Raw genomic sequence first — 230,686 nt, 5'->3', positions numbered from 1 at the left:
CGCCAGGAACGTGCCCATCTCCACCAGCCCGTTGCCGCCGACCAGTTCATCCTCGCGCAACGCCTGCGGCAGGATCGAATACTTCACCGGCCCGAACAGCGCCGAATGCGTGCCCATGGCAAACAGCGCCACCAGCATCAGCGACAGGTGATCGAACAGGAAACCGATCGATCCTACGGCCATGATCGCGATTTCCGCGAGTTTGATCAGACGGATCAACGCGTCCTTGGCGAATTTTTCCCCGAACTGCCCGGCCAACGCCGAAAACAGAAAGAACGGCAGGATAAACAGCAGCGCGCACAGGTTGACCCAGATCGAACGGTCACCTTCGATGGTCAGCCGATACAGAATGGCGAGGATCAGCGATTGCTTGAACACGTTGTCGTTGAACGCGCCCAGCGACTGCGTGATGAAAAACGGCAGAAAGCGCCGAGTGCGAAGCAGGTTGAACTGTGAGGGGTGACTCATCTTCCGTGTTTCCCTGAGGTCGGTAGAGAATGGCCTGGATCTGCTTATTGGAATCTCGATCGGCGATCCAGGCCACACCTTACCTAAACTTTTCAGGATATTTCTTCAACCCTGCAATACAAGGTGAGACAAACAGCTCACCGCGCCACGCGCCTTGCACGGTGCGTTTACCGACGATCAGCCACATCACCGCCAGCAGGCTCACCAGCATGCAGCCGACCACGCTGAAAAAACCCAGGTTCAGCGTGCTGGCGAGCTTGAGGGTCGCCAGCGAATACACGCCCAGCGGGAAGGTAAAACCCCACCAGCCGAGGTTGAACGGGATGCCGTCACGCAGGTAACGCGCGGTGATCAGCAGCGCCATCAACATCCACCACAAGCCGAAGCCCCACAGGGTGATACCGGCGACCAGCCCCACGCCAGCAGCGATTTCACCGATGCCCGGCAGGCCGTTGGCGGCGAAGATCGCTGGTGCATCAGCGCCCAGCAGCAACATGCCCAACGCACCAGTGCCGATCGGGCCGAGGGCCAGCCAGCTTGAGGCGGCCATGTTTTCGTGAGGCAGTTTATGCAGGGCCATGCGCAGCAACAGGATAGTCAGAATGCTGAACGCCACCGGCAGGGAAAATGCCCAGAGCACGTAGCTGGTGGTCAGCACCACCAGTTGCGCGTGGGCATCAGCCAGATGCGGAGCGAGCAAGCCGCCGCTGGCCGCCGCCACTTCCGCCGCCACCACCGGCAACAGCCAGACCGCGGTCATCTGGTCGATGCTGTGTTCCTGGCGGGTAAACATCATGTAAGGGATCAACACACCGCAGGCCAGCGACATCGCCACGTCGAGCCACCACAGCACTTCGGCAAGATGAATTACGCCCTCGCCCCAGCGTGGCAGACCGAACAGCAGAAAGCCGTTAATGATGGTCGCCAAACCCATGGGAATGGAGCCGAAGAACATCGAAACAGTGGAGTGACCGAAGATCCGCCGCGCTTCATCGAAGAATAAAATCCAGCGCGCGGCATAGGCGAAGGTAAACAAGGTGAACAACAGAATGTTGAACAGCCACAAACCCTCGGCCACCACGTGCAGCCCGGGAATCGCCACCGGTAATTGCGCCAGCGCCAGGGCCAGCACGCCGGTGCCCATGGTCGCGGCGAACCAGTTCGGGGTGAATTGACGGATCACTTCACGTGGATGCTGAAGCTGGCTGAACGGCTTGATGCCGGGTTTGGCGGTGTTGGGGCAAGTCATCATGAACTCCTGTCCTCAGGTGAGGTTGAGCCCATGGTAGAACCGAATCGAATATCTATATAACGGGTAATTTCTCTATCTGTTATCTACTTTACAGATAAGCAGTCAAACACTGCCTTCGCTTTCGATCACCAGAATCCGCGCCGCGCCCTGCGGATGCGCCACGTGCTCGGTACCGACTGAGGCGTAGAAGATGTCCCCGACCTCAAGCAGCGCCTGCTTTTCTTCACCCTGTTCGCGATAACGCATCTGCACCTGACCATCGAGCACCACAAACACTTCCTCACCATCGTTGACGTGCCATTTGTAAGGCTGATCAGTCCAGTGCAGGCGCGTGGTGATGCCGTTCATGTTGGCAATGTCCAGCGCACCCCAGGCACGCTCGGCGGTGAACGACTTGCTGCGGATAATCTTCATCGATGTCCTATTCCTTGCGACGTGCCAAACCAGAAACCACAGCGACAAACAGCAGGCTGAAGCCCCATCCAGCAAGAATCTCGCACCACATCACAAATCGGACCCAACGCTTGCCACTGATAAAGAAGCTAAAAAACTCAAAAACCGGATTGGCTTTTGGTGTTTCAATCAGTGGAGCCCAGTCATTTTCCTGGTGCAGGTCAACCAGAGGCAGTAGTAGATCTAGTGAGAATGCGATCGGACTGAACCCGGTATATTCTTCACGCAGCTTCTCACATAAATACCAATTACCCGATCCCTTGAACGCATCTGGCAGCTCTGCCGGCGTGCGATAACTACTCTTTTTGAGCCACACCTGCTCCCGGTCCGGACGACAGGTGTCATAAGCTTCGTTTTGAAAAATCAGGGGATTACTGGGAGCAAATACTCCGAAACTGGCGGCACTCCAGTAGACCAATGTGCAAAATCCCCAAACCAGTGCGAACCATGGCAGCAGTAGCATCGGACGGTAGCCGAAGCCAGTCAGATAACCATAAAGAAAGTGCAAGAACTTCGCGGAGGCGGCGTAAAGCTTTCGAAAAGACGGGGACCAGGTACTCGGTGACTGACCAATGCGACCAGATTCACGCAAGCACTGCTCATACTCAATACCCACCTCTTTGGCTTCTTCGGTATGGCCAGTAGATTCAAGTACTTGCTGCAATTGGCGCCAGGGCTGAGGACGAAAATGCTCTTTGAATGTCATCGGTGACGTCTCGTCTTTTTCCAGACAGGCTTTCTGCTTTTTCAACCATGTCATGCGCTCACTGACTGGCATCGGTTTATGCACATCCACAGAGTCGTAGATAAAACCATTGAGAATCGGGCGCTCTCCCCATGAAGCAAGATCGTCATTGATGGTCGCGACGCTGGTTCCTAAAAACGAGATTTGCTTGGGAGCGGACTTGAGGTCGCGCAAATCGAGCCTCCCTTTCACTCTCATCTCATTTGCTCGTAGCTCCTGCATGGCAGCGCCATCAAACTCAACATTTCCTTCGACCTCCAAACCAGCTAGTTGCAGTCGCCCCTGGATTTCACAGTCTTGACTGAAAAGCGCGTTACCTCTGATAAAAGCGCGCTCAGCGGTCATCGCATGTGCATTTCCAATCGCAAAAAATTTCGAACGCCTACAGCTCAACTGGCCCGAGATCCTTGCACCCAGCAAATTAACAGTGCCTTTCGAAGTAAAGCCGTCCCGGAGAAAGACAGGACCATTGATACAAGCAAAATCCAAGTCGAGAGACTGTTCGTCATCAACAGTAAAACTTGCATTTACGCAATTGAATTGCCCGCCAATTACGGCAGACCTGAAACGTACCAAGCCCTTTGCAGAAAAGCCGCCATTAAGATAAACACCCGTACGTATTTCGGCAAAAGAGGCATCCAGGCACGACTCCCCCCCACCATCAAATTGTGAACCTAAACAAACCAGCCTGGCGGCAATTCGGGCCGAGCCGAGTTCGACAAGACCATTGGTAGAAGTTGATGAAAAGACCAGGCTGTCATTGACAACAATTCGTTCACCTAAAAAAGATTTGAGCGAGCAACCTTCAAATTTGAGCATACGTTCAAAGCTGGCGCCTCGGACATTGAGGTCCCGTTCAAACAAACAATTCTTAAAAGTGACCGGGGTGGTCACGCAAATGCCCGCTAAAAAAAGTGGCCCTTCGATAAAGGCACCTTGCAGGTAAAGATTCTCCCCAAGAAATGCTCCTTTGGAATACGTCAGGATCAGAGCGCGCAGGAAAGTTGCTCGTACAACATTCTCCGCAGTCGACGAGACGGGGAGCTCGTCAGTGATGGTGGCAATCACTCCCCGCTTGAAGCAATCCAGCAAGCGCTTCTCAGCAGGACGTAATCCACCCTTGCCATTCTGCAAGCGTCCCAGCAATTCGCCGATTTCATCCATTCTCGTTCACTCAAATCATTTCACTGCGAATAATGGTTCGCATGGTAGTGAACAGGCGTTTTGCCATCAAACAATTATTCACCCGCGGAAGGATTGAGGTTAATGCGCGAGACCAGAGGTTGACGCGAGATCAGAATCAGACCGCTTACTGAGAGAACCACCAATGCCAAGCCGTAACAGTCAGTAGTCGCCAGCAAACCAAAGCTGATAGTCAAATGCCCAGCCAGCAACGCCGGCAAACAGAACGCCAGATAACTCAGCGCGTAGTACGCCGACATCAAACCGGCCCGTTCATGCGGCAGGGCCAACGGCACCAGGCTGCGCACCGCGCCGAGGAAACCCGAGCCAAAGCCGCAACCGGCAACCAGTGTGCCGAGGAAAAACAGCGCCAGACTGGCGCTGTGCACGCCGAGCAAAATCAGCAGCACGCCGATAGGCAGCAGACTGGCGCCGATTTGCAGGGCTTTGCCGGCGGGACGATTGCGCAAAGTGAAAATCATCAGCGCCCCGGTCACGGTCAACGCCGAGACAGTCGCGCCGCCGATCAGGTTCGACGTCGAGCCCGTGGCGGTGCGCACCAGCGACGGCGCCAGCGAGGCAAAAAAGCCGCCGAGGGCCCAGGTTGCGGTGTTCAGCGGTAGCACACGCCATAAGGTCGAACGCGCCTGAACCGGCACATGCAGGGTTGGCCGCAGCGAAGCCCAGGCCCCTGCTTGTGGAGTGACGCTTTCCGGCAGACGCCAGACGTACACCGCCTGCAACACAAACAGCGCCAGCAGCAGCCAGTAGGTCAATTGCAACGGCGCCGGGGCGAACTCGGCCAGCAAACCACAGCCCATGCTGCCCAGCGCCATACCGAGCAACGGTGCGACGCTGTTGATCAACGGCCCTTGCTGACGGTCGGTGTCGAGCAGCGTCGCGCTCAGAACAGCGGTGGCCATGCCGGTGGCAAAACCTTGCAGCACGCGGGCGCTGATCAGCCAGGCGACGCTGTCGGCGTGGATGAACAGCAGCATCGCCAGCGCATTGAGCAGCACCGCGGTGAAAATCACCGGTTTACGTCCCAGGTGATCGGACAGCGATCCGACCGTCAGCAGCGCCGCCAGCAGACTCAGCGCATACACGCCGAAAATCAGGGTCAGCACCGCTGCCGAGAAGTGCAGTTGATCCTGATACAGGTGATACAGCGGCGTCGGCGCCGTGGAGGCGGCGAGAAAACTCAACAAGGTGATCGCCAGAAAAATCAGGCTGCCACGGTTGGAAGCAAGGCTGGTCATGGGCACACTCCGCAAAAGCTAATTTTTTGCTTTTGCGGAGTGTGCTCTCGGCTTTGGCTTAAAGCAAATTCTTTGTGTTAAGGTCTGGCGCATGGCTATTAAAGAAGGTTTACGCCCGGGCGGGCGCAGTGCCCGGGTGCAAGAGTCGATTCATTCGGCAGTCCGCGCGCTTCTGCAAGAACAGGAGCGCAGCAGCGTGACCGTCCCGCAAATCGCGGCGCGCGCCGGGGTCACGCCGTCGACGATCTATCGACGCTGGGGTGATCTGGCGGCGTTGCTCGCCGACGTCGCCCTCGCCCGCATGCGCCCTGACAGCGAACCGGCGGTGACCGGTGACCTGCGCGGTGATATCCGCGCCTGGGCCGAACAGTATCTGGACGAAATGAGTTCGGAGCCTGGGCGCCACATGATGCGCGACGTGCAGGCCAGTGCCACGCCGGGTTATTGCGTGACGATCCTTGGCGCGCAGTTGCAGACCATCCTTGACCGCTACCCGGATGAGGCAGCGCCGAGCGTTGATCATTTGATCAATCTGGTGGTGGCGCCGGTGGTGTTCCGGATTCTGTTTTCGGCGGCGGCGCTGGAGGTGGATGAGCTGCATCGGTTGATCGATATGGCGTTGAAACAGGACTGACGCTATCGCGAGCAGGCTCACTCCTACAATTGGAATGCGTTCCACCTGTAGGAGTGAGCCTGCTCGCGATGGGGCCTGATGAGTCACCATAAAACCACCCGGTTTCAAACCTGCGACACCCCGCCACGCCACGACCTTGGTCGACACTGACTAACCGCCATACTCATGCGAGACTGTCCGCCCGGGCAGGACTGCCGGGGAGTCTTTTGTCGGGAGTGTTGCATGTCGCTGTCCACCGGGCTGATCGCCGCCGTCGCCCTGGCCTATATGGCCATCATGTTCGCCATCGCCTTCTACGGCGACCGTCGCAGCACACCGTTGCCGCCGCGGATGCGCGCGTGGGTGTACAGCCTGTCACTGGCGGTTTATTGCACCAGTTGGACGTTCTTCGGCGCCGTCGGCCAAGCCGCCGAACAGCTGTGGTCATTCCTGCCGATCTACCTCGGGCCGATCCTGTTGCTGCTGGGCGCGCCGTGGGTCCTGCAGAAAATGGTGATGATCAGCAAACAGGAGAACATCACCTCCATCGCCGACTTCATCGCCGCGCGCTACGGCAAATCACAATCGCTGGCGGTGGTGGTGGCGCTGATCTGTCTGGTTGGCGTCCTGCCCTACATCGCCCTGCAACTCAAAGGCATCGTGCTCGGCGTGAACCTGCTGATCGGCGCCGGGGCCGACGCCATGGGCACCCGCGCCCAGGACACCGCGCTGATCGTCTCGCTGGTACTGGCGCTGTTCACCATCGTCTTCGGTACGCGCAACCTCGATGCCACCGAGCACCACCGCGGCATGGTGCTGGCGATTGCGTTTGAATCGCTGGTCAAGCTGTTCGCCTTTCTTGCCGTTGGCGCGTTCGTGACCTACGGGCTGTACGACGGTTTTGACGACCTGTTCAATCAGGCGATGCTCGCGCCGCGCCTCGAGGAATACTGGAAGGAAACGATTAACTGGCCATCGATGGTGGTGCAGACCGGGGTGGCGATGATGGCGATCATTTGCCTGCCGCGGCAGTTTCACGTCACCGTGGTGGAGAACATCGACCCGCAGGACCTGCGTCTGGCCAAGTGGGTGTTCCCGGCTTATCTGGCGCTGGCCGCGCTGTTCGTGGTGCCGATCGCCCTCGCCGGGCAGATGATGCTGCCGAGCCACGTACTGCCCGACTCGTTCGTGATCAGCCTGCCGCTGGCCCAGGCCCATCCGGCCCTGGCGTTGCTGGCGTTCATCGGCGGCGCGTCGGCCGCCACCGGCATGGTGATCGTGGCCAGCGTAGCGCTGTCGACCATGGTTTCCAACGACATGCTCTTGCCGTGGTTGCTGCGCCGTAACAACGCCGAGCGCCCGTTCGAAGTGTTCCGTCAGTGGATGCTCTCGGTGCGCCGCGTGAGCATCGTGCTGATTCTGTTGCTGGCCTACGTCAGCTACCGTTTGCTCGGCTCCACCGCGAGTCTGGCGACCATCGGCCAGATCGCCTTCGCTGCCGTCACCCAATTGGCCCCGGCGATGCTCGGCGCGCTGTACTGGAAACAGGCTAACCGCCGTGGGGTGTTCGCCGGTCTGGCCGCCGGCACGTTCCTCTGGTTCTACACGCTGATCCTGCCGATTGCCGCCCACAGTCTCGGCTGGTCGCTGAGCACTTTCCCCGGGCTGGCGTGGCTGCACAGCAACCCGCTGAACCTGCCGATCACCCCGCTGACCCAAGGCGTAGTGCTGTCGCTGGCGGGCAACTTCACCCTGTTCGCCTGGGTCTCGGTGCTGTCGCGCACACGGGTCTCGGAACACTGGCAGGCCGGGCGCTTCATCGGTCAGGAAATCAGCGCCCGGCCGAGTGCACGCTCGATGCTCGCGGTGCAGATCGACGATTTGCTGCAGCTGGCGGCGCGCTTTGTCGGTGAAGAACGTGCGCGGCAGAGCTTCATTCGTTTCGCCTACCGGCAGGGCAAGGGCTTCAACCCGAACCAGAACGCCGACGGCGAATGGATCGCCCACACCGAACGCTTGCTGGCCGGCGTGCTCGGCGCTTCTTCAACACGGGCGGTGGTAAAAGCGGCGATTGAGGGGCGGGAAATGCAGCTCGAGGACGTGGTGCGCATCGCCGACGAAGCCTCGGAAGTCCTGCAGTTCAACCGCGCGTTGCTGCAAGGCGCGATCGAAAACATTACCCAGGGCATCAGCGTGGTCGACCAGTCGCTGAAGCTGGTGGCCTGGAACCGCCGCTATCTGGAGTTGTTCAACTACCCGGACGGTTTGATCAGCGTCGGCCGGCCGATTGCCGACATCATTCGCTACAACGCCGAACGTGGCCTGTGCGGCCCCGGCGAAGCGGAAGTCCACGTCGCCCGGCGCCTGCACTGGATGCGTCAGGGCCGTGCGCACACGTCCGAACGCCTGTTCCCCAATGGCCGGGTGATCGAGCTGATCGGCAACCCGATGCCCGGCGGCGGTTTCGTCATGAGTTTCACCGACATCACCGCGTTCCGCGAAGCCGAGCAGGCGCTGACTGAGGCCAACGAAGGTCTGGAGCAACGGGTCAGCGAGCGCACGCAGGAGTTGTCACAGCTCAACGTCGCGCTGACCGAAGCCAAGGGCCATGCCGAGGCGGCGAACCAGTCGAAAACCCGCTTCCTCGCCGCCGTCAGCCACGACCTGATGCAGCCGCTGAACGCCGCCCGGTTGTTCTCTGCCGCTCTCTCCCATCAGGACGACGGTTTGAGCAGCGAGGCGCAGAAACTGGTGCAACACCTCGACAGTTCGCTGCGTTCGGCGGAAGACCTGATCAGCGACCTGCTGGATATTTCCCGCCTGGAAAACGGCAAGATCAACCCGGATCGCAAGTCGTTCGCGCTCAATGAGCTGTTCGACACGCTCGGCGCCGAATTCAAGGCGCTGGCCCAGGAACAAGGCCTGAAGTTCCGTGTGCGCGGCAGCCAGTTGCGCATCGACAGCGACATCAAGCTGCTGCGACGGATCTTGCAGAACTTCCTCACCAACGCGTTCCGCTACGCCAAGGGCCCGGTGCTGCTGGGCGTACGCCGTCGCGGCAGTGAACTGTGTCTGGAAGTGTGGGATCGCGGACCGGGGATTCCGGAAGACAAACAACAAGTGATTTTCGAGGAGTTCAAGCGCCTCGATAGCCATCAGACCCGCGCCGAAAAAGGTCTTGGGCTGGGCCTGGCGATTGCCGACGGTTTATGTCGCGTGCTCGGCCACACCCTGCGCGTACGCTCGTGGCCGGGGCGCGGCAGCGTGTTCAGTGTCAGCGTACCGCTGGCCCGGGCGCAATCACTGCCGCAGAACGCCGCGGTGGAGTTGAACGGCAAGTTGCTCAGCGGCGCGCAGGTGCTGTGCATCGACAATGAAGACAGCATTCTGATTGGCATGAACAGCCTGCTGAGCCGTTGGGGCTGTCAGGTGTGGACGGCGCGCAATCGCGAGGAATGCGCGGCGCTGCTCAACGATGGCGTACGACCGCAACTGGCACTGGTCGACTATCACCTCGACCACGGCGATACCGGAACCGAGCTGATGGCGTGGCTGCGCACCACGTTAGGCGAGCCGGTGCCGGGGGTGGTGATCAGCGCCGATGGCCGCCCGGAGACGGTGGCGCAGGTGCATGCGGCAGGGCTGGATTATCTGGCCAAACCGGTGAAACCGGCGGCGTTGCGGGCGTTGCTGAGTCGGTATGTGCCGCTGTAACCGTTTGACTTGAGTGTTGCAGCGCTACCGCTGACGCCTTCGCGAGCAAGCCCGCTCCCACCTTTGGAATGCATTTCACTGTGGGAGCGAGCCTGCTCGCGAAGCTCTTCGGGTTATTCCGGGATTTCGACCAGCCCATCGACATCGGTCATCGCCCGCTCCAGCAGATCCGCCGGCAAACTCTTGCTGGCCCGCGCGCCGAGCAATTTGAGCTGCTCACTGCGGCTGACCAGGTTGCCGCGCCCTTCCGTGAGTTTGTTGCGCGCCGAGCTGTAGGCCTTGTCCAGCTGTTGCAGGCGATTGCCGACTTCGTCCAGATCCTGAATGAACAGCACGAATTTGTCGTACAGCCAGCCGGCACGCTCGGCGATTTCCCGCGCGTTCTGGCTTTGCCGCTCCTGCTTCCACAGGCTGTCGATCACCCGTAACGTCGCCAACAACGTGGTCGGACTGACGATCACGATGTTGCGGTCGAACGCTTCCTGGAACAACGCCGGCTCGGCCTGCAATGCGGCCGAAAACGCCGCTTCGATCGGCACGAACAGCAAGACGAAATCGAGGCTGTGCAGGCCTTCCAGACGCTTGTAATCCTTGCCGGCGAGGCCTTTGACGTGGCTGCGCAGGGACAGCACGTGCTGCTTGATCGCGACCTGGCCGAGGGTGTCATCTTCGGCGGCAACGTACTGCTGATAGGCAGTGAGGCTGACCTTGGAGTCGACCACCACCTGCTTGTCGCCCGGCAGGTAAATGATCACATCCGGCTGGAAGCGCTCGCCGTCCGGCCCCTTGAGGTTGACCTGAGTCTGGTACTCGCGGCCCTTCTCCAGACCCGCGTGCTCCAGCACCCGCTCAAGAATCAGCTCACCCCAGTTGCCTTGGGTCTTCTGGCCTTTGAGGGCGCGGGTCAGGTTGGTCGCTTCGTCGCTCAGGCGCAGATTCAGCGCTTGCAGACGCTCCAGCTCCTTGGCCAGCGAGAAGCGTTCGCGGGCTTCGGCCTGATAGCTTTCTTCCACGCGTTTTTCGAAGGATTGGATGCGTTCTTTCAGCGGATCGAGCAACTGCCCGAGGCGCTGTTGACTGGTTTCGGCAAAGCGCTGTTCACGCTCATCGAAGATCTTCCCCGCCAGCTCGGCGAACTGCGCGCGCAGCTCATCGCGCGAGCCTTGCAGGTCGTTGAGGCGTTGTTGATGGCTTTCCTGTTGCTCGCGCAGTTCGGCGTTGAGCGACGCGGCCTGTGCGTCGAGACGCCGCAATTCGGCCTCTTTGTTGGCACGCTCGATGTTCCAGGCGTGGGAAGCGTCACGGGCATCATCGCGCTCGATCTGCAGCAGCTCGACTTCGCGGCGCAGGGCCGCCAGCTCCGCCTGCTTGGCGGCATTGGCCTGGCCGAGGTCGACGATTTCATCGCGGCTGGCCTCAAGTTGGGCGTTGAGCCCGTCCTGCGCCAGTTGCGCCATGGCCAGACGCTCTTCGAGCAAGGCGACCTCGGCTTGCCGATCACTGGCCCGCCGTTGCAGTTGCCAGGCCAGCGCCAGCAGCGGCAATCCCGCGCCCGCCAGACCCAGCAACACGCTGGTCAAGTCCATAGCCATAGCCACTCCTGCCGATTCGATAAAGCCTGAAGGTTAACCAAGGCGTGGGGCGTTGGACAGCTCAGTCTTCGAGCAGACCGAGTTCCCGTTGTGCACGACGGTCGCCGGCGCGGGCGGCCTGGCGCAGCAGATCCTGCCCGATGCGCCGATCACGGGCATTGCCGCACTCGCGGCACATCAATTGGCCGAGACGACTTTGCGCGGCGACCACGCCTTCGCGCGCCGGTTGCTTGAGCAGACGTCCCGCCAGATGCTTGGCATTACGGCTATCGCCCAGGCGCGGGCTGTCGAGCAGCCATTCGGCCACACGCACGGAAAATCGCTTGGGAGGGGTAACACGAGGGTGTTCGGAGGTAACAGAGTCTGATACTGAGCGAAACTTCATAAAACACTGTGGGACAGATCGGAAGGCGCGCCACTCTACTCTCTTTTTCGTACAGGTAAAGTCGAAAAAAACCCGGCACGCCCGTCCTAGAGCAAGCGCTAGGGACAATCCACAGAAGCTGTGGATAACTCAGTGGACAACCGCTCCCGAACCTCCGCAAAGCCTTGTGGAATGGGGCTCGCAGTCAAACTGACGATTTTTTCACCAACAAAAAAAGACGATATTTTTCATTGACTTAAACTTTTGATACAGGCAGCCATCGGGGTCAGGATTGATATGACAGCAAGGTTACCGTCTGCGCAACTAATGTGCACAAGTACCTGTTACCCGGTTATATCGATGCGCTTTTTTGGCCCGTTTTGCGCCTCGGACTGGGGATAAGCGGGTTGGCGCTGGGCATGGCTGCACGCTTTTGTGGCGACGGATGGTTTCTTCGCGAGCAGGCTCGCTCCTACAATCGGCCCCGTTCTCCCGTGGGAGCGAGCCTGCTCGCGAAGGGGCCAGCCCTGTCCCCCGTGATCCGCGCCACCGACCGAAATCTTTTTTTGCCGCCGGGTTGCATTGCCCAGGACGTTCCGTTACTATCCGCGGCGTTAGTACCAAGCTGAAAGTCAATTCCGGTCGAACACATCCCCACGGTCAATCTTCTTCCCAGAAGCCCTTCACCGAAAAAAGCGGGAACGACCCCTCGATGGTTTCCAGGTAAATCTTGCGCCGACACTGCCTTTGAATGAATGCAAAGGGTGTTGCGAAGACCACTTACTCTGACCGAACCAGCCTGCAAATTGATCAGGATCTTCACCCCGGGCCCAGAACCTTTGCCCTCGATGTGTTGCCTGTCCTCCTAAGTACCTACCTGCCAGCCCAAGCGCGCCAACTTATAAGCGCTTCAAACTGGCTGCTTTGTTCCAGTCGGGTTCTTTGTTCGACCAATGGTGGTCGACATTACTGGAACGTTTTAACGTTGCACGGTTCTTATCCGTGTCATTTGTAGGAACACCTAATAACTATGTCTACTCAAATCCAGACTCAGGATGCCATTCGCACCCTAACCAACGCTTTTGCCCCAATGAACTGCCTGATCATGGCCGCTCGCAAAGGCTGCTTCAGCTTCACCGTGGTCAATGAACACGGGATCGCTCGCCACAGCGAGCGTCTGTACCCCGATCAATACTCCAGCGCCGAACCGCTGCAGGCCATTATTGATCGTACGCGTCAGGCATTGATTGCCTGAGAGCCGAAAAGGCTGCAAAAGCAAAAGCCCCGCACAAAATGCGGGGTTTTTTATTGCCCGATATTTCGCTTTTAGCCCTTCAGGCCTAAGCACCTTCGGATATAACGCCTGTGGCTCGCTGCCGGAAATATTTTAAAAACAGGCCTTTACGTCGCGAATATGACACTACACTTCAACTCAAGCGGCTTGATCCGCTTTCGGCGAGCCTGAGTCGATCCACCGCTGCCAAGGCCCCTTCAGGTATCGCCGCCCAATTACAAGATCCGAGGGTTTTATGGGTATCGCTGCCAGCGAACTGTGCCGCTATGTGATCCGTCCCACACTGATTTATCTGGGACGCCACTGCGCAACTGCCGAATCCCTGCTGCTGGGCATTGCCGCCAGCCAGTCCGCCCTCGGTTCCGCCCTGCATGACCGCCGTGGCCACGGCCTCTACCGGATTGCCGAGCACCGCCACCAGGCCCTTTGGGATCACTATCTGGCACTCGATCCGGAGCGTGCGAGCCTGGTTCGCGGCCTCGCCAGCCAACATGCTTTTTTGAGCGGCCCGCACCTGGAATTGACCGTCAACCTGCGTTACGCCACCGCCATCGCCTGGCTGCTGGTAGAAGAACAACACACCACCCTCCCCGCCCCGGACGATCTGCTGGGCATGGCGCGAATCTGGCGTCAGACCTTCCAGCCGCAAGGTCGTCTGCGCGACTTCACCTACGCCTGGCAAACCTGTGTTTCACCGGTGAATCAGGTCGCGTGTTGACTGGCGAGTTTCAGAAGATCGCTCAACAGGTCGCGAATCTGGTCGGATTGTCCTACAAAACCGCTCTAACTCAAGCCATACGGACTATAGCGCTGGGACGAAAATGTTGGTAATTTTCGCCCCGGTGATCACCAGGAGTTCTAATAATGAAAAAAGTCATGCTCAAAACCACCCTTAGCCTCGCCGTTACCATGGCATCCACCCAGATCTTCGCAGCTGGCTTTGCCATCAACGAACACAGCATCAGCGGGATGGGCACTGGTTACGCTGGGCGATCCTCTTCTGCCGACGACGCAAGCACTGTTTATGGCAACCCTGCCGGCATGTCGCGCATCACGCGCGAACAAGTCACCGGCGGTGTTGCATTCCTCGATGCCAAGACCGATATCAGCGACGCCAGCTCCAGCCCTAACGGCGGCAGCAACAAAGGCGACATGGTGCCCTTCACCTCCGTACCTATGGGCTTCTACGTCAAACCGATCGACGAGCATTGGGCATTCGGCCTCGGCGTGTACGTGCCGTTCGGCCTGATTACCGATTACGAAAAAGGCTTTGCCGGCCGTTACTTCGGCAGCAAGTCCGAAGTCCAGGTCATCACCTTCCAGCCGACCGTCAGCTACAAGTTCAACGACGTGGTGTCGATCGGTTTCGGCCCGACCATCAACCGCATCGACGGCACCCTCGAGTCCAACCTCTCGGTGACTCAGCTGGCGCCGGACGGCAAGGTCAAGATCAAGGGTGACGACACCGCGCTGGGCTACAACATCGGCGTACTGGTACAGGCCACCGACACCACTCGCCTGGGTCTGACCTACCACTCGAAAGTCGACTACAAGCTCGAAGGCAACACCAAGGTCAACTACGGCGCACTGGCTGCAGTCGGTCTGGGTGCCAGCCAGAAGTACGACGCTTCGCTGAAGATCACCACCCCTGAATCCGTGGACTTCTCGGTTACTCAAGCGATCAACGACCGCTGGAACGTCTATGCCGGTTCGACCTGGACCCGCTGGAGCCAGTTGAAGAAGATCACCGTTGAAAACTCGGGCGTACAGCCGCTGCTGGCCGGTCAGTTTGGCGAGATCACCGAAGACCAGAACTGGCACGACTCCTGGGCTTACGCCGTGGGTACTTCGTACCAACTGAACAAGGAATGGGTACTGCGTACCGGTCTGACCTTCGATCAGTCGCCGACCAACAACGTCGACCGTTCGCCACGCATTCCTACTGGCGACCGCACGATCTTCAGCATCGGTGCCGGCTGGAGCCCGACCGAAGACCTGACCATCGACGTGGCTTACTCGTACCTGAAGGAAGAGTCGGTCAAGATCCACAACCAGAACGATCGTGGCCAGACCTACGATGCCAAGTATGAAAACTCGGCAAACGGTTTCGGTGTTGGCGCTACTTACCGCTTCTGATGCTGCACGGCGAGGCTAAACCCTCGCCCACAGAAAAGCCCCGCTCTCTTTACAGAAAGCGGGGCTTTTTTGTGCCTATTCAAATACCACAGATCAAATGTGGGAGCGGGCTGGCTCGCGAATGCGGTCTGACATCCAGAACAAGTGCTGAATGATCCGCAGCCTTCGCGAGCAAGCCCGCTCCCACAAAAAGCGTGTGTTATCAGTTGAGCGGTTTTGAGGCGATGGCCTTTTCAACCGCCGCAATAAACTCCGGATCATCCGGTTTGGTCAGACTGGAGAAATTCGCGATCACCTTGCCCTGACGATCAATCACGTACTTGTAGAAATTCCACTTCGGCGCGCTGCTCTGCTCGGCCAGCACCTTGAACAGGTGAGTAGCATCGTCGCCACGGACTTTCTGCGGCTCGGTCATGGTGAAGGTCACGCCGTAATTGGCGTAGCAGACCTTGGCGGTTTCGGCGCTGTCCTTGGACTCCTGCTTGAAGTCATTGGACGGTACGCCGAGCATTTCCAGGCCTTGCGCCTTGTAGTGCTGATTGAGCGCTTCGAGGCCCTCGAACTGTGGGGCGAAGCCACAGAAACTGGCGGTATTGACCACCACCAGCGGCTTGCCGGCGTAGCGCTGGCACAGATCGACGGATTCCTTGGCGCGCAACTTGGGCAACGAACCTTGCAGCGCCTCCGGACAGTCAGCGGCCTGGGCCAGTCCGGTCAACGCCATCAACAACGCGGGTACAGCACACCAGCGCATGAACATGTCGGCATCCTTGATGCGGTTATCAGACATCGACGTTACTCGCCCTCCAAGCCTACAAGCAAGCACCCATGCCCAACTGCATCAACGCCAGCCCGCCCTGATGCCAGCCCCACCACACCAGCGCCAGCAACAGCGCGCCGAGTGCGATGAAGGCGATTCGCGGCCAGGAACGCTTCATACGGCGCCGACAGCCGGTTGCAGACGCGCCACCGGACGCTCGCGCACCGGCCAGTTCAGCGCAGCCGCCAGCAGGCTCAAGAGAATCGCCACTTGCCAGATCAAGTCATAACTCCCGGTACGGTCATACACCACCCCACCCAGCCAGCCGCCGAGGAACGAGCCGAGTTGATGAAAGAGGAACACGATACCGCCGAGCATGGACAGGTTACGCACGCCAAACAAGGTCGCCACCGTGCCGTTGGTCAACGGCACCGTCGACAGCCAGAGGAAGCCCATGGCCATGCCGAACAGGTACGCCGAGGTCGTCGTCACCGGCAGCCACAGAAACAGCACGATCACCACCGCACGCAGCAGGTACAAAGCGGTCAGCAGACGCGGTTTGGACATGCGCCCGCCGAGCCAGCCGGCGGTGTAAGTGCCGAAGATATTGAACAGACCGATCAGCGCCAGCACTGTGGTGCCGACGGTTGCCGGCAGATGCTGATCAACCAGATAGGCCGGCAGATGCACGCCAATGAACACCACCTGAAAGCCGCAGACGAAAAAGCCGAACGCCAACAACCAGAAACCCGAATGCGAGCAGGCTTCGCGCAGCGCTTCAGACAGGGTCTGCTCATGACCGAACACCGGCAGCGGCTTGTCCTTGAGCATGCTCACCAACGGCACAATCATCGCCACCAGCAAACCGAGTACCAACAGCGCCGCCGACCAGCCGAGCCAGCCGATCAAACCCAGCGTGCCCGGCAACATCGCAAACTGGCCAAATGAGCCGGCGGCACTGGCGATGCCCATGCCCATGCTGCGTTTTTCCGGCGGCACCGCACGACCGACCACGCCGAGAATCACCGAGAACGACGTACCGGACAGGCCAATACCGATCAACAGACCGGCACTCAGCGACAGGGTCAGTGCCGAATCGGACAGCCCCATGCACACCAGGCCCGCGGCATACAGCACGCCGCCGACCAGCACCACTTTCGCCGCCCCGAAACGGTCAGCCAGGGCGCCAGTGAACGGCTGCGCCAAACCCCAGATCAGGTTCTGCAAGGCGATGGCGAAGGCAAACACTTCGCGCCCCCAGCCGAACTGCGCACTCATCGGCGAGAGGAACAGACCGAAGCCGTGCCGCACGCCCAATGACAACGCCAGAATCAGCGCACTTCCCAGCAACACCCAACCGCACGTACGCCACATCGATGTCATTGTTATTCTCCGTTCGCGGGTATATACCCGCTTAAAACCGGAAAAACCGGCCTTCAGGCCAGTTCATCCAACAGTCGCAGCAAGGTTTCACGCTTCTCGGCGCCCAGACGATCGATCAATCGCTGTTGCGCCGCTTCCCAGGCCGCCAGCGCCGCCGCGAGGCGTTGTGCACCGGTTTCGGTGAGCCGGACGATGCGATTGCGCATGTCCTCGCCCTCGGCCAGCGCCACCAGGCCCTCGCCTTCGAGCACCCGCAGGTTGCGCCCCAGGGTGCTGCGATCCAGACCCATGGCTTCGGCCAGTTCCGAGATGCTCGGTTGATCCAGACGCTGCAGGTTGCACAGCAAAGAATACTGGGCAACGTTGATCCCGAAGCCGTCGAGAGCGCCGTCGTAATGCCTGCTGACGCCACGAGCGGCGCGACGCAGGTTGGTGCACAAACACTGAGAAGGAAGCATGATGCGTGTATATACCCGCGACTGTGTTAAATCAAGTTACATGTAGTGATTCAAGAACATTTCCGGCGCCTGACGGGTCGCCTTCGCGAGCAAGCCCGCTCCCACAGGGGAATGCATTCCAAATGTGGGAGCGAGCTTGCTCGCGAAGGGGCCAGCACGGTTACATATATGGCTCAGACCAACACCACCCCAACCAACACCACCATCTCCAGCAATTCCAGCAACGCCCCCGCCGTATCGCCCGTAGTCCCGCCCAACCGCCGCATCATCACGTGCCGCAGCCAGACAAACCCGACCAACGCGACAACCAGCGCAACAATCGCTTTCACCCCGGCAATCAGCAAGCAGGCCAGCGCACTCGCTCCAAGCACCCACCAACCGGCCCGGCGCGGCAAATGATCAGCCAACGCCTGCCCCAACCCACCCGCGCGCACATACGGTGTGGTCAGAAACAGTCCCAGCAGCGCCGCACGCCCGAGCAACGGCACGATGAGCAACATCAGCGCATGCCCCTGCTCGATCAGCGCCAGCAACGCGCAGAACTTCAGCAGCAACACCAACACCAGCGTCACCACCGCGATCGGCCCGCTGCGCGGATCCTTCATGATCGTCAGCGTGCGCTTGCGATCACCGAAACCACCGAGCCAGGCATCGGCGCTGTCGGCCAGTCCGTCGAGGTGCAGCGCGCCGCTGAGCAGCACCCACACCGTCAGCAACAGCGCCGCATGCAACAACAACGGCGCACCGGCCAACGCCAGGTTGAATACCCAGAGGATCACCCCGAACAGCAACCCCACCAGCGGATAAAACAGCAGCGAACGCCCGAGCTGTTGCGGCTCCGGCATACCCGGCAGACGAATCGGCAAACTGCTGAGAAATTGCAGGGCGATCCACAGTGGCAGCATCTCAGTGACCTTCCTTGAGCACGCCATCGGCTTCGACGCTGAGCGCAAACAGCGAAGCATGCGCGACTTCGACATTGAGCAACTGCTCACGCGGCAAACCTCGCGCCTGCGCCAGCAACAGACGCATCACGCCGCCATGACTGATCAACAAAACGCGTTCACCGGCATAGGCCTGATGCAACCGCGCAACCGCGCCCAGCACGCGAGCCGCAAAATCGCTGACCGGTTCACCCTGTGGCGGCGTGAAGGTATATGGATCGGCCCAGAACAACCCCAGCGCCTCGGCATCAGTCTCCATCAACGCCGCTGCGCTCTGGCCCTCCCAGGCACCGAAATGCAGTTCTTGCAGATCCTTGTCCAACTGCACCGGCAGAGCCAATTGCTCGCCCAGTTCGGCGGCAAACCGCGCACAACGCTGCAGCGGGGAGCTGATCAGCCGGTCCCACGGCCCGCCCGCGACCACGGCGGCACGCATCTGTGCCCAACCCTTTTCGGTGAGCGCATCATCGAGACTGCCGCGCAAACCGCCGCCCAGTTCAGTCTCACCGTGGCGCAGCAGGTCCAGACGCAAGGTCATGCCGGACGATCCGCCACCGCGGCTTCGGCGAACGTCGCCATCTGCCCGTGCAGGTCACAGGCCAGACGCAACAGCGGCACGGCCAATGCCGCCCCGCTGCCCTCGCCCAAACGCAGGCCGAGCTCCAGCAACGGTTCGGCGTTAAGGGTTTCCAGCACATGGCGATGGCCCGGCTCGGCGCCACGGTGACCGAACAGCAACCACTCGCGGCAGGCCGGGTTCAGCCGCACCGCCACCAACGCAGCGACCGTGCAGATAAAACCATCGACCAGCACCGCAACGCCTTCCTGCGCACTGGCCAGGTACGCGCCGACCAGTGCGGCGATTTCAAAACCGCCGAGGTTGAACAGGGTTTGCAGCGCATCGCCACGTTGCGCCGCGTGCAGCGCCAGTGCGCGCTCGATCACTTGCGCTTTATGGCTGACGCCCTCGGCATTCAACCCGGTACCGGGACCGGTCAGGTGCACCACCGGGCAATCGAGCAAGGCACACGCCAGCGCACTGGCGGCAGTGGTGTTGCCGATGCCCATTTCGCCACCGATGAACAACTCTGTACCAACGGCTTTGGCGCGCAGCACGCTGTCACGACCGGCCTGCAAGGCAAGTTCGCCCTGTGCCTGGGTCATCGCCGCGCCCTTGGCGAAATTCGCCGTGCCAGGGCCGATGTTCAGATGACGCACGCCCGGCAGATTCAACGTCGGTGTCACGGTGCCCAGATCGACCACTTCCAGCTGTGCATCGAGCTGCCGCGCCAGCACGCTGATCGCCGCGCCGCCGCTGACGAAGTTGAGCAACATCTGCCCAGTGACTTCCTGCGGGAATGCCGAAACGCCTTCCGCGACCACCCCGTGATCACCAGCGAAAATCGCGATCCAGACTTGCTTAAGGGTCGGCTTGATCTGTCCCTGCAATCCGGCCAGTTGCACCGCCACGCTTTCGAGGCGACCGAGGGAGCCGGCCGGTTTGGTCAGTTGCAGTTGGCGCGCCGCCGCCTGTTCAACGATCTCGGCATTCACGGATTGGCACGGGTTCAACCACCACGCTTGAGTCATAACGCAGGTCCTTTCAGGGTCAGGGGCAGGCCGGCGACGGTCAGGACGACTCGCTGACAACGCTCGGCCAGAGCTTGATGCAGCCAACCGGCTTCATCGACGTAGCGGCGAGTCAATTCGCCCAGCGGCACGACACCCATTCCGGTCTCGTTGCTGACAAAAATGATTTCCCCCGGCAATGACGCCAGGCAGTCCAGCAGGGCTTCACGCTCGGCGGCGAGCCGCGTGGCGTCATCGAGCATCAGCAGATTGGTCAGCCACAGGGTCAGGCAATCCACCAGCAGGCAACGCTCGGCACTGGCGTTTTCACGCAGGACGCGGGCCAGCTCCAGCGGTTCTTCGATCAACGCCCATTCGGCCGGACGTCGGGCGCGGTGATGGGCGACGCGTTCGTTCATCTCACCGTCCAGCGGCTGGCTGGTGGCGATGTAAGTGACCGCCAGATGGCTGTCGCTGGCGAGTTTTTCCGCCAGGCGACTTTTGCCGGAGCGGGCGCCGCCGAGGATCAGTTGGAGCATGGGGACATCCTGAAAATTAAGTGTTGAGGCAACCGCCCCCTTCGCGAGCAAGCCCGCTCCCACATGGGAATGCGTTCCAAAGTGGGAGCGGGCTTGCTCGCGAAGAGGCCGGGACAGCCAACCTAGATTCCGCAAAGCTGACGCAACAAATCGGTATCCAGATGCTGCTCTACCAGATCCGCCAACCGCTCGATATCGCGCTCGCGCAAGCCGTGGTAATCCACCTCCTGCACATCGCTCAACCCGGCCCAGCGCAGCAACGCGGCACTGGCTTGCGGTGATTCAAACAAGCCGTGCAGATAAGTGCCGAACACCTGCCCGTCCAGACTCTGCGCGCCGTCGCAACGACCGTCATCCAGATGCACCGCCGCATTCTCCAGCGCCGGCCCCAGCGTCACGCCCGCATGGATTTCATAGCCACTGACCTCGGCGTTTTCCAGCGCCAGATGCCCACGGACATTGCGCAACTGCTTCTCGGCTTCCAGCGTGGTTTCGAACGCCAGCAAACCGAGGCCGGCACTGGAACCCGGCGCGCCTTCGAGGCCCAGCGGATCGTGCACTTGCTCGCCGAGCATTTGCAGACCGCCGCAGATCCCCAGCAACTTGCCGCCATAGCGCAAGTGCCGATTAATCGCCGCGTCCCAGCCGTTGGCGCGCAGATACGCGAGGTCGCTGCGCACGCTTTTCGAGCCCGGCAGGATGATCAGGTCGGCAGCAGGAATCGCCTGCCCCGGGCCGATGAATTGCAGGTCCACTTGCGGATGCAAACGCAGCGGATCGAAATCGGTGTGGTTGCTGATGCGCGGCAGCACCGGCACCACCACTTTCAGCACTTGCTCGGCCTTGCCGGTCTGGCGCTGGTCGATGCCGTCCTCGGCCTCCAGATGCAGGTCCATCACGTATGGCAGCACGCCCACCACCGGTTTGCCGGTGCGCTGTTCCAGCCAGTCGAGGCCCGGTTGGAGCAAGGCGATGTCACCGCGAAAACGATTGATGATGAAACCTTTGACCCGTGCCTGTTCGCTCGGCGAAAGCAACTCCAGCGTGCCGACCAGATGCGCGAAAACGCCGCCGCGATTGATGTCGGCGATCAGCAGCACCGGGCAATCCACCGCTTCAGCAAAGCCCATGTTGGCGATGTCACCGGCACGCAGGTTGATCTCGGCCGGCGAGCCAGCGCCTTCGACCATCACCAGCGGATATGCCGCGCTGAGTCGCTGGTGCGACGCGAGCACCGCTTGCATGGCGATGGCTTTGTAGTCGTGATACGCCACCGCGTTCATGCTGGTGACCGCACGGCCATGGATGATTACCTGCGCGCCGGTGTCGCTGTTGGGCTTGAGCAACACCGGGTTCATGTCGGTGTGCGGTTCGAGATGCGCGGCTTGCGCCTGCACCGCTTGAGCCCGGCCGATCTCGCCGCCGTCGGCGGTCACCGCGCTGTTGAGCGCCATGTTCTGCGGTTTGAACGGCACCACCGCCACGCCCTGACGGGTGGCCCAGCGGCACAGCGCCGTCACCAGCGTGCTTTTACCGGCGTCGGACGTGGTGCCTTGCACCATCAGCGTGGTCATTTCGATTCCTTGGCAAAGGCTTGCAGCGCCTGTTCGAGACGCGCTTCTTCAGCGGCGTTGGCAGGCAGGCCAAAACGCAGGCTGCTGTTATGGGTGAAGATGCGCAGGAGGATGCCGCGTCGGGCCATGAACTCGTGCAGCGCAGGCGCGTGCTCGGTGATCCGCCACTGAAACAACGCGCAACCGCCCTGAGGTTTGAAGCCATAGCGCTCCAGCAACAACGCGAGGCGCTCACTGGCTTCATCGCTGCGAATGCGTTGCCGGGTGTGCGCTTCGGTGTCTTGCAGGCAAGCCTGACCGAGCACCCGCGTCGGCCCGCTCACCGCCCAGGGCCCGACCTGTTCCGCGAGCAATCTGAGCAATTTGCGTTCGGCCAGCACAAAGCCAAGACGCACCCCGGCCAGACCGAAAAACTTGCCGAACGAGCGCAATACGATCAGGCCAACGTGATGGGTATGCGACGCCAGACTCAGCTGCGGCGTGTTGTCCATGAACGCTTCATCGACCACCAGCCAGCCGCCGCGTTGAGCCAGCCGCGCGTGCCAGTCGAGCAGCCGCGCCGGGGTCAGGCTCAGACCCGTGGGGTTGTTCGGATTGACCACCACCAGCACGTCGAGGCTGTCGAGAAAGAACTCGACTTCCTGCTCCAGCACTTCGCGCACGATGTAACCACTGCGACGCCAGGCTTCGGCGTGCTCGGCATAACACGGCGACAACACACCGACCTTGCCGGCGCGGCGCAAACGCGGCAGCAATTGGATCGCCATCTGCGAACCGGCCACCGGCAGCACCTGCGAAGCGCCGTAGTAATCGCACGCGGCCTGCTCCAGCCCGTCGTCGGTTTCCGGCAAGCGTGCCCAGGCGCGCAGCGGAATCTCCGGCACCGCAAACGGCCACGGCGCGAGGCCGCTGGACAAGTCGAGCCAGTCGGCCTCGGCAATCCCGTAATCGAGTGCAGCCTTGCGCAGCCGGCCACCGTGCTCAAGCATAGAATTCAGCCCCCACGCAGAGAATCAGCAGCCATAACCATACCCCGCGCTGGACCAATTGCCAGCCGCGATCAATCGAATCGGCATCCGCCGGCGCACCTTCGCCCAGTTGCGGACGCTCATGCAGTTCGCCGTGATAGATCGCCGGCCCGCCCAGTTCGACATTCAACGCACCGGCACCGGCCGCCATCACCGGACCGGCATTCGGGCTGTCCCATTGCGGGCCCTGGCTGCGCCAGCATTTCCAGGCGAGCCGGGTGTTGCCCAGCAGCGCGTAGGTCAGCGCCACCAGCCGGGCCGGAATATAGTTGAGCACGTCGTCGATTTTTGCCGCGCACCAGCCGAAGCGCTCGAAGCGTTCGTTGCGATAGCCCCACATCGCGTCGAGCGTATTGCTCAGGCGATAGAGCACCACGCCCGGCGCACCGGCCACGACAAACCAGAACAACGCGGCGAACACCGCGTCACTGCCGTTCTCCAGTACCGACTCGGTGGCCGCGCGCGCAACAGCGGTGCTGTCCAGTTCGCTGGTCTGGCGGCTGACCAGATAGCCGACACGCTTGCGCGCTTCTTCCAGATCATCGGCGCGCAAGGCGGCGGCTACCGGCGCGACATGCTCACCGAGGCTGCGCATGCCGAGGGCGCAATACAGCGCCAGAATCTCGACGATCCAGCCCACGTACGGTGCCCAGGAAAACGCGGTGGCGAGCAAGGTCAGCGGCAGCACCGCGATCACCCACGCGGTGACCCCGTGACTGCGCCAGCCGCGCCCGCCCGCATTGAAACGGCGCTCGATGCGCCCGGCAAAGTTGCCGAACGCCACCAGCGGATGCCAGCGTTTCGGTTCACCCAGCAGCGCATCCAGCGCGACTGCGGCGACACTCAACAACGCCACACTCATTGACTCACTCCCCAATAATTTTCGTACAGCAACTCATTGAGCAGGCGCGACTGCGCCCACCCTTCGAGTACCAGCATCGGCGCCGGATAGAATTCCTTGACCGGCCCCAGGCACAACACTGCCAGCGGCTTGGCCCCGGCCGGCAACTGCAGCAGATCGGCTAGTGCCTGCGGTTCGAACAGCGACACCCAGCCCATGCCCAGTCCTTCGGCACGGGACGCCAGCCACAGGTTCTGAATCGCGCAGGACAGCGAGGCCATGTCCATTTCCGGCAGCGTGCGACGGCCGAAAATGTGTTTTTCGCGATCGTCCATCAGAGCTGCGACCAACACTTCGGCACAGTCGTTTATGCCTTCAACCTTGAGCTTCATGAACTCATCGCTGCGCTCGCCGAGAGCTTCGGCGGTGCGGATGCGCTCTTCTTCGACGAGGTTCTGGATCTGCCCACGCAAGGCGCGGTCGCTGATGCGGATGAAACGCCATGGCTGCATCAGACCGACGCTGGGCGCCTGATGCGCGGCTTCGAGCAGACGGCGCAGCAGCTCCGGTTCGACCGTACCGCCGGTGAAGTGGCGCATGTCGCGGCGTTCGGCGATGGCTTTATAGATCGCTGTGCGCTCGGCCTCAGTGTATGCGTTGTCGCTCATGGCCTCTTCGCGAGCAAGCCCGCTCCCACAGGGGTTAGGTGATCCAATGTGGGAGCGAGCTTGCTCGCGAAGGCGGCCTTGAGGTCTGGCGCAAACAATGCAGCAATCGCCGTCGGATTCGACGGAAAGTAGAAATGCACGTACGACGCCGTCATCCGCCCTTCCCGATAAACCGCCTCGGCCCCACGCCCGCCGTTCGGGCTCAGGCCCCGGGCAATCGGCGTCAGCTCGGTGCTGGTCAGGGAATGGTGATAGGTGTGCCCACGCAGCGAGCCCTCCGGCAGATCCACCGCTTGCAGTGCCAGTGCCGCCAGACGTTTTTGCATCACCGCCTCACCGCGCAGCAGGCCGACCAGTTCGGCGCGATTGCCGTCGACATCGGTCAACGCGTCGAGCAGATAGAGCATGCCGCCGCATTCGGCGAGCAGCGGTTTACCAGCGGCGTGGTGCGCACGGATCGCATCGAGCATCGCGGTGTTTTGCGCCAGCGCGACATGGTGCAATTCCGGATAACCGCCGGGCAGATACAGACTGTCGGTCTCGGGCAATTGCGTATCGCGGATCGGCGAGAAGAAACTCAACTCGGCGCCCATCGCCCGTAGCAGGTCGAGACTGGCGCCGTAGGTGAAGGCAAAGGCCTCATCGCGAGCGACAGCAATGCGCACGCCGTCGAGCAGCGGTTCAGCGCTGATCATTTCAGGCGCGGCGAATTCCACGGCCGGTGGCAGCGCTACCTCGCAACTGCTGGCCAAGGCTTCGGCGGCGGCGTCGAGACGCAGATCCAGATCATTCAGTTCACTGGCCTGCACCAGACCGAGATGGCGGCTCGGCAACTCGATCCCGGTTTCCCGGGACAATGCGCCGTACCAGCGCAAACCTTCGGTGAGGCTGCCTTCGAGCAATTGCGCATGACGCAAAGTGCCGACACGGTTGGCCAGCACGCCGGCAAACGGCAGGTCCGGCTGATAACGCGCCAGCCCCAGCGCCAAGGCACCAAAGGTCTGGGCCATGGCGGTGCCGTCGATCACGCCGAGCACCGGTACGCCAAAATGCCGCGCCAGATCGGCGCTGGACGGCGTGCCGTCGAACAGGCCCATCACGCCTTCGATCAGGATCAGATCGGCTTCGGCGGCGGCTTCCCATAACAGACGGCGGCTTTCCTGCTCGCCGACCATCCACATGTCCAGTTGATACACCGGCGCACCGCTGGCGCGCTCGAGAATCATCGGGTCGAGGAAGTCCGGGCCGCACTTGAACACGCGCACCTTGCGCCCCTGGTTGCGATGCAAGCGCGCGAGCGCGGCGGTGACGGTGGTCTTGCCCTGACCGGAGGCCGGCGCAGCGATGAGTACCGCCGGGCAGTGACGTGGTTGATTCAAAGTTCGACGCCTTTCTGCGCTTTGATGCCGGCCTGGAAGGCGTGTTTGAGCATGCCCATTTCGGTAACGGTATCGCCCATCTCGATCATTTCCGGCTTGGCCGCACGACCGGTGACGATTACGTGTTGCATCGGCGGACGCGCCTGCAGGTCGCTGAGCACTCGATCCAGATCGAGGTAGCCGTGCTTGAGGGCGATGTTCAGTTCGTCCAGCACCACCAGGCCGATCGACGGATCACGCAGCAGCTCGCGGGACACGGCCCAGGCGGCTTCGGCGGCGGCGATGTCACGTTGGCGGTCCTGGGTTTCCCAGGTGAAGCCCTCGCCCATCACGTGAAAGCGCACTTGCTCGGGGAAGCGGCGGAAGAACAGTTCTTCGCCCGTGCTGTTGCGACCTTTGATGAACTGCACCACGCCGCACTGCATGCCGTGGCCCATGGCGCGGGCGAGCATGCCGAACGCCGAGCTGCTTTTGCCTTTGCCATTGCCGGTCAACACCAGCACCAGGCCGCACTCGTCAGGCGAATTGGCGATGCGTTCGTCGATCACGGCTTTTTTGCGCTGCATACGCGCCAGATGGCGTTCGTCGCGCTCGGGGGAATCGGTCATGGGGGAGCTCTCCGTTGAGGCTGGATAACGGCGGGCAGGCACAAGAATAGACGGCAAAAAGCCTGGCATCGCCCACCGTGATGCCGCTGGATGGATCAGGCCGGTCTCCGGGCTCATGAGCGGCGCATCGCCTGACTGCGCGCCTTCCCGCGTCTGTCGACACAGTGGCTCAAGGCGCAGTTTTCACTCATTTACCGTTGCGGGGGCAGCGCCGGGATCGTGATCGTTCTTCGCCTGAAGACAACCCTCACCGGCTTCCCTGTTTCACTCTGTCGACATGCGTCACAGAGCACCTGAAACAAGCCGCGAAGGTTAGAGGGTTGGGGGTGGAGCGTCAATTAAAGAGGGGGCCGTCGGGCGAATAACTGCCGTCGATCAATTATCTGACGCCAATCTTGTGCCACACTGAGACAAGTGATATCAAAGAGCCATGCTTTTGATTGAAAAGCACATCACAACAATAAGGATGATGACGATGCAAGGCATGATCATCAGCAACCCGCGCCTGGAATTCCTGCGCCCGATGCTTGAACGCTGGTTTGACTGTATCGACCGCTACAACGCCATTCGCGGCGACAACGACACCCCTTACTGGCATGACGAGAAAGCCAATCTCGGCTTGCTCTCCGCGGCAGCCTGGATGGCCGAGCTGGTGACCCTTTGTGATACCTCGACCCGAAAGCAGAACGAGGATGGCGAGCGTAATGCCCGCGCCGATCTGTTCATCGCCGGCGCCGAAGACCGCGCCTACCTTCAGGCCACCCAGCGCTGGCCACGGGTCAACAACCTCAATCTGACCCAGGCCCTGCTGGACATCACCAGCGACGCCAAACGCATCAGTTTTGCCAGCGACCTCAAGCTCGGTTGCCTGTTCGTCGCCCCGCAAAAAGCCCAACACAGCGCCAGCCCCGAAGAGTTGCAGGACATGGTCGACGACCTGCAAAAGGAACACTGCTGCGCAGTGGCCTGGTATTTCCCCTACGCCTACCGCAAGTTGCGCAGCGAAGCGGGTAACTATCACCCAGGCATCGCCGTGCTGTTCAAAGAGGCCCGTGGTTGAGCGGTTGAACCATCGGGTGCGCGCACTCCTCTATGATTAGGCATGCATTCATAGGGAAGATCAGTAATGCGCAAAACCCAACTCGCTCTCGTCATCGCCCTCGCCGGAGGGCTCGCCGCCTGCGGTGAATCCTCCAGCCTGCAAGTTTCTGACGGCACCGGTCCGTCGCCGAAGCTGCCTGAACCAAACAAAACCCTGATCCCGACGGTGAACATCGCCCCGGCGGTCGGCTGGCCTGCAGGCGGTAAACCGACCGCCGTAGCCGGTACGCAAGTCGCAGCATTCGCCGAAGGCCTCGATCATCCGCGCTGGCTCTACGTGCTGCCCAACGGTGACGTGCTGGTGGCGGAAACCAACGCTCCGCCCAAGCCTGACGACAGCAGCGGCATTCGTGGCTGGGTGATGAAGAAAGTCATGGGCAAGGCCGGCGCTGGTGTGCCGAGCCCGAACCGCATCACCCTGTTGCGCGACGCCGACCACGACGGCGTGGCCGAGACCCGCACGGTGTTTCTTCAAAATCTCAATTCGCCGTTTGGCATGACCCTGGTCGGTAACGATTTGTACGTCGCTGACACCGATCGCCTGCTGCGCTTCCACTACGAATCCGGCGCGACCGAGATCAAGACCCAGCCGATCAAAGTCACCGATCTGCCGGGCGGCACGCTGAACCATCACTGGACCAAAAACGTCATCGCCAGCAATGACGGCAGTAAGCTGTACGTCACTGTCGGCTCGAACAGCAACGTCGGCGAGAATGGTCTGGATAAAGAAGAAGGTCGCGCCGCGATCTGGGAAGTCGATCGCGCCACCGGCAACCACCGGATCTTCGCCTCGGGCATCCGCAACCCCAACGGCCTGGCGTGGGAGCCCACGACAGGCGCGCTGTGGACAGCGGTCAATGAGCGTGACGAGATCGGCAGCGACTTGGTGCCGGACTACATCACCTCGGTCAAGGACGGCGGTTTTTACGGCTGGCCATTCAGCTATTACGGTCAACACGTGGATGTGCGAGTAAAACCGCAGAATCCGGATCTGGTGGCCAAAGCTATCGCCCCGGACTACGCCGTCGGCCCGCACACTGCCTCGCTGGGCCTGACCTTCGCCGAAGGCAACAGCCTGCCGGCGCAGTTCAAGGAAGGCGCGTTCATCGGTCAACACGGCTCGTGGAACCGCAAACCGCACAGTGGTTATAAAGTGATTTTCGTACCGTTCGCGGCCGGCAAGCCGAATGGAGCACCGGTGGATGTGCTGACCGGTTTCCTCGACAAGGACGAGAACGCTTTGGGTCGCCCGGTAGGCGTGGTGATCGACCAGCAAGGTGGTTTGCTGGTGGCGGATGATGTGGGGAACAAGGTTTGGCGGGTGTCGGCCGCTAAATAAATCAGGGCCCGACACATAACAAATGTGGGAGCGGGCTTGCTCGCGAAAGCGTCAGGTCATTCAACATCATGGGTGAATGACACACCGCATTCGCGAGCAAGCCCGCTCCCACATTTAGATTTTCAGCGTTTACGGGTTATGCGCCAGATGCTCCGGCTGCAACACCCGCTTGGCACTCAGGTACGCCTTCTGCCAGTACGCCTTCGACAGACTGTCCAGCTTCACCGTGCCGCCGGTGGCCGGCGCGTGCACGAAGCGCCCTTCCCCGACGTAGATCCCCGCATGACTGACCTGCGAGCCGCCATTGGTGGCGAAGAAGATCAGGTCGCCGGTCTGCAAACCCTCTTTGCCGACATTCGGCGCCTGCATCACGATCATCTCGCGCGTCGAACGCGGCAAAGAGATACCGGCAGCATCGCGGTAGACGAAACCGATCAGGCCACTGCAATCGAACCCGGAATCCGGTGTGTTGCCGCCCCAGCGATAAGGTGTGCCAACCAGGCCCAGCGCGCGAAACAGCACGTCTTCAGCAGCCGGCGAAAAAGCCTGGGAAGGCCCGAACACCACCGGGGCGCGTACCACGGGAGCAGGCGGCGGAGTGCGGCTGGCGCAGGCGCTGAGCAGCGCTGCGAAGAAAATCACTGTGAGGCGGGCCGACATCGTCATAAGCAGAACATCCTGATCTGGCTGCGGCTTTCTCTGCCGAATGGACAGAAACAAAACCGCCTGCGGAGCACGCAGGCGGTTTGCCATCAATATAGATACAGGATTCTAGCGGCTACGCGGCAAACTTCAAGTAAGACTTTAACTTCACCTTGTAAAGTCTAGGTCTACTCCCTTGCCGGGCACCGTTTTTGTCGCCACGGACGTGGCGACAACGGGGGAATTACTTGCGAGCGGTGACCACGGTCGGAGCCATCGCGAGGGCGCGCTTGGCTTCGATGAAGGTCTTGCTCCAGTAGCTGTCACCCAGGCTGTCGATGCGAACACCGCCGCTGCGACGACTGCTGGAGTGGATGAACTGATTGTCACCCAGGTAGATCCCGGCGTGGCTTACACGACCGCGACGACCATTGGTGGCGAAGAACAGCAGATCGCCCGGCTCAAGGTTGCCGCGCGAGACCAGAGGCGCATCGACGTTGATCATTTCACGGGTGGAGCGCGGCAGATTCATGCCGGCTTCTTCGCGGAACAGATAACCGATGAAACCGCTGCAGTCGAAGCCGGCTTCAGAGGTACCGCCGAAACGGTAACGGGTACCGATCAGGGACATGCCGCGTTCAAGGATACTGTCGGCCAGAACCGGGAGCTCGTACGGCTTCTTGTTGAAGTCCGAGAGTTCTTTTTCGGTGTCCAGCTCTTCCTGGTAAATAACGGAAGACTGGGCAGTGGCAGAATTTTTAACCTGCTGAGGCTGCTCTTGAACTGGAGAATGAGCAGCGCAACCGAACAACAGGGTGACGAGTGCGAGAGGCACGAGGGGTGCGAAGCGATTTAGCATGGGCACGACCGTGGCTGAAGTTGTAAAGAAGCCGAGACTATGCCCGCTATCGGCCTCATTTGCAAATTCAATCGATCTTTTTGTGACTTCCCGGTTTCTCGTTTACATCTAAGCGCTTAAGCCCATTTGACTCGATACGCGGTCTGCATACGTTGCGGAAACGCGAATTTTCTGGCGCCTGAAATATGTCGAAACGTGCTGAAAGCCTCGTATTTCAAGGGCTGGCTACCAACCGAGGGTCTCTTTCAGGAACGGAATCGTCAACTTGCGTTGCGCCTGCAACGAGGCCTGATCCAGCTGTTCGAGCAGGTCGAACAATGCACTCATGCTGCGGGTGCCGCGAGTCAGAATAAAGTGTCCGACTTCATCGGTCAGATGCAGACCGCGACGCGACGCGCGCAATTGCAGGGCACGCAATTTGTCTTCATCGGAGAGCGGACGCATCTGGAAGATCAGCGCCAGGGTCAGGCGCGATTTGAGGTCAGCCAGCTTCACCGGCAGCTCGCGCGGCGAGGTTGAAGCGGCAATCAGCAAACGTCGACCGCTGTCACGCAGGCGGTTGAACAGATGAAACATCGCCTCTTCCCACTCCGGCTTGCCGGCAATCACCTGCAAGTCATCCAGGCAGACCAGTTCGTACTGCTCAAGGTTGTCGAGGATTTCGATACCACGATCCATCAGCTCGGCCAGCGGCAGATACACCGCCGGTTCACCCATCTGCTCGAAACGCAGACATGCCGCCTGCAAAAGATGCGTACGCCCTACCCCATGCTTGCCCCACAGGTAGATGAGGCTTTCGGTCCAGCCGGCGTCGGCTTCGCATAGGCGCTCGACATAGCCGAGTGCAGCGGCATTGGCGCCTGGGTAGTAGTTGATGAAGGTGGCGTCGTCACGCAGACGCACACCTAGGGGCAGCTGAATCGGTTTCATGCTGACTGAACAGTTCTCAAGGAACCGTTAGTGGCCTCTGTGTAAAGTTTGCGAAGTTTATACCCGTGAAGCTGAGCGCACAATGCGACAGACCCCAAGCAAAATCAAAGGTTTGCGTTAACACGCTGGTTTTATGACAGTTTCTCTGACGCGGTATCGAAACACCCCGCCGCAAAACACGGGCCAACCCGGCACAATGCCGGGCCGCCCGTGATCGGATTACAACTCGGGATCATCTGCCCCGCTGTAAATATCCGAGTCCTTGTACAAATCGTGCACGTGACGCACCAGCACCATGATCACCGCCGCCACCGGCAATGCCAGCAGCACACCGGTAAAGCCGAACAGCTCGCCGCCGGCCAGGATCGCGAAGATCACCGCCACCGGATGCAGGCCGATCCGGTCGCCGACCAGCAGCGGCGTCAGCACCATGCCTTCCAGCGCCTGCCCGACCATGAACACCGCAACGATGCCGATCATCGGGTACAGGTCGCCACCGAACTGGAACAGCCCGGCAATCAGCGCCGCGCCAATACCGATCACAAAACCCATGTACGGCACGATTGCCGCGAGGCCTGCGATCAGGCCGATCAACAGCCCCAGTTCCAGACCAACAATCATCAGGCCCGCTGCGTAGATCACGCCCAGCGCCAGCATCACCAGCAGTTGCCCGCGCACGAAAGCGCCGAGCACTTCGTGGCACTCACCGGCGAGCGAGACGATGGTTTCTTCACGATCACGCGGCAACAGGCTGCGGATCTTGGCCATCATCACGTCCCAGTCGCGCAGCAGATAAAAACTCACCACTGGGATCAGCACCAGATTCGCCAGCCAGCCGATCAGCGCCAGACTCGAGGCCGTCGCCTGACTCAGCACCACACCGACGATGTCAGTGGTCTGCCCCATGTGTTCGCTGATCGCCGCCTTGACCTTGTCGAACTTCCAGAAGCCGTCAGACAGGCCCAGCTTCGATTGCGCCCACGGCAGCGCCGTGTGCTGCAGCCAGTCAAGCATTTGCGGCGCCAACTCATACAAACGCACCAACTGCTTGGCAAGCATCGGCACCAGCACCAACAGCAACGTGGTGACGATCAGAGTGAACAAGGCGAACACCGCGATCACACCCCAGGTTCGCGACAAACCGAGTTTCTCCAGCCGATCCACCAGCGGATCGAACAGATACGCCAGCAGCAACGCCACCAGAAACGGCGTGAGGATCGGATGCAGCAACCAGACAAATGCGCAAAGCAGGACTACCCCACCGAGCCAGAACCAACGCCGCGTATCGGCCATTTACCACTCCCACTGCTTCTATATAAGGAAAGACTTACCAGCGAAACCGCAACGAAGGTGCTACCGGTGCAGGCGCTGGAGCCGCAACAGGCGCTGCACCTGCCACCGCTGGCTGCGGCGCTGCCACTGGCGTCGGTGCTTCGGCCGGCAACTCCTGCAACTTCGCCAGCGACAACTGCGCGCGCAACTGATCGGCACTGCCGTTGACCCGATACACGATGCGATCACCATCGACACTTTGCAGACGCACACCGAACGGTTCGAGTAACCGCAGCAGCGTGGCGTAATGCTCAAGATTCATGCCCTGCACTTCCAGGGTCTGTTGGCCCGAAGCACCAGGCTTGGCGACAAAGCGCGGCGCCAGACGCTCGGCCACCGCCAGCATCACCGCATCGGCCACGGCAGCCTGATCGGCGCCCTGCACACTGCCGGCCTCTTTCTGATCGCCCAGCCACAGATGCCACTTGGCCTGCCACTGCCCGCTCTCTTCGTGCGCATGCACCGCCAGCAACGCATCCGCGCCGTAACGCTCCGAAGCGCCGCTTAATGGCGCGGGATCGGTGCCATCCAGCACTGGCGCGGTAGCCACCAGTTGCTCACTCAGATCCGCCAGCGGCAGACGCAGCGGCAAGCCGCGATGCTGAGCCGCAGAACGCAATGGTGCAGCCGCTGCCTGACCGTCGCCGACCAGGCTCGAACCTTCAGTCGAATCGTTCAGCCACCAGCTCAGAATCGACGGCCGACTCGCCCCCCACAATGACAGCCCGGCGCGACGCAGCGCCTGCTCGGTGGTGGCCGGATCGAAATCGACCTTGAGCACCTCCGGCGGCCCGGCATCGAAACCGAACTGACTGATGATCTGCTGCGGATCCTTGCGAATCGCCGCCAACCCCGGATTCTGCGGAGCCTTGGGGTCACCGGTCAGGCGCAACACCAGCGTATCCAGTGCCGCCTGAGTGGCGCGATCACGCTCCTCCGGCGCTTGGCTGCTGACCGGCTGGCGCACTTGATAGAGACCCTTGAGGTTTTCGGCATGACTCGCCAGGCTGACCAACGACAAACAACCCACAACCAACAATTTACAAAAACGCATGGAAAATTCCCGTCGACAGGAGCGGCTGGAACAGGCCGCGTGAACCGGTTAAGCAAGGCTGTGACAATCTGCCATCGCAAAACATTCACACGCTAGCGGTAAGTTTTTGCACAGTGATAACGATAGACGGTTAATCGGCACACCTTATACAGGCAGCCGCCCGGCACAATTGCAAAAAATTTCAGTCGATTATGCCCCTGCCCGTCGGCGCGAGGATGGCCGCTGCCCCTCAAGCCTGATAAAATCGCGCGCCTTCGCAGACCGGCAACAGCCGGGCACCCCGAAATTCGCGTAAGGCCATCGCCCTCTCGATTTCGATGTTCCCGCTGAACTCGGTCGTTACCCCTGAATCCCCTCCCCTAAAGGCCTGGATCATGAGCAAGCAACCCTCCCTGAGCTACAAGGACGCCGGTGTAGACATCGACGCCGGTGAAGCATTGGTCGAACGCATCAAGAGCGTCGCCAAGCGCACTGCGCGCCCGGAAGTCATGGGCGGCCTGGGCGGTTTCGGCGCCCTCTGCGAGATCCCGGCCGGTTACAAACAGCCGGTGCTGGTTTCCGGTACTGATGGCGTCGGCACCAAGCTGCGCCTGGCGCTGAACCTGAACAAGCACGACAGCATCGGCCAGGACCTGGTCGCCATGTGCGTCAACGATCTGGTGGTGTGCGGCGCAGAACCGCTGTTCTTCCTCGACTACTACGCCACCGGCAAGCTGAACGTCGACGTAGCTGCCACCGTGGTCACCGGTATCGGTGCAGGCTGCGAACTGGCTGGCTGCTCGCTGGTCGGCGGCGAAACCGCTGAAATGCCTGGCATGTACGAAGGCGAAGACTACGACCTGGCCGGTTTCTGCGTCGGCGTCGTGGAAAAAGCCGAAATCATCGACGGCTCGAAAGTCGCCACCGGTGATGCACTGATCGCCCTGCCATCCTCCGGCCCGCACTCCAACGGCTACTCGCTGATCCGCAAGATCATCGAAGTGTCGGGTGCCGACATTGAAACCGTTCAGCTCGACGGCAAGCCACTGACCGAACTGCTGATGGCCCCGACCCGCATCTACGTGAAGCCGCTGCTCAAGCTGATCAAAGACACCGGCGCGGTCAAAGCCATGGCCCACATCACCGGTGGCGGCCTGCTGGACAACATTCCGCGCGTTCTGCCAAAAGGCGCTCAGGGCGTGGTTGACGTGGCCAGCTGGACTCGCCCGGCGGTCTTCGACTGGCTGCAAGAGAAAGGCAACGTCGACGAGACCGAAATGCACCGCGTACTGAACTGCGGCGTGGGCATGGTGATCTGCGTGGCTCAGGAGCACGTTGAAGTGGCCCTGAACACCCTGCGTGACGCCGGCGAACAGCCTTGGGTCATCGGCCAGATCGCTGCCGCTGCCGAAGGCGCTGCCCAGGTTGATCTGCAGAACCTTAAGGCTCATTAATGTCCGCAACCTGTGATGTCGTGGTGCTGTTGTCCGGCACCGGCAGTAACTTGCAGGCTCTGATCGACAGCACGCGGACCGGCGACAGCCCGGTCCGCATCGCTGCGGTGATTTCCAACCGCGCCGACGCCTACGGCCTGCAACGCGCCAGTGACGCGGGTATCGCCACCCGCTCGCTGGATCACAAGGCGTTCGAAGGTCGCGAGGCCTTCGATGCTGCCCTGATCGAACTGATCGACGAATTCAAACCGAAACTCGTGGTACTGGCCGGCTTCATGCGCATTCTCAGCGCTGATTTCGTGCGCCACTACCAGGGTCGCCTGCTCAATATCCACCCGTCCCTGCTGCCCAAATACAAAGGGTTACACACTCATCAGCGCGCGCTCGAGGCCGGCGATGCGGAACACGGCTGCTCCGTGCACTTCGTCACCGAGGAACTCGATGGTGGACCACTGGTCGTACAGGCAGTAATACCGGTAGAGTTGCACGACACGCCGCAGACACTTGCGCAGCGAGTGCATGTCCAGGAACACCTGATCTACCCGATGGCTGTACGCTGGTTTGCCGAAGGCCGACTGGCACTCGGTAAGCAAGGTGCTTTACTGGATGGCCAGTTACTCGCGGCCAGCGGCCACTTGATTCGACACTAGGAGATTTTATGCGTCGCGCCCTGCTCTTCGCTTGCGCTCTGTTCGCCCTGCCTTTCGCGCAGGCGGCAGACCTTCAACCGTTCTCCGCCAGCTACACCGCCGACTGGAAACAGTTGCCCATGAGCGGCACCGCCGAACGCAGCCTGACCAAGGAAGCCAACGGCGTCTGGAAACTCAGCTTCAAGGCGTCGATGATGATCGCCAGCCTGACCGAAGAAAGCACGCTGACCCTGGACAAGGACACCCTGCTGCCACAGTCCTACCACTTCGAACGTGGTGGTCTGGGCAAAGCAAAAAAGGCTGATCTGGACTTCGACTGGAACAGCAAGATGGTCACCGGCACTGACCGGGGCGACGCGGTAAAGATCCCGCTGAACCGTGGCATGGTCGACAAGTCGACCTATCAACTGGCGCTGCAGCACGACGTCGCCTCCGGCAAAAAGACCATGAGCTATCAGGTGGTCGATGACGGTGAAGTCGACACCTATGACTTCCGTGTACTGGGTGCCGAGAAAGTCGACACCAAGGCCGGCAAGATCGATGCAATCAAGGTCGAGCGCGTGCGTGACCCGACACAAAGCAAGCGCATCACTGTGCTGTGGTTCGCCAAGGACTGGGATTACCTGCTGGTCCGCCTGCAACAGGTTGAAACCGACGGCAAGGAGTACAACATCATGCTCCAGGACGGCACGGTCAACGGCAAAACCGTTAAAGGCAGCTGATCCGCCGCTACACCGAAAGCCCCGCAGATGCGGGGCTTTTTTGTGCCTGCGATTCCCAGGCGACACACAAATACTGTGGGAGCGGGCTTGCTCGCGAAGGCGGCCTGCCAGCTAACGAAGATGTATCTGATACAACACCTTCGCGAGCAAGCCCGCTCCCACAGGGGGTGAGTGCAATCGTCAAGGGTCAGCTCAGACCGAAAATCTGGCCACCATATTGTTCAAATCCACCGCCAGCCGCGACAACTCCTGGCTTGCCGCACTGGTCTGATTTGCCCCCGCCGACGTCTGCATCGCCAGATCGCGGATGTTCATCAGGTTGCGGTCCACCTCCCGCGCCACCGCCGCCTGCTCTTCCGAGGCGCTGGCGATCACAAGGTTGCGTTCATTGATCAAGGTGAATGCCGAGGCGATTTCCTCCAGCGCCGACCCCGCAGCCTTGGCCAGCTCCAGGGTCGAATTGGCGCGGACGCTGCTCTGTTGCATCGAACTGACCGCCGAATCGGTACCCTGCTGGATGCCACCGATCATCTGCTCGATTTCCTGGGTCGATTGCTGGGTGCGATGGGCCAGCGCCCGCACCTCATCGGCCACCACCGCGAAGCCACGCCCGGCATCCCCGGCCCGCGCCGCCTCAATCGCTGCGTTCAGTGCCAGCAGATTGGTCTGCTCGGCAATCGAGCGGATCACGTCGAGCACTTTGCTGATGCCGTGAACCTTCTGCGCCAGATCCTCGACCTGCGTGGCATTGGACGTGACATCGTCAGCCAGGGACTGGATCGAAGTCACCGTCTGATTGACCTGCTCGCGACCGTGCTGGGCAATCCGGTCAGACTCGCGCGACGCCTCGGAAGTCGCCACGGCGTTGCTCGCGACCTCTTCCACGGCAGCGGTCATCTGATTGACCGCCGTGGCGGCCTGCTCGATCTCCAGGCTTTGCTGGTGCAGCCCGCGCGTGGCGTCCTCGGTGACGCAACTCAGTTCCTCCGAGGCCGACGCCAACTGGCTGGACGACTCGGAAATCTGCCGGATGGTGTCGCGCAGGTTGTGCTGCATGCTTTTCAGCGCCTGCAGCAGCCGCGCCGGTTCGTCTTTGCCGGAGATACTGATATCGCCAGTCAGATCTCCACCAGCCACCACTTCCGCCACGCCGAGTGATTGCGCCAGCGGCAGGACGATGCTGCGGGTCAGCAACAACGCCAGACCGATGGTGATCAGCGCGGTGATGCCAATCATCACCCCGACCCACACCCGCGAATTGATGAAAACCAGGCGCGCGGCTTCGGTGGCAAGATTGGCATTGTGCTTGTTCAGCTCGACCAGCTCTTTCAGGGTGACCGCCATGTCGTCGGCCAACGGGCTCATTTCACCGTTGAGAATCGCCGCCGCCTCCTCCACCCGATTCTGTGCGGACAACTGCATGACCTGCGCCTGAAACTCCAGATACTGGTGCTCGGCAACCTTGAAGCGGTCGAACAACTTGCGCTCTTCGGGCAGCACGATCAACACGTCATAGCGTTGTTGGGCTTCGCTCAACACACCGCGCAGGTCATTGAGCTTGGCGACATTCTGCGCCAGCGCCTGCGGGTCACGATTGAGCAGCAGGCGCATGGTCAGCGCACGCAGACGCAACATGTCCTGACTCATCTCGCCGACCGCCATCACGCTCGGCAGCCAGTTGTTGTCGACCTCATCAGACTGGGCGCGCATGTTCGCCATTTGCAGCAGGGCGAACGCCCCCAGGGCAAACACCATCAGCGCCAACACACCAAAACCCAGGCCGGCTCGCGGCGCGATATTGAGACTACGGATGCTCATGACTCTGGTTCCTTCCAAAAGCGCTGCATCAACCCTGCAGCTGGTTGCTTTAGAAGGTATCGGCCCGGCGAAAATTTGCGTAAGACCAAAAGGTGATATCAAAAGGCCTTGATACTTCGAACCCTCGGCATTAACGATTCAGCGCGGTTTCCCGGACTTTGCCGCTGTTCGCGGCAATATCGCCAGGAAGTTATCCCGGGCGACTTTACGTGCAACGTCTTCGGGCAATGCATCAAGGAACGGCGTGAAGCTGCGCATTTCCTGACCGAGTTTGTTGAATCGACCTACAACATCCGAACCCAGCATGAAGCGCTCAGGATATTTCTCGACCAAGGCCAGCCATTCCGCACGCGGCTTGCCCTGCTCGTCCAGCAGGTACGGTGTGAGCATGCTCCACGACAGATCGATGTACAGATTCGGATAAGCCTCAAGCATCCGACTCACCGTGGGCAGGAGAAAATCCAGTTGCGTCTGGTGCCGATGAATTTCCGCGCTGGTGCCGGCGTGCGCCCAGATGAACCGGGTGTGCGGGTGATTACGCAGGGGTTCTTCGATTTCCTTCAAGTACAGCGGATTTTTCTCACGCTTGGAGGTGATGTTGGAATGCAGCATCACTGGCAGATCGTTTTCGGCAGCCAGGTGATAAATCCGCTTCATCGCCTCGTTATTGGCCCGTGGCGTGTCGCCGGCGGTCAACGCCGTCAAGTCATCATGGCGGGTGAACACTTCACCAATGCCCTGCCACAGCCCCGGATACAGATCGAGCATGCGCTGGATGTGCGCGGCGGAGTTCTTGTCATTGGGGTTGAAGCCTGAAAGGAACGGATGGAAGTGCAGTCGCTGCTCCGAAGTCAGCTTTTGCACGGCATCGGCAACGATCACATCGGTGGCGCTGTACCAGTAGGCATCGGCATCATCGCCGGCGTAATAGCGCGGACGCTTGGGTTCGTCCTCGTGCCACTTCTTCGCCACGGGAATACCGGAAATCATCACATGGTCGATGGAATTGTCCTGCATGGCCGTGAGCAATTTCGCCATGCCGGCGGTTTCCTGGAAAAAATCCACGTAGTGCAAGTGCGCATCGCTGTAGGTGTAATCGCGGGCGCTGGCGCTACCGGCGAATGCCAGCAGGCAGGCAAGACTCAAACGAAACAAGGACACAAGTAATCTCCGGCAGGTAGGCATAGCCTAGACCCTGAGCCGATCACAAGGGTTCATCCTGCAGGAAAGTGGAACGCGGCTCTGTAGGAATGCTCTATAACTGCAAGGTCCTTTTTTGATCGAACGACTTTTTCCTACTGCCAGTGAGGTTGCCATGACTGTTACCGTCAATACCGTCTCCGCCGAAGGTTTTCGTCACACCGTACAGATCGATGACTACGAATTGTTTGCCGACGTGCCGAAGTCTGCCGGCGGCGAGGGCTCGGCCCCCGAGCCACACGACTACTTCGACGCCGCGCTCGGTGCCTGCAAGGCACTGACCCTGAAGATGTACGCAAAGAAGAAAGACATCCCGCTGACCGGCGTGGGTGTCGAGGTCAAACGCGACAACAGCGAAGAGCAGAAAGGCAAATACGCCCTGCACGTGACGCTTACCCTCAAGGGCGTCCTCAACGATGCCCAGCGTGAAGAGTTACTGCGCGTGGCTGATCGCTGCCCGATCCACAAACTGATGACTACCAGCGACGTCAGCATCGAAACCCACGCCCCACAAGGCTTCGACAGCCAGTAATCACCCTCTTGCCAGCGGCGGGTTATGCTTCTGGCATCACCCGCTCAGCCTGGAATGCACCATGGATACGCAACCACTGATCATCCGCCCGCGCGCCGAAGACGTCGAAGGCCAGCCGATCCTGCGCCCGCTGCCGTCAGCCAAATGCCGCAGCATCGGGCCTTTCGTGTTTTTCGACCACATGCTCGAAACGGTTTATCCGACGGGCAAAGGCATGAACATCCGACAGCATCCGCACATTGGTCTGTCGACCCTGACCTACCTGTTTGAAGGACAGATCCAGCACAAGGACAGCCTCGGCTCCGATCAGGTGGTCAGTGCTGGCGATGTCAGCTGGATGACCGCGGGCAGTGCGATTGCCCACGTCGAGCGCACGCCCGAGCCGCTGTGGGAGCAAAGCTTCACCATGCACGGCTTGCAGATCTGGCTGGCCTCGCCCAAGGATCACGAGCAAGGTCCGGGACATTACAGCCATCACCCGGCGGCAACCTTGCCGGTCAGCGATAACCTTGGTGTGCAGATCCGGATGATCGCCGGGTCAGGCTTTTGCCTGGAATCGCCGGTGCCGGTGCTTTCTCCTACGCTGTACGCCGAAGTAAAGATGCAGACCGCAACCACTTTGCTGATCCCGACCGAGCACGAAGAACGCGCGATTTATGTGCTGAGTGGCGATGCGCAGTTGAATGGCGAGCCCCTCGAACCCCATGCGCTGGCGGTGTTGCCGGCCGGGGAACAGATGAGCCTGTTTGCCGAGGGTGATGTACACGCGGTGGTGTTTGGCGGCGCGCCGCTGGACGGGCCTCGGCGGATCAACTGGAATTTTGTCGCGAGCGATCCGGCGGCGATCGATGAGGCACGGCACAAGTGGGCGGCCGGGGATTGGCCGACGGTGCCGGGGGAAGTGGAGCGGATTGAATTGCCGCGTTAAGTCTTTACCCTCACCCCAGCCCTCTCCCGGTGGGAGAGGGAGCCGACCGAGGTATCTGGCGTCATACATCGACCTGAAAAATCCTGGCGATTATGGATTCACTAAGGCACTTTCAGGTCGGCGTAATCCTTGAGCATCCCCCGATCAGTCCCCTCTCCCTTTGGGAGAGGGTTAGGGTGAGGGGGCTTTTAGCTTTCCAGGCTTCAGGCTTTGAACACTTCATCCAGCAAATCATGCATCGACTTGAACGCACGCTTGGCGGTCTTCGCGTCGTACATCATCTTGCCCGGCACATTGGCATGCGGATCGGTAAACGAATGCACCGCACCGCCGTAGCTGAGCAACTGCCAATCGACCTTCGCCGCGTTCATTTCATCTTCGAACGCCGGCAATTGCTCCTTCGGCACCAGCGGGTCGGAGGCACCGTGCAGTACCAGCACCGAGCCCTTGATGTTCTTTGCGTCCGCCGGATTCGGCGAGTCCAGCGTACCGTGGAACGACACCGCCGCCTTCACTGGTGCACCGGTGCGCGCCAGGTCCAGTGCACAGCAACCACCGAAGCAGAAACCGAACACCGCCAGTTTTGAGGTATCAACCGCCGCCTCACCCTGCTGCTGCAACTGCTCGAACGCTGCCTGCATGCGCTTACGCAGCAGTGCGCGGTCGTTCTTCAGCGGCATCATCGCCGCGCCGGCCTCGTCAGCGTTCTGCGGACGTACTGCCTGGCCATACACGTCAGCAATCAACACCACGTAGCCCTTGGCCGCGACCGACTTGGCGATCTCCTCCGCACCGGCGCTGACACCCATCCAGTTCGGCGCCATCAGCAGGCCCGGGCGCGCGCCCTTGTGCTCGGTGTCGAACGCCAGACGACCTTCATAGGGCTGGCCATCCAGCTGATAGACCACGGAACGTACAGTAACTTGGCTCATTTCTGACTCCTGATTAGTTAAACACCAGAATGAAAAAACCCGCCGAAGCGGGTTTTTCTACATCGTGATTAGGCTGACAGCTCAACCAGCAGCTTGTTCAGACGGGTCACGTACGCGGCCGGGTCTTTCAAGCTTTCGCCAGCCGCCAGAGCGGCCTGATCGAAGAGGATGTGCGACAGGTCGCCAAAACGCCCTTCGTTCTGCTCGCCGTCGAGTTTCTCGATCAGCGGGTGGCTCGGGTTGAATTCGAAAATCGGCTTCGACTCCGGCACTTTCTGCCCGCTGGCTTCGAGGATCTGGCGCATTTGCAGGCCCAGGTCCTGTTCGCCGATGGCCAGAATGGCTGGCGAATCGGTCAGACGGTGAGAGACGCGAACCTCGGCAACGGAGTCGCCCAGCGCGGTTTTCAGGCGCTCGACCAGACCTTCTTTGGACTTGGCGACTTCTTCTGCAGCTTTCTTGTCCTCTTCCGAGTCCAGGTTGCCCAGATCAAGATCACCGCGTGCCACGTCGACAAAGGTCTTGCCGTCGAATTCGCTGAGGTAGCTCATCAGCCACTCGTCGATGCGATCGGTCAGCAGCAGCACTTCGATGCCTTTCTTGCGGAAGACTTCCAGGTGCGGGCTGTTCTTGACCTGCGCGTAGGTTTCGCCGGTGAGGTAGTAGATCTTGTCCTGACCTTCCTTGGCGCGCGCCAGGTAGTCAGCCAGACCGACAACTTGCTCGCCGTCCTCGCCTTGGGTCGATGCGAAACGCAGCAGACCGGCAATTTTCTCTTTGTTGGCGAAATCTTCTGCCGGGCCTTCTTTCATGACCTGACCGAAGTTTTTCCAGAAGCCCTTGTATTGCTCAGGCTCGTTCTTCGCCAGTTTTTCCAGCATGTCCAGCACGCGCTTGGTCAGCGCCGACTTCATCGAGTCGATGATCGGGTCTTTCTGCAGGATTTCCCGCGACACGTTCAGCGACAGGTCGTTGGAATCGACCACACCCTTGATGAAGCGCAGGTACAGCGGCAGGAACGACTCGGCCTGATCCATCACGAACACGCGCTGCACGTACAGCTTCAGGCCTTTCGGCGCTTCACGCTGGTACAGATCGAACGGCGCACGGGCCGGCACGTACAGCAGCGAGCTGTACTCGAGCTTGCCTTCGACCTTGTTGTGGCTCCAGGCCAGCGGGTTTTCGAAGTCGTGAGCGATGTGCTTGTAGAACTCCTGGTATTCCTCGTCCTTCACTTCAGTGCGCGGACGGGTCCACAGGGCGCTGGCGCGGTTGACGGTTTCCCATTCAACGGCAGGCTTCTCTTCGCCTTCAGCGGCAGTGACTTCTTTCGGCAGCTCGATCGGCAGCGCGATGTGGTCGGAGTATTTCTTGATGATGTTGCGCAGACGCCAGCCGTCGGCGAATTCGTCTTCAGCGGATTTCAGGTGCAGGACGATGCGGGTGCCGCGTTCTGGCTTGTCGATGGTGGCGACTTCGAATTCGCCCTCGCCTTTCGACGACCAGTGCACGCCTTCGCTGGCTGGAGTGCCGGCGCGACGGGAATACACATCAACCTGGTCGGCAACGATGAACGCCGAGTAGAAGCCGACACCGAACTGGCCGATCAGGTGAGAATCTTTCTTCTGATCGCCCGAGAGATTCTTCATGAAATCGGCGGTGCCCGACTTGGCGATGGTCCCCAGGTGGGTGATCACATCGTCACGGTTCATGCCGATACCGTTGTCTTCGAGGGTGACGGTCTTGGCGTCCTTGTCGAAGCTCACACGGATTTTCAGTTCAGCGCCACCTTCGAGCAACTCAGGCTTGGCCAGGGCTTCGAAGCGCAGCTTGTCGACAGCGTCAGAGGCGTTCGAGATCAATTCGCGAAGGAAGATTTCCTTGTTGGAATACAGCGAATGGATCATGAGGTGCAGCAGCTGCTTTACCTCGGTCTGGAAGCCCAGGGTTTCCTTTTGAGTTTCCACACTCATGGTCATCAAACTCCAATCAGATGGCAGTGGCCGCGACCTTGAGGGTCGGCGGCGGGTTGTTCACTGAGTTGGGGGCAGCGTTCAGGATTTCAAGGGCTCATCAATTTTGAAATGTGCACGGGCGGTGGCAATCGGTTCGCTCTCGGTGCTTTGCCAGGCCGTGATGGCGACGTTGGCCACGCGCCGGCCCTGGCGACAGACCTGACACTTGGCCCAGGTGTCGCGAAACTGCCCGGCGCGCAGGTAATCCAGAGAGAAGTCGATGATCTTCGGCACCCCGGGCGCCCCGGTGAAGATCAGCAGATGCAACGCGGCCGCCAGCTCCATGAACCCGGCGATCACCCCGCCGTGAATGGCTGGCAATAAAGGGTTACCAATGTTGTCCTTATTCGCCGGCAGCTTGAACAGCAATTCATCACCGACTCGCGAGCATTCGACGCCGATCAGCCCGGCGTAGGGAATCATCCCCAGCAGCGGTGCGTAATCGCCCTGGGCGTGGGCCAGCAGCAATTGTTGCTTCCAGTCATCGCTCATGAGAGCTCTCCTTTGATCGTGCCGCCAAACCCGTGAGTGCCCTTCAGGCCCTTGCCCATGCGCATGAATGTGCCGACGACATGGGCGATCGGTTGCTGCGGATCATCCTGATAGGCAAAGCCGCGGGCGAAGATCACATCGGTGGTGACCCGGTAACACTGGGCAAAGCCATAGACGTCCTTGTTCGGCTCGGCGGCGTGCATGTAGTCGATACGCAGGTCCAGGGTCGGGCAGACTTCGAACTCCGCCAGCACGCACAACGTGGACATGCCGCACGCGGTGTCCATCAGCGAAGTAATGGCACCGCCGTGGATGACCCCGGTCTGTGGATTGCCGACGATTTGCGCGCTGTACGGCAACCTCACCGTCAGCCCTTCGCTGCTGGCGCTGTGTACCGTCAAACCGAGCACCTGACAATGGCGCAGGGCCGAAAGAAATCGTGTCGCGCGCTCAAAAACGGGGTTTTCAGCCATTTGATAATTACTCTCGTTAGAGCCTTGTGCCAGTAGTAGGAAATACCGCAAAAGTTCCACTAAAAAACAAACTTATATATCTGAAGGAAATGAGGAACTTAACCTTTGGCGCTGCGCTCTTAAGGCCAGTAGTTATTTTCCATAAGGAGAAACACCCCATGCGTAAGACTTTAGCTATTGCCTTGATGTTGACCGCTTCCCTCGGTCTCGCTGCCTGCGATAAAAAATCCGAGGACAAAGCTCAAGATGCAAACCAACATGCTGAGCAAGCTCAGCAAGACATGAACAAAGCTCAGGATAAAGTGAACGACGCAGCAAAAGAAAACGCCGAAGCTGCCAAAGCTCAGGCTGAATCGAATCAAGCTGCTCGGGAAGAAGCTGCCAAGAAGCAATAATTGCGACTTGATGCAGTAAAAGAAAACCCGCCAAGTGCGGGTTTTCTTTTGCCTGTGATTTTTTGTCAGTCTTGGCTTAGAGGCTTTCTTAGAGCAATACGGTTCTAAAAGTCGGACTAATCATCAGCAACAAACTGCAGATCAGGCCGACCAGCCACACCAGGCTGCGCAGGGATGGTTTATCCGCCAGGTATAACCACACGTAAAGAATTCGCGCGATCACAAAGATGATCGCCAGCGCATCAATCAACCAGCCTTGGGTTTGCGTGGTGTGCGCCATCAGCACACCCACGGCGAACAGGATGAACGCTTCGATGCAGTTCTGGTGCGCCGCCAGCGCCCGCGCGCCATAGCCAGTGAGTTGCGCCTGCTGTTGGCGCGGTAGATGGTTGTTGTAACCACCCTGCTCTTTCATGGCCTTGCCCACCGGCATGCGCGCGATGTAAATCAACAGTGCACTGATAAACACACACCAGAACGGAATACTCATCAAGCAGCCTCTTTATTGGTTTCGGGCAATGGTGCCTCTGTAGGGGTATAGACCATCACATCCAGCACGTCGGAATGAAACTCGCGGCGGTACAACACGATGACCACCCCGGCACTCATCAACATGAACAGCCACGGGCTGACAAACCACGCCAGCATGCTCATGCCGAAGTAATAAGAGCGCAGACCGAAGTTGAACTGGTTCGCCGCCATCGAAATCACCCGCGCCGCCCGCAGTGCGAACGCCTTGCGCTCCTGCTCCGAGACCTGACGCTCACCGATCATCGGCGCGGAACCGACCAGCACCGCAGCAAAGTTGTACTGACGCATGCACCAACTGAAGGTGAAGAACGCATAGACGAACACCAGCGCCAGACACAGCAACTTGATCTCCGACATGCCCTGCGACGCCTGCTGCACCATCGGGATATCCGCCAGCAGCGACACGGCGCGTTCGGACGCACCGAGCACGGTGAGAATGCCGGCGAGGATGATCAGAGTGCTGGAGGCGAAGAACGAGGCGTTACGCTCCAGATTACCGATCACGCTGGCGTCGGCAATACGGTTGTCACGCAGCAGCATGCGGCGCATCCAGTCTTCGCGATACAGGTGCAGCACGCTGGCGAGGCACGCGGTGTCGCGGGCCTTCCACGACGCATAACGGGTGTAGCCGCCCCAGCAAATGACAAACCAGAGCGCGGCCAGCAGGTGGATCAGATTGGCTTGGATGAACGACATTCGTTTTCCTGTGAAGTGTGGATGCATTACCTGTAGGAGTGAGCCTGCTCGCGATTCGCTGGCACACCCGGCATTGATCCGACAGGTACGACGCCAACGCGAGCAGGCTCACTCCTACATAAAATCTGTGCAGTGCTTCGACGTTAGCTCGCGGAAAAAGACACTGCCAGACGCCCATAAAAAATGCCCCGTATCGATTGATACGGGGCATTTCTGTTTAAGCGCTGAAGACCCGTTTGTGGCGGGTCAGACAACGTCAGGCAACGGCTTCGCTGCGCTTGCCCAGCAGGCGATCACAGACCACGGCGACCACCAGGGTCATCACGCATGGCACCAGCCACGCCAGACCCTGCTCGCTCAGCGGCAGGTGCGACAGCTGCGACGGCATCCAGTCGGCCAGACCGGCGCCCTTGAGCGCGTCGATGGTGCCGAACAGGAACGACACCAGCATGACCGGGCCGAGGATCCGCCCGTGTTCATGCCAGAAGTCCTTGCAGAAGCTCAGAGCCACCAGAACGATGCACGGCGGGTAGATCGCGGTCAGCACCGGGATCGAGAACGCGATCAGCTTGGTCAGGCCCAGGTTGGACACCAGCAGCGAGAACGCGGCGAGGATGATCACCAGGGTCTTGTAGGACAGCGGCAGCACGCGGCTGAAGTATTCAGCGCAGGCGCAGGTCAGACCGACCGCGGTCACCAGGCACGCCAGCGAGATCAGCACCGCGAGGAAACCGCTGCCCAGCGAACCGAAGGTGTGTTGCACGTAAGCATGCAGCACCGCCGCGCCGTTAGTGGCACCGACCGCGACTTCGTGGCTGCCGGAGCCGAGGCGGAACAGGCTGATGTACACCAGCGCCAGACCGACACCGGCGATGAGGCCGGCAATGATCGCGTAACGGGTGATCAGCGCAGGCGACTCGACGCCACGGGAGCGGATCGCGTTGACGATGACGATACCGAACACCAGCGCGCCGAGGGTATCCATGGTCAGGTAACCATTGATGAAGCCTTGGGAGAACGGTGCCGCGACGTATTCAGGTGTGGCCTGACCGATATCACCGGCCGGCAAGGCGAACGCGGCGATGCCGAGTACCGCCAGGGCGATGATCTTCAATGGCGCGAGAAAACGCCCCACGGTATCGAGCAGACGGCCCGGATACAGCGAGATGAAGAACACCAGCAGGAAGTACACCGAGCTGTAGAGGAACAGCGCCAGCGGGCTTTCGCCGGTCAGCGGCGCCAGACCCACTTCGAACGACACGGTCGCGGTCCGCGGGGTGGCGAACAGCGGGCCGACCGCCAGGTAGCATGCCGCGGCGAGCACACCACCGGCGATCTTGCCGATCGGGCTGCTCAGCGCATCCATCGCACCACCGACCTTGGCCAGGGCGACGACGGTGACCACTGGCAGACCGACGGCCGTGATCAAAAAGCCCAACGCCGCCATCCAGACATTAGGTCCGGACTGCAGGCCGACGATAGGCGGGAAAATGATGTTGCCGGCCCCGACGAACAGGGCAAATGTCATAAAGCCCAGTGCCAGGATGTCCTGACCTTTCAAAACTTTCATTAAGGAAATACCACACTACTGAATCGGAATTTAGAGGGGGATTTCCCTGTGGGGTTAGGGAAATGCTGTCAGTCCGTATAAGACTGACCCGTTTAGCGCGTTGCATGCCTTGTGGGCGGCAGACGCAAAAATGGCTGCTAGCCTAACGAATTTGTCTGACAAACGCACTGTTTGAGGGCGAACTATCCGATACACGACGTATCTGTGTCGCGTTTACGCATCTATTTTTCACACTCAGTACTTTGTGGCGAGGGAGCTTGCTCCCGCTCGACTGCGCAGCAGGCGCAAATCCCGAAAACCCGCATGAATCCGAAGATTATTCGGGCCGCTTCGCAGCCCAGCGGGAGCAAGCTCCCTCGCCACAAGAATCCACTCAAATACCCAGATGCCAGAAACAACAAAGGCCACCCGAAGGTGGCCTTTGTCTGGTGAAGCGTCAGTCAAGCACGAGGCTTACTTGACAGCCCAACCGGTCAGCTCGGCCAGGGCCTTGCCGATGTCTGCCAGCGAACGCACGGTTTTTACGCCTGCGTCTTGCAGCGCAGCGAATTTCTCGTCTGCAGTGCCTTTGCCGCCAGAGATGATTGCGCCAGCATGGCCCATGCGCTTGCCCGGAGGAGCAGTCACACCAGCGATGTAGGAAACAACCGGCTTGGTCACGTGTGCCTTGATGTAGGCAGCCGCTTCTTCTTCAGCCGAACCGCCGATCTCGCCGATCATCACGATCGCTTCGGTCTTCGGGTCTTCCTGGAACAGCTTCAGGATGTCGATGAAGTTCGAACCCGGGATCGGGTCACCACCGATGCCGACGCAAGTCGACTGACCGAAACCGGCGTCAGTGGTCTGCTTCACAGCTTCGTAGGTCAGGGTGCCGGAACGCGAAACGATACCGACCTTGCCTGGCAAGTGAATGTGACCTGGCATGATGCCGATCTTGCATTCGCCTGGGGTGATCACGCCTGGGCAGTTAGGGCCGATCAGGGTAACACCCAGCTCGTCGCACTTAACTTTGGCGTCCAGCATGTCCAGGGTAGGAATGCCTTCGGTGATGCAGACGATCAGCTTGATGCCGCCGAAAGCAGCTTCCAGGATCGAGTCCTTGCAGAAAGGAGCCGGAACGTAGATCACGCTGGCGGTAGCGCCAGTGGCAGCAACTGCGTCTTTGACGGTGTTGAACACTGGCAGACCCAGGTGCTCGGTGCCGCCTTTGCCCGGAGTTACGCCGCCAACCATCTTGGTGCCGTATTCGATTGCTTGCTGGGTGTGGAAACTACCTTGCGAACCGGTAATACCCTGGCAGATAACTTTGGTGTCTTTATTGATCAGGACGCTCATTATTTGCCCTCCGCAGCTTTGACAACTTGTTGAGCAGCGTCGGTCAGGCTGGTAGCAGCGATGATGTTCAAACCGCTTTCTGCCAGTACTTTAGCGCCCAGCTCAGCGTTGTTGCCTTCAAGGCGAACAACAACCGGGATTTTCACGCCGACTTCTTTCACGGCGCCGATGATGCCTTCGGCAATCATGTCGCAGCGAACGATGCCGCCGAAGATGTTGACCAGTACTGCAGCGACGTTGGTGTCGGACAGGATGATCTTGAAGGCTTCGGTCACGCGCTCTTTGGTAGCACCACCACCTACGTCGAGGAAGTTGGCTGGCTTGCCGCCGTGCAGGTTGACGATGTCCATGGTACCCATGGCCAGGCCGGCACCGTTGACCATGCAGCCGATGTTGCCTTCCAGGGCTACGTAGTTCAGTTCGAACTTGGCAGCGTGCGCTTCGCGCGGATCGTCTTGCGACGGATCGTGGAAAGTCTTCAGCTTAGGCTGACGGTACATGGCGTTGGCGTCGATGTTGATCTTGGCGTCCAGGCAGTGCAGATCGCCGTCAGCCTTGATCACCAGCGGGTTCACTTCCAGCAGGGCCAGATCGTGATCCTGGAACAGTTTGGCCAGACCAACGAAGATCTTGGCGAACTGGGCAACTTGCTTGCCTTCCAGACCCAGTTGGAACGCCAGCTCGCGACCCTGGAATGGCTGAGCGCCAACCAGTGGATCGATAGTGGCTTTCAGAATTTTTTCTGGAGTGTCGTGAGCGATTTTCTCGATGTCCACGCCACCTTCGGTGGAAGCCATGAACACGATGCGACGGCTCGAACGGTCAACGACAGCGCCCAGGTACAGCTCTTTAGCGATATCAGTGCACGATTCAACCAGGATCTTGGTGACTGGCTGACCATTGGCGTCAGTCTGGTAAGTCACCAGACGCTTGCCCAGCCACTGCTGTGCGAAGGCCTTGGCGTCTTCTTTGTTGCGAACCAGCTTGACGCCGCCCGCTTTACCGCGACCACCGGCGTGGACCTGGGCTTTGACAACCCACTCGCTGCCGCCGATTTTGTCGCAAGCTTCTGCTGCTGCTTCCGGGGTGTCTACTGCGTAACCAGTGGAAACTGGCAGGCCGTATTCAGCGAACAGCTGCTTACCCTGATACTCGTGAAGATTCATGCTTTTTACCGTCTTCGTTAGGTACTGCGCATTCGGCGCTGCGCTCTTGATGAGTGCCGCGCCACCTGTGACTGCTGCTTGCGTAGCCTTTCCGGATACCCGGTGCAGCTACGCAAGACTGCGTCCAGCGGACATTCCGCGGTGAGACTTGCTCGCAAGGCTCACGACGGGCCGTTACCGCCGTGGTTTCTTATTGTGTCTTAACGCTTCTTGCGGTTGGCAATGTGGATGGCGCCGCCATTCACAGCCAGAGCAGCTTCGTGCAAGGCTTCAGACAGGGTCGGATGGGAGAAAACCATCATGCCCAGGTCTTCAGCGCTGGTACCGAATTCCATACCGATCGCGCCCTGCTGAACCAGTTCTGCAGCGCTCGGGCCAATTACGTGCACGCCCAATACGCGGTCAGTCTTGGCATCAGCGATGACCTTGACGAAACCACCGGTATCGTTGGCGGCCATGGCACGGCCGGAAGCGGCGAACGGGAAGGTGCCGACGTTAACTTCAACGCCTTCGGCTTTCAAGGCCTGCTCGGTTTTGCCAACCCACGCGATTTCCGGGTGAGTATAAATAACCGAAGGGATCAGGTCATAGTTCATCTGGGCTTTGTGGCCCTTGATGCGCTCGACAACCATGATGCCCTCTTCCGAGGCCTTGTGCGCCAGCATCATGCCGCGCACCACGTCACCGATGGCGTAGACGCCCGGTACGGTGGTGGCGCAGTGATCGTCAACGTGCACGAAACCGCGCTCGTCCAGGGTCACGCCGCTGTCGGCAGCCAGCAGATCAGTGGTCACCGGACGGCGACCAACGGCTACGATCAGCTTGTCGAAAGTGATGGACTGTTCGCCGTTGGCATCGGTGTAGTTAACCACGACTTCGTCGCCGTTCACTTTCGAACCGGTTACGCGAGCGCCCAGTTGGATGTCCAGACCTTGCTTGGTCAGGGTTTTCAGCGCTTCCTTGGAAACAGCGGTGTCCGCTGCCATCAGGAAGGTGTCCAGTGCTTCGAGGACAACCACTTCGGAACCCAGACGCGACCACACCGAACCCAGTTCCAGACCGATCACGCCAGCGCCGATCACGCCCAGACGCTTAGGTACGGATTGGAATTCCAGAGCGCCAGTCGAATCGACGATGACTTTCTGATCGACCGGAGCCGGCGGAATGTCGATCGGACGCGAACCTGGAGCCAGGATGACGTTTTCGGCTTCGATGACTTCAACCGAACCGTCCGGCTTGGTGACTTCGACTTTCTTGCCAGCCAGCAGCTTGCCGTGGCCCTGGATCGAGGTAACGCCGTTAGCCTTGAACAGGGTGGCAACGCCGCCAGTCAGGTTCTTGACGATGCCAGCCTTACGGCCAACCATCGCAGCGACGTCCATTTTGACTTCGCCGGTCGAGATACCGTGAACGTTGAAGCTCTCTTTGGCTTCCTTGTACTTCCAGGAGCTGTCCAGCAGCGCCTTGGACGGAATGCAGCCGACGTTCAGGCAAGTACCGCCGAGGGCCTGTTTGCCTTCAGCGTCGGTGTACTTCTCGATGCAGGCAGTGGTGAGACCCAGCTGCGCGGCCTTGATGGCAGCTACATAGCCGCCAGGGCCGGCACCGATCACTACTACGTCAAATTTCTGCGACATTCAAAAAATCCTCTTTAGCGAAAAGCTTCAAGCCGCGCGCTGCGGGCCGTACCGCCGTTGCCGACGGTACGCCACCCGCAGCGCATGGCTGCTTCTATCAGATATCCAGCAACAGACGAGCCGGATCTTCCAGCAGGTTCTTGATGGTCACCAGGAAGGTTACAGCTTCTTTGCCATCGATCAGACGGTGATCGTAGGACAGTGCCAGGTACATCATCGGACGGATCACGACCTGACCGTTGATGGCCATAGGACGCTGGATGATGTTGTGCATGCCCAGAATCGCTGCCTGCGGCGGGTTGACGATCGGAGTCGACATCATCGAACCGAAGGTACCACCGTTGGTGATGGTGAAGGTACCGCCGGTCATCTCTTCCATCGACAGTTTGCCGTCACGGGCTTTCTTGCCGAACGTGGCGATGCCGCCTTCGATTTCAGCCAGGCTCATCAGCTCGGCGTTACGCAGAACCGGAACGACCAGACCACGGTCGCTGGAAACGGCAACACCGATGTCGGCGTAGCCGTGGTAAACGATGTCCGCACCGTCGATCGAAGCGTTGACCGCCGGGAAGCGTTTCAGCGCTTCGGTGGCAGCCTTGACGAAGAACGACATGAAGCCCAGGCGTACGCCGTTGTGGGACTTCTCGAACAGGTCCTTGTACTTCGAACGCAGAGCCATGACTTCGGTCATGTCGACTTCGTTGAAAGTGGTCAGCATTGCCATGTTCGACTGGGCTTCAACCAGACGCTCGGCAACCTTGGCACGCAGACGGGTCATCGGTACGCGCTTCTCAACGCGATCACCGGCAGCGAATACCGGAGCAGCAGCGGCTGGAGCAGCGGCTTTTGCAGGAGCAGCAGCCGGAGCGGCTTTCTTCGCGGCTACAGCAGCGACCACGTCTTCCTTGGTCACACGACCACCCTTGCCGGTGCCGGCAACGGAAGCGATGTTGATGCCGTTCTCTTCAGCCAGCTTGCGCGCAGCCGGAGCAGCAACAGGATCGTCTTCGCCTTCGGCAGCAGCCGGGGCAGCGGCAGCAGCGGCCGGAGCAGCAGCGGCGGCTGGAGCAGCGGCAGCAGCGCCGCCCGCTTCGATGGAGCCCAGGACTTCGTCGGACAGAACGGTGTCGCCTTCGTTTTTGACGATTGCGCCCAGCACGCCGTCGGCGGTAGCCAGCACTTCCAGTACGACTTTGTCGGTTTCGATGTCGACGATCAGGTCGTCACGCTTGACGGCGTCGCCCGGTTTTTTGTGCCAGGTGGCAACGGTGCCATCGGCAACCGATTCCGGGAAAGTGGGGGCTTTGATCTCGATAGCCATTATCTGTGGTTCCTTAAATTCGGTTTCAGGTGCGCGAAGGCGTTAAACGGTAAACGCGTCTTGCAGCAGTTTTTCCTGCTGCTCGGCGTGCATCGATGCGTAACCACAAGCTGGGGCAGCAGAAGCCTCACGGCCCGCGTACTCGAGTACGAGAGACTTGTCGAGGTTACCGATGCTGCGACGCAGGTGATGCTGGCTGCAGTACCAGGCGCCCTGGTTCATCGGCTCTTCCTGACACCAGACGGCATGCTTGACGTTGGTGTAAGGCGCCAGGACTTCTTTCAAGTCGTCCTCAGGGAATGGATACAGCTGCTCGATACGCACGATGGCGATATCGTCACGGCCTTCGGCACGACGTTTTTCCAGCAGGTCGTAGTAGACCTTGCCGCTACACAGAACAACGCGCTCGACCTTTTTCGGGTCCAGGGCATCGATTTCCGGAATCACGGTCTGGAACGAACCTTCAGCCAGATCTTCCAGGGTCGAGACGGCCAGCTTGTGGCGCAGCAGCGACTTCGGCGTCAGCACTACCAGAGGTTTGCGCAGCGGGCGAATTACCTGACGACGCAGCAAGTGGTAGATCTGGGCCGGGGTGGTCGGCATGCACACCTGAATGTTGTGCTCGGCGCACAGCTGCAGGTAACGCTCAAGACGAGCCGAGCTGTGCTCAGGGCCCTGACCTTCGTAGCCGTGTGGCAACAGCATGGTCAGACCGCAGAGACGGCCCCACTTGTGTTCGCCGCTGGTGATGAACTGGTCGATAACAACCTGTGCACCGTTGGCGAAGTCGCCGAACTGGGCTTCCCAGATCACCAGCGCGTTTGGCGTGGTGGTCGAGTAACCATATTCGAAGGCCAATACCGCTTCTTCCGAGAGGAACGAGTCGTACAGGTCAAAGCGTGGCTGACCGTCGTACAGGTTCTGCAGCGGAATGTAGGTGCCCGCGTCTTTCTGGTTGTGCAGCACAGCGTGACGGTGCGAGAACGTACCGCGGCCGATGTCCTGACCGGTCATGCGGATCGGGTGACCTTCGAACGCCAGGGTCGCGTACGCCATGGTTTCGGCGTAACCCCAGTTGATCGGCAGGCCGCCGGCTTGCATCTTCTGACGGTCTTCGTAGATCTTCGCGACCTGACGCTGAACCACGAAGCCTTCCGGAATTTCCAGCAGCTTGGCGGACAGTTCCTGCAGGGTCTTCAGATCGAAACGGGTGTCGTGACGCGCAGTCCAGGCGTGGCCCAGATACGGACGCCAGTCCACGAACAGCTCTTTGTTCGGCTCTTTGACCAGCGATTTCACTACGTGCAGACCGTTGTCCAGCGCATTGCGGTACTCGTCGACCTTGGCCTGAACACGTTCAGCGTCCAGTACACCGGCCTGAGTCAGACGATCAGCGTACAGCTCACGAGTGGTGCGCTGCTTGGTGATCTGCTGATACATCAGCGGCTGGGTGCCGCTTGGCTCGTCGGCCTCGTTGTGGCCGCGACGACGGTAGCAGACCAGGTCGATCACCACGTCACGCTTGAACTGCATGCGGTAATCGATGGCCAACTGGGTCACGAACAGCACGGCTTCCGGATCATCACCATTCACATGGAGGATCGGCGCCTGGATCATCTTCGCAACGTCGGTGGCGTACTCGGTGGAACGCGAGTCCAGCGGGTTGCTGATGGTGAAACCGACCTGGTTGTTGATCACGATGTGCACGGTACCGCCGGTCTTGAAACCGCGGGTCTGCGACATCTGGAAGGTTTCCATGACCACGCCCTGACCTGCGAATGCAGCGTCACCGTGGATGGAGATCGGCAGCACCTTCTCACCGGTCGGGTCGTTACGACGATCCTGACGGGCGCGAACCGAACCTTCTACCACCGGGGAAACGATTTCCAGGTGGGGACGGGTTGAACGCCATGGCCAGGTGAACTTCACCGCCGGTGGTCATCACGTTGGACGAGAAGCCCTGGTGGTATTTGACGTCACCGGAACCCAGCTCGACCTTCTTCTTCTTCGAACTCGTCGAACAGCTCGCGCGGGTTCTTGCCGAAGGTGTTGACCAGCACGTTCAGACGGCCACGGTGGGCCATGCCGATGACGACTTCCTTGGTGCCGTAGGAACCGGAACGCTGGATCAGCTCGTCGAGCATCGGAATCAGGCTTTCGCCGCCTTCCAGACCGAAACGCTTGGTGCCCGGGTATTTGGTGCCCAGGTATTTTTCCAGGCCTTCACCGGCAGTCACGCGCTCGAGCAGGTGGCTCTTGATGTCGGCGGAGTACGTCGGACGACCACGCACGCTTTCCAGACGCTGCTGGAACCACTGGCGCTGCTCGGAATCGGTGATGTGCGTAAATTCAGCGCCGATGGTGCGGCAATATGTCTGCTGCAACGCTTCGTGAATTTCGCGTAGGCTCGCTTCCTCTTTGCCGATGAACAGGTCGCCGGCACGGAAGGTCGTATCAAGATCGGCATTGGTCAAGCCGTAATGATTGATCGACAGGTCTGCAGGTGCAGGACGCTGCCACAGCCCCAGCGGGTCAAGCTGGGCTGCCTGGTGGCCACGCATACGGTAGGCCTGGATCAATCGCAGCACTTCAACTTGCTTCTTCTCGTGCTCACTGCTCACGCTCCCGGCGGAAACCGGTTGGGCGCGGCGCTGGTTCTTTGCCAGCAGCACGAAATGATCGCGAATTGTGGAGTGCGAAACATCAGTGGCAGAGCTGCCGTCGGCAGGCAGCTTCTGAAAGTAGGTGCGCCACTCTTCTGGCACAGCGTTAGGGTCGTGCAGGTAGAGCTCATAAAGCTCTTCCACATAGGCAGCGTTTCCACCTGAAAGGTAGGCGCTGTTCCACATGCGCTGCATCACGCTTTCTTGCATGCTTGGTCACCCTCGGTTAGGGGAACACCATCGGCGTCAATACCGAGCAAACTTGCAGAAGTCCGAATGCAGCGACCAAAACAAGCCACTTAGGATCACGCTGATAGTCCGGGTACCAGCCCGGATGCCCCTGCTTGTCTCATTTCTTCAAAATAAGAGCTGCAGCTTGTGGCTACTGCTCTGGTTATAGCCATGACGCGGGTTGAAGCCCGCGCCACAGCCTCTTCGTTACAGCGGTTCTACGGTTACAGCAGCTGAATCACACGCCGCTCGAAAGCAACATGTTACGGATGTGACCGATGGCCTTAGTCGGGTTCAGGCCTTTCGGACATACGTTGACGCAGTTCATGATGCCCCGGCAGCGGAAGACGCTGAACGGATCATCGAGCGAAGCCAGACGCTCGGAAGTCTTGGTGTCACGGCTGTCTGCCAGGAAGCGATACGCTTGCAGCAGGGCAGCCGGGCCCAGGAACTTGTCCGGGTTCCACCAGAAGGACGGGCACGAGGTCGAGCAGCAGGCGCACAGGATGCACTCGTACAGACCGTCGAGCTTTTCACGCTCTTCTGGGGACTGCAGACGCTCGATGGCCGGAGCCGGCGTGTCGTTCTGCAGGTAAGGCTTAACCTTCTCGTATTGCTTGTAGAAGATGCTCATATCGACAACCAGGTCACGGATAACCGGCAAACCTGGCAGCGGACGAACGATCAACTTGTTGCCTTTTACGACAGCGGACAGCGGCGTGATGCACGCCAGGCCGTTCTTGCCGTTGATGTTCATGCCGTCGGAGCCGCAGACGCCTTCACGGCAAGAGCGACGATAGGAGAAACCCTCGTCCTGCTCTTTGATCAGGGCCAGCACGTCCAGCACCATCAGGTCTTTACCACCGGTATCGACCTGGAATTCCTGCATGAACGGCGCAGCGTCCTGATCAGGGTTGTAGCGATAAACACTGACTTGCAACATGGCGATCACCCTTAATAAGTCCGGACTTTAGGTTCGAAAGTCGGAACAGTCTTCGGCGAGAAGTTTACGGCACGCTTGGCGACGCGTTTCTCACCCGGGAAGTACAGGGTGTGGCACAGCCAGTTTTCGTCGTCACGGTCTTCGAAGTCTTCACGGGCGTGAGCGCCGCGGGACTCTTTACGTACTTCGGCCGCGATGGCGGTAGCTTCAGCCACTTCCAGCAGGTTTTGCAGTTCCAGAGCTTCGATACGCGCGGTGTTGAACGCTTGCGACTTGTCGTTGATCTTCACGTTGGCGATGCGCTTGCGCAGATCGGCCAGCTGAGCGATACCCTTCTGCATGTATTCGCCAGTGCGGAATACACCGAAGTAGTTCTGCATGCAGCTTTGCAGCTCGCGACGCAGGGTAGCCACGTCTTCGCCATCGGTACGGCCGTTCAGCGCATTCAAACGCGACAGGGCAGCTTCGATGTCGGCTTCGGTAGCGTCGTCGTATTCGATGCCGTCGGTCAGCGCCTTTTCCAGGTGCAGGCCGGCAGCGCGGCCGAATACCACCAGGTCGAGCAGCGAGTTGCCGCCCAGACGGTTGGCACCGTGTACCGATACGCAAGCCACTTCACCTACGGCGAACAGACCAGGAATGATCTGATCCACGCCTTCGGCGTTCTGGGTGATCGCCTGACCATGAATGTTGGTGGCAACGCCGCCCATCATGTAGTGGCAGGTCGGAACAACCGGAACCGGAGCAACCACCGGGTCAACGTGTGCGAAAGTCTTCGACAGTTCGCAGATACCTGGCAGACGGCTGTGCAGCACTTCCTCGCCCAAGTGGTCGAGTTTGAGCATTACGTGGTCGCCATTCGGACCGCAACCGTTGCCGGCGATGATTTCTTTAACCATCGAGCGGGCAACCACGTCACGACCAGCGAGGTCTTTCGCGTTCGGAGCATAACGCTCCATGAAACGCTCGCCGTGCTTGTTGATCAGGTAACCACCTTCACCACGGCAACCTTCGGTCACCAGTACACCGGCGCCGGCGATGCCGGTCGGGTGGAACTGCCACATTTCGATGTCTTGTACCGGCACGCCAGCACGCAGCGCCATGCCAACGCCGTCACCGGTGTTGATCAGGGCGTTGGTGGTGGAGGCGTAGATACGGCCAGCACCGCCAGTAGCCAGTACGGTGGCCTTGGCGCGAATGTACGAAGTTTCGCCGGTTTCGATGCAGATCGCGATCACACCGACAAACTCGCCTTCCTGGTTTTTCACCAGGTCGACCGCGTAGTACTCGTTCAGGAACGTGGTACCGGCTTTCAGGTTGCCCTGATAAAGGGTGTGCAGCAGTGCGTGACCGGTACGGTCGGACGCTGCGCAAGTACGGGCAGCCTGGCCGCCCTTACCGTAGTCCTTGGACTGACCACCGAACGGACGCTGGTAGATACGGCCTTGCTCGGTACGCGAGAACGGCAGACCCATGTGGTCCAGCTCGAAAACGGCAGCCGGGCCTTCCTGACACATGTATTCGATAGCGTCCTGGTCACCGATGTAGTCGGAACCCTTGACGGTATCGTACATGTGCCAGCGCCAGTCATCGTTCGGGTCAGCGGACGCGATCGCGCAGGTGATGCCGCCCTGGGCGGATACAGTGTGCGAACGGGTCGGGAAAACCTTGGTGATCACCGCAGTCTTGTGACCGCCCTGCGCCAGCTGCAGCGCAGCGCGCATGCCGGCACCGCCACCACCAATAATGATGGCGTCGAAAGAAATCGTTGGAATGTTAGCCATGACTCAGATACCCCAGAGAATCTGCACACCCCAGACGAAGTAAGCGAACATTGCAACGCCGCATACTGCCTGGAAAAGGAAACGTATAGCCGTCGCGGACTTGCCGAACGCCATTGGCGTCAGGTAGTCAGTCGCGATGGTCCACATGCCGACCCAGGCGTGAGCGCCGAGAGCAACAAGGGCCAGGAGGCTGAAAATACGCATCCCGTTGTGGGCGAACAGTTCATGCCACTGGGCGTACTCGAGGCCTGGGTGGGCCACGACGTATCCGATCAGAAAAATGAAGTAAGCCGCGAGAACGACCGCCGACACACGTTGCGCCATCCAGTCATAGAGGCCCGAACGCGAGAGGTTCGTGACGTTAGTTACCATATCCAGACTCCTGCCAGAACGATTACCACCACGGAAACGGCGATAACGATTTTCGAGCCCAGCTTGCCGCCTTCCAGCGTCTCACCGATGCCCATGTCCATGATCAAATGGCGCACACCGGCAACCAGGTGATACAGCAGAGCGGACAGGATGCCCCAAATCACTAGCTTGGCTAGCGGACTGGTCAGACACGCTTTCACCTGACCGAAGCCTTCCTCGGAGCTCAGCGACTTGTCCAATGCGTAAAGCATGATGGCAAGGCACACGAAGAGGATGACACCGGAGATACGGTGAAGAATGGACGTGTAAGCAGTGACTGGGAGTTTGATGGTCCTTAGGTCTAGGTTTACAGGTCGTTGGCTTTTCACGGCTTTTTTTTCACACTGAAGAGCCCCTAACAATCAGGGCAAAGTTGTTGGGGAGTGCACTGGTCAGGTAACCACCACCCAGGGATGCGACCCCCAATGAAAGCAAGCCCAAAAGCCCTTGGCGGTCGGTGGCCGAGTATAGACAGTTAGGCTACTAATGACAACGCAATCACCTACCCCCAATAGCTGATTGCACAAGTCGCATAAAAGGCGTAAATGGCAGTCAATTTCGAGGAAAAAGTGCGCTTAAAGCCTTCTGGAGCAAGACTTTAGGCAAATTGACATTCGAATTTATCTCACTATAGTGGTGCGGGCCCTGCGTGGGGGGTCTGTCTGATGGTTCAAGCATAAATAGGAGGCCACATGGCTGACAAAAAAGCGCAGTTGATCATCGAGGGCGCAGCCCCCGTCGAGCTGCCCATTTTAACCGGCACCGTTGGTCCCGATGTAATCGATGTTCGGGGCCTGACGGCCACGGGCCGCTTCACTTTCGACCCGGGTTTCATGTCGACCGCCTCGTGCGAATCGAAGATCACCTATATCGACGGCGACAACGGCATTCTGTTGCACCGCGGCTACCCGATCGAACAGCTGGCTGAAAAGTCGGACTACCTGGAAACCTGCTACCTGCTGCTCAACGGCGAATTGCCGACTGCAGAACAGAAGGCCCAGTTCGTCAGCACCGTGAAAAACCACACCATGGTTCACGAGCAGCTGAAAACCTTCTTCAACGGCTTCCGTCGCGACGCCCACCCGATGGCCGTCATGTGCGGCGTAGTCGGCGCCCTCTCGGCCTTCTACCACGACTCCCTGGACATCAATAACCCGCAGCATCGCGAAATCTCCGCGATCCGTCTGGTTGCCAAGATGCCAACCCTGGCAGCGATGGTTTACAAGTACTCCATGGGCCAACCCATGATGTACCCGCGCAACGACCTGACGTACGCGGAAAACTTCCTGCACATGATGTTCAACACCCCGTGCGAGATCAAACCGATCAGCCCGGTACTCGCCAAGGCCATGGATCGGATCTTCATCCTCCACGCCGACCACGAGCAGAACGCATCGACGTCCACCGTGCGCCTGGCAGGTTCCTCGGGTGCCAACCCGTTCGCCTGTATCGCCGCCGGTATCGCCGCACTGTGGGGCCCTGCCCACGGCGGTGCGAACGAAGCCGTTCTGACCATGCTTGACGAGATTGGCGATGTGTCCAACATCGACAAGTTCATCGCCAAGGCCAAGGACAAGAACGATCCGTTCAAACTGATGGGCTTCGGTCACCGCGTTTACAAGAACCGCGACCCTCGCGCGACTGTCATGAAGCAGACCTGCGACGAAGTGCTGAAAGAACTGGGCATCAACAACGATCCGCAACTCGAACTGGCCATGCGCCTGGAAGAGATCGCGCTGACCGACCCGTACTTCATCGAGCGCTCGCTGTACCCGAACGTCGACTTCTACTCGGGGATCATCCTCAAGGCGATCGGCATTCCAACCAGCATGTTCACCGTGATCTTCGCTCTGGCGCGTACTGTGGGCTGGATTTCGCACTGGAAAGAAATGCTCTCCAGCCCGTACAAGATTGGCCGTCCGCGCCAGTTGTACACTGGCTACGAGTCGCGTGATATCACCAAGCTGGAAGACCGCAAATAAGGCTTGTCTTGCGATAACGTCTTGAAGTTGTATCGGGAACGGCCTCTTATATAGAGGCCGTTTTTGTTTGTCTGGTCGCAGCGGCCTGTGGGCCGACTGGGTTTTGGGGTTTTGGGTGTATATCCGTTGCTGCGGTAACGGCCTCCTATGGTTCCGCCCTTACGGCGGGTCACTTTTGACAAACGCCTCAAAAGTAACCAAAAAGTCTTGCCCCGGCGTACGGCACTTCGCTGAGGCTCAGTGTTCCCTCGCTACGGTGTCCATCCGGGGGCATCGCCTCCGGTTTGCTTCGCTGCACCTCCTCTCGATGTATGCGGCTTCGCCGCATGGCGCTGCGCGCCTAACCCCCCGGGTGAACACCTTCGCTCGGCCTGCCGAAGGGGCAAAAGATCAAAAGCCAAAGCCAGATCAAAAACCAGATCAAGAGCCCCTCACCCTAGCCCTCTCCCGGAGGGAGAGGGGACTGATCGCGGTGTTTGGGAGAGTTACGCCGACGTGAAACACCCAGTCGAACTCAGGTTCTGAAAGGCTCAAAAATCGGCTCCCTCTCCCTTGGGAGAGGGCTGGGGTGAGGGGTAGATCCAACACAGAACACAAGCCGACCGCATGCTTTTCCACCACTCAACACAATGAGCGTTAGCTCGAGTACCGCTTTTGATCTGAGGGCCCGTCGGCAGGCTGAGTGGAGGGATTGATCCGGGGGTGGGAGCGCAGCGACCGTTTGGCGCAGCCAAACACAGCGAGAGGAGGTGCAGCGAAGCAAACCGTAGGCGCTGCCCCCCGGATGAATCCCGGAGCGAAGGAACCCGAGCCTAAGCGAGGGCCGAACGTCAGGGCACAGACCTTTTGGTTACTTTTGGGGCGTTTGCCAAAAGTGACCCGCCGTAAGGGCGGAACCATAGGAGGCCGTGACCGCAGCAACGGATATGCACACAATTCCAGCCCGATAACCGCCCACAAAAAAAATGCCCCGATCTCTCAACCAGGGCATTTCACTCAAACCACGTAACCAGAACTTAGTGCGAAACCGCCCCGCTCGCCCCAAGGCCAGTCTGCGAACGCACAAACTGCGGGAAGAACAGCGCACGCTCGTTCTCGGCCGCCGCCGACTTGTCGGTAATCGAGAAGAACCAGATCCCGATGAACGCGATCACCATTGAGAACAACGCCGGATACTCGTACGGGAAGATCGCCTTCTCATGATGCAGAATCTGCACCCAGATGGTCGGGCCAAGGATCATCAGCCCCACCGCACTCACCAGCCCCAGCCAGCCACCGACCATCGCGCCGCGGGTGGTCAGTTTCTTCCAGTACATCGAAAGCAACAGCACCGGGAAGTTGCAGCTCGCCGCGATGGAGAACGCCAGGCCGACCATGAACGCGATGTTCTGGCTCTCGAACAGGATACCCAGACCGATCGCCAGCACGCCCAGGGCGATGGTGGTGATCTTCGACACGCGAATCTCATCCTTGTCGTTGGCCTTGCCCTTCTTGATCACGCTGGCATACAGGTCGTGCGACACCGCCGAAGCACCGGCTAGGGTCAGACCCGCCACCACCGCCAGAATGGTCGCGAACGCCACCGCCGAGATGAAGCCGAGGAAGATGCTGCCACCCACCGCGTCAGCCAGGTGCACCGCCGCCATGTTGTTGCCGCCGAGCAGAGCGCCCGCCGCATCCTTGAAGGCCGGGTTGGTGCTGACCAGCAGGATCGCGCCGAAGCCGATGATGAAGGTCAGAATGTAGAAGTAACCAATGAAGCCGGTGGCGTACAGCACACTCTTGCGCGCTTCTTTCGCATCACTCACGGTAAAGAAACGCATCAGGATGTGCGGCAGGCCGGCAGTACCGAACATCAATGCCAGACCCAGGGAGAACGCCGAAATCGGATCTTTCACCAAACCGCCCGGGCTCATGATCGCTTCACCTTTCGGGTGAACCTTGATCGCCTCGGAGAACAGCATGTTGAAGTCGAAGTTGACGTGCTTCATCACCATCAGCGCCATGAACGAGGCACCGGACAGCAACAGCACCGCCTTGATGATCTGCACCCAGGTGGTCGCCAGCATGCCGCCGAACAGCACGTACATGCACATCAGGATACCGACCAGAATCACCGCGACGTAGTAGTCGAGACCGAACAGCAGCTGGATCAGCTTGCCGGCACCAACCATTTGCGCGATCAGGTAGAACGCCACCACTACCAGCGAACCGCAGGCAGACAGGGTGCGGATCTGGGTTTGCCCGAGGCGGTAGGACGCCACGTCGGCAAAGGTGTATTTACCCAGGTTACGCAGGCGCTCGGCGATCAGGAACAGAATGATCGGCCAGCCCACCAGGAAGCCGATCGAGTAGATCAGGCCGTCGTAGCCGGAGGTGAACACCAGCGCGGAAATCCCCAGGAAGGACGCCGCCGACATGTAGTCACCGGCAATCGCCAGACCGTTCTGGAACCCGGTGATCTTGCCGCCCGCTGCATAGTAGTCGGCGGCCGACTTGTTGCGCTTGGACGCCCAGTAGGTGATGCACAAGGTGGCGCCGACGAACACCACGAACATGGCGATCGCGGAAACGTTGAGCGGTTGTTTGTGGACTTCGCCGGTCAAGGCGTCAGCGGCCCAGACGGCTGGCGCGAACGCTGCGATGCTCAAAAGAGCCAGTAGACGCCGGATCATTGCTGAGCCTCCTTGAGAATCGCATTGTTCAGGTCGTCAAACTCGCCGTTGGCGCGCCGTACGTAGATCGCGGTCAGGATGAAGGCCGAGACAATCAGGCCGACACCAATCGGAATACCCCAGGTAATCGACGACCCGGGGCTGAGTTTCGCCCCGAGCACTTGCGGCCCGTATGCGATCAGCAGGATGAATCCGGAGTACAGCCCGAGCATGATCGCCGAGAGTATCCAGGCGAATTTTTCTCTTTTTCGCACCAGCTCCTTGAAGCGCGGGCTGTTTTGAATCGAGAGGTAAATGCTGTCGTTCATTGTTTTTATCCTCGCAGCACAGATTATTGTTGGAACGTATCCACTGTATGCGGCTGCGGAACGGGTTCCAGACGACCTTAGTATTAGAACGACATGACGTTTTCGCCAATTTTCGGACGCTAATTAGCCGAAAGAATTGGAAAGAGGCTTTGAGACAGCCGTAAACCCTGCAAGACGGGACTTGTCGCTGGAAACAAATGTGGGAGCGAGCTTGCTCGCGAAGGCGTCGTGTCAGCCAACATTTCTGTCAACTGTTACACCGCTTTCGCGAGCAAGCTCGCTCCCACAGGGGTCAGGCGTTGTTGGTACTTTTATTTGGTCCAGTCAGCCACGCGATCCGGGTGCTTGGCGACCCAATCCTTGGCCGCCGCTTCAGGCTTGGCGCCGTCCTGGATGGCCAGCATGACTTCGCCGATCTCGTCTTTCGACGCCCACTGGAAGTTTTTCAGGAACTTGGCGACTTCCGGAGCCTTGGTCGCGAGCTCTTTGCTGCCGATGCTGTTCACGGTTTCAGCCGCGCCATACACGCCTTTCGGGTCGTCGAGGAAGCGCAGTTTCCACTTGGCGAACATCCAGTGCGGCACCCAACCGGTGACGGCAATCGATTCGTTCTTCTTCTCCGCACGGGTCAGCTCGGCAATCATGCCGGCGCCGGAACTGGCCTTGAGCGTATATTTGTCCAGGCCGTAATCCTTGATCGCCTGATCGGTTTTGAGCATCACGCCTGAACCGGCGTCGATGCCGACGATGCGGTTCTTGAAGGAGTCATCGGTCTTGAGGTCTTCGATCGATTTCGCCTTGACGTACTCCGGCACGATCAGGCCGATTTTCGCGTCCTTGAAGTTCGGGCCGTAATCGACGACCAGATCCTTGTTCTTCGTCCAGTACTCGCCGTGGGTCACCGGCAGCCATGCCGAGAGCATCGCGTCGAGTTTGCCGGTGGCCACGCCCTGCCACATGATCCCGGTGGCGACGGCTTGCAGCTTCACGTCGTAGCCGAGTTTCTGCTTGATCACCTCGGCCGCTACGTGAGTGGTCGCGACGCTGTCGGACCAGCCGTCAACGTAACCGATGTTCAGGGTCTGTTTTTCAGCGCTGGCGAATGTGGAACTCATCGCAAGTACCAGAGCGGCACCTGCGCCTAAAAGTCGTCGCATCTTCATCGTTTACTTCCCCGAAATGCTGCGCCCGACGGATGCCGGGCATCGTCAACGTATTGTTATGGTGCACAGCGCCCCCATCACGCCTGACCGCAAACTCGCTCGAATGCCAGTGGAGTACTGACGCTTTCGATCATCGGCCTGACGCCCGCAGCGACCTGCTCTGTCAGCGACCTCAATACAGCGAGAAACGACATCAGAAGGCCATTAATCGCCTCTGAATAATTGGCGCCAGACAATCCGCCCGAACTTTGCATGTGCAAATCATGCAGGCCACCAACCCGCGGATAAATGCAGGTAACATGCGTCGCTTTGCAGCCACTCGGCCTGACCATGTCCGCGACTTCCCGCTTCCCGTTTGTTCCTTATCTCTTCGCCTGCCTGCTCGGCCTGTTTGCCCTTGGCGGCTTCTGGTACGGCCTCGGCAAACCGGTGATCCTGCCGGACGCCGCGACCCCGACGCACAAGTTGCAATGCGCCTCCTACACGCCATTCGACAAGGACCAGTCGCCGTTCGACGTGCCGTTCAAGCTGCGCCCGGAGCGCATGGACGCCGACCTCGCCCTGCTGGCGACGCGCTTCGAATGCATCCGCACCTACTCGATGACCGGCCTCGAAGCCCTGCCGCAACTGGCGCGCAAGCACGGTCTGAAGTTGATGATCGGCGCCTGGGTCAACAGCAACCCGGCGGACACCGAGAAAGAAGTCGACCTGCTGATTGCTTCGGCCAACGCCAACCCGGATGTGGTCAGCGCGGTGATCGTCGGCAACGAAGCGCTGCTGCGCAAGGAAGTCACCGGCGCGCAACTGGCCAGACTGATCAACAAGGTCAAAAGCCAGGTCAAGCAACCCGTCACCTATGCCGATGTCTGGGAGTTCTGGCTCAAGCACCCGGAAATTGCGCCGGCAGTTGACTTCCTGACCATTCACTTGCTGCCGTACTGGGAAGATGATCCGTCGAACATCGACGTCGCCCTGCAACATGTGGCGGATGTGCGTCAGGTGTTCGGCAACAAGTTCGCGCCCAAGGACGTGATGATCGGCGAGACCGGCTGGCCCAGCGAAGGTCGCCAGCGCGAGACCGCCCTGCCGAGCCGGGTCAACGAGGCCAAGTTCATTCGTGGCTTTGTCGCGATGGCCGAGAAGGAAGGCTGGCATTACAACCTGATCGAGGCGTTCGACCAGCCATGGAAACGTGGCAGCGAAGGTGCGGTGGGCGGCTATTGGGGCCTGTTTGATGCCGACCGCCAGGACAAGGGCGTGCTCGCCGGACCGGTGACCAACGTGCCGTACTGGAAGGAATGGCTGGGCGTCGGCGGGCTGATTTTCCTCGGCACGCTGCTACTCGGCGGCCGGGTTCGCACCACGCAATCGGCGTTGGTTCTGCCCCTGCTTGCGGCAGTTGCAGCCTGCTCTATCGGCGCCTGGGGCGATCTGGCGCGAGTGACCACGCGGTTTGCCAGCGAATGGCTGTGGGTCGGCTTGCTGACAGCGTTGAATCTGTTGGTGCTGGCGCATGCCGCGCTGACCTTGAGCAACCGTCAGGGTTGGCGTGAACGGGCGTTCCATCTGCTGGAACGGCGTGCTGGATGGCTGGTTGCCGTGGCCGGCTTTGCGGCGGCGGTGATGATGCTGGAGATGGTGTTCGACGCGCGTTATCGCAGTTTCGCCAGCATGGCGTTCATCCTGCCGGCGCTGGTTTTCGTGTGCCGTCCGGTCAGCGTGCCACGCCGGGAAATCGCCCTGCTGACCTTTATCATCGGCGCCGGCATTGCGCCGCAGCTGTATGAAGAAGGATTGTTGAATCAGCAGGCGTGGGGCTGGGCGCTGGTCAGTGGTTTGATGGTGGCGGCACTTTGGCGCTGCCTGCGGGTTCGCAAAGGCTGATCTCCCGAGGCCAGTCTGGCCCGTTCGCGAGCAAGCCCGCTCCCACATTTAATCGGGTTCCTCCAGTTGGAATGCAATCGAATGTGGGAGCGGGCTTGCTCGCGAAGGCTGACTCTTAGGCGCTACGGGATTCCCGGACCAACCGCAACCCGGCAATCACCAGCGCAAACACCGCCAGCGTCGTGTTGTACAACGCCAGCGCCGGCAACCCGAACACCAGCGCCAGCACCGCCAGCCACCACCCTGCCCGCCCGGGCAACACAAAACCCAGCAGCGCCGCACCCAGCGCGGTCCAGCCCAACACCTTGAAGTGGATCATCAGCCCCAGGTTCGAACGCACCGAGCATTCCCAACGGCTCGCTTCATCGACGCAGATGCCAACCCACTGTCCGTCCTCCATGAAGCCATAACGCGCGCCATAACTGGCGGCCAGCCACAGCGGCAACAGCACGAGCAACAGAATCACGGGCAAGCGGCGGGACATGAATCTCTCCAATCAACGAAATCGGCGGCCAGCTTAATCTGCCCGCACGCATTGGCAAGCACTAACAACTGTTAACTGGTCATCCGCGCCTTGCAAAGTGTATCGTCCAGCTACTATTACTCCGAATTCTGCCTGTTTGGTGCCGAGGCATGGCACTTTGGCGCAAGCCCGGTGGTCATAGCCTGCGAACTTCATTCGGCACCTTCCTTTAAGGGATCCAGTCATGCTCCGTTCCTTGCGCTTCGCCGCGCTGTTCAGCGGCCTTATTCTGAGTGCGTCCGCACTGGCGGTGGATATCGATGCCGCCAGTTATGGCTATCCCCTGACCAACCCGTTCGAGGCGACCATCGCCACCACGCCACCGGACCTGCGCCCGGAGTTGCCGTCGAACGACGAGATCAATCAGTCCGACCACAGCATCACCCTGCGCCCGGAACGGGCCTTCATCCTCCCGGACAATTTCTGGGCGGTGAAAAAACTCACCTACCGCATCGCCGAGCAGGACAAACCGGCGCCGCTGATCTTCCTGATCGCCGGCACCGGTGCGCGCTATGACAGCACGCTCAACGAATACCTGAAGAAGCTCTACTACAAGGCCGGCTACCACGTTGTGCAGTTGTCGTCGCCCACCAGCTTCGACTTCATCAGCGCCGCTTCACGCTTCGCCACCCCGGGCATCACCAAGGAAGACGCCGAAGACATGTACCGGGTGATGCAGGCCGTGCGTGCGCAGCATCCGAAACTGCCGGTCACCGAGTACTACCTCAGCGGCTACAGCCTCGGCGCGCTGGATGCCGCGTTCGTCGCGCATCTGGACGAGACCCGACGCAGCTTCAACTTCAAGAAAGTCCTGCTGCTCAACCCGCCGGTCAACCTCTACACCTCGATCAGCAACCTCGACAAGCTGGTACAGACCGAGGTGAAGGGCATCAACAACAGCACCACCTTCTATGAACTGGTGCTGAACAAGCTGACCCGCTACTTCCAGCAGAAAGGCTACATCGACCTCAATGACGCCCTGCTCTACGACTTCCAGCAGTCGAAGCAGCACCTGACCAACGAACAGATGGCGATGCTGATTGGCACTTCGTTCCGTTTCTCGGCGGCCGACATTGCCTTCACCTCCGACCTGATCAACCGTCGTGGCCTGATCACCCCGCCGAAATTCCCGATCACCGAAGGCACCAGCCTCACGCCGTTCCTCAAGCGCGCGCTGCAATGCGACTTCGACTGCTACCTGACCGAACAAGTGATCCCGATGTGGCGCGCGCGCACTGACGGCGGCAGCCTGCTGCAACTGATCGATCAGGTCAGCCTGTACGCACTCAAGGATTACCTGCACGACAGCCCGAAAATCGCCGTCATGCACAATGCTGATGACGTGATCCTCGGCCCTGGCGACCTCGGTTTCCTGCGCAAGACCTTTGGCGATCGCCTGACCGTTTACCCACTGGGCGGCCATTGCGGCAACCTTAACTACCGCGTCAACAGCGACGCCATGCTGGAGTTTTTCCGTGGCTAAATATCTCCTGCTGATTGCAGCGCTCCTCAGTGCAGGCGTGGCCCAGGCCGACAACAGCAAAGCCAACGCGCCGGTGGTGGTCGACAGCGATGGCTTCAAGGAGCCGCTGTCCAAACTCAAGTTCAACCCGGGTCTGGACCAGCGTGAGTTCGAGCGCTCGACGCTCAACGCACTCAACGTCTATGACCCGCTGGAGTCGTGGAACCGCCGCGTCTACCACTTCAACTACCGCTTCGACCAATGGGTGTTCCTGCCGGTGGTCGACGGCTATCGCTACGTGACGCCAAGCTTCCTGCGCACCGGGGTGAGCAACTTCTTCAACAACCTTGGCGACGTGCCGAACCTGGTCAACAGCCTGCTGCAGTTCAAGGGCAAGCGCTCGATGGAAACCACCGCGCGCCTGTTGCTCAACACCACTATCGGCATTGCCGGTCTGTGGGACCCGGCCACTGCCATGGGCCTGCCGCGCCAGAGCGAAGACTTCGGTCAGACCCTGGGCTTCTACGGCGTACCGGGCGGTGCCTACTTCGTGTTGCCGATCCTCGGCCCGTCGAACATTCGCGACACCGCCGGCCTCGCCGTGGACTACACCGCCGAATCGGCAATCAACTACCTGAATGTGTCGGAAGTCAGCTCCAACCACCCGGAAATCTGGTCCCTGCGCGCGGTCGACAAGCGCTACCAGACCAACTTCCGCTACGGCCAGATGAACTCGCCGTTCGAGTACGAGAAAGTGCGTTACGTCTACACCGAGTCGCGCAAGTTGCAGATTGCCGAGTAACCTCAGCGACAACAAAAAAGGGCCATTCGATGCGAGTCGAATGGCCCTTTTTCATGGCACAACCTGGATCAAACTGTGGGAGCGGGCTTGCTCGCGAATGCGGTGAATCAGCCAGCATATTCTTCGACTGACACACCGCATTCGCGAGCAAGCCCGCTCCCACAGGAGTGATGTGTTTATCCTTTGATCGCGCGCCAGATCTTGCCGACCACCGAAACCACCGCCAGCACTGCCGCGCCCGCGATGATCCCCGCCACGCCATTGAGCAGCACAGGGACTGCGAACCCGGCGCTACCGGCCGCCACACCGACACTTTCAATCCAGTGATGCAGCACAGGAACGCCGTGGGTAAGGATGCCGCCACCGACGAGGAACATCGCCGCCGTGCCGATCACCGACAGGCCTTTCATCATGTACGGGGCGGCGCGCAGGATTGCATTGCCGATGTTTTTTGCTGCCGCACCCGATTTCTGGGTCAGCCACAGGCCTAGATCGTCGAGTTTGACGATGCCGGCCACCAGGCCATAAACCCCCACGGTCATGACGATGGCGATGCCCGACATGACGATCACTTGCTGGGTCAGCGAAGCGTCGGCCACGGTGCCAAGTGTGATGGCGATGATTTCCGCCGAGAGGATGAAGTCAGTGCGGATCGCGCCTTTGATCTTGTCCTTCTCGTAAGCCACCAGATCGGTGGTCGGCTCGGCCACCGCCGCGCTCAATTGCGCGTGGTCGGCATCATCTTCGGCCTTGCTGTGCAGGAACTTGTGCGCGAGCTTCTCGAAACCTTCGAAACACAGGTACGCGCCGCCGACCATCAACAGCGGCGTCACCAGCCACGGCACGAACGCACTGATCGCCAGGGCCGAGGGCACCAGGATCAGCTTGTTGAGAAACGAGCCCTTGGCGACCGCCCAGACCACCGGAATTTCCCGCTCGGCGCGCACGCCGGAGACTTGCTGGGCATTGAGCGCCAAGTCATCGCCGAGTACGCCGGCGGTCTTCTTCGCGGCCATTTTGCTCATCAACGCCACATCATCCAGAACGGTGGCAATATCGTCGATCAGCACCAGCAAACTGCTTCCTGCCATGAATCTTGTTTCCTTATGTGAATAATGCCGCGCAGCATACCGCGACTGCGGGCCACACGGGGCATTCTTGAGCCATGCGCGAGGCCGGTGCTACCATGCGCAACCGCCAGAACAGGCAAGGAACCACCGGGTTTATGAGCACAATCCGCGAGCGCAACAAAGAACTGATCCTGCGTGCCGCCAGTGAGGAATTTGCCGACAAGGGCTTCGCTGCGACCAAAACCAGCGACATCGCCGCCAAGGCAGGATTGCCCAAGCCCAACGTTTATTACTACTTCAAATCCAAGGAAAACCTCTACCGCGAGGTCCTGGAAAGCATCATCGTGCCGATCCTGCAGGCTTCGACCCCGTTCAACCCGGACGGCGTACCGAGCGAAGTGCTCAGCGGCTACATCCGCTCGAAGATCCGCATCTCCCGCGACCTGCCCTTCGCCTCCAAAGTGTTCGCCAGCGAAATCATGCACGGCGCCCCGCACCTGAGCGCCGACCTGGTCGAGCAGCTCAACAGCCAGGCCAAGCACAACATCGACTGCATCCAGAGCTGGATCGACCGCGGCCAGATCGCCCCGATCGACCCCAACCACCTGATGTTCAGCATCTGGGCCGCGACCCAGACCTACGCCGACTTCGACTGGCAGATCTCTGCTGTAACCGGCAAGGACAAGCTGGACGAGGCGGATTATGAAGCGGCGGCGCAAACGATTATCCGGTTGGTGTTGAAGGGGTGTGAGCCGGACTGATAGACCGCGGTGACTGCTTCGCGAGCAAGCTCGCTCCCACAGGGAAACGCATTCCAAATGTAGGAGTGAGCCTGCTCGCGATCGAGGCGACACGGTTTCGGCTCAAACCCAAATCGCATCCCACAGCGGATAGTCTCCAAGCCTCTCCACCAGTCCAGCCCGCAATGGGTTGGCGACGACATACCTTGCCATCTTCACTAAATCCTCCTCCCGCCGCAGTGCCCGGTCATGAAACCCTCTTTGCCAGAGGCCAACATTTCTACCGGTAGCCTGATTCACCGCTTTGGTACTTAGCGACTTGGTCTTTTGCATCAGTTCGCTCAAAGACCCGCTCTGCAATTCGATTAACCAATGAAAATGATCTGGCATTACCACCCACGCCAGTGAGTTCGCCAAGCCGAGATCTTGTGCACGCCGAAATTGATGAACCACCAATCGGCCCAAAGCAAAATCGGCAAAGATCGGTTTGCGATCAAGAGTGTTGGTCGTCAGTAGGTAGATTCGATTGGGCTCGGCATAGCGACCGGCTCGCAATCGGTGTGCAGCGGGTAGATCAGGCATTCCTTTGCCTCCCATGATCAGCTCATGAGAAGACTAGTTCTGCGTGCTCAAGTTGATGGTACAGACTCTTGGCTGGATGTTTCTGGGAGAGAGCTATCGCGAGCAGGCTCACTCCTACAGGGGTTTGTGGTGTTCAGACATTTTGTGTCCAACCAGGATCCCTTGTAGGAGTGAGCCTGCTCGCGATAGCGGTTAATCAATCAACGCAGATTCAAGCAGCCACCCCCGCATCCGCCCTCAAATCCAGCGCCTCTACCGCTTTGATCGCCACCTGCTCATCAATATCCGACAGATCGCCGCTAATCCCAATCGCCCCCAGCACATTCCCCGCCTGATCACGGATCAACACCCCGCCCGGGGCCGGGACGACACTGCCCTGGCCCATGCTGTTGAGTGCGGCGATGAAGGCCGGGCGTTGTTGGGCGTCCAGCGCCAGCAGGCGTGAGCCCTTGCCCAGGGCGATGGCGCCCCAGGCTTTGCCGATGGCGATGTTCGGGCGCAGCAGGCTGGCGCCGTCTTCGCGTTGCAGGGTGATCAGGTGGCCGCCGGTATCGAGTACCGCGATGGTCAGCGGCGCGGCGTTGATCCCGCGCCCGGTGCTGATGGCTTCGTTGACCAGGTTGACTGCGACTTTCAAGGTTAAAGCGCTCATGGTGCCGTCCTCATTTTGTTATTGGGAAAGTCGTGGGGCTGCGCTCAAGTGCCGCAGACCGATGCCACAAATAGAACACAATGAATTATTTTTTTGTATACAATAATTCTCGAAAGGCGCCACATGCGACGAAAAGCCACAGCAAAACCGGCTTCCGACAAATGAAACAGACGCTTGAGAAAATGGATTGACCTGCGCCGTCCGCCGTGAATACACTCTGCGCAAAGCCACTTGTATACAATTACAAAACGTAAAGAGGCACAAAACCATGAGCAAAATGAGAGCAATCGAAGCCGCCGTTCTGGTGATGCGCCGTGAAGGGGTTGATACCGCTTTTGGCATTCCGGGTGCTGCGATCAACCCGCTGTACTCCGCCCTGCAAAAAGTCGGTGGCATCGATCACGTCCTCGCTCGTCACGTCGAAGGCGCGTCACACATGGCCGAGGGTTACACCCGCACCAAGGCCGGCAACATCGGCGTGTGCATCGGTACGTCCGGCCCGGCCGGTACCGACATGGTCACCGGGCTCTACAGCGCCTCGGCCGACTCGATTCCGATCCTCTGCATCACCGGCCAGGCACCCCGCGCCCGTATGCACAAGGAAGACTTCCAGGCAGTCGACATCACCAGCATCGTCAAGCCCGTCACCAAGTGGGCGACCACGGTTCTGGAGCCGGGCCAGGTGCCTTACGCATTCCAGAAAGCCTTTTACGAAATGCGTTCCGGCCGTCCAGGCCCGGTGCTGATCGACCTGCCGTTCGACGTGCAGATGGCTGAAATCGAATTCGACATCGACGCCTACCAGCCATTGCCGCTGGCCAAGCCAACCGCGACCCGCATTCAGGTCGAGAAGGCTCTGGCCCTGCTTGATCAAGCCGAGCGTCCATTGCTGGTGGCCGGTGGCGGCATCATCAACGCCGACGCCAGCGATCTGCTGGTGGAGTTCGCCGAGCTGACCGGTATTCCGGTGATCCCGACCCTGATGGGCTGGGGCACCATTCCCGATGATCACCCGCTGATGGTCGGCATGGTCGGTCTGCAGACCTCGCACCGTTACGGCAACGCCACGTTGCTGAAATCCGACGTAGTGCTGGGCATCGGTAACCGTTGGGCCAACCGTCACACCGGTTCGGTCGACGTCTACACCGAAGGCCGCAAGTTCATTCACGTTGACATCGAAGGCACGCAGATCGGCCGCGTGTTCACTCCGGATCTGGGCATCGTCTCCGACGCCGCTGCCGCGCTGACCGTGTTCATCGAAGTCGCCCGTGAATGGCAAGCCGCCGGCAAGCTGAAAAACCGTAGCGCCTGGCTGCAGGATTGCCAGCAACGCAAAGCCAGCCTGCACCGCAAGACTCACTTCGACAACGTGCCGGTCAAGCCGCAACGCGTTTACGAAGAAATGAACCAGGTGTTCGGCAAGGACACCTGCTACGTCAGCACCATTGGTCTGTCGCAGATTGCCGGCGCGCAGTTCCTGCACGTCTACAAGCCGCGTCACTGGATCAACTGCGGTCAGGCCGGCCCGTTGGGCTGGACCATTCCGGCAGCGCTGGGCGTGGTCAAGGCCGATCCGAGCCGGAAAGTCGTGGCCCTGTCGGGGGACTATGACTTCCAGTTCATGATCGAGGAGCTGGCGGTCGGCGCTCAGTTCAAACTGCCTTACATCCACGTCGTGGTGAACAACTCGTACCTGGGGCTGATCCGTCAGGCCCAGCGCGGGTTCGAAATGGACTACTGCGTGCAGCTGTCCTTCGATAACCTGAACGCGCCGGAACTCAACGGTTACGGTGTCGACCACATCGCAGTCGCCGAAGGCCTCGGCTGTAAAGCCCTGCGGGTGTTCGAACCATCGGAAATCGCCCCTGCCCTGCGCAAGGCCGAACAGATGATCGAAGAGTTCAAGGTACCGGTGATTGTCGAGATCATCCTGGAGCGTGTGACCAACATCTCCATGGGCACCGAGATCAACGCCGTCAACGAATTCGAAGACCTGGCACTGGTCGGCAACGACGCGCCAACGGCGATTTCGTTGCTCGACTGAACGTAACTGGCTCCCTCTCCCTCCGGGAGAGGGCTGGGGTGAGGGAGCGATTTTGTGTCGTTCGGGGAATTTGGGGCCAACCCTGATTCCCCCCTCACCCTAACCCTCTCCCCCTGGAGAGGGGACTGATTGGGTTTAGTCTGACCACCCGCGTCAAAACCGTTTTAGGAGACCACCATGCCGCGTTTCGCTGCCAACCTGTCCATGCTGTTCACCGAACAGGATTTCCTTGCCCGTTTCGACGCCGCCGCCAAGGCCGGTTTCAGTGGCGTGGAATACCTGTTCCCGTACGACTTCAGCTCCGCCGAAATCAAGGCAAAGCTCGATGCCAACGGTCTGACCCAAGTGCTGTTCAACCTGCCGGCCGGTGACTGGGCCAAGGGCGAGCGCGGTATCGCGTGTCTGCCGGATCGCGTTGAAGAGTTCCGCGCCGGGGTCGATCTGGCGATTGCCTACGCGCAAGTGCTGGGCAACACCCAGGTCAACTGCCTGGCCGGTATTCGTCCGCAAGGCGTGGACGATGCCACCGTGGAAAAAACCTTCGTCGCCAACCTCAAATATGCAGCCGACAAGCTGCAGGCGGCGGGTATCAAACTGGTGATGGAAGCGATCAACACCCGCGACATCCCGGGTTTCTACCTGAACAACACGGCGCAAGCCCTGTCGATTCGCGAGCAGGTCGGCAGCGCCAATCTGTTCCTGCAATACGACATCTATCACATGCAAATCATGGAAGGCGATCTGGCCCGCACCCTGCAATCGCACCTGGGCGAGATCAACCACGTGCAGCTCGCGGACAACCCGGGGCGCAACGAGCCGGGCACCGGTGAGATCAACTACCGCTTCCTGTTCGAACACCTGGATCGCATCGGTTATCAGGGTTGGGTTGGCTGCGAATACAAGCCGCTGACCACCACCGAGGCCGGTCTCGGCTGGCTCAAGAGCCACAACGCAATTTAAGAGCACTGCAAAACCCTTGTGGGAGCGGGCTTGCTCGCGAATGCGGTGGTTCAGTCAACACGGATATTGAATGTTCCACCGCATTCGCGAGCAAGCCCGCTCCCACCCAAGGCAACACCCCCTATTTCGCTTGAGCAAGACAAAAACAAGAGGATTTTCTCATGGCTAAAATCGGATTTATCGGCACCGGCATCATGGGCCACCCAATGGCTTCGAACCTGCAGAAAGCCGGTCACAGCCTGTTCCTGTCGGCGCACCACGACGCCGCTCCAGCCGACCTGGTGGCCGCTGGCGCGGTCGCCCTGGCCAACCCGCGCGAAGTGGCGCAGGAAGCTGAATTCATCATCGTCATGGTCCCGGACACCCCACAGGTCGACGACGTGCTGTTCCGCGCCGACGGCGTTGCTGCCGGCATCGGCAAAGGCAAAGTCGTGATCGACATGAGCTCGATCTCGCCGACCGCCACCAAGGCCTTCGCCAAGAAGATCAACGAGAAAGGCGCGCAATACCTCGACGCCCCGGTATCCGGTGGTGAAGTCGGCGCCAAGGCTGCGACCCTGAGCATCATGGTCGGTGGCGACGCCGATGCCTTCGAACGCGCCCTGCCGCTGTTCCAGGCCATGGGCAAGAACATCACCCTAGTCGGCGGCAATGGTGACGGTCAGACCGCCAAAGTGGCCAACCAGATCATCGTCGCGCTGAACATCCAGGCCGTGGCTGAAGCGCTGCTGTTCGCCTCGAAAAACGGCGCCGATCCAGCCAAGGTGCGTGAAGCGCTGATGGGCGGTTTCGCTTCGTCGAAGATCCTCGAAGTGCACGGCGAGCGCATGATCAAAGGCACCTTCGATCCGGGCTTCCGTATCAGCCTGCACCAGAAGGACCTGAACCTGGCCCTGCAAGGCGCCAAGGAGCTGAACATCAATCTGCCGAACACCGCCAACGCCCAGCAAGTGTTCAGCACCTGCGCGGCCATCGGTGGCAGCAACTGGGACCACTCGGCGCTGATCAAGGGTCTGGAACACATGGCCAACTTCTCGATTCGCGACAAAAAATAAAGCCTTTGCCCCACTTTCCATGTGGGAGCGGGCTTGCTCGCGAAGAGGGCGTTTCAGTCGACATGGAGATTGACTGACCCACCGCCTTCGCGAGCAAGCCCGCTCCCACAATGGATCCGAGTTGCCCTTTCGAATAACAAGAATTCCGGGAGCCCGCCATGTCGGTCGATCCGCAACAACTGCTGCGCGAGCTGTTTGCCACAGCCATCGACGCGGCCCATCCGAACCAAGTCCTCGAAGCCCATCTGCCTGCCGATCGCACGGGTCGGGTGATCGTCATCGGTGCCGGCAAAGCCGCAGCTGCCATGGCGCAGGTGGTCGAGCGCTGCTGGCAGGGTGAAGTATCCGGTCTGGTGGTGACCCGTTACGGTCACGGCGCTCCGTGCGAAAAAATCGAAGTGGTCGAAGCCGCGCATCCGGTACCGGACGCTGCCGGTCTGGCCGTGGCCAAACGCGTGCTGGAACTGGTCAGCAATCTGACTGAAGACGACCGCGTGATCTTCCTGCTCTCCGGCGGCGGTTCTGCCCTGCTCGCGCTGCCAGCCGAAGGCATCACCCTGGCCGACAAGCAGTCGATCAACAAAGCCCTGCTCAAATCCGGCGCGACCATCGGCGAGATGAACTGCGTGCGCAAGCACCTCTCGGCGATCAAGGGCGGCCGCCTCGGCAAGGCTTGCTGGCCTGCCACCGTCTACACCTACGCAATTTCCGATGTACCGGGCGACCTCGCCACGGTGATCGCTTCCGGCCCGACCGTGGCCGACCCGAGCACTTCGGCCGAAGCGCTGGCGATCCTCAAGCGCTACAACATTGAAGTCCCGGCGACGGTGCGCAACTGGCTGCAAAGCCCGGAATCGGAAACGGTCAAACCCGGTGATCCGAGCCTCGCTCGCAGCCATTTCCAGTTGATCGCCCGCCCGCAGCAATCGCTGGATGCAGCGGCAGTGAAATGCCGCCAGGCCGGTTTCAGCACGCTGATCCTTGGCGACCTCGAAGGTGAATCCCGCGAAGTGGCGAAGGTCCACGCCGGCATCGCCCGGCAGATCATCAATCACGGGCAGCCACTGGCAGCGCCGTGCGTGATTCTGTCCGGCGGCGAAACTACCGTGACCGTGCGCGGCAATGGCCGTGGCGGACGCAACGCCGAATTTCTCCTGAGCCTGACCGACAGCCTCAAGGGCCAGCCCGGCGTTTATGCGCTGGCCGGTGACACCGACGGCATCGACGGCTCGGAAGACAACGCCGGCGCGATCATGACCCCGGACAGCTACGCCCGCGCCGCCGCTCTGGGCCTGAGCGCCAGCGACGAGCTGGATAACAACAACGGTTACGGCTACTTCGAGGCGCTCGATGCGCTGATCGTCACCGAGCCGACCCGCACCAACGTCAACGACTTCCGCGCCATCCTGATCCTTGAGAACTGCAAATCATGACGCCTGATAAAAAGGTCAAAATCCTCGCCACCCTCGGGCCTGCCGTCGATGGCATCGAAGACATCCGTGAACTGGTCGAGGCCGGGGTCAACATCTTCCGCCTGAACTTCAGTCACGGCGATCACGCCGACCACGCCAAGCGCTATCAGTGGATCCGCGAAGTCGAGCGCCAGCTCAACTATCCGCTGGGCATTCTGATGGATTTGCAGGGGCCGAAACTGCGCGTCGGCAAGTTCGCCGACGGCAAGGTACAGCTGCATCGTGGTCAGGCGTTCCGCCTCGATCTGGACGCTACGCCGGGCGATGAACGCCGGGTGAACCTGCCGCACCGGGAGATTATCGCCGCGCTGGAAGCCGGCATGGATCTGCTGCTGGATGACGGCAAACTGCGCCTGCGCGTGGTCAGCAAATACTCCGACGCGATCGACACCACCGTGCTCAACGGTGGCGAACTGTCGGACCGCAAAGGCGTGAACGTGCCGCAGGCGGTGCTCGATTTGAGCCCGCTGACCGCCAAGGATCGCCGCGATCTGAGCTTCGGTCTGGAGCTGGGTGTGGACTGGGTGGCGCTGTCGTTCGTGCAACGTCCGCAAGACATTCTCGAGGCCCGCGAACTGATCGGCGACAAGGCGTTCCTGATGGCGAAAATCGAGAAGCCGTCAGCAGTTGAACAACTGCGCGAAATCGCCGAACTGAGCGACGCGATCATGGTGGCGCGCGGTGACCTCGGTGTCGAAGTGCCGGCGGAAAGCGTGCCGCAGATCCAGAAAAACATCATCACAACCTGCCGCGAACTCGGCAAACCGGTGGTGGTGGCGACGCAGATGCTCGAGTCGATGCGCTTCTCTCCGGCGCCGACCCGCGCTGAAGTCACTGACGTGGCCAACGCTGTGGCCGAAGGTGCGGATGCGGTGATGCTTTCGGCGGAAACCGCATCCGGTGAATACCCGCTGGAAGCGGTGCAGATGATGAGCAAGATCATTCGTCAGGTTGAGAACGGTCCGGACTATCAGACGCAGCTCGACGTCAGCCGACCGAAAGCCGAAGCGACGGTGTCCGATGCGATCAGTTGCGCGATCCGCCGCATCAGCAACGTGCTGCCGGTGGCGGTGCTGGTCAACTACAGCGAATCCGGCGCCTCGACATTACGTGCGGCGCGGGAACGGCCGAAAGCGCCGATCCTCAACCTGACGCCGAACCTGCAGACCGCGCGGCGTTTGAGCGTGGCGTGGGGCATTCACTCGGTGGTCAACGATCGCCTGCGTCAGGTCGATGAAGTGTGTTCGACCGCGCTGGAAATCGCTCAGGCGCAAGGCATGGCCGAGCGTGGCGATACGTTGCTGATCACTGCCGGGGTGCCGTTCGGGCAGCCGGGATCGACTAACTCACTGCGGATCGAAACATTGATCTGACGATTGCGACTGAACCCTGTGGTGAGGGGATTCATCCCCGATTGACTGCGCAGCAGTCACCGCTTTCAAGAGAGTGACGGTTTTCACAGAAAAACCGCACTCCCCGATTGGGGGCCGCTTCGCAGCCCATCGGGGATAAATCCCCTCACCACAGGTAAGCAAGACCTTTTGATTTTCCAACTGCCCAGATTTTTTCAACATGCCTGCCAATCATTTCAACACCCACTGCCCCGACTGGGCCGAGGCTTTGCTCAACGGTTTCAGTCAGATATTCCTTCAGCGCCACCCGCTATGCGGCCTGTTGTGCCTGCTGGCGATCCTGCTCACTGCGCCGGTGCTGTTTGCCGGCGCGCTGCTCGGGGCGGTCGCTGGATTGCTCACTGCACAGCGACGTAACTATGCCAAGGCTGATCGTCAGGCCGGTTTGTTCAGCTACAACGGCGTGCTGCTCGGCTTGTTACTGAGTCTGTATTTCCCCTGGTCACCGCTGCTGCCGCCGCTGATTCTGGCGGCTGGCGGCCTCAGTGCGATGGTCACTCAGCAGTGGCTCAAACACGTGTACCGCAGTCGATCGATACCGGCTTACACCTCGCCATTCGTGGCCATCGGCTGGATCCTGCTGCTGTTCGCCGAGCCATCCGCGCCGACGGCGCACATCGAGATGAACACGCTGAACCTGCTCGCCGCAGGACTGCGTGGATTGGGTCAGGTGATGTTCCTCGAGCATCCGCTGGCCGGCGCATTGATCGGCATTGGCTTGTTGATCGCTGATCGCCGCGCCTTTTGCTGGGCATTGTTCGCGTCAGCCATCGGCCTTGCGTCCAGTCTGTTGCACCACGAAACCGGCGCGGCATTGCTGGGACTGGGCAGTTACAACGCGGTGCTCGCCGCCCTCGCCTTCAGTGCGCAGCGCCAGCAACCGTGGCTGCCGCTGCTGGGCATCGTCCTTGCGCTGCTGGTCACCCCGCTGTTCGCCGCTCTCGGTCTGGCGATGCTGACCGCGCCGTTCATCCTCGCCGGCTGGCTGATCCGCGCCGGGATCCAGATGCTCGGTAAAGCGGCCGTCGACGCCACGCCTTGCGCACAGGGGGACAATCAACCTAGGCTGCGCTGATCTTCAATTCAGGCGTTATCCATGGACAGCAGCAACAGTTGGCGCGAACGGCTTTACGTGATGATTTTCCAGAGCGACACCCTCGCCGGGCGGCGCTTCGACGGCACCTTGCTGTTGATCATCCTTGCCAGCCTGGTGGTGGTGATGCTCGACAGCATCGACAGCATTCACCAGAACTACGCCGATGTGCTGGCCTACATCGAGTGGGGTTTCACCGTCATTTTTCTCGGTGAATACATCCTGCGCCTGTATTGCTCACCGAAACCGTTGCGCTACGCCTTCAGTTTCTACGGACTGGTGGATCTGCTGGCGATCGTGCCGGGGATCCTCGCGCTGTATTACAGCGATGCGCAGTACCTGCTGATCATCCGCATCATTCGGATGCTGCGGATCTTCCGGGTGCTCAAGCTCAGCCCGTACCTCAAGCAAGCCAACTATTTGATGTCGGCGCTGCGTGGCAGCAAGCAGAAGATCGTGGTGTTTCTGGTCAGCGTCTGCACCCTGGTGACGGTGTTCGGCACCCTGATGTACGTGATCGAAGGCCCGGAACATGGCTTCACCAGCATCCCCAAAGGCATCTATTGGGCTATCGTGACGTTGACCACCGTCGGCTTCGGCGACATCGTGCCGAAGACCCCGCTGGGTCAGGTAATTTCTTCGCTGGTGATGATCACCGGTTACTCGATCATCGCCGTGCCCACCGGGATTTTCACTGCAGAACTGGCCAACGCCATGCGCGGCGAACAGCTGCAACATGACTGCCCGGTGTGCAAGAAAAACAGCCATGAACAGAACGCAGCGTTTTGCTCGCGGTGCGGCAGTCAGCTGTTTAAGAAAGTGGAATAAGCACAGAGCTTTTTAATCTTTAAATGACTATGCCAGCCCGGCTATAGTCGCTGGCAAAACGGTATCACCCCCGACCGTTATCACCGACACAACAAGGAATGCGCAGTGAAAAAACTCTTTGGCGCCTCACTTCTCGCCGCCGGTCTTGCCTTTGGCAGCGTGGCTCAAGCCGCACCGACCCTGCTCAACGTCTCGTATGACGTGATGCGCGATTTCTACAAGGATTACAACACTGCGTTCCAGAAACACTGGCAGGCCGAGCACAACGAAAACATCACCGTGCAAATGTCCTTCGGCGGTTCGAGCAAGCAGGCGCGTTCGGTGATCGACGGCCTGCCGGCTGACGTCATCACCATGAACATGGCGACCGACATCAACGCCCTCGCCGACAACGGCAAACTGGTGCCGGAAAACTGGGTCAGCCGCCTGCCGAACAACAGCGCACCGTTCACCTCGGCCACCGTGTTCATCGTCCGCAAAGGCAACCCGAAAGCCCTGAAAGACTGGCCGGACCTGCTCAAGGACGGCGTGCAAGTGATCGTGCCGAACCCGAAAACTTCGGGCAACGGCCGCTACACCTACCTCTCGGCCTGGGGCTACGTGCTGAAAAATGGCGGTGACGAGAACAAGGCCAAGGACTTCGTCGGCAAACTGTTCAAGCAGGCGCCGGTGCTCGATACCGGTGGCCGCGCCGCGACCACCACGTTCATGACCAACCAGATCGGCGACGTGCTGGTGACCTTCGAGAACGAAGCCGAGATGATCGCTCGCGAGTTCGGTCGCGATCAATTCGAAGTGATCTACCCAAGCGTCTCCGCCGAGGCCGAACCACCGGTGTCGGTGGTCGACAAAGTGGTCGACAAAAAAGGCACCCGCGCCGCCGCCGATGAATACCTGAAATATCTGTGGTCGCCAGAAGGTCAGGAAATCGCCGCCGCCAACTACCTGCGTCCACGGGATCCGGCAGTGCTGGCGAAGTACACCGACCGTTTCCCGAAAGTCGACTTCCTGTCGGTTGAAAAGACCTTCGGTGACTGGCGTTCGGTGCAGAAGACCCACTTCAATGATGGCGGGATCTTTGATCAGATCTATACCGGCCAGTAAGGCTTGAGCAAAACGAAAAAGGCGACCTGAAAAGGTCGCCTTGCTCCTAATTAAGGGCTAACTCGCGAATGCGACTTAGCCTGCCACCACTCATTAAATTTAGCTGGAGAAAAAACAAACTTCCCACCTCGCTGAAAGACTGACGATGGTGCATATCTGCAAATTAAATAGATTAACTCAGCAATACCCCAAACCTGTACACCCAACTTCTGACACTCATCTTTAGAAGCGGGACTAAGACGGTACGTTGTTACTAGAACCAACTGAAGCGGCGTCAACATCTGAATACCAAACTCCCGCCAATTCCCACTTTCACTTCTTTGAATCAGCCACCCGCCAATCAACTCCCTAATATGAGCAGGATTAATAACCTTTGGATTATCAAAATTGCTATTAATGGCAGCCTTGGAGGATGCGACAATCATTACCTTTTGACCGGCTCTAACCAACCCTCCCCCTACTGTTCCATGCGAAAAAGCTTCCTCAATATCCACGAGATGATTCCAGGCAATCGCATCCACACCTTGGTCTCCAGACCCCTTCGTGGCAGCCCCAAAAAAACAAGCTTCAGATAGAATGGCTGCCGCAACGACCTCGAGATCATGCCCCTTATCAATATTAAGCAGTGCCGCCCTTATATTCTTATGTTTTTTTATACGCTCTAAAAAATCAGAAGGATACGAACTAGACAATTGCACCCTAGAAAGATAAGTACAGAGCCCGGAAATAACACTATTACCATTAACCCCCGAGTAAACTACAAACTCTGCAACCTCACACTTATCTCGCAATATTTGCTCACGCGCGAGAGAAAGATGACTGACTGCAATTGCCACTTCTCCGCCGGGATCAGGATCGGGAAACGCTGCCGCCAACTGCACCGGACTCAGGTTAAGCTCACTTCCGTAAAAACTTTCAACTGAAACTTCTGGTGCATCGATAGCCAATTTTTTTGCTGCTTTAACGACAACGGAAATCTCTGCCTCAGTCAGCGCCATTGTTTACCTCTGACAATGAACCTTGGAGTTGTGACTGCACCTCCGACAAAGCATTGATCACCGCTAACATTCTTGTAACCTGGCCCTTCAATTCTTCGAGTTTTTGTTTAGTTTCAGGCGACTCTATTAAATCATCCGTAGGAGTCCTCTTCAATGTCCTGATGAACATTGCGATTTTCTTGGAAAGCTCTCCTTCTTTCCTCTCCTCAAAAAATATTTCCGCCGACCGAAAGTCACGATCAGCTAAAGCTTCTAATACCGAACTGTCTTCGAGCTTCAACATTTCACGAAGACGACGAACTGCCATCTCTGCCGAAACTTCTGTACCGCCACTATCCTCTTGATCTTCGAGATTATTTGTCTCCACAGCCAGCTTGTTCAATAGATAGTGAAAAAACACATCTTCACTAGCGCTATTAACATAGCTCATGTCTTTTTCAGACCAGCCTAACCACCTAGATATCGCAGGTGCTCTTGCCGCCTCTGAGAATGCGTTATAGGTCAATGTGTGTTTTACTGAAGATCTCTTTTCAAAAGCCAGAAAATCTTTATACAACACGTGCGCTTTCAGATCGCGCAGCACTTCCGATTTTTTACGTCCAAAGCGATCAGCAACCTGTGCCACACTCCAGCCATCTTCAAAAATCAGTCGAGACTGAAATTCATAGCGGCTCGCTGGCTCCCAACTTTTCGCCCCCATCAAATGGCGCATACCGATATATATTTCAGAAGCGCGTCGATACTTCTCAAGTTGCTTCGCGCTACCATCTATAACGGGACCTTCCAAAACAAAACAAGGAAGTGTTCTAAGTGACTCTCTAACTTGTGGACGAAGCTTTTCATGATTTGGCCCTGAGTCATTGAAAAGTCTACGTACCGCGGTAACCCTACGATTCCCCTCAAGCACCAAAAACTTGTCGCCATCGTACTTTGCAACAATTAACCTTTCATGCTTCAAAAAACCGTTATTTTCTATTGAAGTTGCGAGAGACTCTATATCAAAACGTGGCTCTCCATTCACAACCCCATAAAGCTTATCCTGAATAGCTGGCTGACCAAAAAGCTTTACATCCAGGATCTTATAAATATCCCCCACCCGTTCTAAAAGCCTGAGATTGTGCGGATCAAGTAATAATCGCGAGGGTTCAATTTCTTGGGATGATCCTTCGGGCAAATTGAGTGCAGGTCCCTTAAGCTCGGTCTCTTGACCCTTTTCAGAAGGAGAATTCTTTGCTTTTTTCGTTGGTACCGCTTTCGGAGCCATCGAGTAATTTCCCTAATAATTCACTCAAAACACTTTAGTTTTTTTTCGTTTCCTCGCCAACCCCAAGATTCTCGAAAAACCTCATATGTAATAAATGGTTTTCCACCTTGACAAGAAATTCTGCTTAGAAAAGCAAATATTCCTACGCTCTCTCCAACCATTCAGCCACAGTGATACAGGATTTTTCATACGCACGTACGGTAAAACCATGATGAAATTGGAGAAAGCGCCGTTACCCATGGTTCGTTTAAAGCATTCCAATTTACGATCAAATCGACTTCACATCGGTGGTTTCACACCATCCTTGCCCGCCGAGATCGATTGCGCGGTCAGCGTGCCGTCCGCACTTTGCGTGACAAAAGTGACGATCTTCACCCCCACCTTCAGCAAACTCCGATCCCCCGGCATCAGGTTGACGATCGGCACGTCCTCCGGCACCAGGATCTTCTGCTGTCCGCCCTTGTAATTGACCGTCAGCACCCGGCCATTGCTGACCACCAGATCACCGACACTGCCATTGGTCATGCTGCTGCCCTTGGCCAAGTCGAATGGCCGATGACCGTCACCGCTGCCGGCCAGTTCCGGCGGGAATACGTGCACTTCCATTGCCTTGAGGGTGCCATCTTCCTGCGGCATGGCGGCCGAGCCAATGTAGCTGCCGGGTTTGATGTCTTCGATATTCGCCAGCGTGACGGCACGCACCTTGGTGTCCGCAGTCAACCGGATCACCACATTCTCGCCGCTGTTGACGTGGACTTTCAGCGAATCGGCGCTGACCCCGGTGATCTCACCGCGCACGCCGAGACGCATGCCCGGGGCATCGGCGGCCTGCACCGCAGTGGCACTGAGCAGGCCAATCAAGGCAATCGTGGTGGTGTGACGCAGCAGCTGACGCAACATGGCAATCCTCCGTTGATGAACAGTAAAAGCGCAGCGGTAAACATAAGCACGCTATCGAAGAACATGTAAGTGAATGTATCATCGACCCTCCCCGGCTGGACGCAAGGTTCGCCGATGGACGACACCGCCGCTGAAGCCAATCATTCCGCAACGGAATAACTGATATCGATACAAGGCTTCTACCGCCGCGTCGGTGCGTCCCTTAGCCTCACCGCATTCCCTTTCGCTGGATCGAGAAACCTTATGAACGCCACAACTCACGCAATGACCCGAGGCATGGTGCTGCTGTTCGCCTTCTGCTGCGGCGCGATCGTCGCCAACATCTACTACGCGCAACCGATCATCGGCCTGATCGCGCCGGACATCGGTCTTTCCGACACCATGGCCAGCTTCATCGTCTCGCTGACGCAGATCGGTTATGCGCTGGGCCTGTTCTTCCTGGTGCCGCTGGGCGACCTGCTGGAAAACCGCCGGTTGATGATCATCACCACGGTGGTGGCGATTGCCAGCCTGCTCGGCGCGGCGTTCACCAGTCAGCCGAACGTGTTCCTGCTGATCTCGTTGCTGGTGGGCTTCAGTTCGGTGTCGGTGCAGATCCTGATTCCGCTGGCCGCGCATCTGGCGCCGGAAGAATCCCGTGGCCGGGTGGTCGGCGGGATCATGGGCGGCCTGCTGTTGGGCATTCTGCTGGCGCGGCCGGTGTCGAGCGTAGTGGCTGACCATTTCGGCTGGCGTGCGATGTTCATGATTGCCGCGGCGTTGATGGCCGCGATCAGCGTGGTGCTGGCGTTGACCGTGCCCAAGCGTCAACCGGATCACAGCGCTTCCTACGGCCAGTTGCTCGGCTCGCTGTGGACCCTGCTGCGCCAGCAACCGGTGCTGCGTCAGCGGGCGTTTTATCAGGGCTGCATGTTCGCCACCTTCAGCCTGTTCTGGACAGCGGTGCCACTGGAACTGGCGCGCAACCACGGTCTGTCGCAAAGCGAGATTGCGATCTTCGCGCTGGTCGGTGCCATCGGTGCCATCGCCGCGCCGATCAGCGGACGCCTGGCTGACGCCGGCCACACCCGCATCGCTTCGCTGCTGGCCATGCTGTTCGCCAGCCTGAGCTTCCTGCCGGCCTTCATTCACCCGGCCTACAGCGTCATCGGCCTCGCGGTGACCGGCGTGGTACTGGACTTCTGCGTGCAGATGAACATGGTTCTCGGCCAGCGCGCGGTCTACTCGCTGGACGCCAAAAGCCGTGGTCGCCTCAACGCGCTGTACATGACCAGCATCTTCATCGGCGGCGCTTTCGGCTCGTCGGTCGCCAGTGCGGTATATGAGCATGGCGGCTGGTTGTGGATCGTGATTGTCGGTAGCGCGTTCCCGCTGCTGGCGTTGTTGCGGTTCCTGAGTGCGTCGCAGCGTGGTGCTTTGGCAACGGCGTAAGATGTCGAGCAAGCTCGCTCCCACAGGTTGCTCACTGGGCCTGTGAGAGCGATGACGCTTAATACCGAACCAGCTTCTCCATCGCCGCATCTGCCAGAAACGAAGAGCGGCTTTTGACATTGTGTTCACGCACATAGCGATCGATGCGCTGGATCACATAGCCTGGCAACGTCACGTTGACCTTCTCGGTCTTGCCCATGTACGGCGAGATATCCAGCTCGAGCATCCCCCAGCCCATGTCGGCAAACTCCGGATTATTGCGATGGGCCGCTGCCGACGTCGGCATCGGAATCGATTCCCCGTCCGCCGCCATCTCCTGCAACATGAGATGGGCGACTTCAACGGCTGCGTTATAGGCGTCCTCGAAAGTGTCCCCGGCCGTGACGGCGCCGGGAATGTCAGGTATCTGAATACCGATGGCGGTGTTGTCGTCACCCCATTCGATGCAGATCGGATATTGCATTATGGATCTCCCTTGTAGCTGGCTGGCGGGTGGTACAACCCGGCACGCCTCCTGATGCTTTTGACCGTCCCCAGCGGCAAATCCTTTTTAGGGTGAGGAACGGGAATGGTGTACGGGTTGTAACGATGCGTGAAGATGTGATGACTGCCGATGACTCGATCCAGCGTCCAGCCTGCCTCCTCCAGCTCCTTGATCAATAGCCTGCTTTGCACCTGGCGCCTCCTTGCTTCGGCCGAATAAAAGTAACTCTAGAGTTATCTTTACTCAAGCACATAAATCTGCAGGACGACGTTTGGTTGTTTTACCGCATGTGATTGAATGGACGCGGATTACACTCAGCACCCTATTCCCTGTTGGAGCGGGCTTGCTCGCGAAGGCGTTGGATCAGCCAATACATGTGCTGAATGTCAGACCGCTTTCGCGAGCAAGCCCGCTCCCACAAGGGGACTACGACAACTTTCAGATTTGCAGGAAGACTGATGGACCGCCTCGCCGCCATGGAAACCTTCGTCTACGTGGTCGAAACCGGCTCCTTTTCCGCCGCCGCCGCCCGACGCCTGAATATCGGCCAGCCCGCCGTGTCGAAAACCATCGCTCAGTTGGAAAAACGCCTGGCGGTCAGCCTGTTGCTGCTCGACTCGCGGCCTGACCCCGACCGAAGCCGGACTCGCGTTTTTCGAACGGGCCAGGCGTGCCATTGATGAAGCCAACGAAGCCGATAACGCCGCCCGTGGCAGCGCCAGCGGTTTAAGCGGCAACCTGCGGATCAGCGCGGCGGTGACTTTCGGTCGCCTGCACGTCGTGCCGCAGCTGGGGCCGTTTCTCGAGCAGCATCCACAGCTGAACATCGATCTGATGCTCGATGACCGCAACATCAATCTGGTCGAAGAAGGCATCGACGTCGCCCTGCGCATGGGCCCGCTCAGCGACTCCAGCCTCACCGCGCGCAAGATCGCCGACTGCCGCCGCGTGGTGCTCGGCAGCCCGGCCTACTTCGATCGTCACGGCGAACCGAGCTGCCCTGCCGATTTGGATCAGCACCAAGGCATCGTCTACAACCTCAGCGGCGGCGCCACCTGGACCTTCACTCAGGGCAGCGAACAACAGACGCAAACCCTCACCGGCCGCCTGCGGGTCAGCGCCGCCGAGGGTTTGCGTGCAGCCGTGCTGGCCGATCAGGGCCTGACCATCGCCTCGCAATGGATGTTCGCTCCGGAGCTGGCAAGCGGTGCGGTCAGGGCGGTGATGAGTGACTGGGTATTGCCGGATCAGGACTTGTGGGCGGTGTTTCCCACGGGGCGGATGGTCAGTGCGAAGGCGCGGGTGTTTGTGGATTATGTGCAGGGGTTGTTGACCAGCGGATTGTGAAAAACAGCTAATCAAAAGATCGCAGGCTTCGCCAGCTCCTACAGGGACATCATCAATGCCCGGCAACACACAAAAAAACGGCGATCCAAAGATCGCCGTTTTTTCATCACTGCCCGAACTGTTTGCCCAATCCCGGCGGTACGCCGTGGATATCGGTGTCTTCCCAAGGGCCGTTGGGGCTGACGGAGCGAGTCCAGCCGTTGTTCCAGCGGAAGTAGGTGCGCTGGCGGTAGAAGGTGTTGGGCTGGTCGTCGAGGACGTAGACGCCGAGCTTCTGGTCCCAGTGGCTGTTGCCGCCCGGTGGTGGGGCGAAGCTGGCTGAGGTGCGTGGGACTGGCTTGGACGGTTTGGCCGGGATGCTTTTGCCCGGGGTCGGCGAGGTCGACGGGGTCGGGCTCGGTTGTGACGGCGGGATCGGCGGCAGGTTGGTGGTCGGTTCCGGTCGGTGCACCGCACATGCGCTCATGCTCAAGGCCAATGTGATGACGGAGATGCGTGCGAGGCTGTGCATGGCGGTGCTTTCCTGTGGGTTCCGGGGTTATTGGTCCGGGCTGTCGATGGTCAGTGTTTGCGGCGCGGTGGTGCTGCTGGCCAGCGGGCCGCTGCGACCTACCCACTCCCCGGCGGTTGGCTGACCGGCGCGAGAGATGCGTGCAACCAGTTGGACTTCAGGAAAGTTCGACAGTTTCAACTGCGGCATCATGGCGTCGGCATCGCCCAGTTCGACAGTGACCGGCAGATCGGCCACGGTCAGACGCTTGGCCGCCAGCGGTGCCGGTGGGCCGGAAACGGCGCGGGCGAAGATGAACACGCTGTCGCCCGGTTGCACCTTGCCTTTGAGTTCGCTGGCCAGATCGACGCGCACCTTGAGCAGCGCGGCAACCTTGGCTGCTGGCGCGGCCGCGACCTTGCCGCCACTGGCTTGCAGACGCTCGGTGGCTCGCTCGATCCCGCCCTGCAAGGCGGCGCGGGAGTTGTCGCCCTCTGGCAACTGCGCCAGCAACCGGTTCCAATAGTCGATTGCCTGCTGATAACGCTCGCCCTCGAACGCGGCGATGCCGAGCAGGCCGAGGCTGGTGACTTCTTTCGGATCGGCTTTCAGCGCTTCATCGGTCAGGGTCTGGATCTTGTCCGACCACTTTTTACCGTCGGCAAAATACTGCGCCTGTGCCCACTGGCCGAGCAGTTCCGGCTGGCGACCGGCCAGGTTGGCGGCGCGTTCGAACATCTTCGCCGCATCTGCCGGACGATCCTGGGCCATGTAGGTACGACCAAGGAAGTACAAGCCTTCGGCGGAATCCGGTTGCGCCGCAACAGCACGCTCCAGACGCCGGGTCATCTCTTCCATCGACTGCGGCGCCTGGGCGAATTCGCGGGTCAGTTCGACTTTATCGGCAGCACCGAAATGCAGGTACAGACCCAGGCCCAACACCGGCACCAACACCGCCGCCAGCAGCGGCAACGGCTTGCCCAGTTTCGACACACGCGGTGCGGCAACGCCTTCGGTATCGGCGAGCAGCTCACGCGCCGCTTCGGCACGGCCGCTGTCCATTTGCGCCGCATCGAGTACGCCTTCAGCCTGCTGCGCTTGCAGCTCGGCCACGCGTTCCTGATACAGCGCCACGTTCAGGGCAGTTCGATCCTCTTCACGCTGGGCGCGACGGCCACGCAAAACCGGAATCAGCAGAAAACTCAGGGCGACCAGAAGCAACAGCCCTGCGGCAAGCCAGAAATCAATCATTCTTGGTTTTTATCCAACAGTTGGTCGAGGCGCTGACGCTCTTCGGTGGACAGCGATGGCGGAGTCTCGGTGCGCTGTGCGCGACGCCGGCGAACGATCACTGCGATCACCACCAGACCACCGAACAACAGGCCGGCCGGGCCAAACCACAGCAGTGCAGTCTTGGCATTGAGCGCCGGTTTGTAACGGACGAAATCACCGTAGCGATCGACCATGAAATCGATGATCTGCTGATTGTCCTTGCCCTCGCCGAGCATGCGGAAAATCTCTTTGCGCAGGTCGGCGGCAATCGGCGCGTTGGAGTCGGCGATGTCCTGGTTCTGGCACTTGGGGCAGCGCAGTTCCTTGGTCAGTTCACGAAAGCGCTCGCGATCGCCTTCTTTGGCGAACTCGTAGGTGTCGATCGCGGCATGCGCCACACCGGCCAGACTCAAGCCCAAGACCACGGCAGCAATGAAACGCTTCATGGCTTGGCCTCATCGACCAGCGCCTGATACTTGGCCGCGAGTTTTTCGCGCCAGACCTGCTCGTCGATCACCCCGACGTACTTGTCGCGGATGATGCCCTTGGCGTCGATGAAGAAGGTTTCCGGCGCGCCGTACACGCCGAGGTTCAGGCCCAGCGAGCCTTCGTCGTCACGGATATCCAGCAGGTACGGGTTGTGGAATTCGGCCAGCCACTTCAACGCATCGGCGTTGGTGTCCTTGTAGTTGATGCCGTAGATCACCACACCACGCTCGGCCAGTTTGTTCAGCACCGGGTGCTCGACCCGGCAGGAAATGCACCAGGTGCCCCAGACGTTGACCAGTGCCGGTTTGCCGAGGATGTCGGCCTTGGTCAGGGTCTTGTCGCCCTGCACATTCGGCAGGCTGAATTCCGGGAAGGGCTTGTTGATCATCGCCGACGGCAGTTCCGCCGGATCGAGGTACAGACCGCGATAAAGAAACACCGCCACCAGCAGGAAAATCGCCAGGGGTACCAGCATCAACCAACGTCTCATGCAGCCGCTCCTTGCAGGCCGAGGGCTTCACGCACCTTGGCTTTGACCTTGACTCGATAACGCCGATCCAGCGCCGCCAGCAATCCGCCCAGACCGGTCAGCAGACCGCCGAACCAGATCCAGCGCACGAACGGTTTGACGTGAACCCGCACCGCCCACGCGCCGTTTTCCAGCGGCTCGCCCAATGCGACGTAGAGATCGCGAGTGAAACCGGCGTCGATCCCGGCCTCGGTCATCATCGAACTCTGCACGGTGTACAGGCGTTTTTCCGGGTGCAGCACGCTGACTTCCTTGCCGTCGCGGATCACCCGGATGGTGCCCTTGTCGGAGGTGAAGTTCGGCCCTTCGAAGTGTTTGGCACCTTCGAAGATGAAGTGATAACCGGCCAGATCCATCGACTCGCCCGGCGCCAGACGCAGGTCGCGTTCGGCACTGTTCTGACTCGACAGCACCACACCGAGGGCGCATACGGCGATGCCGAGGTGAGCGATCTGCATGCCCCAGTAGCTGCGGGTCAGGGTTGGCAGGCCCTTGATCAGGCCCTTGTGGCGAGTCTTGTCGAAGATGTCGCGCACACCGGCGAGCAACACCCACGCGGCAAGCAGGAACGTCGCGATCACCGCCCAGTTGAAATCGCCGTAAGCGACACCAGCCACCACGGCCAATGCGACACTGCCGAGCAACACCGGGGTCAGCATGTTCGCCAGCCACTTCACCGGGGTGTCCTTCCAACGGACGATCACGCCGACCGCCATCACCACCATCAACAACGCCATCAACGGGATGAACAACGCGTTGAAGTACGGTGGGCCAACCGACAGCTTGGCGCCGCTGATCGCATCAAGAATCAGCGGATACAGCGTGCCGAGCAGAATCATCGACGCGGCCACCACCAGCACCAGGTTGTTGCCCAGCAGCAGGGTTTCCCGCGACCACAGGTTGAAGCCGACCTGGCTCTTGACCACCGGAGCGCGCAACGCAAACAGCGTCAGCGAACCGCCGACCACGAACAGCAGGAAGATCAGGATGAACACACCGCGTTCAGGATCGGAGGCAAACGCGTGCACCGAAGTCAGCACGCCGGAGCGCACGAGGAACGTACCGAGCAGGCTCAACGAAAATGCGGCAATCGCCAGCAACACCGTCCAGCTCTTGAACACGCCACGTTTTTCCGTGACCGCCAGCGAGTGAATCAGCGCGGTGCCGACCAGCCATGGCATGAACGAGGCGTTTTCCACCGGGTCCCAGAACCACCAGCCGCCCCAGCCGAGTTCGTAGTAAGCCCACCACGAACCGAGGGTGATGCCGATGCCGAGGAAGGCCCAGGCGACAATCGTCCACGGCCGCGACCAGCGTGCCCAAGCGGCGTCGAGACGACCACCGAGCAGTGCAGCGATGGCGAAGGCGAACGCCACCGAGAAGCCGACGTACCCCATGTAGAGCATCGGCGGATGCACAATCAGGCCGATGTCTTGCAGCAGCGGATTGAGGTCACGACCGTCGGCCGGAATCTGCGGCAGGATCCGCGAGAACGGGTTGGAGGTGAGGATCAGAAACAACAGGAAACCGGTGCTGATCATGCCCATCACCGCCAGTACGCGGGCGAGCATGACTTGCGGCAATTGCCGGGAGAACACCGACACGGCGAAGGTCCAGCCACCGAGGATCAACGCCCACAGCAGCAGCGAACCTTCGTGGGCGCCCCACACCGCGCTGAACTTGTAGTACCACGGCAAGGCGCTGTTGGAGTTCATCGCCACGTACCCGACCGAGAAATCGTCGGTCATGAACGCGTAGGTCAGGCATCCGAAGGCAAACAGCAGGAACGCAAACTGACCCCACGCTGCCGGCTGGGCCAGGCCCATCCACAGACGGTCGCCGCGCCACGCGCCGAGCAACGGCACCACGGCCTGCACCAGCGCAAAACACAGCGCCAGAATCATCGCCAGATGGCCGAGCTCGGGAATAAACAGTGCAGAAGTCATCAATCAACCCTCCTTCGCTGGGGTCGGTGCCGATTGACCACTGTCTTTCAGCGCTTTGGTCACTTCCGGCGGCATGTACTTCTCGTCGTGCTTGGCCAGAACTTCATCGGCCACCACCACGCCGTCGGCGTTGAGTTTGCCCAGAGCGACGATGCCCTGCCCTTCGCGGAACAGATCCGGGAGGATCCCGCGGTAGGTGATGGTCACGGCTTTGTTGAAGTCGGTGACGACGAATTTGACGTCCAGCGAGTCCGGCGAACGCTGCAGCGAGCCCTTCTCGACCATGCCGCCAGCGCGGATGCGCGTGTCGTGCGGCGCTTCACCGTTGGCGATCTGGGTCGGTGTGTAAAACAGGTTGATGTTTTCCTGCAGGGCGCTGAGGGCCAGGCCGACGGCAGCGCCGACCCCGACCAGGATCGCCAGAATGAGGGTCAGACGTTTTTTGCGCAGCGGATTCACTTGCCGTTCTCCCGGCGCAGACGACGCGCCTCTTGTTGCAGATAGCGCTTGCGGGCCGCGATCGGTGCGACCACGTTGAGGATCAGCACCGCCAGACAGATACCGTAGGCCGACCACACATACAGGCCATGGTGGCCCATGGCGAGGAAGTCGCCGAATGAAGCAAAACTCATCGCGCGGCCTCCAGACTGTTCTGCACTTCTTCTTTCACCCAACTGGCGCGGGCTTCGCGCTTGAGCACTTCAAGGCGCATGCGCAGCAACAGCACGGCGCCGAAGAAGCAGTAGAACCCCAGCACCGTCAGCAGCAGCGGCAGCCACATTTCAGCGGGCATTGCCGGTTTTTCCGTGAGGGTGAAGGTTGCGCCCTGGTGCAGGGTGTTCCACCACTCCACCGAGTACTTGATGATCGGGATGTTGATCACCCCGACGATCGCCAGCACCGCGCAGGCCTTGGCGGCGCTGTCGCGGTTGCTGATGGCGTTGCCCAGCGCAATCACCCCGAAATACAGGAACAGCAGAATCAGCATCGACGTCAGTCGTGCGTCCCAGACCCACCACGAGCCCCAGGTCGGCTTGCCCCAGATCGCGCCGGTAACCAGCGCCACGGCAGTCATCCACGCGCCGATCGGCGCCGCGCATTGCAGGGCGACGTCGGCCAGTTTCATTTTCCACACCAGCCCGACCACGCCGCATACCGCTAGCATCACGTAGATCGACTGCGCCAGCATCGCCGCAGGCACGTGAATATAGATGATGCGGAAGCTGTTGCCCTGCTGATAATCCGGCGGTGCGAAGGCCAGGCCCCAGACGACGCCAACGCTGATCAGCAGCAACGCGGCAATGCTCAGCCACGGCAGAAACCTGCTGCTGATGCCGTAGAACCACTTGGGCGAGCCGAGCTTGTGAAACCAGGTCCAGTTCATACTGTTTCCATCACGGGTGCCGCTCATCGGTGTGAGCAGTCTCAGGGTCTTCGCTGGTTAAATTTTAACCAGACCTCATTATTCGCCGACGCTGATCTTCAGGCCAGCAGCTATTGCAAAAGGTGTCAGGGTGATCGCCAGGGCGGTCAGGCTACCCAGCCACAGCAGATACCCGGTCGCCGGCATGCCTTGCAAGGCGGCCTGCAAGGCGCCACTGCCAAGGATCAACACCGGGATGTACAACGGCAGAATCAGCAACGCCAGCAACAGGCCGCCGCGTTTCAAACCAACCGTCAGCGCCGCGCCCACCGCACCGAGCAAGCTCAGAACCGGTGTACCCAGCAGCAACGACAACAGCAACACCGGCAGGCAGGCGACCGGCAAACCGAGCATCAACGCCAGCAACGGCGAGAGCAGAACCAGTGCCAGTCCCGAGAACAACCAGTGTGCCAGCACCTTGGCCAGCACCAGTAGGGGCAGCGGGTGCGGCGAAAGGACCCACTGTTCCAGGGAGCCATCTTCGAAATCACTGCGAAACAATCCGTCCAGCGACAGCAGGACCGACAACAGCGCGGCCACCCAGACTAACCCCGGGGACAGGTTTTGCAAGACTTGAGTTTCCGGGCCGACGGCCAGCGGGAACAAGGCGATGACGATGGCGAAGAAAATCAGCGGATTGGCCAGTTCCGCCGGGCGACGAAACAGCAAACGGGACTCACGGGCAACCAGCAGGCCGAACACACTCATACTGCCCAGTTCCCCAGATCGATATCGCGATAACCGGCCGGCATCCGGCTCAGTGTGTGGTGCGTGGTCAGAACCACCAGACCGCCGCGCTCGCAGTGCCCGGCCAAGTGTTCTTCAAGCTGCGCCACGCCCTGTTTGTCGAGCGCGGTGAACGGCTCGTCGAGAATCCACAGCGGCGGGCTGTCCAGATACAGCCGCGCCAGCGCCACGCGGCGTTGCTGACCGGCGGACAGGGTGTGGCAGGGAACATCTTCGAATCCGCGCAATCCTACGGCTGCCAGTGCCTGCCAGATCGCCTCGCGCCCGGCCGGCCGATGCAGGGCGCAGAGCCAGGACAGGTTCTCTTCCGGGGTCAGCAGGTCCTTGATCCCGGCAGCGTGGCCGATCCACAACAGGTTGCGCGCCAGTTCGCTCGGTTGTGCAATCAAGGGCTGGCCGTTGAGCAGCACTTGACCGCTGGTCGGCTGCATCAACCCGGACAACAGACGCAGCAGGCTGGTCTTGCCGCTGCCGTTGGGACCGCTGATCTGCACCATATCGCCACTGGCCAGTCTTAATTCGAGATTTTCGAAGAGCAGCCGCAGGTCTCGCTCACAGGCAAGGGCAACGGTTTGCAGGACAGGACTGGTCAAGGGATCACGGGCCTTATACGGTTCAAGTCGGCTCTGGCGCGGCCGTTAAAGAGATGCAGGATAAATGCAATGACGGTGCGAAGCAGAGAGCTGGATCAAACAATTGCTATGTTTTCTGAACGAAGCGCAAGACGCGCGGCATTATACATGCCGTGCCTTACTCCCAAGAGCGCAATTTCCTCAGGTTGTGTCCGCGTATGACAGGCGAAATGAACATCCTCCCGCTCCCGCCCACCACCCCGGCGAACGCGCGTCCGCTGGTGATGAGCGGTGAGTTGCTCAAGCTGCTGACCCCGGTCGAAGGCCTGATCGGCGCCGGGCAAAGCGCCCAGGCCGAGGTGTTGTCACTCAAGCAGGCGGATCAGACCTTTCAACTGCTGCTCAAGGTGACCGTCGACGGCGGCCGGCAGACCACCGTGCAAGCCAGCAGCAACCTGCCGTTGCCGACCGGCACCAACCTGGCCGTCACTCAGCCATCGGCGGGCAATCTGGCGATCACCGTGCAACAGGCGATTGCCAGCAGCGTCGCCGCCCTCACCCGCATCGACACCGCGCAGTTGCCGGTCGGCACGCTGCTGCAAGGCAAGGTGCTGACCTCGCAGACACTGCCGCAAGTGCCGGGACAGCCGACGGTGTACCGCTCGCTGGTGAGCCTGCTCAACACCGCGCAAAGTGGCGCCACACTGGACATCGACAGCCCGACGCCACTGCGCATCGGCACCCTGCTCTCGGCACTGGTCGAAGACTCGCAAACCCTCAAGTTCGTGCCACTGAGCAGCCGCCAGGAGCAATTGGCGGTAAGCCAGCAACTGCTCGGCCAGCAGAGCCGCCAAGGTTCGCTGGACGGTTTGCTCAATGCTCTGCAAAACCTGCCGAGCGACGACGATCAGACCTCGCAGGATCTGCGCGCTGCCGTCACGCGCCTGCTCGCCAACCTGCCCGATGTGCAGCAAATGAGCACCGCCAAAGGCGTGGCGCTGGCCCTGGCCAACAGCGGCGCCTTCCTCGAAGCCAAATTGCTGACCGGACAGAATCCGGCGCTGGCCCCGGACATGAAAGCCGATCTGTTCAAGCTGATCGCGCAACTGTCGCCGGGCGCACCGGGCAATGCCAGTTTCAACGCGATCATCGCTGCCAACACGCTGGCGCAGGCGCTGCCAAGTTTCGTGCGCAACGCCCTCGGCACTCTCGGTCAGGTCAGCGCCAAACCCGTGCCGAGCAGTTTCCCCCTGCCCGACCGTCTGCTGCAAAGCCTCGACGGCGAAGGCGATCTGGAACATCTGCTGCGTCTCGCTGCAGCCGCCGTGTCGCGTCTGCAAAGCCATCAGCTGTCGAGCCTGGAACAGACCGGTGTCACCGATGACGGCCGTCTGCTCAGCACCTGGCAGCTGGAAATCCCCATGCGCAACCTGCAGGACATCGTGCCGTTGCAGGTCAAGTTTCAGCGCGAAGAAGCGCCGGAAAGAGAACCGCAACCCAACGAACGCCGTGACGAACGCGAACCCAAACAGCAGCTGTGGCGCGTCGACCTGGCGTTCGACATGGAGCCGTTGGGGCCGATGCAGATTCAGGCGCAGTTGATTGCTGGCAGCCTGTCGAGTCAGCTCTGGGCCGAACGCCCGTACACCGCCGACCTGATCGAAACCAATCTGTTCGCGCTGCGTCAGCGCCTGCTCGATCGCGGCCTGAATGTCGGCGATCTCGATTGCCACCTCGGCACCCCGCCGCAAGGCAACCAAACCCGCCTCGAACAACGCTGGGTCGACGAAACCGCATGAACGATTCCACTGCTCCACGCCAGGCCATCGCCCTCAAATACGACGGCAACCACGCCCCGACCCTCACCGCCAAGGGCGACGAGGAACTGGCCGAAGAAATCCTGCGCATCGCCCGCGACTGCGAAGTGCCGATCTATGAAAACGCCGAGCTGGTGCGGCTGTTGGCGCGAATGGAACTGGGCGACAGCATCCCCGAGGAGCTGTACCGCACGATCGCCGAGATCATCGCGTTCGCGTGGAATCTGAAGGGGAAATTCCCCGAGGGGCAGGATCCGGATGCGCCGATGGTCGAGAAGGACGTTACCGAACGCGGGGCTGATTACTAGGCCGCGCCGAATACAGGCTCAAGTGCACGCGTCCTCGCTCGACATTCAATTCAAGCGCGCTCGCCACTGCAGGTTCGCCCATTCAAACCGTGGTGAACGTCCATAATCCTTGATCCCGACGGGCCTACCTTGCTCGGACAGATTCAGTGCCTTGAAGCCGATTTTCCCGATTCGCCAGTAATACTCATGCACGGGATCGTTGACGCGATAGGGAAGCAGGATCTGCCTGCCCGTCCCCAGCCCATAAGGCCGCACGTCAGCCCAATTAAGCACGCTCGTCTCGAAAGCCGGAGACGAAGGCTCTTCGAACTCTCCGCCGCCAAGATTTGCGACTTTCCAGAAATTGATATCACTACCGTCTGATCGAGCGTGCAGCACCCATACATCGGTCAGTTTGGTAATCGGCGAATCCAGCACTGCGGTCTTTGAACGCGCAGAATAGAAGCCGGGCAACTCCAAGGCTTTCTCAAAATCCAGAGAACGGCCGCTGCTCCTGTAGGTGAGCAGCTTCAAGAACTGTGCACTTGAATCGACAGCGAGCACATCATCCTTGCCATCGTTGTCCAGCCTGACGCTGTAGAAGTGGGCCGGCAATGGGTTTTTTCGGGCATCTCCCCAGTGAGCAGGAACGCCCAGACTCGCCCCTTTATTCTCCATCAGCCAGAAATCGGACACTGTGTTATTCAGAGTTTGCACGATCAACACATCTTGCTTGCCGACGCCTCTGAAGTCGCCAGCCAGATATTGCTGAGCTTGCCGGTAGGCATGCCCTTGCGGAACCGAACGCCAGATAACCGGATCAGCAAAATGCCCGCCTTCATTCTTCAATAGCCTGAAAATGGTTTCGTCAGCGTTTCCGGGCGATATCGCCATCAGATCAGCCTTGCCGTCGCCTGTGAAATCCGCCAGCAAATAGCGCGTAGTGTCGTAGCAAAGGGCTGTAGCACACCCGGAATCAAAAGAGTCTGGATCAAATGGACGTCTGTCCTCATACCATTTCTCGGATGCAATCGCGTCTGCGTCCAGCGACGTGACCCAAATATCGACACCTGGACCATCCTGCCGGCGCTGCACTTGTACCGTCCGGTTCGTCCCGTCACCGATGACATCCCCCGTCAGCGCCACTTCCATCGAATCATTGCTGTCGATGTTATCGATGCTGCGCACCCACAACGTAGAACCCGCAAACTCCCTGCAATCCGCTATCAAGCTCGGCTGTACTCCGTCCAGGCATTGCCCCTGCACTCCGGGAACATAGATTTTCCCGAAATCCCACGGAGTCCAGTGTTGAGAGGGCTCATTGCTTTCACATGCGCGTTCGATCAATTGGCCATTCTGACGCGCTATGCAATGGCCAGAGGCTGTTTTCAGCAGTGCAACTCCCCTGCTCGCGCCGACTGCAATGTCGGAGGGCACAAACGCCCAGCGCTGGTCAGCGTCTGGCTCACATCCATCCAGTGTCACCTGCTGCCCCAATCCATTGGCAACCAGGCACTGTTGCGTCTGGAAATTGACTAGCGGTCTGAAAGGGATATTGACCAGTGGCCCGTCAGCGTGAGCATGGCTGAGCGTGAAATTCAGTCGCGCCACCCAATTGCCATTCCAGGTGGCTTCACTGTACGCACTGCTGACTGACTCAGCCCCTTCAAAATGAAAGTAACTGGCGACAACATGCCGTTTCGCCTGCACCGCTGCCGGGTCCACGTTAGGAGCGACGGCCGCCGAGGGATAGGTCTCGTGATAAATCACCGGGATATCTGCACTGATCCCGCGCAAGGCCAGGCGCGTCAAACGTGCCGAATAAATATGGTCAGGATGCTCCGTGTACGCAACGGTGTCCGGATTGAGTGCATACACCCGGGTGGCTCCTTCATTGACGATCAGTTCGGTCAAGAGCTGCACGAAAGATGTTCGACTGTAGAGGTTTACCGGACCTGAAGCCGAGTCCAGATAGGGCCAACTCCGAACAGTTTTATCGAGGTCGAGCAAATCGGCCAGCGGCACATCTCCACCACGAACGTCCCCTCCCGGCACACGCAAATATATGAGCTTCAATCCAGGTCGCTCATTGGCCTTGACGCTCATCACAATGGCTGAATCAGTGAATATCAGGTTAGGCGTCCATCCGGTCGCAAAACCCAGCATTTTTTCATAGGCTTTTCTCGACGCGCTTTCGCGCTTCAGCACATAGTCGAAGCCGGCGCCAGAACTGCCACCGTTCATGAAGATACTGGTCACACAGCCGCCGGCAGCCAGAACTTGCGAAATCCGCGGATCAATAAACAGCAGATCGTCGTCCATATGCGCAACGACATTGACCAGGTGGACACCGTGACAATTTTGCCGGTCGGCAATATTGGCTTCTGGAGCAAGCCTGCTGACCTGAGCCTGACAAGCCGTCAGGAGCAGCACGATTGCCAGCCGCAAGGCGGCAACACCGGGTAACCCTACTTTTTTCACGCGCTCGATTCTGGCTGGTAAATGCATACCCACTCCACGATTGGCTGGATCGGTGAATTGGCGATCAGACGCGTCTGCCTGAAAAGCCGACGGGACTATCGCGAGTCACGAGCAGTGTGAGGAGCGATGAGCGAAATTCTCTACTGTCAGAAATAACAGTTCAGACAGACGGCCATGGGCGAATCAGGCAACAAAATCGAGCGCAAAAAAAATCGCCGGCATGACCGGCGATTCTTATTCAAATGACATGCCTCTACGCATATCAGCTTCTGTGCAGCTTGCGCATCAACTCCGCCTCAGCCTGGGTCAAGCCGCAGGACTGGGTCAGCTCATCGACGCTCGCGCCCATCCCCACCAGTTTCGCCGCCTGAGCGAACGACAGGCTCGACGGGTCGCGCTGTTCCAGCGCGACAATCTTGTCCGGCAACGGACCGACGACCGAGCGCAGCTCGTGCAGGGCTTCGCCCATGCGCACGTTGCCGTTCTGATAGTCGTCGACACGCTTGGCCAGGTCCTTGATGCGCTGATCACGCAGCGCGTCGCCCTGAGCCTGTTGCGCAGCGATCACCCGCTGCGCCTTGATGTACGCCAGAAACATTGCCAGCGTGCCTGCCCAGAAAAGGAACAGGACAATGACCGCAACCTCGAGAATCAATCAGATGCTCTCCAGTTCCGACCATTCTTCTTCGCTCATCATCTTGTCCAGCTCGACCAGGATCAGCAACTCGTTGTTCTTGTTGCACACGCCCTGGATGAACTTGGCCGACTCTTCGTTGCCGACGTTTGGCGCGGTCTCGATTTCCGACTGACGCAGGTAAACCACTTCGGCCACGCTGTCGACCATGATCCCGACCACTTGCTTGTCGGCTTCGATGATGACGATACGGGTGTTGTCGCTGATCTCGCCGCTGTTCAGGCCGAAGCGCTGACGGGTGTCGATCACGGTGACCACGTTACCGCGCAGGTTGATGATGCCCAGCACGTAGCTTGGCGCACCCGGTACCGGCGCGATTTCGGTGTAACGCAGGACTTCCTGAACGCGCATCACGTTGATGCCGTAGGTTTCGTTGTCCAGCTTGAAGGTCACCCATTGCAGGATCGGATCTTCAGAACCTTTTGCATTCGTCGCCTGACTACTCATACCCTGACCCCTCGAAAAAACCGCACTGGGCGGTGTGTGTTCTGTGTGGAGGCATTGAAAAATGCCTTCGCCTGACTGTTATGTCGGCTGCTATGTCGATTTATGTAGCGGCTTGTGGCCGCCCAAGTGCTTTGCCCCGCCGCTGGCGATCAACTCGGCCAGCGCGGCTACATCAAGTAATGCACACATGTGCTCGATCACCGTGCCGGCGAGCCATGGCCGCTGACCCCGGTGACTTCTCCATTTGATTTCATTCGGATCCAGACGCAACGAACGGCTGACCTGATGCACCGCCAGGCCCCATTCGTAACCTTGTACCGAAATCACGTACTGCAGGCCCTGACGGAAGTCATCGCGATAGCGATCCGGCATGACCCAACGCGCCGTGTCCAGGACTTTCAGGTTGCCGGCCTGGCTCGGCAGAATCCCGAGGAACCATTCCGGCTGCCCGAACAGCGGCGTCAACTCGTGGCCGGCCAGCGAATAGATCGAACCGAGGCACACCAGCGGTACCGCCAGCGTCAGCCCGGCAACATCGAACAACAGGCATTCGAAGGCTTCCGAGGCCCAGGCCGGACGGCCATCGGTTTCCACCGGGGGCGGCGTGTTGCTCGGTGGCAGGTGCACTTCCACCACTGGCGGCACCAGCGTCTGTTCGACGGGTGCCGGTGCCACCGGCGCCGGTTCGGCCACGACCGGTTCCGGCGCGGTTTTCAGCAATTGGGTTTGCAGCAAAGGTGCGAGTGTCGAAACCGGCGCGCGTGGTGGCTCGGCTTCTTCGATCAACGCCACTGGAGCCTTGGCTAGCGGTGCGGCGGCAGGCGCGACAACCGGGGCGACAGGTTTGGCGGCTTTCTGCGCATCACGCGCCTGCTCTTCCAGTACCGCAGCCTGAAACTCGTCCAGCGCCGCAGCACTTTCGACCACCTCTACCGGCGCCTCGACCTGCACTTCCACTGGCGGCAACTCGTCAGGGATCTCCTGCAGCAAGCTGTCCAGATAGGACTGCAACGCCAGTTGCGGACGCGACGTCAGTTTGATCGGCCGATTCATGCTCAAGCCACCTGCGGAACAAGTTGTTGCGCCAGCAGATGCTTGAGCAGCGCGCGGTACGCCAGCACGCCACGACTCTTGCCGTCGAACTGCGAAGGCGTGACCCCGGCCCGGCTGGCGTCGCGCAGACGGGTATCGACCGGGATGTAACCCTGCCAGATCTCTTCCGGGAATTTGTCACGCAGCACGCGCAAGGTGCCCAGCGATGCTTGGGTGCGGCGGTCGAACAGGGTCGGCACGATGCTGAACGGCAGCGCCTGTTTGCGCGAGCGGTTGATCATCGCCAGGGTGTTGACCATGCGCTCCAGACCTTTGACGGCCAGGTGCTCGGTCTGCACCGGGATCACCAGTTGCTGGCTCGCGGCCAGAGCGTTGACCATCAGCACGCCGAGCAACGGCGGGCTGTCGATGATCGCGTAATCGAAGTCCTGCCACAGCTGCGCCAGACTCTTGGCGATCACCAGGCCCAGGCCACTCTGCCCCGGCGACTGGCGCTCGAGGGTGGCGAGTGCGGTACTCGACGGCAACAGGGAAATGCGTTCGTCGCTGGTCGACAGCAGCAACTGCCCGGGCAAGCCTTGCGGCACGCTGCCCTTGTGCAAAAACAGGTCGTAGTTGCTGTGTTCCAGGCTGTCGGGGTCGTAGCCGAAATAGCTGGTCATCGAGCCGTGCGGGTCGAGATCGACCACAACCACGCGCTTGCCCGCCTCCGCCAGCAATCCGGCTAAAGCGATGGAAGATGTGGTTTTACCGACACCACCCTTTTGATTGGCGACTGCCCAGACTCTCATTCGGTTCGTTCCTCCCGGTCGAGATGCTCGACCGAGACATAGCTCAGCGTATTAATGCGGGCGACGGAGAATTGACGGCACTCTCGCGTCCCGGCGTCTTGACCGGGGACGGTGCAGTTTGTGTGCCAGCGCGCTTCAATGCCGCGTCCGGTTGCGCATTGGCGGTACCGGTACCGGTCAGACTGCGGCGCACATCGAGGTTGCGCGACACCACCAGCACCACACGACGATTCTTCGCCCGGCCTTCGGCGGTGGCATTGTTGGCCACCGGCTGAAACTCACCGTAACCGACCGAGGCCAGACGGCCAGGGTTCACGCCCTGCATCGCCAGCATCCGCACGATGCTCGCCGAACGCGCCGAGGACAGCTCCCAGTTGGTCGGGTACTGCGCGGTGCGGATCGGCTGATCGTCGGTGAAGCCTTCGACGTGGATCGGGTTGTCGAACGGTTTGAGGATCGCCGCGACCTTGTCGATGATGTTGAATGCGATGTCGCTCGGCATTGCGTCGCCACTGCCGAACAACAGGCTGGAATTCAGTTCGATCTCGACCCACAACTCGTTGCCGCGCACGGTCATCTGGTTGGAAGCGATCAAGTCGCCGAACGCGGCACTGATGTCATCGGCAATGCTTTTCAGCGGATCGCTGGCCCCGGCGATACCGGCGTCAACCTGCTCGCTGTCCTTGACCAGCGGCTTGGCCGGGGTCACGGTTTTCGGCCGTTCATCACCGATCGGGATCGGTTTGAGCGAACGATCGGAGTCGGTGAAAACCCCGATCAGCGCCTCGGAAATGACTTTGTACTTGCCTTCGTTGATCGACGAGATGGAATACATCACCACGAAGAAAGCGAACAACAACGTGATGAAGTCAGCGTACGACACGAGCCAGCGCTCGTGATTGACGTGTTCTTCCTGATGTCTGCGACGAGCCATGAGGTTATTCCCTTAATCCATGAAGCCTTGCAGCTTCAACTCGATGGAGCGTGGGTTTTCACCTTCGGCGATCGACAAAATACCTTCCAGCAACATTTCGCGATAACGCGACTGCCGCAATGCGATTGACTTGAGCTTGGCCGCCACGGGCAGCAACACCAGGTTGGCACTGGCCACGCCGTAAATGGTCGCGACGAATGCCACGGCAATGCCGCTACCCAACTGCGTCGGATCAGCGAGGTTGCCCATCACATGAATCAGGCCCATCACCGCACCGATGATGCCGATGGTCGGCGCGTAGCCGCCCATGCTTTCGAAAACTTTGGCAGCCTCGATGTCGCGCGCTTCCTGGGTGTAGAAGTCCACTTCGAGGATGCTGCGAATCGCTTCCGGCTCGGCGCCATCGACCAGCAGTTGCAGGCCCTTGCGCGAGTAGTTGTCCGGTTCGGCATCGGCGACGCCTTCCAGGCCGAGCAGGCCTTCCTTGCGCGCGGTGAGGCTCCAGTTGACCACGCGGTCGATGCCGCCAGCCAGATCCACACGTGGCGGAAACAGGATCCAGGCGAGAATCTGCATGGCGCGCTTGAAGGCGCTCATCGGCGACTGCAGCAACGCGGCACCGATGGTGCCACCGAGAACGATCAGCGCCGCCGGGCCGTTGGCCAGCGCGCCGAGGTGGCCGCCTTCAAGGTAGTTGCCGCCGATGATGGCGACGAACGCCATGATGATCCCGATAAGGCTTAGAACATCCATCAGATACACGCCTCGACGATGTGCTTGCCGATGTCGTCCAGGCCGTAAACCGCGTCAGCCAGATCGGCTTTGACGATGGCCATCGGCATGCCGTAGATCACGCAACTGGCTTCGTCTTGCGCCCATACCGAGCTGCCGCCCTGCTTGAGCAGACGCGCGCCTTCACGGCCGTCGGCGCCCATGCCGGTGAGGACCACCGCCAGAACTTTGTCACCGTAGGACTTGGCTGCGGAACCGAAGGTGATGTCCACGCACGGCTTGTAATTCAGACGCTCGTCGCCCGGCAGGATTTTCACCGCGCCACGGCCGTCGATCATCATCTGCTTGCCACCCGGCGCCAGCAGCGCCAGGCCCGGACGCAGGATGTCGCCATCCTCGGCCTCTTTCACGCTGATGCGGCACAGCTTGTCCAGGCGCTCGGCAAACGCCTTGGTGAACGCCGCCGGCATGTGCTGGATCAGCACGATCGGCGCCGGGAAGTTCGCCGGCAATTGGGTCAGCACCCGTTGCAGGGCAACCGGGCCGCCGGTCGAAGTCCCGATGGCAACCAGTTTGTAGGCTTTGCGTTTCGGTGCCGGCGACGACGCGCTGGCGGCTGGCGCACGCGCAGGTGCTGGAGCCGGCGCCGGACGCGTCGGAGCAGCAGCGCTGTGGCTGCTGAAACTCGAGGCCGCCGGGGCTGGCGCAGGCGTCGGTGCAGCGGCCGGAGCCGGCGCACTGTAGGCACTGAAACGACGATTGCTGCGCGAGATGCTGTGGACCTTCTCGCACAGCAGTTGCTTGACCTTCTCGGGGTTGCGCGAGATGTCTTCGAAATTCTTCGGCAGGAAATCCACCGCACCGGCGTCCAGCGCATCCAGGGTAACCCGGGCGCCTTCGTGCGTCAGCGAGGAGAACATCAACACCGGAGTCGGGCAGCGCTGCATGATGTGCCGCACCGCCGTGATGCCATCCATCATCGGCATCTCGTAGTCCATGGTGATCACGTCCGGCTTGAGGGCCAGGGCCTGATCGATCGCCTCTTTACCGTTGGTGGCCGTACCGACCACCTGGATGCTCGGATCCGCTGAAAGAATTTCCGAGACGCGGCGGCGGAAAAAACCCGAATCGTCCACCACCAGGACTTTGACTGCCATAAACACTCCATTAGGTGCAGCGGGACGTCGTCGCCCCGCTGCCCCGGATTCAAATACGCTTCGTCGCGTAACGCTTGAGCATGCTTGGAACATCAAGGATCAGCGCGATGCGGCCGTCACCGGTGATGGTGGCGCCGGACATGCCCGGAGTGCCCTGCAGCATTTTGCCCAATGGCTTGATGACCACTTCTTCCTGGCCGACCAGTTGATCGACGACGAAGCCGATCCGCTGGGTGCCCACCGAAAGGATCACCACATGGCCTTCGCGCTGCTCTTCGTGAGCGGCGGAGCTGACCAGCCAGCGCTTGAGGTAGAACAATGGCAGCGCCTTGTCCCGCACGATCACCACTTCCTGGCCATCCACCACGTTGGTGGTCGACAGGTCGAGGTGGAAGATTTCGTTGACGTTGACCAACGGGAACGCAAACGCCTGATTGCCGAGCATCACCATCAGGGTCGGCATGATCGCAAGCGTCAGCGGCACCTTGATGACGATCTTCGAGCCCTGGCCCTTGGTCGAGTAGATGTTGATCGAACCGTTGAGCTGGGAAATCTTGGTTTTCACCACGTCCATGCCGACACCGCGGCCGGACACGTCGGAGATCTCGGTCTTGGTCGAGAAACCCGGGGCGAAAATCAGGTTGTAGCACTCGGTATCGCTCAGGCGATCGGCCGCGTCCTTGTCCATCACACCGCGTTTTACCGCGATCGAACGCAGCACGTTCGGGTCCATGCCCTTGCCGTCGTCGGAGATCGACAACAGGATGTGATCGCCTTCCTGCTCGGCGGCCAGTACCACGCGACCGCCACGGGCCTTGCCCGAAGCTTCGCGTTCTTCCGGCGATTCGATGCCGTGGTCGACCGCGTTACGCACCAAGTGGACCAACGGGTCGGCCAGGGCCTCGACAAGGTTTTTGTCGAGGTCGGTTTCTTCACCCACCAGTTCCAGATTGATCTCTTTCTTCAGCTGACGCGCGAGGTCGCGAACCAGACGCGGGAAGCGCCCGAAGACCTTCTTGATCGGCTGCATCCGGGTCTTCATCACCGCGGTCTGCAAGTCAGCCGTGACCACGTCGAGGTTCGACACGGCCTTGGACATGGCTTCGTCGCCGCTGTTGAGACCCAGGCGCACCAGACGGTTACGCACCAGCACCAGCTCGCCGACCATGTTCATGATTTCGTCGAGACGCGCGGTATCGACCCGCACGGTGGTCTCGGCTTCGCTCGCCGGTTTTTCCGGCGGCGGAGCAGCGGCAGCACGGGCCGGCGCCGGTGCAGCAGCGGCGGCCGGTTTTGGCGCTTCGGCTTTCGGCTCAGGCTTGGGCGCTGCCTTAGGCACAGCGGCCGGAGCGGCAGCAGCCTTGGCGGCAGGCGCGGCCACAGTCGACGCGGTGCCCGCAGCAGCGGCGCCAACGTCGGTGAACTTGCCTTTGCCATGCAACTCGTCGAGCAGCGATTCGAATTCGTGATCGCTGATCAGATCGCTGCCGGCAGCGGCGGCCGCCGGTGCGGCAGGCGCAACCGGTGCCGAGGCGATCGCCGACTCCAGCGCTTCCACGGCAAAGTTGCCCTTGCCATGCAACTGATCGAGCAGTGCTTCGAATTCGTCGTCGGTGATGTCCGAGCTGTCACCGGCAGCCGGTGCCGCCGGAGCGGCCGCTGTCGGTGCGACGGCGTCTGGCGCGAACTGGCCCTTGCCGTGCAACTGATCGAGCAACGACTCGAATTCAGCGTCGGTAATTTCATCGCTCGCTGCCGTATCGGCAGTTGGCGCAGGTGCAGCAGCGGCCGGGGCTTCGGCTTCAGCCTTGACGGCGTTCAGCGAATCCAGCAGCTGTTCAAATTCGTTATCGGTGATGTCGCCGGAATCGCCTTCGACAACCAGCTCTTCGATCATCTCGGCCACTGGCGAAGCCGGAGCTTCGTCCGCCGATTGCGGTTCGGCCAGACGCGCCAGCGCAGCCAGCAGTTCCGGGGTTGCAGCAGTGATCGGTGCACGCTCACGGACTTCGCTGAACATGCTGTTCACCGCGTCCAGTGCTTCAAGCACCACGTCCATCAGTTCTGCATCAACGCGACGCTCACCCTTGCGCAGGATGTCGAACACGTTTTCGGCGATGTGACAGCACTCCACCAGCTCATTGAGCTGAAGGAAGCCGGCGCCCCCTTTTACAGTGTGGAAACCGCGAAAAATTGCGTTGAGCAGATCTGCGTCATCCGGGCGGCTTTCCAGCTCGACCAGTTGCTCGGACAGTTGCTCAAGAATCTCGCCGGCCTCAACCAGGAAATCCTGAAGGATCTCTTCATCGGCGCCGAAGCTCATTAATGGGGTGCTCCTACAGGTCTAAAAACCCAAAAAACCTAAAATTCCAAAACTCTAGAATCCGAGGCTGGATAACAAATCGTCCACATCGTCCTGACCGGACACAACGTCTTCTCGTTTATCGGCATGAATCTGCGGACCTTCACCCTGCGAGAGATGTTTTTGTGGATCTTTTTCTGCAAGCATCGCGGCACGGTCGTGTTCGATGCCCGCAAAGCGGTCAACCTGACTGGCCATGAGGACGAGTTTGAGCAAATTGCTTTCGACTTCGGTGACCAGTTGGGTCACACGCTTGATCACTTGACCGGTGAGGTCCTGGTAATCCTGAGCCAGCAGGATGTCGTTGAGGTTGCTCGACACCGCACGGTTGTCCGTGCTGCTGCGTGACAGAAAACCGTCGACCCGGCGCGCCAGCTCGCGGAACTCTTCAGCTCCGACTTCACGACGCATGAAGCGGCCCCAATCGGTGCTCAGCGCCTGGGCTTCTTCAGCCAGGCCATTGACCACCGGGGTGGCGCTTTCCACCAGATCCATGGTGCGGTTGGCCGCGGCTTCGGTCAGCTTGACCACATAGCCCAGGCGTTCGGTGGCGTCGGTGATTTGCGACACTTCCTCGGCCTGCGGCATGTGCGGATCGATCTGGAAATTGACGATCGCACTGTGCAGTTCGCGTGTGAGCTTGCCCACTTCCTGATACAGGCCGCGGTCACGGGTCTGATTGAGCTCATGGATCAGTTGCACAGCGTCGCCGAACCTGCCTTTTTCAAGGCTCTCGACCAGTTCGACCGCGTGTTTTTTCAGGGTCGACTCGAAATCGCCCTGTGAAGATTCGTTATGCTCCATAGCTCCCCCGCGCGTCATCAGCCGATGCGTTCGAAAATCTTCTCGATTTTGTCTTTCAACGCCTGAGCCGTGAAAGGTTTGACCACGTAGCCGTTCACACCGGCCTGAGCGGCCTCGATGATTTGCTCGCGCTTGGCTTCAGCGGTCACCATCAGCACCGGCAGATGCTTGAGTTTTTCATCGGCACGCACGTGGCGCAGCAAGTCGATACCGGTCATGCCCGGCATGTTCCAGTCCGTTACCAGAAAGTCGATGCTGCCGCTGTTGAGTACCGGAATGGCGGTAGTGCCATCGTCGGCCTCGACGGTGTTGGTGAACCCGAGATCGCGCAGCAGGTTCTTGATGATCCGCCGCATCGTTGAGAAGTCATCAACGATGAGGATTTTCATGTCTTTGTTCAATTCGACCTCCAAGCAGTCTTAAACGCGCCCAGCACCTGGACGCGCCACTTCAATCAATCGGCGCAGCACTCGAAGACTGTCTGGAGCACAACAGAGCAAGACCGGTGCCGTTCTCACCGCACCAGCCTCGTTCGCAGTGTCCCCACACTGCCTTCAGCGCGCTCGCCACTCCCCCAAACGCCCCCGCAAACGGGCCGCGCACTGGCTGTGTAACTGGCTGACCCGCGATTCACTGACGCCAAGGACTTCACCGATCTCCTTGAGGTTCAGCTCTTCGTCGTAGTACAGCGCCAACACCAGTCGCTCACGCTCCGGCAAATTGGCAATCGCGTCCGCCAGCGCCGCCTGAAAGCGTTCATCTTCCAGATCGCGTGACGGCTCAAGATGAGCACTGGCGCCATCCTCGTGCAGCCCTTCGTGTTCGCCGTCCTGCAACAGGTCGTCGAAACTGAACAGCCGGCTGCCCAGGGTGTCATTCAAAATCCCGTAGTAATCGTCGAGACTCAATTGGAGTTCGGCCGCAACCTCGTGATCTTTAGCGTCACGGCCGGTTTTAGCTTCAATTGAGCGAATGGCATCGCTGACCATACGGGTATTGCGGTGAACCGAGCGCGGTGCCCAATCCCCTTTGCGCACTTCATCGAGCATCGCGCCGCGGATCCGGATGCCCGCGTACGTTTCGAAACTTGCGCCTTTGCTGGCGTCATATTTGGTCGAGACTTCGAGCAGGCCGATCATCCCGGCCTGAATCAGGTCTTCAACCTGCACACTCGCCGGCAAGCGCGCCAGCAAGTGATAGGCAATGCGCTTGACCAGTGGCGCGTAACGCTCGATCAACTCGTACTGCGCGTCACGTGCCGACTTCTTGTAGTAGTTCATACCGCTCGCGGTCATAACACAGGCCCTGCTGTTTGCTGCACGAGGCGCTCGACGAAAAACTCAAGGTGGCCGCGCGGGTTGGCAGGCAGCGGCCAGGTATCGACCTTCTGCGCGATCGCCTTGAACGCCAGAGCGCACTTGGAACGCGGAAAGGCTTCATAGACCGCTCGCTGCTTCTGCACTGCCTTGCGCACGCTTTCGTCGTACGGCACGGCGCCGACGTATTGTAAGGCGACGTCGAGGAAGCGATCCGTGACCTTGGTCAACTTGGCGAACAGGTTGCGCCCTTCCTGCGGGCTCTGCGCCATGTTGGCCAGCACGCGGAAGCGGTTCATGCCGTAGTCGCGGTTAAGCAGTTTGATCAGCGCGTAGGCGTCGGTGATCGAGGTCGGCTCGTCGCAGACCACCAGCAACACTTCCTGGGCGGCGCGGACAAAACTGACTACCGAGTCACCGATACCCGCAGCGGTGTCGATCACCAGCACATCGAGGTTGTCGCCGATGTCGCTGAAGGCCTGAATCAGACCGGCATGTTGCGCCGGGCTCAGGTGCACCATGCTTTGGGTGCCGGAAGCGGCCGGCACGATGCGGATCCCGCCGGGGCCCTGCAACAGCACGTCGCGCAGCTCACAGCGGCCTTCGATCACATCGGCCAGAGTACGTTTGGGGGTCAGTCCCAGCAGAACGTCGACGTTCGCCAGCCCCAGATCGGCGTCCAGCAGCATGACCCGACGGCCAAGCTCTGCCAGCGCCAGAGACAAGTTCACTGACACGTTAGTCTTGCCGACGCCACCTTTGCCGCCGGTCACCGCGATCACCTGTACGGGATGCATGCTGCCCATGTTATTTCTTTACCTTGTCTTGCATAGACGGAGGCCACATTACTGGCTGCGCGTTCTCAACCGGAACAATGCATGGCAGACCATCGATGTAGGTACAAAAACGGTTCATTACCTCAGCCAACCTGCTTGGTCGGGCTGTGGTAGATATCAGCGAACATGTCAGCCATGGCTTCTTCGCTGGGTTCTTCCTGCATTTGCACGCTGACGGCGCGGCTGACCAGTTGATGACGGCGCGGCAGATGCAGATCATCCGGAATCCGTGGGCCATCGGTCAGGTACGCGACCGGCAGTTCATGACTGATCGCCAGGCTCAACACTTCGCCAAGGCTGGCCGTCTCATCCAGTTTAGTCAGGATGCAGCCGGCTAGCCCGCAACGCTTGTAACTGTGGTACGCGGCGGTTAGAACCTGTTTCTGGCTGGTGGTTGCCAGCACCAGATAATTTTTTGAACGGATGCCACGCCCGGCCAGACTTTCCAGCTGCATGCGCAAGGCCGGATCGCTGGCCTGCAAGCCGGCGGTATCGATCAGCACCACGCGCTTGCGCAGCAATGGATCCAGTGCCTGCACCAGCGACTGGCCCGGATCGACGTGGGTCACCGGCACATTGAGAATGCGGCCCAGGGTCTTCAGTTGTTCCTGGGCGCCGATACGGAAACTGTCCATGCTGACCAGCGCGACATTCTGCGCGCCGTACTTGAGCACGTAGCGCGCAGCGAGTTTGGCCAGGGTGGTGGTTTTGCCCATGCCGGCCGGGCCGACCATGGCAATCACCCCGCCCTCTTCCAGCGGCTCGACTTCCGGTACGGCAATCATTCGCGCCAGATGCGCGAGCAGCATGCGCCAGGCCTGACGTGGTTCTTCAATATCGGTGATCATCGCCAGCAGATCGCGCGACAACGGCCCGGACAGACCGATGCGCTGCAGACGACGATACAGATTGGCTTGCGCCGGACGGCTGCCTTGCAGCTGATTCCAGGCCAGCGTGCCGAGCTGCACTTCCATCAGTTCGCGCAGACTGTTCAATTCAAAACGCATCGAATCCAGCGCACGCGGATCGATGCCGGCGGACGACTGTGCAGGCGCTGGCGCTGGACGCGCCGGGGCGGCGTAAGTCGGTTCGCTCAACGGCTCGGCAGCGGTCAGCGGCAGGCCAGCCGTCAACGGCAGCCCGGCGAACAACTGGCGATTGGTGTTGCCGTCGGCTTCGCCACGCAGGCTCAGTTCGGCCTGGGCGGTCACGATGCGCGACTGGGTCTTGCGCAGCTCGTCCTCGAGTTCCATGTTCGGAACCCGTGGCGCCAGCGCCGACAATTTGTAATCCAGCGCCGCCGTCAGCTCGACGCCGCCGGCAATGCGGCGGTTGCCAATGATGGCGGCATCAGCGCCCAGCTCATCACGAACCAGCTTCATGGCCTGACGCATATCGGCGGCGAAAAAACGCTTAACTTGCATAAACCACTACCTCAGCCGTTGGGCCCTACTGTCGCAACGATGGTCACTTGCTTGTTGTCCGGAATTTCCTGATAGGCCAGCACGTGCAGCCCTGGAACTGCGAGGCGACCGAAGCGCGAGAGCATCGCGCGGATCGGGCCTGCTACCAACAGGATCACCGGTTGACCTTGCATTTCCTGGCGCTGCGCCGCTTCGATAAGCGAACGCTGCAGCTTCTCGGCCATGCTTGGCTCCAGCAGAACGCCCTCTTCAGAGCCTTGTCCTGCCTTCTGCAGACTATTGAGCAATATTTGTTCCAACCTTGGTTCCAAGGTGATCACAGGCAGCTCGGAGTCAGTGCCTACAATGCTTTGGACGATAGCGCGGGATACGCCGACGCGTACTGCGGCGACCAAGGCGGCGGTATCTTGACTCTTGGCGGCGTTGTTGGCGATAGCCTCGGCTATGCTGCGGATATCGCGTACCGGCACGTGTTCGGCGAGCAACGCCTGCAGCACTTTGAGCAACTGCGACAGCGAAACCACACCCGGCACCAGCTCTTCAGCCAGTTTCGGCGAGCTTTTGGCCAGCAATTGCATGAGTTGCTGCACTTCCTCGTGGCCGATCAGCTCGCTGGAGTGCTTGTACAGAATCTGGTTCAAGTGGGTCGCGACCACGGTACTGGCGTCGACCACGGTGTAACCGAGCGATTGCGCCTGGGCGCGCTGGCTGACTTCGATCCACACCGCCTCCAGGCCGAAAGCCGGATCTTTGGCGGTAATGCCGTTGAGCGTGCCGTAGACCTGCCCGGGGTTGATCGCCAGTTCGCGATCCGGGTAGATCTCGGCTTCGGCCAGGATCACGCCCATCAGGGTCAGGCGATAGGCGCTCGGCGCCAGATCGAGGTTGTCGCGAATGTGCACGGTCGGCATCAGGAAGCCCAGATCCTGCGAGAGCTTCTTGCGCACGCCCTTGATCCGCGCCAGCAATTGCCCGCCCTGATTGCGATCCACCAGCGGGATCAGGCGGTAACCGACTTCCAGGCCGATCATGTCGATCGGCGTCACGTCATCCCAGCCCAGCTCCTTGGTTTCCATGGCGCGGGCCGGCGACGGCAACAGTTCCTGCTGACGCTGAACCTCTTGCAGCGCCTGCACCTTGGCAACGTTCTGCTTTTTCCAGAACAGATACGCGCCACCGGCCGCCAGCGCGGCCATGCTCAGGAACGAGAAGTGCGGCATGCCCGGGACGAGACCCATGACCGCCATCAAACCAGCGGCCACCGCCAGGGCTTTGGGCGAGGCGAACATCTGCCGATTGATCTGCTTGCCCATGTCTTCCGAACCGGAAGCACGGGTCACCATGATCGCTGCCGCTGTCGATAACAACAGTGATGGCAATTGCGCCACCAAACCGTCACCGATGGTCAGCAAGGCGTAAACCTTGCCCGCGTCGGCGAAGGTCATGTTGTGCTGGAAGATACCGACGGCCATACCGCCGATGAGGTTGATGAACAGAATCAGCAGGCCGGCGATGGCGTCACCGCGAACGAACTTGCTGGCACCGTCCATGGAACCGTAGAACTCGGCTTCCTGAGCGACTTCGGAACGGCGCGCCTTGGCCTGGTTCTGGTCGATCAGCCCGGCGTTGAGGTCGGCGTCGATCGCCATTTGCTTGCCGGGCATCGCATCAAGGGTGAAGCGTGCGCTCACCTCGGAAATCCGCCCGGCACCCTTGGTCACCACGACGAAGTTGATGATCATCAGGATCGCGAACACCACGATACCGACCACGTAGTTACCGCCGATCACCACCTCACCGAAGGCCTGAATCACCTTACCGGCAGCGGCGTGGCCGTCCTGACCGTGGAGCATCACCACCCGCGTCGAGGCCACGTTCAACGCCAGCCGCAGCAGCGTCGCCACCAGCAGAATGGTCGGGAACACCGCGAAATCCAGCGGCCGCAGCGCATACACGCAGACCAGCAGGACGACGATCGACAGGGCGATGTTGAAGGTGAAAAACACGTCCAGCAGGAACGGCGGCACCGGCAACATCATCATCGCCAGCATGACCAGCAGCAACAACGGCACGCCCAGATTGCCTCGACTGAGGTCGGCAACATTCGAGCGAGCAGTGTTGAATAACTGAGAGCGATCCACCGGTTTTCCCCGTTTCTTTAAAGCAAACTTTTGACGCCCAAAGCAGGCGCACGGCGGCTACTGCAAGAAGCCTTCCAACTTTTGCCGGGGATTGAAATTGAGGTTTTTTTCGGGGAATTGTCTTGCCTGCAGCCGGGCGCCATGGAGCCGACCGCTAAACAGACGCAGGACGGCTATCACCATTAGAGGCGGGTGAAAAAATCAGAAAAAACCGCGCACTCACGGATACCCGGCAGTCAAAATTTGCTCTGGATTAATCTCACCAAGACGCAAATCGCGGCCCACCAGATAGCGCGTACCCTTACGGATCGGCTTCCCTCCCACGTCGACAAGCGCCTCCTCAGAATCGCCCAAAGTCACGATTTCCTCAGGCTGATGAAAAGGATCTTCGGGGTATGCCTTCAACACAATCAGTGCCCAGACAAAGTAAATGTCCGGCACATCCTGCGGCTCGATCTTCCGTTCGACCTCCGGCTCGACCTCCCATCGAAAGTCCTGCCCACCCGTGACCTGTAACTGATCACCGACCATGTGAAATTGTGGTTTGTGATAACGCGCCAGTAGGCCGGTGCCATTGCTACTCCATGTATCGGAGTAGTTGTTGGGCGAAGAGAAAACTCTGACCAACTCTTCAACAGTACCAATGTTGCCAGCGGCACTATTGAATCGGTTGTAGAGACTATGGTGGGCTACCCCGTCCAACCTTGGCTTGATCGCATTGATATACGAATCGAGATAGCCCGGCACATACGCATTGCTCATGTGCACGAAATGCGTGAAGTCCAACATCGCCTTAAAAGTGAACGTGCAAGCGATATGATCAGACTCTTTCGCCACCGACCCGGAAACGAACTCGAACCTCATTCCTTCAAGCTTTTTGTAGTTCTCTTGCATGACCTTCTCCTTGGCGAATGTTAAAGACAGGTCAGAAGGCGAATTGCCCGTGAAACCTGCCAAGGAACATGGAATAGCTGAATGCCCTTTGTGTCCACTGTCAGAACTAACAGGTAGAGGTCTTTTTCAGACAAGCGGAGGGCCGCGGTCTTTTGATTTATCAGGAATCGCGCCGCAATGAACACAGATTGTAGGTATCACACAGATCCCCTGTGGGAGCGGGCTTGCTCGCGAAGAGGCCATCCGCGACACCACAGAATCATGAGCAGCACTTTTAAACGATGGCGTTTAATAGACACCTCCAGACACGCCTTGCGGGCTACACATCCTTGCGCCATTGCCTACAGCTACGCCAGAATCCGCCGGCTTGTGCGCCTTGGGGTCGGGTTCTATTGTGGGTCGGTCGCTGACGAATCAGCGATCGGGTCTCGCAGCCCGCTGATTTCTAGACGCACAACTTCCGTCCTCGTTTTATGGCGGCTGTACGTGGGAGACCTTTGGGTCTGCCGGTTCTAGAGTCCCGGTCTGCGACCCGCGTATGGCTGCCACCTCCCTTTCGTATCGCAGCGAAATGTGGCAGCTCCGCCGACTCTAGGAGCTTCACCATGATCAAACCAACACCCAACCCACCTGAATCCGACGCCACCTCCCCCTACGAATCCCTCGATTCAAAAAAGCTCCACGAAGCCGCCGACCGCGCCCTCGACCACTACCTCTGCTCGCCCGGCGCCACGCCCATTCAACGCAAAACCCGTTCGATGTACGCCGTGACCGCAGACTTCAAAAACGAAGAACTGCTGGCCGATGCCTGCGAAACACTCGCCTCAGCCAGAACCATCGCCAATGATTTCGCCCACCTCATACCGGCGTCCCAGCGCAGGACGCTGCTGGGCATCGCGCAATTGATCATGCTCGGCGAGCTGGCGGTGAATCGGGCGTTGGATAATCTGGAGTTGCCGAAGTAACAGGGACTTGTGACAAGCCCTGAGTAAGGCGTTGTGGCTGCTGACGTCTTCGCGGGCAAGCCCGCTCCCACAGGTTCGGCGTGTAGCACAGGTTTGTGATCGACCCCAATCCCTGTGGGAGCGGGCTTGCTCGCGAAAGCGGCCTCACAGCCGACACATGTCTTCAGGCTTAAAAAACCGCCACCTCATTTAACCGGGCGGCGGTTTGTCGCCTCTTTCCTTCAGCCCACATGACCACTTGTCGGAAACCCGCCAGCACCTGTCAGATCTGACAGGTGCCTAATTCCTCCAACGCGCGCTCAATAACTCCGTCACCCAGCCCCCCGACCGGAGTTCGCCAGATGTCCAGCAAGCAAACCCCTCAAGCCCTCAGACCTCCGTATCTTCCGGCACTGGTCAACCTCAGCCCTGCCGAACACTATGACGGCGGCATACCCATCAGAGCCGTGGAAGGCGATCTGCAAGGCATCATCCCCGCCTGGCTGACCATGTCCATTGGCGATCTGGCCGAGGTGTTCTGGGACAATGACAGCGCCGCGGTCTGGAGCAAGACCTTAGAGCACGATGCCGAGCTCAACCAGGACCTGGTTTTCACCATTGCCAAGGGCCAGGTACTTGAGGGGGATGCCACGCCAGTGTTCTACCGGATCACGCGCAAGAACCAGGCCCCGGAGGACTCGTTACCGGTCATGACCCTGCTGGTCAAACTCACGCGTCCCGGCGATTACGACGACATTCCCGGCGATGACGGCCACTCCGATCTCAAGTTCTCCCTCTCTCATGACGAGGTCGATGAAAACCTGCCGCCCAGCGGGGTGACGATGCACATCGTGCCTTACCGCAACCTCACCCGATACGACCGCATTCTCGCCCGCTGGGGCAGCCAGCAAGAGGTGCATGTCGTTACGCCGGAACAGGCCCAGGACCCGATCAGAAACCCGATCGAGGTTGTCTTCAGCCGCGCCGTTATTGACGATGCCGGGGACGGTGATCGTGTCGCGGTGGCTTATCAGGTCATTGACCGCTGCGGTAACTTCCCGGACGAACGCGCGCCGTGGTCGGCGACGCATTATCTGTTGGTGGATCTAGGGGGCAATCGGCTGGACGAACCGCAGGTGCTGGTCAACGGCATTCCAACCGACAGCATCGACCTCGACCAGCTCGGGGATGACGATGTGAACGCCCGCGTGTACATCACCAAGGACGATTTTGCGGTGGGCGACAAGGTGCTCCTGACCTGGATCGGCACCCCGGCGCAAGGCTCGCAGATCATCGTCGGGCCGCTGGAGAAAGAGGTGTCGTACGTGCCCTTACAACTCGATTTCCCCATCCCCAACGCCGCCGTCAAAGCCATTGCCAAAGGCGCAGCCTCGGTCGGCTATGTGCGCCGTCGCAGCGATGAAAGCGACCGCCGCTCAAAAAATGCCAGCGTCACCGTGATTGGCGACATCAGCCAGTTAGTCGCCCCCACCGTCGACGAGGCACCGGGCGGAACGTTGCCACCCGAAACGCCTTGGGCGACTGTGCAGATCCCTTGGTACCCCGGTCGCAACAGCAGCGACCTGCTCAACCTGATCTGGTGGGCCCAGGCGCCCGGTAACGACACCGTTTATTACGAAGATCCCCGCCCGGTCGGCAACGTAGCGGACAATCAGCCCGTCCTGCGCAGCGTGAGCAATGCCGAAATCCAGCGTTTCAACGGCCTGAACGTCAAGGTCTATTACGTCGTCACCAACAGCGAAACGGGGCTGTTGAGCGTTCGCGAGTCGCTGCCGTTCATGATGCAGGTCGGCGTCGCCCTGCCGACGTTCGACCGGCCGGAAGTCGAGGGCGCAGATGCCAACGACGTGCTCGATCCGGACAACGTGCCACCCACCGGTGCCACGCTGGTGGTGCCGTACCTCGGCACCCGCGACAAGGATCGCGTGAATTACCGTTGGCGCGGCTCCGCCAGCGGCGGCAGCATCAGTAGTCATGTCGACCTGATCCCCGCTACCGCTGGCCGGCCTGTGCGAATTACCGTTGAGAAAAAATACGTGACCGCCAACCTGAACGGTACGGTGGTTGCCGATTACAGCATTCAGCGGGCGGGCGAGACACTGGGGCATTCTCATGAGTTGACGTTGCGTATCGGGACGGCGCTGGGGGAGCTGCCGCCACCGTTCCTTGTAGCACCGGCCAAAGATCCGATTGATGTCCTGGCCTACCCGGACGGGGTGACGGTGCGCATCGAATACCCAGAAGCATTGAGCGGCGACCAGGCATGCCTGGAAGAAGACAATCCACCGGCAGGTTGGCCGCCGTTTCCGTTGGTGGAATTCAACAGCAACAAGCGAGTGAACACACTGTTGAGCCCCGCATTCCTAGCGACGCGACATGGAACGGTGATCGAGCTGCGCGGGAACTTGTATCGCAACGGTGGCCACGCTGGCCAATCAGACGCGATCAAGGTGAGACTGCTGAAAATTATCGATGAAGACCCGCGCCTTCCTACACCTAATATCGACGGCAACACCAGTAAAGAGTTGAGCGTTCAAGACCTCACAACAGACGCACGGATTCTCGCGGAAAGATGGCCGTTGTTCGAACCAGGACAACCGATCTGGGCAACCTGTAGAGGCTTTGACAAGAACGGCGAGCCGATAACCAACGACGTCAGGTCGGGAGAGCCCAATGATTCGCCGGATGGATTGTCCCTGGCGGCTCCGATTGAGTGGTTAAAAGAACTGAAGGACGGAACTGAGCTGACGATCAGCGTGAAAGTAAATCTTGACGGAATAGCCAGTGAGTTGACCGCGACAGCCTGCCCACGACGAATCTATAGCCTTAGAGGCACCCAGAGAGATGAAAACTTTGATAATGTCCCCCCTCAACTTATAGGGCCATTGGAAACTTTAGATACTGGTGCGATAAGCATCATTAATCAAAGCTCAACAGGATCACTAAAAATCGTCACATTTAATAGGGATAGCGCTTCAGGGGCGATAGAAGGAAACGTGTTAATTAACGAGAGCGCTGTAACTAAATTCAGGATAGAGCTCAAAGCCCCCGTGCAAAAATTAAGCTTTTACTACGCAGACGTTCAAGCCACCCTCGGAAAAATCCTGTTCTATGGCCCAGACGGATATATAGACGAAAGACCACTAATCAGCAGCGCAGGTATTTCACAGTTAATTTTTTCCGCGGCAAACATCAATTACATTGAATTTTATAACGGAGGCGAAGAACAAGTAATTTTCGATAACTTTATGTTCAACTGATTTCTGTAAGCGCCTCAATTGGGGCGCTTGAAACCCGCTCGATGTACGCCGTTACCGCCGACTTCAAAAACGAAGAACTGCTGGCCGATGCTTGCGAAACACTCGCGTCGGCCAGAACCATCGCCAATGATTTCGCCCACCTCATACCGGCGTCGCAGCGCAGGACGCTGCTGGGCATCGCGCAACTGATCATGCTCGGCGAGCTGGCGGTGAATCGGGCGCTGGATAATCTGCAGTTGCCGGGCTAAGAACGCAGGCAAGAACCTGTGGCGAGGGGATTCATCCCCGATCGGTTGCGCAGCAGCCGTAAACCCTGAACTCGCGGTATTTCTGAAAATTTGCAGTGACAGGACTTGGGTCTGCTGCGCAACCCAGCGGGAGCAAGCTCCCTCGCCACAGTGACTGCGGCAGGAGCCGACGTTTCATTGGGTCAGGCGGGGGAGCTGGCGGTGAATCGAGCGCTGGATAATCTGGAATCGCCGGGCTAAGAAGGCAGGCAAGAACCTGTGGCGAGGGGATTCATCCCCGATCGGTTGCGCAGCAGCCGTAAACCCTGAACTCGCGGTATTTCTGAAAATTTGCAGTGACAGGATTTGGGTCTGCTGCGCAGCCCAGCGGGAGCAAGCTCCCTCGCCACAGTGACTGCGGCAGGAGCCGACGTTTCATTGGTTCAGGCGGGGGAGCTGGCGGTGAATCGGGCGCTGGATAATCTGCAGTTGCCGGGCTAAGAAGGCAGGCAAGAACCTGTGGCGAGGGGATTCATCCCCGATCGGCTGCGCAGCAGTCGTAAAACCTGAACTCGCGGTATTTCTGAAAATTTGCAGTGACAGGATTTGGGTCTGCTGCGCAGCCCAGCGGGAGCAAGCTCCCTCGCCACAGTGACTGCGGCAGGAGCCGACGTTTCATTGGGTCAGGCGGGGGAGCTGGCGGTGAATCGAGCGCTGGATAATCTGGAATCGCCGGGCTAAGAAGGCAGGCAAGAACCTGTGGCGAGGGGATTCATCCCCGATCGGTTGCGCAGCAGCCGTAAACCCTGAACTCGCGGTATTTCTGAAAGATTGAAGTCTGGGGCCGCTGTGCAGCCCATCGGGGATAAATCCCCTCACCACAATGACCGCGGCAGGAGCCGACGTTTCATTGGGTCAGGCGGGGGAGCTGGCGGTGAATCGAGCGCTGGATAATCTGGAATCGCCGGGCTAAGAAGGCAGGCAAGAACCTGTGGCGAGGGAGCTTGCTCCCGCTCGGCTGCGCATCAGTCGTAAAACCTGAGCTCGCGGTATTTCTGAAAGATTGAAGTCTGGGGCCGCTGTGCAGCCCATCGGGGATGAATCCCCTCACCACAATGACCGCGGCAGGAGCTGAAATATCTTTGGGTCAGGCATAAAAAAACCGCCACCCCGTTCAATCGGGATGGCGGTTTTTTATTGCGTTACTGTCAAGTCAGGAATCGCGCCGCAGATCCGGCGGAATCGGCAGATCGTCCTTCAGCGGATCCGGGCGCTTGCCCTTGCCGGCGCGGTACTGGCGGATCTGGTAGACGTAGGCCAGCACCTGGGCGACCGCCAGGTACAGGCCGCCGGGGATTTCCTGCTCGAGTTCGGTGGAGTAGTAGATCGAGCGCGCCAGCCCCGGCGATTCGAGGAGCATGACGTTGTTGGCGACGGCGATTTCGCGGATCTTCAGCGCGAGGAAGTCGCTGCCCTTGGCCAGCAGCACTGGCGCGCCGCCCTTCTCCGAGTCGTACTTGAGCGCGACGGCGTAGTGGGTCGGGTTGGTGATGACCACGTCGGCGTCGGGAATCGCCGCCATCATCCGCCGCTGCGACATCTCGCGCTGGGTCTGGCGGATGCGCTGCTTGACCTCTGGCCGGCCTTCCTGATCCTTGTGCTCGTCGCGCACTTCCTGCTTGGTCATCAGCAGTTTTTTGTGCGCTTCCCAGAGCTGCACCGGCACGTCGACCGCGGCGATGATGATCAGGCCGCAGGCCAGCCACAAGGTACTCCAGCCGACCAGCGTGACGCTGTGAATGATCGCCATTTCGAGCGGCTCGTGGGCGATCCGCAAGAAATCATCGACATCCGCCGACAACACCACCAACGCCACCCCCAGGGTGATCAGAAATTTGGCCAGCGCCTTGAGCAACTCGACCACAGCCTTGAACGAGAACATCCGCTTCAGGCCCGCGGCCGGGTTCATCCGGCTGAATTTGGGCGCCATGGAGCCCGCCGCAAACAGCCAGCCACCGAGGGAGATCGGCCCGATCAACGCCGCCAGCAACAGGGTGATCATGATCGGCTGGATCGCCAACAGCGCCATCTGGCCTGACTGCAACAGGAACCTGCCCATGGCCCCCTGATCCATGACCACCTCGCGCGAGAGGGTGAAGTTCAGACGCATCAGCTCCATCAGGTCTTCGGCCAGCATGCCGCCGAACACCAGCAAAGCACCGGCACCGGCCATCATCACGGCGAGGGTGTTGAGCTCTTTGGAACGGGCAATCTCGCCCTTCTCACGAGAGTCCTTTTTCCGTTTGTCCGTGGGGTCTTCTGTTTTGTCCTGACCGCTTTCGCTCTCTGCCATGGCTCAGCGCGCCCGTGCCAGTTCGCGTAACAACTGCAAGGCCTCGGAGGCCAGCGGTTGATACTGATTGAGGATATCCGCCAGACCGACCCAGACGATGAACAGGCCCAGCACCAAAGTCAGCGGGAAACCGATGGAGAAAATGTTCAGCTGCGGCGCGGCGCGGGTCATCACGCCGAAGGCGATGTTGACCACCAGCAGCGCAGTGACCGCCGGCAGCACCAGCAACAACGCCGCCCCGAGAACCCAGCCTAGCTTGCCGGCCAGCTCCCAGTATTGCGCGGTCATCAAGCCGCCGCCGACCGGCAGCGTGGTGAAGCTTTCGGTGAGTACTTCGAAGACCACCAGATGGCCGTTCATCGACAGGAACAGCAAGGTCACCAGCATGGTGAAGAACTGGCCGATCACTGCCACCGAGACACCGTTGGCCGGGTCGACCATCGAGGCGAAACCCATGCCCATCTGGATCGCGACAATCTGCCCGGCCACGGCAAACGCCTGAAAAAACAGTTGCAGGGAAAACCCCAGCACCGCACCCACCAGAATCTGCTCGGCAATCAGTAACCAGCCACTGAGAGCAAGCGGACTGACGTCCGGCATCGGCGGCAGCCCCGGGGCAATGCATACGGTGATGGCCACGGCGAAATACAGGCGTATCCGCCGCGACACCAACGTGGTGCCGAACACCGGCATGACCATCAGCATCGAGGCGACGCGAAACAGTGGCAACATGAACGACGCCACCCAGGTACTGATCTGGGTGTCGGTCAGTTGAAGCAGCGATTGCATGGCTTAGCCGATGACCATCGGAATGTTTTTGTACAACTGAATGATGTATTCCATGAACGTCTGCACGATCCACGGACCGGCGACGATCAGGGTCACCAGCATCACCAGCAGACGCGGCAGGAAGCTCAGGGTCTGTTCGTTGATCTGCGTCGCCGCCTGAAACATCGCCACCAGCAAACCGACCAACAGGCTCGGCACCACCAGAATCGCGACCATCAAGGTGGTCAGCCACAGTGCTTCACGAAAGATATCGACCGCGACTTCCGGCGTCATGGCGAAACACCTCCGAAACTGCTGGCCAGGGTGCCGATGATCAGCGCCCAGCCATCCACCAGTACGAACAGCATGATCTTGAACGGCAGCGAAATGATCAGTGGCGAGAGCATCATCATACCCATCGCCATCAGCACACTGGCCACGACCAGGTCGATGATCAGGAACGGGATGAAAATCATGAAACCGATCTGGAAGGCGGTTTTAAGCTCGGAAGTGACAAACGCCGGCACCAGAATGGTCAGTGGCGCCTGATCCGGCGTGGCGATGTCCGTGCGCTTGGACAGACGCATGAACAGCTCCAGATCGCTGGTGCGGGTCTGGGCGAGCATGAAGTCCTTGATCGGTACCTGGGCCTTTTCCACCGCTTGCTGGGCGGTGAGTTTTTCCGCCAGGTACGGCTGCAGCGCATCGTTGTTCACCCGGTCGAACACCGGGGCCATGATGAACATGGTGAGGAACAGGGCCATGCCGGTGAGGATCTGGTTCGACGGTGTCTGCTGCAGACCGAGGGCCTGACGCAGGATCGAGAAGACGATGATGATCCGGGTGAAACTGGTCATCAGGATCACGGCCGCCGGAATAAAGCTCAGGGCGGTCATGATCAGCAGGATCTGCAGGCTGACCGAGTATTCCTGCGCGCCGTCGGCGTTGGTGCCCAGCGTGATCGCCGGAATTGACAACGGATCGGCGGCGAACGCCAGCGGCGCGGCCAGCATCAGGGCCAGCGTCAAGACGATGCGTAGCGCACCCATTACTTCTTATCCTTCTGATCCTTGCCGAGAATCTTCAGCAGATGCTGGGCAAATTCCGGGGTCGCTTTTTCGCTGCTGCTCGGCACTGGCACCGGCTCCTTGAGCACGTGCAGCGCGGTGATGGTGCCAGGGCTCAAGCCGAGCAGAATCTGCTCGTTGCCGACCTGCACCAGCATCAACCTGTCACGCGGACCGAGTGCGCGGGAGCCGATCAGCTCGATCACCTGGCCCTTGCCTGCTGGCCCCGATTGCTGCACCCGGCGCAGCAGCCAGGCGAGGAAGAAGATCAAGCCCAGCACCAGCAACAGACCGAACACCAGTTGCGTCAGTTGCCCGGCCACTCCGCTGCTGACCATCGGCGCGGTGGCAGCAGGCACGGTGGTCGCCGTCGACGGCTCGGCGGCCAGCACGCTCAATGGCAGTGCCAGCAAAGCCCAGAGAAACCGTTTCACTCAGCGCAGCTTCTTGATGCGTTCGCTTGGGCTGATCACGTCGGTCAGGCGGATGCCGAACTTCTCGTTGACCACCACCACTTCACCGTGCGCGATCAGCGTGCCGTTGACCAGCACGTCCAGCGGCTCGCCGGCCAGACGATCGAGCTCGATCACCGAACCCTGGTTCAGTTGCAGCAGGTTGCGGATGTTGATGTCGGTGCTGCCCACTTCCATCGAGATCGACACCGGGATGTCGAGGATCACGTCCAGGTTCGGACCGTCCAGGGTCACCGGATCGTTGTTCTTCGGTACGCTGCCGAACTCTTCCATCGGCAGACGGTTGGAGCTTGCAGCGCCAGCGTCGGCGGCCAGCAGCGCGTCGATGTCGGCCTGGCTGCCATCACCGGTCTCTTCCAGGGCCGCAGCCCATTCGTCGGCCAGTGCCTGATCGTCCTGGGCGTTCATTTCGTCGTTCATCATTTGTCCTCGGCGGGCAACAATTCAGTTAAATGCGTGGGGGAAAAGCGCCGCTTCAGCGACGCTCGATCGGCTCGATCACCTGCAACGCGAGGTTGCCTTTGTGCGAGCCCATCTTGACCTTGAAGGCCGGTACGCCGTTGGCGCGCATGATCATGTCTTCCGGCATCTCGACCGGGATCACGTCCCCGGGCTGCATGTGCAGGATGTCGCGCAGCTTCAACTGGCGGCGGGCCACGGTGGCGCCGATCGGCACGTCGACATCGAGCACGTCCTGACGCAGGGCGTTGACCCAGCGCTCGTCCTGATCGTCGAGGTCCGACTGGAAACCGGCATCGAGCATTTCACGCACCGGCTCGATCATCGAGTACGGCATGGTTACGTGCAGGTCACCGCCACCGCCATCGAGTTCGATGTGGAAGGTGGAGACCACGATTGCTTCGCTCGGGCCAACGATGTTGGCCATGGCCGGGTTCACTTCCGAGTTGATGTACTCGAAATTGACTTCCATGATCGCCTGCCAGGCTTCCTTCAGATCGACGAACGCCTGCTCCAGCACCATGCGCACCACACGCAGTTCGGTCGGGGTGAATTCACGCCCCTCGATCTTGGCGTGACGGCCGTCGCCGCCGAAGAAGTTGTCCACCAGCTTGAACACCAGTTTGGCGTCGAGGATGAACAGCGCGGTGCCGCGCAACGGTTTGATCTTGACCAGGTTGAGGCTGGTCGGCACGTACAGCGAGTGCACGTATTCGCCGAACTTCATCACCTGGACGCCACCGACGGCAACGTCTGCCGAGCGGCGCAGCATGTTGAACATGCTGATGCGGGTGTAACGGGCAAAACGCTCGTTGATCATCTCCAGAGTCGGCATGCGTCCACGGACGATGCGATCCTGGCTGGTCAGGTCGTAGCTTTTGACACTGCCGGGTTCGGCAGCGTTATCGGTCTGTACCAGACCATCGTCGACGCCATGCAACAGCGCGTCGATTTCATCCTGGGACAGCAGATCCTGCACGGCCATGTCGTGTTCCTACTGCAGTACGAAATTAGTGAAAAGCAACTGTTCGATCACCACTTTGCCCAGCTCTTTCTGCGCCACTTCCTGGACGCTGGCGGTAGCCTTCTGGCGCAACATCTCCTGGCCGACCGGAGTCGCCAAGGTGGCAAAATCCTGACCGGAGAAGAGCATCACCAGGTTGTTGCGGATCACCGGCATGTGCACTTTGAGCGCCTCCAGATCGGCCTGGTTACGCGCCAGCATGGTGATGCTCACCTGCATGTAGCGCTGACGGCCGTTCTGGTTGTAGTTGGCGACAAACGCCGGCGCCATCGGCTCGAAGATCGCCGGCTGCTTGCCGACCGGCGCGGCCTCGGCCGCTGCGGCAGGCTTGCTCTGAGCGCTGTGCATGAAGTACCAGGTCGCGCCCACGGACACACCGATCGCCAGCAGCAGAGCCACCACGATCAGGATGATCATCTTGAGTTTGCCTTTGGTCGCGGGGTCTTTTACAGCTGCTGCTTCGCTCTTCGCCATGCCAATAATCCGTCACTAATCGGGTTTTCACAGTCGCACGGCAAGGCAAGAGCAAGTGTTATGCCAGAAGTGTCGGAGGTAACGCTAAAGTCAAAAGCCACCCTCACCCCAGCCCTCTCCCGGAGGGAGAGGGGGCTGACTGAGGTGTCAGGCGTCAAACATCGACCTGAAAGACCGAGTCGAATATGGATTCACAGCGCAAGTATCCGGTCGGCGTACTTCGCGAGCATCCCCCAATCGGTTCCCTCTCCCTGTGGGAGTGTATGTACCGGAGGGAGAGGGGGCTGACCGAGGTGTCAGGCGTCAAACATCGACCTGAAGACCGAGTCGATTATGGATTCACAGCGCAAGTATCCGGTCGGCGTACTTCGCGAGCATCCCCCAATCGGTCCCCTCTCCCTGTGGGAGTGTATGTACCGGAGGGAGAGGGGGCTGACCGAGGTGTCAGGCGTCAAACATCGACCTGAAAGACCGAGTCGATTATGGATTCACAGCGCAAGTATCCGGTCGGCGTACTTCGCGAGCATCCCCCAATCGGTCCCCTCTCCCTGTGGGAGTGTATGTACCGGAGGGAGAGGGCTGACCGAGGTGTCAGGCGTCAAACATCGACCTGAAAGACCGAGTCGATTATGGATTCACAGCGCAAGTATCCGGTCGGCGTACTTCGCGAGCATCCCCCAATCGGTCCCCTCCCCTGTGGGAGTGTATGTACCGGAGGGAGAGGGGGCTGACCGAGGTGTCAGGCGTCAAACATCGACCTGAAAGACCGAGTCGATTATGGATTCACAGCGCAAGTATCCGGTCGGCGTACTTCGCGAGCATCCCCCAATCGGTCCCCTCTCCCTGTGGGAGAGGGCTAGGGTGAGGGGCACTTGATTTTGCTCAGGCGTAATAGTCGACGGCGCTGCTGCCAATGACGCTGGTGGTTTGCGCAGCGGCTTCAGCCACCGCCGCCGGCGTCAGCTCTTCTTCCGCCGAATCCAGTCGACCACCCGCAGCGCTGGTGCGACCACTCTGGCCCTGCTGCGCCTGTTCCTGCCCCTGCTGACCCTGCCAGCCACGGCTCTGGTCGGAGACATTGACATCGACCTGGCCCATGCCCTGCTGGGTGAACATGTCACGCAAGCGATGCATCTGACCGTCGAGCGCTTCGCGCACGCTTGGGTGCGCGCTCATGAAGGTCACCTGGGTCTGCTGGTCCGGAACCATGTTGACCCGAATATCCAGACGCCCGAGTTCCGCCGGCTGCAATTGAATATCCGCCGCCTTCAGGTTGGCGCTGGACAGGTACATGACGCGGTTGACGATTTCTTCGGTCCAGCCGCTCTGATGCATGGCGATCGGTTGATTCACCGGCACCGCGTTCGCGGTTTTCGGAGTGGCCGCCTGAGTCAGCGCCGCCAGACGGTTGGCGAAATCATCGACACGGGTGTCGCTGGTAGCAGCCTTCAGATCTTTCAGGCCATCGTCTATCAGGCCGCTGAAGGCCTTTTCACCATTCTGACTGGTGCTGTCCTTGTCGGCCTGCACGTCGAGCATGCTCGCCATGCCGGCAGCGAAGTTCTGCGCCGCAGTCAATTCACCGTCGGCCTGAGCCTGGGCCGGTGTAGCTTTGGGTTGGGCCTGGCTGCTGGCGGAAATGTGCCCGCCCTGCTCCATCGCCATACGCAGCGCCGGCAACGAGTCGAGTGGATCGGCCGCCGGGTCGAACGCGCTATCGGTTGATGCCGCCGGATCTTTGACCACGGCTGGCGCCAAAGTGGCGGCCACGACCGGCGTTTCGGTTTTGGCCGGTTCCGGTGTTGCAGCGACTGGCGCTGCCACCACCGGCGCGGTCACCAGCGGCTGCACGGTTTGCGCCAGTGCCGGATCCAGCGCCGGATCCACCGGGGTGGTGTCGGCCACTGGCGTCTGCGCGCTGTCGGCAGCAGCATCGGCGGCGGCCTTGTCAGCGGCGGCCTGATCATCGGAGGTGGTCGACGCGGTCTTGTCGGCAGGCAAGGCATTGCCGCTATCGGCAACGGTCTGTTGCGTGGCGGCAGACTTATCCTTGGCGAAATCTTTCTTGTCGCTGTTGTCGGCAACCTTGTCGCGCGCCGGTTTCAACGAACTGTCAGAGTTCGCAAGAGTCTTTTTCGGGCCTTGATCGGCGAACACCTGAGCGAAGCTTGAGGCCTTGTCCCCGGTGTCTGCGGCCATGACCGGCGTTTTCGCGGCGGCGGCTTGCGCCTTGGCCTGGGCGGCAGATTGAAGAAGAACATTGGGGGTCGCAGGCATGACACGGTCTCCGCTGCACTGGGATCGTAGGTACAGTTGACGGGGATTATTGCAAGTGTCGGGCCAGTTTTGTCCGGCGCTTGCGAAAAGCGCCGGACAGCAGGGTTCAATGGGTCAGGGCGTGCTGGCGTTCGTCTTCGTAGACAGGGCGGACATCGGCGAACTCGCCACTAATGTCAGCCACCAGCCTGGCAATGTCCGAGGGGCTTTTATTTTTGGCTTCCGATTCCAGCTCCTGGCAGAGCGCCGCCAACCGGACAGCCCCCATGTTGCTGGCGCTGCCCTTGAAGCTGTGGGCAACTTCAGACAAAGCCTTGGCATCCGCCGTGTTCTGCAGCTCAGCCAAGCGACTTTCGGAATCGGCCAGAAAGGTATCCAGAAGCTCCGGATAACCCTCCTCCATGACTTCGCGCAGTACGCTCAGCGCCTCGCGATCAATATGTGTGTCAGTCACTTGTTCACTCCTTGATCAAGAATCGGCGAATTATGCCTCAACCCTCCCAGAAAAACTCCACGCAAGCACTGCGACCTTCGTCCGACCAACTGGCGTTATGCCCCAACTGCCGGATCAGGCTGACCCCGCGCCCCGACAGACGGACACCGTCCAGCGGCCGCTCCATCACCCGCGCCACGTCAAAACCCTTGCCGCTGTCCTCGACGCGGATCACCAGACAACCACCGGCACCTTGCGGCTTGACCTGCAGATGCACGCGCACGTAACCGTCCTGCAGGGCTTCGAGCCGCTCGTTGCGCTGTTCATAGTAACGAGCGAAGCCACTGGCATCACGCTTCAGGCTGGAATCCAGGCCAAGAACACCGTGCTCCAGCGCGTTGGAGTACAGCTCGGCGAGCACGCTGTAGATCGCCCCGCCTTGGGTGCGCAAACCGTGCACTTCCTGCAACAACTGCAGCAGATACGGCAAAGGATTGAAGCGCCTGAGCGTCGCCCCGCGAAACTCGAAGCTTACCGACCAGTCCAGCGGGCACGACTGGCCGCTGTCGGAATACACCGGCGCCGACGGCATCACCTGCGCCGCCTCCAGCAAGCTGATCTCGACCATGCTCACATCGTCGCGGGGCTCGCCGCGAAAGGCGTGCAAGGCCTGCTCGATCTCGGCGAACAGGTTGTCCGGCTCACGATTGGCGGCAAACAGTTGCTGCAAACGCTCGACACCGAACAACCGGTCGTCGGCGTCAGTGGTATCGATCACCCCGTCCGAAAGCAGGAACACCCGGTCACCCACGGCCATGGTCTGTACTTCGGTGCGATCATCAAACGCTTGCGGACTGAGCACCCCCAGCGGCAAATGGCGCGCCGCCAGCGGCACACGTTCGCCGGTGGCAATCCGATGCAGATAACCGTCAGGCATGCCGCCGTTCCACACCTCTACCGAACGCCGCTGAAAACTCAGACAAAGCATGGTCGCGCAGCAGAACATGTCCACCGGCAGGATGCGCTTGAGCTTGGCGTTCATCTCGCGCAGGGTTTCAGCCAGGCCGTAGCCCTTGGCGGTCATGCCGTAAAACACTTCGGCGAGCGGCATCGCCCCCACCGCTGCCGGCAAGCCGTGGCCGGTGAAATCACCGAGCAGCACATGCATGTCGCCGGCCGGGGTATAGGCCGCCAGCAGCAGGTCGCCGTTGAACAACGCATAGGGCGATTGCAGATAACGAATATTCGGTGCACTCAGACAACCCGAATGCGCGACCTTGTCGAAAACGGCTTTGGCTACGCGCTGTTCGTTGAGCAGGTAATCGTGATGTCTGGCGATCAGGTCACGCTGTTGCAGCACCGTGGCCTGCAAGCGGCGCAAGCGATCCATCGCCTTGATTTTGGCGGCGAGGATCACCTGGTTGTAAGGCTTCGCCAGAAAGTCGTCGCCACCTGCTTCCAGACAACGGGCAAGCGCTTCACTTTCGGTCAGCGAAGTCAGAAAGATGATCGGCACCAGGGTTTCCCCCGCCAGCGCCTTGATCTGCTGCGCCGCTTCGAAGCCGTCCATCACCGGCATCATCGCGTCCATCAGCACCAGATGCGGTGGCTGACGCTTGAACACCTCCAGCGCTTCGGCGCCATTGGCGGCGGTCAGCACTTCATGCCCCTGACGGCGGACGATGGTCGACAACAGTAACCGGTCGGCGGCACTGTCTTCGGCGATCAGGATCGTCAGCGGCTCTTGCGCCTGCATGGCTGTCAACTGATGTCGAACAGTTTGTCGAAGTTGGAGATGGCGAGAATCTTGCGCACGTCGGAGTTGCTGTTGATCACGCGTACATCCGAGTCGTCGCCGCCGGCATGATCGCGCAGCAGAAGCAGCATGCCCAGCGCGGAGCTGTCGAGGTAGGTGGCATCTTTCAGATCAACCACGATGGAGTCAGGTTTTCTGTTAAGCCGCTCATAGGACTCGCGAAATTCCTGATGGCGCCCAAAATCGAACCGCCCCTTGACCGAAATCGTCAGTTTTTGACCATCCGGAGAGACTTCTGTAACGACTGACATTGACTGGCTTCCTTGTCATTGACGAACGTGTACAAGGTTTAGCACCTGGACAGGGTTGGGGCAAGGCTCAGCGCAGAAGCAAATGTGGGAGCGGGCTTGCTCGCGAAGGCAATCGGTCAGTTGACTGAGGTGTTGACTGACACGACGCCTTCGCGAGCAAGCCCGCTCCCACAGGGAGTTTTTGGGCAATTTGAAAAGGGTTGTGTCGCGGCAGGCGCTGCGACAACTGGTCCAGCAGCTTCTGCTCGCGCTTGTCTTCGAGGCGCTGCGCCTCTTCGCGGTAGCGCGGTACCCGTTTGCGCAGGAGAAGCTATGCCCTGCAGCCACTCCGCGACTGCCGCTTGTCGCCACTGTCAGATCTGACAGTAGACCGAGGAAAGAAGCATAGCCCTTAATCAAGTGGCAGCAATTTCGCTGCGCTCAGGTCAAAGGACTGCATCATGGACCCGCATTTTGAACGTTTTGGAAAACCGTCCCTGCATAACACCGCGTCACCAACCATCATCACTCATGATGAATACCTAAGGGGTAAATCCGGCGTAAAGGCGACCTACCCAGGTAAAGCAGGCGACGAACTTACGTTTTACCTTGTGGCCGACGACGTTGAGACCCATAGAATCTGGCAAATAAACCTTAGTGATCGGCCGGATTACGCTAAACCCATCACTGACGTCGCGGAATGGGAGTTTGTGGGCAAACAAATATGTATGTTCTTCGAAGTGATCCGTGACTCCAAACTCCTGGGTCGTTCCAAAGGCTTCAGCTTCACAATATTGGACAAATGACTCAGACCATCCTCTAGCACTACTGCTGCGGCACGTTAATACGGATCGTGCCGCGGCAAGCGCTGCGACAACTCGTCCAGCAGCTTCTGCTCACGCTTGTCTTCGAGGCGTTGCGCCTCTTCGCGGTAGCGCTGCACCAGTTTGCGCAAGCCTTCGACCTTGGCAAACGCCTGCTGCCAGGCGTCCCGCGCCTTGATCAGGTTGTTCTGGTGCCAGACCAGACTCTGGCGCTGCTGGTCGATCGCGGTGTCCAGTTGCGCGAGGAAGCCGTGATAACCCAGCAGCCATTGCCCGGAAACCCCGTCGCTGCCGCGCACGATCCACTGTTCCTGATAATCCAGACGAAAGGCGTCGAGGTCGGCGAGTTTGCTTTCAGCGACTTTGACCTGGCCTTGAAAGTAACCCAGGCGTTGCACGGCGGTTTTCTCGGCCTGTTCGGCCATTTCCACCACCGGTGCCAGACGCGCAGCTCGGCTCACGGCCATGGCCGGTTACCCGCCCGCCGCAGGCGCGAACAGGGTTTCGAGGTAAGCCTGGCTCTCGCCCATGTTGATCTTGTCGTTGAGGCCCTGCCGCTGGTAGCGGGTCAGTTGCGGTTGCAGCGAGATCGCCAGATCGGTCTCGCGGTCGCCACCGGCGACGTAAGCGCCGACGCTGATCAGATCGCGGCTCTGCTGATAGCGCGACCACAGCTGCTTGAAGTACTGCGCGCGCTGCATGTGCTCCGCCGAGACCACGGCCGGCATCACCCGGCTGATCGACGCTTCGATGTCGATGGCCGGGTAGTGCCCTTCCTCGGCCAGACGCCGGGACAACACGATGTGGCCGTCGAGCACGCCCCGCGCCGAGTCGGCAATCGGGTCCTGCTGGTCATCGCCTTCGGACAATACGGTGTAGAACGCAGTGATCGAACCCCCGCCCTTCTCCGCGTTACCGGCGCGCTCCACCAGTTTCGGCAGTTTGGCGAACACCGAGGGCGGATAGCCCTTGGTCGCTGGCGGCTCGCCGATGGCCAGAGCGATTTCCCGCTGGGCCTGGGCGAAACGGGTCAGCGAATCCATCAGCAACAGGACGTTCTTGCCCTTGTCGCGGAAATACTCGGCGATGCGCGTGCAGTACATCGCCGCGCGCAGACGCATCAGCGGCGCATCGTCCGCTGGCGAGGCGACCACCACCGAACGCTTGAGGCCTTCTTCACCGAGGATGTGCTCGATGAACTCTTTAACTTCTCGACCCCGCTCACCGATCAGACCAACGACGATGATGTCAGCCTCAGTGAAGCGGGTCATCATGCCCAGCAGCACCGATTTACCGACACCGGTACCGGCGAACAGGCCCAGACGCTGACCACGCCCGACCGTCAGCAGACCGTTGATGCAACGGATGCCGACGTCCAGCGGTTCGTGGATCGGGTCGCGATTGAGCGGGTTGATCGTCGGGCCGTCCATCGGCACCCAGTCTTCAGCCTTCATCCCGCCCTTGCCGTCCAGCGCGCGTCCGGCGCCGTCGAGTACGCGACCGAGCATGCTCATGCCCATCGGCAGGCGCCCGGTTTCGGCCAGCGGCACCACGCGGGCGCCCGGGGCGATGCCGGCGACGCTGCCGACCGGCATCAGAAAGACTTTGCTGCCGGAAAAACCCATGACTTCCGCTTCCACCTGGGAAGGGTGATAGCTGTCGTCATTGATGACCAGGCAGCGCGTGCCCATGGCGGCGCGCAGGCCTTCGGCTTCGAGGGTGAGGCCGACCATGCGCAGCAGGCGGCCTTCGAGAATCGGCGCGCCGGCGATTTCAGTGGCTTCGGCATAGGTGCTGAGGCGCTTGGCGAAACTGGTGCGTTCAAGGCGCATCGGGGGTGTCCGCGAGCGGCTCTTCAGGCGCAGCCGTCAGTTGGCTTTCTTCAGGAATGTCCAGGCTCAGGTCCGGCGCGGCCGGGTGCAGAGCCTGTTCGTGCAACTGGTCGAACAGCTTGGCCATGACCTGAGTCACGCGGGTCTCGATGCTGGCGTCGATGCGGCTGTGCTCGGTTTCAACCCGGCAACCGCCCGGCAGCAGCGAGTCGTCTTCGACGATGCGCCAGGATTCCTCATGACGCTCGCGCAAGGCCTTGGCCTGTTCGAAGTCCTGCGGATTGACGTACAGACGCACGTTGTCCACGCCCAACGGCAGCAGCTTGAGCGCGTCGCGCATGACGTGTTCGATCTGGCTGGAATCGATGGCCAATTCGCGCTTGATCACCTGTCTGGTGATGTGTTGCACGAGGTCGACCAGCGACTTTTCGATCTGCGTGTCTTGCTCGGCAATCGGCTCGAACAGATGGGTCATCAGTTGCTCGAGGCTGGCCAGTTTCGCCGCCAGCGCCACTTCGGCTTCCTGACGCACCTTGAGCGTGGCGCTGTGAAAACCTTCCTTCTCGCCGATGCCAAAGCCCTCGTTGTAAGCCTCCTGACGGATGCTTTCGAGTTCTTCCAGGGTCAGTGGCTGGACTTCTTCCAGCGGCACTTCTTCCATTTCCGGCGGTTCGGGCTCCGGTTCCGGCTCGGGTTCCGGTTTTGGCGGATCGAAGCTGGGCAGCGCCCAGGATTCGAAACCACGGACATCGCGGGCGCGGATCAGATCCGTCACTGACTCGTCATGCTTGTCCATGGGCTTAGATCATTTCCTCGCCGCCCTTGCCACCGAGCACGATTTCGCCGGCTTCGGCCATGCGACGGGCAATGGTGAGGATTTCTTTCTGCGCGGTTTCCACGTCGCTGACGCGCACCGGGCCTTTGGCTTCGAGGTCGTCGCGCAACAGTTCGGCCGCACGCTTGGACATGTTCTTGAAGATCTTTTCTTTGACGCCTTCGTCCGAGCCCTTGAGGGCCAGCACCAGCACGTCGGAGGACACTTCGCGCAACAGCGCCTGGATGCCGCGGTCGTCGACGTCGGCGAGGTTGTTGAACACGAACATGAGGTCTTCGATCTGACCGGACAGGTCTTCGTCGACTTCGCGGATCGAGTCCATGAGCTGGCCTTCGATCGAGCTGTCGAGGAAGTTCATGATGTCCGCCGCACGCTTGATGCCACCCAGGGTGGTGCGCGAGGCGTTCGAGTTGCCGGAGAACTGCTTCTCGAGAATCTGGTTCAGCTCTTTCAGCGCCGCCGGTTGCACGGTATTCAACGACGAGACGCGCAGGATGATGTCCAGACGCACCTTGTGGTCAAAGTTGCCCAGTACTTCACCGGCCTGATCCGGATCGAGGTACGCCACCACGATCGCCTGGATCTGCGGGTGTTCGTAACGGATCACGTCGGCAACGGCGCGCGGCTCCATCCATTTCAGGCTGTCGAGGCCGCTGGTGTTGCCACCGAGCAGGATGCGGTCGATCAGGCCGTTGGCCTTGTCTTCACCCAGCGCCTGGGTGAGCATTTTGCGCACGTAGTCGTCGGAGCCGACGCCGAGGCTGGTCTGGTCGCCGACGATGTCGACGAACTCGCTCATGACCTGCTCGACCTGCTCGCGATGGACGTTGCCCATCTGGGCCATGGCCACACCGACCCGCTGAACCTCTTTCGGGCCCATGTGGCGCAGCACTTGCGCGGCATCGGTCGAACCCAGGGACAGCAGCAGAATCGCGGCTTTGTCGACCTTGTTCAGTTTGACGGTTGCGGCTCGGTTATCACTCATCTGCGTTAATCCACTCTTTCACGACCTGAGCCACGCGACCCGGATCCTCGGCCACCAAGCTCTTGATTGCATTCAGTTGTGCGTCGTAACCCTCACTCGGGCTCGGCAACAGAATGCTCTGCGGACCACCGAGGCTCACGCGGTCGTTGGCCAGGTCGCCGTCCAGGCCGCCCATGCCACCGAGTTCCACGTCGCTGCCCAGACCGGCCAGCTCCTTGCCTTTGCCGCCGCCGGTGATGTTGTTCAACACCGGACGCAGCACACCAAACACCAGCACCAGGATGAACAACACACCCAGCACTTGTTTGACGATGTCCCAGAACCATGGCTGGGAGTAGAACGGAATATCGGCAACCACTTCACCGCGTTCGGCGGAGAACGGCATGTTGATCACGCTGACGCTGTCGCCACGGCTGGCATCGAAGCCGACCGCGTCCTGCACCAGACGGGTGAAACGCGCCAGTTCATCGGCGCTCCACGGCGCGCGGGTGGTTTCGCCGTTGGCCGCATTGACCTTGACCTGATCGTCGACCACCACCGACACCGACAGACGATTCAGGCGACCCTGCTGCTGTTTGGTGTGGCTGATGGAACGGTCGAGCTCGAAGTTCTTGGTGGATTGTTGACGCTTGTCCGCCGGGTAAGGCGCGAGCATCGGCTGGCCAGTGGCCGGGTCCATGATCTGCTGACCGTTGGCATCGACCAGTGGCTGACCGGGTTGAATCATACCGGTAGAGCCTTGGGCGCCACCGGTGGTTTGCGGGGCCGAAGCCGGCGCCGGCGGCTGGTTGCTCAGGGCACCCGGCACGCCTTGCGGACCATTGCTGGCGGTGCGTTGTTCGTTGACCGACTGCTCGCTGCGCAACGCCGGTTGGTCCGGGTTGAATTGCTCGGCGGTGGATTCGACGGCACTGAAATCGATGTCGGCCGAGACTTCAGCCTTGTAGCGATCGTTGCCCAGTACCGGTTGCAGAATGTTGTGCACGCGCTGAGTGAGCATGCTTTCCATGCGGCGGCTGTAATCGAACTGCTTGCCGGCCATGGTCATTTCGGAGTTTTCCGCCTGATCGGAGAGCAGGTTGCCCTTCTGATCGACGACGGTGATCTGCGATTTGCTCAGCTCAGGCACGGAGGTCGCCACCAGGTTGATGATCGCCACCACCTGACCCGGCTCCAGCGAACGCCCGGAGTACAGCTCGACCAGTACCGAAGCGCTTGGCTTGCGTTCATCACGCACGAACACCGAACTTTTCGGAATCGCCAGGTGCACGCGAGCGCCCTTGACGTTGTTCAGGCTGGAGATGGTGCGCGCCAGTTCGCCTTCGAGGCCGCGACGGTAACGGGTCGCTTCCATGAACTGGCTGGTGCCCAGACCCTGTTCCTTGTCGAGGATTTCGAAACCGATGTTGCCGTCGCTGGGAGTGACACCAGCGGCCGCGAGTTTCATCCGCGCACGGGACAGGTCGTCAGCCTTGACCAGCAAGGCGCCGGAGTTCGGCTCGACGGTGTAAGGGATGTCGGCGGAGGCCAGGGTGTCCATGACCTGCTTGGCGTCCATGCCGGCAAGGCTGCCGTACAACGGACGGTAATCCGGCTGCTGCGACCACAGCACCACGGCAAAGCCAATCGCCACGCTCGCAGCCAGGCCGACCAACAGGCCCACCTGACGCAGCATGGTCATCTCGGAGAGGTTTTCCAGGAAGGACAGGCCGAACAGCGGCGGTTTGCCGTCTATCGGGGTGGCCTTGGCCGGAACGTTATCGGCGACTGCTTCTGCCATGACTCAATCTCGTCCTTAAACCGGCATCTGCATGATGTCTTGATATGCCTGAACCAGTTTGTTGCGCACCTGGGTCAGAGCCTGGAACGACACGCTGGCTTTCTGCGAGGCGATCATCACGTCCGTCAGATCGACGCCGCTCTTGCCGATTTCAAATGCGTTGGCCAACTGAGTCGACGCCTGCTGGGTATCGCTGACTTTGTTGATGGCCTGACCGAGCATGTCGGAAAAGCTGCTGCCTGCCAGTTCAGGGACGGCGGCAGTCGATTTCGGCGTGGCCATGGCGTCCATTTTCATGGCCTTCATGTACATCATCAACCGATTGAATTCAATACCTTGGCTCATGGTCTACTCTCTTGGGCGGCCCGCAATTTTTTGACACTCACTCGGCGGGTACACAGGTGTTAGCAACAAGGGTGCCAGCTCGGCTGGTCTTGTTTCATAAATGCCGCTGTGGTCTGTGCGCTATGTCGGGATCACCGCAAAACAACTGTGGGAGGGGGCTTGCTCCCGAAGGCGGCGTGTCATTCAACAATGATGTGACAGACCTGACCTCTTCGGGAGCAAGCCCCCTCCCACCGTTATTCGCGTCAACTTTCAGGTAGCGAACAGATAACCTTCGACGTCCATCCCGGCATCACGCATCTGCGCCAGTTTGTAGCGCAGGGTACGCGGGCTGATACCGAGCTTTTCCGCAGCCTCCTTGCGCCGGCCACGCTCGGTGCGCAGGGTGTCGATGATCATCTGGAACTCCCGGCGCCGCAGGTCATCGCCCAGCGCCCCGGCGGATTCAGCCTCGACTTCGATCTCGCGCACCAGCGGTTGCACCGGCGCCGCGGTGTAGGTCACTGCGCCGGTCAGGCAGAAATCCTGCGGCTGGATCAAACCGCCCTGCTGCAGAATCAGCGCGCGTTGAATCGCGTTATCCAGCTCACGCACGTTGCCCGGCCACGGGTAGTGGGTCAGGCAAGCCTGGGCTTCTGGCGAAAGTTTCGCCGCCGCATGCTTCATTTTATTGACGTGTTTGTTCAGCAACCGCTCGGCCAGCGGCAAGATATCGGCAGTGCGCTCGCGAAGTGGACGCCAGGCCAGGGGAAAAACCGACAAGCGGTAGAACAAGTCTTCACGGAAACGCCCCGCCGCCACTTCGCCCGCCAGATCCCGGTTGGTGGTGGCGACCACGCGGATGTCCAGGGTGATCGGTTTGCGCGCCCCCACGCGCTCGACTTCACGCTCTTGCAGCACCCGCAGCAACTTGGCTTGCAGGCCCAGGGGCATTTCGGAAATTTCGTCGAGCAGAATGGTGCCGCCATCGGCCTGTTCGAACTTGCCGGCCTGCGCCGCAATGGCGCCGGTGAACGAGCCCTTCTCGTGACCGAACAGCGTGGCCTCGAGCATGTTGTCGGGAATCGCCGCGCAGTTGATCGCGATGAACGGCTGATTGGCACGATGGGAATGCTGGTGAATATAACGCGCCAACACTTCCTTGCCGGTGCCGGACTCGCCGGAGATCAGCACCGTGGAATCACTGCGTGCCACCCGCGCCGCCAGTTCGAGCAACTGCGCACTGGCCGGCTCGACCGCCACCGGACCTTCACCCTCCGTCACACTGATGCAGCCCAGAGCATGCCGCGACACCAGATCCAGCAACGCCTTGGGTTCGAACGGCTTGACCAGGTAATCCGCCGCGCCCTGACGCATCGCATCGACCGCACGCTCGACCGCGCCGTGCGCAGTCATCAGCAACACCGGCAATTGCGGCTGCCGGGCACGCAGCAAACCGAGCAGTTGATGGCCATCCATGCCGGGCATGTTGACGTCGCTGACCACCAGACTGAACGCTTCGCGCTCGACCGCCTGCAACGCCTCTTCGGCGCTGCCGACTGCATGGTAGTCGTGGCCCGCCAGCAACAGCGTATCGGCCAGCGCTTCGCGCAACGAGCGGTCATCCTCGACCAGCAAAACCTTGATGCCCATGACGTTCACTCAGCTCCGTGTACAGCGGAAAACAGCGGCAGGATCACCTGCGCGCACGTGCCGCGCCCGACTCGCGAGCGCAGCTGCAATTCTCCCTGATGTGCCCGCGCCACTGCCTTGACCACGGTCAGGCCCAGCCCGGTGCCGGTGACTTTGGTGGTGAAAAACGGTTCGCCGAGACGCTCGAGCACCAGCGGATCAATGCCGCTGCCGCTGTCGCTGACACACAGGCGCAGGCTGTTGTCGCGGGTGTAGCAGTGCACTTTAAGGCGCACGTTGCCATCGCTGGCCTGAATCGCGTTTTCGATCAGATTGAGAATCGCCCCGACCAGCGTGTCGCGGTTGCACAGCAATTCGCCGACATGACTGTCGCACTGCCAGCGAATGGGCAGATCCTGCACATGGGTCAGCGCCGCCGCCTGCAGCGATTGCATCAAGGCATTGGGGGTGATGCGATCAGTCAGCGGCAGCTCGCCACGGGCGAACACCAACATGTCGCGCACCTGATGCTCCAGCTCATGCAGGCGCTCTTTGAGGCGGCCAGCGAAACGCTGCTGGGTGGCGACCGGTAATTCCTGCTCAGTCAAATGACTGGCGTAGAGCAAAGCGGCGGATAACGGTGTGCGGATCTGATGGGCCAGCGAGGCGACCATCCGTCCCAGCGACGACAGACGCTCGTGGCGCGCCAGTTGATCTTGAAGGTGGCGGGTTTCTGTCAGGTCGTTGAGCAGCACCAACTGCCCCGGCTCGGCATCCAGCGAGCGGGTGGCAATCGACAGGCGTCGACCGTTTTTCAGAGAAATTTCATGACCGTCGTCTTCACGCGGGGCGAAGCAACGGGCGATGACGTGGCGCCACAACTCGCCTTCCAGCGGCAGCCCCAACAAATCGATCGCCGCCGGGTTGGCTTCGCGCACCATGCCGTGGCCGTCGATCACGATGACGCCACCGGGCAACAGATCGAGGAGGTTTTGCAGACGGTTGGCCAAGCGTTCTTTTTCGGCCAGCTCCTGCATGCGCTGGGCACTGACCACCGCCAGCTCGCCCTTGAGCTCGGTAACCCGGGCTTCAAGCATGCTGTAGGAATCGGTCAGTTGACTGGACATCTGATTGAACAGCGCGAACGCGTGCTCCAGACCCTGACGGCTCGCCTGCTCTACGGACGACGGTTGCCCCTCGGCATGGGAGGCAGATGACATCTGGGCGTGGGGCATTGTGTTCTCTCGCTTGGCTGACCGTCAGTTAAACGGAACGTTGCGAGGGATGTAGCAATACCCGTGCCTAAAAAAAACTGCTTATAAATGAAGGCGTTGAAAAACAGGCGTCAATCATCCGCCTGTTCGTCTCCTTCGCGCCGGCTCATGCCGTACTTGCGCATCTTCTCCACCAGCGTGGTGCGACGAATGCGCAGGCGTTCGGCGGCACGCGCGACGATGCCATTGGCGTCGTCCAGCGCCTGCTGGATCAGGCCCTGCTCCAGACCGCCGAGGTAGTCCTTGAGGTCCAGGCCTTCCGGCGGCAGCATCGCGTTGGCGGTGAAGTCCGGCGTATGACCGTTGATCGCCACGCGCTCTTCGAGATCGCTGCGCAGGCTGTCGACCATCTGCTCGTCTTCGTCGTCGACGTAGCGGAATTTCTTCGGCAACTCGACCACGCCGATCACCCCGTACGGATGCATGATCGCCATGCGCTCGACCAGGTTGGCCAGCTCACGGACGTTGCCCGGCCAGCCGTGACGGCACAGCGACATGATCGCCGCCGAGTTGAAACGGATCGAACCGCGCTTTTCGTGTTCCATGCGCGAGATCAGTTCGTTCATCAACAGCGGGATGTCTTCGACGCGCTCACGCAGCGGCGCCATCTCGATCGGGAACACGTTCAGGCGATAGTAGAGGTCTTCGCGGAAGGTGCCGATCTCGATCATGCTTTCGAGATTCTTGTGGGTCGCGGCAATGATGCGCACGTCGACGCTCTGGGTCTTGTTGCTGCCCACGCGCTCGAAGGTGCGCTCCTGCAGCACGCGCAGCAGCTTGACCTGCATCGGCAGCGGCATATCGCCGATTTCGTCGAGGAACAGCGTACCGCCGTTGGCCAGTTCGAAACGCCCGGCACGGCTGGTGATCGCACCGGTGAAGGCGCCCTTCTCGTGGCCAAACAGTTCGCTTTCCAGCAGCTCTGCCGGGATCGCCCCGCAGTTGACTGGCACAAATGGCGCGTCGCGACGCTTGGAGTGGTAATGCAGGTTGCGCGCAACCACTTCCTTGCCGGTGCCGGACTCGCCGAGGATCAGCACGCTGGCGTCGGTATCGGCCACTTGCTGCATCATCTGACGGACGTGCTGAATCGCCCGGCTGGTGCCGACAAGGCTGCGGAACAGATTCGGTTCGCGATGACGGCCACGCTCGCGGGCCTGGTCGTACATCTCGCGATAGACCTGGGCACGGTGCAGGGAGTCGAGCAGTTTGCTGTAGCTGGGCGGCATTTCCAGGGTCGAAAGCACCCGGCGGCGCTGGTCTTCCGGCAGGTCGACGGAAGAATTATCGCCCATCAGCAAAACCGGAAGGAACTCATCCCACGTCGAGAGTGTCTTTAACAAGCCCAAAAGTGCACCCGGAGCATTTACCGTCCCGATCAGTACACAGATGACTTCACGACTCGATGACAAAGAGCCGACAGCCTGCTGCCAGTCATGGCTGCCGCAGGGTAAATTTTCTTCGCCGAGAAAATTTAAAATCACCGCCAGGTCGCGGCGGCGGACGCTATCGTCATCGATCAGCAGAATTTTGGTTTCACGCCACATGCAATAGCAACTTCCCTAGTCAACTCAATGCCCGAAAAATGGGGCAAGCGAGACGCTTGCAGGACACCTTGTGCCTGTAGACGCCTGAAATCTGAAAACAGCCACTAGTTAAGTCAAAAAACCGTGCACAGTCAAATTTATGGCGCACATGTCTGGATTAACTGGGGGTTAATTAACCAAACAGATGGTAAACCTTTGCCGCCTTTTGCGCTTGGGTGATCTGCGACATCTCGTTAGCTATCGCCTGGCGCTCACCCATGGCCGCCTCAAGTAGCTCCTTGTAGACATGGAGCAATTCCTCAAGGTTACTGCGCAAGGCCTCCTCATCCAGCGAGGCCTCGGCCATGACGTCTTCCATGCAGGAACGGCAAGCCAGATCCAGCTCGCCAATGGCTTCCCAGTTGCGTTCGGCCAGCGCACTGACCAGCGCTTCACGGGTGTCGGCGATTCGCTGCAATAAAAGACTCATGGTGCTCTCCTTTAAAACTGCGGAGCAGGCTCGGGGGCGATGGCATCCCAGCCTTCTTTGACCGTGCTCAGCAAGCCGGCGACCTCATCGAGAATGCGCGGATCGCTGTTGATGTTGGCCTCGGCGAGACGCTTCATCATGTAGATGTACAGCCCGTCCAGATCGGCCAGTTCATCGGCACACTTTTCCAGATCCAGACCTTCGCGCAGCCCGCTGACAATGCCAATGGCCTTGCTGATCGAGGTGCACTTGCCAGGAATATCCTTGCGCTCGATGGCACCCTTGGCCTGAGCGATGCGGGCCAACCCGCCTTCCATCAGCATTTGCACCAGACGGTGCGGGCTCGCCTCGGATGTCTGGGCGTGCGCGCCGACTTTCTGATATTGCCGAAGGGCTAACATTGGGTTCATGTTCTACCTCATTGCCACAATGACTCGTATAACCAGTGTATCGCCAACGAATCACAGAACTTTAGATCAAAAGACAAAAACCCGGCGCACGCCGATAAAGCGTAGCCGGGTTTTTGTCGTTCTTGCGGGTTACTTCGCGGACTGCTGAGCGTTCAGCGAGCTGAAGAACGACGTGATGTTGCTCGCAGTCGCCTTCATCTGCCCTACCAGCAAGTCCATGGCGTTGTACTTGGCCGTCAACGTCTTGGTCAGGTTGGCAACACGCAGATCCAGCGCCAGTTGCTGACTGGTCAGGTTCCGGGTGTTGTTGTTCAGGATGGACATGCGCTGATCAAGCAGGCCTACGGCAGTAGGGGCGCTACCGGCAGGCGCCTTCAGATACGGATCCACCGCCTTGTTCATGCGTGCCAGCAGACCGTTGGTGTCGTCGGTCCCGGTGAACATCTGCTGCACCTGGCCAGCCTTGCCGGGCTGAGCCATGGTTTTGGTGAACGCAGCAGTATCAAACGTCAGGTTGCCGGTGTTGCGGTCGGTCATCACACCGATCTCCGACAGATAGGACAAAGAACCCTTTGCACCAGCACCAGGAGCAGTCAACTGGCCACGGATGTCGGCGATCAGCGAACGCGGCAACGAGTCACCGGTAAACGCCGCCTGCACCGTCAGTTTGCCGTCTTCATCAGGCGTAGCCTTGGAAAGCGTGTCGATGGTGGTCTTCAGGGTGTTGTAGGCGTCAACAAACGCCTGAACCGACGCCTGCAGCCCCTTGGTGTTGGTATCGACGCTGACAACGGTCGGCGTGGCAACGCCACCAACGAGAGGACTGACAGTGGTCAGATTCAGGGTCAGGCCGCTGATTGCACCACTGACCGTATTGCTCTTGCTGGAAACCTGCAGGCCGTCAATGGTCACCTTGGCGTCTTGTGCAGGGCCATTGACGTTGCCAGAGGCGCCTGCCGCCGGATTGGTACCCATCGGCTGAGTACCGTCGATCTCCAGACCGGCAATCCCGCTGACAGAGAGGTCGGTACCGGCGCCCGTCTTGTTCGAGCTGATCACCAGGCGCGAAGCGCCACTGCTGTCGGTCACGATGTTGGCAGAAATACCATTTGAGCCCTGAGCCGTGTTGATTGCGTCACGGGTGCTCTGCAAGGTCGCATTGGCCGGGATCGTGACATTGTAATCAGTGCCATTCTGACTGATTTTCAGGGTACCACTCGGAATGGCACTGGCAGCACCGCCGGCGAAAGAAGCGCTGGCGACTTTCGAGCCAGTGGCCAATTGATTGACAACAACGTTGTAAGTCCCCGACACCGCGGTGTTATCGGAGGTGGCGCCGAGAATCGCTGTGTTGCTCGAGGTCGCCGTGAAGCCGGCAAACGCCGGGTTGGTCTTGCTGCCCAGGTTGGTCATCGCCGTCTGGTACGCGGTCAGCGCACTCTTCAACGTGCCGACACCGGAAATCTTCAGGGTATTGGTTTTGGTCGCGGAATCGATCTGCGTCTGCTTCGGCGACTTGTCGGCGTTGACCAGCGCGGTCACGATCGCGCCGATGTCCAGGCCGGAACCCAGTCCGGAACCCGGTAGAATTGGACTTGCCATGTGCATCTCCCTTCAGATTGTTGCCAGACTTTTGACCCATCCAGGCGTCATTCAAGAAAGACAAACACTATTCATGCCAGCTATCAGACTTTGGCGTCGAACAACACATGGCTTGCGTTGGCGAGGCTGTCTGCGAGCTTGAGTGCTTCTGCGGAGGGGATCTGGCGTACGACCTCACCCGTCTCGCTTGCGATCACCTTGACGATGACCTTGCCAGAGTGCTCGTCGATCGAGAACTCCAGGTTACGCTTGATCGATTGAACGAACTTCTCGATCTCTTGCACCGCCAGTTTCAACTTGGCGTCATCCGTTTGCTGACTTTTCCTGTCAGCGACCGGAGCGTCGACCGGTGCAACTTTTGGCGTCTCCGACGGCTTATCAGCAACAGGCGTCACTGGCTTGGGAGCCGGATAAGACACGTTAAGCTTTACGCTCATGTCCATGCTCATCACCTCCTAACGTAAAAAAGCGAGAGAGCGCGACCAGCGCACCCTCCCGCCCAAACTCATTCCGAAATTACTGAAGCAGCTTCAGTACAGCGGAAGGCAGTTGGTTGGCTTGAGCCAGAACAGAGGTCGAAGCCTGTTGCAGGGTTTGCTGCTTGGTCAGGTTAGCAGTCTCTGCGGCGAAGTCGGTATCTTGTACGCGACCTTGTGCAGCAGTGGTGTTCTCGGTGATGTTCTGCAAGTTCTGGATGGTGCTGGTCAGACGGTTTTGCGAAGCACCCAGGCTGGCACGAGTTGCACCGATTGCAGCGATAGCGGCGTCGATTGCAGTGATCGCGTTGTCGATGTTCTGCGAAGCAGAACCAGCGCCAGTACCGGTGGTACCAGTCAGAACTACAGTACCGCTACCTACGGACAGGCTGACGGCGTCGAACTTGGAGCTCAGTACCAGGTCGATGTGGTTAGCCGAACCGGTGTTTGCGCCAACTTGCAGGGTCACAGTACCAGCCGAACCGTCCAGCAGGTTTTTGCCGTTCAGGTTGGTAGCAGCCGAGATACGGGTGATTTCGTCAGACATCTGAGCGAATTCAGCGTTGGTTGCGGTCTGGTCAGCAGTGCCGTTGGTGCCGTTACGTGCTTTAACAGCCAGTTCACGCATACGCTGCAGGATGTCGGTCGAAGCTTGCAGAGCGCCTTCAGCGGTCTGAGCAACGGAGATACCGTCGTTGGCGTTCTGGATGGCTTGGGTGTTACCACGGATCTGCGAAGACATACGGTTCGAGATCTGCAGGCCAGCAGCGTCGTCTTTTGCGCTGTTGATTTTCAGGCCGGAAGACAGGCGCTGCATCGAAGTCGACAGAGCGTCGGAAGCGCGGTTCAGGTTCTTTTGAACGTTCAGCGACGTGGTGTTGGTGTTTACTGTTAAAGCCATGACGAATTCCTCGTTGGTTGGGTACTGCGGCTTCCGGCCCTGGCAACCGCCTGGAATGGCCTAGAGAACCTTCGTAATAGTTATCGTCGGGTTGGCAAGTTGCTTGAGGGCTTTTTGAAAAAAATTTGCCATCACCCTGCCACCCCCGAGAAAACAAGGGCTTAGCGCCCTCCCACCTGCGAAAAAATGACGCCATAAAACCGACCCGCACGCAAAGCCGCGGGCCAGCGCGGTCGGTCAGTTTGCCGATCGTGCTTTTTGCAACACTTCGATCAACTCGTACTCCATCCAGTCCGCCAGCCCCAACCAGTCCTGACGCTCCTGACAGTCGAGCATGTGCGTGAGTACAAAGGACCAGTCCTGCTGAATCGGTGCAGACGCAGCGATCAGCAACTGCTGCGCGCCCTCGAACACATCGACCATATCCAGCGCCGCCTCGACATCACGCCCTAGACGAAACAGCCCGGCGCAGTGGCGGCACTCGTCGACGCACTGCTCAATCGTTGTCATTGCACAAACTCCTGATTGAACTGCGTCCCGGCGATCAGTGCGCCCGCGCGACTGCTGTTGAAAAACTGCACCTGCGGATGCGCGGCGATATAGCGCTCCAGCACACACAGATAGCCGCGAAAGTTCAGTTGGGTGCTGACCCGCCGGCCATGACCGTCCTGCACCCAATGCCGCGCCTGATCGACCCCCGGCCCCAGATCACCGTCATTCCAGCCAGCATGGGTCTTGTTCATCGGGAAGGCGAAGTCGGCGCCGAACAGGGTAATGCGCGCGGCCCCCATCTTCACCGCCAGGTCCACCGCCGGATGAATCACGCTGCCACCGACATGCAGTTGTCCGCGCGGATATTGCTCACGCAACGCGGCGTACACCGGGCTGGCCGAGTAACCGCCATAGCGCTTGCCTTTCCAGGCGGTCAGCACCGCAGGATCGCTCATAGGCAGATACACCAGCGGGATGCCAGCGGAGTCCTCGAACGGCAAATGCCGGAAGCTGATGCGCTGATCGATGGTGACCACCAGATCCGGGACGATGCCGTGTTCGCGCAGTGGCCGGTAAGCGGTATCGACGCACATCAACAATGGACGTTCAGCCTGCGCATGCACCGCCGCCAGACGCTGGAAATGCCCTTCCAGCGTCGGCCCGGTGCCGATCACATAGATTTCCCGGCCACTGGCCGTGCCGAACAACTGCGCCACATCATCATCGCCCAGCAACACCGGCAGGCAGTCCTGCAAACGCTGTTGAATGAACGGCAAATGTGGATCGAACTCACGATTGTTGAAGCTCAGGTGCACTTCGCTGACCAGCCGATCGCGGATCTTCGCGTTGAAGTCATCAGCCAGCAGCATCTCGGCCGGCAGGGCGAAAAACGGTGTGCAGATGTCTGACAGATCACCGGCATAGAACAGCTGCACACGCGGATCTTCCAGCCACGGGCGCTGATCGAGCAGTTGCAGCACCAGCGCGAACACCGCGCCATTGAGGATATGCACGTACAACCGCTCAAGGCCAGCGCGCTCCAGCAGCACCGTTGGCAAATCGCCGAGGCCAGTGCCGTAGACATGCAACTGCGATTTTTCCGCCAGGCTGGCCGCCTGGATGCGGGCTTCATGGATGCGGTCGTGGCGACTGGTCAGTTGAATGCCATTGACACTGAGCGTCGAGCCCAAGCCCTGCACCAGTTCGGCTTGAACGACTGAGGTGTCTTCCGCCATCAGCCGCTCGAACAACGCCGGCCAGCGTTGCTGGATGATCTGGGCGTTGGGTTGGAAAAACTCGCTCATGCCGCCTAGCGCTCCATTCAGGCAAAAAAAATAGCGCTCAAGGGTAACCTTGAACGCTATTTTTGTATCCGCCGTTTTTGACCGACTCAAGGACGATAGATGATCGCCGAGCCCCACGACAGACCGACACCGAAACCGCTCAGGGCAATGCGCTGCCAGTCGGAATCGAGTACGTGTTTTTCCAGCAGCAACGGAATGCTCGACGACACGGTATTGCCGGTCTCGACCATGTCCTTGATGAACTTCTCCGGCTCGCCTTCGAAACGTCGGGCCACGGCATCGACAATCGCCGCACTGCCCTGGTGAATGCAGAAGGCGTCGATGTCGTCAGCCTTGAGGCCGGAATCGTCGAGCAATTCGTGCAAGTGCGCCGGGACTTTGAGCAGCGCGAAGTTGAACACCTGACGGCCGTTCATGAAGAACACGCCATCGGTGACTTTCAGGTGCGGTGCGCCGGAACCGTCGGTGCCGAACTTGGCCTTGCCCAGCGCCCATGAAGGATCTTCGCCCATCCAGGTCGCGGTGGCGGCATCGCCGAAGAGCATGGTGGTGTTGCGGTCTTCGGGGTCGACGATTTTCGAATACGGGTCAGCGGTGATCAGCAGGCCGTTCTTCAGACCGGCGGCTTCCATGAAGCCCTTGATCGCGTAGATGCCGTAGACGTAACCGGAGCAGCCCAGGGAAATATCGAATGCCGCGACATTAGTCGGCAGACCGAGTTTGTCCTGGACGATGGCAGCGGTGTGCGGCAGACCTTCTTCGTCACCGTTCTGGGTGACGACGATCAGCGCGTCGATCGATTCACGCTTCAGTTCAGGGTTGCTGGCAAACAGCGCATTGGCCGCTTCCACGCACAGATCGGAGGTTTCCTGTTCAGCGTCTTTGCGCGGCAGGAAGGCCGAACCGATTTTGCCGAGGATGAATTCTTCATCCTTCTCGAATTTTGCACCTTGTGCGTAATTGTCCACGCCGGCTACAGGAACGTAGCTCGCAATGCTTTTTATGCCAATCATTACGGCTTCCCAATAAAAAACAGCCCAAAACCACCGCTCGCAAGGATTCGAGGGGCGCCGACAAACAGAAAACGGCCGCCACAACGGGCAGCCACGGGGAGCGCAAAGGGCTATCACTGGAACCGATTACACGGCCAGGCGCCATCTCCCCGGTCAATACAATACAGTGAAGATGCGCGTTATGACTCGCAGGTCACGCTATTTTGCCGAATCGGTTGCAGATCGGGTTATTCGACCAACGACCAGTCCAGCGGCGTGCCACGTTTGATCGCCTGACGAGCGCGGCGACCGAGGACGGCCTCGGTGTGCTTGGGCGGCAGACCGAGACCTGGGCGAATGGCGCGCAGATTGTCCCCGGAAAAGGCTTCACCGGCCGCCATGTCGGCAGTGACGTACAGCGAACGGCGATAGACCAGCGACTTGCGCTCGGCCTCGGTGACGCCGTAATGCACTTGGCCCATGGCCTGCCAGGCGCGTTCGGTTTCCACCACCAGGCTGGCCAGTTCCGCCGGCTCCAGCGAGAAACTGGCATCGACCCCGCCCGCCGAACGGTCGAGGGTGAAGTGTTTCTCCACCACCGTCGCCCCGAGTGCCACAGCGGCCACGGACACGCCAACGCCCATGGAGTGATCGGAAAGACCTACCTCGCAACCGAACAGCTCACGCAGATGCGGGATCGTGCGCAGATTGCTGTTGAGCGGGGTTGCCGGGTAAGTGCTGGTGCATTTGAGCAGCACCAGATCCTTGCACCCTGCCTCGCGGGCGGCGCGCACGGTTTCGTCGAGCTCGGCGATGCTGGCCATGCCGGTGGAGATGATCAGCGGTTTGCCGGTCGCCGCCACACGGCGGATCAATGGCAGATCGGTGTTTTCGAAACTGGCGATCTTGTACGCCGGCACATCGAGGCTTTCGAGAAAGTCCACCGCCGTGTCATCGAACGGCGTCGAGAACGCGAGCATGCCCAGCTCTTTGGCCCGGGCAAAAATCGGCGCGTGCCACTCCCATGGGGTATGAGCTTTCTCATACAGGTCGAACAGCGAAGTGCCGGCCCACAGGCTGTTCGGGTCCTTGATGAAAAACTCGCCCTCGGCCAGATCCAGAGTCATGGTTTGCGCGGTGTAGGTCTGCAACTTCAAGGCATGCGCGCCGGCCTTGGCGGCGGCCTCGACAATCTGCAGGGCCACCTCCAGCGACTGGTTATGGTTGCCGCTCATCTCGGCAATGATGAACGGCGGCGCATCGGCACCGATCAGACGCTCGCCAATCTTGAAACTACTCATCGCGGTGATCCTTCAAAACCTTGGTGAACGCGCAGGCACTCTGGGTGAATCCGGCGTCACGAAACACATTCAAAGAGGGGCGATTGCCCGGCAGCACCTGAGCGGTGATAACGGTCATCTGCGGCCAGTGCTCGCGGACGAACGCCTCGCCTCGCGCCAGCAGCGCCCTGCCCCAGCCGAGACCGAGCCGTCCTTCCAGCAGATACAGCGACACTTCGGCTTCAAAGCCGCGCAGGTCATAACGCAAGACGCCGACCGCGCCGTCATCGGCCTGCGCAATCAACAGCAGACACTGCGGATTGCGCAGGCTCGCATTCAGCCAGTTCAGGTGCTGCGGCCATTCGATTGCAGCCGTGTCCAGTGACCAGCGCCGCACAGCCTCGGCATTGCGCCCGTCGAACAGCAACTGCGCATCATCGAGGGTCGCCGGGCGCAGTTTGAGCACCGCACCGGCCAGCGCCGCCGCCACGCGTAATGCACCGCGCCCATCGACCAGTTGCCGCGAACGCTCGGCCAGGCTCTGGCGCAGATAAAAATTGTCGACGACAAAACCGATGGCGTCGCGCAGTTGTTCGACGCTGACCTGCTCGCGGGCGCCCATGAACACATGCGCCCCCGCCGCCGCCATGACTTCGCCGTTGGCCTGCTGATTGTTCGATACCGCGATGCAGAGGGTCGGCAGGCCGAGGGCTGCACGCTCCCAACTGGTGCCGCCGCCGGCGCCGATAAACAGATCGGCTTCGGTCATGCGTTGTTGGAAATCGCTGACGAAACTGTGCAGGCGCCAATGCGGCCGTGTTGCGGCCAGTGCCTGCATTTGCGCCCACGCAGGATTGTCTGCACCGGCGACGAAATCCACTTCCAGCTCTGCGAAGTCCTGCAGCGCCAGCATCGCGTGATGGGTCTGCATCGCCGCATCGAAACCACCGAAATTCACCAGCACCCGGTGCGCCTTGGGCTTGATCGCAATGGCCGGACAGACGAACTCCTCGCGCAGCATGGCGTAGCGCGGACCGAGCAAGGTGCGGCAGTCTTCGGGCAGCAGCGGCGCATAGTTTGCGCAGAGACCGGACAGGTTCTGATTGAGCAGCAGATCAACGCTGTAACGGCGGGTGGCGAGATCGTCCACCGCCGCAATCCGTGGCGCCCAACGACGGACAGCGGTTTGCCAATGATGATCGAGGCCGTAGTGGTCGGCGATGATCCAGTCGAATGCGGCGTGACCTGCCAGCAAGGCATCCAGCGCCTCAACGTCCGCCTGCCACGGCAGCATCGATTCAATGTCTTGCTGCGGGTCTTCGTCGGGGTAGGCGTCCGGCAAGGCGAAGGTCTCGAAACCTTCGGCAGCCAAGGCATCAAGCCGATGCCCCGGTAACCGGCGGCAGGCAAAGGCGACATGACTGCCTTGCTTGCGCAGCACTCGCGCCAGCGTCAGACAACGGGCGATGTGGCCACTGCCGATGGTCGGCGAAGCGTCGGCTCGGATCAGCACTCTCATTGCAGCTCTCCGCCGGCCTTGAGCGCGGCGTAGAGGTATTCGGCGCGCTTCCAGTCTTCCAGCGTGTCGATGTCCTGCACCAGATGCCGCGGCAGAATCACCGGCAGGCTGGCGCTTGAATACAACACGTCACCGCGCAGCCACGCCTCGCGACGGCCCCAGTAAAACTGGCCGGCGTCCTGAAAAGCTTCAGGCAGATCCTGCGAGCGGGTGTTGCGAAATTCCGGGTACAACGCGGTCAATGCGCCCTGCCCGTCCAGCGTCAGCGCCCGCTGCACCGGGAAACCAAAGCTGCACACGGAGAACGCAAAGGCTTTGTCCGGGTGCTGCTGCAACAGCTCAAATCCTTGCCGCAGGAAGCGCGCCTGCAACAACGGCGCCGTGGCGTACACGCAGCAGGCGTAATCGAAGGCTGGCAGTTGCTGCAAGGCATGCACGATCACCGCAGCGGTGCCGGTGAAATCATCCGCCAGTTCAGCCGGGCGCAGGAACGGCACTTGCGCGCCATGGGCCAGCGCCAGCTCGGCAATGTCGGCGTCATCGGTACTGACCACGACCTGTTCAAACAAGCCACTGTCGAGCGCCGTATGGATCGAGCGGACAATCATCGGCACGCCATCGAACGGCAACAGATTCTTGCGCGGGATGCGCTTGCTGCCGCCACGGGCCGGGATGATTGCGACGCTGTTCAAGGACGTTTTTCCAGCAGAAACCAAGTGATGTCATCCACCGGGAATTGTGGGTCACGGTGATAACCAAAGCCGTAATCGAGCAAGTGCAGATCGGCATAACGATCGAGCATTTCCCCGGCGAAATCGCGCTTGAACAGCTTGCCGCTGTTGCCGCGATAGGACACTTCCACCGGTGCCGGATTGTAGTATTCGGCGATCAGGATGTAGCGCTGGCTTAACGCATACAACTGCGCATAGGCGGTCGGCAGCAGCTCCGGCGCCAGATGGATCAGCACGCCTTTGCTCAGGGTCAGGTCGTAGCTGCGCTCGCGGGGAAAATCGAACAGCGAGCCGTGCCAGATCTGCGCGATGCCCAGTGCCCGCGCCTGAGCACAGGCGCTTTCATTGATCTCAACGCCGAACAACTCACTTTGCGGCAGCAGTTGACGCAGCGCCTGCAGGTTGTTGCCGGCATTGGTGCCCAGCTCAACCACACTGTCGATGCGCCCGGCGCGACTCAGGGCCTTGGCGAACAACGCCAGATTGGCCGCCACCAGCGGCTGACCGACGTTGCGATCGACGTACTGGTTGCCGAAATCGCCCTGCCAGAATTTTTCCTGCTCACTCAGATCACGCATTGCACAGTCTCATTCGCCGCCGCAGCGGGATTTATTCGGTCAGCCGGCGCAATTGCTCGACCACATGATCCTGCTGCTCTTCACTGAGCAACGGGTACAGCGGCAGGCTGATCGCCTCGGCGTAATAACGCTCGGCTTCGGGGAAGTCGCCTTCGGCAAAACCCAGGTCGCGATAGTACGGCTGCAAATGCACGGGAATATAGTGCAGGTTCACGCCGATGCCGGCGGCACGCAAGCCTTCGAACACCTGACGGTGGGTCAGGCCGATGCGCTCGGTCTGCAGGCGCACCACGTACAGGTGCCACGCCGATTCTGCCTCCGGCTGCGCGCTGGGCAAGCTCAGTGGCAGGTAGGCCAGCAACCGGTCATAACGCGCCGCCAGTTCGCGGCGACGGGCGATAAACCCGTCCAGTTTGGCCAGTTGCGACAGACCCAGCGCCGCCTGCAACTCGGTGATCCGGTAATTGAAGCCCAGCTCGATCTGCTGGTAATACCACGGGCCGTGGCTGGGTTCGTTCATCTGCTGCGGATCGCGGGTCATGCCGTGGCTGCGCAGGCGTTGCAGACGCTCGGCCAGTTGCGGGCGATTGGTCAGGACCATGCCACCTTCGGCACTGGTGATGATCTTCACCGGGTGGAAACTGAACACGGTCATCGCCGCAAAGTCCCCGCAACCCACCGGGCGCCCGGCGTAGCTGGCGCCCACCGCGTGCGAGGCGTCTTCGATCACGGTGAAGTTGTAGCGCTCGGCCAGTTCGGCAATCTTGCGCAGGTCACAGCTCTGCCCGGAGAACGCCACCGCCACCAACACTTTCGGCAGCGTGCCGTCCTGCTCGGCCTGATCGAGCTTCGCGGCGAGGGCGAATGCATCGAGGTTCCAGGTCAGCGGATCGATGTCGACGAAATCCACGTCGGCGCCGCAATAGCGCCCGCAGTTGGCTGAGGCCAGAAAAGTGTTCGGCGTGGTCCACAAGCGATCACCCGGGCCAAGGCCGGCAGCGAGGCAGGCGATGTGCAGCGCCGCGGTGGCGTTGCACACCGCCACGGCGAAGTCAGCCTGGCAACGCTCGGCCATTGCCTGCTCGAAGCGCTCGATGGTCGGGCCTTGGGTCAGCCAGTCCGATTGCAAAACCTCGACCACTGCATCGATGTCCGCCTGATCAACGCTCTGCCGACCGTAGGGAATCATGCCGAGAGCTTCGCGTGCAGCTCGGCGATCTGCCCGACCGAGAGGTAGTGCGGGTTGGTATCGGAGCGGTATTCGAAATCTTCACTCACCGGCCGCCCATGTTCGCCGAGCTTGTCGATGGAGAAATCGACATCGACGCTGGTGAAGCGGATCGACGGCTGAATGGTGTAGTGGTCTGCGAACTCCAGGGTCATCCGCGCATCGTCCAGCGGCACCATCAGTTCATGCAGTTTTTCCCCGGGACGAATACCGACGTTCTTGTGCGGCAGATGCTCGGCCATGCCCCGCGCCAGATCGACGATGCGAATCGACGGGATCTTCGGCACGAACACTTCGCCGCCGTGCATCCGCGCAAAGCTGTCGAGGACAAACTGCACGCCGTGATCGAGGGTGATCCAGAAGCGCGTCATGCGCTCGTCGGTGATCGGCAGCTCCTGCGCACCGTCGGCAATCAGCTTGCTGAAGAACGGCACCACCGAACCCCGCGAGCCCGCCACGTTGCCGTAGCGCACCACGGCAAAACGCGTTTGTTGTTCGCCGGCAATGTTGTTGGCGGCGACGAACAACTTGTCCGAGAGCAGCTTGGTCGCACCGTACAGGTTGATCGGGCTGGCCGCTTTGTCGGTGGACAGCGCGACGACTTTCTTCACGCCATTGTCGATGGCGGCGGCGATGATGTTCTCCGCGCCATTGACGTTGGTGCGGATGCACTCGGTGGGGTTGTACTCCGCCGCTGGCACCTGCTTGAGCGCCGCAGCATGCACCACGTAGTCGATGCCGCGCATGGCCTGCCGCAGACGATCGGCGTCGCGCACGTCACCGAGAAAGTAACGCATGCACGGCGCGTTGAACGTCTGCTGCATTTCGTATTGCTTGAGTTCATCGCGGGAGAACACCACCACGCGCTTGGGCTGGTATTGCTCAAGCAGACGGGCGATGAATTTGCGCCCGAACGAGCCGGTGCCGCCGGAGATGAAGATCGATTTACCGTTGAACATGTGCTGATTCCTGTTCCTTGTCCGACGGACTCAAGCGAGTAACTGCAACCAGTCCAGCGACGCACTGTCGTTCAGACCATACCCTTTGCCGCTCAGGCTCAGGTTGGCGTTGTACGCCTGATCCTGAGCGAACGCGGCGGCCCATTTTTCCTGTAGCGCTGCCAGTGCCTGGGGTGCCTGGGCAATCGCGCCCTGATGCAGGACCTGCACCGACGGCGTCCATACCGTGAGGTAACCGGCCTGAGCGGCTTTCAGACACAGATCGACATCGTTGAAAGCGTCGCCGAATGTGCTGTCGTCCAGACCACCCAATGCTTCAAACAGTTCTTTGCGCACCATCAGGCACACGCTCGATACCGCCGAGCAGTTCTGCTCCACCGACAACCGGTACAGATAGCCGTCGGCATCATGTTTCTCACCGACGAACGCCGAACCCACCCCGCCATGCATACCAAGGATCAGCCCGGCCTGGCTGACTTTGCCGTCGCGATCGACCAGCTTCGGCCCAACCACGCCAATTTCCGGACGCAGGGCATGGTTGAGCAGCGAGTCCAGCCAGTTCGGGTTGACCACTTCCGCGTCGGCCGCAAGCAATACCAGGTATTCGCCCTGCGCCTGGCGGCTGGCGGCGTTGAGCAATGCCGGTACGCTCAGCGATTGATCGGCACGCAGCACCTGGACTTTCGGATGCTGGTACGTACCCAGCCAGTCATTGACCTGGGCCGATTGCGTGGCCGTGGTAGCGATCAGGATCTCGTAATGGTGATAACGGGTGCGCAGTTGCACCCCTTCGAGACAGCGTTGCAGGGCGGGCAGGTCATCGCCGGCCGGAATCACGATCGATACCAGAGGACGATCACTGTGGTGGTAATCGATCTGATAAATGCCCGGCACCGCCGAGGTGACCTTGGCCTTGTAGCCGCGATTGCCCAGGTGGCGCAACAGCGCCAGACGCTCATGCGCGTTTTCTTCCAGCGACGCGGCTTCGGTGATCAGCAGCGGCTCGTCGAGGTGGGCCAGGCTGTTCAAACCGTGCTCTTCGATGATGCGCAGCAGCACGTCAAATTCCAGCGCCTTGTTGAAATCGGCGCGGTAGCCGCCTACCTCGATCAAAGCGTCACGCCGCACCAGCCAGTGTCGCGCCATCAGGCCCGGCAGGCTCAAGAGCAGGTCGAGGTTGAAGCCGGGACGGAACACATCCATCAGCGCGCCCTTCTCCCCGCGCTGAATCTCGTCGGTGGAAACAGCACGGCAATCGCCTGCGGACATCAACTCCAGGCTGGCGCGCAACAAACCACTGGCGGTGAACTCGTCGCCCGCCTCGGCCAGCAGCACCCAGTCGCACGGCGACTGACGGGCACTCTGATTGAGTTTATCGACCAGGTTGGCCGGCGTAACCCGGACAAAGTGCAAAGTGTTCTGCGCCGTGGTGGCCGCCGGCGCTTCGCCGGTGGTGAACACGACAATTCTGAACGCCTTGCATTGGCCTTCGAGCAGGCTGTCGAGGCTGACCTGCAACTTGTCGATGTCATCGTCCAGATCCAGCAGGAAGATGCCGAACTGCGGGCCACCGCCGTTGACCGACAGGTGCTCGGCAATCGATGCCAACTGAGCACCATCGGCCTGACGCGAATCCAGCCACTTGAGCAGTCGGCCGGACTGCGTCTGGTCGAACACCTGATGATGGTCTTCCACCGTCAACGCTTCGAGACGAGCATTCCAGTCGCGCATGTTCTGCGCCTCTTTGTCCTCGCCGGCCAGTTCCAACTGTTGCGCCAGACGCTTGACCACGGTGCGGTTGAACGCATTGAGGTCGTGCGCCTGCCACAAGCGATCCAGAACACTTTCCGGGGTATCGTTGTTGCGCGCCTGCAGCAAGTGCGCCTGACGAGTCCACACACCCTCCAGGTCCCGCAGTTGAATGCGCCCGGCGGGCATGGCGTGCAGCATGAATTCGAACTGTTCGAGACGATCGAAAAATGGCTGGTTATAAAACGGCATCTCGACGTACTGCAAAGGCCCGAACCGCCGGTCAGGCCTCTTGAGCGACTGATTCCAGGTGGACTGGATAATCAGTTCTGCCGTAAGTGCCCGGCCGCTTTGCAGGCTGTCGACCATCGCCTCGAAGCTCTGCAGGGCAAACGCCTTGCCCTGCTGCGCATCAAGATCCTTGATGCCGGTCGGCAGCGACGCGAGGAATTCAGCGAACGCTTCTCGCTCGGCGACCGATTTGGCGTCGACGTAAGTCAACGAGTGATACACCTCGGTGCTGTGCTCGGAATTGCCGTAGTTGATCTCGCGCACCACATAGGGCATCGGCAGAATCCGCGCCTTGGCACTCGCCAGCAGGAAGTACACGTGGCCGATTTCCTGCCACTGGAAATTGGTCCCCGCCGGCAATGCCGAGTGCCAGGTTTTCATCAGGTCAGTACGGGTTACCGCATAAAACGGCGGGATGTACTGACTCATGTAGTCGATAACCCGATCCTGAGCCCGCTCGGACGCATAGTCTTCCTGGACTTTCTTGTCGCGACGGTAATAGCTCACACCACCCGACAGCGTCAGGTACATCAGGCAATAGCCATGGCACATGCCATAGTCCGGATTCGCCTGAAGGAAACCGACGGACTCGGCCAGCGAATCGTGCAGGATGAAATCGTCGTCAGCCGCCAGCACCATGTACGGCGTGGTCAGTCGCTCTACACCGTACGCCAGTTTGGCCTGCATGCCCCAGTAGGCGAATTGCGGCACGTGATGGTAATCGACGGCGGAAAAATCCCCCTCCGGCCGCTCGGGTGTGGAGTCCAGCACCATGATCCGGCAGGGCAAGCTGCTGTAATACTTCACCGCCCGACGCAGGAACGCCGGCCGATTGTGAGTAATCAGCACCACGGTCAACAGCTCGTTGAGCGGTAGCGCCAGTTCAGAACTGTACTTGCCTTGCATAACTTCTCTCCACAACCGGCGACTCGCCGAGATAACGCTTTGGTGATGGTGCGAATTAACGAACGCGACGCAGATAGCCGTCCGGCGCCACGGTGATGAGCAGCTTGTTCTGCAACTGCTGGTCGATCTCGAAGTCCTGGTTCTCTTCCAGGTACTTCCACACCGCGGTTTTCGGGTTGTCGCCCGGGCCCCATGGGCGATCCGGGAAGAAATCGGCCGGCATGTCTTCAACCACGGTGTCCATCACCACGCAGTAGCTGTCGACCGAGACCAGCGGCGCATACAGGCGCAGCTCTTCGAGCACGTGGTCGTGGGTGTGGTTGGAGTCGAGGACCAGAATGACCTTCTTGCCCTTAGCCGCCGCCTGCACCTGAGCAGCGATGGCCGGGTCGATGCTCGAACCTTCGATCATCTTGATGCGCTTGGCCATCGGGTGGCTTTCGATCGCTTCACGGTTGTGCGGGCGGATGTCGAGGTCGATGCCCAGCACTTCACCGTGACCTTGCAGTTCCAGCAGGGAGGCGTAGTAGATGATCGAACCGCCGTGGGCGATGCCGCACTCGATGACCAGATCCGGCTTGACCTGCCAGATGATCTCCTGCATCGCCATCATGTCTTGTGGCAACTGGATGATCGGGCGGCCCATCCACGAGAAGTGGTAGCTGTATTTGTGTTTGGCCGATTCGTTGAAGAAATCACGGGCCAGGCCAGTCAGTTTCTGGTCGTCGCCCTGCTGGGCGATCTGCTCGCGGCACTCGGCTTCAAAAGCTTGGTTGATGCTGTTGTCGGTCATGTTCAAAGTCTCAATGGTCACTGGAACGAAGCGCTATCGACGGCGTGATAGACGTAGCGTCCACCGGTCATCCGCTTGATTTCTTCGAGGTAATTGGAATTCATCACAAACAGGTGGGCGCCTTCGGGCAGCGCATCCATCGCCTCTTGCGGCGAGGACACCCGCGCGCCGCTCAGCGGCAGATAACGCCCCTGTTTGGCCGGGTTGATATCCACCACACGATCCACCGCGACACCCGCGCGTTGCAGGAACAGCGAATAGATCACGCCTTTGGACGATGCGCCCCAGATCGCCGAACCCTGCTCGGGTGCGGACTGAATGATCTGCACCGCGCGCTCGAGGCTGGCGGTGAAACCGTCCGGCAGCGTCAGGCGTGGCACCGGTTGCTGCGGAGTCAGGCGCAATGTCGACAGGTCGGCGACGATGTACAGGTATTGGCCGCCAAACAGGTGGCCGGCCTCGTGCACGGTGCCGAACATCCGGCGCAGGTCATCGAGGCGGAAATAATTGACGTGCTCGTAGAACAGGTCGAACCACGCTTTGTGCTCGAGGATCCAGTCGAAGCATGGCACCTCGATGTAGATCTGCCCGCCCTGATTGGCTTCGGCGATCACCGCCAGAAAGCTCACCGGGTCTTCGATGTGTTCCAGCACATGGCGCAGGACAATGGCGTCAGCTGCCAGGCCAAGACCACGGGTGAACGGCGCCTTGATCACGTCGGCGTTTTCACCTTCGTAGGCCGGATCGATCCCGGTGATCGAATAACCGAGGCCCTTGAGCAACTCAAGGAAGTAACCCTTGCCGCAGCCGACTTCGATCAGCTCCTGGCCCTTGAAGTGTTTGGCGATGATGCCTTCGACGTCGCTCAGGTGCTTCTGGAACTGGCCCGAATGGGCCTGCTCGTTTTGATAGTCAGCGTCATAGCTGAGCTTGTCGGCGTCGAACGCGGCGTTGAAGATCAGGCCGCTGCGCTCATCCTGCACCAGCAGCATGTCGGCGCTGGCCGACGCCTTTGCCGACTCCGGGTCGGCGAAGGTGCGGTTCTGCAACACCGGCAGGTCGGTGACCCGATACAACTCGTGCCTCATTGCGGCTCTCCCAGTAGCTGTTGCAAACGCTCGGTCACGGCCCAGAACGCCATCGGTTCATGGCTCGGATAAGGGTAATGGCCGAGGTTCAGATTCAGTGCCGCACCGCGCTCGCGCAGCCGTTGTTCAACCAGTGCGCGCACCGATACCGGTTGGCCACTGGCGCAATTGATCACGCCGTTGAAATCGCGCTGATGGACGATCGTGGCGAGGTAATCGGCGGCGCTGGCGATCGGCAAAAAGTCGCGCAGTTGCTCGCCGCCAGACATGTTGAACGACGCCTCCCCGGCATCGATCGCCCGGTCCAGCGCTGCCAGCAGACTGTTGGGGTTCTGCCCTTCGCCATGCAGATAGAACAGACGCGCCCACTGCAAGGTGAACGGTTTTTCCTGCTGCAGATTTTGCAAAAACAGCTGCAGCGTGTGTTTGGCCAGACCGTAAGGATTGCTCGGCTGCGGCTCGACACTTTCGTCGAGCGGGCCGCTTTGCATGCCGTACTCGAAGCAGGTGCCGGTCACCAATACTTGCGCCACACCCGCCTCGACCGCGCCTTTGATAAAGCGGTAGTCGGCCATCAGGTTGTGCTCGAAATGAAACAGCGCCCGATAGTTCGGCAACCCCGGCCAGGCCAGGTGCGCGAGGACGTCAATACCGTCGGTGAGCGCCGCAATGTCGAGATCCACCGCGTGAATATCCGTCGCGACGAATTCGACGTGGTTGATCCACGGCATGCTCGCCGCAGTCTCGACATTACGCGCCACCGCACGTACCGCGCAGCCACGGGCGAGCAACGCCGCGACCAGATGCCGACCGACGAAGCCCGTGGCCCCGGTGACCAGGACTTTCACAGGACTTTCATCTCAGGCACGGCGATCACGAAGCGCCCGTCCCACTGACGCACTTGCGCCAGTTGCTGACTGACTTCGTGCAGCAGGTTCCACGGCAGCACCAGCACGTAGTCCGGTTTTTCGATGTCGATCTGCGCCGGCGCGACAATTGGAATACGACTGCCCGGCAAAAACTTGCCCTGCTTGTGCGGGTTGGCATCGGCCACCCACGCCAGCAGATCCGGTTTGACCCCGGCGTAGTTGAGCAAAGTGTTGCCCTTGGCCGCCGCGCCGTAACCGACCACACACTTGCCGTCGGCCTTGGCCTGCAACAGGAAGCGCAGCAGTTCATGCTTGATGCGTTCGGCAGCCGGCGCGAGGGTCGCGTAGTACTCAGGGGTTTTCACCCCGGCAGCGAGCTCGGCCTGCAACTGTTGCTGCACCGCCGGCTGCACCGCACGACGCTCACCGTCCTGGCGTTGCACGAACACCCGCAGCGAACCGCCGTGAGTGCTCAACTGACTGACGTCGAACACTTCCAGACCATTGCGCTCGCACAAGGTCTGCACGGCGGTCAGCGACAGGTAGGAATAGTGCTCGTGGTACAGCGTGTCGAACTGCGCGCCAGCCATCAGCGTCAGCAGTTGCGGAAATTCGAAAGTGGCGACGCCGGTCGGCTTGAGCAGCGTGGCGAAACCACCCAGGAAATCATTGATGTCCGGCACATGCGCGAGCACGTTGTTGGCGGCCATCAGGTCGGCGCCCCAGCCTTCGCTGTGGAGCTGCGCAGCGCTGTCGCGACCGAAGAACACTTCACGAATCTGCAGACCCTTTTCCCGCGCCGCTTGCGCGGTGCTGCGGGTCGGCTCGACACCCAGACACGGAATGCCGCGAGCAGCGACGTACTGCAGCAGGTAACCGTCGTTGGCGGCGATTTCGACCACACGACTGTCGGCGCTCAGAGCAAAGCGCTCGACCATCTCGGCGACATAACGCTCGGCGTGGGCCAGCCAGGTGCTGGAGAACGAACTGAAATAGGCATACTCGGCGTCGAACAGGCTGTCGGCGCGGGTGTAGTCCTCGGTCTGCACCAGCCAGCACTGCTGGCACACGGCGACCTTGAGCGGCACCCACTGTTCGGCCTGCTCCAGGCGCTCGGCATGCACGTAGGCGTTGGACGGTGGCGAGGTGCCGAGGTCGATCAGCGGCAGGCTCAGCGGTGCGGCGCACCCACGGCAGTTCATAGACGCACTCCGGCAAAGTGTTGATCGAGCGCAGGATGGCTGGAATCACGCGCTGACAAATTATTGACAGGCAACGGCCAGGCGATCGCCAGCCGTGGATCGTTCACCGACAAGCCGCCCTCATGCTCCGGCGCGTAATCGGCGCTGTGCAGGTAAAGCAGTTCGGCGTCGGCGGTCAGGGTCTGGAAGCCGTGAGCAAAACCGGCCGGAATCAACAGGCTGCGACCATCGCCAGCCTTGAGGTGCTCGGCGTGCCAGTGCAGAAAGGTCTCGGAGTCAGGACGCAGATCCACCGCCACGTCCCACACTTCACCGCGCAGGCAGGTGATCAGCTTGGCTTCCGGCGCATTGGCATTCTGGTAATGCAGACCGCGCACACTGCCCTTGTCGCGGGTGCAGGAATGGTTGATCTGGCGGATATGAAATTCGCTGCCGAACGCGCTCAGGCTGCCTTCGCAGAACAGCCGGGCGAAATGCCCGCGCTGATCTTCGAAGCGTCTGTGCTGGACGCTGAACGGCCCGGCCAGCGGCAACGGTTTCAAGGAAAACTCGCTCACAGCGCGCCTCGGTACAGGTTCAGTTGGCCGAGAGTGACGTTGCGCATGTCATCGCCGTTCTGCCACGCCAGATGCCAGTCGAGGGTCTGGGTCAGGCATTGCTGCAAGGTCCAGCGTGGCTGCCAGCCGAGTACCTGACGGGCGCGACTGCTGTCCAGACGCAACAGACCGGCCTCGTGCAATTCGCTTTTTTCGATGCGCAGACCACGTGCCTGTGGCCAGCGACTGGCGAGCAGCTCGACCACTTCGCCGACGCTGCACATGTCCGCCTCGCCCGGGCCGAAGTTCCACGCCCCGGCGTATTCCGGGCCTTGTTCGTAGAGCCCCGCCGCCAGTTGCAGGTAACCGGCCAGCGGTTCCAGCGCGTGCTGCCACGGGCGCACGGCTTGCGGGTAACGCAGGGTCACCGGCTCGTCGGCAGTCCAGGCCTTGAGAACGTCGGGAATCAGGCGTTCAGGGGCGAAGTCACCGCCACCCAAGACGTTACCAGCGCGCGCGGTAGCCAGTGCCAGGCCGTGCTCGGCGTACTTGTCAGCCGGGAAAAACGACGCCGCATAAGACTGCGCCAACAGTTCGCAGCAGGCCTTGCTGCTGCTGTAAGGATCGTGCCCGCCGAGGGCTTCGTCCTCGCGGTACGGCCACAGCCATTCCTTGTTGGCGTAGACCTTGTCGGTGGTCACCAGCACGCAGGCGCGCACGCAACCGACCTGACGGATTGCTTCGAGCAGGTTCAGCGTGCCCATGACGTTGCTGGAATAAGTGCCCAGCGGGTCGCGATAGCCTTCACGCACCAGTGGCTGCGCGGCCAGGTGCAGAACGATCTCCGGCTCGGTGTCGGCAATGATCTCCAGCAACGCGCCGAGATCGCGCAGATCACCGCGTTGATCGTTGATCTCTTCGTGAACCCGCGCCAGTTCATACAGGCTCGGTTCGGTCGACGGATCCAGCGAAAAACCGCTGACTTGCGCGCCGAGGCTTTGCAGCCACAGGCTCAGCCAGCTGCCTTTGAAACCGGTGTGACCGGTGACCAGTACGCGTTTGCCGCGCCAGAAATCCGCACTCAGGCCCATTGCTTCCATGGGGCCTCCCCGCTCTGCCACAGCGCTTCGAGGTGGTTCTTGTCGCGCAGGGTGTCCATCGGATGCCAGAAGCCTTCGTGTTCGAAGGCGTTCAGCTGTTCATCCTCTGCCAGACGCGCCAGCGGCTCGGCTTCCCAGGTGGTTTCATCGCCAGCGATGTAGGACAGGACTTTGGGTGACAGCACGAAGAAGCCACCGTTGATCCAGCCACCGTCGCCGCGCGGTTTTTCGGTGAAACCCAGTACCTGATCGCCCTGGCGCTCAAGGGCACCGTAACGTCCCGGCGGCTGCACCGCGGTGACGGTGGCAAGGCGACCGTGGGCTTTGTGGTAATCGACGAGTTGAGCAATGTTGATGTCGGAAACGCCGTCGCCGTAGGTGAAGCAGAACGCCTCTTCATCCTTGAGGTAACGGCCGGCACGCAGCAGACGGCCACCGGTCATGGTTTCCTCGCCGGTATCGATCAGGGTGACGCTCCACGGCTCGCTGTAGTTCTGGTGCACGTCCATGCGGTTGTTGCGCATGTCGAACGTGACGTCGGAGGTGTGCAGGAAGTAGTTGGCGAAGAAGTCTTTGATCGCATAGCCCTTGTAGCCCAGGCAAATCACGAAGTCGTGGATTCCGTGAGCGGAATACTGCTTCATGATGTGCCAGAGAATTGGCTTGCCGCCGATCTCGATCATGGGCTTTGGCTTGAGGTGCGACTCTTCACTGATGCGCGTGCCGAGGCCACCCGCCAAAATAACTGCCTTCATCGTCTCCCCTCTCGTTCGTCACCGGGCTGCGCATGGCTTGGTTGAGCGATGCGGGCCGTCTGGCTAACCCTTTTGCCGCCTGCGGCGCCGCTGCGATGACCGCGAGCGCTCGTTTTATGGCGATTTGAGGGGGACTTGCAGGAAACGCGCCAGCTCCGCGAGCGCTGCGTCGGCGGGAATTCAAGGCATGAAAAAGGGATGAGTCCGTTGCCGGAATCATCCCTTTGATCAAGCTACTTCAATGAACCGGACGGATCAGCCAAACATCGCGAATCCATCGATCGTGGCAGGCAGGTCGTAGGACTGGCCGTCAGCGGTCTGCAGATGTTCGATGTTGTTATACCCACCCACATACCAGTCCACCAGTTTCACGCCATTGGCCGGCACACCGCTGCTACCGTCATTGGCGCCGTGCAGGTAGGCATCGTCGCCGACGCGCGTGACGCTCAACTGACTGAGGTTGGCAATGGTGTTCATGATCAGGGTGTCGTTGTAGCTGCTCGCCATATCCTGAATGGATACCAGGCCTGGGGCATTCACCACATAGGTGTCATCACCATCGCCACCAATCAGCGTATCGTTCTGTGGCGCCTCGCCATCCAGACCGGATGCCAGGCCTCCATAAAGAATGTCCGCACCTGCGCCACCCTGAATGAAATCGTCGCCCGCACCGCCCTCCAGAATGTTGTCGCCCCAATCACCTTGCAGCACATCATTGAAATGGCTGCCACGCAGGTTTTCGATGTCGATGTACGTGTCGTAAAGAGCGATCCCGCTCTGCGGGCCCCAGCCGAGAGAGACACTCAAACCCTCAGTGCTGTCTTCGTAGCTGACGGTGTCGACACCGGCTCCGCCTTCGAAGCGATCGCCACCCGCGCCGCCGAACAGGACGTCGTTGCCGGCGCCCGAAGCGATGACGTTGTCCCCGTCATTGCCGTAGCCCGTGAAGTCTGCGGTGCCGGTATACGTCATTTTTTCAATGAAGGGGTCCATGTGCAGCGACGACAGGCTGGTGTACACATGGTCGATGCCACCAAAGAGGTCTGTCTCGACGATGCTGACACCGGTGCTGTTGATGGTGTACACATCGTCGCCCATTCCACCTTCCAGCGTCACGCCCGCGATGTTGGCCGTGAATTGGTCAGCGAACGATGTGCCGATGACCTTCTCCACGTTCAGCAACGTGACACCCGCAGCACCGGCACGCTGGCCGATGTCGATGCTGACGCCATCCCAGGATTGACGATAGCTCACGGTGTCATAACCATCGGCGCCATCCACGGTCATGGCGTTATCGAGCAGGTACACCTCGTCATCGAAATTCGATCCCTGGATTGCCTCGATGCCGGTGAACGTATCGCCATAGGCAATGGTCAAGCCATCGTAGTTGGCAAAGTCCAGAACCCGAACACCTTCAAGGCTGTCGGTGTAGCTGACGGTATCGTAACCATCGCCACCGACGAAGTGGTCGGCACCGGCACCACCCCACAGCCAGTCATTGCCCGCACCGCCAACGATCTCGTTGTCACTGGCGTTGCCGTAACCCTTGAAATCGCCGGTACCGGTAAAGGTCAGCTTCTCGATGAACGGATCCATCTTGATCGTGTTGAGGCTGGTGCGCAGTTCGTCGTAGCCACCGTAGTTTTCTTCAACGAGGGTCACGCCTTCGGCGTCGACGATGTACAGATCATCACCGCCGCTGCCGTCCAGCGTCACCCCACCCACGGAAACGGTAAACGTGTCGTTGTGGTAACTGCCGGCCACCTTCTCCACCGACACCAGCGTATCGACCTTACCGTCAGACCCTGCGACCGTTGCCGCACCGGTGCCAAACTCGACGCTGACTCCCGACCCCATTGCGTAATAGTTCGCCGTGTCAAAACCTTCACCACCGTCGAGCAGGTCGGATCCCGCACTGGCCAGCAGTTGATCGTCGGACTCCAGTCCATGGAGTTCGTCATTGCCCTCGGTGCCCGACAGGACATCCGCTTCACTCGTTCCATTTACTACTGCCATTTGCTTCTTCCTTGCGTTGTTGTCGAATCCGGAAATCGGTCACCTCAGACGCTGGCCGGACAGGTCTTCGCTGACCGTGCCAATTGAGCGCATGGAAATGTATCGACAGAAAAATCCCGATGCTTGAGCCCGCCGCCAAAAAAAGTATCGGGCTTGATACAAAACTTTTCGCCACGCAAAAAAAAACAGGCGACTCGAAAGTCGCCTGTTTCTCAGAGGTCCGTACGCGATTCGATCAATCCGCCAGCCAGCCATTCTCCCAGTAACGCAAGTTGTCGCCACGCAACACGTAGTCACGCAACACCACCTCACGCAACTGATCCCCCATGCGGTAGCTGGCATCCGGGTCGGCCAGGTGCATGCGGATCGCCTGCAGCCATTCATCGGTGCTGTTGGTCTTGACCCGGGTGCACGGCAGGTAGCCGCGATAGGCCTCGGTATCGGTGCAGATCACCGGGTAACCGCAGGCGCCGTACTCCAGCAGACGCAGGTTGCTCTTGCAGTCGTTGAAGATGTGGAATTCCAGTGGCGCCAGCGCCAGATCGAGATTCAGGCTTGCCAGTTTGGCCGGGTACACTTCCAACGGAATTACCCCGTGGAATTCATGCATGTACGGACGCAGATCATCCGGACACATGCCGAAGAACACCCAGTCGACTTCGTTGGCCAGCTCACGCACAACATCGGCGATCACCGCCAGGTCGCCGTGGTGACTGGTCCCACCGCCCCAGCCGACCCGTGGTTTTTTCGAAGTGCGGCGCTGGCTGCGCAAGTCAGTCCACAAGTTGCGTGCGAGCATGTTGGGGACGACGCGAATGTCGTGGTGCATGTCCGACAACGCATTGGCCAGTGGCTGGGTCGATACAACCACCCGATCACACAGGCTGATCGCACTGCGCACCATCCGCTCCATTTCCTGTTTATTGGGCATGTTGCGAATATGCGCATTGCGATGAGGAACGTCGATCACATAGTCATCAAGCTCAAAGATGCGCCGGGCATGACTGAATTTCTTCAGTGGCGGAATCTCATCAATGGCCCCCTGCGAATAACGCCCCTGCAGCACAATCACGTCCGGGGACTGACGCTCGATATCAATGATCGACGGCAGTCCATAGCAAATCCGCCCTTCAGCGCGGTTGGCCGCTTCCAGTTCGATCAGCGGCTGGCTCATGCGGTAGTGACCGATGGCCGAGGCGTTGATCGGCACGGCAAGCACGTTCGGCAACTGCGCCCGGGAAAATGCACTCCAGCCGGTACGCAGGCCCGGTTCCAGGCTGAAGCTCGTCGCACCGACACCCTGCAACGACAAATTGACGTTGAAGGCCGGATCACGGGCAATGCGCGGCAACCAGCGCTGGTAGAAGGTTTCCTGCTCCTGAAGCTGCAATTGCTCCTCTTCTGCCGTCGCCTGAACACTGGGGCGTGCGCCCAGTGCCAGCAAGGCATAAGGGGTCCACACCACCAGGTATCCTTCCTGACCGATCCGCAGGCACAGATCCACGACATTCAGCGCCTGTTTCAGCGCTTGCTCATCGAGACCGGCGACAGACTCGTAAACCGCCTTGCGCACCATCAGGCAATCGCCACCGACGGCACTCAGGTCATGGACCGCTTGCAGCCGGAACATGTAACCATCCGACTGTAACGACTGACCATAGAACGGCAAACCCACTGCACCTTGCAGACCAAGAATCAGACCCGCGTGCAGCACGCACCCATCAGGATTGAACAGCTTGGCGCCGACCACGCCGACTTCCGGACGCTGTGCATGATTGAGCAGTTCGTCGAGCCAGTCGGCCTGGGTGATTACCGCAAACGAATTGAGCAGCAGCACGTATTCACCACGCGCCTGCCCTACCGCAAAATTATGCAGCGCCGCTGCGTTGCCCTGCTGCGGGTAGTTCAGGACACGAATCCGCTCGCCGCCCAGTTGCGCCATACCGTCCAGCCAGGCCCGCGCCTCGTGGCTTTCACTGCCATTGTCGACCAGCAACAACTCGTACTCGGAGTAAGCGGTCTTCTCCAACAGCGTCTCGACGCAGCGCTGCAAGGCAGCCGTCTGGTCCTTGGTCACAATAATGATCGACACCAGCGGACGCCGGGCATGGCGATAGTCGACACGATTGAGCAACCCGGAACTGCCACGGCGGATTTCGTGGGCAATCCCCAGGCGCTGCAGATGGGCCTCGAGTACACGCGGATTCTGCTCGATGACCGCCGGAGCGGCGAGCCAGGCGGACAGATCGAAGGGCGATTGCACCAGAACTTCGGCGACATGCCCGACCACCTGCGTACCATCACTCTCGACCATGCGCCACAGCACGTCGTGGGGGGCCAGTTCGGCGAACGTCGCCGCGAATCCGCCCAGCGCCAGAAAGCGTTCGCGCTTGAACGCCAGCGCGCGCCCGACGTACGGGTAACTGCGCAGCAGGTCGAGGTTGAAATCCGGTTTGAACGCAGGCTCTGCCGATTCGCCGTTGCGCAGGCTGCCTTCATCGCTGTACAGACACGTCAGCGCCGGAGAATGGGCGATGCGCTCGGCCATGATCAACAACGCCGGCACCACCGGACGATCGCCGGCCTGCAACAGGTAGAACCAGTCGGCCCCTTCCAGTTGCGGTAACAATGCATTGATCTGCTCCAGTCCGTCGTCCTGCAACGGCATGCGGAACACCCGACCATCGAGCTCGGCCTCGGAACAGGCAGCGGACAGCACCAGAATCAACTCCGGCAGATAATCCTGTGCGGCAAGCGCCTCCAGCGTGCGCTCGACACCCTCGCGACTGCCGTCGCGATCGATGACGATCGGGACGATGCGCGGCTGATGCGACCAGCCAGCCAGGGTCTCCGGCAGCAACTTGCGCTGCCCCTCGGTGAGCACCCGGCACTCCAGCCATTGCGCATAAAGCTCGGCAAAACTCCAGCTGTCGATGCCGACACACCACTCCTGGCGACTTTGTTTGGTACCCAGGGTGCGGCTCAGAGGCAGCTCTTCCCAGACCCGGGGTGTCTCATCAGCCTTGGTCAGCGGGATGTAGCGAACCCAACCCGGCGCAGGCGCAGATTCGCCGCTGCGCGCCTTGAGCATTTGCAGAATCCACTCGCGCTCGACTTCAACCGCATCTTTCATCGCCTGCTGGGCGCACAGGCGCTCCGGGTACAGTCGCTCGGCACTCAGCACATTGTTGGACACCGCCACATTGCCGCGCCGCATCAGACAGACGAACAGCGCGAAATCCAGGGTTGCCACAAAGCAGTGGCCTTCCTGGGTCAACGCCGGCAGCAACTCGACAAGATCTTCCCGGCGAAACAGCGCATTGGTGAACCCACCCAGCACATTGACCGGAAACTTTTCAAAGATGCCCAGCAGGTCGTCGCCCTTGAACAAGCCACTGAGCGGAGACAGCGAAGTGTTTTCCAGACGTGCCGGAAGAATGATGTCGTCAGCGTCCCAGAACAGACGCTGAGCCAGCACCAGCCGGACTTCCTCACGCACCATTTCCTGCGCTTGCTGTTCAACACAGGCGGCATAGAGATGGTCGTCGTCGCACAGAAATTTGACCAATTGGCCCTGCGCCTGTTCCAGGCAGGCCTTGAGATTGCCGACCATGCCCAGGGTGCGCGGATTGCGCACGTAACGCACGGCGACGCCGGACTGCTCGACTACCGCCGCAACGATGGCTTCAATCTCGCTGCCGCGGCTGTCGTCGCAAACGATGATTTCGAGTTGGCCATAAGTCTGGCTCACCGCACTGTTCAAGGTCCGCTCGAAGAAGCGCGGATTGAAGGCGGGAATGACCAGACTGACGAGAGGAAGTGGATTCACGGCGGGCTCACAGGCGGTACGAGCCCGCTCGGTAAAGCGAGCCCATGAAACCGCAAAAAAACATTAACTGAAGGACGAGACAAACGGGCGCCTGCGCGCCCGTCCAATGTCAGATCTTGTTGAACAGACCCAACTGACTGATCTTGCTGAACGCCAGTTGCGAGGCTTGCAGCATGGTCTGCTGCAACGTCAGGCGGGTCATCACCTCGGCCGGATCCGAATCACGGATCGAACCCTGGGTCGTGGTGTTGGCCTGGATCAGGCTCTGGTTGGTGGTGTCCTGGTCATCCAGCGACTGACCGCGCGCACCGATCGAGGTCACCGCAGCGCCAATCTGGTTGGAGGCGCTGTCGATGTTGCCCAGCGCCGACTCCATGGCCCCCTGGAATTTCTGCTTGGCTACCGGATCACCATCGACCGGCATGTTCAGCGCCGTGACCATCTGCCCCAGGGTGTCGAGCACGTTCTGGGTCTGGTGGTTGTTGGACTGAATCGAGAACTGATCGCCCGCACCCGGCGTACCGCCAATGGCGAAGGTCACACCGGCGGCCGTGGCGTTGCTGCCGACCATGGTGCCCGACGACACCGGTTTGCTGTCAGCGGTCACAGGGGCCGCGTACAGGTCGAAATCGGTGGCGCTGGTGAACTTCAGCACCGCACCGCCGCCCGACGGGAAGGCCGCGCTGTACGCCGCCTGGTTGGTCACGCTGGAGCCGGTGATGACCGCCGTCGACGGGTTGCCCGGGCTGCGCGCGGTAGTGAACGAGTCAGGTGTGGCCGACAGCTGGAAGCTGTGACCGGCGATGACCGCATCCGGGTTGGTGTCGCCGGCCTTGAGGTTGATGTTCAACTTCATGTCGACGCCACGGAAGCTGACGGTCTGGTTGGCACCATTGCTGTTGCTGATCAGGCCGTTCTGGCTGGCCTCGGACGTCACGTCGTTGCCCAGGGCATCGGTGATTTTCAACTGCGTGCTGCTGATGAAATCCACGGTGTATGGCTGGCCCGCCGTGAACTTGGCGTTGTAGGTCGCTGCGGTGCCGACCGTACCGTTGGACAGCACCACACGACCGTCATCCAGCGCCGGAGCGGTCATGGTGGTCTGGGTGCGGCTGGTGTTGATGGTCTGCTGGAAGGCGTCCCAACCGGTGGTATTGGTCGCGACCGACATACCGTCGCCAATGCCCAGGTTGATCTGGGTCTGGTCACCGTTATAGGTATAGGTGCCGTCGACGTTTTGCGAGTACGGCGCGGTATCGGTCTTGGAACCGGAGAACAGGTAGTTGCCGTTGGCATCCTTGGAGTTCATCAGGCCCAGCACTTGTTGCTGGATCTGGCTCAGTTCCGCCGCGTACGCCTTGCGGTTGTCGTCGGTAGCGATACCGTTGTTGGCGGCCAGGCCGATTTCCTTGGCGCGCTGCAGAGCCGTGGTGATGGAGTTCAACGTCGACTCCTGCACGGTCAGCGAGCTCTTGGTGGTGTCGATGTTGCCCTGATACTGGTCGAGCATCGCACTTTGCTGACCCAGCTTGAGCAGGCGACCGGCGCCGATCGGATCGTCGGCAGCGGTGTTGATGCGCTGCAGGCTGCTCGCTTCGTTGGCGGTCGCGACCGTCTTGCTGTAGTTGCGCTGATATTGAGCAGCTTGCGTCGCGTAATACTGGGCGGTGGAAATGCGCATGAATTACGACTCCTTAAAGACTGTTGATCAGCGTGGCGAAAGTTTCCTGCGCAGCTTTGATGATCTGCGAAGACGCTGTGTAGTACTGCTGATACTTGACCAGGTTGCCGGTCTCTTCATCGAGGTTGACCTGGGACAACGAGTCGCGCGCGCCCTTGGCCTGATCGAGGATCACCGAGGTGGCGTCATTGTCGGACTTGCTCTGTGCAGCCTTGGTACCGACGTTGGTCACCAGTTTGTTGTAGGCGTCGGTCAGGCTGATGCCCTTGCTGCCGCTGCCGGTGTCCACGGTCTGCTTGGTCTGCAGGCCAACCAGTGTCTGTGCGTTGCGGTTATCCGAAGACGCCGCGCCGGTCAGGTTGATGGTGAAGGTTTCGCCGGACTTCGGCGTCGCGCCCACGGTGGTCTGTACGGTGAAGGTCTTCTGCACGTTCGGCGTGACCGTGGTGTCCATCACCGGAGCACCGGTGGAGTCGACCATGCCGACCTTGAGGTTCAAGGTGTTTGGCCTGCCCCGGCACCGGCACGATGGTGCCCGAACCGATGGTGTTGCCCTTGGCGTCAACCATGTTGTACGACTGGCTGCCGCTGGCGACCGCACCAAACACCAATTTGACCGGCGTCGAATATTTGAGCGCATTCTGCAACTCGGTCTGCGACGCCGGGTTGTAGATGTTGAACGAATCGGTCAGCGTCGGCTGGGTGTAGGTACCGGAGTTGTTGGCACTGGCCACGCCGGTCAGCGGTGCTGCCGCAGCGATTTTCTTCGGATCGGTCAGTACCGTCTGAATAGTGCTTGCCGCGTTACGGGTCGGTGTCACCTTGAAGGTGTCGCCAGCGCTCAGGGCGCCGCCGTTGAGGGCCAGGGTGAAGCCGTCGATCACCGGCGGTGGCGTGGTCGTGGTGCTGAACGAGCCCATGTCGGTGCCATCGGAGCGCTTGACCGAATAGTTGGTGGCGCTGGTGAAGGTCACCTGATAATCGCTGGTGGTCAGCTTGCCGGTGTCCTTGATGGTGACATCGAGGTTGCCCGAGCCGGCGCTATTGGTCGACTGCGCAATGCTGCGCTGGCTGACCAGCGCGGCACTGTTGATGTTGTTGAAGATCGCGGCGCCGAAGTCACCGTTCTTGTCGATACCCTGGGCTTGTTGGCTGTTGACCTGATCGGCCACCACCAGCGCGACACGCCCCAACTCATTGAGCGAAGGGTCGAGCACTTCTTTGCGATAGGTCAGCAGGCCACCGATTTCGCCACCGCTCATGGCCGACGTGATATCGATCACGCTTGAGCCGCGGTCCAGCTGAATCGCCATGCGCGTCGGATCGTCCTTGCTCGGCACGGTGCTCAGGGTGTTGGTGGTGTTGCCGATCACCAGCGGCTGGCCGGTGCCGATGTACACGTCAAAACTGGTGCCACGCTCGACGACCTGTGCACCGGTCAGCTCGGAGAGCTGGCGCACCGCTTCGTTACGGCTGTCGAGCAGATCGTTCGGCTGGCCGCCGCTGGTGGAAATCTCGCCGATCTTCTGGTTCAGGTTGGCAATCGAAGTCGCCAGCTTGTTGACCTGGGACGTCATGTCGCCCAGGTTGCCATTGATCGTGGTGTTCTGATCGTTCAGCTGTTTGGCCAGCGCATTGAAACGGCTGGTCAGGGCCTGCGCACCGGTCAGCACCGACTGACGGGAGGTGTCATCAGTGGCCGAGGTCGCCACGCCCTGCATCGAAGTAAAGAACTTCTGCAGCACACCGGTCAGGCCGGTGTTGGTATCGGACATCGAGGCATCCAGCGCAGTGGCCTGGGCACCGTACGCAGCCGCTTCGCTATTGAGCGAGGTGGCGGTATGCAGCTGGTTTTCGAGGTAAGAGTTGTAGACCCGGCGCACATCGGCCAGGGTCGTCCCCGTACCGATGAAGACGTTGCCGAACTGCTGCGAGGACTTGGTGCTCTGCACGGTTTGCTGGCGTGAATAACCGGCGGTGTCGACGTTGGCAATGTTGTTACCTGTGGTCGCGAGAGAGGAAGAACTCGCGGACAACCCCGACATCCCGATATTGAGCAAACTCATGATTCAAACCTTACCGTGTGTTTATAGAGGCGTCGTTGAAACGCCGGCCGCAGCGTAGTTTTCGAAACTGTTCATCTGCTTGGCTATCTGCGAAATCTTCGTCGCGTAGTTCGGGTCGGTCGCGTAACCGGCCTTTTGCAACTCGCGTACAAACTGTTCTGGGTTATCGGCCGACTTCACCACATCTTGATAGCGATTGTTGGTCTGCAGCAAAGTCACCAGATCGTGGAAACTGTCCTTGTACGAGGCATAGGAACGGAACTGCGCCGTCTCCTTGACCATCTGCCCGTTGCGGAACTCGCTGGTGATTGCCCGGGCCGAATCGCCGGTCCAGTTGCTGCTGGCCTTGATGCCGAACAGGTTGTGACTGCTGCTGCCATCCTGGGCACGCATGACCGATTTGCCCCAGCCGGTTTCCAGTGCGGCTTGCGCCACCAGATAACGCGGATCGACGCCAATACGCGCGGCGGCTTCTTTGGCCATCGGCAGCATGGTGTTGACGAATTCGTCGGCGGAGCTGAAGGCGCGCTTGGCCGGCGCCAGCGGAATCTGCGCCATCGCCCGACCGTAAATCTGCATCTGCCCGCCGGACGCCTTGGCGTCTTCGGCACGGCTCAGCCAGTCGCCGTTGTACAGCGGGCCGGCGCCGGTGGCGGCCGTGGTCACGGCACGTTGTGGCAAGGCATTGGTGGCGGTCGGCGTGGCGGACGGCACCAGACCGGCGAGCAAACGATCGGCCAGTTTCGGCGGCAATGCCAGACGACGCTTGTTGATCATTGCCATGTCATTGCTGTGCGAGGCTTCGGTAGTAGCCACACGCCCGGAACGCGAGGCCCACAACGGACGCTCGCCATTGAGCCGTGATAACGGCCCATTGGTGGCGGTGGTGCCGGCGGCAATCGGGGTCTGCACCGCAGCGGCTTTCGCCGCCTCTTGCTTGGCGGCGGACGCGGCTGCAGCCTCACCCGGTGCCAGCGGTTTATTCCTCGACATCTGCTTCATCAGCACGTCGGCCAGCCCGATCCCACCGCCCTCGCGGGACAGCGACACCGCCAGTTGCTGGTCGTACATTTCCTGATATTGCTTGGCCGCCGGGGTGTTCATCGGGTTGTCTTTACCCAATGCCTCAGTGGCCGAACGCATCGACTTGAGCATTTCGCCAAGGAACAGCGATTCGAATTCCTGCGCCACTTTGCGCATGTTCGCATCGCTGTTTTTGTCGCCGACCTTGAGCTGGTTCAGACGATTGAGGTCGGAGTACGAACCCGAATCGCCCGTGCCCACCAGACTGCCTTTGCGCATATCCATGGTCGCCGTCCTCAGATCACGATCAGGTCGGCTTGCAACGCGCCGGCCTGCTTCAGTGCTTCGAGAATGGCCATCAGGTCACCCGGTGCCGCGCCAACCTGGTTCACCGCCCGCACGATCTCGTCGAGGGTGGTGCCCGGGCCGAACTTGAACATCGGCTTGGCTTCCTGCTGAGCATTGACCCGCGAACGTGGCACGACGGCCGTCTGCCCATTGGACAGCGGGCCCGGCTGGCTGACGATCGGGTCTTCGGTGATGGTCACGGTCAGGCTGCCGTGGGTCACGGCGGCCGGCGAGACTTTCACGTTCTGGCCGATGACGATGGTGCCGGTGCGCGAGTTGATGATGACTTTCGCCACCGCCTGACCCGGATCGACTTCAAGGTTTTCGAGGATCGACAGATAGTCGACGCGCTGGCTCGGATCGAGCGGCGCCGTCACACGGATCGAGCCGCCGTCGATGGCTTGCGCCACGCCAGGGCCGAGCATGTCGTTGATCTTGTCGACGATACGCTTGGCCGTGGTGAAGTCGGAACGGTTGAGGTTCAGCGTCAGGCTGTTGCCCTGGTTGAAACCGCTCGGTACCGAACGCTCCACCGAAGCACCACCCGGAATACGACCGGCCGACGGAACGTTGACGGTGATCTTCGAACCGTCGCGACCTTCGGCATCGAAACCACCGACCACCAGGTTGCCCTGAGCGATGGCGTAGACGTTGCCGTCGATACCCTTGAGCGGGGTCAGCAACAGGGTGCCGCCGCGCAGGCTCTTGGAGTTACCGATCGAAGAAACGGTGATGTCGACCTGCTGACCCGGTTTGGCGAACGCCGGCAGATCGGCACTCACCGACACCGCCGCGACGTTTTTCAACTGCACGTTGCCCGATCCCGGCGGCACCTTGATGCCGAACTGCGAGAGCATGTTGTTGAAGGTCTGCAGGGTGAACGGGGTCTGCGTCGTCTGGTCACCGGTGCCGTTAAGCCCGACCACCAGGCCGTAACCGATCAACTGGTTGGAACGCACGCCGGAAATGCTGGCGATATCTTTCAGCCGCTCGGCGTGGGCACCAAAGGCTGCGGACAACAGGGCCGCAGCCAGCATGAGGCTCTTGAAATTCAAAGTCGCCACCTAGAAAGGGAACAGCGGGCTGAGGAAGAAACGGTCGAACCAGCCTGGCTGACTCGCATCGGCAAACGAACCGGTGCCCGAGTAGGTGATGCGCGCATCGGCGACACGGGTCGACGACACGGTGTTGTCGGTGGCGATGTCATCGGCACGCACCAGACCTGCGATCCGCACCAGCTCGTCGCCGGTGTTGAGGGTCATCCACTTCTCGCCACGCACGGCGATGATGCCGTTGGGCAACACGTCGGCCACGGTCACGGTGATCGAACCGGTCAGGGTGTTGCCCTGCGCCGCCTTGCTGTCGCCCTTGGTCGCGCGGTCGCCGCTGTAGCCGACGTCGAGGCTCAGGTCATTGCCACCCAATGGGTTGTTGGTGGTGCCACTGCCGCCGAACAGCGAAGTCAGGCCGATGCCGGTCTTGCTGTTCTTGGCCACTTGCGAGTTGGCGTTTTTGCTGGCCTGAGTCTTCTCGTTCAGGGTGATGGTGATGATGTCACCGACCCGGAATGCCTTGCGGTCGCTGTACAGGTTCTGCTCGAAGCCGGCCTGATAGATCGAGCCGTTGTTGGCCGCAGACGGCAATGGCGTGCGTGGCAACACCGGAGCGTAATAAGGGTCATTGGGCTTGGGCGTCGGTGCGACGCAGCCCGCGAGCGAGACGACCCCACCCAATGCCAGAACAGATACGAAGCGTTTCATGACCCTACCTCACGGTGTTGCTGGCGACCTCAGGTCGCCCCATAGACTTGATTACAGATTCTGCGTTACGAACGAGAGCATCTGGTCGGCGGTGGAGATCACCTTGGAGTTCATCTCGTAGGCGCGCTGAGTGGTGATCATGTTGACCATCTCTTCAACGGTGCTGACGTTGGAACCTTCCAGGGTGTTCTGCAGCGTGGTACCGAAACCGTTCAGGCCCGGGGTGCCGATTTGCGGCGCGCCGGAAGCAGCGGTTTCCAGGAACAGGTTGTTGCCCACTGCTTGCAGACCGGCCGGATTGATGAAGTCGGCGGTTTGCAGGTTGCCGATCACCTGAGCGGCCGGGTTGCCTGGCACTGTGATCGACACGGTGCCGTCGGTGCCGACGGTGAAGCTCTGCGCGTTGTTCGGGATGACGATGGCCGGCTCCAGGGCGAAACCGCTGGCGTTGACGATCTGGCCGTTGGAGTCGAGGTGGAAAGTACCGTCACGGGTATAGGACGTGGTGCCGTCCGGCTGCAGGATCTGGAAGAAACCGCGACCGTCGATGGCCATGTCCAGCGGCTGCTCGGTGGTTTGCAGGCTGCCGGCGGTGAAGTTTTTCTGGGTGCCGACGATGCGCACACCGGTACCCAGTTGCAGACCCGACGGCAGTTCGCTGTCCTGGGTCGACTGGGCGCCTGGCTGACGCTTGATCTGGTACAGCAGGTCCTGGAACTCGGCACGGTCACGTTTGAAACCCGTGGTCGAGACGTTCGCCAGGTTGTTGGAAATGGTGGTCAGGTTGGTGTCCTGGGCGGACAGACCGGTTTTGGCAACCCATAGAGCCGGAAGCATTCGATTCTCCTCGTGCGCCTGTTTTACGGCGCGACGTTCTGATAATTAGCTGATCTGCAAGACCCGAGCCATGGCCTGGTCGTCGTCTTTGGCGGTGTTCATCATCTTGACGTGCAACTCGAACTGCTTGGCCAGGGCCAGCACCGAGGTCATTTCTTCCACGGCGTTGACGTTGCTCGACTCAAGGAAACCCGACACCAGTTTGACGTTGGCATCGGCCGGCGCAGGCTGGCCATCCTTGGTGTAGATCGAGCCGTCGAGGCCTTTGTTGAGGTTCTTGATGTCCGGGTTGACCAGTTTGATCCGGTCGACTTCCGCCATGACGCGCGGGCCTTCGCCCATCGCACGAATACTGATGGTGCCGTCTTCACCGACTTCGACCTGCTGCTCCGGCGGCACGGCGATCGGACCGCCATTGCCGAGTACCGGCATGCCGTTGCCGGCGCGCAATACGCCGAGGGCGTCGATGTTCAGGCTGCCGGTGCGCACGTAGCTTTCGCCACCGTTAGGGTTCTGCACGGCAATAAAACCGTTGCCGGTCACGGCGACGTCGAGGTCACGCCCGGTCTGCACCAGCGAACCGGCGGTGAAGTCGGTGGCGGGCCGTTCGCTCATGGCAAACGCACGCGCCGGAAAGCTGTCACCGAACACCGGCATCGAACGCGCCTGCTCCAGGTCGCGCTGAAAACCATTGGTGGAGATGTTCGCCAGGTTGTTGGCATGGGCCTTTTGCGCCAGTGCGTTCTGACTGGCGCCGGTCATTGCCACATAAAGGTACTTGTCCACACTCTTTCCTCTGCATGCCGGACGTTTGCCGCCCACCGCTGTACTGCTGAGCCATAAGCAATTTGCAGACCAACTTTTTTCTGGCGGCTTGCGACCCGGTAAACAAAGGACTTGCGGGGTTTTGCGGGGAAATTGGAAATGTATCGAAGTCGAAAAACCGGCGGTGTTATGCCGCTGGGCGGCAATCCCGATTGTTGCAGATGGAAATAAAACCTGTGGTGAGGGGATTTATCCCCGATGGGCTGCGCAGCAGCCCCCCAATCCATACATGATGGTGTAACAGATGAACCGCATTCGCTGGTTTGGGGCGGCTTCGCCACCCTTCGGGGATGAATCCCCTCACCACAAAAGCTCTTTTCACCACAGTGTTGCTGTTAACTCTCGGGGTCTTTACCAACTTCGTATTGGCGGAGCTTATTAGCGATGGTGGTATGCGAAACCCCCAACCGCTTACCCAGTTGCCGACTGCTCGGGTGTTCGGAGTACAGCCGCTCCAGTACGGCTTTCTCAAAACGCCCGACGATCTCGTCCAGCCCGCCCTCCAGCGAGAAATCGCCAAGCGGCTGACGCACGCCGTAATCCGGCAGGCGAATGTGTTCGACCTTGACCGTGCCGCCCTCGCACAGTGAAACCGCCTGGAACAGCACGTTCTCCAGCTGCCGCACGTTGCCCGGCCAGTGATAATGACTGAGGCGATCCATTGCTGCCGGCGCCAGTTTCGGCAGCGAACAACCGATCTGGCGGCTGGCCTGATCGAGGAAGTGCTCGACCAGCGGAGTCAAGCCGTCGAGGCATTCGCGCAGTGGCGGGATGTGCAGCGACAACACGTTCAAGCGGTGATACAGATCCTGACGAAACTCGCCGCGCGCGCACAGCTCGGACAAGTCGACCTGAGTGGCGCAGATCACCCGCACATCCAGATACACCTCTTCATCACTGCCGACCCGGCGGAAACAGCCGTCCTGCAGAAAGCGCAGCAACTTCACTTGCAAGCGCGGGCTCATTTCACCGACGCCATCGAGGAACAGCGTACCGCCCGCCGTCAGTTCCAGCAGGCCGAGCTTGCCTTCGGCGCGCGCGCCCTCAAAGGCACCGGGGCCGTAGCCGAACAGTTCGGTCTCGGCCATCGACTCTGGCAGCCCTGCACAGTTGAGCGCCATCAGCGGCGACTGCCCACGCGGACTGGCGAGGTGACAGGCACGGGCCAGCAATTCTTTGCCGGTGCCGGTTTCGCCTTCGATCAATAGCGGCGCATCCAGCGGCGCCATGCGCCGCGCTTCACGCACGACAGCGGCCATCACTTTCGAGCTCTGGAAGATACTGTCGAAGCCACGCAATTCCTGTTTGCGCACGTTATAGATGCGCTCACCGACGCGGTCGGCGCGGTGCAAGGTCAGTACCGCACCGGCCATGGCTTCGCTGTCGTCGTGCTCCGATTGCAGCGGCGCGATGTCGGCGAGAAAGATGTCGCCCTTGACCTTGACGCGCATGCCGTTGATTCGCGATTTGTTGGCGCGCACCAGTTCCGGCAGGTCGAAATCCTCGGCATAGCGCGACAGCGGAATCCCCGGCACTTCATCCACGCGCACTCCGAGCAACTGCGCCGCCGCGCGGTTGGCCGCAACGATCGAGCCGCCCATGTCGATCGACAGCACCGGGAATTCCAGCGCGCCAAGCAACGCGTTCAACTCCATGTGCCGACGCTCGCTGGGCATCAACCCGACGCGCTTGACGCCAAACACCCCGGCAATCGCCTCGAACTTCGGTCGCAGCGCCTGAAACTGGATGTTGATCAGATTCGGGCAGTGCAGGTAGATCGCATTGCCGTGCTCGCCGCCGACCTCGCCGCGTGCAACGTTGATCCCGTACTCCACCAGCAGGTTGAGGATGTCGCGCAGGATGCCGATGCGGTTTTGGCAGTGGACTTTGATACGCATAAAAGGAGGCCCGACAAGGATGAGGGGTTGAACACAATCCCTGTGGGAGCGGGCTTGCTCGCGAAGACGGTGTGTCAGTCGCCATTCATTCAGCTGACACACCGCTTTCGCGAGCAAGCCCGCTCCCACAAGAGATTTGCGCTGCGGTTTTGCCTGACTTTTCTGTCGAGGCACGCAGATAGTTGTCAAGATTATGTGACAGCCACAGCCCTTTTCAAACCTGCAAATCACCGCAAATGCGTGATATCAGTCAAAGCGTAACGATTTATTTACGAAATACGGCGATTGTTCCTACTAGGAACGCACTCAACCTGCTGCACGCCACCGCACTCTCGGGTAATTCTCAGTCCATCGCTGGACATAACAAGAACGAATTCCCCTAGCAGGAGAGCAGTATGAAGCAGACGCAATACGTGGCCCGCGAGCCCGATGCGCAAGGTTTTATCGACTACCCCGCCGAAGAGCATGCGGTGTGGAACACGCTGATCACCCGCCAGTTGAAAGTGATCGAGGGTCGGGCGTGCCAGGAGTACCTGGACGGTATCGAAAAACTCGGTCTGCCCCACGACCGCATTCCGCAGCTGGGCGAGATCAACAAGGTGCTCGGTGAGACCACCGGTTGGCAGGTTGCCCGCGTCCCGGCACTGATCCCCTTCCAGACCTTCTTCGAATTGCTCGCCAGCAAACAGTTTCCGGTGGCCACGTTCATTCGCACCCGCGAAGAACTGGACTACCTGCAAGAGCCGGACATTTTTCATGAGATCTTCGGCCACTGCCCGCTGCTGACCAACCCGTGGTTCGCCGAATTCACTCACACCTACGGCAAGCTCGGCCTGCAGGCCACCAAGGAAGAGCGCGTGTACCTGGCGCGCCTGTACTGGATGACCATCGAGTTCGGCCTGGTCGACACCCCGCAAGGCAAACGCATCTACGGCGGCGGCATCCTGTCCTCGCCGAAGGAGACCGTTTACTCGCTGTCGGACGAGCCCGAGCATCAGGCCTTCGATCCGCTGGAAGCCATGCGCACACCGTATCGCATCGACATTCTGCAGCCGCTGTACTTTGTCCTGCCGAACCTCAAGCGCCTGTTCGATGTCGCCCATGAAGACATCATGGCCATGGTTCGCCAAGGCATGCAGCTGGGTTTGCACGCACCGAAGTTTCCGCCAAAACCGAAAGCCGCGTGATCCGCGACTTTTGCTGAGAATTGAGTCTGTCAGTCGCCGTCACTTTGGTTTAGCGTGACGGCATTGACGGGCCGATAGCTTCTATAAAAAAAACACACTCGATTTCAGGAATCACACCATGTCCACTTTGAACCAAGCCCACTGCGAAGCCTGCCGCGCCGATGCGCCACAAGTCAGCGACGAAGAACTGCCGATCCTGATCAAGCAGATCCCTGACTGGAACATCGAAGTACGCGACAGCATCATGCAACTGGAGAAAGTCTTCCTGTTCAAGAACTTCAAGCATGCGCTGGCGTTCACCAACGCCGTAGGCGAGATCTCCGAGGCCGAAGGTCACCACCCGGGCCTGCTGACCGAGTGGGGCAAAGTCACCGTGACCTGGTGGAGCCACTCGATCAAGGGCCTGCACCGCAACGACTTCATCATGGCCGCGCGCACTGACGAAGTGGCCAAGACCGCAGAAGGACGCAAGTAATGCACTTTGACGCCATCGGCCGGGTACCCGGCGACCCGATCCTCGGTTTGATGGAGGCCTATGCGCAGGACACTAACCCGCGCAAATTTGACCTCGGCGTTGGCGTCTACAAGGATGCCCAGGGCCTGACGCCGATCCCCGAAGCGGTGAAAATCGCCGAGGCGCGACTGGTCGAAAGCCAGGACACCAAGACCTACATCGGCGGGCACGGCAATCCGCTGTTCGGCAAAGTCATCAATGAGCTGGTGCTTGGCGCCGACTCGAAGCTGATCACCGAACAGCGCGCCGGCGCCACCCAGACGCCGGGCGGCACCGGTGCCCTGCGTCTGGCAGCCGACTTCATCGCCCAGTGCCTGCCGGGCAAAGGCGTGTGGCTGAGCAACCCGACCTGGCCGATCCACGAAACGATCTTCGCTGCGGCCGGGGTCAAGGTCAGTCACTACCCGTACGTGGGCAGCGACAACCGCCTCGACGTCGATGCGATGCTCGCCGTGCTTAACGAAGTGCCGCACGGCGACGTGGTGCTGCTGCATGCCTGCTGCCACAACCCGACCGGTTTCGACCTGAACCATGACGACTGGCAGCGTGTGCTCGACGTCGTGCGCCGCCGTGACCTGCTGCCGCTGATCGACTTTGCCTACCAGGGCTTTGGCGACGGACTGGAACAGGACGCGTGGTCGACCCGACTGTTCGCCGCCGAGGTGCCAGAGCTGCTGATCACCAGCTCCTGCTCGAAGAACTTCGGCCTGTACCGCGACCGTACCGGCGCGCTGATTGTCTGCGCGAAAACCGCCGACAAGCTGATCGACATCCGCAGCCAACTGGCCAACATCGCCCGCAACCTGTGGTCGACGCCACCGGATCACGGCGCGGCCGTGGTGGCGACCATCCTCGCCGACCCGGAGCTGAAAGCGCGCTGGGCCGATGAAGTGGAAGCCATGCGCTTGCGCATCGCCCAATTGCGCAGCGGTCTGGTCGAAGCACTGGAACCGCACGGTCTGCGCGAGCGCTTTGCGCACATTGGCGTGCAACGCGGAATGTTCTCCTACACCGGGCTGTCGCCGGAGCAGGTCAAGCAACTGCGTGAGCAGCACAGCGTGTACATGGTCAGCTCGGGTCGGGCCAACGTCGCCGGGATCGACGCCACGCGCCTGGCATTGCTGGCCGAGGCCATCGCCAACGCCTGCAAATAAGCCCGCGCCCCCCCCCCTTGTAGGAGTGAGCCCTGTGGTGAGGGGATTTATCCCCGATGGGCAGCGAAGCGGCCCCAACACTGCAATCGCGAAATGTCTGACATGGCGCGTGCAATTGTTTTACGACTGCTTCGCAGCCGATCGGGGATAAATCCCCTCGCCACAGGTTCATTCACACCCACACTTGGAATACGCCCTCCCCTGCGGCCATCTGTCGCATTATTTTCAATTAAAAGTCTGATTGTCATTTTTCCTGCTGTATCCTGCGCAGGCTTTCAAGAAGCGCGGATCTACCAGATCTATCAACAGACTTAGCGAGGAGCGCAACCATGCACGAGATTCCTAATCTCCCCTTCCCAAGCCTGCACGTACCTGAGCAGACGACCACGCAACAAGCCGGCGCCCAGCAGCCCGAGCCGAAAGAAGCCGTTGAGAGCCGCCAGGCCGACAGCGAAGAGTAAAAACCCGCCGTACAGACCGTGTGGAAAGCGCTAAGATGCGCTTTCCACACTGCCTGAAACCGAGCCCGCCATGACCGACGAATTCTCTGAAAGCCAAGCTGCCGTCCTGATCGGCGCCACCGAGAAAATGATCGAGATCTGGAACCGTCTCTCCCCGGAAAAACAGGCCGCCCTGCTCGCCCGTTTCGGCAGCGAAGAAAACGCCCTCGCCGCCCTCGTCACCACGCAACTGGTCGCCCCGGCCAAACCGTGATTCCACCCTCCCGGCAAATAGTTTTACTTTTCCCCGCCCCTGACGCGTGCGCGCCGGTATCATAAGCAGCCTATCTAATCCTGCTTTGCCGTGGATCGTTTCTCATGTCGTCCTCTATGCCACAACCCCAGCGCCCCCTGGCGGTCACGCTGCAAGTCGTGTCCATCGTCCTCTTCACCTTCATCGGCTACCTGAACATCGGCATTCCGCTCGCCGTGCTGCCGGGTTACGTCCACAGCGATCTTGGCTTTGGCGCGGTGATCGCCGGGCTGGTGATCAGCGTGCAATACCTCGCCACCCTGCTCAGCCGTCCGTACGCCGGCAAGATCATCGACAACCAGGGCAGTAAACGCGCAGTGATGATCGGGCTGGCCGGTTGCGGCTTGAGCGGCGTGTTCATGCTGATTTCGGCGTGGACACCGAACCTGCCGATGCTCAGCCTGATCAGCCTGTTGATCGGCCGTCTGGTGCTGGGCAGCGCGGAAAGTCTGGTGGGCTCCGGTTCGATCGGCTGGGGCATCGGCCGCGTTGGCGCGGCGAACACCGCCAAAGTCATCTCTTGGAACGGCATCGCCAGTTACGGCGCGCTCGCGGTCGGCGCGCCGTTCGGGGTCTGGCTGGTCGGCCAGCTGGGATTGTGGAGCATGGGCGTCAGCATCATTCTGCTGGCAGCGCTGGGCCTGCTGCTGGCCTGGCCGAAAACCGCGGCGCCGATTGTCGCCGGCGAGCGCTTGCCGTTCATGCATGTGCTCGGTCGCGTGTTCCCCCACGGCTGCGGCCTGGCGCTGGGCTCGATCGGGTTCGGCACCATCGCCACCTTCATCACCCTGTATTACGCCACCCGGCACTGGGACAACGCGGTGCTGTGCCTGAGCCTGTTCGGCGCCAGCTTCATCGGCGCGCGACTGCTGTTCGGCAACCTGATCAACCGCCTCGGCGGCTTCCGCGTAGCGATCGCCTGCCTCTCGGTGGAAACCCTCGGCCTATTACTGCTGTGGCTGGCGCCGGATGCGCATTGGGCGCTGGCCGGGGCGGCGTTGAGCGGTTTCGGCTTCTCGCTGGTATTCCCGGCGCTGGGCGTGGAAGCGGTGAACCTGGTGCCAGCCTCCAGCCGTGGTGCGGCGGTCGGCGCGTATTCGTTGTTCATCGATTTGTCGCTGGGGATCACCGGACCATTGGCGGGGGCAATTGCGGCCGGTTTCGGCTTTGCTTCGATCTTTCTGTTTGCCGCCATTGCCTCACTGAGCGGCCTGATCCTGAGTGTGTATTTGTACCGCATTACACCAAAACACCACTTTCATTGATCGCCCAATATTGGCCATTCATTGGTTCCGAATGGCCAATAAACAACTGCGGCTTCTATACGCTAACCATGCAAACGGAAAATGGCGAAACTACCGTTCTCTCTATTTTTACTGGATACAAACACAATTTTTCGATCTTCCTGAACAGCGAGATCGTGAATAATCTGGTCTTTTTGAAATACAACCTTTCCAACATTACCAAACCCCTCGTCCCAACCCATGTCTTGTTCAAGACTGGCAATAAATGCCTGACTATCCGACCCAACACGCAAATAAGCATAACCTGCTACCACAACGGTTGATTTCAAATTATAGAGTGCTGCTTTCGTCATATAGATATCGCTGAAATCATCAGTGATAAATCCTCCCCACCCTTGTTTGCCAAAAAGTGGATCTTCCTCGCCTTTGAGCCCGCGACGTTGAAGCTGGAGAAACAGATACTGCCGAGCTCCATTATCCGAAGTACCTATAATATAAAACTGAGAACGATCGTCGCGTTTCAGAATGAAGTTTTTAACCGAAGGTGCTCCATCATAATATCCTCCGACCCCAAAACTGGCGTCAAGATCACCACGGGCATCATACCGGCCAACAAACCAACGTTTATCACGCAGGCCCTCTGAAGCGGCGACAATATAACCATCGTCTTGGCGAAACATATCCTGTCCTATGACTAAAACAGACGGACCTCGAAAAACCAATCGGTACCCACCATTACCGAACGCTCCGTCCAAACTACCGTTATTTTTTAACTTGACCAGGATCGCACTATCGAAAAGTCCTCTTTCATCAAGCGTGGTCAGAAGCAAAACGCCGCCATCGTCCAATAATTCCATAGTTCCGTGGTAGTCGCGCCCCTTATCCGCCAGAGGTTGCTTCACCTTTGGAACATCTGAACTTGCAGGAACAACCTCTTTCGCATCCAGACTCCACAACATGACTCCTTTGCTACCAAACCCTTCATCAAGTCCCCCATTCAAATCGAATCGAGCCAGACCGGTAGCACGATTAAAGCCGTCTTTACGAGCGAAGAACCCCAACACATACTTGCCATGAACACTATCAAACTTCACGCTATAGGGCTGCGGCAAATCCCACCCAGGAAAAAACTCCGAGAGTTTGAAAAAAACACTACCCGCTTTTCCGAAACTCTCGTCGATACCTCCTTCCTCATCAAGCATGCACAGGTAAATCTCTTGCCGCTCCTCGTCAGTTGCTGCGCAAAGAATCCTGTTCGGTTCTGAGAGAAGAGTGACGACCCGAGATTGAAGTCTCTGATGTTCTTTTCCATATAAAACGACCTCACCGCGCACACCAAAATCAGTATCAGGAGTACCACGCACAACATTTAAGTTACTCATTTGCTTTTGCTCAATCAATAAAAAGAAAGCTCAGTAAACGTGTAACAGGAATCCGGCACACCTGTCAGATATGACAGTCAGGTAGACCAATTAGTAATAAGAGAGTCGTTCGATATCCGGAAATTGATTTAAATTGAGTGGCGCGTAATGGATACATTGCTCGCGCCTGCTGAAATGGAACAATTTCAAGACGCCAATTCTTAAAAATCCACCTTGCCGCGCCCAGCCTTGATGCTGCCGCGCTTGGTCTTGGATTCGAGCCGGCGCTTCTTCGAGCCGAGGGTTGGTTTGGTCGGGCGGCGTTTCTTTTCAACCTTGGTGGCGCTGAGGATCAACTCGGTCAGGCGCTCCAGCGCATCGGTCCGGTTGGCTTCCTGCGTGCGGTACTGCTGAGCCTTGATGATCAGCACGCCATCGCTGGTGATGCGACTGTCACGCAGCGCCAGCAGCCGTTCCTTGTAGAACTCGGGCAAGGACGAGGCCGGAATGTCGAAGCGCAGGTGCACGGCGCTGGAGACCTTGTTGACGTTCTGCCCACCGGCGCCTTGCGCGCGGATGTACGTCAGTTCGATCTCGGCATCCGGCAAATGCACGTTGTTGGAAATCTCCAGCATGGAAAAAAGTCCGAATTCAGAGCGTGCAGGATACCGCGATTAGCCACAAAGCAGGTCTCCTGCGGCCATGCGCAACTTCTTGCATCAATCGTTTCGCGTTATGATCCCCAGCGAAAATTTACCAGTTCAATGCAGGAAGCATAAGCATGAGCAATAAAGCAGTTATCGTTTTTAGTGGCGGACAGGACTCGACGACCTGTTTGATCCATGCACTGAGCCACTATGACGAAATTCATTGCATCACGTTTGACTATGGTCAGCGTCATCGCGCGGAAATCGAAGTCGCGCAGCAACTGGCCAAACAGCTCGGCGTGACCGTGCATAAAGTGATGGATGTATCTTTGCTGAATGAGCTGGCCATCAGCAGCCTGACTCGCGACAACATCCCGGTTCCGACGGTTAATAGTTCTGGCGAAAGTCTGCCGAGCACCTTTGTACCGGGAAGAAACATCCTGTTTTTGACCCTCGCCTCTATTTACGCCTATCAGGTACAAGCCAGAACGGTCATCACCGGGGTTTGCGAAACGGACTTCTCGGGCTACCCGGATTGCCGGGACGAGTTCGTCAAGGCACTGAACAAAGCCCTTGAGCTGGGCATGGATTACCCATTGAAACTTGATACTCCGCTGATGTGGCTGAACAAGGCGGAAACCTGGGCATTGGCCGATCATCACCATCAGCTTGATTTGGTTCGCCACCAGACACTGACCTGCTACAACGGCATAACCGGTAGCGGATGTGCAAATTGCGACGCTTGCAATCTTCGCGCAAAAGGCCTCAATGAGTTTTTGGAAAACAAGGATGAGGTGATGAACAGCTTGAAAACGAAGCTGAATCTGCAATAAAGCACCCAGCATATAAAAATGCGCTCACTTGTAAATTTCGAGTGAGCGCATTATTTAATCCATCAAGCCTGACTACCCGTCAGATACCTCTTGAACAATGACCTGGCACCGTATGCCGGCATGATATTGAAGAACGCAAAACCGACCTTTATCGCGATCTGGACGTAAATCATGCTGAGTATCGCGCTGTTCTCCATCGTCCCGTAAAAGGCGATGTAGCAGAAAAGAAAACTGTCGATTATCACCGCAAACAAAGTACTCAGAAACACCCGCAAGAAGAGAAATCGGGAGTTGGTCAGTTCTTTGATTTTGCACAACAGATAAGAGTTTATATTTTCCGACACCAGAAACGATACAGACGAAGCTACCAGCACCGACGACAACTGACTGATCACATCATTGTAAGGCCCGTCGAGTTTCCACCCGGGTAGCCCGGGAAGGTACGTAGTCATGGCCAGCAAAATGATAATGGCCGCATTACTGATGAACGCGAAGAGTATCGCCTTGCGCGCCAACCGGAGGCCGAAGGTTTCATTCAGCAAGTCGACGATCAAAAACGTCAGCGGATACAGGAAAGTACCCGGCGTTACGACAATATCAAAATATTCCAGATAGATAGGCTTGGTCGCCGCAATGCTGGTAAAAATATAAAGCGTGAACAGCATCAGGTTCAGAATGATATAAATCATCCAGGAACTCTCGTGGCGATCATTTATTTCATAAGCGGTAAGCGACCCTCCCTGGGAGTAGAATTTCTTGTACAGATTCTTTACTTCTATCTTGTTCAGATTATCCATAATCTCACTATTCAACACTTCACTCAGCTTTATTTTAATTATCTTGCCTGTCGCAATGACCATGATCACCGCCAGGCTTTTTCCGTTTTCGAACCCCAACAACTTATATTTGGTGTTTTCCCTTTCAACGCTGCAATCCATTAAATCGTTCCTCGATTATATCCCCGATCACACAAACACTCTCCAGCGCAAGATCAACATCAGTCGTTATGAATAACCTTTTGCTGACTTTGTCATACACCAGTTTTTCCTTGTCGATACTTGCCGCGCCCTTCTGCACGATCAGCAGGTCGCCCGGTTCATTCATGCCACTGACTTCATTTTCCAGCAGGACGCCTATCAAATTGAAGGACGTTCCAAAATAGTAAGTCAGTGGAAAAATCGTCGCCAACTCGCCGATTCGCTTATCCAGATTCTGCACAAGCAGACTTTCCTTGATGACAGGCACTGCCGCCGGGTTCATGTTGCCCTGCGGCGAGATGCTGCTGTCGATGATTTCCTTTTCTTCAAACGAGATCGTCTCTATCTCTTCGTAGGACACTCCGAAAAAGTCGGAAATCTTGCGCACAGTGGACTGCTGTACGTTGACCACTTTACCTTCAAGAATGTTGTAGATCGTGGTTCGGGTCAGTCCACTGGAATTACATAACGACAGCTGCGTTTCCCCACGACTCTTTATCAGGTACTTGATATTGTTCTTCAGATTCTCCGATCGTTCTCTTCTGTGCATGGAATGCTTACCGTCTTTTATAAAGGCAATATGAAAATACCCCTCGAATCATCATTCAGGGACTCAACAGGCCCACTAGGAAATAGTTATACGGGTATTAGAGCCGCGGCAGATCATAGCATTCCCCCTCCCTGATTTCGGCATAAACATAGTGTCAACAACACCGCTGGCGTGAACCAAAAAGAACAATTCGAATTCTGTACTGACCCGTCAGTTCTGCTTATCGGCCAGCAGAATCTCGTGAATAGCGATCCTTCCCGCCTGCAGTTTTACACCCTGAGGCCCGGAGAAAAGAATCATTTTATTTGAACAATGTTCATTTTTCTGATTAATTTTCTGGTGTTCCGCCGTGAAAAACCTATGATGCGACGGGCAACCGGGCTGTCGGCAGCGACCGCAGTCAGCAGAAAACGGGTCGTCGATACAGAGATTAGTTTGCGCGCACTGCCGCGAAAACAAGGAATCCGCTGTATCCGGTCGGTCAAGGGCAGAAACGCACGCACCCTCCGGTAAAACCAAGGAAGTCGCGCTCGTTCGCAGCGCGCTGCACACAGGGAAGGAATACAGACAATGGCAGTCCATACCGAACCGCTCATGAACCAGGCTGATCTGCTGCAACGGGGCCTGGCGGATCTGTGGGCGCAAGACGCCGAACTGGCAGGGATCCTCGACGCGGAAGTTGCCCGTCAGCACCAGGTGCTGTCGCTGGTCTCCTCCTCTTGCGCCGTCAGGCCCATGACCCTGGCCGCCTCCGCTTCGGCACTGGTCAATGTGACGGCCGAGGGGTTGCCCGGCAGACGTTACGGCGGCGGGTGCGAAAACGTCGATCTGGTCGAAGCGCTTGCCATCCGCAGAGCGCGGGAACTGTTCGATGCCCAGTACGCAAGCGTGCAATCGCATTCGGCATCAAACGCCAATTACCACGTGCTGACCGCCCTGCTCGAACCAGGCGATACCTTGCTGGGAATGGGCGTCAAATACGGCGGCCATCATACCCATGGCAGTTCCACCTCATTCGCCGGCATTTACTACAAGGCGATTCGGTACGGCACGACTTCAGCGGGGGTCATCGATTACGACCAGGTGCGCAAACTGGCGCTCGCCCATCGCCCACGCATCATCATGTGCGGCGCGACGGCGTACTCACGGGTCATCGATTTCCAACGATTTCGCGAGATTGCCGATGAAGCCGGCGCCATCCTGCTCGCCGATATTTCGCATATCGCCGGACTGGTTGCCACAGGGCGGCATCCCAGTCCGATCGACGTCGCACACGTCACCACCACCTGCACCCACAAACAACTCATGGGCCCGCGCGGCGGTCTGATCCTTTCGGGTCAAGCGGCGAACACCAAGGTGCCCGGCTTGAGGACGACATTCAGCCGCGCCCTCGACCAGGCCGTTTATCCGCGAATGCAGGGCGCGCCTGCCGTCAACATGATCGCCGCGAAGGCGGCGGCTCTGGCTTACGCAAAGTCCACGGAGTTCGACAGAAGCATGGGGCGGATTCGCAGCACGGCTGACGAGTTCGCCAGCGCCTTTCAGGCTCACGACTACGAAGTCGTCGGCGGGGGCAGTGAGAACCATACGGTATTGATTCGGTTGCGTGGCGGCATCACCGGCGCTATTGCCGAGTCGGCGCTGGAGCGTTGCGCAATTATCGTGGACAAATATCGTGTACCGGGCGAGACACGCCCTTCACTCATTACCAGCGGTCTGCGCATCGGCACGGGCTCCATCGCGCAGCGCAGAATCGATCCGCAGGGATGTCGCCAGATCGTCGATCTGATCTGCCGGATCCTCGACAGTGTGAGACCGATCAGCGAGCAGGATTACCTGCTGGAACCGGCCTTGCGCGAGCAATTCCGGTTGCAGACCGAAGCGTTCTGCACAGCCCATCCCATCGCCGAATACGTCTGACGACCAATAAAAAACCCGGCACATTGGCCGGGTTTCTCACTTTCTGCGTCTGGCTTACTTCGCGGCAGAACCCGCCGCGTGCAGCGCCTGCTGCGCTCCACGCTTGTTCTTGATCACGTAGCAGACCCACATGAACACGACCCACACCGGAATCGCATACACCGAGATCTGGATGCCCGGGATCAGCAGCATCACGCCAAGGATGAACACCACGAACGCCAGGCAGATGTAGTTGCCGTACGGGTACCACAGCGCCTTGAACAGTGGTGTCTGCTGCGTCTTGTTCATGTGCTGACGGAACTTGAAGTGCGAGAAGCTGATCATCGCCCAGTTGATCACCAGCGATGCAACCACCAGCGACATCAGCAGTTCCAGCGCCTGCTGCGGGATCAGATAGTTGAGCAGCACCGCCACCAGCGTGACAGCCGCGGACGCGAGGATCGAACGCACCGGCACGCCGCGCTTGTCGATCTTCGCCAGACCTTTCGGCGCATCGCCCTGCTCGGCCATGCCCAGCAGCATGCGGCTGTTGCAGTAGGTGCCGCTGTTGTACACCGACAGCGCTGCGGTCAGCACCACGAAGTTGAGGATGTGCGCGGCAGTGTTGCTACCGAGCATCGAGAACACCTGCACGAACGGGCTGCCGCTGTACGAATCGCCGGACGCGTTGAGGGTTGCCAGCAGGCTGTCCCAAGGAGTCAGCGACAGCAGGATCACCAGGGCGCCGATGTAGAAAATCAGGATGCGGTAGATCACCTGGTTGATCGCTTTCGGGATCACGGTTTTCGGCTTGTCCGCTTCGGCTGCAGTGAAACCGAGCATTTCCAGGCCACCGAAGGAGAACATGATGATCGCCATGGCCATCACCAGGCCGCTGACGCCGTTGGGAAAGAACCCGCCGTGCGACCACAGGTTACTGACCGAGGCCTGTGGGCCGCCATGGCCGCTGACCAGCAGGTAGCTGCCCAGCGCAATCATGCCGACGATCGCCACGACTTTGATGATCGCGAACCAGAATTCGGCCTCCCCGAAGACTTTGACGTTGGCCAGGTTGATCGCGTTGATCAGCACGAAGAAGGCGGCGGCGGTGACCCAGGTCGGGATGTCCGGCGCCCAGTAATGGATGTATTTGCCGACTGCAGTCAGCTCCGACATGCCCACCAGAATGTACAGAATCCAGCAGTTCCAGCCCGACAGGAAACCGGCAAAACCGCCCCAGTACTTGTGCGCGAAATGACTGAAGGAACCGGCCACCGGCTCTTCGACGATCATCTCGCCGAGCTGGCGCATGATCATGAAGGCGATGAAGCCGCAGATGGCGTAGCCGAGGATCATCGACGGGCCGGCGGATTTCAGGACCCCGGCCGAGCCGAGGAACAATCCGGTACCGATCGCGCCACCGAGGGCGATCAGTTGAATATGGCGATTTTTCAGGCCGCGTTTCAGCTCGCCTGATTGCGAGGGTTGTCCACTCATGAAAAAGGTCTCACGCAAGGTTTGATGATGTTCAGTAGACGTTGCTGCAAGGTTGCGATTTCAGACAACCCCGATCAAACCCCAGCGCAAGCACCAGGAATTCAGCGTTTTTACAACGGTCATGCGTCACCTGTTTGTTTTTATCTGTGACGAAATCGAACCCGACACGCTTGTGACGTGGCGGAGTGAACAAGGCGGATAACCTTGAGGTTTGCGCGATTACGCAGAGGGTCACAGTTAAAACGCGGCGCATTGTACACCGCTAACCCCCTGCTGCCAGACCCCGCTGGATCAGCGTGGCGCTTGCCGGGATTGCGTGGGTCCGCCTCGAGACACTCGGGCGGCTGCAAAAATTGAGTCAGGCCTTTGCTGGCCATCGACGGGGACGAGGAAAAAAACGTCCCGCGCAGAGAAGTGGAGATCGATCACGGCGTTCATTGCGCCTCCTTCTTGTTATGCACCTGCACGACAGGCATGAGGCGCATCTCAGCCTGCAAACAGCGCTGAAACAAGCGCGCCAGAGCCCTGCGCGACGCCTTTGCAGCCGGGCTTCGGCAGGTTTTCCTTACAGCGTAGGCAAGGGGGTAAATCCACTGGGCTTCATCGGGATTTTCGTAAATTTTTCTTTACGACGCGTAACGCAGATTTTCCATTTCGGAAAATTCTGTAGGACGTCTGCAAATTGACGGTAGCAAGCTTGCTAATGAAAGTTGCCGCTTAGTTTTTTGTTTTCAAATAAGAAATCCGCCGCTTAAAAACAGAATAAAAAGTTTATTTAAATTTTAAATAAATAATTTTTTGCATTACAAAACACCCTGAACTAGGTTCTTCACGTCTTGCCGGCCAACTCGACCGGCCAGTCATACCCGTGAAAGTCATCTAGGAGATCGACCATGCAAGCACTGGAAAAAGACCTGGACACCGAACTGCAACTGGACGAATGGTTCGAAGCACCGACCCATGAGGCGGCCGTGGAAATGATGCAAGCCGACGCGGTGGTTCCGTTCGGCACGGCGATGTGGCCTCTGTAAGACATCCCCGGGCAGGCACGATCCGGCCGGTCGTGCCTGCCGCTTTCTTCACGGTCAGTCAGGGAGGACTCATGGATAAGCCCCGCGCGATCTCGCATTTCCTTTACTACCTCGAACATCACCCTGCCCTTGCCGGTCTCGATTCGGCGAAGGTACTGCTCGGCCACACCGCCGATTACGAAGCCCTGACCGGCGCCATCGCCGAACAGGCCGGCGATCATCCCCGCTTCACGTTCAGTGCCCGTCGCCTGGACTTGGAAAGCACCGCAACGCTGACTGCAGCTATCGCCGACAGCGATCTGTACATTTTCTTCTACGACTCTTCCACCCTGCCCAACCCGCGCCCCGACGGCCCGGAGTTCGTTCGCGCCCTGCAGGGCGTGATGGCGGAAAACTGGAAGAAGTCGCTGCTGTTCAAGGATTACGGCGACTATTTCTACGACACTTTCAGCGTCACCCCGCAGCGCATCGCCGGGCTCAACAGCCACTTGATCCAGCGCATGTCCCAAGCGACGACGCTGAGCTTCAAGGACGACCACGGCTCCTGGTTTGAAACGCCGCTGAGCAGCATCAAGAAGTGGACCGACATCAACGGTGTCGGCAACTTCGACCTGGCCCCCGGCGAAATCGCCACCCACAGCGAAGCCATCAACGGCCATGTGAAATTCAAGGGCACGTTCCTCAGCACCATCCCGTTTGCGCGCAAGTACGGCGTGCTGGAGTCGCCACTGGAACTGTGGATCGAGAATTCGACCATCAGCCGCATCGCCACCGACGTGCCGGGGCTGGAGCATGATTTCAACAAATACCTGGACGCCAACCCGTCGAACCGGCGCATCGAGGAACTGGGGATTGGCACCAACGAAGGGGTAAAAGATCTGTATGCGCGCAATGCCGGGTTCGAAGAGCGGCACTGTGGGTTGCATCTGGGGCTGGGTGGTGGGGCCAAGGGCAGTCATCACCTGGACCTGATCTTCTCTGGCGGGGTGTTGGCGCTGGATGACAAGCCAGTGTTTGATGGGCGGTTTGTGTTCTAGCCTGATTTTTCTTTATTGAAGCCACTGGCCTCTTCGCGACCAAGCCCGCTCCCACAGTAGGATTTGTGTACGACGCAGATCCACTGTGGGAGCGGGCTTGCCCGCGAAGAGGCCCGCTCAGACGCTACATACCTTCCGCCAGACGAAAAAAAACGCCAACCCTGCGGTTGGCGTTTTTCATTCAGACGCTAAAGCCGATCACTCCGGCTTCTTGCGCCCGAAACCCGGACGCTGACCGGAACCGGCCGGAGCACCACGACGCTTGCCCGACGGCTTGTCGCCGTCGACCAGCTTGATCCCCGGACGCTTCGGTGCAGGCTTGGCCGGACGCTTGTTGGTGGTGTCGGCAGGACGATCCGCCACCGGCGTACCGCGACCGGCCGGCGCACGACCTTCGCCACGCTCGGTACGACCACGCGGAGCGCGCTCGCCATCCGGACGTGCAGCCGGCTTGCGACCCGGACGCTCGCCTTCGATCTGCGGCTCACGGCTCGGACGCGGACCGGTCGGCGCACCAGCGGCTGGACGCAGGGTACGCACGCGCTCGGTCTTGGCCATCGGCCGCGACGATTTGCGCTGCATACGTTCCAGCTTGTCCTTGCTCTTGGCGTTGAGTTGCGGCATCGCTACTGGCGTCAGGCCGACTTCAGCACTCAGTACATCGACTTCGTACTGGCTCATTTCGCGCCAGCGGCCCATCGGCAGATCAGAGTTGAGGAACACCGGACCGAAACGCACGCGCTTCAGACGGCTGACCACCAGCCCTTGGGATTCCCACAGACGACGAACCTCACGGTTACGGCCTTCCATCACCACGCAGTGATACCAGTGGTTGAAGCCTTCGCCACCCGGTGCCTGTTGAATGTCGGTGAAACGCGCCGGGCCGTCTTCCAGCACCACGCCAGCCTTCAGGCGCTCGATCATTTCATCGTCGACTTCACCGCGTACACGCACGGCGTACTCACGGTCCATTTCGTAGGATGGGTGCATTAGGCGGTTGGCCAGTTCACCGTCGGTGGTGAACATCAGCAGACCGGTGGTGTTGATGTCGAGACGACCGATGTTGATCCAGCGGCCTTCTTTCGGGCGCGGCAGCTTGTCGAACACGGTCGGGCGGCCTTCCGGGTCGTCACGGGTGCAGATCTCGCCATCGGGCTTGTTGTACATGATCACGCGGCGTACCGACTCGGCAGCCTCTTCGCGCTTGATCACCTTGCCATCGATGGTGATGGCGTCGTGCATGTCGACGCGCAGGCCGAGGGTGGCGTCTTTGCCATTGACCTTGATCCGGCCCTGGCTGATCCAGGCTTCGACGTCACGGCGCGAGCCAACGCCGATACGGGCGAGGACTTTCTGCAGTTTTTCGCCTGCTGGGCCGATTTCCTGGTCGTCTTGCTGATTGATGTCACTCATCTGGGCACCTCCCGGTGTGGTCTGTTCAGGCGGCGCCTGAAGCATTGAAATCTGGTTTTCGGGCGAAGGGATCGCCGAAGGGTCGCGAATCATACGCGGATGTGCGCCATCGCGCATCAGAGACTAGCTGATCGATCGCCAGTTATTTCTTTTTCCGCCGACCGGCGCCACCGAGCTTGATCAGGCGCAGCGCGGCTTCGGCCAGCACCGTACGCTTGTCGTCTTTGTCGAGTTTCTTCCAGACACGGATCTCGCGCTTGCTGCGGCCACAGCCGAGACAGATGTCGTCGCTGAACTTGCAGAGGCTGATGCACGGGTCTTTGGTGGAACTCATCGAATACTCCAGAACAACACTTGCCCCTGTGGGAGCGGGCTTGCTCGCGAATGCGCTGTATCAGGCAATGCATGCATATCTGACACACCGCATTCGCGAGCAAGCCCGCTCCCACAGGGGTTGACCAGTGATCTTGAAAACCGGATCAGTCTTCAAATTCGCGGCGTTCGGCCTCGATGGCTTCGGCCAGCGCACGGGCTTCGGCTTCTTCTTCGCTCAGCTCGGGTTCAGGTTCTGGCACCGGTTGTTCGAGGGCGGCGACGGCGGCCAGGAGTTTTTCCCGGGCCTCGGCAACGCCCAGCACATCCTCTTCCGGTTCGGCTTCAGGCTCGGCCTCAAGTTCAACGTCAATCGCCGGCTCGACGGTCTCGGCTTCCGGCTCAGTCGTCGACGCTTCACCATCCGCAGCATCGCGCAACAGATCGTCGAAGTCGGTCTTGATCCCCTCCTCCATGCTGTCCAGCTCCAGCAACAGCGTGTGGAAACTGGTTTCTTCCTTCGGTTCTTCCGATTCGGCGCTGGCGTCGGCCTGTTCCTGCAGGCCCTGCGGTACCGGTGCGTCGTCAAAATCGAGGACCGGCTCGGTTTCCATCTCGCGCAGCTCAGCCAGCGGTGGCAGGTCTTCGAGGTTCTTCAGGTTGAAGTGATCGAGAAACGCCTTGGTAGTGGCGAACATCGCCGGCTTGCCCGGCACGTCGCGGTAACCGACGATGCGGATCCACTCGCGCTCGATCAGCGTCTTGACGATGTTGGTATTGACCGCCACACCCCGCACGTCTTCAATCTCGCCGCGGGTGATCGGCTGGCGATAGGCAATCAGCGCCATGGTTTCCAGCAGCGCGCGGGAGTAACGCTGCGGACGCTCTTCCCACAGACGGCCGACCCACGGTGAAAACTTCTCGCGGATCTGCAAGCGGTAGCCGGAGGCGACTTCCTTGAGCTCGAACGCGCGGCCTTCGCAGGACTTGGCCAGCAGGCTCAGGGCTTTCTTGAAGACCGGCGGTTCAGGGCGCTCGCCTTCTTCGAACAGTTCGAAAAGGCGTTCAAGCGATTGCGGCTTTCCCGAGGCCAACAGAAAGGCTTCAAGCAGGGGCGCCAGCTCGCGGGGTTCAGTCAGGTTCATGTTTCGACTCGTTATTCGGCTCGGGCTCGCACGTGGATCGCGGCGAACGGCTCATTCTGCACCAGCTCGACCAAGGATTCCTTGACCAGCTCAAGGATTGCCATAAAGGTCACCACCACGCCGAGGCGACCTTCCTCGGCGGTGAACAGCTCGACGAACGGCACAAAGCCGCCGCCCTTGAGCCGTTCCAGCACATCGCTCATGCGCTCGCGGGTCGACAGTGCCTCGCGGCTGACCTGGTGGCTCTCGAACATATCGCCCCGGCGCAGCACTTCGGCCATGGACATCAGAATCTCTTCCAGCGCGACATCCGGCAACAGCTTGCGCGCCCGGGCTTCCGGGGCGTCGAGCTTGGGCACGACCACATCGCGACCGACCCGGCTCAGGCCATCGATGCCTTCGGCGGCAGCCTTGAAGCGCTCGTATTCCTGCAGGCGACGGATCAGTTCGGCGCGCGGGTCATCCTCTTCGTCTTCGACGGTTTCGGCGCGCGGCAGGAGCATCCGCGACTTGATCTCGGCCAGCATCGCCGCCATCACCAGATACTCGGCGGCCAGCTCCAGACGCACCGACTGCATCAATTCGACATAGCCCATGTACTGGCGGGTGATTTCCGCCACGGGGATGTCGAGGATGTTGATGTTCTGTTTGCGGATCAGGTACAGCAGCAAGTCGAGCGGGCCTTCGAAGGCTTCGAGAAACACTTCCAGCGCATCCGGCGGGATGTACAGGTCCAGCGGCATTTCCGTGACCGCCTGGCCATAGACCATGGCAAACGGCAGTTCCTGCTGGGCGCCGGCCTGGGGATCGACAACGGTTTCCACTGCGGACATTCAGGCCTCGACCATGAACGGCGCGGGGTCGCCGCAACCGACGCGGATCACTTCCGGGTCGTCGCCGGTCAGGTCAATCACGGTGGACGCCTTGATCCCGCCGAAACCGCCGTCGATGATCAGGTCCACCTGGTGTTCCAGCAATTGGCGCATTTCGTACGGGTCGCTCAGCGGATCTTCATCGCCGGGCATGATCAGGGTCACGCTCATCAGCGGCTCGCCAAGTTCGGCCAGCAACGCCAGGGCAATCGGATGGCTCGGCACCCGCAGGCCGATGGTGCGTTTCTTCGGATGCAGCAACAGGCGCGGCACTTCGCGGGTGGCGTTGAGAATAAAGGTGTAAGGCCCCGGCAGATGCGCCTTGAGAATGCGGAAGGTGCCGGTGTCGATCTTGGCGTAGTTGCCCAGTTGCGACAGGTCGCTGCAGATCAGCGCAAAGTTGTGCTTCTCGTCGAGCTGACGCAGACGGCGCACGCGCTCGATCGCGGTCTTGTCGCCGATCTGGCAACCGATGGCGTAGGAAGAGTCCGTGGGATAAATCACCACCCCGCCCTTGCGGATGATCTCGACTGCCTGTTTGATCAGGCGCGCTTGCGGGTTTTCCGGATGGATCTGGAAAAATTGACTCACGTTTTCTACCTGTTCAGACGGCGGCAATATCTGTGTCATGTTTGAACCGACACCACAGGGGTGGAAGGTCCTCGGGAACCGGCCGGTACTGGCCAATCTCGGACCAGCCTCCAGGGCCATGGAAATCACTGCCGGCGCTGACCAGCAGACCGAACTCGCGGGCAAGGATTGCCAGGCTGCCGACCTGTTCCGCGGGCTGATGGCCATTGACCACTTCGATTGCATGCCCGCCCGCTTGAATATAGTCGGCAATCAGCTTTCGGCGCTTGCTGCGGGTGAAATCGTAGTGCCATGGATGCGCCAGACTGACCCACGCTCCGGCGGCGCGCAGGGTGGCGACGGTGTCTTCCAGCGTCGGCCAGTGTTGCTTGACGTCACCCAGCTTGCCAGCGCCGAGCCATTTGCGGAACGCCTCGGCGCGATCCTTTACAAAACCTTCACGCACCATCCAGTCGGCAAAATGCGGACGGGCCGGGGCGTTGCCGCTGTCGCCCAGCTCCTGCTGGATCTGCCGGGCGCCGTCGAGGGCACCGGGCATACCTTTGAGGCCGAGCTTGCGGCTTATTTCTTCCGACCGCAGCCAGCGGCCATCGTGCAATCGGGCGATCGCCTCGACCAGTGGCGCGGCGTTGACGTCGAAACCGTAGCCCAGCACGTGGATGGTCGCGCCGCCCCAGGTGCAGGACAGTTCGACGCCATTGACCAGTTGCATGCCCAGTTCTTCGGCGGCGCTGCGCGCTTCGGCGAGGCCTTCGAGGGTGTCGTGATCGGTCAACGCCAGGACTCGCACGCCGTTTTCGAACGCACGCGCAACCAGAACCGCCGGCGCCAGGGCGCCATCGGAGGCCGTGCTGTGGCAGTGCAAATCAACATTCACGGGGAGTTGTAACCTCAAATCAGCTGGCGCTATCGCGCGCCCATATGTTTGTTATTATGCCGCCACATCCAGCTTCTGGCTCTCACTGTGAAACAATTCATCGATTTCATCCCGCTTCTGCTGTTCTTCATCGTTTACAAACTTGATCCACGGGTTGTCGATATCGCCGGCCACGAGGTCACTGTAGGCGGTATTTACAGCGCCACGGCGATGCTGATCATCAGCTCTCTGGTGGTCTACGGCGCGTTGTTCATCAAACAGCGCAAGCTGGAAAAGAGCCAATGGCTGACCCTGATCGCCTGCCTGGTGTTCGGCAGCCTGACCCTGGCCTTCCACAGCGAGACCTTCCTCAAATGGAAAGCTCCGGTGGTCAACTGGCTGTTCGCCCTGGCCTTCATCGGCAGCCACTTCATCGGTGACCGCCTGCTGATCAAACGCATCATGGGCCACGCGCTGACCCTGCCGGATCCGGTCTGGACCCGCCTGAACATCGCCTGGATCGCCTTTTTCCTGTTCTGCGGGGCTGCGAACCTGTTCGTGGCGTTCACCTTCCAGAGCATCTGGGTCGACTTCAAGGTGTTCGGCAGCCTGGGCATGACCGTGCTGTTCCTGGTCGGTCAGGGCATCTACCTGTCCCGCCATCTGCATGACGCCGATACCACAACGCCAAAAACCGAGGACTGACATGCTTTACGCAATCATTGCCACCGACGTCGCCAACTCGCTCGAAGCCCGCCTCGCCGCGCGCCCGGCCCACCTCGAACGCCTGCAAGTGCTCAAGGGCGAAGGCCGTATCGTACTGGCCGGCCCGCACCCGGCGGTCGACAGCAATGATCCGGGCGCTGCGGGTTTCACCGGCAGCCTGATCGTCGCCGAATTCGACTCCCTGAGCGCCGCCCAGGCCTGGGCCGACGCCGATCCGTACATCGCCGCCGGCGTGTACGCCAACGTGATCGTCAAGCCGTTCAAGCAAGTTTTGCCGTAACCAAGGAATATCGAGGGACTCTGTGGCGAGGGGATTTATCCCCGATGGTTGCGCAGCAACCCAAAGCCATCCAATGCGGTGTGCCTGACACACCGCATGCTCCCATTTCAGGTCTGCTTCGCAGTCCATCGGGGCGGTGCGACGTTTCGCTGAATCCCCTCACCACAACAGCTCTCTCGCCACACTCAACCCACTCCAAGCACTGAACCTTCCCGCTTCTCCCCACTCTCAATCGCTCATTATTCTCGTTTGCCTGCCGACAACCTGCCCAATATCCATTTGCAAGCAGGAATCGCAATGCGCAAAGGTCCGTTGTGTCTGATGTGGGTCACGTTGTCGATCATGGCGCCCGCCCATGGTGAGGAAACCACCGAAAGCGGCAGCTCCACGCCATTGTCGTTAAGTGCCGGCAGTCAGATTACCGAACTGCAGCAGCGCCTGAAGGCCAGCGAGCAGCAGCGGGAAGAACTGAGCAAACAACTGCAAAATGCCGATAACACCCGCGAAAGCGCCCAGCTTGCCCGGTTGCGTCAGGAGAACCAGCGCCTGAAGCTGCAACTCAAGGAAGCCCAGGCCAGTCCATTGCCGCGTCTGTTGACCGAACAGCAGCAATGGTTCGTCACCGGCGCCGGGGTAGCGCTATTGGCGCTGCTGTGCGGTATCTTTGCCAGTGGAGCAAGCCGAAAACGTCGGCAATGGCTAAATTGAGTGAGTCATGAGCGAGCTGTTACTGATTGATGATGACCAGGAGTTGTGCGAACTCCTGAGTAGCTGGTTGAGCCAGGAAGGCTTCCAGGTACGCGCCTGCCACGATGGCCAGAGCGCGCGCAAAGCGTTGGCCGAATCTGCCCCGGCAGCGGTGGTGCTGGACGTGATGCTGCCCGACGGCAGCGGTCTGGAACTGCTCAAGCAATTGCGCAGCGAACACGCCGATTTGCCAGTGCTGATGCTCTCGGCCCGGGGCGAACCGCTGGATCGTATCCTCGGTCTGGAGCTGGGCGCCGACGATTACCTGGCCAAACCCTGCGATCCGCGTGAACTCACCGCGCGCCTGCGCGCCGTGCTGCGCCGCAGTCACCCGGCTGCCGTGTCGACCCAGCTCGAACTCGGCGACCTGAGCTTCAGCCCGGTGCGTGGCGTGGTCAGCATCGACGAGAAAGAACTGACTCTCACCGTTTCCGAAAGTCGTTTGCTCGAAGCCCTGCTCAAGCAGCCCGGCGAGCCGCTGGACAAACAGGAATTGGCGCAACTGGCCCTCGGCCGCAAACTGACCCTGTACGACCGCAGCCTCGACATGCACGTCAGCAACCTGCGCAAGAAGATCGGCCCCCACCCCGACGGTCGCCCGCGAATCGTCGCCCTGCGCAGCCGCGGTTACTACTACAGCCTGTAAATCGGGAAATACCTGCCTGAATGCTATATGTGGCGAGGGAGCTTGCTCCCTCGCCACAGGCGCAGTGCCAGTGATATTTGTCAGGCAGGGTACGAAGCGTCTTTACCCAAGCTTTACGCAGCGCTGACCGCCGCTGACCTTGATCTCCGTAATCTGAACTCATCCGGAACGTACCGGGAACGAGACAAGGAGATACACCATGCGCAAGACTCTTATCGCTCTGATGTTCGCTGCCGCTCTGCCAACCGTCGCCATGGCCATGCCACAGGATGGTGGCCCGATGGGTGGCCCGCTCGACGGCCCACGCCACGGCGGTCAGATGCACGGTGAGCACGGCAAAGGCCCGTACAGCCAACTCGACCTGTCCCGTGAACAACGTGATCAGATCCGCAAGATTATGGGCGAGCAGATGCATGAGCGTCGCCAGGTAGTCGAGAAGTACCTGGAAAAACTCTCGCCGGCCGACCAGAAAGCCATGAAAGACGAGATGGCCGCCAACCACAAGAAAGCCGAAGCTGACGTACGCAACCTGCTGAAACCGGATCAACAGAAGAAATTCGACGAGATCCAGAAGAAACAGGCTGAACGCCGCGCCGAATGGGCCGAGTTCAAAGCGTGGAAAGCGCAACAACCGCAAAAAGCGCAATAATGCGATAACCTCGGATCCGACGGCTAAGCGCCGTCGGTTCTGTTGCCACTCAATCCAAATGTGGGAGCGGGCTTGCTCGCGAATGCGGTGTATCAGACAAAGTAATGTTGACTGACACACCGCATTCGCGAGCAAGCCCGTTCCCACATTGTTGAGTTTTTTGTTTGATTGAGGATTTTCTGTGCGTTCATTGTTCTGGCGTATTCTCGCGAGCTTCTGGCTGGCCATTGCTCTGGTGGCGGGGCTGTCGATTCTGCTCGGGCACATGCTCAACCAGGACGCGTGGATCCTCAGCCGCCATCCCGGCCTCAACACCCTGGCCGCCGAATGGACGCAAACCTACGAAGCCCAGGGCGAAGACGCCGCGCAGGACATCCTCGAACAGCGCAAACGCCAATATCACATCGATGTGCAGGTGCTGAACGAAAGCGGCGACCCGGTGGTGCGTGGCACCTTCCCGCGTCGCGCCGCCGCCTTCGAAGCCCGGCAGAACAACGATGACCGACGCCTGCCCTGGCGGCGCCTGACCGACGAATTCACCAGCGAAAAAACCGGCGACACCTATCTGTTCATCTTCCGCATCCCGCACCCGGAGCTCGACGCCTGGCACCGCGAAAGCCTGCTCTGGCCGCTGAGTGCGCTGGGCATTGCGCTGGTGGTGCTGACCCTGTTCAGCCTGCTGGTGACCTTCTCCATCACCCGCCCGCTCAGCCGTTTGCGCGGCGCGGTGCATGATCTGGGGCAGACCACCTATCAGCAGAACAGCCTGGCGAAACTGGCCAACCGTCGCGATGAGTTCGGCGTGCTGGCCAACGACTTCAACCGCATGGGCGCGCGCCTGCAAAGCCTGATCGGCAGTCAGCGCCAGTTGCTGCGCGATGTGTCCCACGAACTGCGCTCACCTTTGGCGCGACTGCGGATTGCGCTGGCACTGGCGGAACGGGCCAACCCGGAAGAACGGGAAAAGCTCTGGCCACGCCTGACCCGCGAATGTGATCGGCTGGAAGCACTGATCAGCGAGATTCTGGTGCTGGCACGGGTCGATGCCGACAACGCCAGTGCCGAAGCGGTAGACCTGAACGCCCTGCTCGGCACCTTGCAGAAAGACGCGCAACTTGGCTCGCCGGAGCAGACCGTGCGCCTGGATGCCGAACCACAACTGACGCTGACCGGCTGGCCGACCATGATCGAGCGCGCCGTAGACAACCTGCTGCGCAACGCCCAACGCTTCAACCCGGTGGATCAGGCAATCGAATTGCAGGCCACACGTCAGGGCGAACGAATTGTGGTGAGTGTGCGCGACCACGGGCCGGGCGTGCAGGCCGAGCATCTGAGCCAGTTGGGCGAGCCGTTCTACCGGGCGCCGGGGCAGACGGCGGCCGGGCATGGTCTGGGCCTGGCGATTGCCAAGCGCGCGGCGGAGCGGCATGGCGGGAGTCTGCTGCTGGCCAATCATCCTGAGGGCGGGTTTGTCGCCAGCCTGGAATTGCCGTTGGTGCCAGGGGCAATTGTCCAGCCTTAAAAGCCCCTCACCCCAGCCCTCTCCCGGAGGGAGAGGGAGCCGACCGAGGTGTTATACGAAGTGCATTGACCTGGCAAACCGTGTCGATATGGATTCAGTGAAGATCGCTCCGCTCGGCGCATCCCTGGCGCATTCCCCAATCAATCCCCTCTCCCTCCGGGAGAGGGAGCCGACCGAGGTGTTATGCGAAGTGCATCGACCTGGCAAACCGTGTCGATTATGGATTCAGTGAAGATCGCTCCGCCCGGCGCATCCCTGGAGCATGCCAATCAATCCCCTCTCCCTTGGGGAGAGGGAGCCGACCGAGGTGTTATGCGAAGTGTATCGACCTGGCAAACCGTGTCGATATGGATTCAGTGAAGATCGCTCCGCCCGGCGCATCCCTGGAGCATGCCAATCAATCCCCTCTCCCTTGGGGAGAGGGAGCCGACCGAGTTGTTATGCGAAGTGCATCGACCTGGCAAACCGTGTCGATATGGATTCAGTGAAGATCGCTCCGCTCGGCGCATCCCTGGCGCATTCCCCAATCAATCCCCTCTCCCTCCGGGAGAGGGAGCCGACCGAGTTGTTATGCGAAGTGCATCGACCTGGCAAACCGTGTCGATATGGATTCAGTGAAGATCGCTCCGCTCGGCGCATCCCTGGCGCATTCCCCAATCAATCCCCTCTCCCTCCGGGAGAGGGTTAGGGTGAGGGGCTTTTGATGTTCAGGCCTTGGAAGGCCAGGCGCTGACGAATTCAGTCAGATCAACCTTCTCCGCCACACGCGGCTCTTTCTGCGGCGTGCCGAGGTACAGGAAGGCAATTACCTGCTCGTCATCAGCCAGGCCCAGCCCCTTGGCCACGTGCGCCGAATAAGCCAGATCACCGGTGCGCCACACCGCCCCGATCCCCTGCGCATACGCCGCCAGCAGAATCCCGTGAGCCGCACACCCCGCCGCCAACAACTGCTCGGCCTTCGGATACTTGACGTGATCCTGCAGTTTCGCGATCACCACGACCACCAGCGGCGCCCGCAGCGGGCCGTTGCGCGCCTTGTCGATCATCGCTTCAGTGACTTCGCCTTCCTGCATCTGCGCCGCTTCGGCCAGCAACTCGCCCATTTGCTCACGTGCCGCGCCTTCGACGGTGAGGAAACGGTACGGCTGCAAGTGGCCGTGATCCGGTGCGCGCAGGGCTGCGCCAAACAGGGCTTCGCGCTGCTCGGCGGTAGGGGCCGGTTCGACCAGGCGTGGAACGGAAACACGGTTGAGCAAAGCGTCGAGAGCCTGCATCGGCCACCTCCTGAGAAAAATGTGCGGCTATTCTAGCGGTATCCGGCAACAGGGTGCCGGTTTACATGCCCTGCCCCACGGGTAGAATGGCGCCCTTCCTACATCAGCCCGAGCGGACTTCATGGCGTTGCCGACCTTACGGATCATTGGTTTCATCATCGGCATCTTCCTGATCACCCTGGCCATCGCCATGGTTGTACCCATGGCCACCCTGGTGATTTTCGAGCGCACCGGCGATCTGCCGTCGTTCCTCTGGGCGAGCATGATCACTTTCCTCGCCGGCCTCGCACTGGTGATCCCCGGCCGCCCCGAGCACATTCACCTGCGCCCGCGCGACATGTACCTGCTGACCGTCAGCAGTTGGCTGGTGGTGTGTATTTTCGCTGCGCTGCCGTTTTTGCTGACCCAGCACATCAGCTACACCGATTCGTTCTTCGAAAGCATGTCCGGCATCACCGCCACCGGCTCGACCGTGCTCAGCGGGCTCGACACCATGTCCCCGGGGATCCTGATGTGGCGCTCGCTGCTGCACTGGCTCGGCGGCATCGGCTTCATCGGCATGGCGGTGGCGATTCTGCCGTTGCTGCGCATCGGTGGCATGCGCCTGTTCCAGACCGAATCGTCCGACCGCTCGGAAAAGGTCATGCCGCGCTCGCACATGGTGGCGCGCCTGATTGTGGCAGCCTACGTCGGTATCACTATCCTCGGCAGCCTGGCGTTCTGGTGGGCCGGGATGAGCCCGTTCGATGCGATCAACCACGCGATGTCGGCGATTTCCACCGGCGGTTTCTCGACCTCCGACCAGTCCCTGGCGAAGTGGACGCAACCGGCGGTGCACTGGGTCGCGGTGGTAATCATGATCCTCGGCAGCCTGCCGTTCACCCTGTATGTGGCGACCATGCGCGGCAACCGTCGGGCACTGATCAAGGATCAGCAAGTGCAGGGTTTGCTCGGCATGTTGCTGGTGACCTGGCTGGTGCTCGGCACCTGGTATTGGTGGACCACCAAGCTGCACTGGCTGGAAGCGCTGCGGCACGTGGCGCTGAACGTAACGTCGGTGGTCACCACCACCGGTTTTGCCCTCGGCGACTACAGCCTGTGGGGCAACTTTTCGCTGATGCTGTTTTTCTATCTGGGCTTTGTCGGCGGCTGCTCCGGCTCGACGGCGGGCGGGATCAAGATCTTCCGTTTCCAGGTCGCCTACATCCTGCTCAAGGCCAACCTTAACCAGCTGATTCACCCGCGCGCGGTGATCAAGCAGAAGTACAACGGTCACCGACTCGACGAAGAGATCGTGCGTTCGATCCTGACCTTTTCGTTCTTCTTCGCCATCACCATCTGCGTGATCGCCCTGCTGCTGTCGCTGCTCGGCGTCGACTGGATGACCGCGTTGACCGGCGCTGCCAGCACCGTGTCCGGCGTCGGCCCGGGCCTGGGCGAGACCATCGGCCCGGCGGGCAACTTTGCCACCTTGCCGGATGCCGCGAAGTGGATTCTGTCATTCGGCATGCTGCTCGGCCGACTGGAGATCATTACGGTGTTTGTGCTGTGTATTCCGGCCTTTTGGCGTCACTGACCGGCGCCTGCAACAGCCGCGCCCGGTAATCGCCGGGCGTGGTGTCGAACCAGCGGCGAAACGCGCGGAAGAAGTTGCTCGGATCGGCAAACCCCAGCAGATAGGCAATCTCCAGCAAGGTCATGTTCGGCTGCGCCAGATACTGCTCGGCCAGTTCGCGGCGGGTGTCGTCGAGCAACTGCTGAAAACTGGTGCCCTCCTCCTGCAAACGGCGCTGCAAGGTGCGCTGCGACAGATGCAGGGTCTGCGCCACGGTATCGCGCTTGGGTTCGCCCTGAGGCAGTAAACGGCATAACACCTGGCGCGCCTTGTGGGTCACGCGGCTTTCAGAGAATCGCGCCAGGTATTCCCCGGCAAACCGGTCGTGCAGCAGCGCCATGGCTTCGTTGGCGGTGGGCAGCGGTGCTTCCATGTCGGCGCGTTCGAAAATCAGCGCATCGTACGGCGCGTTGAACATCAGCGGCGCGTGGAAGGCTTGTCGGTAGGGTTGCAGGTCTGCGGGTTCGTCACCCTGAAACAGCACTTTGACCGGGTGCAGGGTGCGTCCGGTCAACCAGCCGCACAGGCCAAGCGCACAGGCCAGCGAGGCTTCGGCGCTCTGCCGGGTTGGCGGCAGGTGATCGCCATGCACCGTCAGAATCAGCGCATAGCCTTCTTCGAGCAGACGAAAACTCAGGTCGGCGCTCTCGGCGATAATCCGCTGATAACGCACCAGGCGTTGAAAGCCTTCGGCCAGGGTGTTGCTCGACATCAAGGCATAGCCGGCAACGTGGAACGACGCCGGGCGTACCACCTTGCCCATGTTCAGGCCGATCGCCGGGTTGCCGGACAGCTCGACCGCCCGTTGCCAGAGGCGGGTCATGGAATCTTGCGGGAAGCGCGCATCCGGATCATCCAGGGCCGCGTAATCGAGCCCCAGTTGCTTGAACAGTACCCGGCAATCCAGGCCGTCCATCTCCAATGCTTTGACAATCCCCATCGCCCAGCTTGCAGAAGTCGTTCGTTCGCTCATGGCGTTATTCTTTTACATGATGGATCGCATGTTACGACCCGATTTGCGAAGGATACTAAAGTGGCGCCCATTGTCACTGGCTGATGCCAGTGTTCACTCTAGACTCAAATAAGCTACCCGCCGAACAACTTGCCGTCAGAACAATAACCACAGAGATCGCAGTCGTGGAAAACATCAAGCAATTCAACACTTTCGCCGACTTCTACCCGTATTACCTCAGCGAACACGCCAACAGTACCTGCCGACGATTGCATTTCATCGGCACCACGCTGGTGATTTTCATTCTGGCCATGACCATCGCCAAAGGCGCTTGGCTGCTGTTGCTGGCCCTGCCGCTGGCCGGTTACAGCTTCGCCTGGGTCGGCCATTTCTTCTTTGAAAAGAACCGTCCGGCGACTTTCCAGCATCCGCTGTACAGCCTGCTCGGCGATTTCGTCATGTACCGCGACATGATCCTCGGCCGCGTGGCGTTCTGAACCCGACACACCTGGAGGCTTGCCGATGAACGCCAATGCCCGCTTCACCCACATGAAAGACGGCACACAGGAAGACTGGGCGATCATCGCCGCGGACTTCAGCGCCTACGCTCGGCAATTGCCGTCGCGGATCATCGCGCACCTGAAGTTGCTCGAAGGCGATTTCGGCGGCTTCCCGGTGGATCGCCTGACCCATTCGCTGCAAACCGCAACCCGCGCCTATCGCGACGGGCGTGACGAGGAATACGTGGTCTGTGCGCTGCTGCATGATATTGGCGACACCCTCGGCTCCTACAACCACCCGGACATCGCGGCGGCGATTCTCAAACCGTTCGTCAGTGCCGAGAATCTGTGGATGGTCGAGAAGCACGGGATCTTTCAGGGTTATTACTTCTTCCATCACCTGGGCATGGATCGGCATCTGCGCGAGCAATTCGCCGCGCATCCGCAGTATCAGGCCACGGCGGAATTTTGCGCCAGGTACGATGCGGCGGCGTTCGACCCGGCCTATGAAACCCTGCCGCTGAGCTTCTTCGAGCCGATGATGGAGCGGTTGTTTGCCCAGCCGAAGCACTCGATCTACAAGGCGGCGATGGAAGAACACAGCCCGGCCTGAGAACACCACAGATCAATGTGGGAGGGGGCTTGCTCCCGAAGGCGGTGTGTCAGACAAACATGTACTTACTGATACACCGCATTCGGGAGCAAGCCCCCTCCCACAGGAGATATCTGGGGTCTAGGCAATCTCGGCAACCTTGGCGGCCTTGAGCTGTGCCTCCCGCGCCTGTGCATCCGCCAGGCGATACAGCTCGATCGTGCCATCCCAGTGCTCGATCAATGCTGTGCACGATTCCACCCAATCGCCGCAATTGAGGTAGTCCACCTCGCCGACCTTGCGGATCTCGGCATGGTGAATGTGCCCGCAGACCACGCCGTGCAATTCGCGCTTCACGCATTCGTGGGCGATGGCTTCTTCGAAGTCGCTGATGAAGCTCACTGCCGTCTTCACCTTGTGTTTCAGGTACGCCGACAACGACCAGTAGCCGTAGCCATAACGCGCTCGCCAGTGATTGAGCCAGCGGTTGAGGGTCAGGGTGAATTCGTAGGCCGAGTCGCCGAGGAAGGCCAGCCAGCGGTGGTAGCGGGTGATCACGTCGAACTGGTCTCCATGGATCACCAGCAGGTGCCGGCCATCCGCCGTGACGTGAACGGCCTCGTCGACCAACTGGATGTTGCCGAGGATCAGCTTCGAATAACGGCGCAGGAATTCGTCGTGGTTGCCGGTGACGTAGATCACCTCGGTGCCGCGCTTGCTCATGGTCAGCAGGCGACGGATCACGTTGGTGTGCGCCTGCGGCCAGTACATGCCACCGCGCAGCTTCCAGCCGTCGATGATGTCACCGACCAGATAGATCTTGTCGGCGTGGTAGCCCTTGAGAAATTGCGACAAGTGCTCGGCCTGGCAATCCCGCGTGCCCAGGTGCACGTCGGAAATCCACAAGGTACGCACCCGTTGTTTGCGGCTGGGTTTGGCGAGCTCGGCGCTGGTCATGGGCAACCCTCTGCGATGTTTTCGCCACTGTGCACGTGCCGGGTGAATCGACCATGACAGACAGGCGTCAGTCGTGTGACAGCGCGCAAGCCCGTCGCCCCGGTGTAGACTGGCGCTCACTTCGGAGACTTCTTCCATGCGCCCGATCCTCACTCTGCGCCAATACACCCACGACCTGATCGTCCACAGCCACGACCACGCGCAACTGGTGTTCGGGCTGTCCGGCGCGCTGGATTTCGAAGTCGAGGGTCAGGGCAGCCAGGTGCGCCAGCAGAGTTTCGTGGTCGTCCCCGGCGGCGCGCATCACGCCTGCGGCAGCCCGGATGGCAGCCGTTGTCTGGTGCTGGACGTACCCGACGGGCCATGGCTGAACGATTCGCTGGGCGAGCACGCCGACGCCAGTCAGCGCTTGCTCGACCAGCCTGCGCGATTGTCGCTTGATGCCGGGCAAAGCCAATTGGTCCACTGGCTGGCGCACAGCCCGGTCAGCGATCCGCTGATCGCGCAGCAAGGCGCGGTGTTGCTGCTGGCCAGCCTGAATCACGCCAGACCTGCCGAACATTCGGCGCGGCGCCTGCCCTACGCAGCGCTGGATACGCACATCGAACAATACGCCGCCTACCCGCTGCAGGTGGCCGATCTGGCGCAGATCGCCGGCTTGTCCAGCGCCCGCCTGCATGCGCGGTTCATGGCTGAATGCGGACAAACGCCGATGGAATACATTCGCAGCCGACGGCTGCACAAGGCAGTCTGCCTGCTGCGCGAGACGGCGCTGCCGATCGGCGAGATCGCCAGTCGGGTCGGCTACAGTTCGCAGAGCGCGTTCGCGGCGGCGGTGCTGCGCGAGTTCGGCGCCTCACCGGGACAATTGCGCCGCGACTCCTGCGACAAAAAACGCTAGTTCGCCGACAGACTTCTGCGCCGCAACACGTTTCAATGGGCAACATTGAAACCGTGTTCGGATTAAGGATTGCAATGACTCCGCGTACCGCCCTCGGCGCCCTGCACATTGGCGCTCTGATGTTCGGCTTGACCGGTGTGTTCGGCAAACTCGCGGCCGCCTCGCCGGCGGTGATCGTCTTCGGGCGTGCGGCGTTTGCCGTGCTCGCCCTGGCCTTTTTCGCCCGCTTCGCCAGTCAGCACGGCTGGCAGAAACTGCAGGCGGTCGACTGGCGGCGCCTGGCGCTCAGCGGCGTGTTGCTGGCCGGGCACTGGGTGAGTTTTTTCATCGCGGTGAAGGTCGCTGGCGTCGCCATCGCGACCTTGGGTTTTGCCAGCTTCCCGGCGTTCACCGTGATTCTCGAAGGGCTGATTTTCCGCGAACGCATCCGCGCCAATGAAATCGTGCTGGTGGTGCTGGTCAGCGTCGGTCTGGTGCTGGTGACCCCGGCGTTCGATCTGGCCAGCGGCGCCACCACCGGGTTGCTCTGGGCGGTGCTGTCGGGCTTGCTGTTCGCCCTGCTCTCGCTGACCAACCGCGCCAGCTCCGGACGCATCCCGGCGGTGCAGGCCGCGCTGTGCCAGAACGTGGTGGTGGCGCTGTGTCTGCTGCCGGTGGCTGCGCCGCAACTGAGCGAAGTGCGCGCGCTGGACTGGCTGTGGATCGGGCTGCTCGGGGTGTTCTGCACCGGGGTCGCGCACAGCCTGTTCGTCGCCAGCCTCGCGGTGATCAAGGCGCGCACCGCCGCCGTGGTGTTCGCCATGGAGCCGGTCTACGGCATCACCATCGCCTGGCTGCTGTTCGATGAAAACCCCACCGTGCGCATGCTGATCGGTGGCGCGCTGATCATTATCGCCATCGTGGTCTCGGCGCGGATGTCAGGCAGCGCCGACAAGAAAACCGTCGCCGCCGAAGCCGCGTCTCACTGAGTGCGGTCGTTGTGGCCGAGGTCGCGCTCAGGGTCGATCTGATCGCGCACCCGCTGCTTGAGCACCTTGGCCTCGGGAAAACCACCGTCGGCCTTGCGCTCCCAGATCTGCACGTCGTCGCAGCTGATGTGAAACACCCCGCCGGTGCCCGGCACCAGCGACACCTTGCCGAGGTCGTCGCCGAAGGTGCTGAGCAGCTCCTGCGCCAGCCACGCGGCGCGCAGCAGCCACTGGCATTGGGTGCAATAAGTGATGACGATTTCCGGTTTTGCAGCAGACATGTTCGCTGAAACTCCTGAGACAGAGGGCGCCGCTATAATAGCCGGCTTTATCGCTTGCCCCGAGACTCACCATGCGCCGTTTGCTGTTCTGCCTGCTGCTTGGCTTTCTGCCCCTCTTTGCTAATGTCACCGTGCATGCCGCCGAAGCGCCCCGCCCGAAAGTCGGCCTGGTGCTGTCCGGTGGCGCCGCCCGTGGCCTGGCGCACATCGGCGTGCTCAAGGCACTTGAGGAGCAAGGCATCAAGATTGACGCGATTGCCGGTACCAGCATGGGCGCGGTGGTTGGTGGCCTGTATGCCTCGGGCTACAAGATCGATGAACTGGAAAAGCTCGCGCTGAACATCGACTGGCAGCAGGCGCTGTCCGACGCGCCGCCACGCGAGGACGTGCCGTTTCGCCGCAAGCAGGACGACCGCGATTTTCTGGTGAAACAGCAACTGAGTTTTCGCGATGATGGCAGCCTCGGCCTGCCACTGGGGGTGATTCAGGGCCAGAACCTGGCGCTGATGCTGGAGAGCCTGTTGGCGCACACCAGTGACACCCGCGACTTCGACAAGCTGCCGATCCCGTTCCGCGCCGTCGCCACCGACATCGCCAACGGCGAAAAAGTGGTGTTCCGCAAAGGCCACCTGCCGCAGGTGATCCGCGCCAGCATGTCGATTCCAGCGGTGTTTGCCCCGGTCGAACTGGACGGACGGCTGCTGGTGGACGGTGGCATGACTGACAACATCCCGCTCGACGTCGCGCGGGAGATGGGCGTCGACGTGGCAATCGTGGTCGACATCGGTACGCCACTGCGCAACCGCAAACAACTGACCACCGTGGTCGATGTGCTGAACCAGTCGATCACCCTGATGACCCGGCGCAACTCCGAAGAACAACTGGCCGCCCTCAAACCCACCGACGTGCTGATCCAGCCGGCGCTGGCGGCATTCGGCGTCACCGATTTCGGCAAGGCCCAGGAGATGATTGACGCCGGTTACCGCGCCACGCGGATTCTCGACGCCCGCCTCGCTCAGCTCAAACCTCAGCAATCTCAAGACGCCGAACTCAATGCGGCCCGCGCCCCAGGCCAGCGCACGCCGATCATCACCGCGATCAGGGTCGAGAACGACTCGAAAGTCGGCGATGAGGTGATTCGCTATTACATCCGTCAGCCGATCGGCGAGCCGCTGGATCTGGGCCGACTGCACTCGGACATGGGCACGCTGTACGGCCTGGATTACTTCGAACAGGTGCAGTACCGCGTAGTGCACAAGGGCCAGGATCACACGCTAGTGATCAGCGCCCGGGGCAAACGCAGCGGCACCGATTACCTGCGGGTCGGCCTGAACCTGTCAGACGACATGCGCGGTGACAGCGCCTTCAATCTCGGCGCCAGCTACCGCATCAACGGCATCAACCGCCTCGGCGCGGAATGGCTGACCCGCGCACAAATCGGCGACAAACAGGAGCTCTACACCGAGTTCTATCAGCCGCTGGACGTCGGCTCGCGCTACTTCGTCGCCCCGTATGCTGCGTTTGAAGCGCAGAACGTCGATGCGGTGCTCGACAACGACCCGATCGCCCAATATCGCGTCGAACGCTACGGTTTCGGCCTCAATTTCGGCCGGCAGATCGGCAATAACGGTGAAATCCGCTTCGGGGTCGGCGAGGCCTGGGGTAAAGCGGATGTGCGCATCGGCGATCAGGACCTGCCGAGAGAAAACTTCACTGAAGGGTTCTACTCGCTGAAGTACTCGTTCGACTCGCTGGACAACGTCTACTTCCCCCACGAGGGCAAGGACGTCAGCCTGACCCTGATGCAATTCGAACCGGGCCTCGGCTCGGACACGCGCTACCGGCAGTGGGAATTCAAGCTCGATAAAGCCATGAGCCATGGCCCGGATACACTGATTCTCGGCGGCCGTTATGGCCGAACGCTGGACGATGCCAATGTGGTGACGTCGAGCTTCCTGCTCGGTGGTGCGCGGCAGTTATCAGGCTTTCGCGAGGATTCTATTTCCGGGCAAAACGTCAGCCTGATGCGCGCGGTGTATTACCGCCGGTTGACGCCGCGTTCCTATCTGCCGCTGGACTTCCCGCTGTATGCCGGAGCTTCGCTGGAACGTGGCCGGGCGTGGAACAACGACAATGAATTCGACAGTGGCTACATCAATGCCGCCAGTGTGTTCATCGGCTTCGATACGCCGTTGGGGCCGTTGAATTTCACGTATGGCTTGAATGATGCGAATGAGCAGGCGGTTTATTTGAATCTGGGGCAGACGTTCTGATCATTCAGGTGGATCTATATTGCCTGCCAGGCCGCCTTCGCGAGCAAGCCCGCTCCCACACTGGAACGCATTCCAACTGTGGGAGCGGGCTTGCTCGCGAAGGCGATAGTCCGGTCACCGCACAATTCCGGTGACTCAACTATCAGCGAATACCCGCGAGTAACGTCCGTGCCGTTTGCCTGAGGGGTTCATCCCCTTCCTTGAGCAACTCATTGAGCAAGGCAATCGCGCTGTCGATATCCCCATCATCAATGCAGGTCTGTGCCTGTTCGAGTTTCTCCGAGCCGTGTTCCGGCTCAGTCGCCGCTAGATCCAGCGGCTCCAGCGCCAGCAACTCGCCCGGGTCGCCGAATTCGTTAAGAAAGTCATCGTCCAGCGGCTGCGCGTCCGGTTCGGGGATCCACTCCAGCTCCGCCTCTTCGCTGGCCACCGTTTCGGGCAGCTCGAAGTCCGGCGGCAGGATCTCGAGATCGGAGTTCGATGCAGTCCGCTCTACGGGCTGCTCAGGTGTCGAACGACTGTCTTCAAGATCCCAACTGGACGCCATCGACAGCTCACCCAGATTCAACTCGAAATCATCCTCGGCCGCCGGTGGCGCAGGCGCCACCGCTGCGGCGGCGGCAATTGGCAGCACCGGGGTTATCGGCGCAGCGCCGGTCAATTTTGAATGCCGCTCTCGGATCGCAGCCAGTTGCTGAGGATCCACCCCGGCATCACGCAGGCGGTGTTCCTGTTGTTCATAAGCAGCGCTGTCGCCCTGCCGCCCCAGCACTTCGAGCAATTGCACACCCAATTCGGTGCGCTCGGGCTCCTTGTCCATGGCATTGCGCAACAACCCGACCGCCTCACTCAAACGACCATAAGCCAGATAGATCCCCACCGCCTCCAGCACATCGCCGGCCGCCGGTTCTTCACGGTGTTCGGTGGCTGCGCGGATGCTCGCCGATTGAGTGGTTGGCGGGTCTTCAGGATCTGTTTGCCGATCTGCCGGCAGAGCTGCCAGTGGCGCCGCGCCCTCCACCAGTTGCCGCCGACGTCGTACGAACAGCCCGGCACCCAATAATCCCAGCAGCATCAGCAAGCCACCGAGCAGCGGCCAGTTGAGACCATCGTCGGCAGCTTCAGGCGCAGTGGTGACTGGCGCGGGAGTTGGCGGCGTGAGGGCCGGTGCCGGCGGCTGTTGCAGTTCGCTCAAACGCGTTTGCAGATCACTGATCTGCTTTTTGCCGTCGGCTAGCTGGATATCCTGCGCCTGCAGTTTTGTGTTGAGTTCCTCGACGGTCTTTTGCAGCTGCTGATTGAGTAACGCGCTGGCCGCCAATTGCTCGGCCACGGCATCGTTGGCTGGCGCCGCCGTCGCCGGAGGGGGTGGCGCTGAAGGGGCGGCGTCGCGCTTGCCCTGAGCAGCCTGAGGCGCCGCCGTGGCGGGCTCGACGGTGGGGAATTCAGAGGATTGCGGGCGTGGATCGGGCTCGTCGGTGGCCGGCACGATGCTTGGCGATCCGGGCGGATCGATCAGCAGCGTGTACTCGCGCAGCAGGCGGCCATTGGGCTGATCGAGCTGCACCAGAAAATTCAGAAAGGGTTCATTGACCGGTTTGCGCGAGGTCACCCGGATCATCTGGCGATCGCCATGCAGGATCGGGGTGAACTTTAGGTCATTGAGGAAAAACACCCGCTCGACTCCGGCCCGGCCGAATTCATCCGCTGTGGCCAGGCTGGCCGAGAGGTCGCTGGCACTGAGGCCAGCGGCATCCACCAGCGCGATGTCGGCCTTGAGCGGCTGATTGAGGCCCGAGTGGACGGTAATGTCGCCCAGCCCCAGTGCCATCGACCAGGTCGAATAGCTGAATACACCAGCGACCAGCAGCCATCTGGCGCCACCGCGCAGTACCACGTGCCGACTTGCGTGCATGAGCATCCCTTAAATAAGCAAAACCGGTTTCTATGCGTTCGCACATCCGGTACGAACACGATATTGCCCAGTAGTTCTTATAGTCTGCTCAGCGCGATCCCTCAAAAAACCGGCACGCGGTTATGCCTCAAGATTTTTCCAGGTTGGCCAGAATGTGCCCGTGAACGCGCATGCACACCTTCAGATCCGCCTCGTCGACGCCTTCGAACAATTCGTGGCGCAGTTGCGTGGCAATGGTTTCGATTTGTTCGATCAGCGGCAGCGCCGGGGCGCAGAGGACGATTTTTTTCGCCCGACGGTCTTCCATCACTGACTGACGTTGCACCAGGCCCTGGCCTTCCAGGCTGTCGAGCAAGCGCGCGAGGGTCGGCCCTTCGACACCGACGCTTTGCGCCAGCTCACGTTGGGTCGGCGCGTCTTCGAAACGCGCCAGATGCAGCAGCACCAGCCAGCGGGCCTGGGACAAACCCAGACCGGCCAGCCGGCGGTCCAGTTCGGCACGCCAGCCACGGGACATCTGGGCCAGTTGCATGCCAAAGCGGTGTTGATCGGTTAACGGCATAAAACACTCATGAGTAGACTGATAAATAGAGAAAAACTAATTATTAGTCAGCTAAGCATGACATTTGGCTATAGGCAAGAGCCGACCTGTACTGAATCGTTACAACTGCCTGACGGTTGGCGCAATCGCCCTCTTACATTTCGAATTCCGATTGCAGCGCAGCCCTTACGCAGTAAAGAACACCTTCCGGAACCCGACCGGCGAACAGCTCGGCCACCTCGGCGACCGACGGCAACTCGCCCTCGCCGTCGAGGAACGCGTCTTGCACTTCGCCCATCAGTTCTTCAGGCAAATCGAGCGCCTGCTCCAGCGACAACTGCTGTTTGCCAATGGCCTCGGCGAGCATCGTGTAGACGTTCTTTTCCGAGCACTGCAACTGCCCGGCGATCTGCATCGGGGTCATGCCGGCGCGGGCAAGGGTGATCAGTTCGTGACGCACATCGGCCACCACTTTCGGCGCCTCGGCCTCGCCGCCGAGCACTTCCAGGAAGGCTTCGCCGTAACGTTCCAGCTTGCGCGCACCAACACCGCTGACCCGCGCCATGTCGGCCAGCGAGGTCGGCTGGCTGCGGAGCATTTCCAGCAGGGTCGAATCGGGGGAAGATGACGTACGGTGGCACGCCATGCTCTTCGGCGAGTTTGCGCCGCAGTGCACGCAAGGCTTCCCACTGTTCGCGCTCTTCGCCACGCACCAGCTGACTGGCCGGACTCTTGCTGGCGGTCTTGGCGGTGACTTGCGGCTTGAGGTCGCGGCGCAGCTCCAGGCTCACTTCGCCCTTGAGCAATGGCCGGCAGGTATCGCTCAGGCGCAGGCCACCGTAGCCTTCATGATCGACGTCGGCCAGACCACGCGCCACCAGTTGCCGGAACAACGAGCGCCATTCGCTCTCGCTCAGCGCCTTGCCGACGCCGTACACCGACAGGTGCTGATGGCCAAAGCTGCGGACCTTCTCGTTGTCCTTGCCCAGCAACCGTCCACCAGATGGCCGACGCCATAGCGCTGGCCGGTGCGATAGATTGCCGACAGTGCCTGGCGCGCCGGCTCGGTGGCGTCCCAGGTCTGCACGCCGTCGACGCAGTTGTCGCAGTGGCCGCACGGCTCGGGCATGTCTTCGTCGAAATACGCCAACAGCGTCTGCCGGCGGCAGCGGGTTTCTTCGCAGAGCGAGAGCATCGCATCGAGTTTGTGCTGCTCCAGACGCTTGTGGCGCTCGTCGCCCTCGGAGTTCTGCAGCATCTGCTTGAGCATCACCACGTCTTGCAGACCGTACGCCATCCACGCATCCGCCGGCAGGCCATCACGGCCGCCGCGCCCGGTTTCCTGGTAATAGGCTTCCAGGGATTTCGGCAGATCGAGGTGCGCGACGAAACGCACGTTGGGCTTGTCGATGCCCATGCCGAACGCCACGGTGGCGACCATGATCAGGCCTTCCTCGTTGAGGAAGCGTTTCTGGTGGTAGGCGCGCAGATCATTGGGCAGACCGGCGTGATACGGCAGCGCCGGGAAGCCCTGCTCGCTGAGGAACGCGGCGACTTCCTCGACCTTCTTGCGCGACAGGCAGTAGACGATGCCGGCATCGCTGCGCCGCTCGGCAAGGAACGCGAGCAACTGCTTGCGCGGCTGTTCCTTGGGCACGATGCGGTAGAAGATGTTCGGGCGGTCGAAGCTCGACAGGAAACGCTCGGCGTTCTGCAGGTGTAGGCGGGTGACGATTTCTTCGCGGGTACGCTTGTCGGCGGTGGCAGTCAGGGCGATGCGCGGTACGTCGGGGAACATTTCCGCCAACTGGCCCAGTTGCAGGTATTCCGGGCGGAAATCATGGCCCCATTGCGACACGCAGTGCGCTTCGTCGATGGCGAACAGGGCGATGTTCAAGCCTTGCAGGAACGACAGCATGCGCGGCTGCACCAGACGCTCGGGCGCCAGATAGAGCATCTTCACTTCACCGCGTTTGATCCGCGCCGCCAGATCGCGCTGCTGTTCGGCACTCAACGTGGAATTCAGCGCCGCGGCGGCCACGCCCAGCTCTTCGAGGGTAGCGACCTGATCGTCCATCAAGGCGATCAACGGCGACACCACCACCGCCAAGCCCTCGCGCAGCAGCGCCGGGACCTGGAAGCACAAGGACTTGCCGCCACCGGTAGGCATCAGCACCAGCGCATCACCGCCGCTGGCCACGCGCTCAATGATTGCACCCTGACGGCCACGGAAACTGTCGTAGCCGAAGATGTCCTTGAGGACGCGTTGAGCCTGTTCGAGCATAAAAACTCCAAAAATCTACCGAAACATCCCTGCACAGGCTGGTTCAGGACAGCCACAGCTGCTTAAACAAAACGTAAGAGCGCATTGCCAGACCACCGCAATACGAGCAGGGAGCGCAAAACGCGGCAGTATACCCGAGCGTTCCCCGGCACAGGGTGCCGCTGATAAGACTCCGCTAGCCGCCAACACGAAAACCCTGTGGGAGCGGGCTTGCTCGCGAAGGCGGCGTGCCGGTCGATGCAAAAGTGTCTGATACGCCGTATTCGCGAGCAAGCCCGCTCCCACAGGGATATTCGTGTTGCCTGTAATTGCGGCAAATCTGCCGTGCGGCTGGCTTGAGCGCTCAAGAAGGCCTAGAATTCCCGCATTGTTTATTCCCCCAAGGTAGCCCCGTAATGTCCTTCGCTGAGCAACTAACCCGCCTGCAAGTCTTTCTCGACGCCGACGAGCTGCACGAAGAGGCGCTGGATTACGTGGCCGCCCACGGTTACCTGACCGCCCTGTCAATCTGTGCAGAAGACGTACCGGAGCGTGAGTGGATCGACGCCCTGTTCGCCGAAGAGCCGCATTACAGCAGCGAAGCCCAGCGCGAAGAAATCGAAGCCACGCTGATTGGTCTCAAGGCACACATCGCCCGTCAACTGGCGTCCGACGAAGAATTCGAACTGCCGTGCGACCTGGACCTGGGCGACGAGCCGGACGACTCCGAACTGCGCGGCTGGTGCATCGGCTTCATGGAAGGCGTATTCCTGCGTGAAGCGGCCTGGTTCGAAACCGCTGAAGAAGAAGTCAGCGAAATGCTCCTGCCGATCATGGTCGGTTCGGGCTTGTTCGACGAGCAGCCAGAGTTCGAAGACATCGCCAAGGACGCCAACCTGATGGACGACATGATCGTGCAGATCCCGGAAGCCCTGACCGCGCTGTACCTGCTGTGCCAGGCGCCAGACGAAAAACCGGCGATCCTCAAGCCACGTCACCACTAAGATCCGGCCTATGGACAACCCCATAGGCAACCGCTCCCTGATGTTGCGCTACTTCCTGCTGGCCGTCGGCTGGCTCAGCGTGGCATTGGGGGTGATCGGGATTTTCCTGCCGGTTCTGCCCACCACCCCTTTCCTTTTGCTGGCGGCCGCCTGTTTCGCGCGCAGCTCTCCGCGTTTCTATCAATGGCTGGTCGAGCACCCGAAGCTCGGGCCATGGATCCGCGACTACCTCGACGGCAACGGCATTCCGCTCAAGGGCAAGGTCTACGCGATCGGGCTGATGTGGGCGAGCATTCTGTTCTCGTGCTACCTGGTGCCGCTGCCGTGGGCACGGGGGTTCATGTTGACCAGCGCGGTGTTGGTGACGGTGTACATCCTTCGGCAAAAGACTTTGGATAAATCCTGAATACCGCCGCCCCCGCTACATCTGCATTTACTCCCGATACAGCGCCTCAAGCTGTCTGTTTCGTGTGTTTCGAGCCAGTTATCCAAGTGCCCTGCCACTGACCGCTCGTCGGAAAAAACCTCTTACCTGTTATTTCTGACAGTAGGCAATACTCGCCATATCAGGCCCAATCAATCAACGCCTTCCTCGCAGAGCCACCTGTCCTTCGCCGAGGTTTTTCGTCATGACGCACTTTCACTCCTTCCTGTTTCCACGCTTGCAGACTGAAATTCCGGGCCTGAAACTGCGTCCCTTGCGGATTTCGGCCATGATAGAGCCGATCGTCGATGGGGACGGCGGTATCAACTGCAAAACCTACTACCGGTATCCCGACGGTTTGTTCTGCGCCGTCGATGCCTACGCCGAACCCATGCGCAAAGGTGACACGCTCGATATCTATTGGGGCAAGGACCACAAGATCTTTACCCGGGTTCTGCAGGATGACGAAGACGGCAGCAACCAACCGGTGTTTTTCTTCCTGCCTGTGACGAACATCCTTCCCGGCTGGGTCGACGAGGTCTACTACGTACTGACCCGCGCAGGCAGCACCATCCCCGACGAGCCCGCCACGCCCTTGCGAATACTGGTGAAGCTGGATCTGCCGGGCGGCAAAGACGATGACCCCCATTTGCCCGGACATGCAAAATTGCACATCGTGCAGCTGCCGCGCGACGTCATCGTTAACGGTGTGGATGCGGTTTCGGCAGCCGCGGGTGTGCCGATGGGTATTCCTCGCTACCCGAACATCGCCGTGCGCGACGTTATCCAGGTGCAATGGGGCAATGCCTTCTTGCCACCTCATACCGTCAGCGCCGATGAAGCAGCCGGCACGGCACATATCGAGATCACCGCACACAAGGACGATATTGTGGCCGGTGGCGACGGCGACGCGCAGGTGGTGCATTACGGGATCCATGACGAGGTATTCAACCACTCCGAGAAGTGGTCGCTGAGGACCCCAGTCAAAGTCATGTCCAGAATCCGGCAGTTGGGTGAGCCGATTATCCAGGAGTCAGTCAACGGCATTATCGATCTCGACAAATTGAACAATCGCGATGTCAACGTACATGTTCGCGCCTCCACCAGCGATTTCGAGGTGGGTGACACCGTCACCATGACCTGGGTAGGCACACCACCCACCGGTGCTCCGTTGCCCAACCGACAATCCCAGAGGGTGGAAAGCTTCCCCAGCATCCTCATATTTCAGATTCCGAATGCGCAGGTTCGGGCGATTGCCAGGGGAACTGCAGACGCATCGTATGTGCGCTACAAAAAGGACGACGGCTCTGCGCTCCCCTCCAGGCACGAACTCGCCAGCGTGGAAGGCCGGATCCCCGCGCCGGTCCTAAGCGAAGCCGCGGGCAATACGGTGAGCGCCGATATCACATCGGCCACCGTGAACATTCAGTACCCGGGCATGACCACGGACGATATCGTCAACATGGCCTGGCTGGGCACCAAGGCCAATGGCATTCCCTACTTGTATGAGGCTCGGCACATCGTCAGCCCGGAGGACGTGGAAAATCCTCTCGTGACCTTGTACGTGCCGGGAAAACATCTGCGGGTGCTGGAGAACGGTGCACTGAATCTGTTCTACCAGGTGTCCCGTGACGGGCCGCACTGGCGGGGCACGCATGAGTCCGGGCATCAGGAAATCAACGTGTTGCGATTCACCTGAGTCGCAGGTTTCAGGTCAACCCGCCGGCCCGGACAGCGGGTTGCCCGGCAGGCCAGCACAAAAAAACGCCCCGCAGGTGCGAGGCGTTTTCAGGTATTCACATCATGAGGCTGCTTACCAGGTCCAGCGCGCTCCGACATTCAAGTCATACGGCTTCTTGATGTACTTGCCATGGCTGTAGTCGTAACCGGCATACACCTGCAGGTCCTTGGTCAATGCCACTGCAACGCCTGCTCCCAGCACACCACGGGTGCCAGACAGGTCGTTGTTGAACTGATTATCAGCGTTGACCGTCACGCGGTTGTTATTGATGAACTCGTGCTGCACCGCAACGCGCACATAAGGCTGGGCGACCATGCCATTGCCCATGTTGAAATTGCGGCCCACAGTGGTGCCCGCTTCACCCAGCACCGAGCGGCTGCGATCGCCGTCGGCCTCCATGCCATTGTCCAGATCAAAGTTGCGCCCCTGAATCACCGCCGTCGACAGTTTGCCGTACGGCTCGATGAAGTAGCCATCCTCCAGTTTGATCTGGCGACCGAACTCCGCCGAAGCGCTGACACCGGAGCTGTCATAACTGCCCTTGGCGCGGGTGCCATCGCTCATGCCGACTTTCGTATCGCTCTGAAAGCGGTTGAACTTGAGCAGCGCATCAAAGTAGTAACCGCTCTGTTTGTTCATCCAGGTCACGTAAGGGCCCAGATAGTAGCTGTCAACCGTACCCGAAGTCCCCTGTGCGACGTCCAGGTTGGTATGGCTGTAGCCGCCCATGATCCCGGCCACCCACAGACTGTCGCCCAGGTGCGTATCCGCCCCCAGAGAAAGCCCTTGCTGGGTCTGCTGATAACCCACGCCGGAAGCGGCGCTGATGGTGTACTTGTTGCCGTAGGTGCGCATCCACAGGCCGGTGTCACCCCCATTGAAACGCAACTCGCCCATGCGGCTGCGCAATGTTCCCGCCTCGGCATCCAACAGTGTCACCGGAGCGTTGAACAGCGCCAGCACCGATTTCGCCCCGGGGCTGATGGTCTTGGTGGTCGGGTCGAGAAACCATTCCGTTCCGCCCTCCCCCACTTCTCGCCGATCAAGTTTATAAGACCAGGTACCCAGATCGACATGCCCGCCTCTCAGGGCAAATTGCGCGTCGCCGGCGGCGGTGTGCACCAGGGTCAACTGCTGCGGGCTCAGCGCGTCCAGACCGGAAGCGGCCACCAGTAATCCGAATTGCCCGCTGGCTACACCCGTGACATTGAGGAAGTCGTGCTGACCGGTGGCGAAATTGCCCTTCATTTCGAACGTACTGGAACCATCCGGCGAGCCGGCCAGCGTGCCGACGTTCAACTGGTAGAACGTATCAGGCACATCCTGCGCACCAAAGCGCACCGTCCCGCCATTCATGGCGAGTGTTCCTACAGTGTCAGCGCCTGTCAGGGTCCAGCTAGAACCGCTGTTGACGGTCACGCCGTTGACCTTGTCGAGACGGCCGGTCAGTTGCGAGTTGTTCTGCAGGGTGACGTTGGCAGTCGAACCGTTTTCGACCAGCACATCGCCCTTCATGTTGCCCTGATCGAAGGTGAGATTGGCGGTACTGTTGCCGGTGACGTTGACGTTGCCTTGCAGCGTGCTGTCGCTGACAGACATGCCCGCGGTGGAAGCGCCCTGCACCGTCAGCACGTTGCCGTTGCCCCCCGTCAGGGAAGACTGGTTCAACACCTCAAGGGTGGCATTGATGCCCTTGTCCACAAGAATCGCATCACCGGTGCGGCCTTCCACACTGGCGTTGTCGAGCCGCAGTGAATTGTTGCCCAGGCCCGAGGGATCCCTGCCCATAGTCACCCCGGTCTTGTCGCCGCTGATAACCGTGTTTGCGGAGGCGCGTACATCCCCCCCCAATATGTTCAGGCCGGTACTGTCAGCCCCTGTGCCCGTCACCTGACTGTTGATGAGCGTGAGCGTGCTCAAGCCGGTGACCTGAGCACCGATTTCCCCACCCTTGAATTGACTGTCGGTTGCAGTGACCTTGGAGCTAAGGGTCGAGCCGATAGACCGATTGACCGCCAGCCCCATAAAGTCACTGGTCACGATGGCGCGAGTGAGATCACCCGTGCTGCCGGTTATGCGGATACCCACCAGCCCACTGTCGGCATTGACCGTTGCGCCGTTGATATTCAACGTTGATCCGGACGTGACAGACAGACTCTGGGTGCTGGCCCCCGCGATGTTCAGCACACTTGCGTTGCGTACCAGATAATCGCTCTGTGGTGTGCTTGCATCGATATTCAGCGTATTGCCGTTATCGACAATAACGGCGGCAAAAGAATGCCCGCCGGTAGAAAAAAATGCTGGCAGCACGACCAGCATTTTAAAGAGTCCTGCCGCAGCATTTTTTTGCAGCGAAACATGGTTTTTGTTCATGACGTGGCTTCCTGAATGTTCGTCACCTCACATCTTTCAGAAGAAACGCCAAAAGACTGTAAGGCGCGAACAATACCTATCCGGGTCAAGCAAAAATGTAGGAGAAGTCCTAGCTCCGGACGGAAAAGTCCTTTCCCGCTCGAGGAATGATCCGCCTGTTTCAGCAACCGTTTCAGCGAGGACACGGGAGGCGTAGCGGCCTCCCGTGTTTCCTTTGAAACGCATTGAATCAGGTAGGCAACGGGCAAGTTCCGCCATCACCCGGATTGACCAGGTACACCTTGACCAGATGCTCTTTGGAGGGAACGTCGCGCCCGTTAATGACAGCCGTATAACCGACGCTACCCCACGCATTCAGAGTCGCGAGCAAGGGCGCGTATGGGATCTTCACAATGAAGCCGGCCGCGGCCTCCTGATCTGTCGGTGTGTAGAGCACCTCCTTGTCTGTCCCGGGTTTGGGGTTTGCACCGCCGTCGTCGGTATAACCCTGATAGGTGAATGTCAGCTCTTGATTCGCCAGTGCCAATTCCCCGCCCGGGACCTGCACCTCGACCACCACACCCTCGATGGGATCCAGACGCAAGGCTTTGCAGTTCAGCCAGTCAGTATAGTTAGGATCAAGGTGTAAAAATGCCGGATCAGGGACAGTGTCCACTTGAATCTCCACATCCACATTCCGAGGTTTTGAAATATCTACGTTGTCGTTCAGCGAATGACCGATGACGTAAGCCATCGGGTGCGTTGGATCACCGTTACCTGCCGCCGCAATAACGTCCCACTTTACTTTCCACTCAAGCGATGTGGGAATAGTGTTTGGAATCGTAACGAGGCCACCATCCGCCTCAGAAACAAGCTGGCCCGCATATTCAAGTTGAACGGTGTCATTTTCCTTGGCGTCGGCATAGGTATTGACCGTAACAGTAACGTCCCCATCTTTGTCGGCTTCTCGCAACGTATTGACTACGCCTCCGGAATCACCCTGAACCGTCACCAACGCCAGAATTGGATTGGTCGGGTCTGGATTTTCCGGATCAATCGGCAGACCGGGCTTTCGCAAATCAACGACAACATCTTTGGAAATCGGAGTTGGCGGGTAATAGGTGCTGCCGCGTTTGATTTGGTAGCGGGCCGCTACAGTTTTTACACCAGGGTCGTTGTTGAACACGTCTTTGAATGAAATATCGACGTAAACCGGGAACCCGCTGATGGTCTTCGCCATCTGCAGAATGCCGTCGTAGGTCACCACCAACTCATCTCCCGGCAAGTAGTTGGTGTATTCGTTAAAGATTCTAACGCCCAAAGGGTTTTGCGCATCCGCCAGATCGACCAGACCGTCACCGACACCGTCAAACAGCGGAATACTAAGCTCCACCAGCCCCTCGGGTGGGTCTGTCAGAACGACCGTAACGGGGACTGATGGAGAAATAGCACTTGGGTTTCCCTTACGGTCGGTGACTCTGAAAAAAAGCGCGTGATCCCCTTCACCTTTCTTGAATACTTGGTCAGCGGTAAGTTCAAGCTCGATCTCAGTGGTGGTATCAATCCGGGTGATCGAATCGACAACCTCTGCCAACGGTATCGAGTCCCCATATAACACCTCTATAAAATCGCCAATCCTCATATCTCCATAATCAGGAATCTTAATAGCTACGAAACCAATGTCGTCCAGATATTTTTTGGTAATACCTTCATCTATCACTTCCTGCGGAAGAGTAACCGGAAAAAACGGGTGCGGAGGAGTTCTATCAACATTGCACTTCAACGGAACAGAGTTGCTCTCATTACCGCCTTGATCGATAAAGTATCCCAACTCATGTGTCCCCGGCCTATCGGTGTATCCGACAGGAAACGTCATGTCGATTTCAAGAATATCGGGGTTCAGCGGCGTAACATAATCGTATCGAGTAGAGACTATCGGACTTCCGTCAAACGTCAGATGAATGAAGCCCGGTATCATCTTCGGGTCGTCAGCCTCAGCAGGTCTCGGAACCAGACACTTGAAAGGCTTTCCCTGCTGGCTCAGCGGAATCTGATTGGCTTCATCATCCGACGTATCGCTTAGAAATGGGTTATCTGGATGCACTTTGATGACGGGTGCATCAGCTTTTGTAACAGCACGGCGAACTTTCAGATAATCGACCCGACTTTGTTCAGCGGGCGTCAATGGTTTCGGACTTGCCATTTTTCAGCTCCTTCAGAAACGGGCTTTATCTGCCCGGAATTTTGTCAATCAACTAACGCCCAAAATGCGGGCACAACACTCTCTGTCAGCCACGAATAAATACTCGTGACTGTCCCGACTAAAAACGGCTAATGCACTTTAATTAATCAATTACCCGTTACGGTTCCGTACAGGTTTCATTAGTGGGTGAGCACACTGCACCACTGGCCATGGTTCGATTGATAATCACGAAATCTTTTTTTGAAACACCCCGTCCACCCGTAAACTTTTTCAAGGTGTAATGA

General features: G+C 60.0%; 210 protein-coding genes, 6 pseudogenes and 1 riboswitch (2 of these 217 only partly in view). Of the genes and pseudogenes, 59 read left to right on the top strand and 157 right to left on the bottom strand.

Annotation, left to right across the window (positions count from 1 at the left end; genetic code table 11):
- The 5 genes from E3Z29_RS11400 to E3Z29_RS11380 all read right to left on the bottom strand — a co-directional run.
- Positions 1-468, bottom strand: partial view of an MFS transporter gene (locus tag E3Z29_RS11400; RefSeq protein WP_134785804.1) — the 5' portion only. 1,407 nt of this gene lie to the left of the window's left edge; 468 of the gene's 1,875 nt are visible here — the first part of the coding sequence; its start codon is at positions 466-468; the stop codon falls past the left edge of the window.
- Positions 469-547: 79 nt separating this feature from the next.
- Positions 548-1,717 carry a TDT family transporter gene (locus tag E3Z29_RS11395; protein ID WP_134785803.1) on the bottom strand — a complete coding sequence of 390 codons (1,170 nt, stop codon included), beginning with the start codon at positions 1,715-1,717 and terminating at the stop codon, positions 548-550.
- A 105-nt stretch (positions 1,718-1,822) separates the two neighbouring features.
- Positions 1,823-2,134, bottom strand: a complete 312-nt coding sequence (locus E3Z29_RS11390; protein WP_097087529.1) for a cupin — start codon at positions 2,132-2,134, stop codon at positions 1,823-1,825.
- Between the two features lie 7 nt (positions 2,135-2,141).
- The gene (locus tag E3Z29_RS29605; RefSeq protein WP_256662077.1) at positions 2,142-4,082 is read right to left on the bottom strand and encodes a membrane-associated oxidoreductase; all 1,941 of its coding nucleotides are present in this window, start codon (positions 4,080-4,082) and stop codon (positions 2,142-2,144) included.
- Positions 4,083-4,156: 74 nt separating this feature from the next.
- Positions 4,157-5,359, bottom strand: a complete 1,203-nt coding sequence (locus E3Z29_RS11380; protein WP_134785802.1) for an MFS transporter — start codon at positions 5,357-5,359, stop codon at positions 4,157-4,159.
- A 91-nt stretch (positions 5,360-5,450) separates the two neighbouring features.
- Here E3Z29_RS11380 and E3Z29_RS11375 point away from each other — a divergent pair, with 91 nt between their 5' ends.
- Positions 5,451-5,993 (top strand): TetR/AcrR family transcriptional regulator, encoded by a 543-nt coding sequence (locus E3Z29_RS11375; protein WP_134785801.1) that lies wholly within the window; start codon positions 5,451-5,453, stop codon positions 5,991-5,993.
- 222 nt (positions 5,994-6,215) lie between these two features.
- The gene (locus E3Z29_RS11370) at positions 6,216-9,686 is read left to right on the top strand and encodes a PAS domain-containing hybrid sensor histidine kinase/response regulator (protein ID WP_134785800.1); all 3,471 of its coding nucleotides are present in this window, start codon (positions 6,216-6,218) and stop codon (positions 9,684-9,686) included.
- A gap of 113 nt (positions 9,687-9,799) precedes the next feature.
- Here the strand turns inward: E3Z29_RS11370 and rmuC are convergent, their stop codons facing one another.
- Entirely contained in the window at positions 9,800-11,164 is a 1,365-nt protein-coding gene (rmuC, locus tag E3Z29_RS11365; protein WP_167734194.1) for a DNA recombination protein RmuC, read from the bottom strand.
- Between the two features lie 175 nt (positions 11,165-11,339).
- On the bottom strand, positions 11,340-11,663 hold the full coding sequence (locus tag E3Z29_RS11360) for a sel1 repeat family protein (RefSeq protein WP_081730279.1): 324 nt from the start codon (positions 11,661-11,663) through the stop codon (positions 11,340-11,342).
- 1,009 nt (positions 11,664-12,672) lie between these two features.
- On the opposite strand from E3Z29_RS11360, the gene E3Z29_RS11350 reads away from it, so the two are divergent.
- From E3Z29_RS11350 to E3Z29_RS11340, 3 genes are all read left to right on the top strand, one after another.
- Positions 12,673-12,897, top strand: a complete 225-nt coding sequence (locus E3Z29_RS11350) for a hypothetical protein (RefSeq protein ID WP_007962908.1) — start codon at positions 12,673-12,675, stop codon at positions 12,895-12,897.
- 274 nt (positions 12,898-13,171) lie between these two features.
- On the top strand, positions 13,172-13,654 hold the full coding sequence (locus tag E3Z29_RS11345) for a hypothetical protein (protein ID WP_096797718.1): 483 nt from the start codon (positions 13,172-13,174) through the stop codon (positions 13,652-13,654).
- Between the two features lie 146 nt (positions 13,655-13,800).
- Complete coding sequence (locus tag E3Z29_RS11340; RefSeq protein ID WP_134785798.1) at positions 13,801-15,072, top strand: OmpP1/FadL family transporter; 1,272 nt, start codon at positions 13,801-13,803, stop codon at positions 15,070-15,072.
- 202 nt (positions 15,073-15,274) lie between these two features.
- Here the strand turns inward: E3Z29_RS11340 and E3Z29_RS11335 are convergent, their stop codons facing one another.
- The 14 genes from E3Z29_RS11335 to cobO form a co-directional block, all read right to left on the bottom strand.
- Positions 15,275-15,832, bottom strand: a complete 558-nt coding sequence (locus E3Z29_RS11335; RefSeq protein WP_003223074.1) for a glutathione peroxidase — start codon at positions 15,830-15,832, stop codon at positions 15,275-15,277.
- 52 nt (positions 15,833-15,884) lie between these two features.
- On the bottom strand, positions 15,885-16,010 hold the full coding sequence (locus E3Z29_RS29600) for a hypothetical protein (RefSeq protein ID WP_256616859.1): 126 nt from the start codon (positions 16,008-16,010) through the stop codon (positions 15,885-15,887).
- Complete coding sequence (locus E3Z29_RS11330; protein WP_134785797.1) at positions 16,007-17,215, bottom strand: MFS transporter; 1,209 nt, start codon at positions 17,213-17,215, stop codon at positions 16,007-16,009. The genes E3Z29_RS29600 and E3Z29_RS11330 overlap by 4 nt, the downstream gene beginning before the upstream one ends.
- 53 nt (positions 17,216-17,268) lie before the next feature.
- The gene (locus E3Z29_RS11325; protein WP_134785796.1) at positions 17,269-17,673 is read right to left on the bottom strand and encodes a MarR family winged helix-turn-helix transcriptional regulator; all 405 of its coding nucleotides are present in this window, start codon (positions 17,671-17,673) and stop codon (positions 17,269-17,271) included.
- A gap of 173 nt (positions 17,674-17,846) precedes the next feature.
- A complete protein-coding gene (locus E3Z29_RS11320) occupies positions 17,847-18,578 on the bottom strand; it encodes an adenosylcobinamide-GDP ribazoletransferase (RefSeq protein WP_134785795.1) in 732 nt (243 codons plus the stop codon).
- Between the two features lies 1 nt (position 18,579).
- Positions 18,580-19,155, bottom strand: a complete 576-nt coding sequence (gene cobC / locus E3Z29_RS11315) for an alpha-ribazole phosphatase family protein (protein WP_134785794.1) — start codon at positions 19,153-19,155, stop codon at positions 18,580-18,582.
- Positions 19,152-20,207: a nicotinate-nucleotide--dimethylbenzimidazole phosphoribosyltransferase gene (cobT, locus tag E3Z29_RS11310; RefSeq protein WP_134785793.1), complete on the bottom strand. Its 1,056-nt coding sequence runs from the start codon at positions 20,205-20,207 to the stop codon at positions 19,152-19,154. The genes cobC and cobT overlap by 4 nt, the downstream gene beginning before the upstream one ends.
- A complete protein-coding gene (cobU, locus tag E3Z29_RS11305; RefSeq protein WP_134785792.1) occupies positions 20,204-20,725 on the bottom strand; it encodes a bifunctional adenosylcobinamide kinase/adenosylcobinamide-phosphate guanylyltransferase in 522 nt (173 codons plus the stop codon). Before cobU ends, cobT begins: the two co-directional genes overlap by 4 nt.
- A 122-nt stretch (positions 20,726-20,847) precedes the next feature.
- Positions 20,848-22,299 carry a cobyric acid synthase gene (locus tag E3Z29_RS11300; RefSeq protein ID WP_134785791.1) on the bottom strand — a complete coding sequence of 484 codons (1,452 nt, stop codon included), beginning with the start codon at positions 22,297-22,299 and terminating at the stop codon, positions 20,848-20,850.
- Positions 22,296-23,288 carry a threonine-phosphate decarboxylase CobD gene (gene cobD, locus E3Z29_RS11295; protein ID WP_134785790.1) on the bottom strand — a complete coding sequence of 331 codons (993 nt, stop codon included), beginning with the start codon at positions 23,286-23,288 and terminating at the stop codon, positions 22,296-22,298. Before cobD ends, E3Z29_RS11300 begins: the two co-directional genes overlap by 4 nt.
- Entirely contained in the window at positions 23,281-24,189 is a 909-nt protein-coding gene (gene cbiB, locus E3Z29_RS11290; RefSeq protein WP_134785789.1) for an adenosylcobinamide-phosphate synthase CbiB, read from the bottom strand. Before cbiB ends, cobD begins: the two co-directional genes overlap by 8 nt.
- Complete coding sequence (gene bluB / locus E3Z29_RS11285) at positions 24,186-24,836, bottom strand: 5,6-dimethylbenzimidazole synthase (protein WP_134785788.1); 651 nt, start codon at positions 24,834-24,836, stop codon at positions 24,186-24,188. The genes cbiB and bluB overlap by 4 nt, the downstream gene beginning before the upstream one ends.
- Complete coding sequence (locus E3Z29_RS11280; protein ID WP_134785787.1) at positions 24,833-26,215, bottom strand: cobyrinate a,c-diamide synthase; 1,383 nt, start codon at positions 26,213-26,215, stop codon at positions 24,833-24,835. The genes bluB and E3Z29_RS11280 overlap by 4 nt, the downstream gene beginning before the upstream one ends.
- On the bottom strand, positions 26,212-26,823 hold the full coding sequence (cobO, locus tag E3Z29_RS11275) for a cob(I)yrinic acid a,c-diamide adenosyltransferase (RefSeq protein ID WP_041074346.1): 612 nt from the start codon (positions 26,821-26,823) through the stop codon (positions 26,212-26,214). The genes E3Z29_RS11280 and cobO overlap by 4 nt, the downstream gene beginning before the upstream one ends.
- Positions 26,824-26,903: 80 nt before the next feature.
- Positions 26,904-27,135, bottom strand: a riboswitch (cobalamin riboswitch).
- A gap of 163 nt (positions 27,136-27,298) precedes the next feature.
- Between cobO and E3Z29_RS11270 the strand changes: the two genes are divergently transcribed.
- Positions 27,299-27,883, top strand: coding sequence for a hypothetical protein (locus tag E3Z29_RS11270; RefSeq protein WP_027614056.1), 585 nt, complete (start codon positions 27,299-27,301; stop codon positions 27,881-27,883).
- Positions 27,884-27,949: 66 nt separating this feature from the next.
- Positions 27,950-29,263, top strand: a complete 1,314-nt coding sequence (locus tag E3Z29_RS11265) for a sorbosone dehydrogenase family protein (protein WP_134785786.1) — start codon at positions 27,950-27,952, stop codon at positions 29,261-29,263.
- Positions 29,264-29,392: 129 nt separating this feature from the next.
- On the opposite strand, the gene E3Z29_RS11260 is transcribed toward E3Z29_RS11265, so the two are convergent.
- From E3Z29_RS11260 to E3Z29_RS11240, 5 genes are all read right to left on the bottom strand, one after another.
- Positions 29,393-29,929: a C40 family peptidase gene (locus E3Z29_RS11260; RefSeq protein WP_027614054.1), complete on the bottom strand. Its 537-nt coding sequence runs from the start codon at positions 29,927-29,929 to the stop codon at positions 29,393-29,395.
- A gap of 220 nt (positions 29,930-30,149) precedes the next feature.
- Positions 30,150-30,764 (bottom strand): C40 family peptidase, encoded by a 615-nt coding sequence (locus E3Z29_RS11255; protein WP_007962885.1) that lies wholly within the window; start codon positions 30,762-30,764, stop codon positions 30,150-30,152.
- A gap of 225 nt (positions 30,765-30,989) precedes the next feature.
- On the bottom strand, positions 30,990-31,694 hold the full coding sequence (hda, locus tag E3Z29_RS11250) for a DnaA regulatory inactivator Hda (RefSeq protein ID WP_134785785.1): 705 nt from the start codon (positions 31,692-31,694) through the stop codon (positions 30,990-30,992).
- Positions 31,695-31,913: 219 nt separating this feature from the next.
- Complete coding sequence (locus E3Z29_RS11245) at positions 31,914-32,987, bottom strand: AI-2E family transporter (protein ID WP_134785784.1); 1,074 nt, start codon at positions 32,985-32,987, stop codon at positions 31,914-31,916.
- A 34-nt stretch (positions 32,988-33,021) separates the two neighbouring features.
- Complete coding sequence (locus E3Z29_RS11240; RefSeq protein ID WP_134785783.1) at positions 33,022-34,080, bottom strand: DUF2066 domain-containing protein; 1,059 nt, start codon at positions 34,078-34,080, stop codon at positions 33,022-33,024.
- 374 nt (positions 34,081-34,454) lie between these two features.
- Here E3Z29_RS11240 and purM point away from each other — a divergent pair, with 374 nt between their 5' ends.
- From purM to E3Z29_RS11225, 3 genes are read left to right on the top strand one after another with little or no spacing between them, the layout of a single operon-like run.
- Positions 34,455-35,513, top strand: a complete 1,059-nt coding sequence (gene purM / locus E3Z29_RS11235; RefSeq protein WP_134785782.1) for a phosphoribosylformylglycinamidine cyclo-ligase — start codon at positions 34,455-34,457, stop codon at positions 35,511-35,513.
- The gene (purN, locus tag E3Z29_RS11230) at positions 35,513-36,163 is read left to right on the top strand and encodes a phosphoribosylglycinamide formyltransferase (protein WP_027614050.1); all 651 of its coding nucleotides are present in this window, start codon (positions 35,513-35,515) and stop codon (positions 36,161-36,163) included. The genes purM and purN overlap by 1 nt, the downstream gene beginning before the upstream one ends.
- A gap of 8 nt (positions 36,164-36,171) precedes the next feature.
- The gene (locus E3Z29_RS11225) at positions 36,172-36,885 is read left to right on the top strand and encodes a DUF3108 domain-containing protein (RefSeq protein WP_115990387.1); all 714 of its coding nucleotides are present in this window, start codon (positions 36,172-36,174) and stop codon (positions 36,883-36,885) included.
- Between the two features lie 192 nt (positions 36,886-37,077).
- On the opposite strand, the gene E3Z29_RS11220 is transcribed toward E3Z29_RS11225, so the two are convergent.
- Together E3Z29_RS11220 and E3Z29_RS11215 are read right to left on the bottom strand one after the other, a co-directional pair.
- Positions 37,078-38,703: a methyl-accepting chemotaxis protein gene (locus tag E3Z29_RS11220; RefSeq protein ID WP_134785781.1), complete on the bottom strand. Its 1,626-nt coding sequence runs from the start codon at positions 38,701-38,703 to the stop codon at positions 37,078-37,080.
- A 138-nt stretch (positions 38,704-38,841) separates the two neighbouring features.
- On the bottom strand, positions 38,842-39,888 hold the full coding sequence (locus E3Z29_RS11215) for an amidohydrolase family protein (protein WP_372241209.1): 1,047 nt from the start codon (positions 39,886-39,888) through the stop codon (positions 38,842-38,844).
- Positions 39,889-40,018: 130 nt separating this feature from the next.
- Here E3Z29_RS11215 and E3Z29_RS11210 point away from each other — a divergent pair, with 130 nt between their 5' ends.
- Together E3Z29_RS11210 and E3Z29_RS11205 are read left to right on the top strand one after the other, a co-directional pair.
- Entirely contained in the window at positions 40,019-40,435 is a 417-nt protein-coding gene (locus E3Z29_RS11210) for an OsmC family protein (RefSeq protein WP_134785779.1), read from the top strand.
- A gap of 61 nt (positions 40,436-40,496) precedes the next feature.
- A complete protein-coding gene (locus E3Z29_RS11205; RefSeq protein ID WP_098967878.1) occupies positions 40,497-41,363 on the top strand; it encodes a pirin family protein in 867 nt (288 codons plus the stop codon).
- 203 nt (positions 41,364-41,566) lie between these two features.
- On the opposite strand, the gene E3Z29_RS11200 is transcribed toward E3Z29_RS11205, so the two are convergent.
- The 4 genes from E3Z29_RS11200 to E3Z29_RS11185 form a co-directional block, all read right to left on the bottom strand.
- Positions 41,567-42,295: a dienelactone hydrolase family protein gene (locus E3Z29_RS11200; protein WP_134785778.1), complete on the bottom strand. Its 729-nt coding sequence runs from the start codon at positions 42,293-42,295 to the stop codon at positions 41,567-41,569.
- Between the two features lie 68 nt (positions 42,296-42,363).
- Entirely contained in the window at positions 42,364-44,268 is a 1,905-nt protein-coding gene (gene htpG, locus E3Z29_RS11195) for a molecular chaperone HtpG (protein ID WP_167734103.1), read from the bottom strand.
- Between the two features lie 81 nt (positions 44,269-44,349).
- Complete coding sequence (locus tag E3Z29_RS11190) at positions 44,350-44,802, bottom strand: PaaI family thioesterase (RefSeq protein WP_064586638.1); 453 nt, start codon at positions 44,800-44,802, stop codon at positions 44,350-44,352.
- Positions 44,799-45,275 carry a PaaI family thioesterase gene (locus tag E3Z29_RS11185; protein ID WP_098967875.1) on the bottom strand — a complete coding sequence of 159 codons (477 nt, stop codon included), beginning with the start codon at positions 45,273-45,275 and terminating at the stop codon, positions 44,799-44,801. The genes E3Z29_RS11190 and E3Z29_RS11185 overlap by 4 nt, the downstream gene beginning before the upstream one ends.
- 158 nt (positions 45,276-45,433) lie before the next feature.
- Between E3Z29_RS11185 and E3Z29_RS11180 the strand changes: the two genes are divergently transcribed.
- On the top strand, positions 45,434-45,670 hold the full coding sequence (locus E3Z29_RS11180) for a hypothetical protein (RefSeq protein ID WP_134785776.1): 237 nt from the start codon (positions 45,434-45,436) through the stop codon (positions 45,668-45,670).
- 88 nt (positions 45,671-45,758) lie between these two features.
- Here E3Z29_RS11180 and E3Z29_RS11175 read toward each other — a convergent pair whose 3' ends face one another.
- From E3Z29_RS11175 to sdhC, 12 genes and pseudogenes are all read right to left on the bottom strand, one after another.
- Positions 45,759-46,160 carry an MAPEG family protein gene (locus tag E3Z29_RS11175; protein WP_007962864.1) on the bottom strand — a complete coding sequence of 134 codons (402 nt, stop codon included), beginning with the start codon at positions 46,158-46,160 and terminating at the stop codon, positions 45,759-45,761.
- Complete coding sequence (locus tag E3Z29_RS11170) at positions 46,160-46,897, bottom strand: DUF599 domain-containing protein (RefSeq protein ID WP_027614039.1); 738 nt, start codon at positions 46,895-46,897, stop codon at positions 46,160-46,162. The genes E3Z29_RS11175 and E3Z29_RS11170 overlap by 1 nt, the downstream gene beginning before the upstream one ends.
- Positions 46,898-47,153: 256 nt before the next feature.
- Positions 47,154-48,467, bottom strand: coding sequence for a branched-chain amino acid transport system II carrier protein (gene brnQ, locus E3Z29_RS11165; protein ID WP_027614038.1), 1,314 nt, complete (start codon positions 48,465-48,467; stop codon positions 47,154-47,156).
- A gap of 453 nt (positions 48,468-48,920) precedes the next feature.
- Positions 48,921-49,802 carry a succinate--CoA ligase subunit alpha gene (sucD, locus tag E3Z29_RS11160; protein WP_003223019.1) on the bottom strand — a complete coding sequence of 294 codons (882 nt, stop codon included), beginning with the start codon at positions 49,800-49,802 and terminating at the stop codon, positions 48,921-48,923.
- Entirely contained in the window at positions 49,802-50,968 is a 1,167-nt protein-coding gene (gene sucC, locus E3Z29_RS11155) for an ADP-forming succinate--CoA ligase subunit beta (protein ID WP_003223015.1), read from the bottom strand. The genes sucD and sucC overlap by 1 nt, the downstream gene beginning before the upstream one ends.
- 200 nt (positions 50,969-51,168) lie before the next feature.
- A complete protein-coding gene (gene lpdA, locus E3Z29_RS11150; protein WP_134785775.1) occupies positions 51,169-52,605 on the bottom strand; it encodes a dihydrolipoyl dehydrogenase in 1,437 nt (478 codons plus the stop codon).
- A gap of 97 nt (positions 52,606-52,702) precedes the next feature.
- Entirely contained in the window at positions 52,703-53,926 is a 1,224-nt protein-coding gene (gene odhB, locus E3Z29_RS11145) for a 2-oxoglutarate dehydrogenase complex dihydrolipoyllysine-residue succinyltransferase (RefSeq protein WP_003223011.1), read from the bottom strand.
- 42 nt (positions 53,927-53,968) lie between these two features.
- A pseudogene (locus tag E3Z29_RS11140) lies at positions 53,969-56,799 on the bottom strand (2-oxoglutarate dehydrogenase E1 component).
- Between the two features lie 259 nt (positions 56,800-57,058).
- Entirely contained in the window at positions 57,059-57,763 is a 705-nt protein-coding gene (locus E3Z29_RS11135) for a succinate dehydrogenase iron-sulfur subunit (RefSeq protein ID WP_003223007.1), read from the bottom strand.
- Between the two features lie 11 nt (positions 57,764-57,774).
- Positions 57,775-59,547 (bottom strand): succinate dehydrogenase flavoprotein subunit, encoded by a 1,773-nt coding sequence (sdhA, locus tag E3Z29_RS11130; RefSeq protein WP_007962857.1) that lies wholly within the window; start codon positions 59,545-59,547, stop codon positions 57,775-57,777.
- Positions 59,548-59,550: 3 nt separating this feature from the next.
- Entirely contained in the window at positions 59,551-59,919 is a 369-nt protein-coding gene (gene sdhD / locus E3Z29_RS11125; RefSeq protein WP_003222999.1) for a succinate dehydrogenase, hydrophobic membrane anchor protein, read from the bottom strand.
- Positions 59,913-60,287, bottom strand: a complete 375-nt coding sequence (gene sdhC / locus E3Z29_RS11120; protein ID WP_016773673.1) for a succinate dehydrogenase, cytochrome b556 subunit — start codon at positions 60,285-60,287, stop codon at positions 59,913-59,915. Before sdhC ends, sdhD begins: the two co-directional genes overlap by 7 nt.
- Positions 60,288-60,650: 363 nt before the next feature.
- Between sdhC and gltA the strand changes: the two genes are divergently transcribed.
- Positions 60,651-61,940, top strand: a complete 1,290-nt coding sequence (gltA, locus tag E3Z29_RS11115) for a citrate synthase (protein WP_003222994.1) — start codon at positions 60,651-60,653, stop codon at positions 61,938-61,940.
- 1,016 nt (positions 61,941-62,956) lie between these two features.
- Here the strand turns inward: gltA and E3Z29_RS11110 are convergent.
- The 3 genes from E3Z29_RS11110 to E3Z29_RS11095 all read right to left on the bottom strand — a co-directional run bounded on the left by E3Z29_RS11110 (position 62,957) and on the right by E3Z29_RS11095 (position 66,086).
- Complete coding sequence (locus tag E3Z29_RS11110; protein ID WP_027613951.1) at positions 62,957-64,615, bottom strand: cation acetate symporter; 1,659 nt, start codon at positions 64,613-64,615, stop codon at positions 62,957-62,959.
- Positions 64,612-64,923, bottom strand: a complete 312-nt coding sequence (locus tag E3Z29_RS11105; RefSeq protein WP_027613950.1) for a DUF485 domain-containing protein — start codon at positions 64,921-64,923, stop codon at positions 64,612-64,614. The genes E3Z29_RS11110 and E3Z29_RS11105 overlap by 4 nt, the downstream gene beginning before the upstream one ends.
- A 311-nt stretch (positions 64,924-65,234) precedes the next feature.
- Positions 65,235-66,086: a glycine betaine ABC transporter substrate-binding protein gene (locus tag E3Z29_RS11095; RefSeq protein WP_096796228.1), complete on the bottom strand. Its 852-nt coding sequence runs from the start codon at positions 66,084-66,086 to the stop codon at positions 65,235-65,237.
- 288 nt (positions 66,087-66,374) lie between these two features.
- On the opposite strand from E3Z29_RS11095, the gene E3Z29_RS11085 reads away from it, so the two are divergent.
- Positions 66,375-67,970 (top strand): beta (1-6) glucans synthase, encoded by a 1,596-nt coding sequence (locus E3Z29_RS11085; protein ID WP_134785773.1) that lies wholly within the window; start codon positions 66,375-66,377, stop codon positions 67,968-67,970.
- A gap of 115 nt (positions 67,971-68,085) precedes the next feature.
- Here the strand turns inward: E3Z29_RS11085 and E3Z29_RS11080 are convergent, their stop codons facing one another.
- Positions 68,086-68,454, bottom strand: coding sequence for a hypothetical protein (locus E3Z29_RS11080; protein ID WP_134785772.1), 369 nt, complete (start codon positions 68,452-68,454; stop codon positions 68,086-68,088).
- A gap of 223 nt (positions 68,455-68,677) precedes the next feature.
- Here E3Z29_RS11080 and E3Z29_RS11075 point away from each other — a divergent pair, with 223 nt between their 5' ends.
- Together E3Z29_RS11075 and E3Z29_RS11070 are read left to right on the top strand one after the other, a co-directional pair.
- Positions 68,678-69,976, top strand: coding sequence for a serine/threonine protein kinase (locus E3Z29_RS11075; RefSeq protein WP_027613946.1), 1,299 nt, complete (start codon positions 68,678-68,680; stop codon positions 69,974-69,976).
- Complete coding sequence (locus E3Z29_RS11070; RefSeq protein ID WP_134785771.1) at positions 69,969-70,757, top strand: VacJ family lipoprotein; 789 nt, start codon at positions 69,969-69,971, stop codon at positions 70,755-70,757. Before E3Z29_RS11075 ends, E3Z29_RS11070 begins: the two co-directional genes overlap by 8 nt.
- Before the next feature lie 176 nt (positions 70,758-70,933).
- Here the strand turns inward: E3Z29_RS11070 and E3Z29_RS11065 are convergent, their stop codons facing one another.
- Positions 70,934-71,848: a DUF808 domain-containing protein gene (locus E3Z29_RS11065; protein WP_098967870.1), complete on the bottom strand. Its 915-nt coding sequence runs from the start codon at positions 71,846-71,848 to the stop codon at positions 70,934-70,936.
- A 134-nt stretch (positions 71,849-71,982) separates the two neighbouring features.
- Here E3Z29_RS11065 and E3Z29_RS11060 point away from each other — a divergent pair, with 134 nt between their 5' ends.
- On the top strand, positions 71,983-72,588 hold the full coding sequence (locus E3Z29_RS11060; RefSeq protein ID WP_007969638.1) for a TetR/AcrR family transcriptional regulator: 606 nt from the start codon (positions 71,983-71,985) through the stop codon (positions 72,586-72,588).
- 102 nt (positions 72,589-72,690) lie between these two features.
- Here the strand turns inward: E3Z29_RS11060 and E3Z29_RS11055 are convergent, their stop codons facing one another.
- Positions 72,691-73,149 carry a transposase gene (locus tag E3Z29_RS11055; protein ID WP_098968488.1) on the bottom strand — a complete coding sequence of 153 codons (459 nt, stop codon included), beginning with the start codon at positions 73,147-73,149 and terminating at the stop codon, positions 72,691-72,693.
- A 211-nt stretch (positions 73,150-73,360) separates the two neighbouring features.
- The gene (locus E3Z29_RS11050) at positions 73,361-73,801 is read right to left on the bottom strand and encodes a heme-binding protein (RefSeq protein WP_027613943.1); all 441 of its coding nucleotides are present in this window, start codon (positions 73,799-73,801) and stop codon (positions 73,361-73,363) included.
- A 268-nt stretch (positions 73,802-74,069) separates the two neighbouring features.
- Here E3Z29_RS11050 and gcl point away from each other — a divergent pair, with 268 nt between their 5' ends.
- The 8 genes from gcl to E3Z29_RS11005 all read left to right on the top strand — a co-directional run bounded on the left by gcl (position 74,070) and on the right by E3Z29_RS11005 (position 83,769).
- Positions 74,070-75,845: a glyoxylate carboligase gene (gene gcl / locus E3Z29_RS11045; RefSeq protein WP_003222966.1), complete on the top strand. Its 1,776-nt coding sequence runs from the start codon at positions 74,070-74,072 to the stop codon at positions 75,843-75,845.
- A gap of 177 nt (positions 75,846-76,022) precedes the next feature.
- Positions 76,023-76,805 carry a hydroxypyruvate isomerase gene (gene hyi, locus E3Z29_RS11040; RefSeq protein WP_134785770.1) on the top strand — a complete coding sequence of 261 codons (783 nt, stop codon included), beginning with the start codon at positions 76,023-76,025 and terminating at the stop codon, positions 76,803-76,805.
- A 161-nt stretch (positions 76,806-76,966) separates the two neighbouring features.
- Positions 76,967-77,860, top strand: coding sequence for a 2-hydroxy-3-oxopropionate reductase (locus E3Z29_RS11035; RefSeq protein ID WP_003222962.1), 894 nt, complete (start codon positions 76,967-76,969; stop codon positions 77,858-77,860).
- A 158-nt stretch (positions 77,861-78,018) separates the two neighbouring features.
- Positions 78,019-79,293 carry a glycerate kinase gene (locus E3Z29_RS11025; protein WP_096796236.1) on the top strand — a complete coding sequence of 425 codons (1,275 nt, stop codon included), beginning with the start codon at positions 78,019-78,021 and terminating at the stop codon, positions 79,291-79,293.
- Positions 79,290-80,705 (top strand): pyruvate kinase, encoded by a 1,416-nt coding sequence (pyk, locus tag E3Z29_RS11020; protein ID WP_134785769.1) that lies wholly within the window; start codon positions 79,290-79,292, stop codon positions 80,703-80,705. Before E3Z29_RS11025 ends, pyk begins: the two co-directional genes overlap by 4 nt.
- A 199-nt stretch (positions 80,706-80,904) precedes the next feature.
- Positions 80,905-81,819: an urea transporter gene (locus E3Z29_RS11015; RefSeq protein ID WP_134785768.1), complete on the top strand. Its 915-nt coding sequence runs from the start codon at positions 80,905-80,907 to the stop codon at positions 81,817-81,819.
- A gap of 21 nt (positions 81,820-81,840) precedes the next feature.
- Positions 81,841-82,665, top strand: coding sequence for an ion transporter (locus E3Z29_RS11010; RefSeq protein ID WP_095667160.1), 825 nt, complete (start codon positions 81,841-81,843; stop codon positions 82,663-82,665).
- A gap of 105 nt (positions 82,666-82,770) precedes the next feature.
- The gene (locus E3Z29_RS11005) at positions 82,771-83,769 is read left to right on the top strand and encodes a sulfate ABC transporter substrate-binding protein (protein ID WP_027613937.1); all 999 of its coding nucleotides are present in this window, start codon (positions 82,771-82,773) and stop codon (positions 83,767-83,769) included.
- 50 nt (positions 83,770-83,819) lie between these two features.
- On the opposite strand, the gene E3Z29_RS11000 is transcribed toward E3Z29_RS11005, so the two are convergent.
- From E3Z29_RS11000 to E3Z29_RS10990, 3 genes are all read right to left on the bottom strand, one after another.
- A complete protein-coding gene (locus E3Z29_RS11000) occupies positions 83,820-84,767 on the bottom strand; it encodes a hypothetical protein (protein ID WP_127646222.1) in 948 nt (315 codons plus the stop codon).
- Positions 84,754-86,031 (bottom strand): hypothetical protein, encoded by a 1,278-nt coding sequence (locus E3Z29_RS10995; RefSeq protein ID WP_134785767.1) that lies wholly within the window; start codon positions 86,029-86,031, stop codon positions 84,754-84,756. Before E3Z29_RS10995 ends, E3Z29_RS11000 begins: the two co-directional genes overlap by 14 nt.
- Positions 86,032-86,310: 279 nt before the next feature.
- A complete protein-coding gene (locus E3Z29_RS10990; RefSeq protein WP_134785766.1) occupies positions 86,311-86,931 on the bottom strand; it encodes a DUF5666 domain-containing protein in 621 nt (206 codons plus the stop codon).
- A gap of 243 nt (positions 86,932-87,174) precedes the next feature.
- Here E3Z29_RS10990 and E3Z29_RS10985 point away from each other — a divergent pair, with 243 nt between their 5' ends.
- Positions 87,175-88,362 (top strand): MFS transporter, encoded by a 1,188-nt coding sequence (locus tag E3Z29_RS10985; RefSeq protein ID WP_096796242.1) that lies wholly within the window; start codon positions 87,175-87,177, stop codon positions 88,360-88,362.
- Positions 88,363-88,420: 58 nt separating this feature from the next.
- On the opposite strand, the gene E3Z29_RS10980 is transcribed toward E3Z29_RS10985, so the two are convergent.
- Positions 88,421-88,825 (bottom strand): type II toxin-antitoxin system HicB family antitoxin, encoded by a 405-nt coding sequence (locus tag E3Z29_RS10980; RefSeq protein WP_007961664.1) that lies wholly within the window; start codon positions 88,823-88,825, stop codon positions 88,421-88,423.
- On the bottom strand, positions 88,825-89,037 hold the full coding sequence (locus E3Z29_RS10975) for a type II toxin-antitoxin system HicA family toxin (protein ID WP_134785765.1): 213 nt from the start codon (positions 89,035-89,037) through the stop codon (positions 88,825-88,827). The genes E3Z29_RS10980 and E3Z29_RS10975 overlap by 1 nt, the downstream gene beginning before the upstream one ends.
- A gap of 267 nt (positions 89,038-89,304) precedes the next feature.
- Between E3Z29_RS10975 and E3Z29_RS10970 the strand changes: the two are divergent.
- Positions 89,305-90,193, top strand: a pseudogene (locus E3Z29_RS10970) (LysR family transcriptional regulator).
- Between the two features lie 106 nt (positions 90,194-90,299).
- Here the strand turns inward: E3Z29_RS10970 and E3Z29_RS10965 are convergent.
- The 10 genes from E3Z29_RS10965 to ccmA form a co-directional block, all read right to left on the bottom strand.
- Complete coding sequence (locus E3Z29_RS10965; protein ID WP_134785764.1) at positions 90,300-90,704, bottom strand: hypothetical protein; 405 nt, start codon at positions 90,702-90,704, stop codon at positions 90,300-90,302.
- A 27-nt stretch (positions 90,705-90,731) separates the two neighbouring features.
- Positions 90,732-91,934: a c-type cytochrome biogenesis protein CcmI gene (gene ccmI, locus E3Z29_RS10960; protein WP_134785763.1), complete on the bottom strand. Its 1,203-nt coding sequence runs from the start codon at positions 91,932-91,934 to the stop codon at positions 90,732-90,734.
- On the bottom strand, positions 91,931-92,401 hold the full coding sequence (locus E3Z29_RS10955) for a cytochrome c-type biogenesis protein (RefSeq protein ID WP_003222948.1): 471 nt from the start codon (positions 92,399-92,401) through the stop codon (positions 91,931-91,933). The genes ccmI and E3Z29_RS10955 overlap by 4 nt, the downstream gene beginning before the upstream one ends.
- Positions 92,398-92,934, bottom strand: a complete 537-nt coding sequence (locus E3Z29_RS10950; protein WP_041072930.1) for a DsbE family thiol:disulfide interchange protein — start codon at positions 92,932-92,934, stop codon at positions 92,398-92,400. Before E3Z29_RS10950 ends, E3Z29_RS10955 begins: the two co-directional genes overlap by 4 nt.
- Positions 92,931-94,919: a heme lyase CcmF/NrfE family subunit gene (locus tag E3Z29_RS10945; protein WP_134785762.1), complete on the bottom strand. Its 1,989-nt coding sequence runs from the start codon at positions 94,917-94,919 to the stop codon at positions 92,931-92,933. Before E3Z29_RS10945 ends, E3Z29_RS10950 begins: the two co-directional genes overlap by 4 nt.
- 3 nt (positions 94,920-94,922) lie before the next feature.
- Positions 94,923-95,378 carry a cytochrome c maturation protein CcmE gene (gene ccmE / locus E3Z29_RS10940; RefSeq protein ID WP_041072935.1) on the bottom strand — a complete coding sequence of 152 codons (456 nt, stop codon included), beginning with the start codon at positions 95,376-95,378 and terminating at the stop codon, positions 94,923-94,925.
- Positions 95,375-95,551 (bottom strand): heme exporter protein CcmD, encoded by a 177-nt coding sequence (gene ccmD, locus E3Z29_RS10935; RefSeq protein WP_003222944.1) that lies wholly within the window; start codon positions 95,549-95,551, stop codon positions 95,375-95,377. The genes ccmE and ccmD overlap by 4 nt, the downstream gene beginning before the upstream one ends.
- On the bottom strand, positions 95,548-96,303 hold the full coding sequence (locus E3Z29_RS10930) for a heme ABC transporter permease (protein WP_003222943.1): 756 nt from the start codon (positions 96,301-96,303) through the stop codon (positions 95,548-95,550). The genes ccmD and E3Z29_RS10930 overlap by 4 nt, the downstream gene beginning before the upstream one ends.
- A 78-nt stretch (positions 96,304-96,381) precedes the next feature.
- The gene (ccmB, locus tag E3Z29_RS10925; protein WP_003222942.1) at positions 96,382-97,050 is read right to left on the bottom strand and encodes a heme exporter protein CcmB; all 669 of its coding nucleotides are present in this window, start codon (positions 97,048-97,050) and stop codon (positions 96,382-96,384) included.
- On the bottom strand, positions 97,047-97,682 hold the full coding sequence (gene ccmA / locus E3Z29_RS10920; protein ID WP_134785761.1) for a cytochrome c biogenesis heme-transporting ATPase CcmA: 636 nt from the start codon (positions 97,680-97,682) through the stop codon (positions 97,047-97,049). Before ccmA ends, ccmB begins: the two co-directional genes overlap by 4 nt.
- Before the next feature lie 197 nt (positions 97,683-97,879).
- Between ccmA and E3Z29_RS10915 the strand changes: the two genes are divergently transcribed.
- Together E3Z29_RS10915 and E3Z29_RS10910 are read left to right on the top strand one after the other, a co-directional pair.
- Positions 97,880-99,460 carry a flagellar hook-length control protein FliK gene (locus tag E3Z29_RS10915; protein ID WP_134785760.1) on the top strand — a complete coding sequence of 527 codons (1,581 nt, stop codon included), beginning with the start codon at positions 97,880-97,882 and terminating at the stop codon, positions 99,458-99,460.
- Positions 99,457-99,786: an EscU/YscU/HrcU family type III secretion system export apparatus switch protein gene (locus tag E3Z29_RS10910; RefSeq protein WP_007961677.1), complete on the top strand. Its 330-nt coding sequence runs from the start codon at positions 99,457-99,459 to the stop codon at positions 99,784-99,786. Before E3Z29_RS10915 ends, E3Z29_RS10910 begins: the two co-directional genes overlap by 4 nt.
- A gap of 45 nt (positions 99,787-99,831) precedes the next feature.
- Here E3Z29_RS10910 and E3Z29_RS10905 read toward each other — a convergent pair whose 3' ends face one another.
- The 16 genes from E3Z29_RS10905 to E3Z29_RS10830 all read right to left on the bottom strand — a co-directional run bounded on the left by E3Z29_RS10905 (position 99,832) and on the right by E3Z29_RS10830 (position 117,831).
- Positions 99,832-102,273 carry a PIG-L family deacetylase gene (locus E3Z29_RS10905; protein WP_134785759.1) on the bottom strand — a complete coding sequence of 814 codons (2,442 nt, stop codon included), beginning with the start codon at positions 102,271-102,273 and terminating at the stop codon, positions 99,832-99,834.
- Between the two features lie 235 nt (positions 102,274-102,508).
- Complete coding sequence (locus tag E3Z29_RS10900) at positions 102,509-102,901, bottom strand: DUF2802 domain-containing protein (protein WP_007961680.1); 393 nt, start codon at positions 102,899-102,901, stop codon at positions 102,509-102,511.
- A complete protein-coding gene (locus E3Z29_RS10895) occupies positions 102,902-103,387 on the bottom strand; it encodes a chemotaxis protein CheW (RefSeq protein ID WP_003222936.1) in 486 nt (161 codons plus the stop codon). It abuts the gene before it with no gap.
- 90 nt (positions 103,388-103,477) lie between these two features.
- Positions 103,478-104,440, bottom strand: coding sequence for a CheW domain-containing protein (locus E3Z29_RS10890; RefSeq protein WP_134785758.1), 963 nt, complete (start codon positions 104,438-104,440; stop codon positions 103,478-103,480).
- Between the two features lie 2 nt (positions 104,441-104,442).
- Positions 104,443-105,231, bottom strand: a complete 789-nt coding sequence (locus E3Z29_RS10885; protein ID WP_003222933.1) for a ParA family protein — start codon at positions 105,229-105,231, stop codon at positions 104,443-104,445.
- A gap of 43 nt (positions 105,232-105,274) precedes the next feature.
- On the bottom strand, positions 105,275-106,165 hold the full coding sequence (motD, locus tag E3Z29_RS10880; RefSeq protein WP_134785757.1) for a flagellar motor protein MotD: 891 nt from the start codon (positions 106,163-106,165) through the stop codon (positions 105,275-105,277).
- 12 nt (positions 106,166-106,177) lie between these two features.
- Positions 106,178-106,918 (bottom strand): flagellar motor protein, encoded by a 741-nt coding sequence (locus tag E3Z29_RS10875; protein ID WP_003222929.1) that lies wholly within the window; start codon positions 106,916-106,918, stop codon positions 106,178-106,180.
- A complete protein-coding gene (locus E3Z29_RS10870; protein WP_095139385.1) occupies positions 106,918-108,054 on the bottom strand; it encodes a chemotaxis response regulator protein-glutamate methylesterase in 1,137 nt (378 codons plus the stop codon). The genes E3Z29_RS10875 and E3Z29_RS10870 overlap by 1 nt, the downstream gene beginning before the upstream one ends.
- Positions 108,055-108,103: 49 nt before the next feature.
- The gene (locus E3Z29_RS10865) at positions 108,104-110,377 is read right to left on the bottom strand and encodes a chemotaxis protein CheA (RefSeq protein ID WP_134785756.1); all 2,274 of its coding nucleotides are present in this window, start codon (positions 110,375-110,377) and stop codon (positions 108,104-108,106) included.
- Between the two features lie 54 nt (positions 110,378-110,431).
- Positions 110,432-111,220 (bottom strand): protein phosphatase CheZ, encoded by a 789-nt coding sequence (locus E3Z29_RS10860; protein WP_027613919.1) that lies wholly within the window; start codon positions 111,218-111,220, stop codon positions 110,432-110,434.
- 17 nt (positions 111,221-111,237) lie between these two features.
- The gene (locus E3Z29_RS10855) at positions 111,238-111,609 is read right to left on the bottom strand and encodes a chemotaxis response regulator CheY (protein WP_024012118.1); all 372 of its coding nucleotides are present in this window, start codon (positions 111,607-111,609) and stop codon (positions 111,238-111,240) included.
- 165 nt (positions 111,610-111,774) lie between these two features.
- Positions 111,775-112,515, bottom strand: a complete 741-nt coding sequence (gene fliA / locus E3Z29_RS10850) for an RNA polymerase sigma factor FliA (RefSeq protein WP_007920004.1) — start codon at positions 112,513-112,515, stop codon at positions 111,775-111,777.
- Positions 112,512-113,342, bottom strand: coding sequence for a flagellar synthesis regulator FleN (fleN, locus tag E3Z29_RS10845; protein WP_003222917.1), 831 nt, complete (start codon positions 113,340-113,342; stop codon positions 112,512-112,514). Before fleN ends, fliA begins: the two co-directional genes overlap by 4 nt.
- A 113-nt stretch (positions 113,343-113,455) precedes the next feature.
- Entirely contained in the window at positions 113,456-114,796 is a 1,341-nt protein-coding gene (flhF, locus tag E3Z29_RS10840) for a flagellar biosynthesis protein FlhF (RefSeq protein ID WP_003222914.1), read from the bottom strand.
- Positions 114,797-114,807: 11 nt separating this feature from the next.
- Positions 114,808-116,937, bottom strand: coding sequence for a flagellar biosynthesis protein FlhA (gene flhA, locus E3Z29_RS10835; RefSeq protein ID WP_098967853.1), 2,130 nt, complete (start codon positions 116,935-116,937; stop codon positions 114,808-114,810).
- Positions 116,938-117,156: 219 nt separating this feature from the next.
- Positions 117,157-117,831, bottom strand: a complete 675-nt coding sequence (locus E3Z29_RS10830) for a hypothetical protein (RefSeq protein ID WP_134785755.1) — start codon at positions 117,829-117,831, stop codon at positions 117,157-117,159.
- 605 nt (positions 117,832-118,436) lie between these two features.
- Here E3Z29_RS10830 and E3Z29_RS10825 point away from each other — a divergent pair.
- The 3 genes and pseudogenes from E3Z29_RS10825 to E3Z29_RS10815 form a co-directional block, all read left to right on the top strand.
- A complete protein-coding gene (locus E3Z29_RS10825; protein ID WP_134785754.1) occupies positions 118,437-118,796 on the top strand; it encodes a DUF6124 family protein in 360 nt (119 codons plus the stop codon).
- Positions 118,797-119,137: 341 nt separating this feature from the next.
- Positions 119,138-122,056, top strand: a complete 2,919-nt coding sequence (locus E3Z29_RS10820; protein ID WP_177416192.1) for a hypothetical protein — start codon at positions 119,138-119,140, stop codon at positions 122,054-122,056.
- Positions 122,057-122,085: 29 nt separating this feature from the next.
- Positions 122,086-122,304: pseudogene (locus E3Z29_RS10815) on the top strand (DUF6124 family protein); the annotation flags it as partial.
- A gap of 1,192 nt (positions 122,305-123,496) precedes the next feature.
- Here the strand turns inward: E3Z29_RS10815 and flhB are convergent.
- The 13 genes and pseudogenes from flhB to E3Z29_RS29595 all read right to left on the bottom strand — a co-directional run.
- Entirely contained in the window at positions 123,497-124,636 is a 1,140-nt protein-coding gene (gene flhB, locus E3Z29_RS10810) for a flagellar biosynthesis protein FlhB (RefSeq protein WP_134785753.1), read from the bottom strand.
- Between the two features lie 3 nt (positions 124,637-124,639).
- The gene (fliR, locus tag E3Z29_RS10805; protein WP_027613914.1) at positions 124,640-125,425 is read right to left on the bottom strand and encodes a flagellar biosynthetic protein FliR; all 786 of its coding nucleotides are present in this window, start codon (positions 125,423-125,425) and stop codon (positions 124,640-124,642) included.
- A gap of 3 nt (positions 125,426-125,428) precedes the next feature.
- Positions 125,429-125,698 (bottom strand): flagellar biosynthesis protein FliQ, encoded by a 270-nt coding sequence (gene fliQ / locus E3Z29_RS10800; RefSeq protein ID WP_007920026.1) that lies wholly within the window; start codon positions 125,696-125,698, stop codon positions 125,429-125,431.
- Entirely contained in the window at positions 125,695-126,453 is a 759-nt protein-coding gene (gene fliP, locus E3Z29_RS10795; protein ID WP_003222895.1) for a flagellar type III secretion system pore protein FliP, read from the bottom strand. The genes fliQ and fliP overlap by 4 nt, the downstream gene beginning before the upstream one ends.
- On the bottom strand, positions 126,453-126,905 hold the full coding sequence (gene fliO / locus E3Z29_RS10790) for a flagellar biosynthetic protein FliO (protein ID WP_134785752.1): 453 nt from the start codon (positions 126,903-126,905) through the stop codon (positions 126,453-126,455). The genes fliP and fliO overlap by 1 nt, the downstream gene beginning before the upstream one ends.
- Positions 126,906-127,364 carry a flagellar motor switch protein FliN gene (gene fliN, locus E3Z29_RS10785; protein ID WP_003222891.1) on the bottom strand — a complete coding sequence of 153 codons (459 nt, stop codon included), beginning with the start codon at positions 127,362-127,364 and terminating at the stop codon, positions 126,906-126,908.
- 55 nt (positions 127,365-127,419) lie between these two features.
- Positions 127,420-128,388, bottom strand: coding sequence for a flagellar motor switch protein FliM (gene fliM, locus E3Z29_RS10780; protein WP_003222890.1), 969 nt, complete (start codon positions 128,386-128,388; stop codon positions 127,420-127,422).
- Between the two features lie 9 nt (positions 128,389-128,397).
- The gene (gene fliL / locus E3Z29_RS10775; protein WP_047599975.1) at positions 128,398-128,901 is read right to left on the bottom strand and encodes a flagellar basal body-associated protein FliL; all 504 of its coding nucleotides are present in this window, start codon (positions 128,899-128,901) and stop codon (positions 128,398-128,400) included.
- 882 nt (positions 128,902-129,783) lie between these two features.
- A complete protein-coding gene (locus E3Z29_RS10770) occupies positions 129,784-131,178 on the bottom strand; it encodes a flagellar hook-length control protein FliK (RefSeq protein WP_098967846.1) in 1,395 nt (464 codons plus the stop codon).
- Between the two features lie 106 nt (positions 131,179-131,284).
- The gene (locus E3Z29_RS10765) at positions 131,285-131,632 is read right to left on the bottom strand and encodes an Hpt domain-containing protein (RefSeq protein ID WP_134785751.1); all 348 of its coding nucleotides are present in this window, start codon (positions 131,630-131,632) and stop codon (positions 131,285-131,287) included.
- A 37-nt stretch (positions 131,633-131,669) separates the two neighbouring features.
- The gene (locus E3Z29_RS10760; protein ID WP_134785750.1) at positions 131,670-133,367 is read right to left on the bottom strand and encodes a fused response regulator/phosphatase; all 1,698 of its coding nucleotides are present in this window, start codon (positions 133,365-133,367) and stop codon (positions 131,670-131,672) included.
- A gap of 5 nt (positions 133,368-133,372) precedes the next feature.
- Positions 133,373-133,678, bottom strand: coding sequence for an STAS domain-containing protein (locus E3Z29_RS10755; RefSeq protein WP_134785749.1), 306 nt, complete (start codon positions 133,676-133,678; stop codon positions 133,373-133,375).
- Positions 133,679-133,871: 193 nt separating this feature from the next.
- Positions 133,872-133,982 (bottom strand): annotated as a pseudogene (locus tag E3Z29_RS29595) (flagella biosynthesis chaperone FliJ); the annotation flags it as partial.
- A gap of 136 nt (positions 133,983-134,118) precedes the next feature.
- On the opposite strand from E3Z29_RS29595, the gene E3Z29_RS10745 reads away from it, so the two are divergent.
- The gene (locus E3Z29_RS10745) at positions 134,119-134,463 is read left to right on the top strand and encodes a hypothetical protein (RefSeq protein WP_134785748.1); all 345 of its coding nucleotides are present in this window, start codon (positions 134,119-134,121) and stop codon (positions 134,461-134,463) included.
- 35 nt (positions 134,464-134,498) lie between these two features.
- Here E3Z29_RS10745 and fliJ read toward each other — a convergent pair whose 3' ends face one another.
- The 41 genes and pseudogenes from fliJ to E3Z29_RS10540 form a co-directional block, all read right to left on the bottom strand.
- The gene (gene fliJ / locus E3Z29_RS10740; RefSeq protein ID WP_095139370.1) at positions 134,499-134,948 is read right to left on the bottom strand and encodes a flagellar export protein FliJ; all 450 of its coding nucleotides are present in this window, start codon (positions 134,946-134,948) and stop codon (positions 134,499-134,501) included.
- 6 nt (positions 134,949-134,954) lie between these two features.
- Entirely contained in the window at positions 134,955-136,313 is a 1,359-nt protein-coding gene (gene fliI, locus E3Z29_RS10735; RefSeq protein ID WP_047599980.1) for a flagellar protein export ATPase FliI, read from the bottom strand.
- Positions 136,303-137,109: a flagellar assembly protein FliH gene (gene fliH / locus E3Z29_RS10730; RefSeq protein ID WP_134785747.1), complete on the bottom strand. Its 807-nt coding sequence runs from the start codon at positions 137,107-137,109 to the stop codon at positions 136,303-136,305. Before fliH ends, fliI begins: the two co-directional genes overlap by 11 nt.
- Positions 137,110-137,113: 4 nt before the next feature.
- Entirely contained in the window at positions 137,114-138,133 is a 1,020-nt protein-coding gene (fliG, locus tag E3Z29_RS10725) for a flagellar motor switch protein FliG (RefSeq protein ID WP_007920042.1), read from the bottom strand.
- Positions 138,126-139,913 (bottom strand): flagellar basal-body MS-ring/collar protein FliF, encoded by a 1,788-nt coding sequence (fliF, locus tag E3Z29_RS10720; RefSeq protein ID WP_027614236.1) that lies wholly within the window; start codon positions 139,911-139,913, stop codon positions 138,126-138,128. Before fliF ends, fliG begins: the two co-directional genes overlap by 8 nt.
- 15 nt (positions 139,914-139,928) lie before the next feature.
- Positions 139,929-140,258: a flagellar hook-basal body complex protein FliE gene (gene fliE, locus E3Z29_RS10715; protein WP_134785746.1), complete on the bottom strand. Its 330-nt coding sequence runs from the start codon at positions 140,256-140,258 to the stop codon at positions 139,929-139,931.
- A gap of 252 nt (positions 140,259-140,510) precedes the next feature.
- Entirely contained in the window at positions 140,511-141,890 is a 1,380-nt protein-coding gene (locus E3Z29_RS10710) for a sigma-54 dependent transcriptional regulator (RefSeq protein ID WP_134785745.1), read from the bottom strand.
- A gap of 5 nt (positions 141,891-141,895) precedes the next feature.
- Positions 141,896-143,089, bottom strand: coding sequence for a PAS domain-containing sensor histidine kinase (locus tag E3Z29_RS10705; protein ID WP_167734192.1), 1,194 nt, complete (start codon positions 143,087-143,089; stop codon positions 141,896-141,898).
- Positions 143,090-143,214: 125 nt separating this feature from the next.
- Entirely contained in the window at positions 143,215-144,690 is a 1,476-nt protein-coding gene (locus E3Z29_RS10700) for a sigma-54 dependent transcriptional regulator (RefSeq protein ID WP_003222863.1), read from the bottom strand.
- A 172-nt stretch (positions 144,691-144,862) separates the two neighbouring features.
- Complete coding sequence (gene fliT / locus E3Z29_RS10695) at positions 144,863-145,159, bottom strand: flagellar protein FliT (RefSeq protein WP_134785743.1); 297 nt, start codon at positions 145,157-145,159, stop codon at positions 144,863-144,865.
- 11 nt (positions 145,160-145,170) lie between these two features.
- A complete protein-coding gene (gene fliS, locus E3Z29_RS10690; RefSeq protein WP_027614233.1) occupies positions 145,171-145,569 on the bottom strand; it encodes a flagellar export chaperone FliS in 399 nt (132 codons plus the stop codon).
- A gap of 129 nt (positions 145,570-145,698) precedes the next feature.
- Positions 145,699-147,171 (bottom strand): flagellar filament capping protein FliD, encoded by a 1,473-nt coding sequence (gene fliD / locus E3Z29_RS10685; RefSeq protein ID WP_134785742.1) that lies wholly within the window; start codon positions 147,169-147,171, stop codon positions 145,699-145,701.
- An 83-nt stretch (positions 147,172-147,254) separates the two neighbouring features.
- Positions 147,255-147,614 carry a flagellar protein FlaG gene (locus E3Z29_RS10680; RefSeq protein WP_134785741.1) on the bottom strand — a complete coding sequence of 120 codons (360 nt, stop codon included), beginning with the start codon at positions 147,612-147,614 and terminating at the stop codon, positions 147,255-147,257.
- Between the two features lie 73 nt (positions 147,615-147,687).
- Positions 147,688-148,548 carry a flagellin domain-containing protein gene (locus E3Z29_RS10675; protein WP_007958307.1) on the bottom strand — a complete coding sequence of 287 codons (861 nt, stop codon included), beginning with the start codon at positions 148,546-148,548 and terminating at the stop codon, positions 147,688-147,690.
- 237 nt (positions 148,549-148,785) lie between these two features.
- Entirely contained in the window at positions 148,786-149,058 is a 273-nt protein-coding gene (locus E3Z29_RS10670; protein ID WP_134785740.1) for a hypothetical protein, read from the bottom strand.
- Positions 149,055-150,344: a motility associated factor glycosyltransferase family protein gene (locus E3Z29_RS10665; protein ID WP_134785739.1), complete on the bottom strand. Its 1,290-nt coding sequence runs from the start codon at positions 150,342-150,344 to the stop codon at positions 149,055-149,057. Before E3Z29_RS10665 ends, E3Z29_RS10670 begins: the two co-directional genes overlap by 4 nt.
- An 86-nt stretch (positions 150,345-150,430) precedes the next feature.
- Positions 150,431-151,357 (bottom strand): ketoacyl-ACP synthase III, encoded by a 927-nt coding sequence (locus E3Z29_RS10660; protein ID WP_096796272.1) that lies wholly within the window; start codon positions 151,355-151,357, stop codon positions 150,431-150,433.
- Positions 151,358-151,584: 227 nt separating this feature from the next.
- Positions 151,585-152,637, bottom strand: coding sequence for a pseudaminic acid synthase (pseI, locus tag E3Z29_RS10655; RefSeq protein WP_134785738.1), 1,053 nt, complete (start codon positions 152,635-152,637; stop codon positions 151,585-151,587).
- Entirely contained in the window at positions 152,630-154,135 is a 1,506-nt protein-coding gene (pseG, locus tag E3Z29_RS10650; RefSeq protein ID WP_134785737.1) for a UDP-2,4-diacetamido-2,4,6-trideoxy-beta-L-altropyranose hydrolase, read from the bottom strand. The genes pseI and pseG overlap by 8 nt, the downstream gene beginning before the upstream one ends.
- Positions 154,132-154,827, bottom strand: coding sequence for a pseudaminic acid cytidylyltransferase (gene pseF / locus E3Z29_RS10645; RefSeq protein WP_134785736.1), 696 nt, complete (start codon positions 154,825-154,827; stop codon positions 154,132-154,134). Before pseF ends, pseG begins: the two co-directional genes overlap by 4 nt.
- Complete coding sequence (locus E3Z29_RS10640; protein ID WP_134785735.1) at positions 154,824-155,444, bottom strand: pseudaminic acid biosynthesis-associated methylase; 621 nt, start codon at positions 155,442-155,444, stop codon at positions 154,824-154,826. Before E3Z29_RS10640 ends, pseF begins: the two co-directional genes overlap by 4 nt.
- Positions 155,445-155,475: 31 nt before the next feature.
- Positions 155,476-156,633, bottom strand: coding sequence for a UDP-4-amino-4,6-dideoxy-N-acetyl-beta-L-altrosamine transaminase (gene pseC / locus E3Z29_RS10635; RefSeq protein ID WP_134785734.1), 1,158 nt, complete (start codon positions 156,631-156,633; stop codon positions 155,476-155,478).
- Positions 156,630-157,631: a UDP-N-acetylglucosamine 4,6-dehydratase (inverting) gene (gene pseB / locus E3Z29_RS10630; RefSeq protein WP_047292505.1), complete on the bottom strand. Its 1,002-nt coding sequence runs from the start codon at positions 157,629-157,631 to the stop codon at positions 156,630-156,632. The genes pseC and pseB overlap by 4 nt, the downstream gene beginning before the upstream one ends.
- Before the next feature lie 30 nt (positions 157,632-157,661).
- Positions 157,662-160,577, bottom strand: a complete 2,916-nt coding sequence (locus E3Z29_RS10625; RefSeq protein ID WP_134785733.1) for a TIGR00180 family glycosyltransferase — start codon at positions 160,575-160,577, stop codon at positions 157,662-157,664.
- A 55-nt stretch (positions 160,578-160,632) separates the two neighbouring features.
- Positions 160,633-161,370, bottom strand: coding sequence for a cephalosporin hydroxylase family protein (locus tag E3Z29_RS10620; protein ID WP_027614220.1), 738 nt, complete (start codon positions 161,368-161,370; stop codon positions 160,633-160,635).
- Between the two features lie 17 nt (positions 161,371-161,387).
- Positions 161,388-162,458 carry a class I SAM-dependent methyltransferase gene (locus E3Z29_RS10615; protein WP_134785732.1) on the bottom strand — a complete coding sequence of 357 codons (1,071 nt, stop codon included), beginning with the start codon at positions 162,456-162,458 and terminating at the stop codon, positions 161,388-161,390.
- Complete coding sequence (locus tag E3Z29_RS10610; RefSeq protein ID WP_134785731.1) at positions 162,455-163,306, bottom strand: NAD(P)-dependent oxidoreductase; 852 nt, start codon at positions 163,304-163,306, stop codon at positions 162,455-162,457. The genes E3Z29_RS10615 and E3Z29_RS10610 overlap by 4 nt, the downstream gene beginning before the upstream one ends.
- Positions 163,303-164,529 carry a class I SAM-dependent methyltransferase gene (locus E3Z29_RS10605; protein WP_134785730.1) on the bottom strand — a complete coding sequence of 409 codons (1,227 nt, stop codon included), beginning with the start codon at positions 164,527-164,529 and terminating at the stop codon, positions 163,303-163,305. The genes E3Z29_RS10610 and E3Z29_RS10605 overlap by 4 nt, the downstream gene beginning before the upstream one ends.
- Positions 164,526-165,086 carry a dTDP-4-dehydrorhamnose 3,5-epimerase family protein gene (locus E3Z29_RS10600; RefSeq protein WP_134785729.1) on the bottom strand — a complete coding sequence of 187 codons (561 nt, stop codon included), beginning with the start codon at positions 165,084-165,086 and terminating at the stop codon, positions 164,526-164,528. Before E3Z29_RS10600 ends, E3Z29_RS10605 begins: the two co-directional genes overlap by 4 nt.
- Entirely contained in the window at positions 165,083-166,165 is a 1,083-nt protein-coding gene (gene rfbG / locus E3Z29_RS10595; RefSeq protein WP_134785728.1) for a CDP-glucose 4,6-dehydratase, read from the bottom strand. Before rfbG ends, E3Z29_RS10600 begins: the two co-directional genes overlap by 4 nt.
- A complete protein-coding gene (gene rfbF, locus E3Z29_RS10590) occupies positions 166,147-166,920 on the bottom strand; it encodes a glucose-1-phosphate cytidylyltransferase (RefSeq protein ID WP_095139348.1) in 774 nt (257 codons plus the stop codon). Before rfbF ends, rfbG begins: the two co-directional genes overlap by 19 nt.
- Before the next feature lie 255 nt (positions 166,921-167,175).
- A complete protein-coding gene (locus E3Z29_RS10585) occupies positions 167,176-168,936 on the bottom strand; it encodes a calcium-binding protein (protein ID WP_134785727.1) in 1,761 nt (586 codons plus the stop codon).
- Between the two features lie 235 nt (positions 168,937-169,171).
- Positions 169,172-172,765 (bottom strand): glycosyltransferase, encoded by a 3,594-nt coding sequence (locus tag E3Z29_RS10580; RefSeq protein ID WP_134785726.1) that lies wholly within the window; start codon positions 172,763-172,765, stop codon positions 169,172-169,174.
- A gap of 109 nt (positions 172,766-172,874) precedes the next feature.
- Positions 172,875-174,446, bottom strand: coding sequence for a flagellar hook-associated protein 3 (locus tag E3Z29_RS10575; protein WP_134785725.1), 1,572 nt, complete (start codon positions 174,444-174,446; stop codon positions 172,875-172,877).
- 13 nt (positions 174,447-174,459) lie between these two features.
- A pseudogene (flgK, locus tag E3Z29_RS10570) lies at positions 174,460-176,512 on the bottom strand (flagellar hook-associated protein FlgK).
- A gap of 21 nt (positions 176,513-176,533) precedes the next feature.
- The gene (gene flgJ / locus E3Z29_RS10565) at positions 176,534-177,820 is read right to left on the bottom strand and encodes a flagellar assembly peptidoglycan hydrolase FlgJ (protein WP_098967804.1); all 1,287 of its coding nucleotides are present in this window, start codon (positions 177,818-177,820) and stop codon (positions 176,534-176,536) included.
- 11 nt (positions 177,821-177,831) lie between these two features.
- Complete coding sequence (locus E3Z29_RS10560; protein WP_161794916.1) at positions 177,832-178,920, bottom strand: flagellar basal body P-ring protein FlgI; 1,089 nt, start codon at positions 178,918-178,920, stop codon at positions 177,832-177,834.
- 27 nt (positions 178,921-178,947) lie between these two features.
- A complete protein-coding gene (gene flgH, locus E3Z29_RS10555) occupies positions 178,948-179,643 on the bottom strand; it encodes a flagellar basal body L-ring protein FlgH (RefSeq protein ID WP_027613958.1) in 696 nt (231 codons plus the stop codon).
- Positions 179,644-179,694: 51 nt separating this feature from the next.
- A complete protein-coding gene (gene flgG, locus E3Z29_RS10550; RefSeq protein ID WP_003222804.1) occupies positions 179,695-180,480 on the bottom strand; it encodes a flagellar basal-body rod protein FlgG in 786 nt (261 codons plus the stop codon).
- A 45-nt stretch (positions 180,481-180,525) separates the two neighbouring features.
- The gene (locus E3Z29_RS10545) at positions 180,526-181,266 is read right to left on the bottom strand and encodes a flagellar basal body rod protein FlgF (protein WP_007965507.1); all 741 of its coding nucleotides are present in this window, start codon (positions 181,264-181,266) and stop codon (positions 180,526-180,528) included.
- A 374-nt stretch (positions 181,267-181,640) separates the two neighbouring features.
- A complete protein-coding gene (locus E3Z29_RS10540; protein ID WP_096796287.1) occupies positions 181,641-183,203 on the bottom strand; it encodes a sigma-54-dependent transcriptional regulator in 1,563 nt (520 codons plus the stop codon).
- Between the two features lie 395 nt (positions 183,204-183,598).
- Between E3Z29_RS10540 and phhA the strand changes: the two genes are divergently transcribed.
- From phhA to E3Z29_RS10515, 6 genes are all read left to right on the top strand, one after another.
- Positions 183,599-184,390 carry a phenylalanine 4-monooxygenase gene (phhA, locus tag E3Z29_RS10535; RefSeq protein WP_007965510.1) on the top strand — a complete coding sequence of 264 codons (792 nt, stop codon included), beginning with the start codon at positions 183,599-183,601 and terminating at the stop codon, positions 184,388-184,390.
- Between the two features lie 118 nt (positions 184,391-184,508).
- Positions 184,509-184,865 carry a 4a-hydroxytetrahydrobiopterin dehydratase gene (locus E3Z29_RS10530; RefSeq protein ID WP_003222798.1) on the top strand — a complete coding sequence of 119 codons (357 nt, stop codon included), beginning with the start codon at positions 184,509-184,511 and terminating at the stop codon, positions 184,863-184,865.
- Positions 184,865-186,058: an amino acid aminotransferase gene (locus E3Z29_RS10525; RefSeq protein WP_134785724.1), complete on the top strand. Its 1,194-nt coding sequence runs from the start codon at positions 184,865-184,867 to the stop codon at positions 186,056-186,058. Before E3Z29_RS10530 ends, E3Z29_RS10525 begins: the two co-directional genes overlap by 1 nt.
- A 329-nt stretch (positions 186,059-186,387) precedes the next feature.
- Positions 186,388-186,519: a hypothetical protein gene (locus E3Z29_RS29590; protein WP_256214475.1), complete on the top strand. Its 132-nt coding sequence runs from the start codon at positions 186,388-186,390 to the stop codon at positions 186,517-186,519.
- A gap of 70 nt (positions 186,520-186,589) precedes the next feature.
- Positions 186,590-186,772, top strand: a complete 183-nt coding sequence (locus E3Z29_RS10520; RefSeq protein WP_003222790.1) for a hypothetical protein — start codon at positions 186,590-186,592, stop codon at positions 186,770-186,772.
- A gap of 104 nt (positions 186,773-186,876) precedes the next feature.
- Entirely contained in the window at positions 186,877-188,076 is a 1,200-nt protein-coding gene (locus tag E3Z29_RS10515) for an MFS transporter (RefSeq protein WP_134785723.1), read from the top strand.
- 62 nt (positions 188,077-188,138) lie between these two features.
- Here the strand turns inward: E3Z29_RS10515 and E3Z29_RS10510 are convergent, their stop codons facing one another.
- Together E3Z29_RS10510 and arfB are read right to left on the bottom strand one after the other, a co-directional pair.
- Positions 188,139-189,437: a hypothetical protein gene (locus E3Z29_RS10510; RefSeq protein WP_134785722.1), complete on the bottom strand. Its 1,299-nt coding sequence runs from the start codon at positions 189,435-189,437 to the stop codon at positions 188,139-188,141.
- A 200-nt stretch (positions 189,438-189,637) separates the two neighbouring features.
- On the bottom strand, positions 189,638-190,051 hold the full coding sequence (gene arfB / locus E3Z29_RS10505) for an alternative ribosome rescue aminoacyl-tRNA hydrolase ArfB (protein ID WP_134785721.1): 414 nt from the start codon (positions 190,049-190,051) through the stop codon (positions 189,638-189,640).
- Between the two features lie 146 nt (positions 190,052-190,197).
- Between arfB and queC the strand changes: the two genes are divergently transcribed.
- Positions 190,198-190,896, top strand: a complete 699-nt coding sequence (queC, locus tag E3Z29_RS10500) for a 7-cyano-7-deazaguanine synthase QueC (RefSeq protein WP_097090165.1) — start codon at positions 190,198-190,200, stop codon at positions 190,894-190,896.
- Positions 190,897-190,958: 62 nt separating this feature from the next.
- On the opposite strand, the gene E3Z29_RS10495 is transcribed toward queC, so the two are convergent.
- Together E3Z29_RS10495 and E3Z29_RS10490 are read right to left on the bottom strand one after the other, a co-directional pair.
- Positions 190,959-191,834, bottom strand: a complete 876-nt coding sequence (locus E3Z29_RS10495; RefSeq protein WP_027613965.1) for a queuosine precursor transporter — start codon at positions 191,832-191,834, stop codon at positions 190,959-190,961.
- Positions 191,818-192,423 (bottom strand): helix-turn-helix transcriptional regulator, encoded by a 606-nt coding sequence (locus E3Z29_RS10490; protein WP_134785720.1) that lies wholly within the window; start codon positions 192,421-192,423, stop codon positions 191,818-191,820. Before E3Z29_RS10490 ends, E3Z29_RS10495 begins: the two co-directional genes overlap by 17 nt.
- Positions 192,424-192,993: 570 nt before the next feature.
- On the opposite strand from E3Z29_RS10490, the gene glyA reads away from it, so the two are divergent.
- Positions 192,994-194,343, top strand: a complete 1,350-nt coding sequence (gene glyA / locus E3Z29_RS10485) for a serine hydroxymethyltransferase (protein WP_097090166.1) — start codon at positions 192,994-192,996, stop codon at positions 194,341-194,343.
- 54 nt (positions 194,344-194,397) lie between these two features.
- On the opposite strand, the gene E3Z29_RS10480 is transcribed toward glyA, so the two are convergent.
- Positions 194,398-195,819: an amino acid permease gene (locus E3Z29_RS10480; RefSeq protein ID WP_134785719.1), complete on the bottom strand. Its 1,422-nt coding sequence runs from the start codon at positions 195,817-195,819 to the stop codon at positions 194,398-194,400.
- An 893-nt stretch (positions 195,820-196,712) separates the two neighbouring features.
- On the opposite strand from E3Z29_RS10480, the gene E3Z29_RS29370 reads away from it, so the two are divergent.
- Positions 196,713-196,850: a hypothetical protein gene (locus E3Z29_RS29370; RefSeq protein ID WP_003222780.1), complete on the top strand. Its 138-nt coding sequence runs from the start codon at positions 196,713-196,715 to the stop codon at positions 196,848-196,850.
- 71 nt (positions 196,851-196,921) lie between these two features.
- Complete coding sequence (locus E3Z29_RS10475; protein WP_041073062.1) at positions 196,922-197,887, top strand: hypothetical protein; 966 nt, start codon at positions 196,922-196,924, stop codon at positions 197,885-197,887.
- A 198-nt stretch (positions 197,888-198,085) separates the two neighbouring features.
- Here the strand turns inward: E3Z29_RS10475 and rluB are convergent, their stop codons facing one another.
- The 6 genes from rluB to E3Z29_RS10445 all read right to left on the bottom strand — a co-directional run bounded on the left by rluB (position 198,086) and on the right by E3Z29_RS10445 (position 203,097).
- Entirely contained in the window at positions 198,086-199,300 is a 1,215-nt protein-coding gene (gene rluB, locus E3Z29_RS10470; RefSeq protein WP_027613970.1) for a 23S rRNA pseudouridine(2605) synthase RluB, read from the bottom strand.
- Positions 199,301-199,442: 142 nt separating this feature from the next.
- On the bottom strand, positions 199,443-199,634 hold the full coding sequence (locus tag E3Z29_RS10465) for a DUF1289 domain-containing protein (protein ID WP_134785718.1): 192 nt from the start codon (positions 199,632-199,634) through the stop codon (positions 199,443-199,445).
- 145 nt (positions 199,635-199,779) lie between these two features.
- Positions 199,780-200,757, bottom strand: coding sequence for an SMC-Scp complex subunit ScpB (gene scpB / locus E3Z29_RS10460; protein ID WP_134785717.1), 978 nt, complete (start codon positions 200,755-200,757; stop codon positions 199,780-199,782).
- Positions 200,758-200,768: 11 nt separating this feature from the next.
- Positions 200,769-201,467 (bottom strand): ScpA family protein, encoded by a 699-nt coding sequence (locus tag E3Z29_RS10455; RefSeq protein WP_171061841.1) that lies wholly within the window; start codon positions 201,465-201,467, stop codon positions 200,769-200,771.
- Positions 201,468-201,590: 123 nt separating this feature from the next.
- Positions 201,591-202,220 carry an L-threonylcarbamoyladenylate synthase gene (locus E3Z29_RS10450; RefSeq protein ID WP_007966016.1) on the bottom strand — a complete coding sequence of 210 codons (630 nt, stop codon included), beginning with the start codon at positions 202,218-202,220 and terminating at the stop codon, positions 201,591-201,593.
- A 13-nt stretch (positions 202,221-202,233) separates the two neighbouring features.
- Positions 202,234-203,097, bottom strand: coding sequence for a PHP domain-containing protein (locus E3Z29_RS10445; protein ID WP_123589078.1), 864 nt, complete (start codon positions 203,095-203,097; stop codon positions 202,234-202,236).
- A gap of 87 nt (positions 203,098-203,184) precedes the next feature.
- On the opposite strand from E3Z29_RS10445, the gene E3Z29_RS10440 reads away from it, so the two are divergent.
- The 6 genes from E3Z29_RS10440 (at position 203,185) to E3Z29_RS10415 (ending at position 207,646) form a co-directional block, all read left to right on the top strand.
- On the top strand, positions 203,185-203,781 hold the full coding sequence (locus E3Z29_RS10440; protein WP_027613975.1) for a septation protein A: 597 nt from the start codon (positions 203,185-203,187) through the stop codon (positions 203,779-203,781).
- Between the two features lies 1 nt (position 203,782).
- Positions 203,783-204,082, top strand: coding sequence for a YciI family protein (locus tag E3Z29_RS10435; protein WP_007966019.1), 300 nt, complete (start codon positions 203,783-203,785; stop codon positions 204,080-204,082).
- Positions 204,083-204,379: 297 nt separating this feature from the next.
- Positions 204,380-204,790 carry a translation initiation factor 2 gene (locus E3Z29_RS10430; protein WP_027613976.1) on the top strand — a complete coding sequence of 137 codons (411 nt, stop codon included), beginning with the start codon at positions 204,380-204,382 and terminating at the stop codon, positions 204,788-204,790.
- Positions 204,791-204,797: 7 nt separating this feature from the next.
- Positions 204,798-205,475 (top strand): response regulator transcription factor, encoded by a 678-nt coding sequence (locus E3Z29_RS10425; RefSeq protein ID WP_007966021.1) that lies wholly within the window; start codon positions 204,798-204,800, stop codon positions 205,473-205,475.
- 199 nt (positions 205,476-205,674) lie between these two features.
- The gene (locus tag E3Z29_RS10420; RefSeq protein WP_047600020.1) at positions 205,675-206,124 is read left to right on the top strand and encodes a Spy/CpxP family protein refolding chaperone; all 450 of its coding nucleotides are present in this window, start codon (positions 205,675-205,677) and stop codon (positions 206,122-206,124) included.
- Positions 206,125-206,305: 181 nt separating this feature from the next.
- Positions 206,306-207,646, top strand: a complete 1,341-nt coding sequence (locus E3Z29_RS10415; protein ID WP_134785716.1) for a cell wall metabolism sensor histidine kinase WalK — start codon at positions 206,306-206,308, stop codon at positions 207,644-207,646.
- 707 nt (positions 207,647-208,353) lie between these two features.
- Here E3Z29_RS10415 and E3Z29_RS10410 read toward each other — a convergent pair.
- On the bottom strand, positions 208,354-208,920 hold the full coding sequence (locus E3Z29_RS10410) for a nitroreductase family protein (protein WP_134785715.1): 567 nt from the start codon (positions 208,918-208,920) through the stop codon (positions 208,354-208,356).
- 121 nt (positions 208,921-209,041) lie between these two features.
- On the opposite strand from E3Z29_RS10410, the gene E3Z29_RS10405 reads away from it, so the two are divergent.
- Complete coding sequence (locus E3Z29_RS10405) at positions 209,042-210,496, top strand: TrkH family potassium uptake protein (RefSeq protein WP_027613980.1); 1,455 nt, start codon at positions 209,042-209,044, stop codon at positions 210,494-210,496.
- Here E3Z29_RS10405 and E3Z29_RS10400 read toward each other — a convergent pair.
- Positions 210,453-211,508: an AraC family transcriptional regulator gene (locus tag E3Z29_RS10400; protein ID WP_218568261.1), complete on the bottom strand. Its 1,056-nt coding sequence runs from the start codon at positions 211,506-211,508 to the stop codon at positions 210,453-210,455. The two genes, E3Z29_RS10405 and E3Z29_RS10400, sit on opposite strands and share 44 nt — an antisense overlap.
- 164 nt (positions 211,509-211,672) lie before the next feature.
- On the opposite strand from E3Z29_RS10400, the gene E3Z29_RS10395 reads away from it, so the two are divergent.
- Positions 211,673-211,984 carry a DUF962 domain-containing protein gene (locus E3Z29_RS10395; RefSeq protein ID WP_134785714.1) on the top strand — a complete coding sequence of 104 codons (312 nt, stop codon included), beginning with the start codon at positions 211,673-211,675 and terminating at the stop codon, positions 211,982-211,984.
- Between the two features lie 25 nt (positions 211,985-212,009).
- Positions 212,010-212,600, top strand: coding sequence for an HD domain-containing protein (locus E3Z29_RS10390; RefSeq protein WP_098967777.1), 591 nt, complete (start codon positions 212,010-212,012; stop codon positions 212,598-212,600).
- 120 nt (positions 212,601-212,720) lie between these two features.
- Here the strand turns inward: E3Z29_RS10390 and E3Z29_RS10385 are convergent, their stop codons facing one another.
- Positions 212,721-213,536 carry a UDP-2,3-diacylglucosamine diphosphatase gene (locus E3Z29_RS10385; RefSeq protein WP_007966031.1) on the bottom strand — a complete coding sequence of 272 codons (816 nt, stop codon included), beginning with the start codon at positions 213,534-213,536 and terminating at the stop codon, positions 212,721-212,723.
- A 136-nt stretch (positions 213,537-213,672) separates the two neighbouring features.
- On the opposite strand from E3Z29_RS10385, the gene E3Z29_RS10380 reads away from it, so the two are divergent.
- Positions 213,673-214,437, top strand: a complete 765-nt coding sequence (locus tag E3Z29_RS10380; RefSeq protein ID WP_134785713.1) for an AraC family transcriptional regulator — start codon at positions 213,673-213,675, stop codon at positions 214,435-214,437.
- A gap of 74 nt (positions 214,438-214,511) precedes the next feature.
- Positions 214,512-215,405 (top strand): DMT family transporter, encoded by an 894-nt coding sequence (locus tag E3Z29_RS10375; RefSeq protein ID WP_134785712.1) that lies wholly within the window; start codon positions 214,512-214,514, stop codon positions 215,403-215,405.
- Here E3Z29_RS10375 and E3Z29_RS10370 read toward each other — a convergent pair.
- Positions 215,399-215,686 carry a SelT/SelW/SelH family protein gene (locus tag E3Z29_RS10370; RefSeq protein ID WP_027613985.1) on the bottom strand — a complete coding sequence of 96 codons (288 nt, stop codon included), beginning with the start codon at positions 215,684-215,686 and terminating at the stop codon, positions 215,399-215,401. The genes E3Z29_RS10375 and E3Z29_RS10370 overlap by 7 nt on opposite strands.
- A 71-nt stretch (positions 215,687-215,757) precedes the next feature.
- On the opposite strand from E3Z29_RS10370, the gene E3Z29_RS10365 reads away from it, so the two are divergent.
- Positions 215,758-217,959: a patatin-like phospholipase family protein gene (locus tag E3Z29_RS10365; RefSeq protein WP_097090178.1), complete on the top strand. Its 2,202-nt coding sequence runs from the start codon at positions 215,758-215,760 to the stop codon at positions 217,957-217,959.
- 142 nt (positions 217,960-218,101) lie between these two features.
- On the opposite strand, the gene E3Z29_RS10360 is transcribed toward E3Z29_RS10365, so the two are convergent.
- From E3Z29_RS10360 to recQ, 3 genes and pseudogenes are all read right to left on the bottom strand, one after another.
- Positions 218,102-219,874: a FimV/HubP family polar landmark protein gene (locus E3Z29_RS10360; RefSeq protein ID WP_134785711.1), complete on the bottom strand. Its 1,773-nt coding sequence runs from the start codon at positions 219,872-219,874 to the stop codon at positions 218,102-218,104.
- Between the two features lie 127 nt (positions 219,875-220,001).
- Positions 220,002-220,436, bottom strand: a complete 435-nt coding sequence (locus tag E3Z29_RS10355) for a MarR family transcriptional regulator (protein WP_134785710.1) — start codon at positions 220,434-220,436, stop codon at positions 220,002-220,004.
- Between the two features lie 133 nt (positions 220,437-220,569).
- Positions 220,570-222,699, bottom strand: a pseudogene (recQ, locus tag E3Z29_RS10350) (DNA helicase RecQ).
- A gap of 395 nt (positions 222,700-223,094) precedes the next feature.
- Here recQ and E3Z29_RS10345 point away from each other — a divergent pair.
- The 3 genes from E3Z29_RS10345 (at position 223,095) to E3Z29_RS10335 (ending at position 225,805) form a co-directional block, all read left to right on the top strand.
- Positions 223,095-223,682, top strand: coding sequence for a YecA family protein (locus tag E3Z29_RS10345; protein ID WP_007962155.1), 588 nt, complete (start codon positions 223,095-223,097; stop codon positions 223,680-223,682).
- 10 nt (positions 223,683-223,692) lie between these two features.
- The gene (locus tag E3Z29_RS10340; RefSeq protein WP_098967773.1) at positions 223,693-224,088 is read left to right on the top strand and encodes a YbaN family protein; all 396 of its coding nucleotides are present in this window, start codon (positions 223,693-223,695) and stop codon (positions 224,086-224,088) included.
- Positions 224,089-224,311: 223 nt separating this feature from the next.
- On the top strand, positions 224,312-225,805 hold the full coding sequence (locus E3Z29_RS10335) for a hypothetical protein (RefSeq protein WP_134785709.1): 1,494 nt from the start codon (positions 224,312-224,314) through the stop codon (positions 225,803-225,805).
- Positions 225,806-225,919: 114 nt separating this feature from the next.
- On the opposite strand, the gene E3Z29_RS10330 is transcribed toward E3Z29_RS10335, so the two are convergent.
- The 3 genes from E3Z29_RS10330 to E3Z29_RS10320 all read right to left on the bottom strand — a co-directional run.
- On the bottom strand, positions 225,920-228,166 hold the full coding sequence (locus tag E3Z29_RS10330) for an autotransporter outer membrane beta-barrel domain-containing protein (RefSeq protein ID WP_256662076.1): 2,247 nt from the start codon (positions 228,164-228,166) through the stop codon (positions 225,920-225,922).
- 283 nt (positions 228,167-228,449) lie between these two features.
- Positions 228,450-230,402 carry a hypothetical protein gene (locus E3Z29_RS10325; RefSeq protein WP_177416191.1) on the bottom strand — a complete coding sequence of 651 codons (1,953 nt, stop codon included), beginning with the start codon at positions 230,400-230,402 and terminating at the stop codon, positions 228,450-228,452.
- Between the two features lie 157 nt (positions 230,403-230,559).
- Positions 230,560-230,686, bottom strand: partial view of a hypothetical protein gene (locus E3Z29_RS10320; protein WP_167734101.1) — the 3' end only. The gene runs 1,823 nt beyond the window's last position; 127 of the gene's 1,950 nt are visible here — the last part of the coding sequence; the start codon falls outside the window, past its right edge — the gene reads right to left on this strand; it ends in the stop codon at positions 230,560-230,562.

The sequence above is a fragment of the Pseudomonas sp. S150 genome (assembly GCF_004526365.1).
GTDB classification, from domain to species: domain Bacteria; phylum Pseudomonadota; class Gammaproteobacteria; order Pseudomonadales; family Pseudomonadaceae; genus Aquipseudomonas; species Aquipseudomonas putida_A.
This window is presented reverse-complemented; position numbering and strand designations above follow the sequence as displayed.

Excerpts from the sequence above, each read along its gene's own strand:
- E3Z29_RS11395 (WP_134785803.1), bottom strand. The coding sequence starts at position 1,717 with ATGACTTGCCCCAACACCGCCAAACCCGGCATCAAGCCGTTCAGCCAG.
- E3Z29_RS11390 (WP_097087529.1), bottom strand. The coding sequence starts at position 2,134 with ATGAAGATTATCCGCAGCAAGTCGTTCACCGCCGAGCGTGCCTGGGGT.
- E3Z29_RS29605 (WP_256662077.1), bottom strand. The coding sequence starts at position 4,082 with ATGGATGAAATCGGCGAATTGCTGGGACGCTTGCAGAATGGCAAGGGT.
- E3Z29_RS11380 (WP_134785802.1), bottom strand. The coding sequence starts at position 5,359 with ATGACCAGCCTTGCTTCCAACCGTGGCAGCCTGATTTTTCTGGCGATC.
- E3Z29_RS11375 (WP_134785801.1), top strand. The coding sequence starts at position 5,451 with ATGGCTATTAAAGAAGGTTTACGCCCGGGCGGGCGCAGTGCCCGGGTG.
- E3Z29_RS11370 (WP_134785800.1), top strand. The coding sequence starts at position 6,216 with ATGTCGCTGTCCACCGGGCTGATCGCCGCCGTCGCCCTGGCCTATATG.
- E3Z29_RS11360 (WP_081730279.1), bottom strand. The coding sequence starts at position 11,663 with ATGAAGTTTCGCTCAGTATCAGACTCTGTTACCTCCGAACACCCTCGT.
- E3Z29_RS11350 (WP_007962908.1), top strand. The coding sequence starts at position 12,673 with ATGTCTACTCAAATCCAGACTCAGGATGCCATTCGCACCCTAACCAAC.
- E3Z29_RS11345 (WP_096797718.1), top strand. The coding sequence starts at position 13,172 with ATGGGTATCGCTGCCAGCGAACTGTGCCGCTATGTGATCCGTCCCACA.
- E3Z29_RS11340 (WP_134785798.1), top strand. The coding sequence starts at position 13,801 with ATGAAAAAAGTCATGCTCAAAACCACCCTTAGCCTCGCCGTTACCATG.
- E3Z29_RS11335 (WP_003223074.1), bottom strand. The coding sequence starts at position 15,832 with ATGTTCATGCGCTGGTGTGCTGTACCCGCGTTGTTGATGGCGTTGACC.
- E3Z29_RS29600 (WP_256616859.1), bottom strand. The coding sequence starts at position 16,010 with ATGAAGCGTTCCTGGCCGCGAATCGCCTTCATCGCACTCGGCGCGCTG.
- E3Z29_RS11330 (WP_134785797.1), bottom strand. The coding sequence starts at position 17,215 with ATGACATCGATGTGGCGTACGTGCGGTTGGGTGTTGCTGGGAAGTGCG.
- E3Z29_RS11325 (WP_134785796.1), bottom strand. The coding sequence starts at position 17,673 with ATGCTTCCTTCTCAGTGTTTGTGCACCAACCTGCGTCGCGCCGCTCGT.
- E3Z29_RS11320 (WP_134785795.1), bottom strand. The coding sequence starts at position 18,578 with ATGCTGCCACTGTGGATCGCCCTGCAATTTCTCAGCAGTTTGCCGATT.
- cobC (WP_134785794.1), bottom strand. The coding sequence starts at position 19,155 with ATGACCTTGCGTCTGGACCTGCTGCGCCACGGTGAGACTGAACTGGGC.
- cobT (WP_134785793.1), bottom strand. The coding sequence starts at position 20,207 with ATGACTCAAGCGTGGTGGTTGAACCCGTGCCAATCCGTGAATGCCGAG.
- cobU (WP_134785792.1), bottom strand. The coding sequence starts at position 20,725 with ATGCTCCAACTGATCCTCGGCGGCGCCCGCTCCGGCAAAAGTCGCCTG.
- E3Z29_RS11300 (WP_134785791.1), bottom strand. The coding sequence starts at position 22,299 with ATGACCACGCTGATGGTGCAAGGCACCACGTCCGACGCCGGTAAAAGC.
- cobD (WP_134785790.1), bottom strand. The coding sequence starts at position 23,288 with ATGCTTGAGCACGGTGGCCGGCTGCGCAAGGCTGCACTCGATTACGGG.
- cbiB (WP_134785789.1), bottom strand. The coding sequence starts at position 24,189 with ATGAGTGTGGCGTTGTTGAGTGTCGCCGCAGTCGCGCTGGATGCGCTG.
- bluB (WP_134785788.1), bottom strand. The coding sequence starts at position 24,836 with ATGAGCGACAACGCATACACTGAGGCCGAGCGCACAGCGATCTATAAA.
- cobO (WP_041074346.1), bottom strand. The coding sequence starts at position 26,823 with ATGACCGATTCCCCCGAGCGCGACGAACGCCATCTGGCGCGTATGCAG.
- E3Z29_RS11270 (WP_027614056.1), top strand. The coding sequence starts at position 27,299 with ATGCAAGGCATGATCATCAGCAACCCGCGCCTGGAATTCCTGCGCCCG.
- E3Z29_RS11265 (WP_134785786.1), top strand. The coding sequence starts at position 27,950 with ATGCGCAAAACCCAACTCGCTCTCGTCATCGCCCTCGCCGGAGGGCTC.
- E3Z29_RS11260 (WP_027614054.1), bottom strand. The coding sequence starts at position 29,929 with ATGACGATGTCGGCCCGCCTCACAGTGATTTTCTTCGCAGCGCTGCTC.
- E3Z29_RS11255 (WP_007962885.1), bottom strand. The coding sequence starts at position 30,764 with ATGCTAAATCGCTTCGCACCCCTCGTGCCTCTCGCACTCGTCACCCTG.
- hda (WP_134785785.1), bottom strand. The coding sequence starts at position 31,694 with ATGAAACCGATTCAGCTGCCCCTAGGTGTGCGTCTGCGTGACGACGCC.
- E3Z29_RS11245 (WP_134785784.1), bottom strand. The coding sequence starts at position 32,987 with ATGGCCGATACGCGGCGTTGGTTCTGGCTCGGTGGGGTAGTCCTGCTT.
- E3Z29_RS11240 (WP_134785783.1), bottom strand. The coding sequence starts at position 34,080 with ATGCGTTTTTGTAAATTGTTGGTTGTGGGTTGTTTGTCGTTGGTCAGC.
- purM (WP_134785782.1), top strand. The coding sequence starts at position 34,455 with ATGAGCAAGCAACCCTCCCTGAGCTACAAGGACGCCGGTGTAGACATC.
- purN (WP_027614050.1), top strand. The coding sequence starts at position 35,513 with ATGTCCGCAACCTGTGATGTCGTGGTGCTGTTGTCCGGCACCGGCAGT.
- E3Z29_RS11225 (WP_115990387.1), top strand. The coding sequence starts at position 36,172 with ATGCGTCGCGCCCTGCTCTTCGCTTGCGCTCTGTTCGCCCTGCCTTTC.
- E3Z29_RS11220 (WP_134785781.1), bottom strand. The coding sequence starts at position 38,703 with ATGAGCATCCGTAGTCTCAATATCGCGCCGCGAGCCGGCCTGGGTTTT.
- E3Z29_RS11215 (WP_372241209.1), bottom strand. The coding sequence starts at position 39,888 with ATGCCTACCTGCCGGAGATTACTTGTGTCCTTGTTTCGTTTGAGTCTT.
- E3Z29_RS11210 (WP_134785779.1), top strand. The coding sequence starts at position 40,019 with ATGACTGTTACCGTCAATACCGTCTCCGCCGAAGGTTTTCGTCACACC.
- E3Z29_RS11205 (WP_098967878.1), top strand. The coding sequence starts at position 40,497 with ATGGATACGCAACCACTGATCATCCGCCCGCGCGCCGAAGACGTCGAA.
- E3Z29_RS11200 (WP_134785778.1), bottom strand. The coding sequence starts at position 42,295 with ATGAGCCAAGTTACTGTACGTTCCGTGGTCTATCAGCTGGATGGCCAG.
- htpG (WP_167734103.1), bottom strand. The coding sequence starts at position 44,268 with ATGAGTGTGGAAACTCAAAAGGAAACCCTGGGCTTCCAGACCGAGGTA.
- E3Z29_RS11190 (WP_064586638.1), bottom strand. The coding sequence starts at position 44,802 with ATGAGCGATGACTGGAAGCAACAATTGCTGCTGGCCCACGCCCAGGGC.
- E3Z29_RS11185 (WP_098967875.1), bottom strand. The coding sequence starts at position 45,275 with ATGGCTGAAAACCCCGTTTTTGAGCGCGCGACACGATTTCTTTCGGCC.
- E3Z29_RS11180 (WP_134785776.1), top strand. The coding sequence starts at position 45,434 with ATGCGTAAGACTTTAGCTATTGCCTTGATGTTGACCGCTTCCCTCGGT.
- E3Z29_RS11175 (WP_007962864.1), bottom strand. The coding sequence starts at position 46,160 with ATGAGTATTCCGTTCTGGTGTGTGTTTATCAGTGCACTGTTGATTTAC.
- E3Z29_RS11170 (WP_027614039.1), bottom strand. The coding sequence starts at position 46,897 with ATGTCGTTCATCCAAGCCAATCTGATCCACCTGCTGGCCGCGCTCTGG.
- brnQ (WP_027614038.1), bottom strand. The coding sequence starts at position 48,467 with ATGAAAGTTTTGAAAGGTCAGGACATCCTGGCACTGGGCTTTATGACA.
- sucD (WP_003223019.1), bottom strand. The coding sequence starts at position 49,802 with ATGAGCGTCCTGATCAATAAAGACACCAAAGTTATCTGCCAGGGTATT.
- sucC (WP_003223015.1), bottom strand. The coding sequence starts at position 50,968 with ATGAATCTTCACGAGTATCAGGGTAAGCAGCTGTTCGCTGAATACGGC.
- lpdA (WP_134785775.1), bottom strand. The coding sequence starts at position 52,605 with ATGTCGCAGAAATTTGACGTAGTAGTGATCGGTGCCGGCCCTGGCGGC.
- odhB (WP_003223011.1), bottom strand. The coding sequence starts at position 53,926 with ATGGCTATCGAGATCAAAGCCCCCACTTTCCCGGAATCGGTTGCCGAT.
- E3Z29_RS11135 (WP_003223007.1), bottom strand. The coding sequence starts at position 57,763 with ATGTTGCAAGTCAGTGTTTATCGCTACAACCCTGATCAGGACGCTGCG.
- sdhA (WP_007962857.1), bottom strand. The coding sequence starts at position 59,547 with ATGGCTAACATTCCAACGATTTCTTTCGACGCCATCATTATTGGTGGT.
- sdhD (WP_003222999.1), bottom strand. The coding sequence starts at position 59,919 with ATGGTAACTAACGTCACGAACCTCTCGCGTTCGGGCCTCTATGACTGG.
- gltA (WP_003222994.1), top strand. The coding sequence starts at position 60,651 with ATGGCTGACAAAAAAGCGCAGTTGATCATCGAGGGCGCAGCCCCCGTC.
- E3Z29_RS11110 (WP_027613951.1), bottom strand. The coding sequence starts at position 64,615 with ATGATCCGGCGTCTACTGGCTCTTTTGAGCATCGCAGCGTTCGCGCCA.
- E3Z29_RS11105 (WP_027613950.1), bottom strand. The coding sequence starts at position 64,923 with ATGAACGACAGCATTTACCTCTCGATTCAAAACAGCCCGCGCTTCAAG.
- E3Z29_RS11095 (WP_096796228.1), bottom strand. The coding sequence starts at position 66,086 with ATGAAGATGCGACGACTTTTAGGCGCAGGTGCCGCTCTGGTACTTGCG.
- E3Z29_RS11085 (WP_134785773.1), top strand. The coding sequence starts at position 66,375 with ATGCAGGTAACATGCGTCGCTTTGCAGCCACTCGGCCTGACCATGTCC.
- E3Z29_RS11080 (WP_134785772.1), bottom strand. The coding sequence starts at position 68,454 with ATGTCCCGCCGCTTGCCCGTGATTCTGTTGCTCGTGCTGTTGCCGCTG.
- E3Z29_RS11075 (WP_027613946.1), top strand. The coding sequence starts at position 68,678 with ATGCTCCGTTCCTTGCGCTTCGCCGCGCTGTTCAGCGGCCTTATTCTG.
- E3Z29_RS11065 (WP_098967870.1), bottom strand. The coding sequence starts at position 71,848 with ATGGCAGGAAGCAGTTTGCTGGTGCTGATCGACGATATTGCCACCGTT.
- E3Z29_RS11060 (WP_007969638.1), top strand. The coding sequence starts at position 71,983 with ATGAGCACAATCCGCGAGCGCAACAAAGAACTGATCCTGCGTGCCGCC.
- E3Z29_RS11055 (WP_098968488.1), bottom strand. The coding sequence starts at position 73,149 with ATGCCTGATCTACCCGCTGCACACCGATTGCGAGCCGGTCGCTATGCC.
- E3Z29_RS11050 (WP_027613943.1), bottom strand. The coding sequence starts at position 73,801 with ATGAGCGCTTTAACCTTGAAAGTCGCAGTCAACCTGGTCAACGAAGCC.
- gcl (WP_003222966.1), top strand. The coding sequence starts at position 74,070 with ATGAGCAAAATGAGAGCAATCGAAGCCGCCGTTCTGGTGATGCGCCGT.
- hyi (WP_134785770.1), top strand. The coding sequence starts at position 76,023 with ATGCCGCGTTTCGCTGCCAACCTGTCCATGCTGTTCACCGAACAGGAT.
- E3Z29_RS11035 (WP_003222962.1), top strand. The coding sequence starts at position 76,967 with ATGGCTAAAATCGGATTTATCGGCACCGGCATCATGGGCCACCCAATG.
- E3Z29_RS11025 (WP_096796236.1), top strand. The coding sequence starts at position 78,019 with ATGTCGGTCGATCCGCAACAACTGCTGCGCGAGCTGTTTGCCACAGCC.
- pyk (WP_134785769.1), top strand. The coding sequence starts at position 79,290 with ATGACGCCTGATAAAAAGGTCAAAATCCTCGCCACCCTCGGGCCTGCC.
- E3Z29_RS11015 (WP_134785768.1), top strand. The coding sequence starts at position 80,905 with ATGCCTGCCAATCATTTCAACACCCACTGCCCCGACTGGGCCGAGGCT.
- E3Z29_RS11010 (WP_095667160.1), top strand. The coding sequence starts at position 81,841 with ATGGACAGCAGCAACAGTTGGCGCGAACGGCTTTACGTGATGATTTTC.
- E3Z29_RS11000 (WP_127646222.1), bottom strand. The coding sequence starts at position 84,767 with ATGGCGCTGACTGAGGCAGAGATTTCCGTTGTCGTTAAAGCAGCAAAA.
- E3Z29_RS10995 (WP_134785767.1), bottom strand. The coding sequence starts at position 86,031 with ATGGCTCCGAAAGCGGTACCAACGAAAAAAGCAAAGAATTCTCCTTCT.
- E3Z29_RS10990 (WP_134785766.1), bottom strand. The coding sequence starts at position 86,931 with ATGTTGCGTCAGCTGCTGCGTCACACCACCACGATTGCCTTGATTGGC.
- E3Z29_RS10985 (WP_096796242.1), top strand. The coding sequence starts at position 87,175 with ATGAACGCCACAACTCACGCAATGACCCGAGGCATGGTGCTGCTGTTC.
- E3Z29_RS10980 (WP_007961664.1), bottom strand. The coding sequence starts at position 88,825 with ATGCAATATCCGATCTGCATCGAATGGGGTGACGACAACACCGCCATC.
- E3Z29_RS10965 (WP_134785764.1), bottom strand. The coding sequence starts at position 90,704 with ATGCACAGCCTCGCACGCATCTCCGTCATCACATTGGCCTTGAGCATG.
- ccmI (WP_134785763.1), bottom strand. The coding sequence starts at position 91,934 with ATGATTGATTTCTGGCTTGCCGCAGGGCTGTTGCTTCTGGTCGCCCTG.
- E3Z29_RS10955 (WP_003222948.1), bottom strand. The coding sequence starts at position 92,401 with ATGAAGCGTTTCATTGCTGCCGTGGTCTTGGGCTTGAGTCTGGCCGGT.
- E3Z29_RS10950 (WP_041072930.1), bottom strand. The coding sequence starts at position 92,934 with ATGAGACGTTGGTTGATGCTGGTACCCCTGGCGATTTTCCTGCTGGTG.
- E3Z29_RS10945 (WP_134785762.1), bottom strand. The coding sequence starts at position 94,919 with ATGACTTCTGCACTGTTTATTCCCGAGCTCGGCCATCTGGCGATGATT.
- ccmD (WP_003222944.1), bottom strand. The coding sequence starts at position 95,551 with ATGAGTTTTGCTTCATTCGGCGACTTCCTCGCCATGGGCCACCATGGC.
- E3Z29_RS10930 (WP_003222943.1), bottom strand. The coding sequence starts at position 96,303 with ATGAACTGGACCTGGTTTCACAAGCTCGGCTCGCCCAAGTGGTTCTAC.
- ccmB (WP_003222942.1), bottom strand. The coding sequence starts at position 97,050 with ATGAGTGTGTTCGGCCTGCTGGTTGCCCGTGAGTCCCGTTTGCTGTTT.
- E3Z29_RS10915 (WP_134785760.1), top strand. The coding sequence starts at position 97,880 with ATGACAGGCGAAATGAACATCCTCCCGCTCCCGCCCACCACCCCGGCG.
- E3Z29_RS10910 (WP_007961677.1), top strand. The coding sequence starts at position 99,457 with ATGAACGATTCCACTGCTCCACGCCAGGCCATCGCCCTCAAATACGAC.
- E3Z29_RS10905 (WP_134785759.1), bottom strand. The coding sequence starts at position 102,273 with ATGCATTTACCAGCCAGAATCGAGCGCGTGAAAAAAGTAGGGTTACCC.
- E3Z29_RS10895 (WP_003222936.1), bottom strand. The coding sequence starts at position 103,387 with ATGAGTAGTCAGGCGACGAATGCAAAAGGTTCTGAAGATCCGATCCTG.
- E3Z29_RS10890 (WP_134785758.1), bottom strand. The coding sequence starts at position 104,440 with ATGAATCGGCCGATCAAACTGACGTCGCGTCCGCAACTGGCGTTGCAG.
- E3Z29_RS10885 (WP_003222933.1), bottom strand. The coding sequence starts at position 105,231 with ATGAGAGTCTGGGCAGTCGCCAATCAAAAGGGTGGTGTCGGTAAAACC.
- motD (WP_134785757.1), bottom strand. The coding sequence starts at position 106,165 with ATGGCTCGTCGCAGACATCAGGAAGAACACGTCAATCACGAGCGCTGG.
- E3Z29_RS10875 (WP_003222929.1), bottom strand. The coding sequence starts at position 106,918 with ATGGATGTTCTAAGCCTTATCGGGATCATCATGGCGTTCGTCGCCATC.
- E3Z29_RS10870 (WP_095139385.1), bottom strand. The coding sequence starts at position 108,054 with ATGGCAGTCAAAGTCCTGGTGGTGGACGATTCGGGTTTTTTCCGCCGC.
- E3Z29_RS10865 (WP_134785756.1), bottom strand. The coding sequence starts at position 110,377 with ATGAGCTTCGGCGCCGATGAAGAGATCCTTCAGGATTTCCTGGTTGAG.
- E3Z29_RS10860 (WP_027613919.1), bottom strand. The coding sequence starts at position 111,220 with ATGGAGCATAACGAATCTTCACAGGGCGATTTCGAGTCGACCCTGAAA.
- E3Z29_RS10855 (WP_024012118.1), bottom strand. The coding sequence starts at position 111,609 with ATGAAAATCCTCATCGTTGATGACTTCTCAACGATGCGGCGGATCATC.
- fliA (WP_007920004.1), bottom strand. The coding sequence starts at position 112,515 with ATGACCGCGAGCGGTATGAACTACTACAAGAAGTCGGCACGTGACGCG.
- fleN (WP_003222917.1), bottom strand. The coding sequence starts at position 113,342 with ATGGGCAGCATGCATCCCGTACAGGTGATCGCGGTGACCGGCGGCAAA.
- flhF (WP_003222914.1), bottom strand. The coding sequence starts at position 114,796 with ATGCAAGTTAAGCGTTTTTTCGCCGCCGATATGCGTCAGGCCATGAAG.
- E3Z29_RS10830 (WP_134785755.1), bottom strand. The coding sequence starts at position 117,831 with ATGCAAGAGAACTACAAAAAGCTTGAAGGAATGAGGTTCGAGTTCGTT.
- E3Z29_RS10825 (WP_134785754.1), top strand. The coding sequence starts at position 118,437 with ATGATCAAACCAACACCCAACCCACCTGAATCCGACGCCACCTCCCCC.
- E3Z29_RS10820 (WP_177416192.1), top strand. The coding sequence starts at position 119,138 with ATGTCCAGCAAGCAAACCCCTCAAGCCCTCAGACCTCCGTATCTTCCG.
- flhB (WP_134785753.1), bottom strand. The coding sequence starts at position 124,636 with ATGGCAGAGAGCGAAAGCGGTCAGGACAAAACAGAAGACCCCACGGAC.
- fliR (WP_027613914.1), bottom strand. The coding sequence starts at position 125,425 with ATGCAATCGCTGCTTCAACTGACCGACACCCAGATCAGTACCTGGGTG.
- fliQ (WP_007920026.1), bottom strand. The coding sequence starts at position 125,698 with ATGACGCCGGAAGTCGCGGTCGATATCTTTCGTGAAGCACTGTGGCTG.
- fliP (WP_003222895.1), bottom strand. The coding sequence starts at position 126,453 with ATGGGTGCGCTACGCATCGTCTTGACGCTGGCCCTGATGCTGGCCGCG.
- fliN (WP_003222891.1), bottom strand. The coding sequence starts at position 127,364 with ATGAACGACGAAATGAACGCCCAGGACGATCAGGCACTGGCCGACGAA.
- fliM (WP_003222890.1), bottom strand. The coding sequence starts at position 128,388 with ATGGCCGTGCAGGATCTGCTGTCCCAGGATGAAATCGACGCGCTGTTG.
- fliL (WP_047599975.1), bottom strand. The coding sequence starts at position 128,901 with ATGGCGAAGAGCGAAGCAGCAGCTGTAAAAGACCCCGCGACCAAAGGC.
- E3Z29_RS10770 (WP_098967846.1), bottom strand. The coding sequence starts at position 131,178 with ATGCCTGCGACCCCCAATGTTCTTCTTCAATCTGCCGCCCAGGCCAAG.
- E3Z29_RS10760 (WP_134785750.1), bottom strand. The coding sequence starts at position 133,367 with ATGCAGGCGCAAGAGCCGCTGACGATCCTGATCGCCGAAGACAGTGCC.
- E3Z29_RS10755 (WP_134785749.1), bottom strand. The coding sequence starts at position 133,678 with ATGTCAGTCGTTACAGAAGTCTCTCCGGATGGTCAAAAACTGACGATT.
- E3Z29_RS10745 (WP_134785748.1), top strand. The coding sequence starts at position 134,119 with ATGGACCCGCATTTTGAACGTTTTGGAAAACCGTCCCTGCATAACACC.
- fliJ (WP_095139370.1), bottom strand. The coding sequence starts at position 134,948 with ATGGCCGTGAGCCGAGCTGCGCGTCTGGCACCGGTGGTGGAAATGGCC.
- fliI (WP_047599980.1), bottom strand. The coding sequence starts at position 136,313 with ATGCGCCTTGAACGCACCAGTTTCGCCAAGCGCCTCAGCACCTATGCC.
- fliH (WP_134785747.1), bottom strand. The coding sequence starts at position 137,109 with ATGGACAAGCATGACGAGTCAGTGACGGATCTGATCCGCGCCCGCGAT.
- fliG (WP_007920042.1), bottom strand. The coding sequence starts at position 138,133 with ATGAGTGATAACCGAGCCGCAACCGTCAAACTGAACAAGGTCGACAAA.
- fliF (WP_027614236.1), bottom strand. The coding sequence starts at position 139,913 with ATGGCAGAAGCAGTCGCCGATAACGTTCCGGCCAAGGCCACCCCGATA.
- fliE (WP_134785746.1), bottom strand. The coding sequence starts at position 140,258 with ATGAGCCAAGGTATTGAATTCAATCGGTTGATGATGTACATGAAGGCC.
- E3Z29_RS10710 (WP_134785745.1), bottom strand. The coding sequence starts at position 141,890 with ATGGGCATCAAGGTTTTGCTGGTCGAGGATGACCGCTCGTTGCGCGAA.
- E3Z29_RS10705 (WP_167734192.1), bottom strand. The coding sequence starts at position 143,089 with ATGTCATCTGCCTCCCATGCCGAGGGGCAACCGTCGTCCGTAGAGCAG.
- E3Z29_RS10700 (WP_003222863.1), bottom strand. The coding sequence starts at position 144,690 with ATGTGGCGTGAAACCAAAATTCTGCTGATCGATGACGATAGCGTCCGC.
- fliT (WP_134785743.1), bottom strand. The coding sequence starts at position 145,159 with ATGAGTCTTTTATTGCAGCGAATCGCCGACACCCGTGAAGCGCTGGTC.
- fliS (WP_027614233.1), bottom strand. The coding sequence starts at position 145,569 with ATGAACCCAATGTTAGCCCTTCGGCAATATCAGAAAGTCGGCGCGCAC.
- fliD (WP_134785742.1), bottom strand. The coding sequence starts at position 147,171 with ATGGCAAGTCCAATTCTACCGGGTTCCGGACTGGGTTCCGGCCTGGAC.
- E3Z29_RS10680 (WP_134785741.1), bottom strand. The coding sequence starts at position 147,614 with ATGGACATGAGCGTAAAGCTTAACGTGTCTTATCCGGCTCCCAAGCCA.
- E3Z29_RS10675 (WP_007958307.1), bottom strand. The coding sequence starts at position 148,548 with ATGGCTTTAACAGTAAACACCAACACCACGTCGCTGAACGTTCAAAAG.
- E3Z29_RS10670 (WP_134785740.1), bottom strand. The coding sequence starts at position 149,058 with ATGACAACGATTGAGCAGTGCGTCGACGAGTGCCGCCACTGCGCCGGG.
- E3Z29_RS10665 (WP_134785739.1), bottom strand. The coding sequence starts at position 150,344 with ATGAGCGAGTTTTTCCAACCCAACGCCCAGATCATCCAGCAACGCTGG.
- E3Z29_RS10660 (WP_096796272.1), bottom strand. The coding sequence starts at position 151,357 with ATGATTGGCATAAAAAGCATTGCGAGCTACGTTCCTGTAGCCGGCGTG.
- pseI (WP_134785738.1), bottom strand. The coding sequence starts at position 152,637 with ATGAGTAGTTTCAAGATTGGCGAGCGTCTGATCGGTGCCGATGCGCCG.
- pseG (WP_134785737.1), bottom strand. The coding sequence starts at position 154,135 with ATGAGAGTGCTGATCCGAGCCGACGCTTCGCCGACCATCGGCAGTGGC.
- E3Z29_RS10640 (WP_134785735.1), bottom strand. The coding sequence starts at position 155,444 with ATGCGTGATCTGAGTGAGCAGGAAAAATTCTGGCAGGGCGATTTCGGC.
- pseC (WP_134785734.1), bottom strand. The coding sequence starts at position 156,633 with ATGATTCCCTACGGTCGGCAGAGCGTTGATCAGGCGGACATCGATGCA.
- pseB (WP_047292505.1), bottom strand. The coding sequence starts at position 157,631 with ATGTTCAACGGTAAATCGATCTTCATCTCCGGCGGCACCGGCTCGTTC.
- E3Z29_RS10625 (WP_134785733.1), bottom strand. The coding sequence starts at position 160,577 with ATGCAAGGCAAGTACAGTTCTGAACTGGCGCTACCGCTCAACGAGCTG.
- E3Z29_RS10620 (WP_027614220.1), bottom strand. The coding sequence starts at position 161,370 with ATGACCGACAACAGCATCAACCAAGCTTTTGAAGCCGAGTGCCGCGAG.
- E3Z29_RS10615 (WP_134785732.1), bottom strand. The coding sequence starts at position 162,458 with ATGAGGCACGAGTTGTATCGGGTCACCGACCTGCCGGTGTTGCAGAAC.
- E3Z29_RS10605 (WP_134785730.1), bottom strand. The coding sequence starts at position 164,529 with ATGAACTGCCGTGGGTGCGCCGCACCGCTGAGCCTGCCGCTGATCGAC.
- rfbG (WP_134785728.1), bottom strand. The coding sequence starts at position 166,165 with ATGGAAGCAATGGGCCTGAGTGCGGATTTCTGGCGCGGCAAACGCGTA.
- rfbF (WP_095139348.1), bottom strand. The coding sequence starts at position 166,920 with ATGAAGGCAGTTATTTTGGCGGGTGGCCTCGGCACGCGCATCAGTGAA.
- E3Z29_RS10585 (WP_134785727.1), bottom strand. The coding sequence starts at position 168,936 with ATGGCAGTAGTAAATGGAACGAGTGAAGCGGATGTCCTGTCGGGCACC.
- E3Z29_RS10575 (WP_134785725.1), bottom strand. The coding sequence starts at position 174,446 with ATGCGCATTTCCACCGCCCAGTATTACGCGACGCAAGCTGCTCAATAT.
- flgJ (WP_098967804.1), bottom strand. The coding sequence starts at position 177,820 with ATGGATATGCGCAAAGGCAGTCTGGTGGGCACGGGCGATTCGGGTTCG.
- E3Z29_RS10560 (WP_161794916.1), bottom strand. The coding sequence starts at position 178,920 with ATGCTGGCTGCGGCCCTGTTGTCCGCAGCCTTTGGTGCCCACGCCGAG.
- flgH (WP_027613958.1), bottom strand. The coding sequence starts at position 179,643 with ATGAAACGCTTCGTATCTGTTCTGGCATTGGGTGGGGTCGTCTCGCTC.
- flgG (WP_003222804.1), bottom strand. The coding sequence starts at position 180,480 with ATGCTTCCGGCTCTATGGGTTGCCAAAACCGGTCTGTCCGCCCAGGAC.
- E3Z29_RS10540 (WP_096796287.1), bottom strand. The coding sequence starts at position 183,203 with ATGCGTATCAAAGTCCACTGCCAAAACCGCATCGGCATCCTGCGCGAC.
- phhA (WP_007965510.1), top strand. The coding sequence starts at position 183,599 with ATGAAGCAGACGCAATACGTGGCCCGCGAGCCCGATGCGCAAGGTTTT.
- E3Z29_RS10530 (WP_003222798.1), top strand. The coding sequence starts at position 184,509 with ATGTCCACTTTGAACCAAGCCCACTGCGAAGCCTGCCGCGCCGATGCG.
- E3Z29_RS10525 (WP_134785724.1), top strand. The coding sequence starts at position 184,865 with ATGCACTTTGACGCCATCGGCCGGGTACCCGGCGACCCGATCCTCGGT.
- E3Z29_RS29590 (WP_256214475.1), top strand. The coding sequence starts at position 186,388 with ATGCACGAGATTCCTAATCTCCCCTTCCCAAGCCTGCACGTACCTGAG.
- E3Z29_RS10520 (WP_003222790.1), top strand. The coding sequence starts at position 186,590 with ATGACCGACGAATTCTCTGAAAGCCAAGCTGCCGTCCTGATCGGCGCC.
- E3Z29_RS10515 (WP_134785723.1), top strand. The coding sequence starts at position 186,877 with ATGTCGTCCTCTATGCCACAACCCCAGCGCCCCCTGGCGGTCACGCTG.
- E3Z29_RS10510 (WP_134785722.1), bottom strand. The coding sequence starts at position 189,437 with ATGAGTAACTTAAATGTTGTGCGTGGTACTCCTGATACTGATTTTGGT.
- arfB (WP_134785721.1), bottom strand. The coding sequence starts at position 190,051 with ATGCTGGAGATTTCCAACAACGTGCATTTGCCGGATGCCGAGATCGAA.
- queC (WP_097090165.1), top strand. The coding sequence starts at position 190,198 with ATGAGCAATAAAGCAGTTATCGTTTTTAGTGGCGGACAGGACTCGACG.
- E3Z29_RS10495 (WP_027613965.1), bottom strand. The coding sequence starts at position 191,834 with ATGGATTGCAGCGTTGAAAGGGAAAACACCAAATATAAGTTGTTGGGG.
- E3Z29_RS10490 (WP_134785720.1), bottom strand. The coding sequence starts at position 192,423 with ATGCACAGAAGAGAACGATCGGAGAATCTGAAGAACAATATCAAGTAC.
- glyA (WP_097090166.1), top strand. The coding sequence starts at position 192,994 with ATGGCAGTCCATACCGAACCGCTCATGAACCAGGCTGATCTGCTGCAA.
- E3Z29_RS10480 (WP_134785719.1), bottom strand. The coding sequence starts at position 195,819 with ATGAGTGGACAACCCTCGCAATCAGGCGAGCTGAAACGCGGCCTGAAA.
- E3Z29_RS29370 (WP_003222780.1), top strand. The coding sequence starts at position 196,713 with ATGCAAGCACTGGAAAAAGACCTGGACACCGAACTGCAACTGGACGAA.
- E3Z29_RS10475 (WP_041073062.1), top strand. The coding sequence starts at position 196,922 with ATGGATAAGCCCCGCGCGATCTCGCATTTCCTTTACTACCTCGAACAT.
- rluB (WP_027613970.1), bottom strand. The coding sequence starts at position 199,300 with ATGAGTGACATCAATCAGCAAGACGACCAGGAAATCGGCCCAGCAGGC.
- E3Z29_RS10465 (WP_134785718.1), bottom strand. The coding sequence starts at position 199,634 with ATGAGTTCCACCAAAGACCCGTGCATCAGCCTCTGCAAGTTCAGCGAC.
- scpB (WP_134785717.1), bottom strand. The coding sequence starts at position 200,757 with ATGAACCTGACTGAACCCCGCGAGCTGGCGCCCCTGCTTGAAGCCTTT.
- E3Z29_RS10435 (WP_007966019.1), top strand. The coding sequence starts at position 203,783 with ATGCTTTACGCAATCATTGCCACCGACGTCGCCAACTCGCTCGAAGCC.
- E3Z29_RS10430 (WP_027613976.1), top strand. The coding sequence starts at position 204,380 with ATGCGCAAAGGTCCGTTGTGTCTGATGTGGGTCACGTTGTCGATCATG.
- E3Z29_RS10425 (WP_007966021.1), top strand. The coding sequence starts at position 204,798 with ATGAGCGAGCTGTTACTGATTGATGATGACCAGGAGTTGTGCGAACTC.
- E3Z29_RS10420 (WP_047600020.1), top strand. The coding sequence starts at position 205,675 with ATGCGCAAGACTCTTATCGCTCTGATGTTCGCTGCCGCTCTGCCAACC.
- E3Z29_RS10410 (WP_134785715.1), bottom strand. The coding sequence starts at position 208,920 with ATGCAGGCTCTCGACGCTTTGCTCAACCGTGTTTCCGTTCCACGCCTG.
- E3Z29_RS10405 (WP_027613980.1), top strand. The coding sequence starts at position 209,042 with ATGGCGTTGCCGACCTTACGGATCATTGGTTTCATCATCGGCATCTTC.
- E3Z29_RS10400 (WP_218568261.1), bottom strand. The coding sequence starts at position 211,508 with ATGAGCGAACGAACGACTTCTGCAAGCTGGGCGATGGGGATTGTCAAA.
- E3Z29_RS10390 (WP_098967777.1), top strand. The coding sequence starts at position 212,010 with ATGAACGCCAATGCCCGCTTCACCCACATGAAAGACGGCACACAGGAA.
- E3Z29_RS10385 (WP_007966031.1), bottom strand. The coding sequence starts at position 213,536 with ATGACCAGCGCCGAGCTCGCCAAACCCAGCCGCAAACAACGGGTGCGT.
- E3Z29_RS10380 (WP_134785713.1), top strand. The coding sequence starts at position 213,673 with ATGCGCCCGATCCTCACTCTGCGCCAATACACCCACGACCTGATCGTC.
- E3Z29_RS10375 (WP_134785712.1), top strand. The coding sequence starts at position 214,512 with ATGACTCCGCGTACCGCCCTCGGCGCCCTGCACATTGGCGCTCTGATG.
- E3Z29_RS10370 (WP_027613985.1), bottom strand. The coding sequence starts at position 215,686 with ATGTCTGCTGCAAAACCGGAAATCGTCATCACTTATTGCACCCAATGC.
- E3Z29_RS10365 (WP_097090178.1), top strand. The coding sequence starts at position 215,758 with ATGCGCCGTTTGCTGTTCTGCCTGCTGCTTGGCTTTCTGCCCCTCTTT.
- E3Z29_RS10360 (WP_134785711.1), bottom strand. The coding sequence starts at position 219,874 with ATGCACGCAAGTCGGCACGTGGTACTGCGCGGTGGCGCCAGATGGCTG.
- E3Z29_RS10355 (WP_134785710.1), bottom strand. The coding sequence starts at position 220,436 with ATGCCGTTAACCGATCAACACCGCTTTGGCATGCAACTGGCCCAGATG.
- E3Z29_RS10345 (WP_007962155.1), top strand. The coding sequence starts at position 223,095 with ATGTCCTTCGCTGAGCAACTAACCCGCCTGCAAGTCTTTCTCGACGCC.
- E3Z29_RS10340 (WP_098967773.1), top strand. The coding sequence starts at position 223,693 with ATGGACAACCCCATAGGCAACCGCTCCCTGATGTTGCGCTACTTCCTG.
- E3Z29_RS10335 (WP_134785709.1), top strand. The coding sequence starts at position 224,312 with ATGACGCACTTTCACTCCTTCCTGTTTCCACGCTTGCAGACTGAAATT.
- E3Z29_RS10330 (WP_256662076.1), bottom strand. The coding sequence starts at position 228,166 with ATGCTGGTCGTGCTGCCAGCATTTTTTTCTACCGGCGGGCATTCTTTT.
- E3Z29_RS10325 (WP_177416191.1), bottom strand. The coding sequence starts at position 230,402 with ATGGCAAGTCCGAAACCATTGACGCCCGCTGAACAAAGTCGGGTCGAT.